This is a genomic window from Lysobacter sp. CCNWLW3 (assembly GCF_036697405.1).
Taxonomy (GTDB): domain Bacteria; phylum Pseudomonadota; class Gammaproteobacteria; order Xanthomonadales; family Xanthomonadaceae; genus Lysobacter.
This window is the reverse complement of record NZ_JBAHWA010000002.1, coordinates 112,993-336,848: the sequence shown is the minus strand read 5'-3', so window position 1 is coordinate 336,848 and position 223,856 is coordinate 112,993. Positions and strand designations below refer to the sequence as shown.

Sequence of the window (223,856 nt, the reverse complement as noted above, 5' to 3'; positions counted from 1 at the left end):
GGGCGGCCCGGGACGAGCCCGGCCAGGCCCGTCGCGAACGGGCGCAGGCCCAGGCCCGCGCCGAAACCGCCGACCCGCCGCTGTACCGCTGGCGCGACGCCGCCGGCCAGTTGCATATCGGCGAACGGCCGCCCAAGGGCCGCCCTTACGAGCGCCTGTCGCGCGAGCCGCAGGCCGGCATCGAAGTCCACGGCGACCGCGACTGAACCCGCGCATTCGCGCGACGCCCGCGCGCACGGCAGAATGGGGGCTTCCCTCAGGTTTCGAATCCCGCCGATGCGTCTGTCGCAGTTCCATCTCCATACCAGCAAGGAAACCCCCGCCGAGGCCGAAATCGTCAGCCACAAGCTGATGCTCAAGGCCGGCATGATCCGCAAGCTCGCCGCCGGCCTGTACACCTGGTCGCCGCTGGGCCTGCGCGTACTGCGCAAGGTCGAGCGCGCGGTGCGCGAGGAAATGGACGCCGCCGGCGCGATCGAGGTGCTGATGCCGACCGTGCAGCCGCGCGAGCTGTGGGAGGAAACCGGGCGCTGGGAGAAGTTCGGCGGCCAGCTGCTCAAGCTCAAGGACCGCAAGGAAGCCGAGTACTGCTACGCGCCCACCGCCGAGGAAGTCATCACCGACTTCGCCCGCAACGAGCTGTCCAGCTACAAGCAGCTGCCGGTCAACTTCTACCAGGTCCAGACCAAGTTCCGCGACGAGATCCGCCCGCGCTTCGGCGTGATGCGCGCGCGCGAGTTCCTGATGAAGGACGCCTACTCGTTCCACCTCAGCGATGAGGACCTGGGCCGCGAGTACCGCAACATGTACGACGCCTACGGCCGCATCTTCACTCGCCTGGGCCTGCAGTTCCGCGCCGTGTTCGCCGACACCGGCGCGATCGGCGGCAGCGCCTCGCACGAATTCCACGTGGTCGCCGATTCGGGCGAGGACGCGATCGCGTTCTCCGACGGTTCCGACTACGCCGCCAACGTCGAGCTGGCCGAAGCGCTGTCGCCGGGCGCGCGCGCCGCGGCCGGCGAAACCCTGCGCAAGGTCGATACCCCGACCCAGAAGACCTGCGAGGAAGTGGCCGCGCTGATGGGCGTGGCGCTGGCGCGCACGGTCAAGTCGGTGGCCGTCGTCGGCGCCGACGCCGAGGGCCAGCCCCAGTTCGCGCTGGCGCTGGTGCGCGGCGACCACGCGGTCAACGAAATCAAACTGCGCAAGCTCGCCGGCCTGGGCGAATACCGCCTGGCCACGGAGGCCGAGATACTCGAGCACCTGGGCGCGAATCCCGGTTTCCTCGGCCCGGTCGCGCCGCCCAAGAAAATCCGCGTGGTCGCCGACCGCAGCGTCGCGGCCATGGCCGACTTCGTGGTCGGCGCCAACGACAACGGCTACCACCTGGCCGGCGTCAACTGGGGCCGCGACCTGGCCGAACCGGACGAGGTCGCCGACATCCGCAACGTCGTCGAGGGCGACCCCTCGCCCGACGGCCAGGGCACGCTGCGCATCGGCCGCGGCATCGAGGTCGGCCACGTATTCCAGCTCGGCCGCAAGTACGCCGAGGCGATGAAGCTCAACGTGCTCGACGAGACCGGCAAGGCCGCGGTGCCGGCCATGGGCTGCTACGGCATCGGCGTGTCGCGCATCGTCGCCGCGGCGATCGAGCAGAACCACGACGAGGCCGGCATCTGCTGGCCCGAGGCGATGGCGCCGTGGGCGGCGGTGGTATGCGTGATCAACCCCAAGAACGACTCCACCGTGGCCGAGGCCGCCGCCGCGCTGTACCGCGACCTCAACGCGGCCGGCGTCGAAACCGCGCTGGACGACCGCGGCCTGCGCCCGGGCGCGATGTTCGCGGACATGGAACTGATCGGCATTCCGCACCGGATCGTGGTGTCCGAGCGCGGCCTGGCCGCCGGCACCTACGAATACCGCCAGCGCCGCGCCGCCGAGGCCGAGAACCTCGACCGCGAGCGCCTGTTCGCGCGCCTGACCGGGTCGGCCTGAGCCGGATTATCCGGCCTAGAATCTCCCGGGATACCCCCGGGAGATTTACTCGGCCGCGCCGGTCGGATTAATATGGCCCGGCACGCCATGGACCGGCCGATAATCCAACCCGATATTCCACCGGAGCCCCCCATGTCGATCGATCTGAACTCGCTGTCCGCGAAAGAACTCGAATCGCTGATCGCGCAGGCGAAAAAGCGCAAGACCACGCTCAACAAGCGCAAGCCGATCGCGGTCGTGCGCAAGCGGCTGACCCAGCTGGCCAAGGCCGAGGGCTACGACATCGCCGAGCTGTTCGGCGCCGCCGCGGCGCCGCGTGCGGCCAAGGCGGGCGCGGCCAAGCCGGCTGCCGCGCGCAAGGCGCGCAAGCCGCTGGGCAAGGTCGCGCCGAAGTACCGCAACCCGGCCAATACCGGCGAAACCTGGACCGGCCGCGGCAAGCAGCCGCGCTGGCTGGCCGCCTACACCGGCAACGGCCGCAAGCTCGACGAGTTCCTGATCAAGTAAATCATCAAAAAGCCGGCTTAATGCCGGCTTTTTGATGCGTGATTCGGGGTTGGTTATTCGGGATTAGCAGGAGCTTGAAAGCGCTTCAGGCTCTTTCGAATCTCGAATCCCCATTCCCGGCCCCTCACAGATTACGTCGCGCCGGCAGCAGCAGATTGCCGAACAGCAGGCCGGCGATCAGGGCCAGCAGGATGTTGATCACCGCCAGCACCGCGGTCTGGCCGACCTCCATGTCCTGTTGCTGGATCAGGGTCAGCAGGCCGCGCAGGCTCACGCTGCCGGGCACCAGCATGATGATGCCGGGCACGCGCACGATCGCGCCGGGCCGGTTGCCCCAGCGCGCGTAGGCATTGCCGGCCGCGGTCAACGCCAGGGCGGCCAGGAAAATGCCGGCCGGACTGCCCCAGGCCTCGCCGGCGAAACGCGAGATCAGATAACCGCAGGCGGCGGCCGCCATCACCTTCGGATAATCGCTGCGGTGGGCGCGGAACAGCACCGCGAACGCATACGAGGCCACCGCCAGACCGCACCATTCGACCCAGGCCGGCTGCGGCCGCGAGGCCTGGATCGCCGGCTCCAGGCCGACCAGCTCGGCCAGGTAGAGCGCGATGATGGTGCCGACCGCGAGCTTGACCACCGTGGTCAGCGCGCCGGCGAAGCGCGCCGTGCCCGAGACCAGGTGCTGGCTGGTGAGCTCGTTGACCGCGTTGGTCAGCGCCATGCCGGGCAACAGCACGATCAGCGAGGCGATGATCACCGTGTTCTGGTTCAGGGGCACCAGGAAACTGGCCACCAGCACCGCGAGCATGGCCGCGACCATGCCGGCCACCGCCTCCAGCGCTTCCTTGAAGCGCGGCCGCGCGCCCGACCACTCGATCAGCAGGCCGATCAGCAGGCCGTTGACACCGGCCACGGCGATGTCCGGCCAGGGCAGGCGCAGCAGCCCGCCGACCGCGGCCGCGGCCAGGCCGAACGCAACCACCTGCATCGCGCGCCAGCGTGCGCTGCGCGGACGGTCCAGGGCCTCCAGCGCGGCGTGGCCGGCGGCCAGGTCGAGCCGCCCGGCCATCACGTCCTCGGCGATGCGGTCGGTTTCGCTGAGCTTGTAGAGGTCGTTCTCGCCCGGCGGCAGCCGGATCACGCGGGTGGTGTCGCTTTCCCCGGGCGGGCGGTTGGGGTCGCTGAAGGTCAGGATCAGTCCGGTCGGATTCGACCAGGGCTCGCACTCCAGGCGCAGCCGTTGCGCCACCGCCGACACCGCGCCCTCCAGGCGCTGCGCGGTGGTGCCGTAGGCGTGCAGGCGCTCGGCCAGCTCGACCACGAAGCCGATGCGTGCGGCGTAACTGGTCGCGCTCAGGGGGGCGGGGGGCGCGCTTTCGGAAGCAGGTGTCGACATGCGCGAAAGCATCGCATGCGGGCATGCCGCATGGGCAGCGCGGGTGCATGCGGAGTCAGCCCACGGACGGGCGGCGCGCACGCACGCCACCCTCACCTCGCCGTTTCTAGCCTGTATCCTCCGCCGGAGAACCTATGACCGCACCGTCCACGCACACGCCGCAGATCGCCGCCGACGCCCAGACGCCGTCGCGCTTGCGGCTATCCGGGCGCTGGACGCTGGAGAACGCCAACGCGATCTCGGCCGCGCTGCACGGCGCGCCGCAGGACGCGACCACGCTCGACGCCAGCGGCGTCGAGCGCCTGGACTCGGTGGGGGTGCTGCAGCTGATGCGCTTCGCGCGCCGGCGCGAGCTGGATTTCGACGGCTTCGATTTCCACGACAACCACCGCGCCCTGGTCAGCGCGATCGAGGACGTCGCCGACGAGCGCCCGAAGAAGAAGCGCGAGTACGGCGTCTACGCCGCGCTCGCGCGCCTGGGCTACGCGGTTACCGACAACTGGAAGGAAGTGCTGGCGCTGATCGCCTTCTTCGGCGAAACGCTGGTGAAGATCCTGCGTCTGTTCAAGGACCCGGGCCGCTTCCGCCCGACCGCGACCGTGCACCACATGGAGCAGGTCGGCCTGGACGCGGTGCCGCTGATCGCCCTGCTGTGCTTCCTGGTCGGCGCGGTGGTGGCCTTCCTGGGCGCGACCATCCTGCGCGACTTCGGCGCCACCATCTTCGTGGTCGAACTGGTCAGCATCTCGTTCCTGCGCGAGTTCGGCGTGCTGCTGACCGCGATCGTGCTGGCCGGCCGCACCGCCAGCGCCTTCACCGCCCAGATCGGCGCCATGGTCAGCCGCGAGGAAGTCGACGCGATCCGCACCCTGGGCATGGACCCGATCGACCTGCTGGTGATCCCGCGCGTGCTGGCATTGCTGGTGATGCTGCCGCTGCTGACCTTCGTGGCGATGATCTTCGGCCTGCTCGGCGGCCTGACGGTGGGCGCCTACAACCTCGACATCCCGCCCCAGCAGTACCTGGCGCGCATGCACGAGACCATGGAGCTGCGGCATTTCCTGGTCGGCCTGTCCAAGGCGCCGGTGTTCGCCCTGCTGATCAGCCTGATCGGCTGCCTGGAGGGCCTGCAGGTCGAGGGCACCGCGCAATCGGTGGGCGAACGCACCACCTCCAGCGTGGTCCAGGCGATCTCGCTGGTGATCGTCATCGACGCCTTCGCCGCGATCTGGTTCATGGAGGTCGGATTTTGAGCCAGGCCATCGACGACCCGCGCGAGCACATCGACGCCGACAGCCCGATCATCCGCGTGCGCGGCCTGGTCAACCGCTTCGGCGAGCAGACCGTGCACGACGGCCTGGACCTGGACGTGAAGCCGGGCGAGATCCTCGGCGTGGTCGGCGGCTCGGGCACCGGCAAGTCGGTGCTGATGCGTTCGATCCTGGGCCTGCGCCGTCCCGACGAGGGCCGCATCGAGGTGCTCGGCATAGACGCGCGCAGCGAAGACCCGGCGCGCCGGCGCGAGATCGAACGCAACACCGGCGTGCTGTTCCAGGACGGCGCGCTGTTCTCCTCGCTGACCGTGGGCGAAAACGTGCAGGTGCCGCTGAAGGAGTACCACGGCGACCTGCCCGACACCCTGCGCTACGAACTGGCGCTGCTCAAGGTCAAGCTGGCCGGCCTGCCCGCGGACGCGATCAACAAACTGCCCTCGCAACTGTCCGGCGGCATGCGCAAGCGCGCCGGCCTGGCGCGCGCGCTGGCCCTGGATCCGCCGTTGCTGTTCCTGGACGAACCCACCGCCGGCCTGGACCCGATCGGCGCGGCCGCGTTCGACCGCCTGATCCGCACCCTGCAGCAGGCGCTGGGGCTGACCGTGTTCCTGATCACCCACGATCTCGACACCCTGTACGCGATCTGCGACCGCATCGCGGTGCTCGCCGACCGCAAGGTGATCGCCTGCGCGCCGATGGCCGAGATCGAGCAGCTCGACCACCCCTGGGCGCACGAATACTTCCATGGCCCGCGCGCACGCGCCGCCCAGGTCGCGCGCGACAATTACGCGGCCGCCGAACACTGACACCGGACCACGCAAGGACGCCCAGGTTTGTTTTCCACGCTCTCTCCCGCACTCGCCCCTATCGCACACCTGCCCTGGGCCGCGCTCGCGCTGGCTTCGTTGCTGCTGTGGTGGCCGCGCCTGCGGGTGGCCAGCCTGGCTTTGCTCGCGGTGGCCGGCGCAGCCGGTTTCGCGCTCGGCCAGCTCGATGTCCGCGCCCTGATCGCGCTGGCGCTGCTGGCGCTGGCCGGCTGGATGGTCGGGGCCGCGCGCAAGCCGGCGCTGCGCATCGCTGGGCACATATTTTTCGTGTTGGTCGCATTGGCGCTTGGCTTTCATGTGGCACCGGGTTTCCACAACCCGCTCGCGATCGCGCCGACCCGGCTCACTGCCGATGCGATCGAATTCAGCATGTACCTCAATCTCGACAAGCCCCTGGTCGGCTTCTGGCTGGTGCTGGTCTGGGCCGGCGTGCAGCGCGAACGCCCGTTCGCCGACTGGTTCAAGGCGGCGCTTCCGGCGTGCCTGGGCGTGGCCGCGCTGTGCCTCGGCCTGGCCTTCGCGCTCGGCCAGGTCGCGTGGGCACCGAAGTGGCCGGGCTGGGGACTGCTGTGGGCCGCGAACAACCTGCTGCTGGTGACCCTGGCCGAGGAAGCGCTGTTCCGCGGCTACCTGCAGGAAGGCCTGACGCGCTACTGGCGCGAACGGCGCTGGGGCGACGCGGCCGCGATCGCGGTCGCCGCGCTCGCCTTCGGCCTGGTCCACCTGGCCGGCGGCTGGGCCTGGGCGCTGCTGGCCACGGTGGCCGGCGCCGGCTACGGCCTGGCTTATCGCCGCGGCGGATTGCAGGCCGCGATGCTGACCCATTTCGGCTTCAACCTGCTGCACTTCACCGCGTTCACTTACCCCATGCTGGCATGATGTCCGTCACGGACCGCCCGCAGGGTCTCATCGTCTCAGGTGCCTGATGGAAACCAAGGCCAATTACGTCCTCATCGGCGCGTTCACGATCATCGCGACGCTGTTCCTGTTGCTGTTCGCGCTGTGGGCCGCCAAATATTCGTCCGAGAAGAGCTGGCGCGAGTACGCGGTGATCTTCAACGAGCCGGTGACCGGCCTGTCGGAAGGCAGCACCGTGCAATACAACGGCATCTCGGTGGGCACGGTGAAACTGCTGCGGCTGGCGCCGGACGACCCGCGCCGGGTGATCGCGCAGCTGCGCCTGCAGGCCGACGCGCCGATCAAGGCCGACACCCGCGCCAAGCTGTCGCTGACCGGCATCACCGGCAGCCCGATCATCCAGCTCACCGGCGGTAGCCCCGGCAGCCCGGCCCTGGCCGACGTCGACCGCCGCGAAATCCCGGTGATCCAGACCGAGGCCTCGGCCCTGCAGAACATCGCAGACACCGCCAACCGCCTGGTCGCGCGCCTGGACCAGGTGCTCAGCGACGACAACGTCAAGCGGGTGTCGAACACGCTGTCCAACATCGAGGCCATGACTGGCTCGATCGCCGACCAGCGCGAGGACCTGCGCGCGCTGATCGTCAACGCGCGCAAATCCAGCGAACAGCTGTCGGCGACCCTGGACACCACCAACCAGGCGGTGAAGAACGTCGATCGCGAACTGGTCGCCAAACTGCCGGGCCTGATCGCCAAGCTCGACAGCACCCTGACCCGGCTGGATTCGGCCGCCAACGGCGCCAACGGCATCCTCAACGACAACCGCGCCGCGATCAGCAGCTTCGCCAACGACGGCCTGGCCCAGCTCGGCCCGACCCTGGCCGAACTGCGCGTGCTGGTGCGCGACCTGCGCCGCATCAGCGACCGCATCGACAGCAATCCGACCCGCTACCTGCTCGGCCGCGACGCCCAGAAGGAGTTCGAGCCGCAATGACCCGCCCCACTCCGCCCCGTCCTTCCTACGCGCTGCTGCGCCGCGCCGCCGGCGCGGGCCTGCTGCTGACGCTGAGCGCGTGTTCGATCCTGGGCGACAAGCCCAAGGAGCGCTCCACCCTCTACGCGCCCGACCCGCGCGTGCAGGCCGACGCCTCCTGGCCCCAGGCCGACTGGCAGCTGTCGCTGACCCCGCCGACCTCGGCGCGCATGATCGACAGCCTGCGCATCGCGGTGCGGCCCAGCCCGAACGAGATGCAGGTCTACAAGGGCGCCGGCTGGGCCAAGCCGCCGGGCGAGATGCTGCAGGACGCGCTGCTGCGCGCGCTTGAGGACTCCGGCCGGATCGGCGCGGTCGCGCGCCAGGGCACGGGCGTGGCCGCCGACTACAAGCTGGTGCTGGACCTGCGCCGTTTCGAATCCGATTACAACGGCGAAGCGCTGCCCTCGGCCACCATCGAAGTCAGCGCCAAGCTGCTGCACAACAGCGACCAGAAGATCGCCGCCGCACGCACCTTCGTGCAGAGCCAACGCGCCGCCACCACCGCGGTGCCGGACGTGGTCACGGCGTTCGACGGCGCCCTGGCCGCGATCACCCGCGACCTGGGCGGCTGGATCCTCAGCAGCGGCAATGAGCATGAGCGTAGCGAGCATCCGCGCGGGGCTGCGCGGCGGTGAGTAAAGCCGGAGCGACAGCCGCGACCGCCCGCTAAAACTCCCCCGTCCGCAGCACCCGCCCCAGCTCACGCCCCGCGTACGGCAGCGCCGCCACCGTCTCCACCATAATCGCCGTGGCCGCCAGCCGCCGCCGACGCAGCGCGATCGCGCCCAGGTAGGCGCCGTCCAGGCCAAAGCTCCAGAACCGCCAGGCCGGTGTCGCGGCGCGCTCGCGCCGCAGCCGCGGCGCGCCCTCGGGCGCGAACGCGATGCGGTCGAACGGCAGGCTCAAGCCGCGGCCGCTGGCCTTGGCATAGGCTTCCTTCAGCGTCCAACTGCGCAGGAAGGCCTGGTCGCGGCGCTCGGGCGCCTGCGCCAGCAAGGCGGCCAACTCATCCGGCGCCAGCGTGCGCGCGTTCCACAGCTCGGCGGTGTCGCGCGCAGCGGGCTCCAGATCCAGGCCCACGCGCCCACCCGGCGCGACCAGGCAGCCGACCAGGCCGGCGCAGTGCGACAGGCTGAAGCTCAGTTCCGGCGCGTCCGCCACCCGCGGCCGCCCGTAGACGCCGCGCAGATAGCGCCAGTCCTGCGGCGGCCGCGGCCGGCAGGCCGACAGCGCATGGCGCAGCAGCAGGCGCGCGACCAGGGCCTCGCGCCGCACCGGCGCCAGGCGCAGGCGCGCCAGGCGCGCGCGTTCGTCCTCGTCCAGCAGCGCGTGCTGGGCCTCGTAGACGGCGTCGTGGGCGGCGTCGACCCCGGCCAGGAACAGGCGCGGCCCGGCGGGCAAGCGCGCATCCTTCGCGGGTGGAGAGGCGGGGCCGGTCATACGCAGGGGCCAGAGGGAGGCGCCGTCGAGCATACCGTCGCCGCCGCGTTCCCGGGCCCGGGCGCGGATCGGCTTTGAGCTGGCGGCCCAAACCCGCGACAATTCCAGCCTCAGCAAGCGGAGAGCCAGCATGAGCGAACACAGCCCCAACCCCGCGCAGGTCGAGCGCGACGTCATGGAGTACGACGTCGTCACCGTCGGCGCCGGTCCGGCCGGCCTGTCGTTCGCGATCCGCCTCAAGCAGATCAACCCGGATATCTCGGTCTGCGTGATCGAGAAGTCCAGCACCATCGGCGCCCACATCCTGTCCGGCGCGGTGATCGAGACCGGCCCGCTGGACGCGCTGCTGCCGAACTGGCGCGACAACCCGCCGCCGATCTGCGTGCCGGTCACCCAGGACGAGTTCTGGCTGCTGACCAAGGAAGGCGCGCATCGCCTGCCGGTGCCGCCGGGCATGAACAACCACCATGGCAACGTGATCGTCAGCCTGGGCGCGACCTGCGCCTGGCTGGCGCCGCAGGCCGAGGCCCTGGGCGTGGAGATCTACGCCGGCTTCGCCGCCTCCGAGACCCTGCACGACGCCGACGGCCGCGTGGCCGGCGTGCGCATCGGCGACATGGGCGTGGCCAAGGACGGATCGCACAAGCCCGGCTACACCGCCGGCATCGACATCCGCGCCAAGGTCACCGTGTTCGCCGAGGGCGCGCGCGGCCATCTGACCAAGCGCCTGATCAAGCGCTTCGGCCTGGACGCCGATAGCGACCCACAGGGCTATTCGATCGGCATCAAGGAACTGTGGCAGGTGCCGGAAGACCGGGTCACCCCCGGCAAGGTCGTGCACAGCTTCGGCTGGCCCGCCGACAGCCACACCTACGGCGGCAGCTTCCTGTACCACCTGGACAAGGGCCGCATCGCCCTGGGCTACGTCAGCGGCCTCGACTACCGCGATCCCGACTACAAGCCCTGGGAAGCCTTCCAGCAATGGAAGAATCACCCGACGGTGAAGCCCCTGCTGGAAGGCGGCAACCTGGTCTCGGCCGGCGCACGCGCGATCGTCACCGGCGGCTGGCAGTCCCTGCCCAAGGTCGAGATGCCCGGCGCGCTGCTGATCGGCGACACCGCCGGCCTGCTCAACGTGCCCAAGATCAAGGGCACCCACCAGGCGATCCGCAGCGGCATGCTCGCCGCCGAGCACCTGGCCGCGTCCGAACTCGCGCCGGAAGGCTACGACGCCAAACTGCGCGCCTCGCCGGCGATGGACGAGCTCAAGAAGGTCCGCAACATCAAGCCCGCCTTCAAGCGCGGTCTGTGGTTCGGCATGCTCAACGCGGCCTGGGAAACCGTCACCGGCGGCCTGTCGCCGTGGACGTTGAAGAACAAGCCCGACTGGTCCTCGCTGCAGAAACTCGACGAGGCCGAAAAACCCAAGCGCGACTACGTCGACCGCAGCCTGGCCCCGCGCGATCGCCTGGCCGGCGTCTACTTCGCCGCCACCGAGCACGACGAAGACCAGCCGGTGCATCTCAAGGTCGCCGACACCTCGATCTGCGTGACCCGCTGCGCCGAGGAATACGGCAACCCCTGCACGCGCTTCTGTCCGGCCGGCGTCTACGAGATCGTCGAGGAAGCCGAAGGCAAGCGCCTGCAGATCAACGCCGCCAACTGCGTGCACTGCAAGACCTGCGACATCAAGGACCCCTACGAGATCATCACCTGGGTCACGCCGGAAGGCGGCTCGGGGCCGAATTACCAGAATCTCTAAGGTGAATATCCGCGCCTCGCGCGTTGCGCTGTGGACCCTGGCACTGGCCGCCGTCGTGGCCATGGGCTGGCACTGGATCGCACCCGCTACGCCCGCACTGGTAGCAGCCAGTTCTACACCGGCCCCTACGGCCAACACCAGCGCGGCGAAGCGCTTGCCTTGATCGAGCGTTGCGGCAACGACCGTCTCTACGGACCCGCGGAAACCTACGCCGCGGTGATCGGCGACCATTGGTTCGTTGAGGATCGCAAGGCCTGGAGCATCGTGATGAGCTCGTCGGGCGAATGGATGGATGTGGTCACCGCCGACGCGAACCCGCCGCCGCCGGAACCGCTACCGGGCGCATGGCAGTTCCCGCGCGAGCTGCGTCGTCACCCCAGTCGCCTGATCGTGCGCAAATCGGAACTGGACGATGTCCGCGCCACCTGGAGCGCTCCTTCGCTCTGGACCGCGCCGCAACGTGGCGAGCTTTGTCTCGACTGTCAGACCGTGTTTCTTGAAGCCTGCGTGCATGGCCGTTGCCACGCCCGATCGCGCAGTTGCGATAGTGCTGGAGCCGAAGCCGGAATGACGTTGTGGAAACGCTTGCGCACGCACTTCCCCGATCCACCGCCGGTCGTGTTGGAGTAACCGGTGCCGGTCGGCCAACGAAAAAAGCCGCCCGGAGGCGGCTTTTTTCGTTGCGGCGCCTACGCCGCTAACGGTCGCTCAGGCGCGCTTGAACGCCACGCCGGTCTTCTCGCGCAGATCGTCCTCGCTCACGTCCGGCGCGGTTTCCACCATCGCCAGGCCGTCTGCATCATTCACGTCCCTCACCGCCAATCCGGTTTGGGTTCGCGAGGAGTTACCTGATCCACTTCGTTGCGACGCCTTGACGCGCCTCAAGTACCGGCACCGTTGCCGATGACCTTCCAGTTCGTATCGGGTACGGCGACGACCCAGCCCGAACCTGGCAAGATCGAGGTGCCGTTCATGAGGTGGATGTAGTTCTGGCCGTTACCGGAATGGCGCCAAAAGATATCGGCGCGGCCATCTCCGTTGTAGTCGCCGCTGCTGACTATCTGCCAGGCTTGGTCGGTTTCTAGGTAGACGTAGGCGACGCCGGCGGCGACGGTGCCGTTCATGGTCCAGATATAGCACTCGCCGTTGACCTTGTTGCGCCAGTACAGATCGCTGCGGCCATCGCGGTTGAAGTCGCCGATGGCTACCACATCGTAAGTCAGGTCCGGCACCGCGGCGGTGTAGCCGGAATCGCTCAACACGCTGGCGCCCGACATGAACTGCACATAGTTCTGGCCATTGGCCTGGTTACGCCAGAACAGGTCGGCCTTACCGTCGCCGTTGAAGTCGCCGGTGCCGACTACCGTCCAACTCATATTGGCCTCACGGTAGACGGTGGAGGCAGACCTGAGGCTGATGCCGTCCATCAACCATAGATCGTTGTAACCGGTGACCTTGTTGCGCCAGTACAGATCGGTGCGTCCATCGCCGTCGAAATCGCCGAGCGCGACGACTTGCCAGTTCTGGTCGGGCACGGAAGTGGAATAGCCGCCCACGACTACGCTATTGCCGTTCATCAGCTGGATGTAGTTCTGGCCGCTCGTGGCATTGCGCCACAGCACGTCGGCGAAGCCGTCGCCATTGAAATCGCCCGAACCGACCACCTTCCATGCAGTGCTCGATTCGCGATAGACCGTGGACGTCGCACTGCGCCCGATGCCATCCATCAGCCATAGATCGTTCAGGCCGCTGACGGCATTGCGCCAATAGAGATCGGACTTGCCATCGCCGTTGAAGTCGTTGCGCACCGCTATGCGGTTAACGGCAGCCCGGAACGTGGCAATGATGGGGGTGGTCAGGTTCAGACTGCGTGCGTTGTCGGAGTTGTCCGCCACACCGCAAGCGAACCCGCCGCAGAACGTGATGCGGGGATTCGAGAACACGCGGTAAGAGGTTTGGCCGGATTCCCCATAGGCCATAACCGTATAGAAGTTGCCGCTGCCCGCCGCCGTCTTATAGCCGAACGAGTATGGATACGCTCCATACTTGAGGACGCCATTGTCGGTGGCCGTCGCACGATCGTGCTGGGAGCCCATGTTATGGCCCAGTTCGTGCGCCAGGGTTTCGTCGCGGCAGAAGTAACGGCGCCCGTCGGTACCGTCATCCTGACCGTCGCTGACGACCGAGTAACCGAACGGCTCGTCGCCGCTGTCGATGCCCGACTGCCCGCCACCGATCAGCCACGCGATACCGCAACCGTCGTTCTCGGGAGTGTTGAACCGGCGAACCAGCGACACCAGGTCGGCGCCGTACTGATCCCGCGCCGCGCGCAACGCTGCGAATGCCGGATCCGCGGGGATCCAACCGGTGCCGCTCTTGTAACCGGTCAGCTTCTCCAGCGTGTCGCCGTTGTCGGTATTGTCCGCAAAATTGACCTGCATGGCATGCACCAGGCGCACACGGGCGTTTACTTGGCTGTTGACGTAGGCTTGGTTGGTGATTTCGACCATGTTGTTCAGGCGCGTAATCGCCTGGGACTGGCCGCCCAAGTTGGACGCGAAGCCGTTGGTATAGCCCAGCAGCACGTCGACGACGGTGACCGATGCGGGTTCCGCGTTCTCGGCCATGGGAGCGGAGGCCGCCATCGGCGCGGCCGCCGGGCCGCTGGCTGCTCCAGACGACAGCTTCGGCGGAATAAGGAAGTCCGGCCCCTTCGGTCGCGTTGCCGGGTTATCGATCAGGGCGAGCTTCGAGCGATCCGTTTCGACCAGCCACGTCACGCCATCGCGTATCGTCAACTTGAGCGGCGCCTTGCCATCGCGCTGGGCGATGGTGCCGAAGGCGGCACGCTCGCCGAAGGTCAAGATGGCCTCCTCGGAGGACTGGCCGTTCTTGAGCCGGCCGACCCAGGTCCAGTCGCCGGACGGGTGCTCGACATGGCGCTCGTATTCGAAATCAAGATTCTCGCCGGACGGCGAGGTGACCTGCAGGCTACCGCTCAGGATCGAGCGCACGGCGTGTTCTTCGCTGATATCGGCACGGTGCCAGGTGTAAGCGCCATCGCGACGAACGACGCTCTTGGAGGGATAGCCCACCAGGTCGCCGCGATCGGCGAGACTAGCGAAAGTCCCCGCCTTATGGCCCAAGCCGGGAACGGTCGCCACCGAGCGCGGCAGCGCGGACATTCCGCCCCAGGCGCTGTGAGCCTGGGCGCCAGCACTAGCGACTTGCGCGTCCGAAGGTGTATCTGGAGCTTGCGTGCATCCTGCACAGCAAAGAGCCAAGGCAGTAAGCAGGACTGTGATGCGCATCGAAGTCGCCGAGTTGTACGGAATCGGGACTGCATCTTGCCTTCGATTGACGTAGACGTTCAATCGTCCCCTGCAAAAACGCGCATACAAATCGTGCCAGGTGTCCCAATACCTCCTGTTCAGACACCCGAGCCCGGCCTGTTTCCGATCAGAGGTGGAAAGTCCCCGACCTCCGGTCGGCCGTTATCGACCGTCGGCGCGCCGGGCCGGGGAGTGCGAGCCGCGGCTCTGGAGATGCCACAGCCACCAGTCTTTGTGCCTACGCCGCGCGCTTGAACGCCACGCCGGTCTTCTCGCGCAGCTCGTCCTCGCTCACGCCCGGCGCGGATTCCACCAGCACCAGGCCTTCGGCGGTCACGTCCATCACCGCCAGTTCGGTGATGATGCGGTCGACCACGCCCAGGCCGGTCAGCGGCAGGGTGCATTCGGGCAGGATCTTGTGCTCGCCGTTCTTGGCGCTGTGCTCCATCAGCACCACCACGCGCTTGACGCCGGCGACCAGGTCCATCGCGCCGCCCATGCCCTTGACCATCTTGCCGGGCACCATCCAGTTGGCCAGGTCGCCCTTGTCGGTGACCTGCATCGCGCCCAGGATCGCCAGGTCGATGTGGCCGCCGCGGATCATCGCGAAGCTGTCGTGGCTGCCGAAGTAGCTGGCGCCGGCGCGCGCGGTCACCGTCTGCTTGCCGGCGTTGATGAGATCGGCGTCGACCTCGGCCTCGCTGGGGAACGGGCCGATGCCGAGCAGGCCGTTTTCGGACTGCAGCCACACGTCCATGCCCTCGGGAATGAAGTTGGCCACCAGCGTCGGCAGGCCGATGCCGAGGTTGACGTAGGCGCCGTCGGTGAGTTCCTGCGCGGCGCGCTGCGCCATTTGATCGCGGGTCCAAGCCATGTCGAATTCCTTGAAAGAGTCGTAACGTCGAATCGTCGGTGAGCGCCGCGCGTCAGGCGCGCACGGTGCGCTGCTCGATGCGCTTCTCGGGCATCGCGTTGAGCACGATGCGATCGACATAGATGCCGGGCAGGTGGACGTGGTCGGGATCGATCGCGCCGATCTCGACGATTTCCTCGACCTCGGCCACGCAGACCTTGCCGGCCATCGCGCAGGCCGGATTGAAGTTGCGCGCGGTCTTGCGGAACACCAGGTTGCCGGCCTTGTCGGCCTTCCAGGCCTTGACCAGCGACACGTCGGCCTTGAGCGCGGTCTCCATCACATAATGATGGCCGTCGAACTCGCGCGTCTCCTTACCGTCGGCGACCACGGTGCCGTAGCCGGTGCGGGTGAAGAAGGCCGGGATGCCGGCGCCGCCGGCGCGCAGGCGCTCGGCCAGGGTGCCCTGCGGGTTGAACTCCAGCTCGAGCTCGCCGGACAGGAACTGGCGTTCGAATTCCTTGTTCTCGCCGACGTAGGACGAAATCATCTTGCGGATCTGGCGCGTCTCCAGCAGCAGGCCCAGGCCGAAGCCGTCGACCCCGGCGTTGTTGGAGATCGCGGTCAGGCCCTTGACGCCGCTGTCGCGCAGCGCCGCGATCAGGGCCTCGGGGATGCCGCACAGTCCGAAGCCGCCGACCGCCAGGGTCTGGCCGTCGGCGACCAGTCCGCGCAGCGCTTCGTCTGCGGTGGGGAACACTTTGTTCTTCGCGGCGCCGGCGCTGCGCGTCGCGGCAATGGCCTCGGCCATGGGGGAACTCCTTTGCGGGATGGCGCAGTTTAACGCGCCCGGCCGCCCGCCCCCACCGGACCTTAGGGCAATGGTCACTCGTCCAGTGGCGTGGCCCGACGTTAGACTCCGGCCATGAGCAAGATCGCCCTGGTCACCGCCATCGCCGCTACCGGAACCGACACCGATATGGTGCCGCTGATCGAAGCCTGCGCCCGCGCCGGGCTGGCCGCCGAGGTGCGCGCCTGGGACGACCCCAGCGTGGCCTGGACACGCTACGACGCCGCCCTGCTGCGCTCGCCCTGGGACTACACCGAGCGCCTGCCGGAGTTCCTGGGTTGGTGCGAACGGGTGGCCACGCAATCGCGCCTGCTCAATCCGCTGCCAGTGGTGCGTTGGAACACCGACAAGCACTATCTGGCCGACCTGGCCGCGCGCGGCGTGGCGGTGGTGCCCAGCGCCTTCGTCGAGCCCGAGGCCGAGCCCCTGCCGGCGCTGCAGGCCTTTCTGGCCGAGCACGCGCAGGCCGCCGAATTCGTGGTCAAGCCCGCGGTCAGCGCCGGCTCGCGCGATACCCAGCGGTATGCACGCTCGCAGGAGTTCGCCGCCGCCAACCACATCGCGCGCCTGCTCGACGCCGGCCGCAGCGTGCTGCTGCAGCCCTACCTGGCCTCGGTCGATCGCGACGGCGAAACCGCCCTGCTCTACTTCGACGGCGACTACAGCCATGCGATCCGCAAGGGCGCGCTGCTGCGCCCCGACACCGGCGCCACCGAGGCCTTGTTCGCGCCCGAACAGATCGTCGCGCGCGAGCCCGGCCAGGACGAACAGGCGCTGGCGCAGGCGGTCCTGACCGCGGCGCGCGATGCGCTGAAACTGGACGCGCCACTGGCCTACGCGCGCGTCGACCTGATCCGCGACGGCGGCGGCAGGCCCTGCCTGCTGGAACTGGAGCTGTGCGAGCCCTCGCTGTTTTTTCCGTACGCCGACGGCAGCGCGGATCGCTTCGTGGCGCGCTTGCGCGAACGTCTGGCCGCGACGCCCTAAGCTCGCTTATGCGAAAAGGCGGGCGCCTCAAGAGCGCCCGTACACATCCTCGAGCCGGACGATATCGTCCTCGCCCAGATAACCGCCCGACTGCACCTCGATCAGCTCGACCGGTTCGCTGCCGCGGTTGCGCAGGCGGTGGACGCTGCCGCGCGGGATGTAGGTGCTCTCGTTCTCGCGCAGCTCGAACACCTTGTCGTCGCAGGTGACCTCGGCCACGCCCGAGACCACGATCCAATGCTCGGCGCGGTGCTGGTGCTTCTGCAGGCTGAGCGCGGCGCCGGGCTTGACCACGATCTTCTTGACCTGGAAGCGCTCGCCGACGCCGATCGAATCGTAGCTGCCCCAGGGCCGGTAGACCTTGCGGTGGAACAGGTGCTCCTGGCGGCCGGCGGCCTTGAGCCGGTCGACGATGATCTTGACGTCCTGGACCCGGTCCTTGCGCGCGACCAGGGTGGCGTCGGCGGTGTCGACGATCACCAGATCCTCGACGCCGAGGGTGGCGATCATGCGCCGGTCGGAGGCGCGCACCAGGCTGTCGCGGGTGTCGACCGAAATCACGTCGCCTTCGTGGCGGTTGCCGTCGGCATCGCGTTCGGCCACCGACCACAGCGAGGACCAGGAGCCGATGTCGCTCCAGCCGCAGCTCACCGGCACCACCGCGGCGCGGTCGGTCTTTTCCATCACCGCATAGTCGATCGAGTCGCTGGGGCTGGACGCGAACGCGTCCTGGCCCAGGCGCAGGAAATCCAGATCGGCGCCGGCGCTGGCGAACGCGGCCTGGGCGGCAGCGTGGATCGCCGGCGCCAGCCGCGCCAGCTCGTCCAGATAGCTGCGCGCACGGAACAGGAACATGCCCGAGTTCCAGGCGTAGGTGCCTTCGGCCAGGTAGCGCTCGGCGGTGGCCTGATCGGGCTTCTCGACGAAGCGCTCGATGCGGTAGCCGTCGGGGCCCAGGGCCTCGCCGCGCAGGATGTAGCCGTAGCCGGTTTCGGCGTAGTCGGGGCGGATGCCGAACGCGACCAGCCAGCTCTCGTCGCCCAGGCGCATCGCCGCGGCGACCGCATCGCGGAACGCGGCCTCGTCCTCGATCAGATGATCGGCCGGCATCACCAGCAACAGCGCATCGGCGTCGCCGGCCAGCGCGTGCAGCGCCGCGGCCGCGATCGCCGGCGCGGTGCTGCGCGCGACCGGTTCCAGCAGGATGCCGCCGCTGCGCACGCCGATCGCCTGCAACTGCTCGCCGACCATGAAACGGTGGTCGTCGGCGCAGACCGTGATCGGGGCCTGCGCGTCGGGCAGCTTGCTCGCGCGCAGCACGGTTTCCTGGAACAGCGAATGGTCCCCGATCAGCGACAGGAACTGCTTGGGTTGGTTCTGTCGCGAAAGCGGCCACAATCGGGTTCCGCTGCCGCCGCTGAGGATGACCGGGTGAAGCATTTCGACTCCGCACTGGGGTTACCTCGTGAAGGGTACCGGATCGGGGGCGCGCGCCGCCGGGGTGGCGGCGCGCCGGCGGCGTCCGCCGCTCAGGCTGCAGTCACCCGGGCCCGCCGCCCCGCGGTGGCGGCATGAGCGGCGGGCCGACGCGGGTGCGGCTGCAGGGGCCGGCCGATGCCAGTGCGCAGGTGACCCTGCACGGCGCGCAGCTGCTGTCCTGGACCTGCCGCGGCCGCGAACGCCTGTACCTGAGCCCACGCGCGAACTTCGTTCCGGGCCAGGCGATCCGCGGCGGCGTGCCGGTGATCTTTCCGCAGTTCTCCGATGCCGGCCCCGGCCCGCGCCACGGTTTCGCGCGCGTGCGCGAATGGACGCCGGCGGGCGCGGGCCGCTTCCTGCTGCGCGACGACGCGGCCACGCGCGCGCTGTGGCCGGCGTCGTTCGAGGCCGAGTTGACGCTGGCGCTGGGCGTCGACGCACTGGCGATCGCATTGCGCGTGCGCAACACCGGGGGGCAGCCGTTCGCGTTCACCGCCGCGCTGCACAGCTACCTGAGCGTGGACGATCTGGCCGCGGCGCGCCTCCAGGGCCTGCACGGCCGCGCCTACCGCGATGCCACCCGCGCCGGCGCATCCGCCGTCCAGGACCAAGCCGAACTGCGCTTCGACGGCGAGATCGATCGCCTCTATCCCGACACGGCCGGCGGCCTGCGCCTGCTCGACGGCGAACGCGGCCTGCGCATCGACGCCGAGGGTTTCGCCGACACCGTGGTCTGGAACCCCGGCGCCGCGCTCGCCGCCGGCCTGGGCGATCTGGGCGCGGGCGAGTACGCGCGATTCGTCTGCGTCGAAGCCGCCGCGGTCGCCAGCCCGCTCGTGCTGGCGGCGGGCGCGGACTGGCTCGGGCGCCAGATCCTGACCGTGGCGGACCGAACGCCTGTGTCGTAATCCGTACGGATCGGCGCACGTTGGCTGCACGCTAGGCGTAGTTCGGCGAGCCCCGGGGGAGCCGCGGCCGGCCCCGCCCCCCTGCGCCCGCGAGCGGTCTCCGCTAGAATTGGCGGTTCTCGGCCTCCGGGCCGTGCACCTCCCAACGGGCACCCCCAAGGAACCCCCGCACGATGAAGATCCTCGTCGGCTACAAGCGCGTGGTGGACTACAACGTCCGCATTCAGGTCAAGCCGGATGGCTCCGGCGTGGTCACCGACGGCGTCAAGCTGTCGGCCAACCCCTTCGATGAAATCGCCCTGGAAGAAGCGCTGCGTCTGCGCGACAAGGGCATCGCGACCGAGGTCGTGGTCGCCACGATCGGCCCCGCCGACGCCCAGGCGCACCTGCGCAACGGCCTGGCGATGGGCGCCAACCGCGCCATCCACGTCGTCAGCGACCAGCCGATCCAGTCGCTCACCGCCGCGCGCGCCCTGCTCAAGCTGATCGAGAAGGAGCAGCCGGACCTGGTGATCCTGGGCAAGCAGGCCATCGACGACGACGCCAACCAGACCGGCCAGATGCTGGCCACGCTGTGGGGCCGCCCGCAGGCGACCTTCGCCTCCAAGCTCGAGGTTGCCGACGGCAAGGCCACGGTCACCCGCGAAGTCGACGCCGGCCTGGAAACGCTGGAAGTCGATCTGCCGGCGGTGGTCACCACCGACCTGCGCCTCAACGAGCCGCGCTTCATCAAGCTGCCCGACATCATGAAGGCCAAGAGCAAGCCGATGGAGTCGATCGCCTTCGCCGACCTCGGAGTCGACACCGGCGACACCCTCAAGACCACCCATTACGCCCCGCCGCCGAAGCGCAGCCGCGGCGTGATGGTCAAGGACGCGGCCGAACTGGTCGCCGCACTGAAGCAGAAGGGGTTGCTGTGATGAGCAAGGTACTGATCGTCGCCGAACATCTGGACGGCAAGCTCAACGCCTCCACCGCCAAGTGCGTGTCCGCCGCGCAGGCGCTCAAGCCCGAGACCATCGACGTGGTCGTGCTGGCCGCCGACCCGGCCGCCGTCGCAGCCGACGCCGCGCAGATCGCCGGCGTCGCCAAGGTGCTGACCGTCGCCAACGCCGCCAACGCCAACGCGATCGCGCAGGTGCAGGCGCCGCAGATCGTCGCGCTGGCGCAGGGCTACAGCCATGTGTTCGGCCCCTCCACCACCTTCGGCAAGGATTTGATGCCCTGCGTCGCGGCCCTGCTCGGCGTGGCCCAGGTCTCGGACGTGATGGCGGTGGAAGCCAGCCATACCTTCAAGCGCCCGATCTACGCCGGCAACGCCATCGTCACCGTCGAAGCGCCGGCCGATCACACCGTGGTCGCCACCGTGCGCACCGCCTCCTGGCCGGAAGCCGGCAAGGGCGGCAGCGCCGCGGTCGAAGCGGTTACGGTCGACGCGGCCCTGCCCGCCCACACCCGCTATGTCGGCCTGGCCGCCGGCAAGTCCGATCGCCCCGACCTGCAAAGCGCCAAGCGCGTGGTCTCCGGCGGCCGCGGCGTCGGCTCGGCCGACAACTTCAAGATCATCTACGACTTCGCCGACAAGCTCGGCGCCGCCGTCGGCGCCTCGCGCGCCGCGGTCGACGCCGGCTACGTGCCCAACGAGCTGCAGGTCGGCCAGACCGGCAAGATCATCGCCCCGGAGCTCTACGTCGCCATCGGCATCAGCGGCGCGATCCAGCACCTGACCGGCATCAAGGACGCCGGCACCATCGTCGCGATCAACAAGGACGGCGATGCGCCGATCTTCGAGATCGCCGACATCGGCCTGGTCGGCGACTTGTTCCAGTTGCTACCGGAGTTGGTGACTCAACTGGGCCGCAACTAGAACTTTCGCGCATTACGGCCAATACTGGCGGGCGACCTAGCACAGGTCGCTTCGCCACCTTAGGATCAAAGAGGGCGCAACACTATGAATATTAAGCATCTATCTGTCCTCTCGGTGCTTGCACTGACCGTTGCTGCCGGCTGCTCCCAAAACAGCGCGCCCGGCCCCTCAACCACGGCCGCCCAACCCGAGGTGCCGGTGGTGGCCGCGATCGCAGAAGCGCCTGTTGCGGCCGCATCGGTCAAGGGCACGAACAACCTGTTGACCGCCACACCCGGGGAGGCGTCCTGCGACAGCGGCGCCGAGGTCAAGCTGGCTTGGAATGCCAGCGCCAATCCGGCCATAGCCCAGACGGAGCTGTTGGTAGGCGAAGGGAAGAGTTCCAAGATCTTCGCTGCCGGCGGACCGGCCGGCGAGGCCGACACCGGGCCCTGGGTCTATTCCGGAACGGTCTTCGTCCTGCGCAATAAATCCGATCAAGCCGAATTGGATCGCGTCGTGATCGCCGGGCCGACCTGTCCCCCGCCGGCTGCCGCCGATCCCGCCGCCGCTTCCAACGCCCAGTGATCGCGGTAGCCACGCATCGGTGGCAGCGCGTTCCCTGTCATCAGCGCCTCAAGCACTCTTTTATGCCCGACACGCCCATCATCCCCGTCAACTCTCTGAGCCGACATACTCGCCCCCTAGAAGCCGCGCTCATCGCGAGCACCTCCGAGGTCATTCGCAGCGGCTACTACGTATTGGGACCGAACGTGAATCGTTTCGAGAGCGCCTTCGCCGCATACTGCGGCGCAGGGCACTGCATCGGTGTCGCCAACGGCACTGACGCGCTCGAATTGGCTCTGAAGGCCGTTGGCGTCGTCCCTGGAGACCAGGTGGCCGTCACAGCCAACGCGGCGATGTACGGAACTACGGCCGTGTTGGCGTGTGGCGCGCACCCGCTTTTCGTCGATGTGGAGGCCGCCAGCTCCACGATGTGCCCGCAGCAGCTTGCCGCGGTTTTGGCCGAGCACGCGCCCAAGGCCGTGATCGTTACGCACCTGTACGGCAGGCTTGCCGCAATCGAGGCGCTAGTCAGCCTCTGCCGGGAACATGGCATTGCGGTCGTGGAAGATTGCGCCCAGGCGCACGGCGCACGCAGGAACGGCCGCACCGCCGGCAGTTTCGGCGATATCGCAGCCTTTAGTTTCTATCCAACCAAGAACCTCGGCGCGCTGGGCGATGGCGGCGCTGTGGTCACGTCCGATCCTGCGCTTGCGCAGCGCACACGCCAGCTGCGGCAGTACGGTTGGTCGGCAAAATACAGCAACGAACTCGGCGGCGGCCGCAACAGCCGCCTGGATGAGATCCAAGCGAGGATGCTGGACTTGATGTTGCCGCTGCTGGACGGCTGGAACGATCGGCGCCGCGAAATAGCCAATCGCTACTCCGAAGCCATCGGCCACCCGGACATCGCCGTGCCGGCTACGGCCGGCGAGGAATACGTCGGCCACCTTTATGTGGTCCACAGTCCACGCCGCGATGCGCTGCGTGAGCACCTGCATGCCCAGCACATCCAGACCGAGGTCCATTACCCGGTACCCGATCATCGCCAACCCTGCCACGCAGGCAGCTTCGACGGCGTACGGCTGCCGGTCGCTGAGCTTCAGGCCGCCACTGCCTTGACGCTGCCCTGTTTCCCCGAACTGGACGACACGGAAGTTCAACGTGTCATCGACGCATGCAATCAGTTCTGAAGCCCAAGTATTCGCTGGTCATTCCGGTCTATCGCAATGCGGAATCGATAGGCGACTTGATCGCAGCTTGCGCTGCCCTGCAATCCCAACTCGAAGGCAAGCTGGAAACCATTTTCGTGGTGGACGGCAGCCCTGACGACAGCCACATCCAGCTCAACGAAAAGCTCCCTGCGAGCGGATTGCGCTCGCAACTGATCCTGCTTTCGCGGAATTTCGGCTCCTTCGCCGCGATCCGCGAGGGCCTGATTCATTCCCGCGGCGACTTCGCGGCGGTAATGGCGGCCGACCTTCAGGAGCCCCCGGAACTCGTTGTGGAGTTCTTCAGGCAGCTGGAGCGTAACGAAGCGGACGTGGTATTCGGTATTCGCGAGGCCAGGAACGATCCCTGGTTGTCCAGCCTGTTCGCCTCGATGTTCTGGTGGATTTACCGTCGTTTTGTTCAGCGGGACGTTCCGGTCGGCGGGGTGGACGTATTCGGCATCAACCGCCAGTTCCTGGACAGGGTGGTTGCCTTCGGCGAAGCCAACGGCAGCCTGCTCGGCCTGCTGTTCTGGATGGGTGGCCGCCGGGCCTTCATACCTTACGTACGCCGTGAGCGGCGCCATGGCAAGAGCGCATGGACGTTCAGAAAGAAGTTCACCTATCTGCTCGACAGCATCTTCGCTTTCACCGATGCGCCCATACGCCTGCTCTTGGCTAGCGGAATCGCAGGCATAGGCCTGGCGTCGCTCCTGGGCACCCTCGTTCTGGCTACGCGCCTGCTGGGCCTGGTCGACGTGCCTGGATACGCCGGCACCATGCTCGCCGTGCTGTTCTTCGGCGGCCTGAACGCACTCGGCCTGGGCCTGGTGGGCAACTACAGCTGGCGCGCGTACGAGAACACGAAACAGCGGCCGCTCAGCATTCCGATGATCGCCGTTCGTTTCGGAGAGCCTGAAGGAGCAGACAAATCGTCATGACCGGAAAATCGCACGATGAAGTTCGGATGTCCGCGCAAGCCCAAGTAGCCGCGGACGCCGTGCTCGCTCCGGGCATAGTGCTGAACGGAGCTTGCGACATCGGCGCGCGGTGCGTCTTGGCGGCCGGAGTGGTCGTGGATTCCGGCGGCAGCGGCAAGGTCGTCGTCGAATCAGACGTCCGCATCCAGGCCGGCGCCATACTTTACGGGCCGCTGACCGTAGCCCGCGGCGCCTTGGTGCAGGCAGGCTCGGTCGTCACCCGGGATGTCCCGCCTCACGCGATTGTGGCCGGCAATCCAGCTCAGATTGTCGGTTACACCTCATCTTCCACCCAGCCCGTCGCGTTAGCCAGGACCCCGGGGGCAGTGGGTCAGGTCGACACGTCCGTGGCCGGCGTCACCCTGCACAGGCTGCCTAAGGTGCTCGACCTTAGAGGCAACCTCACCGTCGGCGAATTCGGCCGATCCGTTCCATTCGACGTCAAACGTTACTTCATGGTGTTCGGTGTCCCGAACGCCGAAGTGCGCGGCGAACACGCCCATCGGATCTGCCATCAGTTCCTGATCTGCGCAAAGGGGAGTCTGTCCGTGGTGGCCGACGACGGTCGAACACGCGAGGAGTTCCATCTGGACGATCCGTCCGTGGGTTTGCACTTTCCGCCGTTGATATGGGGCATTCAGTACAAGTACTCGGCAGATGCGGTCCTGCTGGTATTCGCATCCGAGTTGTACGATTCTAACGAATACATCCGCGACTACGGTGAGTTTGTCCGGCTGGCCGCCGACGCTCGAGGCGATCGATGAGCACTCATGCCACATTGCTCCTGTCCCTGCACGATGCGGCAACGATACGTCTCGGCCTGCAGAAGGCCGCCATTTCGGGCCCTCACTCGTTCATACGCGAGTTGGACGCGGATTACGATCGCGAGGTACTGCTTGAGCAATGGCTCCGCCCGCTAGCCGAGCAAGACGATCTCCGTTACAGCGTGCAGGTCAACGGGCAGGAATACTGGGTACTGCTTGAGACCCTGCCCTGGGATTCGACCTTCTTCTCGCGCGGCATGGCGCGCCTCAATGCGTTGGTCAAGGCGGGCGAATGCGCTGGATTGCGCGAAGACGGCGCTCCCGCGGCGGCGGCGCTGGATGCCGTGCTCGCCATCGCCAAATCGCGGGGGATCGACTATGTACTGGCGCCGGCTTCCCCCAACGACCTGCATCTTCTACGCAGCCTGGCCAAGACCGGGTTCGAGCTGATCGAGACGCGCTGCCACTACCACCGCTCGCTGACCCCGGCTGCGGGCCAGCGACACGCAACCCGAATGGCCGGCCCTCATGACGTCGCATCGCTGGCACGCACCGCGCGTGAAATGGTGAATCCGTACGATCGTTTCCACGCCGATATCGCCATGTCCGATCAAGATGCGGACAGAATGATGGAGCGTTGGATAGAAGCATCGATCGTCGGCGGATTTGCCGATACCACCATCGTCCCCGATGTGGATGAACCCGAAGCGTTTTGCACCGCGAAATACCATCGCGAACACTGGAAGGGCTGGAATCTTCGACTCGCACAGCCCGTGCTGAGCGCGGTTTCGTCGCGCCACAAGGGCTGGTACGTACGCATCATCTCCGAACTGGACGAGCATCTTCGCAGCATCGGCGCCGAACATTCGTTCCTGATCACGCAGATCACGAACAACGCGGTCATTCGCAGCTGGGAGAAATTGGGATACCGGTTCGGCAAGGGCGAACACATCTTCCGCAGGCTTCTCTGAGGCATGGACGTCGCAGCCCCCACCGAGATCGAGTGGAACCTCGACCAACGCCCGTTGAAGGAACTGGCCGCGCTTATCCTGGCCGAGCGTGCAGATGTCGTAAGCGTGGTCGCTGATGCCTCCCGGACGCTGGGGCAATTGGAACGGTTGGGCTATCCTCTCGATCTCCACCAGACCGGCGCATGCGCAGCCTCCGGCCGCAGCAGATGCGTATTGACCCCGCTTCTGACCCGCTCGGTGCTGCCGGTCAGGCACTACGACTATTCGGTCAGCTGCGAAGACGTAGAAGCCTACGGGCGTTTCAGCGGTGACATGAACCCGGTCCACTTCGACGACGAAGCCGCCCGTGAGCAGGGTTTTGAGGGCAGAATTTCGCATGGAATGCTGTTCAACGGATGGCTTACCCGCCTGCTCGGAATGGAGTATCCCGGGAACGGCACGCTATATCTGCGCAGCCAATGCCTGTATCTCGCGCCGGTCTATCCCGAGCGCGCGTACAGCATCAGAGTCTCGACCCCGCGACACGATCCGGTTAGGAACACCTATCTGATCGTCGCCCAACTCCTCGATCCGGCTCGCGGGCGTCACGCGTCAATCGCCTATGCCGATGTCATGAGCCGCCTTCCGCGGATCGAAAATCGTGCTCAGTCGAATCCGTAGCGCCTCACTCCGTGGCGAAGCGCTACGTTTCCTGATCGGCGGTGGCGCCAATACCCTGGCCACTTACGGCCTCTATTGGATATTGCTGCAGTGGCTGACCTACCCCGTCGCCTACACCGCCAGCTACGCCGCCGGCATCTTGACCGGATTTGCCATCAACACGTGGTTCGTATTCGGGATTCCCTGGTCGTGGCGAAAGCTGATGGCCTTTCCCCTGGTCCACGTCATGAACTATATGGCGGGCATGGCGGTCGTCTGGGCAAGCGTTCGTCTACTCCGCATCCCAGAGCCCTGGGCTCCAGTGGTGGCCACGCTCGTGACGCTGCCTCTCAGTTTCTTGCTCACCCGATTGCTGATCCGGTCCCGGAGCAGCAACTCCTGAGTGGTCGCCCACGCCGTTCTGAAGGCCATCACCCGGCGCCATGAGGTGGCCGGGCGCTTAGGGCGTTACTTCGAATCTGTACGATCCCGCCCGAGGCAACGCCACGCCTATCTGATAGCCATTGACTGGGATCCACTCACGCTCTTCGCCATTGATTCTGACGACCCAGCTGCCCTGCGGCGCTTCGTTCCAGACAAAGTAACCGGGCCCTGACGCAGTGATCGTGCCCGTCGCGCTTAAGGGCCCCAGCTTGTCGAACTTGGCCGCGATAATCTGTCCTGCCGCAGGTCCGCCGGCATCCGGCGCGGCGCCTTCCGGCGGGGCCGACTCGACAACAAGGCTCGTGACCGGCGCCCTCGGGCGGTCGAGCAGGAAATCCACCGCATCGCCTTTAAGGGTCGGCGTACCGGCCACAAAATAGGCGCGAGGTAACGCTCCCGCCTGCTCCTGCCACTGCCATCCGCCCTCGGCATCCTTCTGCAAGACGTACTTCACCCCGTAGATTCGCGACACCGACAACGACGGGAAGAACAGCAGCCGGAACTTGTCGTAGTCTTGCGGATGTACATTGCCGCGTATCATCCTAAGACCGTGACTGGCGAGCAAATGAGCCAGGAATCGCTGGTTGGGCACCGAAGGATCCACGGCGAAGCGATAGCTGAGCTTCTGCTCTTCTGTGAAGGCCGCTGCGGCCCCTTTTGCGATCGCCTCCATATCGGCGCAGCATTCAGTCGCAGCCTCAGCCGCCGCACGCCCCTCAAGTGGAAATTTCGTCCCGGGAACCGCGTAGGCCAACACCATCAACGGCAGCGCGAAACAAGCAGCGGCCAACATTCGCGGCGACTGCGTGAGCATCGCGATCAGTACTGCACCTGTACCTACGACCGCCACGGCCAGGGGCAGGTTATCGCCGGCGGAAAGCCCGGCAAGCGCTGTGACGACAAGTGCCGCGAGTAGAGCGCGCTGCCAGCTTTTTTGGCCGATGGACGCATTCAGGCGGTCTATCCCCATGGCCGCCAATGGCAGGCATACCGTCAACATCAAGCATGTCCACCACGCAAGTTGACGCACTTTGCCGGCCGCGGGAATCTTAATCGTCAGCGGCGCCAGCCATTGACTGGCCAAAGCCAGCGACATGCAAGCGATGGCCAGTAGCGCCCACCTCACCGGATCGCGACCATTGACCAACGCCGCCGCGGCCAGGAATAGCACCGGGATGCCGAGAAACAGGTTGCCCACGTCCTTCGTATTGCCTTGATCCGGAGAAATCAGGCCGACCATATCGCTGGCCCGGTATCCCCATTCGCGCATGGCATCCAGCGGAATGGCCTGATTGCCGACGATCTCGCCGTAGCGCCCCAACCAGCGAATGGTGTTGGCGTGGAAGTCCAGGAGCGTAAAGAGGTAATAGCCGCTCAAACAGCAGGTGATCAAACCGGCTAGGGCCAGCGTCGCAACGGTTCCGCTCATGCGCTCGCTCGGGCTATCGGTTCGGCGCAGGAAAGCCGCTCCCAATACCACGCCCCAGAACATCACACACCCCAGCACCGTGATGACCATGGTCTGGGCGGGCTGCGCGTAAATCAGCATGCTTGCACTGAGCGCCAAGCCCACTGCGAGCGGAACCGAAAAGCCCGGCCGTCGCGCGACGGCGATATTGAAACCAAGCACCCAGGGTATCCACGACACCGCCGCCACGATATGCGGCCACATCGTTGTCGAAACTGCCGCCGGCATCCAAGGCGCTGCGGCCGCGATCACGAAACCGGCCAGCTTGCTCGCCCCCAGCCTCCTGCTCATGAAGTACAGGCCCAGCGCATACCAAACCAGATGCAGCCGGATGACGAATTCGAGGCGCGACAACGTGTCGCTTAGCGAGCTATCGCTGCCCAACCAGTTGAAGAACAGCGGGTAGATCGGGTGATAGTTGGCATTCTGCCACTGGCTATAGCCTGCCAGCACATAAGGATCGAACAGCAGGCCGTGCAGGCCCTCTCGCTGAACGAGCAAACTGGCATCGAGCGCAAAGGGAGCGAAGATCTCGGTGCCGTCCGGATGGCCCAGCAGAGCTCGACCGTGGTATCCAACCCAGACCAGGACGATCGCCACGACGGCGACAGCCAAGTATGCAAGTACGTCATCGCGGGAGACGCGCGTCATCGGTGAATCCTATTTTTATCTACAGCCAGGCGCACTCATATTGCTTGCCGTCGAAAATCTTCGCACCAACGCACCAGCTTGACGTGGAAGGCGCTGCCCCGCCTGCACAGGACCGACGACCACGATATCGAGCCGGCTCGAAGGCCGACCGCGCCCAGCAGGCTTGCGTGGATCGAGTACGCAAGATCGACTAGAAGTCCGCAGGCCCGAGCCCAACCAGATTCCAACGAACGAATGCGTGCTTACCACCCCAACTTGAAACAACCGGCGCGGAGTCTACAAAACCGCCTCCGCACGTCACTATAATGCGACTATCGTACAATTCCTGGGCCAATGGTGCTCGCATGACCTTATACGGATTCGACACATGGTCGGCGCGCGACCAGGACTCTTCGCTGCGGGAAGCTTGGCTCGCCTCCGAGCGATTCAAGGCCGACTGCGATTGGAGTCGGGTGCCCGGCACATGCGGGCTATGCGGGAGCAGTAAAGGATTCGCGCTCGCCGCGGATGCCGACCGCGCGCAGCCCAATGTCCGTGAAAGCCTGCTCTGCTTGTCCTGCAAGCACAGTGCGCGCATACGAGCGAGTTTGCGCCTGCTACTCGATCACCTTTCCCAAGGACAGTCCAAGCCGAACATGTCCGGCGAGCCGCTGCGAGGACTTGGCGCCCGGCTACAGCATTGGCTTGGATGGAACCGCGGTGGCGCGACACTGCCGACCGTATACGTAACCGAACAGATGACTCCCGCCTTCCTATGGCTGCAGCGCCACCTGCGGGCGGACCTGCACGGCAGCGAATTCCAGCCCGATCCGGACAAGCTCCATGCGCTGAGCCAAAGCTTCCGATCGGCAGGAGGCATTGGCGACGTGAGCTTCCAGGATGTGACGCAGCTTAGCTTCGAAGACGCCAGTCTGGATGCCATCACATCGTTCGACGTGCTCGAACACGTCCCCGATTACTCCAAGGCAATCGCCGAATTCGGCCGAACTTTACGCCCCGGTGGCGTTTGCGTAGCGACCTTTCCGTTCACCGACGGCCCCAGCACCGTGGTCCGCGCCAAGATGGACGAACAAGGTGCGGTGACCCATCTACTCGAACCGGAGTATCACGGCGATCCCATTGGCGATGGCGTGCTCTGCTTCTACCATTTCGGCTGGGACGTACTGGACAACTTCCGTGCCGCCGGCTTTCGGAGCGTGCGCATGGTAATGCCTTGGAACCACGATCAAGGCTGTCTGTACGGCTTGTGGTCCCTGATGGCCATTCGCTGACCGCGAAAAACTCAGCGAACGGCGCGCGCTATCCAATCCAGAGCCGGACCCCAGTCGCCACCCTCGACGCGAAACGCCTGGCCCAAGCCCGCAAGCCTCGCGGCCTCGATATCGCTTGCCTGGTCTCCAACCAGCACCGAAGACGCTGGACGAATATCCCAGTCTTGCGCGGCCTGCAGCAGCATGCCTGGTTGAGGCTTGCGGCAACTGCAGGCCATCTTCAATTCGCCTAACCCGGCGTCCGGATGATGTGGACAAAAATAGGTCGCCAACAGGGGAGCCCCGCGGCTGGCGAACTGCTCGTGCACCCATTGGGTATATCGATAGAACTGCGCTTCATCGTAGTACCCGCGTGCGATTCCGGCTTGATTGGTAACGACGACCACAAGGAAGCCGCAACTCCGAGCTTGCGCAGCCAGATCGAAAATGCCGGGAACCCAGTCCGTGCGCTCGGGCGTGTGCACGTAGCCGTGGTCGGTATTGATCACGCCGTCCCGATCCAGAAACAAAGCCTTGTGGGGCGCCGGCACATCCGCCAACAGCAACTGCGCGCCAGGGTCGATGTAGGGGGCGCTGGAAGCGTACGCCATCATTCGCCCTCGGCGAAGAGCGATTGCGCTCGCGCATAGTCCTCGGGCACGCCGATGTCGATAAAACCGGTTGTTTCCGTGTAGGCGGCGACTTTTCCCAACCGCGCACCGGGCTGCAGCACATCGCGCTCAAAGGAAAAAGCGGTCGCCGCCGGCAACTCCCTCAACGCATCCTTGCCGAGGAAGTAACAGCCCGCATTGATCCAGCCCGGACCGGTACGACCCTTCTCCAGAAAGCCGACGGCTCTGCTCGCCCGTATTTCCACGGCCCCGTAACGCCCCACATCTTCCATATGAGCCAATGCCATGGCCATCTGCACGCCCTCTTTCGAGGCCATGGTCTCCAGAGCGCTGGGCGAATACTTCAGCCACGTATCGCCATTGAGAACGTGCACGCTCTCGCCGAGCAACCGGTCCGCGGCGAGCCGTATCGCCCCGCCCGTACCCAATGGCTCCGGCTCCACCGAATAGGCTATGTCCATCCCACGCCATCGCGCACCAATCTGCGCTTCGACCTGTTCGGCCAGGTAGCCCGTGGCCAACACGCAGCGGCGTATACCGCTTTCGGCCAATCCATCGAGCAGCCAGGCAAGAAAAGGGCGGCCCGCCACCAAGGCAAGCGGCTTGGGTACATCGCTGACTACGGCGCGCAGGCGGGTGCCGAAACCGCCCGCAAGCACTATCGCCTCTTCAGTTGGCTTCATTCGGATACATCTCGCGCTCGATCAACGCGCACAACAGATGCCCGATGAACTCATGCCCTTCCTGGATGCGCGGAGTTTCGCTGGAGGGAATCCGGAAACACATGTCGCTGGCCGGGGCGAGCTTACCGCCGCTCTCTCCCGCGAATCCGATGACGGATATGCCTCGTTGCTTGGCCGCATCCACCGCGCGAACTATGTTCGGTGAATTGCCCGAGGTCGAGATCGCGACAAAAACATCGCCCTTCCGGCCCAGGGCCTCGATCTGCCTGGCGAAGGTGTAGTCGTAGCCATAGTCGTTGCCGATTGCCGTCAGGATGCTGCTATCGGTCGTCAACGCAACGGCAGCCAAGCCCGGCCTGTCGTAATAGAAGCGGCTAACCAATTCTCCCGCCCAATGCTGCGCGTCGGCGGCGCTGCCCCCGTTTCCGGCGAACATGATCTTTCCGCCAGCGCGCAGGGCATCGACGCACAGGCTCACGGCCCTGAGGATGTCCTCGGCCAAGATCGGGTCCTGAGCCATATTCTGGAAATTGGTCAGCAACTTTTGAAATTCGTGCGCGACGAAGTCTTTCATAGGATCTTCCAAGCGGTTGCGCCGCTGTGAGTGAAGTGAGCGTCGTAGACCGTGCCGTCCATAGCATTGAGCGCGCGGACCAAGCGAGCCCGTTCGCAAGGCTCGCAAATGAACATCATGAACCCCCCTCCGCCCGCGCCGGACACTTTGGTGGCCAGGGAACCGTTGCTCTTGGCGGTCTCTTCGATTTCCTCGATCATCGGGTTGCTGATGCTGGCGGCGCTTTGCTTCTTAGCCAGCCAGCCCGCTTGCATCACATCGGCGAAGCGACGCAGATCGCCCTTCAATATCGCCTCTTTCATCTTCGTCGCCTCATCCTTGAGCCTATGCATGGCATCGAGCGACGAGCTGCGCCCTTCCTGAATATTCCGCGATTGCTCGTCGATAATTTGAGCGGACGAGCGTGAGACGCCGGTGAAGTACAGCACCAGGCTGGACTCCAACTCGGCCCATACCCAATCCTTGACCCGTAACGGATTCACGATGACCCGATCGTCGGCGTAGAACTCCATGAAATTGAATCCGCCGAACGAAGCTGCGTATTGGTCCTGCTTGCCGCCAGACAGCCCCAGGTCCTTGCGCTCGATATCGTAGGCCAAATGAGCGATTTCATACTCGCCCAACGGCAGGTCGAAGTACTCGGCAAATGCCGTGACCAGCGCGACCACCATGGTGGACGACGAGCCCAATCCGGAACCGGGAGGAGCATCGGACGCAGCCCGAATGCGCACGGCGGGCGCGCGTCCATTCAGGTACTGACGGGTGACGCGTCTGTACACCCCCTTCATAAGCTGCAGCGGTCCGGGCGCAAGATCGGCTTCTTCTGGCCGAACGCTCTGTATCACCTCGGCATCCAGAGCGTGAAAACAAACATGCCCGTCTGATGACGCATCGATGGTCGCGTAGGCGTACTTGTTGATGGTGACGTTCATGACGAAGCCGCCGTGCTGGTCGCAGAACGGCGAAACATCGGTACCACCACCAGCAAGGCCGAGTCGCAACGGAGCTCGGGACCGGACGATCATGCGCTCCCCCCTGCCCCTAGCGCGCGCCTCCAATACTCAAGCATATCGCCGAGAGTGGTTTCGATATCGACCTGCTGCTTCCAACCCGTACGTTCGATCAGGCGGCTAGAGTCGCCGAAAATCACCTTCTCGTCGCTGGGGCGCAACAGCGCAGGATCGGTCTCCACACTGATCGGCACCCGCGCTGCGGCCACCACTTGTTCCACCAACTGGCGAATCTGATAGGTCCGGGTTCCACTAATGTTGTAAACCCCGCCCGCCTCGCCTTTCTCGGCCAGCAATTCCAACGCATTGGCCAAGTCGCGCACGTCAGTGATTGCTCGCCAAGTGTCCTGATTGCCCACTTTGAGAACGGGAGGGATTTGCCCCGCCTCGATGCGGGCCACTCGCTGTGTCAGGTCCGCGCAAACGTCGCCGGATTTACGCGCCCCGGTGGTATTAAATATGCGCGCGCAAACGCTCCTAATCTTCCAGGTGGACCAGTACTGCAGCGCCAGCATTTCAGTGGCCACCTTGCTGATCCCATAGGGATGCAGCGGACGCAATGCGTGTTCTTCCTTGACCGGGATGTCGGCCGCCTCCACTTCGCCGTACTGAGCGCTGGAGCAGGCGACTACGACAACAGGATCTATACCAGCGGCCCTGATCGACTCAAGCACATTCGCGGTCCCCAGCACGTTGGTATCCAGGGTTTCCAGCGGAGCCTTCCAGGACAACGCCGGATAGCTTTGAGCGGAGAGCAGATACACCACGTCCGGCCGGAAGCCAGCGACGACCTCATCGGTCTGCTCCCGATAACGAATGTCGCAGCGAACGACCTTATCTTGGAACGCAGCCCAATCGCGCACGTTGATGGTGGGATTGTAACTGGTCCCCAACACTTCATGGCCGGCGGCGATCGCTCGCTCCATCAGATAGCTACCGACGAAACCCGTAGCTCCCAAAACGAGTATTTTCATGGACGTCCCTTTGAGCTTAAAGCCATTGCCTTGTTTTGCTGCACTTTCTGACGCCGCGCATCGACGTCGGGATATTCCGTTGGATCCACATCGACAGACACGACGTTCCACAACGCCTCTTCGGAGAAGACCCTCCTGGCGAACGCCTGCGCCAGCGCAGACACGCGCCGCCATTCGACATCGTCGCCGAGCAACCGCAACACGCCGTGCGCGAAATCCTCCGCGGAAACCGCCGGCCTCAAAAAATCTTCCGCCTCAGCCAGGCCTTGAGCGCCCGCAGCAGAGGTGACCGTCGGCACACCGAAACGCATCGCTTCGACAACCTTGCCCTTCATGCCTCCGCCGTAGCGTAGCGGCGCGACCACTACGCGACTGCGCTTGTAGTAAGCGTTCAACTCTTCATCGCTGACGTAGCCGGCGACATGAACGGCCGAGCACGCGAGGTCGCGCACAGCGGCTGTAGGGTTCGATCCAACCAAGTGGATACGGACTCCGGGTGCTTTATCGAGGATCAAAGGCATCACTTCGCGAACGAACCATACGGCCGCATCGCAGTTCGGCCCATGACTGAAGCCCGCCACGAAGAGCAAATCAGCGCGCTCGTGGAGATTGCCCGCTGGATCATCTGGAAAGCTATCGAAAGCGTATACCGGGATCGTCAGCGCCTTGGCCTGCGACTCCTTGTCGTTCGACAGCCATTGCTGGACATGGCTGGTCTCGGTGGCCGACGGATAGTAGATCGTATCCACGCTCCTCCAGACCCGCCCCTCGAGTTCGGCCATCGCCTTCATCTGGGATTGGACGTCCTCACCACCGTCTCCGACTTCGATCTGCGCAGCCAGGCGCACATGGTGGACGTCGTGCCCGTAGTAGAGCAACGGTGCATTAGTGTGCCGCCGCAAGGCGTCGATGAACTGCACGGAAATATGCGGACGGCTCAGCAGGACGTAGTCGATACAAGCGCCGTGTTCCTTGATCCATTGCTCGAACCTGCCGCCATACTCGGGGCCGTAAACGACCTCGATTCCTGCCCCCTGCAGCCGCGGGGTGTAGATCGGGTCGTACCAGAGATTCTCCGGCCAGAGCTTTACCGACATCCCCTTCTTCTGGAACAGCGACATGAACTGACACATCGTCCTGGAGCCGGCATCCCTGTCGCCCTGAGGTACATAGTGGTCGATGACCAAGATCGTTTTCTTCAACTGCGATCGGTCGCGCGCGAGGAATGGAAGTTCCGCGTTCTGGAAGTGTTCGCTTTCCAGCACCTCTCGCCAACGTTCGCGGAACTTGGCCTGATTGGAAACCTGATAGGCCTTGATGCCGCTGGCAACATCGGTTCCATGCGAGACGCCCTCATGGTGCACCACCACGGAACGCGGCTGGAAATAGACCTTCAGGCCACGCCGGCGCATCCGGAACGCCAAGTCGGTATCTTCGCAGTACGCGGGCGCGAAGTGGGGATCGAACCCACCCATCTCGTTGAGTAACGCGCGAGGGGCCATGACGGCGGCGCCCGAAATGTAGTCGACCTCACGCAGGTAGTTGTATTGGGATTCCAGCGGATCCTGCAGCCGTCCGAAATTCCACGCACTGGCGTCGGACCAAACGATCCCGCCAGCCTCCTGCTGCCGGCCGTCGGGGTAAATGAGCTTGGAGCCGACCAGACCCGCGTCCCCATGAGACTGAAACACGTCCAGCAATGCGTCCAGCCAGCCCTTGCTGACTTCAGTGTCATTGTTGAGATAGCAAACGTACCTTCCGCGCACCAACGAGAGAGCCTTGTTGCACGACATCAGAAAACCGAGATTCTCGGTGTTTTCGTGATAGCGCAACCCGGGAATCTGCGCCAGGCGGCCGATCTCCGCGTCGCCGGACGCATCTTCGACCACAAGCACTTCGAACGCGACGTTGGCGCCGGCCTTGGCGATCGAGCGGACGCAGGCGAGGCTATACGTGAAATTGCCGTAGGTGGGAATCAGCACCGTCACCACAGGGTCGTCCACGGCCTCAAATGCGATCTCCGCGAACGCGGCCTCCTGATCGGCTTCGACCGCAGCGAGCGACAAGTTCTCCGCCGGATTGACCTCGGCACGAGAACGTCGCATCAGCCAATTACGAACCGGGACGCGCAGGAAACGTAGCGCGGGATGCCGGGCCAGCGAGGAACGCCGCAACGAATCGGCAACCGCACTCCACTGCCCACGCAGCACCCGGAAGGCGAATCGAAGCATGCGGGTCCAAGCCCACGAACGCGACGCCAGCAGTTCGTTCAACTTGCGCTCCAGCTCGAGATTGAATCTCTTGGACTCCCCAAGCTCTTGCAGCAGTCGCTCTTGCCGGCCGGCGTGATGCGCTCGTTCGTTACCGATCTCGATACTGAGCTCTCCAAGCGATTCACGCGTGGACAGCAAGTGCCCCTTCAACTCGTCCCTTAGCCGTCCGATGTCCCCATGCAGGCCCAAACCCCATTCCGCCATCAATCGTTCCTGGGCCTCACGCTGCATATCCGCATGCATGCGGTCGCGCTGGGCAAGCCTGCGCTCGAGCTCTATGTCCCATTCCTCACGCGTGCGCGCTATGTCCTGGAGCTCGGCCTCTCGGCCTTCCAACTCGCTCAGTCGTTGCTGTAGCCGTCCGTGGCGATCCTCTATAGCAGCGAACTCGTCACGCGTGCGTATCGCCAGCGCACCGTCCTTCTCACGCCCTTCCGGAAGGGCATCGCGATCCTCGCTTACGGTGCGCGACCCAACTTCGGATTGAAACTCGCGGTAGCGCACCTTCAGCTCTTCGAGCTCGAGTTGCAAGGTCTGCGCCCAGAGCGACTTTTCCTCGTTCTGGCGTTGCTCGTTACGCACCAATTCGCCCAGGCGCTCGACCTCCACATCGAGAGATTGAGCCCATTTCGCTATTTCGCGATGCCTTTGATAAAGGTCTTCCGACTCCGAATGCAGGACCGATGGCAAAGCGCGGGGCATCTTCGCCGGGGCATCCGATGCGATAGCGATGTAGTAGACCGGATCCTCCAGTCGCGGCGCACGGCGCTCGATTGATTTCCCGGTATCCGCCAACGCCAGCATCTCGCCCGACTCGACGCCTACATCAGGCTCGACGGCCGATATTGTCGAGGCGACCGCAAGCCGGTGGCCGAACAACCTTACGGCATGAAACCGAGCCTGCAGAATTCCGCAAAGCTCTTCCAGCTCCAGTTCCTTGACATGGAACTCATTGTGATGCCCGGACTGTTCGGAATACACCTTCTTATTGGGGGACGAAATAACCAGAAAGCCGCCCGGCCTCAGCACGCGCTTGATCTCATCGAGCATCTGTTCCTGCTCGAGCAGATGTTCGATGGTCTCAAACGAAACCACGGCGTCGAAACTAGCGGTCTGCGCAGGAATCTGTGCCGCCGAACCGGCCAAGAAGTTCAGGTTCCGCTGCTGCGCATATTTCTGGGAAGCGTGCTGCACGGCTTCGGCGCTGATATCTACGCCCAGAACGGACTTTGCAACCTTCGCCAGCATCGCACTGCCGTAACCTTCGCCGCTGGCGATGTCCAGCACATCCAATCCCTCGACCATCGGCGCGCACCACGAATAGCGATGCAGATGCTCCTGACGGATCTCGCCGTTCTCCGACGGCATAAAACGCTCGCCCGTGAACTTCATTGCCCGGCATCCCAAATAAGCTCCACTCCGAGCATCGGCAAGCCGACCAGCCCATGCCGCATTGTCGTGTCGGTCGTACGGAACTCCAAAGCATCGTGCATCCAATGATGCTGGGTATGGTCATCCTGATCGCCGGAAGCCACGGCCACGTCGACCATGTAGCTACCGGAAGGCATGATCGGCATCCTAAAAACGAAATCAGCGTGCAGAACGTCTCCGGCCCGGCCCTCTACAGGCCTGTGGCGATAGCTAAAGTAGGTGTTGTCGCCGAATAGACGCTGTCCGAGCCGATCCTTGACGTAAAAGCCCAGTATCAGCCCCTGCAGGTCGCTCTCCAATTGGCAACTGATGCGCAAGCGGACGAGTTCGCCGCCGTCGAGGAATTGCAACGGCTCGCCGCTATCCTTCGCCAGCAACTGAACTCCCTTGATCGATACCAATCCGGTACCGAACTGGCTCCCTACCGCCGCCTCGTCGAACTGGAATATGCTGTATCGCGTTGTCGCGCCAATCGAGGCCATTTCGGCCGCGCGAATGTCCCGCTCCATGCTGCGGTCAAGGCTCGCCACCGGCACGGGCGAGCCGAGCTTGACGTTGTTCCTTCCCTCGGCATTTCGGCTGTCGGCGTGCTGCTGGGCCATGTACTGCTCAACGACTTCCTTCGCGTCGCCAATTGCCTGGACCGTGCCTTTGTCCAGCCATACCGCCCGATCGCACAGATTAGTGACCGCCGCAGCATCGTGGCTCACGAAAAGCAATGTGCCCCTGCGCTGGAACTCGCGCAAAAAACGCATGCACTTTTGCGAAAAGAACGCATCGCCGACGGAAAGCGCTTCGTCAACGATCAGAACATCGGCATCGACATGGACGATCACCGCGAAGGCGAGCCGGACGGACATTCCGCTGGAGTAGCTTCTGACCGGTTGGTCGATGAAATCGCCTATACCTGCGAAATCGAGGATGCTCTGCATGCGCTCATCGATCTCACGACGGCTCAAACCGAGAATCGTGGCATTAAGGTAGACGTTTTCGCGCCCGGTAAAATCCGGATTGAACCCACTGCCGAGCTCCAATAACGCGGCAATGCGGCCAGCGACGGACACCTGGCCTTCGGTTTGCGACAAAGTACCCGCGACGATCTGCAACAGGGTGGACTTGCCGGACCCATTCCGACCGACAATGCCGAAAGTTTCGCCGCGCCGAATATCGAGACTGACGCCCTTCAGCGCCCAGAACTCGGACGGCTTGGCTGCGCCGGTCAGCGCGTGAAGCAGCCGTTCGGAGGGCTTTCGGTACATCCGATAGCACTTGCCGACGGCCTCGACTCGAATGGCCGAATCGCGGCCGGCATCCATCAGAGTCGCAACGTCAGAGGACATCGGCGAACCCCCGGCGGAGCTTGCGAAATACCTGGTAGGAGAACAGCGCGAACACCACGACTCCGGTCGCGTAGAAAAGCAGCGCCTGCCAATCCGGCGTCCTTCCCCATATGGTCACTTCCCGCACCTGATCGATGATCAGAGTCAACGGATTGAGCATGAACACCCAACGATAGGCCTGGGGAACCGAGTCCAGGGGAATGATCGCCGAGGACAGGAACAGCATCGCCGCCGAGAGCACGCCGACGAACTGGCCGATGTCGCGGAAGTAGACGGCCAAAGCTGACACCAGCCATGACACCGCTACTGCCAATCCGAGCAAAGGCAGCATGACCAGCGGCAGATAAATCGACGTCCAGTGGATTTCCGAGTGCCAGAACAGCTTAAGCAGCAACAGCACAGCCAGATTCATCAGCAGATGAAACGCTGCCGACAGAATCATGCTCCACGAAAGCAGTTGCAGCGGAAATACGACGCGCTTTACGTAGTTGGCGTTAGAGAGGATGAGTTGCGGCGCGCGAGTCAGGCACTCGGCGAAAAACCCATGCACCGACAAGCCCGCGAACAGAATCAAGGCAAAATCCCGAGTGGATCCGGTACCTGGCCATTTGCTTTTGAGAATGAAGCCAAATGCCAATGTGTAGACCATCAGCATCAAGAACGGGCTGATCAGCGACCACAATAGGCCGAAGCTCGCGCCGCGATAGCGGCCCAATACATCCCGTTTGGTCAGCTCCCACACCAGCGAGCGTTCCTGCGGCCCAATTGGCAGCATGCTCATACACCGCCACCTCGTGCGTCTCCGGCAAGCGCGTACTCCAGATCGCGCTTAAGGTCGTCCAGCGACTCGACGCCCACGCTCAGGCGCACCAGGTTGTCGGCGATGCCCAGGGCGGCGCGACGGTCGGGCGGGATCGAGGCGTGGGTCATCACGGCCGGGTGGTTGATCAGGCTCTCCACGCCGCCCAGGGATTCGGCGATCGCGAACAGCTCGCAGCGCTCCATCATCCGGCGCGCGCCGTCCATGCCGCCCTTGACCAGGATGCTGACCATGCCGCCGAAGCCGTGCATCTGGCGCTTGGCCAGTTCGTGCTGCGGGTGCGAGGTCAGGCCCGGGTAGATCACCTTCTCGACCGACGGGTGGGTCTGCAGCCATTCGGCCAGCGCCTGGGCGTTCTCGCAGTGCGCCTTCATGCGCAGGTGCAGGGTCTTGAGGCCGCGCAGGGCGAGGAAGCTGTCGAACGGGCCCTGCACGCCGCCGACGGCGTTCTGCAGGAAGGTCATCTGTTCGGCGATGCCGGCATCGTCGCCGACCACGACCATGCCGCCGACGATGTCGGAGTGGCCGTTGAGGTATTTGGTCGCCGAATGCATGACCAGGTGCGCGCCCAGTTCGAGCGGGCGCTGCAGGATCGGCGAGGAGAAGGTGTTGTCGACGACCACGATCAGGCCGCGCTTGCGCGCGATCTCGGCGATGCGGGCCACGTCGACCAGTTTCAGCAGCGGGTTGGTCGGGGTCTCGATCCAGACCAGCTTGGTCTGCGGACGGATCGCGGCCTCGAAGGCGGCGATGTCGCTGAGGTCGACCCAGCTGAAGTCCAGGCCGGCCGAGCGGCGGCGCACGCGCTCGAACAGGCGGTAGGTGCCGCCGTAGACGTCGTCCATCGCGATCACGTGGCTGCCCGAGTCGAGCATTTCCAGGATCGTCGAGGTCGCGGCCAGGCCGGACGCGAAGGCGTAACCGTGGCTGCCGCCTTCCAGGCCGGCCACGCAGCGCTCGTAGGCGAAGCGGGTCGGGTTATGGCTGCGCGAGTACTCGAAGCCCTGGTGCACGCCGGGGCTGCTCTGGGCGTAGGTCGAGGTCGCGTAGATCGGGGTCATCACCGCACCCGTGGTCGGGTCGGGCGACTGGCCTGCATGGATCGCGAGGGTGCCCAGTCCGGGCTTGTGCGCCCCGCCATCCGGCTTTCGTTCAGTCATTGCGTCCTTCCGATTCAGCTAGCATGCGCAAACGCGAATTCTACCATCGCCCATGAGTCCGACCCGGCGCCTGCCACCCGACTTCAGTCACAGTGCAGCCTATCCATTGTTCGCCTTCGACGCGGCGGCGGGACGCGGTTGGGTGCTGCATTTCGAGCCCGCGGACTACCGCCGCGCGAGCTTCCTGGACCAGCGCGCCCTGCACCATCGCGACATCCGCGGGTGGACATTGTCGCTGGCCGAAATCGAGGCCGAACTGGTCGCGCCGGCGGTGCCGGCGCCGCTGCACTGGATTTTCCATATCGGACATTGCGGCTCCAGTCTGGTCAGTCGCCTGATGGATACGCTGGAGCCGGTGCTGGGCCTGCGCGAGCCCCTGCCCTTGCTGACGCTGGCCCAGGCCGCCGGCGATCCGGCGACCCAGGCCTGGTGGGGGCCGGTGCTGCGCCTGCTGAACAGACGGTTCAACGAGGACCAGGTCGTGCTGGTCAAGCCGACCAGCGTGCTGACCACCGTGGCCGCGCGCCTGTTGGCGCAGGCCCCGGGCCAGGCCTGCCTGCTGTGGATCGACCTGCGCAGCTGGCTGGCGACCATGCTGCGCGACGACGGGCTGCGCGACGACGGCCTGGCGACCGAAGCCCTGCGCCTGACCGGATTCGGCCCCGAGGAGTTGCCGGCGGCCAGCGGCGACGGCGCCCGCCTGGCCCGCCTGTGGCTGGCCGAGCAACTGCGCTGGCGCCGCCTGAGCGCGGATCCGGCCCTGGCCGGGCGCCTGATCGACCTGGATTTCGCCGCCCTGCTGGCCGATCCGGCCGCGCGCAGCGCCGAACTGGCCGCGCACTACGGCCTGGCCGTGCCCGCGGATTGGGCCGCGCGGATCGCCGCCTCCGGCCTGCTCGACCGTTACGCCAAGGACCAGAGCCAGCCCTTCGACGCGGCCGCGCGCGAACGCGAACTGGCGGCGGCCGCGCACGCGCATGCGCCGCAGATCGAGGCCGGTCTGGCATGGGCGGCGGCCGCGCTGACGACGCTGGAGGCGGACGGCCTGCGGCCGCGGCTGGGCCTGGGCGATTGAGCGCGAGCGGTCGCGCCAGGACGGCCGCGCCGGAAAGAGCGCGCCGGAATCAGGCCAGAAACGTCGTCATCGCATAGCGCGTGCCGTTGCGCACGGGCAGCACTTCGTGCAGCAGCGAGCACGAGAACACCAGCGCCGAACCGGTCGCCGGCGAGAACAGGTGCGGGCCGAATTCGGGATAACGGAACTCGCCGCCCGCGTAGGCGCCGGCGTTGAGGTTCACCGACAGCGCGAAGCGGCGGTAGGCCACGTCCGGGGTTTCGTTGTCGCGGTGGGCGCGGAAATAGCCCGCGTCCTGCGGATAGGCCAGCAACTTGAAGGGATCGCGCCGGGCCACGTTGAACTGATAGACGCGCGCGATCTCGGGCAGCGCGCGGCGCAGCAGGCGCTCGTGCATGCGCGCCTCCAGCGCCGGATCGCGCGGAAAGCTTTCGCGGCGTTGCTTCACCGCCGGGTCGATCTGGAAGCGCTGCTCGCCGTTCTCCAGCACCAATACGCCGGAGGCGTCGCCGCCGCCGCAGTCGACGTCGAGATGACGGATCAGTTCGGCGCACAGCTGCGCCTCGAACACATCGGGAATCTGCAGCACCGGCGCGATGCGCAGGATCTGCGCCGGCGTCAGCGCCGCCTCGTCGGCGGCCGGCGTCGGCGGCGCAGCCGTCGGCAACGCGCTCGCGGCCTGCAGGCGCAGGTTCGCATCGGCCAGCCACAAGACATCTTCGCCCAGCCCGGCCAGCCAGCGCGGCTCGGTCGCGAACGCGCGCCAGCCCGCCGGCGCGTCGGCGCGCGCCTGCGCGCCCAGGCACAGCGCGAGCACGCCCGCCGGCGGCGCCGGCAGGGCCGCGGCGATCGCGTCGCCGGAGGGCGCGGCCAGCCACAGCGGCGCGCCGGCGAATTCGGCATGCAGGGTCTGGGCGAGGCCCGCGCCGTCGCGCAGGCGCACGTCGGGCAGGCGATCGCCCGGCAGCCAGCGTTCGGCCGCCGCCGCGGTCACTGCACGCGCCGCCGCAGGAAGTTGAGCAGGTCGATGCGGGTGATCAGGCCGAGGAAGCGCTCGCCGTCCATGACGATGGCGACGTGGCCGCGGTCGAACACCGGTAGCAGCGACTCGATCGGCTCGGCCACGGGGATCTTGTCGAGCTTGCTCACCATCGCGGTCGAGACCGGATCGCGGAAGCGCGATTCGTCGCCGTACACGTGCAGCAGCACGTCGCTCTCGTCGACGATGCCGACGATGTGCTCGCCGTCCATCACCGGCAGCTGCGACACGTCGTAGAGCTTCATGCGCTGGTAAGCGGTGACCAGCAGATCGTTGGGGCCGACCACGACCGTGTCGCGCTGCGAGTACGGGCGCAGGATCAGGTCGCGCAGATCGCCGTGGCTTTCGCGCTGGATGAAACCGTTGTCCAGCATCCAGTAGTCGTTGTACATCTTCGACAGATACTTGTTGCCGGTGTCGCAGACGAACACCAGCACGCGCTTGGGCTGGGTCTGCTCGCGGCAGTACTTCAGCGCCGCCGCCAGCAGGGTGCCGGTCGAGGAACCGCCGAGGATGCCCTCCTTCTCCAGCAGCTCGCGCGCGGTCAGGAAGCTTTCCTTGTCGCTGATCGCGTAGGCCCGCTTGACCCGGGTGAAGTCGGAGATCGGCGGCAGGAAATCCTCGCCGATGCCCTCGACCATCCAGCTGGCCGACTTGTCCGACAGCGTGCCGCGGTTGATGTATTCCTCCAGGATCGAACCGACCGGGTCGGCCAGCACCAGCTCGGTGTCCGGCGACAGCCTGGCGAAGGCGCGCGACAGGCCGGTCATGGTGCCGGAGCTGCCGCAGCCGAACACGATCGCGTCGAGCTTGCCGTCCATCTGCTCGAGGATCTCCGGCGCGGTGCCGAACTCGTGCGCGGCCGGGTTGTCGGGGTTGCCGAACTGGTTGATGAAGTAGGCGCCGGGGGTTTCGCGGGCGATGCGCTCGGCCAGGTCCTGGTAGTAGTCGGGATGCCCCTTGGCCACGTCCGAACGGGTCAGCACCACCTGCGCGCCCATGGCCTTGAGATTGAATATCTTCTCGCGGCTCATCTTGTCCGGCACCACCAGCAGCAGCTTGTAGCCCTTCTGCTGCGCGACCAGCGCCAGGCCGATACCGGTGTTGCCGGCGGTGCCTTCGACCAGGGTGTCGCCGGGCTTGATCTTGCCGGCCTTCTCCGCCGCTTCGATCATCGACAGGCCGATGCGGTCCTTGATCGAGCCGCCGGGGTTCTGCGATTCGAGCTTGAGGTAGAGCTCGCACACGCCGGTGTCCAGGCGCTGGGCTTTGACGATCGGGGTCTGCCCGATCAGTTCGAGTACGGATTGATGGATGGCCATGCGGTTACGCGGCTTCTGCGGGGCCGCGTTCGGCGCGGCGGGACCCGGACATTCTAGCGGGGCCGCGCGCGCCGCCGGCGCCGGGCGGAGGCGATCGCTTGGACGGGCACACGGGCGCGTGGGCCTGCGTCGGCGCCCGAGGGCAGGACCGGGCCCTCGGCAGGCAGGCGCGCGGACCGCGCGAAAAGGCGAACCGGATCAGGAAAAGCTTCGGAATGCGGGCCGGCGACGTTCACGGCCCGTCCGGTAGCCGCGGGCGGTGGCGGCCGACGAGGATGGCCGCCACCGCCCGCGCTGAAGAAGATTCAGTGGGGTTGCGCGTCGTACAACAAGGTCAATCGGTCCTTCGCAGCCAGCTTCTCGCGCTTCATCTGCGCCAGGGTGACGTCGTCGATCGGCAGCACGCCGAGCTCCGCGTCCATCACCTTCTTGTCGAGGTCCTTGTGACGCTGGTAGAGCTGCTTGAACTCGGGGTTGCTCTTGATCAGGGCGTCGATTTCGGGCTGCGGTCGTTCTTCGAACATGAAAGCCTCCTTCAGCAGAAAAGCAAACGCCCCGGCCTAATGACCAGGGCGTCGCGGGGGGTCCGTGAGGGGCGCCAGGCGGGGCGTGGGGCCGGCCTCATACAGGCCGGCCACCGACATGCTTGCGGTGGCGGGTTCCTGCAGAAGGTGGGCTTGCGTCATCGGCCTGGCTCTTCGCCAAGCGGAAATCCGGCCGCTTGGGTATTCGACCCTACTCCTCCTTTTCGGGGCCGGCAAGGCCGGCGGTCGCATTCGCCCGCATCGGCATCGGGTCCGCGCCAAGGCGGTGCCATCGGCGCGGACCCATGTCACAAATAACTGATTTTTAAGATTATTTGTCCGAGACCACGACCTCGACCCGGTCGCCCTTGCCGCTGCGGCCGCTGCTCTGGATCTTGCCCTTGGGCACGCCGCCGGCGACCAGCGCGTCGCGCACCGCGTCGGCGCGGCGCTGGGCGAGCTTGGCGTCGCCGGCCTGGGCCTCGACCTTGACCGAGGCCGAGGGACCGGCCTGGACGTAGGCGGCCAGGGTCTTGACCTGGCCGGACGCGCCGCCGCCGAGGGCGGCCTTGCCGGCCGCGAACGCGTCGCGGTTCAAGGCGAACACTTCGCCGCGCGCGTCGCGCTTGGAGGCGGGCAGTTTGCCGCCGGCCATGAGCTCGGCTTCCTGGCGCGCGAGCGCGGCCTCGCGCTCGCGGGCGGCGTTGAGCTTGGCGGTCTGGGCATCGCCGACGGTGGCCAGGGCCGCGTCCGCGTCCTGGATCGCCAGCGCATCGGCGGCGGCCTGGGCGCGCAGGCGCTCGGCCTCCTCGGCCTGCATCTGCGCCTGCAGGCGCAGGCGTTCGGCCTCGGCGCGCGCGCGTTCGGCGTCGCGGCGGCTGGCCTCGACCAGCAGGTCGCTGCGCTCGCGGTCGAGACGATCGACCTCGCGCTGGGCGGCCTGGCTGCGCGCCGCGATCTCGGCGATCTGGACCCGGCGCTCGGCGATGTAGAAGGCGCCGTCGCGGTCGCGGCGGCCGGCCTCGGCCAGGGCCTGCACGGCCTGGCGGGCCTGCAGGCGCTCGTAGGCGCCGAAGCCGCTCAGGCCGGGGTCGGCGTCGACCGCGGTCAAGCGCCGCGACAGCCGCGCCACGTCCGGGTCTTCGGCCGCGTGGACCGGCAGCGCGGCGACGAGCGCGGCCGCCAGCAGGGTGCGGCTCAGCAGGTGGCGCAGGCTCATCGGTCGTCTCCGGTCTGCAGGCGGCGGCGCAAGTCGGCGATCTCGGCGCGGCGCTGGGCCAGCTCGGCGTTGATCACCGCCTCGCGGCTCTTGGCGGTGGCCAGGTCGCCGTCGACCGCGGCGGCGGCGGCCAGGCGGCGGGCGTCGTCCTCGCGGCCGCGCGACATCGCGCCCTGGGCCTGGCCCAGCGCGTTGCGCGCGGCGGCCAGGTCCTGCGGCGCGTACTGGTCGGCATCGGCGCCGTCGGCGCGCGTGACCGCCTGCTGGGCCGTGGCCAGCTCCGCGGTGGGGGGCGGCAGCGAGGCGCATGCGCTCAGCGCGGAAGCGAGAACTAGTGCCAGCAGCGCGGAGCGCATCTGTGAGAAGCTGATTCGTGCGAAGCTTGCGGTCATAGGGGATGCCGTTGCGTAAGGAGTGCGCTCGGCCATTGTCGGAAGCCGGCGGCGTGCTTGCAACGGTACGTAGTCGTTAACAAGGGGTGTGTGCATGGACATCGGCTATTTCCTGAAGCTGATGACGGAAAAAAACGCGTCGGACATGTTCCTGACCACCGGGGCGCCGGTTTATATCAAGGTCGAGGGCAGACTGTACCCGCTTGGCAACACCGGGTTGCCCCCGGGCATGGTCAAGAAGATCGCTTATTCGCTGATGGACGAGGGCCAGGTGCCCCAGTTCGAGCGCGACCTGGAGCTGAACATGGCCCTGGCGCTGCCCGACGCGGGCCGGTTCCGCATCAACGTGTTCAAGCAGCGCGGCGAAGTCGGCATGGTGATCCGCGCCATCCGCAGCATCATTCCCAGCATCGAAGAACTGCAGCTGCCGCAGGTGCTCAAGGAGATCATCATGGCCCCGCGCGGCCTGGTGCTCATCGTGGGCAGCACCGGCTCGGGCAAGTCGACGACGCTGGCGTCGATGATCGACCACCGCAACAGCAATACTTCGGGCCACATCCTCACCATCGAGGATCCGATCGAGTATCTGCACAAGCACAAGAAGTCGATCGTCAACCAGCGCGAAGTCGGCCTGGACACGCACGCCTTCCACAACGCGCTCAAGAACGCGATGCGCGAAGCGCCGGACGTGATCCTGATCGGCGAAATCCTGGACGCGACGACGATGGAGGCGGCGATCGCCTTCGCCGAAACCGGTCACCTGTGCCTGGCGACGCTGCACTCCAACAACGCCGACCAGACCCTGGAACGCATCCTCAACTTCTTCAACGAGTCGGCGCACAAGAACGTGCTGATGAACCTGGCCTTGAACCTCAAGGCGGTGGTGTCGCAGCGCCTGGTGGTCGGCACCGACGGCCGCCGCCTGCCCGCGGCCGAGATCCTGATCAACACCCCGCACGTGCGCGACCTGATGCGCCGTGGCCAGGTGCACGAGATCAAGCAGGCGATGGAGGAGTCGCTGGAAGAAGGCATGGAGTCGTTCGACCAGTGCCTGTTCCGCCTCTACAAGGAAGGCCGGATCGAGATGGAGGAGGCGCTCAAGGCGGCCGACTCGCGCGACGGCCTGGCGCTCAAGTTCCGCCTCTCCGAGGGCGGCGCCGAGCACGATCCTTACGCGGATATGTACGACGCCAACGCCGCGCACTGAGCGCGGCGCGCTTCGTCACCGCTCCGATGAGCAGCGGCATCCGGCTGCACCGATACTGGTTTCCCACCCGTATCGGTTTCGGCATCGGTTTCGGCGCGACCGCGTGGACCGAGGAAGACGCGCGCACGCTCTTGCGATCGGCCGTGCCGTATATCGACATGGCCACCTTGGGCCCGCCTATCGTCGACATCGATATCCGCGATCTAGATCCGGGACACGTGCTCCCGAACATCGGTGTGCGCAGCATGCGCGGCGTCTGGTATCCGAATGTTCCGTCGGTGGGCGCCTGAGCGGGCGCGCGCCCTTAGCGCCAGAGCTGAAGCACCGCCAGGGTCGCAAGGGGCCGACTGCGCGATATCACGCGCAAGAACGTACGATGAGCTAAGTCCGCGACACGGCATCCACCGGCAGGAGCAGGCATGAGCACTCGCACGATCGCGGCCGTCGCCGTCTGCCTCACGCTGGCGATTTCGGCCTACCTGGGGCTGCCACTGCTGATGCGCCCGGCCGCGGTCGTGCCAGCGCCCATTCTTGAACCAGCCAGCGATGAATCCCGCGCGCCCTCGCTCGAAGGACTGCAGCCGATTCCGCTGACGCGACAACTCGCCGCGGAAAACGACCTCGCCGTGCTTTCGCTCGTGCTCAAGGATCTATGCAAGGGCCAGAGCAAACCCCTGCTGCTTCACGACGTGCCCGACGAACTTGCGCACGAGCGCAAGCAACTGGATTCGACTCGATTCCCGCCAGGGATCGACCGTGCCTGTGCGCTCGTGAAGATCGAACCGTCCGCGAAGCTGGACGCCGCGGTCGCCGGCAATCCTCCCTGCCCAGAAAGCGAAAAATCGGCGCCACCGCTATGGCGTTGTTTTCACCGCCATTACCCCGAGGCGCACGGAACCCTGCGCATGGGCCTGCCCGTCTACTACCGTCGCGACGAGCTGATCGCCACCGTCGACACCGGAACCAGCTGCGGCCCGCTGTGCGGCGAGGGGCAACGATTCGTGCTCGCCCATCGGGCAGGCGCATGGAAGCTGTTGGCGGTACAAGGCACGTGGATCGCTTGACCCGCTCCGTTTACTCCGGCGGCCGGTCCGGCTGATTCTCCGGCCTTGCCGCGTCGAACTCGGGCAGCTCCAGGCAGGCCTGCTCGATCCGCACGATGGTCGGGAACTCGTCCAGCGGCACGCCGAAACGGCGCGCGTTGTAGACCTGCGGCACCAGGCAGCAATCGGCCAGGGTCGGGGTGTCGCCCTCGCAGTAGCGCCCGGTGGCCGGGTGGTCGAGCAGGGTCGCCTCGATCGCGCTGAAGCCTTCGCGCACCCAATGCTTGATCCAGTCCTCGCGTTCCGGGTGCGGCACGCTCCAGGTGCGGTCGAAGTACTGCAGCACGCGCAGGTTGTTTAGGGGATGGATGTCGCAGGCGATGGTCTGGGCCAGCGCGCGCACGCGCTGGCGGTCGCGCGCGGTGGCCGGCAGCAGCGCCGGCTGCGGCCAGGTCTCGTCCAGGTATTCCAGGATCGCGATCGACTGCCGCATCTTGCGGTTGCCGTGCTCCAGCACCGGCACCAGGCCGAGCGGATTGACCTCGCGGTAGGCCTCGCTGTGCTGTTCGCCGCCGTTGCGCACCAGGTGCACCGGCACGATCTCGTACGCCAGCCCCTTGAGATTCAGGCCGATGCGGACCCGGTAGGCCGCGCTCGATCGCCAGTACGAATACAGCCGTAGTTGCTCGCCCACTGCCTGTCCCTAGGATCTGCCGTCGTGCCTGATCGTCGTCACCTTAGCCGGTGACCGGCGCGCCGGGGTTACCTCTCGTCCGGCGCGCCGCTGCCGTCAGGCGGAAGCCTGCCGCTCGATGCGCTGCTCGATCGCGCCGAAGATGCTGCGCCCTTGCGCGTCCAGCATCTCGATGCGCACGGTGTCGCCGAACTTCATGAACGGGGTCAGCGGCTTGCCGTGCTCCAGGGTCTCGACCGTACGGCGCTCGGCGAAGCAGGACGCGCCCAGCGAGGTGTCCTGGTTGGCGACGGTGCCGGAACCGACGATGGTGCCGGCCGACAGCGGGCGGGTCTTGGCCGCGTGCGCGACCAGCTGGGCGAAGTCGAACTGCATGTCGACGCCGGCCTCGGGCGCGCCGAACCATTCGCCGTTGATGTGGGTCAGCAGCGGGCGATGGACCTTGCTGCCCTGCCAGGCCTCGCCGAGCTCGTCCGGGGTCACGAACACCGGGCTCAGCGCCGAGCGCGGCTTGGACTGCAGGAAGCCGAAGCCCTTGCCCAGCTCGTTCGGGATCAGGTTGCGCAGGGACACGTCGTTGACCAGGCCGATCAGCTGGATGTGGGCGGCGGCCTGCTCCGGCGTGGCCGCCATCGGCACGTCGTCGGTCACGATCACCACCTCGGCTTCCAGATCGATGCCGTAGTCCTCGCTGACCACGCGCACCGGATCGCGCGGGCCGTAGAAGCCGGCGCTGACCGCCTGGTACATCAGCGGGTCGACGTAGAAGCTCTCCGGCACCTCGGCGCCGCGCGCGCGGCGCACGCGCTCGACGTGCGGCAGGTAGGCGCTGCCGTCGACGAATTCGTAGGCGCGCGGCAGCGGCGCGGCCAATGCGGCCTGGTCCAGATCGAACGCGCCCTCGGCGTCGCCGGCGTTGAGCGCGTCGGACAGGGCGTTCAGGCGCGGCGCGACGTTGGACCAGTCTTCCAGCGCGCGCTGCAGGGTCTCGGCGATGCCGCTGGCGCGCACGGCGCGGGTCAGATCGCGGGAGACGACGATCAGCGTGCCGTCGCGGCCGCCTTCCTTCAGGGAACCGAGCTTCATCCAGACCTCAAATCGCAGGGCGCCGCAGCGCAATGGTTTCAATTGTAACCGAATCGCCGCGGACAACAGACCCGCGCGAATCGGCCATCACCCTACCCGGCCTGTGCGCCGGCGACGAGTTGGAGCGCGGCGCATTCGATCGCCGGTCCCGATGCCCGCGTCGCCGCCGCTCAGCGCGCCGATGCGGTTCGCCTTTGGCTCGCCGCATCCTGCGGGCGGATCGCGAGCGGACCTGGAAAACAAAAAACCCGCCGGAGGGCGGGTTCTTCGTTGCCGATCCGCACCGTTGCCGGCGTGGATCGGTCTGGTTTGGCAGCCCCGGATGGATTCGAACCACCGAATGCCTGAGTCAGAGTCAGGTGCCTTACCGCTTGGCGACGGGGCTATGAAACGAATCTTAGCAAAAAACGCAGAATTGCGACTGCGATTAACGCTTCGAGAACTGGGTAGCGCGACGTGCCTTGTGCAGGCCGACCTTCTTACGCTCGACTTCGCGGGCGTCGCGGGTCATGAAGCCGGCCTTGCGCAGCTCGGGCTTCAGGGATTCGTCGTACTCGACCAGCGCACGCGCGATGCCGAGGCGGATCGCACCGGCCTGGCCGGTGATGCCGCCGCCGGCGACCGTGACGTTGACGTCGAACTTGTCGCTGGACTGGGTCAGCTCGAGCGGCTGGCGCACGATCATGCGCGCGGTCTCGCGACCGAAGAACTCTTCGATCGAACGCTGGTTGATGGTGATCTTGCCCTCGCCCTTGCGCAGGTACACGCGAGCGGTGGAGGACTTGCGGCGGCCGGTGCCGTAGTTCTGCTGGATAGCCATGTGCGTGTCTTTACCTTAGATGTCCAACGGCTGCGGCTGCTGGGCAGCGTGCGGATGCTCGGAGCCCTTGTAGACCTTGAGCTTGCGGTACATGGCGCGGCCGAGCGGATTCTTCGGCAGCATGCCCTTGACGGCGATTTCGATGACGCGCTCCGGGTGGCGCTCCAGCGCCTGGCCCAGGGTTTCGCTCTTCAGGTTGCCGACGTAGCCGGTGAAGCGGTGGTAGATCTTGTCCTGGAGCTTGTTGCCCGTGACAGCGATCTTCTCGGCGTTGATCACCACCAGGTAATCGCCGGTATCCACGTGAGGGGTGTAGACGGGCTTGTGCTTGCCGCGCAGACGGCGCGCGAGTTCGGAGCTCAAGCGGCCGAGCGTTTTGCCCGACGCGTCGACGATGTACCAGTCGCGCTGGACGGTCTCGTTCTTAGCGGTAAAAGTCTTCATGAAAGATCTGCTATGGGTACCTGGTCGGGCTGATTCCGCTTGCGTCCGGAGTGGCCGCGGCGTCGGAATTTCGCCTCGCGTTGTGAATGTGGAACGAAAGAGGCGGAATGATAGCGGGGTCGGCCCGCCCCTGCAAGTCGGCCCGGACCGGTGCTAGCATCGGCCTTCATGTCCGCCGCCCGCCCGCCTTCCGCCGACCCGCTGGTGGCGCTGGCCGACCGCTGCGTCCAGTGCGGGCTGTGCCTGCCGGCCTGCCCGACATACGGCCACGACCGCCTGGAAGCCGAATCCCCGCGCGGGCGCATCGCCGTGGCGCGGGCGTGGGCGCTGGGCACGATCGAGCCCAGCGCGGTCGCCGACACCCACCTGGACCACTGCCTGGGCTGCCGCAGCTGCGAGGCGGTGTGCCCGGCCGGCGTGCAGTATGGCGAGCTGCTGGGCCTGGCGCGCAGCCGCCAGCGCGAACGCCGCCCGCCCGCACGCCGGCAGCGCTGGATCGAGGCCCTGGCCGCGCGGCCGCGTGCGCTGCGCGCCCTGCTGGGGTTGTATCGGCTGGCCTACCCGGCCCTGCCCTCGCCCTGGCGGCCGTTGCCGCGCCCGCCGGGTCGGCATTCCGCTCCGACCGAGCCGGCCGGCGACGGCCCGCGCGGCGAGCTGGCGCTGTTCGTGGGCTGCGTCGCCGGACCTTATGAGACTGCGCTGCGCGAGGCCGTGGCCCGGCTCTGCCGCGGCCTGGGCTACCGGGTCCGCGCGGTCCAGGCCCAGACCTGCTGCGGCAGCCTGCACGCGCACGCCGGCGACGCCGCCCGCGCCCGGGCCCTGGCCGAGCGCAACCGCGCCGCCTTCGCCGGCGTCGATACCGTGCTGAGCCTGGCCAGCGGCTGCCACGAAGCCCTGGCGCAGGCGCTGCAACCGGGCACGGCGGTCGACGCGATCGCCTTCCTCGACCGCCATGCGCAGGCGCTGCACCTGCGCCCGCTGCGCGAGCGGGTCGCCCTGCACCTGCCCTGCACCCAGCGCAACGTGGTCGGCTCGGTGCCGGCGCTGCGCCGCCTGCTGGCGCGCGTGCCCGGGCTGGAGGTGATCGAGCTGGACGCCGGCTACGGCTGCTGCGGCGCGGCCGGCACCCAGATGCTGAGCGAGCCCGAACGCGCGGCCGACTACCGTGCGCCGCTGCTGCGCCAGTTCGCCGACAGCGGCGCGACGCGCCTGCTCAGCGCCAACATCGGCTGCCGCCTGCACCTGGGCGCGGCGCAGGCGGCGCCGCCGCAGCACCCGCTGGAATTCCTGGCCGGCCTGGTCGAAGACGCGAATGCCGCCGCCGATTCACTGCCGGCGAACGCCGCCGCGCCGTAAACTGCGCGCATGACCACGATCCGCGAGCTGACTCCCCTGGACCGCCTGCTCAGCGATGCGCAGCGCGCCCTCGACACCGTCTTCGGCGCGCCTTATGCGCAGCGCCCCAACCCGGCCGCCGACACCGCCCAGATCGAACTCGACGACGCCGAGCGCCGCCATGCCGCCGGCCTGATGCGGATCAACCACGTCGGCGAGGTCTGCGCGCAGGCGCTGTACTGCGGCCAGGCCGCGGTCGCGCGCGACGCGCTCACGCGCGAGCACCTGCTCGAAGCCGCGCAGGAGGAGACCGACCACCTGGCCTGGTGCGCGCAGCGCCTGGACGAGCTCGACAGCCGCCCCAGCCTGCTCAACCCGCTGTGGTACGCCGGCAGCTACGCGATCGGCGCGCTGGCCGGGCTGCGCGGCGACGGCTGGAACCTGGGCTTCGTGGTCGAGACCGAGCACCAGGTCGAGGCGCACATCGACGAACACCTGCAATCGCTGCCGCAAGCCGACGCGCGCAGCCGCGCGATCCTGCGCACCATGAAGGAAGACGAGGCCCGCCACGCCGCCAACGCCGAGGCCGCGGGCGCGCGCCTACTGCCGCCGCCGGTGCCGAGCCTGATGGCGGCGGCGTCGAAGCTGATGAAGGCGGTGGCCTACAGGCTGTGATTCGGGATTGGGGATTGGAGATTCGAAAAAGCAAAAGGCCCGCCATTGGCGGGCCTTTTTCGTTCTTGCACTATCGAATCCCGAATCTCTAATCCCGAATCCCGGCCTCAATCGACCAGATTGCGGCCGTGGAACAGCTCTTCGATCTCGCGCTTGAGCCGCGCCTCGATCTTCATGCGCTCCTTGAACGAGAGGTTCTTGGCCTTCTCCTCGAACAGGTAGTTGTCGAGGTCGAATTCCTTCAGGTGCATCTTGGTGTGGAAGATGTTTTCCTGGTAGACGTTGACGTCGAGCATCTCGTAGCGCGACTTCACGTTCTTGGCCAGGTAGTCCTGGATCGAGTTGATCTTGTGATCGATGTAGTGCTTGCGGCCCTTCACGTCGCGGGTGAAGCCGCGCACGCGGTAGTCCATGACCACGATGTCGGACTCGAGGCTCTCGATCAGGTAGTTCAGGGCCTTCAGCGGCGAGATCACGCCGCAGGTCGCCACGTCGATGTCGGCGCGGAAGGTCGCGATGCCGTTGTCCGGGTGGGTCTCCGGATAGGTGTGCACGGTGATGTGCGACTTGTCCATGTGGGCGACGACGGCGTCGGAGATCACGCCCTTGGCGGCCGACTTGTCGATCACCGGCTCTTCCGAGATCAGGATCGTCACCGACGCGCCCTGCGGATCGTAGTCCTGGCGCGCGATGTTGAGGATGTTGGCGCCGATGATGTCCGCCACATCCGTGAGGATCTGGGTCAGGCGGTCGGCGTTGTAGGCCTCGTCGATGTACTCGATATACCGCTGGCGCTGCTCCTCGGAGACCGCGTAGCAGACGTCGTAGATGTTGAACGAGAGGGCCTTGGTGAGGTTGTTGAAACCCTGCAACCTCAGGCGCGGCAACGGCTTGACCACGGTAGGGGGATTCCCGGTCGGACGGCGAGGACGCGGATTATGCGGCAAACGGCGGCGGGGGGAAACGCGCGCTGTCACCCCGCGGTCACAAGTCGGGGCCCTGGCGGGTCGAGGGACTGCCCATATCGGCTCCGGGTGACGTAGAGTGCCGCAGGGTGACGCTATTTGCCCAATCCCCCGGTTCGTCCTAAGCTCACTCGATAACCTAAGCCCAATCCCATGTCCGCCAATCCGGTAGCCCCCTTGACTGCCCTGCGCCGAACCAATAGCCCGTTGCTGCCTGACGGCGCGACGATCGAACGCTTCCTGGCGCACTGCCACCGCCGACGTTACCCGTCGCGGACCGACGTGTTCCGCCCGGGGGATCCCGCCAGCACCCTGTATTACGTGGTTTCCGGCTCGGTGAGCATCATCACCGAGGAGGAAGACGGCCGCGAACTGGTGCTGGGTTACTTCGGCCCCGGCGAATTCGTCGGCGAACTCGGCCTATTCATCGAGAGCGACCACCGCGAGGTGATCCTGCGCACGCGCAGCACCTGCGAGCTGGCCGAAATCGGCCACGAGCGCCTCTACGACCTGCTGCTGACCCGCCTGTCGCTGGACGCGCCCAAGCTGCTGTACGCGATCGGCGCCCAGATTTCGCGCCGCCTGCTCGACACCAGCCGCAAGGCCGGCCGCCTGGCCTTCCTGGACGTGACCGACCGCATCGTCCGCGCCCTGCACGACCTGGCCAAGGAACCCGAGGCCATGAGCCATCCGCAGGGCACCCAGCTGCGGGTGTCGCGCCAGGAGCTGTCGCGCCTGGTCGGCTGCTCGCGCGAAATGGCCGGCCGCGTGCTCAAGAAGCTACAGGCGGACGGCAAGCTGCACGCCCGCGGCAAGACCGTCGTCCTGTACGGGACGCGCTGAGCCGCCCGTCCGACGATGGGTCGAGCCGCCACTTCCGCCGAGACCGCACCCCGGGTGCGTCCGGCGGAATTGGGCGACGCCCACGATGTCGCCCGCCTGCTCGGCGACCTGGGCTATCCCTGCAACCGCGACGAAGCCGCCGAACGCATCGCGGTGGTCCGCCACGACCCGCGCCAGCACCTGCTGCTGGCCGAGATCGATGGCGACGCCTGCGGCCTGATCTCGCTCTACACCCTGTATTCGGTGGTCCACGGCACCGAACTGGCGCGCATCACCGCGCTGGTGGTGTCGCCGGCCTGCCAGCGCCAGGGCATCGGCCGGCGCCTGCTGCGCGAGGTCGAGCTGATTTCGCGCCGCACCGGCGTGTCGCGCATCGAAGTCACCAGCAATCTGCGCCGCGAAGAGGCGCATGCCTTCTACCGCGATTGCGGCTACAGCGACGGCTCGCTGCGGTTCGTGAAGGCGCTGGGGGACTAGCCTCCGCCGAAAGCCCTCGCGGGCTGCGGCCGTAGGGTGCGGTGAGCGCAGCGAACCGCACCAGCACCGTCTGCGAGTCCCGCGTCGATGCGGTTCGCTGCGCTCACCGCATCCTACGAAGCGCTGCGATCGGGTAGTGCGCCGCAAGGTTCGCAGCCGCCGGGGTTGCGCGGTCGCGGCTTGCGCTGCTCCTACCCTGAACCGGGCCAGAGCTCCTCCGTAGGGTGTGGTGAGCGCAGCGAACCGCACCATCGCCGTCTGCGAGCCCCGCGTCGATGCGGTTCGCTGCGCTCACCGCATCGACCGGTGGACCTCGTCATGTCGATTGAGGCCTGCGTCCCGGCCTCAAAACGCTGTTCGCGCGGGCGCACGGGGTTGCGCGATCGCGGCTTACGCCGCTCCCACAGAAAGCGAGGAACCGGCGCTGTGGGAGCGGCGTAAGCCGCGATCGCGACTCCCGCGAGCCGGCGCAGGCACGATCCCGATCCTGACCCCGATCCCTAGCCCGCCGCCGACGCCACCGCCTCGCCGCCGCGGCCGGGGCAGCCCCAGTTGAGGATGGGCGTGCCCGGGGGCAGCACGCGCCTGAACATCGGGATGCGACGCGGCTTGGGGTTGACCACCACCGGCCGGCGCGCGGCCTTGAGCAGCGGCAGGTCGGCGCTGCTGTCGGAATAGGCGACCTCGACCGGCGCGGTATAGCCGGCTTCGCGCAGCATGGTCATCTTCATTTCGGCATGGCAGTGGCGCAGCGCCCCGACCGCGCCCAGGCGCGGCCCGACCAGGGTGCCGACCACCGGCACGTCCTCGTGGGCGACGAAGGCCAGGATCGCCCGCGCCAGCTCCGGCGGTGCGCCGGTGGCGATCACCACCCGGTCGCCGCGCTGGCGGTGGTGGTGCAGCACGTCCAGGGCCACCGGCAGCAGCCGGCGCCGGATCTCGCCGGTGTGGGCGGCGACGTAGCGGTCGATGGTGGCATCGAACTCGCGGCGCCCGCCCATGCCGACCGAACCGACCCAGACGAAACCGGAAATGCCGACCCGGCGGGTCGGCAGGAACGCGATCATCGGCCCGAACAATGGCGCGATCAGCAGCGCCAGCAGCTTCCGCCACCACGAGCGCCGGATCAGCCAGGCGAACAGGTGGCTGCCGGAATCGCCGTCGTAGAGGGTGTGGTCGAAGTCGAACACCACCAGCGGCGCGTCTTCGCGCGCGGGCGGGAAGCGCCCCGCCGCGCTCATGCCGCGAACAGCCGCTGCAGGGCCGCGCCCGGGTCGCGTTCGCGCATGAAGCTTTCGCCGATCAGGAAGGTTTCGATGCCGGCGCCGCGCATCTTGGCCACGTCGGCGCCGGTGGCGATGCCGCTCTCGGTGACCAGGGTACGGTCGCGAGGGACCGCGTCGCGCAGGGCGATGCTGGTGTCCAGCGAGACCTCGAAGGTGCGCAGGTTGCGGTTGTTCACGCCGATCAACTCGCAATCGGTCTGCAGCGCGCGTTCGAGCTCGTCGATGTCGTGGACCTCGACCAGCACGTCCATGCCCAGCTCCATCGCCAGCCCGGCCATCTCGATCATCGGCCCGTCCTCGAGCGCGGCCACGATCAGCAGGATCGCGTCGGCGCCGATCACCCGCGCCTCGTAGACCTGGTAGGGGTCGATGGTGAAGTCCTTGCGCAGCACCGGCAGCGCGCAGGCCGCGCGCGCCTCGCCCAGGTAGAGGTTGCTGCCCTGGAAGAAATCCACGTCGGTCAGCACCGACAGGCAAGCCGCGCCGCCGGCCTCGTAGCTGCGCGCGATCTGCGCGGGCTGGAAATCGGCGCGGATCAGGCCCTTGGACGGGCTGGCCTTCTTGACCTCGGCGATCACCGCGGCCTCGCCGGCGGCGTGCTTGCGCTTGATCGCGTCGACGAAGCCGCGCGTGGGTGCCTGCTGGGCCGCGCGCGCGCGCAGGTCGTCCAGCGAGCGCACCCGGCTGCGCTGTTCGATCTCCTCGGCCTTGCGGGCCAGGATCGTGCGCAGGACATCGGTCATTCCATCATCTCCACATCGCCCCCCAGGGGCTGGCCGGGGCGCCATTGTCCCAGTTGCAGCCGATCGAGCAAGACGACGACCGCGTCGCGGGCCTGGCTGTTGTGGATCGGCAGGACCAGCACGTCGCCCGGCCGCGCCCACCGCAGCAGCTCGGTGGCGGCCTCGACCTCCCGCAGGCAGACCCGCAGCGCGTCCTCGGGCAGGCCGCGGCGCAGCAGTTCGTCGCGCAGGATCGCCGCGACCTCGCCCTCGGCGCGGCCGCGCAGGTAGCCCTCCAGGTCCTTGAGCACCACCCGATCGGGGCGGAAACCGGCCGCGACCGCGGCCAGCTCGCGGATATCGCGGTCCTCGCGGTTGCCGGCCTGGCCCAGCAGCAGGCCGAGCCGGCGGCGCCCGGGCCGGGCCGCGACCTCCAGCAGCTTGCCCAGGCCGTCGGGGTTGTGGGCGTAGTCCAGGTAGACCTCGCTGTCGCCGTAGGCCCAGCGCTGCAGGCGCCCGGGGTTGTCGCCGGGCGCGGCGCCGAAGCGCGCCAGTACCTGGGCGATGCGCTCGGGCGCGACGCCCAGCGCCGCCGCCGCCAGCGCGGCGCCGGTCAGGTTGGCGAGGTTGTAGGCGACCCGGCCGCCCAGGGTCAGCGGCATCGCGGCGACCTCGCCGAGGTCGTGCTCGCGGCCTTGGTAGTGCAGGCGCAGGCGGCCGTCGCGCACGCCGCAGGTGGCGCCACCGCGTTCGCGGTGCGCGCGCAGGCGCGGCTGGGCCTCGTCCAGCGCGAACCAGGCGATCGCATGCGGCAGCGCCGCGCCGTGCCGGACCAGCAGCTCGTCGTCGGCATTGAGCACCAGCAGGCCGTCCCCGGCCAGGCCGCGCGCGACGGTGAGCTTCACTTGCGCCAGGTCGTCGAGGTGGTGGATGCCGTACTCGCCGAAATGATCGGGGCTGATGTTGGTGACCAGGGCCACGCGCGCGGCCTGCGGCGTGAGGCCGCGGCGCAGCAGGCCGCCGCGCGCGGTTTCCAGGATCGCCGCCTCGACGTCGGTGCGACGCAGCAGGGTGCGCGCGCCGACCGGGCCGGAGTAGTCGCCGCCGTCGATGCACTCGCCGTCGACGTAGAGGCCGTCGGTGCTGCTGTGCGCGGTATGCCAGCCCTGCGCGCGCGCCATCGCCGCGAGCAGGCGCACGCTGGTGGTCTTGCCGTTGGAGCCGGTGACGATGGCTTTGGGGATGGTGTGCAGTTCTTGCCAGGGCACTTCGTCGCCCGACGGAAGCTCGTCGAGGCTCCAGGCCTGACTGGTAGCGCCCTCGCCCAGCGACAGCGCTTCGTCGTCGCTGTAGGCGAGCACGCCGCGCGCCTGCGCCCGCCCGATCAATCCGATCAGATCGGGGCGCGCCTGCGCGCGCACCAGCGCCTGCAGCGTGCGCAAGGCGTCGTCGCGGTCCCAGTACGCGGCATGTCCGGGCGCGTGCGGCGGCAGCGCGTCCTGCGCGATCGGACCGGCGGCTTCGGCCCAGGCCCATTCGTTGATTTCGGTGGCCGCGTACAGGCAGTCGACCGGCGCGACGAAGGCCAGGGAGGCGCCGCTGGCGTGCTCGCGAACGACGATCGCGTCCTCCTGCGACCAATGCAGCAAGCCGCGCGCGCCGGCGATGTTATGCCGCCAACGCGCGAACGCCCGCGCCTGCGGCCGTCCGCCGCGCGTTTCCAGCACCGCGCCGGGCCGGTCGAAATACAGATTCGCGCCGGTCAGCCGGCGCGAATCCTCAAACGGAAACTCGTATTCCGGTGGCTCGGCCGCTTTCGATTCCGCCGTCACTCAGTCGCTCTCTTCGCGTTCGAAGCGCAGCCCGCGTTCGTCGCGGACCACGCCTTCCATGGCCGCGACCACGGCCTCGTCCAGGGTCTGCTCCAGCGGCGGCAGTTCGATGCGCGCGGTCGCCGCGGTCACCCCGCCCTCGGGCTGGAAGTGGATGATCTGCTTCCACGAGCGCGCCAGCGCATCGGCGAACACCAGCAGCAGGTCGCCGGACTGGGCCATGCGCAGGGCGCCGTCGATCGCGGCCTGTTCGTCGGGAATGATCGTGATCGCCTCGGCGCTCACGCCGCGCGCCTGCAGGGCCTTGGCGATGATGCGCGGCACTTCGTCGCCGTCGCGCCCGCGCAGGCCGTCGTCGCGGCGGCAGACGTAGTGGTCGAATTTGCCGGCCACGGCCTCGGCGATCGCGTGCAGGTCCTCGTCGCGGCGGTCGCCGGGGCCGGCGACCACCACCAGGCGGCGCCCGGCCACGTCCAGGCGCTGGGCCAGGTCGGCCATCACCCCGACCGCATGCGCGTTGTGGCCGTAGTCCATGAGCACCTTGAAGGGATGCTCGTTGTAGACGTTCATGCGCCCGGGCGCCTGGAAGAAGGTGGTGTCGAAGGTGCGCAGGCCGTGGCGGATCGCGTCCAGCTTCATGCCCAGCGAGAACGCCATCGCCGCGGCCACCATCGCGTTCTGCACGTTGTGCAGCGCGCGGCCCTCCATGGTCGCCGGGATCAGGTGGGTCCACAGCAGCGGAATATGGCTGCCCTTGTCGTACAGCGTGATCATGTGGCCGTTGACGCCGGCTTCCAGCGCGCAGGCGCGGCCGCCGGCGCGGATGTGCTCGCGCACCAGCGCGTGGGCCGGGTTCATGGTGACGTAGCAGATCACCTTGGCGTCGGTGTAGGCCGACATCTTCAGCACGTTGGGATCGTCGGCGTTGAGCACCGCGCAGTCCTTGGCCACTTCCACCACCACCCGCTTGACCTCGGCCAGCTGCTCCAGGGTGTCGATGCCCTTCAGGCCCAGATGGTCGGACTGGATGTTGATGACCGCGCCTACATTGACCTCGGACACGCCCATGCCGGCGCGCAGCAGGCCGCCGCGCGCGGTCTCCAGCACCGCCAGGTCGATCTGCGGATCGGACAGCACCATGCGCGCAGACACCGGCCCGGTCATGTCGCCCTCGACCGTGCGCTGGCCGTCGATGTAGACGCCGTCGGTGGTGGTCAGGCCCGGGGTGTAGCCGGCCATCTTGGCGATGTGGGCGAGCATGCGCGCGGTGGTGGTCTTGCCGTTGGTGCCGGTGACCGCGGCGATCGGCACCCGCGACGGCGTGCCGGGCGAGAACAGCATGTCGATCACCGGGCCGGCGGCGTCGCGCGGCGTGCCCTCGCTGGGCGCGACGTGCATGCGGAAGCCGGGCGCGGCGTTGATCTCGCAGATGCCGCCGCCGGCGTTCTTGTAGCTCTCGGCGATGTTGGGCGAGATGAAGTCGACGCCGCCCACGTCCAGGCCGATCGCGCGCACCGCGCGCACGGCCATGTCGCGGTTGTCGGGATGGATGATGTCGGTGACGTCGGTGGCGGTGCCGCCGGTGGACAGGTTGGCGGTGGAACGCAGGTAGACCACCTCGTCGTCGGCCGGCACCGATTCGGCGGTGTAGCCCACGCGCTCCATCATCAGCACGGCCTGGGCGTCGAGTTCCAGCCGGGTCAGCACCTTCTCGTGGCCGACGCCGCGGCGCGGGTCCTGGTTCACCGCCTCGACCAGTTCGGCGATGCTGCGCCGGCCGTCGCCGACCACGTGGCCGGGGGTGCGCCGGGTCGCGGCGATCAGTTCGCCGTTGACCACCAGCAGGCGGTGGTCGTCGCCGCCGACATAGGTCTCGACGATCACCGAACGCGAATGCTCGCGCGCGGCCTCGAAGCCGGCGCGGACCTCGTCCTCGCTGGAAATGTTGATGGTGATGCCGCGGCCGTGGTTGCCGTTGTAGGGCTTGGTCACCACCGCGCCGCCGAGCTTGCGCGCCGCGCGCACCGCGCCGCTGGCGTCGGTGACCAGTTCCTGGCGCGGCACCGGCAGGCCCAGCGAGGCCAGGATCTTGTTGGTCTCTTCCTTGTCGCTGGCCAGCTCGACCGCGATGTGCGGGGTGCGGCCGGTGATCGTGGCCTGGATGCGCTGCTGGTACTTGCCGTGGCCGAACTGGATCAGCGACTGGGTGTTCAAACGCAGCCACGGAATCCCGCGCTCCTCGGCCGCGCGCACCAGCGAGGCGGTCGACGGACCCAGCGCGCGGCGCTGGGCGTAGCGGATGAAATCGTCGCGCGCCGATTCCCAATCCCAGTCCTCGGGCACGCTGCCGACCGGACGCAGCTCGGCCGGCAGCAACGAACACAGCAACTTCAGGCCGAGTTCGCCGGCGGCGATGCCCTCTTCGCGTTGCGCGTACTCGTAGACCACCGAGTACACGCCAGGGCGGTCGTCGCCGACGCTGCGGGTCTTGCCGAAGGTGACGTTCTCGCCGGCGACGTTCTGCAGTTCGATCGCGACGTGTTCGAGCACGTGGCCCAGCCAGGTGCCCTCGTCCTCGCGCAGACGGCGCACGAAGCCGCCGGCCTCGCGGTAGGAGCAGCCGTGCTCGGCCAGCCCCGGCAGCGCCGCCAGCAGGCCGTCCACGAAGGCCGGCCCCAGGCGTGCGGTCGGCCAGGCCTCCAGCGCCTGCAGGTCCAGCTCCAGCCGTATGACCGGAAAATGCGCATACAGCGAAGGGCCGACGTAGACGGTGCGTTCGAGTATGCGCATGTGAACCTCACTTCATGTCTTGGGAGATGCCAGCGAACCGGCGGATGCTTTGCGGGTGTTGAGATTGAACGTGGCGCCCTTGGTGAGGATGTGCACGCCCAGGCCGAGCAGGCACACCGGCTCGTTCTCGCCGACCAGGTGCATGGACGAGAACTGCAGGCCGTCGGCGTCGACCACGGTGACCGAACCGCTGCCCTCGACCTCGATCGTGTTGTCGGGGCCGATGAAGGCCGCCGTGTCCTCGTCCAGACCGATGCCGACCGCGAACGGGTTGTAGGCCAGCGACGCCACCAGGCGGCCGAGACGGTCGCGCTGGCGGAAGTGCTGGTCGATCACCACGCGGTTGGTCAGGCCCAGGCCCGGCGCGAGCCGGACGCTGTTGGCGCGCGGCGACGCCCCTTCGACACCGTAAGCGATCATGTGCTCGCTGAGAATACTGGCGCCGGCGCTGGTGCCGCCGACGGTGACGCCCTGGGCGTTGAGCGCGCGGATCGCTTGTGCAACCGGCGTGCCGCCCAGCATGGTCGAAATCCGGATCTGATTGCCGCCGGTGAAGAAAATGCCGCTGGCGCGCTCGAGCCGGCGTACCCGCCCCGGTTCGTGGCAGTCGCGCCGGGTGTCGAAGTCCATCACCTCGACTTCGGCCGCGCCCAGCTCGGTGAACAGCTTCTCGTAGCGATCGCCGGTGTCGGCCAGGCGGCTCGCCGTGGGAATCACCACGATATCGGCCTTGCGGCCGCCACTGACCTTGAGGAAACGCCGCAGGATGGCGGTGTCGTTCTCTTTGTCTTCCGCTCCGCCGATCGGAACGATCCAACCCCGCTGTTCGCCATCGGGGATTTTGCTCGGTGCCATCCTTCGTACTCGCTTCTACTAAAATTGTTCGGAATGCCGCGGCGGGGTTTCGAACTGGCCATGGCGCACCACCGCGCCCTCGCGCAGGTGCGATCGCCCACCGATGAAGACATCATGCGCCGCACCGCGCCGGTCCAGGGCCACCAGGTCGGCATCGGCGCCGACCTCGATCCGGCCCTTGCCGCTCAAACGCAGCAACTGCGCGGGATTGCGGGTGAAGGCCGGCAGCGCGCGCTCGAGGGCGACGCCGCGCGCCAGCACCGCATTCAGGCACGCCAGCAGCGCGCCCGACTCGCCCACGTCCATGCCGCAGACGCGCCCATGGGCGTCGAAACAGGGCAGGCAGCCGCCGGCGTCGGAGCTGATCGTGACCCGCTCCGGCGGGGCGCCGCTGTCGAGATAGCGGACCAAGGCCTCGTCGGCGCTCCAGGCATCCTCGCCGTCCTCGACCGGGAACGCGGTCAGGTCGATCCAGCAGCCGCGCCGCGCCAGTGCCAGCGCTTCCTCGAACAGCGCCTTGCGCCGATTGACATGGGTCGGGTTGAACACGCGCGCGGGCAACTCGCTGCGCTCCAGCGCCTGGCGCACGAACTCCAGCCCGCGCGGGCCGTCGCCCAGGTGCAGATGCAGGATGCCGGCCTTGCCGCTCATCAGCCCGGCGACGTGCGCCTCCGAGGCCAGGCGCAGCAGCTCGTCCAGGGTCGGCTGGCTGGAACGGTGGTCGCTGATCGCGACCTCGCCCACGCCGATCAGCGGCTCGACGAAGACCACGTCGCCGCGCACGCTACCGGTCAGGGTGGTCGGCGGCAGGTGATAGCCGCCGCAGTAGCCCCAGGCGTTCAGGCCTTCCTCGCGCAGCGCGTAGATCGCCGCGACCAGCTCGCGGGTGCTGCGCGCGAGGTCGTCGGTGCCGAGCAGGCCGACCACGCTGGTCACGCCGGCGCGGGTATAGCGCGACAGCATCGGCGCCGGCACGCGGGTGCGGAAACCGGCTTCGCCGCCACCGCCGGTGACGTGGACATGGCCGTCGATCAGGCCCGGAATCAGGCGCCGGCCTTGCAGGTCGATGCTCTCGACCGGCAGCTCGCCGGGCAGTTCGGGCGCATCCACGCCCATCCACAGGATCTTGCCGCCGCCCAGCAACAAGTGCTGCCGGCCCAGCGGCTGCGGGGCGTAGACCTCGGCGTTGCGCAGCAGTCGCAGTCCGGCCTGCGGCGCGGTCTCACTCATCCTGCGGTCCCCTGCTCCAGCCATAGGCGCGCTCGACCTTGGCCACGCGCAGTTCGTAGCGACCATACCAGTGTTTGCGGCCGCGCTCGCGGGTGGCGGCGTGTTCGAGATTGCGCTTCCAGGCCACGATCGAGGCCTCGTCGGCCCAATAGCTGACGGTGATGCCGAAGCCGTCGGCGCCGCGCGTGGACTCGACGCCGAGATAGCCGGGCTGCTGTGCGGCCAGTTCGACCATGCGCTCGGCGGCTTCGCCGTAACCGGCCTCGTCCTGGTCGTTGCGTTGCGAACTGAAAATCACCGCGTAGTACGGCGGCGCGGGCAGCTTGGCGAAGGGATCGCTCATGGTCGGGCTCGCTGGCGAAGGCTGGCGTAGGGCATCAGGACGACAGGCGCCGGGTCGCGGCGACGAATTCGTCCAGCTTGGCGCGCGCGGCGCCGGAGGCGAGCGCGGCGCGCGCCTGCACGATGCCCTCGGCGATGCTCTCGACGGTGCCGGCCGCGTACAGCGCGGCGCCGGCGTTGAGGGCGACGATCTCGCGCGGCAGGCCGTCGCGGTTCTCCAGCGCCTGCAGCAGCATGGCCTTGGACTCCATCGCGTCGGCCACGCGCAGGTTGCGGCTGGCGGCCATGGCGATGCCGAAGTCCTCCGGATGTACTTCGTACTCGCGCACCACGCCGTCGCGCAGCTCGCCCACCAGCGAACCGGCGCCCAGCGACAGTTCGTCCATGCCGTCGCGGCCCCAGACCACCAGCGCGCGCCGCGCGCCCAGTTCCTGCAGCACGCGTACCTGGATGCCGACCAGGTCGGGATGGAACACGCCCATCAGGATGCTGGGCGCGCCGGCCGGATTGGTCAGCGGCCCGAGGATGTTGAACAAGGTGCGCACGCCCATTTCGCGCCGCACCGGCGCCACCACCTTCATCGCCGGGTGGTGCACGGGCGCGAACATGAAGCCGATGCCGGTGTCGGCGATGCACCGCGCGACCTGCTCGGGCTGCAGCTCGATCGCCGCGCCCAGCGCTTCCAGCACGTCGGCGCTGCCGGACTTGGAGGACACGCTGCGGTTGCCGTGCTTGGCGACCTTGGCGCCCGCGGCCGCGACCACGAACATGCTGGCGGTGGAAATGTTGAAGGTGTGCGCGCCATCGCCGCCGGTACCGACGATGTCGACCAGGCCGCTGCGGTCGGCGACCTCGACCGGGCGCGCGAACTCGCGCAGCACGGTCGCCGCGCCGGCGATCTCGCCCACGGTTTCCTTCTTCACCCGCAGGCCGGTGAGGATGGCCGCGGTCATGGTCGGCGATACCTCGCCGCGCATGATCATGCGCATCAGCTCGACCATCTCGTCGTGGAAGATCTCGCGGTGTTCGATCGTGCGCTGCAGGGCTTCTTGCGGGGTCAGGGGCATGGCGCGGTCCGAATCAGAGCGAGGCGTGTTCGAGGATTTCCTGGCCCATCAGGACGCAGTCGTCGCCGAGGCGGTAATACTCCAGGCGCATCCGGTACTGGCCCTTGTAGACGTAGCCCCAGACTTCGAGCACGTCGAAGCGCTGCTTGGGGTTGGCCGGATTGAGGATCGACGGCAAGGGCTTGGCCGGTCCCGACACTTCGGCGCGGTCGTCGTCGTCGGTGTGGAAGGCCAGCAGCTTCTTGGCCTGAATCACCGCGTCGGCCGCGCAGGCATTGCTGGACGGCTTGGTCGCCGCGGGCGCGCCGGTGGCCAAGGCCGCCAGCGCCAGGAAGACGAGGGCTCGATGCTTGCGGCTCATTCAACGCTCCAGGAAGTTCTTGAGCAGGGCATGGCCGTGCTCGGTCAGGATCGACTCGGGGTGGAACTGCACGCCCTCGACCGGATGCTCGCGATGGCGCAGGCCCATGATCTCCTCGAAGCTGCCGTCCTCGTGCTCGCTCCAGGCGGTGATTTCCAGGCAATCGGGCAGGGTTTCGCGCGATACCACCAGGGAGTGGTAGCGGGTGGCCTCGTAGCGGTCGGGCAGGCCGGCGAACACGCCCTGCCCTTCATGGCGGATGCGCGAGGTCTTGCCGTGCATGATGGTCTTGGCCCGCACCACGTCGCCGCCGTAGGCCTGGCCCAGGCTCTGGTGGCCCAGGCAGACCCCGAGGATGGGCACGCGCGCGCCGAGCTCGCGGATCAGGTCCAAGGACACGCCGGCTTCGTTGGGCGTGCACGGGCCGGGCGAGATCACGATCCGCTCCGGTTGCAGCGCCGCGATCTGCGGCACCGTCAGATCGTCGTTGCGGATCACCTTCACTTCCGCCCCCAGCGCCTGCAGGTACTGCACGAGGTTGTAGGTGAAGCTGTCGTAGTTGTCGATCATCAGTACGGACATGACGCGTCTCGAAAGCATTGGGGGCCGGGGCTGGGAGTGCGGACATCGGGCTGCGACCCGTCGCGCGCGGACGCCTCCTGCGGCGGCCGCGGGCTCGCGGACGCCAGCCCACGATTATCCGGCCGCGGGCGGCCCGCGGGAAATAACGATCGCAAGGGGTGGCGTCGCGCGGACGCGCGGCGCTCAGGCGAGGCCGGACAGTGAGCGGCGCTGGGCTGGATCGAAGGCGGTGGAGTCACGCGGAGCTTCCCGGAAGGACGACGGAACGGAGACGGAGGCAGCACGCCACCATCGCCAGCCCGGGACGGCCTTGGACGGGAGTTGCGGGTTCGCGCGAACGATCATGGCCCTACTGTAGCCGCTTCCCGGCCTCGAAGCGACGGACCGGGCCGGCGGCGGCGAGCTCAGCTCCTGGCCGGTTCGGCCGCGGCCAGGGCGATGCGCACCTCTAGTCCGGGCGCGCGGTCGCCCAGGCTGACGTGGCCGCCGTGGCGGTGCGCGATCGCGCGCACCAGGCTCATGCCCAGGCCGGTGCCTGGCGAGCCGCGGTGCGCCTCCAGGCGCTGGAAGCGGTCGAACACGCGCTCGCGGTCGGCCAGCGGAATGCCCGGCCCGCGGTCGCCGATGCTCAAGGTCACCGTGCCGCGCTCGCGGCGCAGGCGCAACTCGACCTCGCTGTCGGCGGGCGCGTACTTGACCGCGTTGTCGAGCAGGTTGACCAGCATCTGGAACAGCTGGTCGGCGTCGCCGCGCACGGTCGCCGGCGCTTCGTCGGCGCGCGGCAGTTGGGTGCGCAGGACGATGCCGCGCTCGCCGGCGCTGGGGGTGTACAGCTCGACCGCGTCGCGCGCGAGTTCGGCCAGGTCCAGCGTGGGCTCGTCCTGCACCGGCGGCTGGGCCTCGATGCGCGCCAGCCGCAGCAGCGCGCCGAAGGAATGCAGCAGTTGGTCGGTCTCGGCGATCGCGGCGTCCAGTTCGGCCTCGCGGCCGGCATCGTCGGGGCGCTCGCGCAGTTCCTCCAGGCGATTGCGCAGCCGGGTCAGCGGCGTGCGCAGGTCGTGGGCGATGTGGTCGGTGGCATGGCGCACTCCGCCCAGCAGCTCGCCGATGCGGTCGAGCATGCCGTTGAAGCGGCGCGCGAGCCGGTCGAAGGCGTCGTCGCTGCCGTCCAGGGCCACGCGCAGGGCCAGCTCGCCGCCGCCGACGCGTTCGGCGGTGTCGTCCAGGCTGCGCAGGCGCCGCGACACCCAGCGCGAGGTCAGCCAGCCGATCAGCGCGCCCAGGGTCGCGGCGACCAGCAGCGCCGCCAGCGCGGTGCGCAGCATCAAGGCCAGGAAACGCCCCTGCGAGCGCAGGCGCACGCCGGTCAGCAGGGTCTCGCCGCCCGACAGCCGTTGCAGCTGCGCGACCACGCGCATGCGCTCGCCGCCGTCGCGTTCGACGAACTCGGTCCAGCGCGGCTGCGGCGCGCGCAGGATGGGATGGCCCTGGTAGCGGCCCGCGAGCACGCGTCCGTCGGCCGCGATCAGGGCGTAAACCGCGTCGGGATCGTCCTGCGCATCCAGTCGCTCGCGCAGCTCCGACTGCAGGGCCGCGCGGCCGTGCTCGCCGTACAGATCGACCAGGCCGGCGGCATCGGCGCGCACCACTTCGCGCGCGTCCTGCGCCAGCAAGGCCGACACCGTGTAGTGCACGCCCGCGCCCAGCAGCACGAACGCGAGCAGAAACGAGGCGGTGACCGCCAGCGCCAGCCGGCCGCTGGTGGAGCGCAGGGTCATGCGCCTAACCGGTAGCCCGCGCCGCGCACCGTGTGCAGCAGCGGCTTGGGATGGCCCAGGTCGATCTTCTGGCGCAGGCGGCTGATATGCACGTCGATGACGTTGGTCTGCGGATCGAAGTGATAGTCCCAGACTGCCTCCAGCAGCATGGTGCGGGTGACCACGCGCTCGGCCTGGCGCATCAGGTATTCGAGCAGGCGGAACTCGCGTGGTTGCAGCTCGATGCGCTTGCCGCCGCGGCGGGCCTCGCGGCTGAGCAGGTCGAGTTCGAGATCGGCCACGCGCAGGCGCGTGGGCTCGCTGCCGCCGGCGCTGCCGCGGCGCAGGATGCTGTCCAGGCGCGCGCTGAGCTCGGCGTAGGCGAAGGGCTTGACCAGGTAATCGTCGGCGCCGGCGCGCAGGCCCTCGACGCGGTGGTCGACCTCGCCCAGCGCGGTCAGCAGCAACACCGGCGTGCGGTTGCCGGCGCCGCGCAGGGTCTGCAGCAGGACCAGGCCGTCCAGCCCGGGCAGCATGCGGTCCAGCACGATCGCGTCGTAGCTTTCGGTGGTGGCCAGGAACAGGCCGTCCTTGCCGTTGCCGGCATGGTCGACGGTATGGCCGTCTTCGCGCAGGCCCTTGGCGATGAAGCCCGCGGTATGGGGATCGTCTTCGATCAGCAGGACGCGCATGCCGACTCCCGGTCTCGCAAAAAGAATACCCCGCCGGGAGGAAGCCGGCGGGGCAGCCACCTGGGGTCTAGGTGGGCTTCGGGGACGCAAGGCAGAAACGGTGGAACGCAGGAGGAACGCAGTGGCGGCGTTGGAGGGGACGGTGCCGCGTGAAGCAGTACTTCAGGGTGGCGCTTCGTGGTGCGGTACTGCCGGAACCGGTGCTTCGCGGATCAGTTCTTCTTGGCTTCGGTGGCGCCGGCCTTGGTCTCGGCCTTGGCCTTGTGGACCTTGTGCTTGACCGTGGCGGTCTTGGCCGGAGCGGCGGCGCCCGGCGCGGCGGCCGGCGCGGCGGCGAACGCGGAACCGGCGACGGCGGTCAGGGCGAGCGCGAACAGGGCATTGCGGACGTTCATGGTGGGGCTCCTGGACACTGGGTGGGAACACTGGGGTTTCGGTTCTTGCCGTTGGGGCCTGGCCCCAGCGCAGGGTCAGATTGCGCGCCGGGCCCTGGCGGCGAGCTTTCGGCCACGTGAACTATCCGTAATGTTCGACACGGGCCCGTACCCCGACTTTGGGGTAGGAGCGGCGTGGGGGCGGCGCGCGACCCGCTTGCGTCGGGTGTCGTGGCTTGCGCCGGTGTGCGGATGTCGTGGTCGCGGCTTGCGCCGCTCCTACACTGAGTTCGCCGGTACTCGCTGGCGATTGGTGTGGCGCGAGGATTGGAGGCGCATCGCGGCTCACGCCGCTCCCACAGGAAGCAAGACTCGCTTTCTGTGGGAGCGGCGTGAGCCGCGATTACGAAAATCGGAGGCCTGCGCAGGCCTCTGTGTGCGCCTAGGGCACGCCGCGACACGCGGCGCACATGCGACGCGCGCTTACAAGCCGCGCGCCGCCTCGGCCACGGCGCGGAACAGCGCGCGGCCCTTGTTCATCGTCTCTTCCCATTCCTTCTGCGGATCGGAGTCGTAGACGATGCCGGCGCCGGCCTGGATGGTCAGGCGGCCGTCCTGGATCACCGCGGTGCGGATCGCGATCGCGGTGTCGGCGTCGCCGTGCCAGCCGATGTAGCCGACCGCGCCGGAATAGACGTTGCGCTTGATCGGTTCCAGCTCGCGGATGACTTCCAGCGCGCGGATCTTGGGCGCGCCGCTGACCGTGCCGGCCGGGAAGGTCGCGCGCAGCACCTCGGCGTAGCTCAGGCCTTCCTTGAGGCGGCCGGTGACCTCGCTGACGATGTGCATGACGTGGCTGTAGCGTTCGATCACGAACTGCTCGCCGACCTCCACCGTGCCGGCTTCGGCGACGCGGCCGACGTCGTTGCGGCCCAGGTCGATCAGCATCAAGTGCTCGGCGCGCTCCTTGGGATCGGCCAGCAGTTCGGCTTCCAGCGCGTTGTCCTCTTCCACGGTCTTGCCGCGCGGACGGGTGCCGGCGATCGGGCGCACGGTGATCTGGCCGTCCTGCAGGCGCACCAGGATCTCCGGCGACGAACCCACGACCTGGGTCTCGCCGACGTCGAGGAAGTACATGTAGGGCGAGGGGTTGAGCGCGCGCAGCGCACGGTACACGTCGACCGGGCGCGCCTTGAACGGCACGCTCAGGCGCTGCGACAGCACCACCTGGAAAATGTCGCCGGCGCGGATCAGTTCCTTGGATTTCTCGACCGCGGCGATGAAGCCCTCGCGGGTGAAGCCGGAGACGAAGTCGTCTTCCTCCAGCCCGACCGAATCCAGGGTTTCCGGATAGCCGGCACCGGCGTGGCGCAGGCGGTGGGTGAGCTGGTCGAGGCGGCGGTTGGCGCGCGCGTAGGCCTGCGGCTCGCTGGGATCGGCGTGCACGATCAGGTACAGCCGGCCCTTGAGGTTGTCGAACACCGCGACTTCCTCGCTCTGCATCAGCAGGATGTCGGGCGTGCCCAGCTCGTCGGGCTTGTGGCTGCCGTCGGCCTGCGGCGCGGCCAGGCGCGGTTCGATGTACTGGATGCATTCGAAGCCGAACCAGCCGACCAGGCCGCCGGTGTAGCCCGGCAGGCCTTCGATGCGCGGCACCGAATGCGCGGCGCGCAGGCGCTCGACCTCGGCGAAGGGATCCTCGACGGTGCGGGTCTCCAGCAGCTCGCCCAGCTCGGTCACGAACAGGGTGTGGCCGGCGAAGGCGTACACGCGCTTGGCCGGCAGGCCGATGATGGAATAGCGGCCGAAGCGTTCGCCGCCCTCGACCGATTCGAACAGATAGGTGTGCGGGCCGTCGGCGAGCTTGAGGTAGACCGACAGCGGCGTGTCGAGGTCGGACAACACCTCGCGCACGACGGGGATGCGGGTGTAGCCGTTAGCGGCCTGTTGCTGGAAGAGTTCGGGCGAAATCACGCGGCGGTTCCTTCATGGACGAGTGGGCAGGAGCGACGATGGCCGACGGCCACCATCGCCAACCCACGTCGGCGCAAAAGGAATGCGGGTTCGCCCAGGCTTTCATGGCCGACACTGTAGCGGCTTCGCCGGGCCGGCGCGACGGGGGCGCGCGGCTACGCCGGCGGCGCGGTCGCCGCCAGCAGCGGACAGCCCTCGGGCAGGTGCATACGCACGCGTGCGGGCACGCAGTCGATGTGGAAATGGCGCGAACGCACCGGCTCGCCGTCCAGGTTGAGAGTGAGTTCCAGCTCGGCGTCGACCTCGACGCTGCGCAGCCGCGCGCGCACCGCGACCCGCTCCAGGGCGGCGTGCTGTCCCTGGGTCAGCAGGGTCCTGACGGTGGCGCCGACCTCGCCGGAAAGCTCGGGCACCACGGTCAGATCGAGCAGGCCGTCGTCGATCAGCGCCTCCGGGCACAGGGCCTGGCCGCCGCCGGCCTGGCGGCCGTTGCCGATACCCAGGGCGATGAAGTCGCCCTGCCAGTCGAAGCCTTCGCCGTGCAGGCGCGCGCGGATCGGGTCGATGCGGCCGAGCTTGGAGATGCCGGTGATCAGATAGGCCAGGCCGCCGAGCATCTTCTTCAGGCCCTCGTCGGTTTCCACCGTGACCTGGGTGCCGAAGCCGCCGCTGGCGAGATTGGCGGCCCAATGCGTGCCGTCGGCGGCCCGCAGGCGCAGCAGGTCGATCGGCTGCGCGCGGCGCGCGCGGATCAGGCGCAGCGCCGCGAGCGCGTCCTCGGGCAGGCCGGCCGCGCCGGCGAAATCGTTGGCCGTGCCCATCGGCACCAGGCCCAGCGTGGGCAGCGCGTCGGCGGGCTCGTCGCGGTGGGCGAGCGTGGTCGCGACCTCGCTGAGGGTGCCGTCGCCGCCGGCCGCGACGAGGGTGTCGGCGCCGTCGGCGATCGCCTCGGCCACATAACGCTCGGCGTCGCCGCCTTCCCAGGTCACCCTTACGTCCAGGTCGACGCCGTCGGCGCGGATCGCGGCCACGGCCTCGCGCAGGGCATCGTCGCCCGCGGATTTGCCGTTGAGGATCAAACGCCAGTGCGGCTGCGGCATGCGGGGTCTCGTGCCTGGGGAGCGGCGAGGCTAGCAGCGCCGCGCTAAGGTGCAGTGAACGCGTCGCGCGATTGTCATCCTTGCGTCATCGCCGGCCCGGAGTATCGAAGGCCATATCAGGGACGACGGGCGGAGGCTGGATTGCCTCCAATATCACGGACGCCGGGCAGGATGCCCGGCGTAGTCAGCGGAGGACGGCGTCGGACAGCACGACGCCGTCCTCGTCGGCGCACAGCCAGTCGCCGGGCCGCACGATCACGCCGCCGATCTCCACCGCCACGTCGCGCACGCCGCGATCGTGCTTGTCGGTCTTGCGCGGGCAGGTGCCCAGCGCCTTCACGCCCAGATCGAGCGCGCCGATCGCGGCGCTGTCGCGGATCGCGCCGATCACCACCACGCCGGCCCAACCGTTCTCCGCCGCCTTGGCCGCGAGCAGGTCGCCCAGCATCGCGCGCCTCATCGAGCCGCCGCCGTCGATCACCAGCACCCGGCCATGGCCGGATTCGGCCACCGCCTCGCGCACCCGCGAGTTGTCCTCGTGCGCCTGCACCGTGCTGACCACGCCGTCGAAGGCGAGGCGCCCGCCGTAGTCGCGCAACGGCAGCTCGATCACGCGCACGCGATCGCCGTGCAGGTCGCACAGGTCGCAGGTGTTCACCCGCGCACGCCCTGCACCGCCGCCTTCATGCGGCCGATCACGTCCGCGTAGTCGGGCGCGTTGAAGATCGCCGACCCGGCGACGAAGCTGTCGGCGCCGGCGGCTGCGATGTCGGCGATGTTGTCGGCCTTGACCCCGCCGTCGATCTCCAGGCGGATCGGCTTGCCGCTGCGGTCGATGCGCTCGCGCACGCGGCGCAGCTTGTCCAGCGCCGAGGGAATGAAGCTCTGGCCGCCGAAGCCGGGATTGACCGACATCAGCAGCACCAGGTCGAGGTCTTCGAGCACCCAGTCCAGCACTTCGATCGGGGTGGCCGGGTTCAGCACCAGGCCGGCCTGGCAGCCGTGCGACTTGATCAGCTGGATGGTGCGGTGCACGTGCGCGCTGGCTTCCGGATGGAAGCTGATGATGCTGGCGCCGGCCTTGGCGAAGTCCGGCACGATCCGGTCCACCGGCTCGACCATCAGGTGCACATCGATCGGCGCGGTCACGCCGTGCTTGCGCAGGGCCTCGCAGACCAGCGGGCCGATGGTCAGGTTGGGCACGTAATGGTTGTCCATCACGTCGAAATGCACCCAGTCGGCGCCGGCCGCGAGCACGTGGTCGACCTCCTCGCCGAGCTTGGCGAAATTCGCCGAGAGGATGGACGGGGCGATCACGGTGGGCTGCATGGGCGGGGCTCGGACGGACAGGCGGCCATTGTCGCCCCGCTGGCCCGCCGGGCCAAGGAGCAGGAACCCGTGGCCGGGAGCTTGGAACCGGTAACGGCGGAACCCGCCTCCAGTTCCTAATTCCTGGCCACTACTTCCTAGCTCTAAGGGTCTTGATGCGGTCGTAGGCGCCGTTGATCGCGCGCGCCTTGGCCTCGGCCTGCTGGCGCAGCTCGGGCGCGGCGTCGCTGAGGCGGTCGGGGTGGTACTGCGAGATCAGCCGGCGGTAGGCCTGGTCGACCTCGGCGTCGCTGGCCTCGGCGGTCAGGCCGAGCACGGCGTAGGGGTTGTCGCGGTTGAGCCGGAACCAGTCGCTGTCGAAGGCGTGGCCGATCAGCAGGCCGATCATCGCCCCCAGGAAAGGGTTGGAGCGCAACAGCGCCGCCCCGGCGAAAAACCCCAGCAACTTGCCGTACCAGCGTTTCGTCGCCATCGCCGCCGCAACCGCCTGCCCAGAACCGGCCGCCAGTCTACCTGCACGCGAGGCCCGGCCGGCGTACACTGCCCGGCCCCGTCGCGCCCGCGCACGCGGCCGACGTCGGGGATTCTGCCCGCCGCCATGGGGACTACACGTTGTCGACCACCTTGCGATCCGCCCTTTCCGAGTCTCACCTGCCCGGCCTGCCGCTGCGCCATCGCGGCAAGGTCCGCGACGTCTTCGACCTGCCGGCCGAACGCCTGCCGCCGGGCACGCCCGCCGGCGACTACCTGCTGATCGTCGCCACCGACCGCCTCAGCGCCTTCGACGTGGTCCTGCCCGACCCGATCCCGGGCAAGGGCGAGATGCTGTGCCAGATCAGCAATTTCTGGTTCGGCAAGACCGCGCACATCGTCGCCAACCACCTCACCGGCATCGACGTGGCCGCGGTTCTGCCGCCGGGCACCGACCCGACGCCGTACGCCCAGCGCGCGGTGGTGACCAAGCGCCTGAAGCCGGTGCCGATCGAGTGCATCGCGCGCGGTTACGTGATCGGCAGCGGCTGGAAGGACTACCAGCGCACCGGCCGGATCAGCGGCATCGCCCTGCCCGACGGCCTGCGCCAGGCCGAAAAGCTGGCCGAGCCGATCTTCACCCCCTCGACCAAGGCCGCGGTCGGCGACCACGACGAGAACATCGACTTCGACACCGCGGTGCGCACCGTCGGCGCCGAGCTGGCCGAGGCCGTGCGCGACGCCACCCTGCGCCTGTACCGCTACGCCGCCGATTTCGCCGCGCAGCGCGGCATCCTGCTGGCCGACACCAAGTTCGAGTTCGGCACCGACGCCGACGGCCGCCTGTACGTGATGGACGAGATGCTCACGCCCGACTCCTCGCGTTACTGGCCCGCCGACGAGTACCAGGTCGGCACCAGCCCGCCCAGCTACGACAAGCAGTACGTGCGCGACTACCTGGAAGCGCTGGGTTGGGACAAGACCCCGCCGGGCCCGCCGCTGCCCGGCGACGTGATCGAACGCACCCGCGCCAAGTACGCCGAGGCGCTGCAGAAGCTGGCGGGGATTTCGGTCGACTGAGGTCGGCCGGGCGGCCGCCGAGCGAGCAACGATGCGCCGTAGGATGCGGTGAGCCGAAGGCGAACCGCATCGCTCGCGCCCACCCGAACCGGGCGCCGCCGCGATCGCCTATCGGACCCCACTCCGGCGCGCTTCGCCGCCGACCATCGCCATCGAGCCGCCGCCATGCCCAAGGGCCTGTTGTTCCTCGCCGTCGCGATCCTGGCCGAAGTCGTCGCCACCAGCGCCCTCAGGGCCTCCGAGGGCTTCACCCGCCTCGGCCCCTCGCTGATCGTCGCAGCCGGCTATGCGACGGCGTTTTACTTCCTCTCGCTGGTGCTCAAGACCGTGCCGGTGGGCGTGGCCTATGCGATCTGGTCCGGCGTGGGCGTGGTCCTGATCGCCCTGATCGGCTGGCTGGTGCTGAAACAGCCCCTGGACCTGGCCGGGATGATCGGGATCGGCCTGATCGTGGCCGGGGTGGCGGTAATCCAGCTATTCTCCCGTACTGGTGCGCACTGAACCGCCAGTCCGCCGCGCACGCCTGACCAGCCGGGAGCCCGCCATGAGCACCGCCGTCGAACCCGCATCGCAAGACGCCACGTACCAGCCTCGTCCGATCGATCGCTACTTCGCCAACTATTCGCGCGATCACCAGAACCACACCAATCAGCTCATCCACGTGATCTGCGTGCCGGCGATCGCCTGGAGCGTGATCGCCCTGCTGTGGTGCATCCCCTCGCCCGGCACCTGGTTCCGCGCCGGCTTCTGGGCCGGCTTCTGGGCCGGCCTGGCGATGTTCGCGGCCTGGATGTTCTATTACCGCGCCTCGCGCAAGCTCGGCCTGGGCATGCTGGTGCTGTTCGTGCTGTCGGGCTGGCTGACCCAGTACCTGCACGATCGGCTCGGGGTGACGCAGCTGCTGTACCTGGGCATCGCGGTGTTCGTGGTCGCCTGGATCGGCCAGTTCATCGGCCACAGCAAGCTCTACGAGGGCAAGCGCCCGAGCTTCTTCACCGATCTGCGTTATCTGCTGATCGGCCCGGCCTGGGTGCTGGCCAAGCTGTACCGCAAGCTCGGCTGGTCGTACTGAGCGCGTAGACGCAACGCTGCGTGCGGCGGCGCCCGCGCCGCACGCGGGCGCGAGCGGCGACAATGGGGACCGCGCGGCTTCGCCCAGGCTGCGCCGCTTTCCGGTTTCCGACCCCATGCCCGCCCGCGACATCGTCCTGCTGCTGCTCATCGTGCTGGCCTGGGCCGGCAACTTCCTGACCTCGGCCTTCGCCTTGCGCGAGATCCCGCCGTTCCTGTTCACCGGCCTGCGCTTCGCCCTGCTCGCGCTGCCGCTGATGTTCTTCGTCAAACGCCCCGCCGCCGGGCAATGGCCGCGCCTGATCGCGGTCTGCCTGTGCATCGGCGTGCTGCATTTCGGCTTGAGTTTCACCGCGCTCAAGCTGGCGGGCGATCTGTCCTCGCCCGCGATCGTGATGCAGAGCTACGTGCCGATGACCGCGCTGTTGGCCTGGCTGCTGCTGGGCGAGCGCTTCGCCTGGCGTACCGGCGTGGCGATCGCGGTGAGTTTCGCCGGCGTGCTGGTGTTGGGCTTCGATCCGCTGGTGCTGGACAAGCCGATGTCGCTGGTGCTGATGCTGATCTCGGCCGCGTTCCTGGCCGTGGGCACGGTGCTGATGAAGGGCTTACGCGGTCTGGACGCCTACAGCCAGCAAGGCTGGACCGCGCTGTTCAGCGTGCTGCCGCTGCTGGCGATCAGCGCGGTGCTCGAACCCGGCGGCATCGCCGCGCTGGGCTCGGTCAGTTGGGTCGGCTGGTTCGGCGCGATCTACGCCGCGTTCGTGTCTTCCCTGCTGGGCCACGGCTTGTACTACGTGCTGGTGCAACGCCATCCGGTGGCGCAGGTCACGCCCTGGCTGCTGCTGGTGCCGGTGTTCGCGATCGGCCTGGGCGTGGCGTTCTGGGGCGACCGCCCGGGTCCGCGCCTGATGCTGGGCGGCGCGATGGTGCTGGGCGGCGTGCTGATCATCGCCCTGCGCGCCTTGGCCAAATCGCGCCCGATTCCGGCCTCCGAAACGCCCTGAACGCGGCCGCCCGCGCACGGCCGCGGCGCGGCCGTGTCCGCTTGCGCACCGCCGCGCCGTTGATCGTCCTTGTCAGCCGCCAAACCACGCTCCCCCGACAAGGACGCCAGCCATGACGATTCGGACTTCGACCGCGACTTTGGCCATGATGCTGTGCTGCGCAGCGCTGACCGGCGGCTGTCGCCTCGAGCGCAGCGCGCTGCTCGGCATGGGCCAGGTGACGCCGAGGCAGTACTGCCCGGGCGACATCGCCACCGCTTCCTTCGACCTGCTGCGCGAGGAAACTTGCCCGGCGGATGTCGACTGCGCGGCGCACTTCCCGACCATGAACATCACCAGCGCGCCGGAGGCCTTTCCGCCGCGCACGGTGCGCGCCTTCGCCGACAGCTTCACCTTTTCGCCGACCGGCGACCGCGTCGACGTGACCTTCGATATCGACCGCGACGCCGTCACCATCCCGACCTCGCGCTTCGACGGCAGCACCCGCATCTTCGTCCAGCGCATCAACCTGCGCGACCACACCCACAACATGACCCGCTACACCGGCGCCGACCACGAGCTGCTGCATCCCGGCATGTGCGCGGGCTCCACCCCGGTCAACGCGCCGGCCGATATCCCCGGTCCGCCGGCCTTGTCGCCGAGCGTGCGCCTGGTCGAGCTGTGCAACATCAACGGCGTGCCGGTGTCGGTGGAGGTGTCGAGCACGTCCGGCAGCTTCAGCGCGACCCTCACCCCCGGCCAATGCCTAACCCCGGGCGTGGGCGGCGTCCCGCCCGGCATCGACAGCGCGCGAGTGGTCAACGTTCGCGCCCTGATCCCCGACCCGGGCGCGCGCTGCAGCGCGCTCGACGGCGCGATACCGCCGGCCACGCTGCGCACGCGCGCACGCCTGGCCTGCCGCTGATTCCGCTCCCTTCCTGCCCCGGACCCATCGCCATGAACCTGCCCCTGCGCATCGCCGCGAGCGTCGGTCTCGCCTGTCTGTTGCCGATCGGCCTGCATGCCGCCACGTCCCCCAGCGCCCTGCTCCAGTCGCTGGACAAGTCCTCTTACAGCGGCCAGGCCACGATCCTGCTGAGCCGCTATGCCGCGCCGGCCGCGGGCAAGACCAGCTATCCCCAGCCCGTCGTGGACAACGCCGAGCTACTGTTCGAACGCCCGGACCGCTTCCGCCTGACCCTGCGCCCGGGCCGCAAGGACGAACTCACCTTCGTCGCCCAGGCCGGAATCGCGCGTTGGCGCGACAAGGCCACCGGCATCACCGGCAAGGCGCCCACCGCCGACGTCGCCGATTCACTGTCGCTGATCGCGCTGGGCACGGTCGGCGAACTCAAACGCTACGCCGACCTGAGCGATCTGCCGGAAGCCAAGCAGTCGCCGCTGCGCGCGGCGCGCCTGGATCCGCGTACCTACGGCACCGACGTGGTCCGCGCCACCGCCTACTACAGCAACGACCAGCTCAGCGGCTGCGATTTCGAACTGCAAGACGGCAGCCGCGTGTTCGTGGCGATCCTGCAGTACAAGGCCAACGTGCCAACCAAGCCCGACGATTTCGAACTCTGAACGCCGGCCTCAGCGCGGATCGAACATGGCCCGCTCGGGCAGGAAGCGGCGCGGCGCGTAGCCGAAGTCGCGTTGCGCAGGCGCCAGGTCGAACACCATGTCGCTGCGCATGCGCCGCACCGCGGCCTCGCCCAGGCCGGTGGCGTGGCCGCTGGCCTGGGCGGCCAGCAAAACCAGGTTGAATACCGGCGACGGCAGCTCGATCAGGCGCGGCGGCGGTTCCAGCACGCCCAGCACGCGCGCGACCATGTCGCGGTAGCTCAGCGTTTCGCCGCCCGGCAATGCGTAGCCGCGGCCGTGGCTGGCCGGCGCGGACGCGCAGGCGAACGCAGCCGCGGCGAGGTCGTCCACATGCACCGGCTGGCGCAGCCCGGTGGCATTGCGCGGCAGCGGAAAACGGCCCCAGCGCTGCGCGATCGCGGCGATCCGGGTCAGGGTGGCGTCGCGGCCGGCGCCGTAGATCAGGGTGGGTCGCAACACCGTCGCGGCCGCGCCGCGTTCGCCGGCCTCGGCGAACAGGGTCGCCTCGGCCTCGCGCAGACGCGCGGCGACATCGCGCTCGTCCGGATCGGCCGAACCGCGCTTGGTCTCGACGCTGGTGGAGCCGAACGCGATCACCCGCGGCGATTCCACCAGCGTGGCCGCGTACCAGCGCGCGAAACCGTCCAGCGGCCCGCAGCTGAAGATCGCATCGACCCGGCGCGGCAGTTCCGCGAGCTGGGCGAAATCGCCGCGCAGCCAATGCAATCCCGGCTCGTCGTGCTGGTCCTGGCGCGACACCGCGCTCACCCGCCAACCGTCGCGCCGCAGCGCGCCCAACAAGGGCAGACCGATCTGCCCGCTGGCGCCGAACACCAAGGCGTGGCGCATGCCTCAGCTCCGTTGCGGGCGCGACGGCAGCACCGCGCGCAGCCACAGATAGCCCAGCAGCGCCGAGATCACCGACGCGGCCAGCACGCCCAGCACCGCCTCTTCGTAGTGCAGGGGGTTTTGATAGGCCAGCGAGGCGATGAACAGGCTCATGGTGAAGCCGATGCCGCACATCAGGCCCAGGCCCAGCATCGCGCGCAGGTCCATGCCGGCGGGCAGCTTGACCCAGCCCAGCGCGCGCAGCAGCAGGGCGATGCCGACGATGCCGATCGGCTTGCCCAGCACCAGGCCCAGCACGATGCCCAGCGGCAACGCGGCCTTGGCGTCGTCCAGGCTCAGGCCGCCCAGCACCAGGCCGGCGTTGGCGAAGGCGAACAGCGGCAGGATCGCGTAGGCGACCCAGGGATGCAGCGCATGCTCCAGGGTTTCCAGCGGCGAGTGCTCGTGCGCGTCGTCGATGGCGTTGCCTTTGTCGACGTGCGGAATCATCAGGCCGGTGGCGACGCCGGCCAGGGTGGCGTGCACGCCCGACTTGAGCACGCACACCCACAGCACCACGCCCAGCAGCAGGTATGGCGCCAGGGCGGTCACGCCGCGCCGGTTCAGCAGCCACATGCCGGCCAGGGCGGCGCCGGCCCAGATCAAGGCGGTCATCGACAGGCCGTGCGAATAGAACAGCGCGATGATCAGGATCGCGATCAAATCGTCGATCACCGCGATGGTGGACAGCAGCAACTTCATCGCCGCCGGCACGCGCGAGCCCAGCAGGGCCAGCACGCCCAGGGCGAAGGCGATGTCGGTGGCGGTCGGCACGGCCCAGCCGCGCATGGCCTCGGCGTCGCCGCGGTTCATGGCGTAGAACAGCAGCGCGGGCACGGCCACGCCGGCGCTGGCGCAGGCCAGCGGCAGGACCAGCTGGGCGCGCCCGGCGAGCTGGCCGCTGAGCATCTCGCGCTTGATCTCCAGCGCGACCAGCAGGAAGAAGATCGCCATCAGGCCGTCGTTGATCCACAGCAGCGCCGGCTTGGCGATGTCCAGCGCGCCGATGCGCACCTGCACCGGCAGTTGCCGGAACGACTCGTAGGCCTCGTGCAGCGGCGAATTGGCGGCGATCAGGGCCAGCGCGGCGGCGGCGATCAGGACCAGGCCGCCGGCGGCCTCGAGCCGGAAGAACTCGCTCAGCGCGCGCAAGGCGCGCGTCGAGATGGGGCGCGACGGCTGCGGAGTCGTGGGCGTGTTCATGGCCGCAGTATATCGGCCCGACGCCGGCGCTCCGGCCGAATCAGCGGTACAGCATGGCCAATTCGAAGCCGATCCAGGCCAGCAGGGCGATCAGCAGGATCGCGCCCTCGCCCTTGCTCACGCGCAGATCGCCGCGCAGCATGGGGTACAGCATCAGCGCGAACGCGATCGCCGCCGGCAGTTCGAAGCGCACGAACGAGGCCGGCAAGGCCACCGCGTTCCAGGCCGCCATGCCGCCGACCACGATCAGCAGATTGAACAGGCTGGAGCCGATCACGTGCCCGACCACGATGTCGCCCTGGCCGCGGCGCGCGGCGGCGATGGCCGCGGCGGCTTCCGGCAAGGCGGTACCGATCGCGACCGGCAGCAGGCCGGTCAGCAGTGGCGTCAGACCCAGCGAGGCGCCCATGCGCGGCGCCGCGCCGACCACGAACTTGGAGCCGAAATACAGCAGCACCGCCGCGATCGCGAAGCGCAGCAGGTTCAGGCCCAGATCGGTGCGGGTGCGCGCGAACGCGGCGATCGCGTCCTGCAGTTCCGGCGCCTCGCGGCGCGTGCGCGCCATCGCGTAGGCGACCACGGCGACGAAGACGACGACCATGCCCGCGCCCTCGGCGCGGTCGAGCACGCCGTCCAGGCCCAGCACGATCACCGCCGCGGTGCCCAGGATCAGCACCAGCAGCAGCGGCGCCAGCGAGCGCCAGCGCACCAGCAGCGGCGCCGCGAACGCGGCGATGCCCAGGGTCAGGCCGAAATTGACGATGTTGCTGCCGACCGCGTTGCCCAGGGCCAGGCTCTGCTCGCCGCGCACCACCGCATGCAGGTTGACGGCCAGCTCCGGCAGCGAGGTGCCGAAGGCGACCAACGCCAGCCCGGCCACGAACGGCGAGGCGCCGAACCGCTGCGCCAGCCCGGACGCGCCCTTGACGACGGAATCGCCACCCAGCGCCAGCAGCACCAATCCCAGCACGAACAAGCCGATGGCTTCGAGCATGGCCTCTTCCCCTTGCGATCAAGCCCCGATTCTATGCCCAGTGCGGGCCGCCGCGTCCATCGGCGGCCGATATTCGCGCCGCAGGCCGCTCCGCGAGCGCGGGGACGGCGATGGTGCCGCGAACGCGCACCAGGCGACGGCGCTCCCGCATCGAATCAGGAGCAGCCCTCGACGTAATCGACCTGCGGCGCCAAGCCCACGCGCCAGGCCGTGACCTTGCCGGCGGCGTCGACCTCGAACACCAGCTTCGACGGCGCCACGCCGCTGGCCGCGACCGACAGCACCTTGCCGCCCTCGACGTACTTGTGCGGCGATTCCTGCAGGCCGCCGTGGTAGAGCGTGCGCAGCTCGTCGACGCCCATGCCGACCTTGCCGCCGCCGGGCGCGAGCTCGGTGGCGTTGCCGACGTCGTAGCGCACGAACTTGCCGTTCTCGATCATCAGGGCGAAATCGCTTGGCGCCTTGGCGCCCTTGGGGCTGAGGTAGTAACAGACCTCGCCCTCGCCGGGCTTGCCGTCCAGGGCTTCGCCCCAGGCGCGCGTCGCCTCTTCGGCGCTCATGCCCAGGCGCAGGTCGCCGTAACCGTCCAGTCGCGCCAGCGCGCCGCTGGCCGGCGCCAGCGGCGTCGGCGCGGTGGCGGGCGGCACGTCCTCGGCCGGCTGATCGCTCGCCGGCGGCGGCGCGGCGGGCGTCGCCGCCTCGCTGGGCGCACGTTCGCCGCAGGCGCACAAAGCCAGGCTCAACACCAGTGCGCTCGCGCACGGCAGGATCGAACGACGCTTCATCGGCACGGCCCCCGCTGCGATGCAGCGCATGAATGACGCGCGCAGCCTAGCGGCCGCGCGTGAACGGCGCGCGAAGCGCCGTGGCGACGCATCAGGACGAATGCGGCGGTTCGAAATTGCGGCGCAGGCCGGCCCAGCACGCCTGATACTCGCGTTGGCGGTGCGGCGCTTCGAAAGCCTGCGCGGTCGGACGGATCACCGCCCGGGTCTCGAACATGAAGGCCATGGTGCCGCCGATCACGTCGGGCTTGCTCAGATCGGCGTGGCTGGCCTTCTCGAACGTGGCCGCGTCCGGGCCGTGCCCGCTCATGCAGTTGTGCAGCGAGGCGCCGCCGGGCACGAAGCCCTCGGCCTTGGCGTCGTAGGCGCCGTGGATCAGGCCCATGAATTCGCTGGCGACGTTGCGATGGAACCACGGCGGCCGGAAGGTGTGCTGCGCGACCAGCCAGCGCGGCGGGAAGATCACGAAGTCCAGGTTGGCCGTGCCCGGAGTGTCGCTGGGCGAGGTCAGCACGGTGAAGATCGACGGATCGGGATGGTCGAAGCTGATCGAGCCGATGGTGTTGAAACGGCGCAGGTCGTATTTGTACGGCGCGTAGTTGCCGTGCCAGCCGACCACGTCCAACGGCGAATGGCCGAGCTCGGCGCGCCACAGCTGGCCTTGGAATTTCGCGATCAGCTCGAACTCGCCGTCGATGTCCTCGTAGGCGGCGTTCGGGGTCAAGAAGTCGCGCGGATTGGCCAGGCCGTTGGCGCCGATCGGGCCCAGGTCCGGCAGGCGCATCAGGGCGCCGAAGTTCTCGCACACGTAGCCGCGGGCGACGCCGTCGGGCAGCTCGACGCGGAAGCGCACGCCGCGCGGAATCACCGCGATTTCCTGCGGCTCGACCTCGAGCACGCCCAGCTCGGTCGCCAGGACCAGGCGGCCGTGCTGCGGCACGATCAGCAGCTCGCCGTCGGCGTCGTAGAAGTAGCGCCCGTCCATCGAACGATTGGCCGCATACAGGTGCACGCCGACGCCGTGCTGCGCGGCCGGCGAACCGTTGCCGGCCATGGTGTAGAGGCCGTCGACGAAATCGACCGGCGTATCCGGCATCGGCAGCGGGTCCCAGCGCAGCTGATCGGGCGAGACCGCGCCGCGCTCGAAATCGCTGTGCAACTGCGGCTGCGAGTACGGCGCGAAGGCGCCGTGCATCGCCGCCGGGCGGATCCGGTACAGCCAGCTGCGCCGGTTCTCCCCGCGCGGTGCGGTGAACGCGGTGCCCGACAACTGCTCGGCGTAGAGGCCGTAGGCGACCTGCTGCGGCGAGTTCTGGCCCTGCGGCAGCACGCCGGTGTAGACCTCGGTGGCGAACTCGTTGCCGAAACCGCTCATGTAGCCGCGCGCGGCCACCCGCTGCGCATCGCGCTCGGGCATCGGGATCACGTTGTCGCTGTCGTTGGCGGCGGTGTTCATGGCGGCTTCGCTCTAGAGCCCCTCTCCCCCTGGGAGAGGGGTTGGGGTGAGGGTCCGGTCGCCGAGGACGTTGAAGATCGCCTCGACCACCGCATCGGTATTCAACAATGCATCGTTATCCCAGAAGCGCAGGATACGGAAGCCCTGCGCTTCTAAGAACCGAGTCCTGACGGCATCGGACTGTGGCGTATGTTGCGAGCCGTCGAGCTCTACGATCAAGTTTGCGGCCAGGCAAATGAAGTCGACGATGTAGGGCGGCACCGTGTGCTGGCGTCGGAACTTCCAGCCCGCGAGCTGCCCGGCCCGCAACCTGCGCCAAAGCTCGCGTTCGGCGTCGGTCATGGTGACGCGTAGCCGGCGTGCTTGATCTCGCTTGATCGTGGGCAGAGGCGGAATCGAGCGTTCGGCCATGTCCCGGACCCTCTCCCCAACCCCTCTCCCAAGGGAGAGGGACTCAAAGCACGGCGCTTACAGCACGCCGCGGCGCATCTGGTCGCGTTCGATGCTCTCGAACAGGGCCTGGAAGTTGCCCTCGCCGAAGCCTTCGTTGCCCTTGCGCTGGATGATCTCGAAGAAGATCGGGCCGATCGCGTTCTGGGTGAAGATCTGCAGCAGCTTGCGCTGATGGGTTTCCGGGTCGGCGTCGATCAGGATCTTGTTCCGGGCCAGGCGCGGCACGTCCTCGCCATGGTTGGGCACGCGCTGGTCGATCACGTCGAAGTAGGTGTCCGGGGTATCCAGGAACTCCACGCCCTGCGCGCGCATCGCCTCCACGGTCTCGTAGATGTTGTCGGTGAAGCAGGCGATGTGCTGGATGCCCTCGCCCTTGTAGGCGTCGAGGTATTCGTTGATCTGCGACTTGGGATCGCTGGACTCGTTGAGCGGGATGCGCACCACCCCGTCCGGCGCGGTCATCGCCTTCGACACCAGGCCGGTCTTGGCGCCCTTGATGTCGAAGTAGCGGATCTCGCGGAAGTTGAACAGGCGCTCGTAGTAGTCCGACCACTTCTGCATGTTGCCGAAGTAGAGGTTGTGGGTGAGGTGATCGATGAAGGTCAGACCGAAACCGGCCGGATGCTGCGGCGCGCCCTGCACCGGCAGGTAGTCCTCGTAAACGTCGCCCTTGTCGCCGTAGCGGTCGACCAGGTAGAGCATGCAATCGCCGATGCCCTTGACCACCGGCGCGTCCACCGCGCGGCTGTCGGCGCGGTCGCCGATCGCTTCGCCGCCGTTGCCGAGCACGGCCTCGTAGACGGTGCCGGCGGGCTGCTTGAAGCGGATCGCGAAGCCGCAGGCGCTGGGCCCGTGGGCGCGCGCGAAGTCGGCGGCGAAGCTGTCCGGGTCCTCGTTGACCAGGAAGTTCACCCCGCCCTGGCGGTAGACCGTGATCGGGCGGTTCTTGTGGTGCAGCACGGCGGTGAAGCCGAGCTTGCGGAAATAGTCGTGCAGCATCTCGCCCTGACCGGCCGGGGCGGCGAACTCGACGAACTCGAAGCCGTCGATGCCCAGCGGGTTTTCGAAGGTGGTGACCTGCATGCCGAGGTTGGGCTGCGCATTCATGGCATTGTTCTCAGGTAGCGGCCGGACCCGCGCGGGACGGCCTGGTGCGAAGAACCGTTATAGTTTCATATGAAACCATATGCAAGCAAGGTACAGCGCAGCATGAACAAGCCCCGTTCCCGCCATGCCGAGCCCAGCCACGCCCAGCTGGATCTCGAGCATTTCCTGCCCTACCGCCTGTCGGTGCTGTCCAACCGGGTCAGCAGCGCGATCGCGCGGGTGTATTCCGAGCGCTTCGCCCTGAGCGTGACCGAATGGCGGGTGATGGCCGTGCTGGGCCGCTATCCGGGCCTGTCGGCCAACGAGGTGGCCCAGCGCACGGCCATGGACAAGGTCGCCGTCAGCCGCGCGGTGGCGCGCCTGATCGAGGCCGGCCGCCTGGCGCGCGAGACCCACGACGACGACCGCCGCCGTTCGGTGCTGCAGCTGTCGCCGGACGGTTACAAGATCTACGACGAGGTCGCGCCGCTGGCGCTGGCCTTCGAGCGCAAGCTGCTCGGGGACATGGACGCGGCCGAACGCGAGCTGCTGTTCCGGCTGCTGGACCGCCTGGACGAGCTGGAGATCCGGGCCGAGGCGGAGCTGCCGCTTACGCCTTGAGTCTGGTCGCGCAGCGACGTCGAAACCCGCGCGCCGTAGCCCCTCTCCCGCATGCGGGAGAGGGGTTGGGGTGAGGGCGGCCCTCGACGCGCCGAGCGCTCACTCTCCGCAGCGGCGGTACTCGAACGCAATCCGCACCTCCTTGTCATCGCGCCCAGGCCCCGCGATCTGCGCGTGCAAGCGCTCGCCCTCGCGCCGGTATTCGATGCGCTGCGGAAAATCGTGGGCCGGATTCTCGAACCGCACCCGCTGCGCCCCGCCCTGGCTGCGTGCGAACGCGGTCGCCTGGCCGCCGCCGGGCTGGGCCAGATACGTCGCCACGCCGTCCACCGGTTCGATGCGCAGGAACTCGAAGCCGGTGACCTTGCCGGCGCGCACCGTGCGGGATACGCCGTACAGGCGACCGTCCGTGGCCGGCAGCCAGGTTTCGTCGATGCGCTCGCCGTCGGCCTGGCTGCACCAGTGGCCGGCGAGCCAGCCCAGGTCGGCGTCGGGCGCGGCGGCCGACAGCGGCGCGGCGGCCAGCGGCAATAGCAAGCCCAGCAGGGCGGCGATCCTCATGGCATTCCCCTCTCGTGGTCGATTGGCCGCCAAGCTAACGATGGCCGCCGCCGCGCGGCTTGTAAAAACGCGCAGGCTCGGGCTTTGATGGTGGCATGGACTACGCCGAGCAGCCCGCGCCGCCGTCGCTGAGCCGCCATGTGCAATGCCTGTGGCGGCTGCGCGACGACGCCCCCGCGCCCCAGGTGCAGGCGATCTACGCCGACGGCCGCTGCGAACTGATCGCCCACCTGGGCGCGCCGATGCGCCTGTACGGCGCCGACGGCGATTCGCAACTGCAGGCGCCGCTGCTGTTCGCCGCCCAGCAGCGCGGGCCGATCCGGCTGCAGCCGACCGGGCCGGTGCATTGCCTGGGCGTGCGCCTGACACCGGCCGGCTCGACCCTGATCGCGGGCGCGCGGCTGGCTGCGCTGCGCGACCGCATACCCGATCTGCACGAGCTCGATGCCGGCTTCGCCGCCGCGTTCGCGCAGGCCGCCCAAGCCTGCGTCGCCGGCCAGGGCGCCGACGCGATCTGGCGCCTGCTCGGGCAGCGCGCCCGGGCGCATCCACCGGATCCGGCGATCGAACACGCGGTCGCGCAATTGGATGCCCGCGACGGCGACCTGCGCATCGCCGAACTCGCGCGCGCCACCGGCCTGGGCCTACGCAATCTGCAGGCGCGCTTCCTGGCCACGGTGGGCATGACCGCCAAGGAGTACGCCCGGGTGCGGCGCCTGCAGGCCCTGTTGCGCAGCCTGGACCAAGAACGCGCCGGGATCGCCGACGCCGCCGCGCGCCACGGCTACAGCGATCAGGCCCACGCCACCCACGACCTCGGCCGCTGGACCGGCACCACGCCCGCGCGGCTGGTACGCGCGCTGCGCGGCGACCGCGACGGCGAAGCCACCCTGCGCCTGGCCGCGGCCTTCGTGCGCGGGCACTCGGGCGTGCGCGCGGTGGCGCTGGGCGACTAGCGCCGTCGGCTCAGCCGGGTTGCGGCTCGGGCCAGTGAACGCGCATCCGCTTCCAGCAACGCTCGATCTCGGCGACCGCAGCGCGCGGCCCCGAGCGCACGGCCGGCCCCGAGGCGATGCGCAGATTCGCCAGCAACCACTCGTCCGGCCAGCCGTCCCAGACGCCCAGGTGATTGCGCAGATTCGTATGCAGCACCGGGAACACCTCGTTCCACAGCACCGCCTCGGCCTCTTCCAAACCCAGCCCCGACTTGAGCACCGTCCGCGCCACATAGGCGTAGCCAAGCTCGCCGAGTTCGGTGTCGAGGAAGAATTCCGAGTACGCACGCCACAGCGGCAATCTGCCCTGCGGGCTGATATCGAACGCGCTCACTGCTCTCCCCAACATCGCCGAAGCGATCCAGTCGTTGCCACACGCCGACTACAAGGCCAAATATCGCTCGGCGAAGAAACTGGCCATGAAGTCCAGCATCTGCGCTTCCGTCATTGTGTTCCCGCCCTTCTTCATCTCGGCGTATGCGCTGCGGAATTCGTCGGTCTTCTTGAACGCTTCGAACTTGCGCGCCCGATACTGTCTGAACTCGTCTGCGCTCATCGAAAGCTGCTCGATCACCCGCCCGGACGCCACTCGCAAGACCTGATAGTGATCGTAGGTGGAGCCGTAGCCCATGTGCACGTATTCGACCATGTTTCCGTCAGGCACGATCAGGGCGCCGCTGTACCAGTCGGCCACGATCCGAGACTTGCCCGGAAACAGATCGCCCAGAATGCTCCTATCGACCATCTCGTCGTCTTCGGCCTCGACCAGGACGGTGACGTCCGTGAGCGTCAGTCGCCCGTCCGTCACCGCCCATTTGGCGACATAGCCCCGCCAGTTGCTGGACATCCTCACCACATCCTTCGGCGGCGCCCACCGCTGCGCCTCCAGGTGGGCCTGCAGCGGATTGGTGTTGAGCGCATGCTCCTTGCCGTCGATCAGCAGCACGTCCGGATCCTGCGCGGTAGCTTGGACCAGCGTAGGAATCGCCAGCGCGCACAGCAGGACTGCGGTTCGAATCAGGCGGATCATAAAGCCCCTCATATTGTCGGCTGGCGCGTCGGCGCTGGGATTTCGCTGCAGGCGGCGAGCGGCGCCCCGCGACAGACGCCGCGGCTACCCGCTCACGCGATACGCAAACGCGCCACCCCGCGATCCGGGGTTATCACTTCACCCCATGCATCAGCTTGTTGATGAAGGGCGCGAACAGCAGGAAGGCCGCACCCATGCCGAAGCCGGCGTAGGCGATGTGGGTGTAGGTGGCCGAGTACTGGGCCAGGCCGCCGAGGTCGCCGCCCGAGGCCACCGCCGCGACCAGGCCGGCCACGTAGTTGCCGATCGCCGAGCACAGGAACCAGGCGCCCATGGCCATGCCGGTGTCCTTGGGCGCGGCCAGCTTGGACACCATCGACAGGCCGATCGGCGACAGGCACAGCTCGCCCATGGTGTTGAACAGGTAGGCCAGCACCAGCATTTCCCAGGGAATGCGTCCGCTGCCGTCGGCCATGTAGGCGATGCCGGCGATCAGGACCGAAAAGCCCACCGCGACCAGCAGCAGCGCCAGCGCGAACTTGCGCGGCACCGACGGGTTCCAGTTGCGCTGGTCCAGGCGCGGCCAGGCCCAGGCGAACAGCGGCGCCAGGGCGATGATGAACACCGAGTTCGCGGACTGGAACAGGGTGAAGTCGAACGGCGCGTCGACGTGGTCCTTGGCGAAGAAGTTCAGCGAAGTGCCGGCCTGCTCGAACATGCCCCAGAACAGGATCTTGGCCAGGAACAGCAGCAGCATCGCGATGTAGCGGTGCATCTGCACCTTGTCGCCGCTGCGCAGGCTGCCGCCGACGAAGTAGATGCTCAGGCCCACCATCATGGCCAGCAGGATGTAGCCGACGATCTGGGTGCGGCTGAGCATCAGGTAGACCACCGGCACCGCGGCGATGCAGCCCAGCAGCACCTTGAACACGCGTGCGCGATTGAGCGCGGGCGAAGGCGACTCGCCGATGCGGCCGAGCTGGCCGCGCAGCCAATGGAACATCATCAGGCCGAAGATCATGCCCACGCCGGCGGCGAAGAAGCCCCAGCGATAGCCGTAGTACTTGCCGATGATCGCGCCGCACACGATCGGCGCGAGCGCGCCGCCGACGTTGATGCCCATGTAGAAGATGGTGAAGCCCGAGTCGCGGCGCGGGTCGCCGGGCGCGTACAGGCGCCCGACCATGGCCGAGATGTTCGGCTTGAACAGGCCGTTGCCGACCACGATCACCGCCAGACCGACCAGGAACCAGGTCAGTTGCGGAATCATCAGCAGGAACAGGCCCACCGCCATGATCGCGCCGCCGAGCACGATCGACGGCCGGTAACCGAGGTAGCGGTCGGCGACGAAGCCGCCGAACAGGCCGGTGGCGTAGATCAGCGCGGTGTAGGCGCCGTAGGTCAGGCTGGCCTGGGCGCGCGCCTCGCCTTCCGGCAGCAGGCTGAAGAAGGTGCTGGCGACGTACACGGCCAGCAGCGCGCGCATGCCGTAGTAGGCGAAGCGCTCCCACATTTCGGCGCCGAACAGCATCCACAGCGCGCGCGGATGGCCGACCAGTTCGCCGGGCGGCGGCGCGATGAATTCGGGTTCGACATGTTTGATGACGGTCATCGGAAGGCGCTCGTTGCGATAGCGGGTTGCGAATGCGGCGACGCCACGGCCGGAGCTCTCCGGCCGTGGCGCCTGTAGGTACGGCGGCTGGCGACGGCGCTTACTTGACGCCGTGCATCAACCGGTTGATCAGCGGCGCGATCAGGAACAACAGCACGCCCGCGCCGGCCAGGATGTAGAAGCCCATGGTGTAGGCGGTCAGCGCCGAGGCCGTGGTCATGCCGGTCTCGCCGCTGGCCTGGCCGGCGAAGATGCCGGCGAGGTTGTTGCCGATCGCGATCGACAGGAACCAGGCGCCCATGGCGAAACCGGTCAGGCGCGCCGGCGCCAGCTTGGTCACCATCGACAGGCCGATCGGCGACAGGCACAGCTCGCCCACCGACTGGATCCAGTACACCGCAAACAGGGTCCAGAACGGGATCTTGCCGGTGTCCGGCGCGATCAGGTTGACCAGCGCGAACATCAGCAGCAGGAAGGCCAGGCCGTTGAAGATCAGGCCCAGGCCGAACTTGCGCGGGATCGAGGGATTGGCGCGGCCCATGCGCACCCAGATCCAGGCGATCACCGGCGCCAGGGTGATGATGGCCACCGAGTTCACGCTCTGGAACCAGGAGACCGGGAATTCCTTGCCGCCGGCCAGCGCCATGAACAGGCTTTCGAAGCCGATGCTGCGGTCGACGATCTTTTCGGCCAGGAAGTTGAACGAGCTGCCGGCCTGCTCGAAGAAGCACCAGAAGAACACGTTGAAGGTCAGGATGATCAGCATCGCGATCACCTTGTCGCGCGAGACCTTGCCCTCGCGGATGCCCTCCACCACCAGCATGATGGCCGGCACGATCAGCAGCGCGATCAGGATGTACTGCAGCACCATCGCGTTGATGGTCAGCAGGAAGTAGAAGATCGGAATCGCGATCAGCGCCGCGCCGCCCAGGACCAGGAAGGAACGGGCCAGGCTGGTCTTGTCCGCCGGCGGCAGGCCGATGCCCTTGAGCTGGGCGCGACCGAACCAGAACCAGATCAGGCTCAGCACCATGCCGATGCCGGCCGAGATGAACACCACCTTGTAGGCCGGCGTGTCGTTGACGCCGAACACCTTCTGGGCCAGGTACTGGGTGACCAGGGGCGCCAGGAACGCGCCCAGGTTGATGCCCATGTAGAAGATGGTGAAGCCCGAGTCGCGGCGGCCATCGCCCTGCAGGTAGAGCTTGCCGACCATGGTCGAGATGATCGGCTTGAACAGGCCGTTGCCGACGATGATCGTGGCCAGGCCCAGCTTGAACATGGTCTCGGTGGGCGAGGCCAACAGGAACAGGCCGGTCGCCATGATCATGGCGCCGAGCAGGATCGAACGCTGGTAGCCGATCAGCTTGTCGGCGATCCAGCCGCCGAAGATCGCCGAGGCGTAGACCAACGCCAGATAGGCGCCGTAGAGCTCGCTGGCGGGCTTCTCGTAGCCGGCGTCGCCGCCGTGGAACTGCGCCACGATGTACAGGACCATCGCCCAGCGGATGCCGTAGAACGCGAAGCGTTCCCAGAATTCGGACATGAACAGCATCCACAGAGGCTTGGGATGCCCCAGGACCTGCTTGAATTCCGGAATGGGCGTTTCGCCCGTCGTCGTTGCGGCTCCGCTCATGCGGTGTCCCCCGTGTGTCGAAACTGAATGAGATTGCCCTTGCCGGCGGCACGGGATCGGGGAGATTTACCGGCTGACGTCGGTTCCGTCAAACCTTTGTGAAGACGCCCACGTATTGCTGCGGCGCAGCAAACACGCGACCAAGCCCGCGCCTAAATGCCTGAATGCGCCTCGATTTTGCCCAATCCCGCCGCTGGGCTTGCCGGTCGCCGGCGGCAGGCACGGTCGCCGCCGGGTCCGCGAGCACGGCAACGCCGGCTGACCGGCCCGTTTCGGGCCGCCGCTGCGAACGCCCGCGCAGCCGCCGTTGCGCCGAATCGCCGCGCCCGATCAGGCCCCGGCGGCGGCCAGCGCCTCGCCCAGCAGACGCTCGAAGGCCGGATGCGCCGCGCCCAGACAGCGCACCGCCTCGTCGAGTTCGCACCAGCGCAGCTCGTCGTGTTCGTCGGGCTGGCGGTTGCAGGGCTCGCCCTGCCAGTCGGTCACCACATACAAATGCAGCCGCCACGGCGCCGGTTGCGCGCCCTCGATGGTCTGCAGGCGTCGCAGTCGGATCGGGCGGATGCCCACTTCCTCGTCGAGCTCGCGCGTGAGCGCATCCAGCTCGCTCTCGCCGGCCTCGACATGGCCGCCGAACACATCCCAGGCCCCGGCCAGCAGTTCGCGATCGGCGGTGCGCCGGCCCAGCAGCACGCGGCCGCCGCGGACCAGGAACGCGCCGACGCAGTCGTGCACGCGCGCGCTCACGGCGGCGAGACAGCGCCGCCCGGGCCGATGCTGGTGCGCACTTCGAACAGTTCCGGGAAGAAGGTCAGCTCCAGCGCCTGCTTGAGGAAGCCCACGCCGCTGGAACCGCCGGTGCCGCGCTTGAAGCCGATGATGCGCAGCACCGTGCGCATGTGGCGGAAGCGCCACAGCTGGAACTGGGTCTCGACATCGACCAGGTCCTCGCACAGCGCGTATTCGCGCCAGTACAGGTCGGTGTTTTCGTAGATGCGCTCGAACACCGGCTGCAGGGCCGGGTCGGCGACGTGCGGCTGGCGCCAGTCGCGCTGCAGGTGCGCGGCCGGGATCGCGTGGCCGAAGCGCGCCAGGTACATCAGGAACTCGTCGTACAGGCTGGGCGCGGCCAGCGCGCTTTCCAGTTCGGTCTGGGCATTGGGGTCGTGCGCGAACACCCGCAGCATGCCCTCGTTCTTGTTGCCCAGCATGAATTCGATGCGGCGGTACTGCAGCGATTGGAAGCCCGAGGACGGGCCCAGGGTGTCGCGGAAGCCCATGTATTCCGACGGCGTCAGCGTCTCCAGCACCGACCATTGTTCGGTCAGCTGGCGCAGCACCTGCTTGCAGCGCGCCAGCACCTTCTGGCACTGCCAGACCTGGTCGTTGCGCAGGTGTTCGATGGCCGCGCTGAGCTCGTGGATGATCAGCTTCATCCACAGCTCCGACACCTGGTGCTGGATGATGAACAGCAGTTCGTCGTGGTGCGGCGGGTCGGCGCGGCCGTGCTGCGCCGACAGCAGACGATCCAGCTGCAGATAGCCCGCGTAGGTGATCCGCCCCTGCAGATCGGTGTGGATCCCGGTCTCCAGTTCGCGCTGGTTCTTCTCGACGGTCATCGCGGTTCTCGCAAAGGGGCGCAAAGGGTAACGCAGCGCGCGCCATCCGGACGGTCCACCCCCATCACCGTATGGTATGCCGTCATGCACTTGAAATGCCGATTTGTGACGATTGAGGCACAATCTTGCCTGCCCGCGTCAGGGGAGCATTCCTGGGGAGTCTTGGGCGGGCGGTCTCTAACGGGGAAACACATGGACAAGTTCTTAGGCCGCTACGCGGCCGTGGCTTTGGCGTTCCTGATTTCCGGCGGCGCGCAGGCGCAGGTCGTGATCAGCCAGGTATACGGCGGAGGCGGCAATTCCGGCGCCACGCTGAAAAGCGACTTCATCGAATTGCGCAATAACGGCGCCACCGCGGTCGACCTGAGCGGCTGGAGCGTGCAATACGCATCCTCCGCCGGCACCAGCTGGGCGCGTACTCCATTGACCGGCACGATTCCCGCCGGCGGCTACTACCTGATCAAGCAGGCCGACGGCGCCGGCGGCAGCGTCGACCTGCCCACGCCCGACGCGACCGGCACGCTGGCCATGGCCGGCACCGCCGGCAAGGTCGCGCTGGTCAACGACAACCTCTCCCTGGCCGGCGCCTGTCCGGTCGGCGGCGCCAGCGTGATCGACTTCGTCGGTTACGGCACCGCCGCCACCTGCTCGGAGACCGCGCCCACCGCGACGCTGAGCAACTCCACCGCGGCGCTGCGCAAGAACGACGGCGCCACCGACACCGGCAACAACAGCGCCGACTTCAGCACCGGCACGCCGACGCCGCGCAACACCGGCACCACGCCGCCGAACCCGCCGGATCCGCCGGTCGCGCTGACCATCGCCCAGATCCAGGGCGCCGGCCTGCTGTCGGCCTACGACGACAAGCTCGTGGTCACCGAGGGCATCGTCACCGCGCGCAAGTTCAACAACGGCTTCTTCCTGCAGGCCGCCAACGACGACGGCAACCCGGCCACCTCCGAAGCGGTGTTCGTGTTCACCGGCGCCGCGCCGCCGGCCAGCGCCACCGTGGGCAACCGCGTGCGCGTGACCGCCAAGGTCGACGAGTTCACTCCGTCGTCCAACCCGAACCAGCTCAGCATCACCGAACTGGTCTCGCCGACGGTGGAACTGCTGGAAACCGGCGTCGCCCTGCCCGCCGCGGTCGAACTGACCCCGGCCGAGCTTGGCGCCAACGCCACCCCGGGCACGCTGGAACGCCTGGAAGCGATGCGCGTGAGCGTGGCCCAGTCGGTCGCGATTTCCGGCACCGACGGCAACATCGACGAAGACGACGCCAACTCCTCCAGCGACGGCGTGTTCTACGTGCGCCTGCCGGAAGTGGCGGTGCCGTTCCGCGAGCCCGGCATCGGCATCATGGACACCATTCCGATCCCGGCCGGCAAGAACCCGCCGCGCTTCGACACCAACCCCGAACGCCTGATGGTGCGCAGCCGCGGCCAGATCGGCGCGCTGCCGCTGTCGGTCGACGGCCAGACCCAGATTTCCGGCCTGCTCGGCGTGCTCGACTACTTCGCCGGCACCTGGGCGCTGCTGCCCGACACCGCCACGCCGCCGACCTTCGCCGGCGGCAAGCAGCCCGAAGCGGTGGCCGATGCCGGTTACGAAGACATCACCATCGGCGGCTTCAACCTGCTGCGCTTCTTCGACGAAGTGCCGGAAAGCAACGGCGCCCCGACCCTGAAGCCCGAAGCGGTGGACAAGCGCCTGGGCAAGACCTCGGCCGCGATCTGCCAGTACCTGAAGACGCCCGACATCCTGGGCGTGGTCGAAGTCGAGAACATCGGCATCCTCGGCCGCCTGGCCGAGCGCATCAACGCCACCTGCCCCAGCGCGCCGGCCTACGTGCCCTATCTGGTGTCGGGCAACGACCCGGGCGGCATCAACGTCGGCTTCCTGGTCGCCACCCGCGACAACGGCGCCGGCCAGCCGCGCGTGGAAGTGCTCGAGGTGGTGCAGTACGGCAAGGACGCGACCTTCGCCAACCCCAACGGCAGCACCGCCCTGCTCAACGACCGCCCGCCGCTGCTGCTGCGCGCGATCGTGCACCAGGACAACGGCGCCTCGTACCCGATCACGGTGATCGCCAACCACCTGCGTTCGCTCAACGGCATCGACGATGTCGCCGCCGGCGGCAACGGTTGGTCCACCGAGGGCGCGCGCGTGCGCGCCAAGCGCGGCGCGCAGGCGGCCTACCTGGCCGGCCTGATCGAGCAGATGCAGCAGAGCAACCCGAACGAGAAGATCGTGCTGGTCGGCGACTTCAACGCGTTCGAGTTCAACGACGGCTACACCGACGTCCTGGGCATCATCAAGGGCGAGGAAGCCGCCGAAGACCAGGTCCTGACCTACATCGACAGCCCGCTGAGCAGCATCTTCGTCGACGGCTCGCAGCTGATCGCCGATCCGGCCCAGCGCTACTCCTACGTGTTCGAAGGCAATGCGCAGACCCTGGACCACGTGCTGGTCAACGAAGCGCTGGTGATGGACAACGTCGGCCTGTCGGTCGACCACGCCCGCATCAACGCCGACTTCGGCGTGTTCCGCTTCGGCGACGCCAGCCAGCCGCTGCGCGTGTCCGACCACGACCCGGTGCGTCTGGTCCTGAGCGTGCCGGCCTTCCGCAGCGCCGACCTGGCGGCGAGCGCGTCGGCCACTCCGGCTAGCGCCCGCGCCGGCCAGACCGCCACCTACACCGCCGGCGTGTTCAACGCCGGTCCGAACGCGGCCGACGCCGCCGCCGTGGCCTTCGTGTTCGACGCCCTGGTGGCGCCGGTCGCGACCGCGCCGGCCGGCTGGAGCTGCGCCGCGCCGGTGCAGGATGCGACCACCACCACCGTCACCTGCACCACGCCCAGCCTGGCCTCGCAGGCCTCGGCCACGTTCGCGCTGAACGTGGTCCTGCCGGCCCTGGTCAGCGGCACCCCGCTGCGCATGGCGGTGGCCGCGCAGTCGCAGACCCGCGACCCGGCCAACGGCAACAACCAGGCCACGGCGGAAGTCGTGGTGACCACCCTGGCCGACCTGTCGGTGCAGATCGCCGGCGGCGCGCTGCCGGTGCGCAAGGGCGCGATCGCGACCTTCCTGGTGCCGGTGACCAACGCCGGCCCGGACGCCGCGGCCCAGCCCAAGCTGATCCTGACCGGCAACGTCTCGGTCTCGTCGGCGGCGGTCGCCGCCCCGGCCGGCTGGACCTGCGCCCGCACCGCGGTGCCGACCGGCTTCCGCGCCGAGTGCAGCCGCAGCACCGCCATGAACCGCGGCACCCAGTGGTTCGCCTTGGCGGTGGTCGTGCCGGAACGCCCGGCCGTGGGCAGCAGCCTGGTGTTCGACGCGAACATCAGCGCGCAGACCCCGGACCCGGTCGCGAGCAACAACAGCGACAGCATCAGCGTGCAGATCCGTCGCTGATTCGAAACACCGCAACAACGAAAGGGCGCGGCGCGAGCCGCGCCCTTTTTGTTTGTGGGGTACGCAGCGACGCCCCGGCGTTTCCTGTGGGAGCGGCGTGAGCCGCGATTCGCCCCGAACTCGCGGCGTTCCCCACCCTGGGGAAATCGCGACTCACGTCGCTCCCACAGAAGGCGGCCGTGTCGCACCCCTTCCATACGCCAGCGTCCGCGCGGCGCCTAATCCTTTCCGCGGTTTTTTGCATGCCGCAGCGCGCAACGGCGCTTAACACGCCTTTGGGTATCATCTGCCGCACCACGCAACGGCCGCTCGTCAGGGGCCGCTGCGGCAGCGCCAGGTCCGCAGCGAGCCGCACACAGCCGCCACGGACCCAGCCAGTCTGAACGGTCCGCGCGCCGGCACTGGATCCGGGCGGGAAGGTTCGGGCCTCCCCCATCCCCAATTCAGGACTGCCCCGCGATGACCGTCGCCGCGACGTTCGAAATCGAATACCTGCAATACCTCGGCATCGACGGCCAGCCCGTCGCCGAGCTGCCGCCCGCTTTCCGCGACGCCAGCAAGCTGCTGCCGCTGTTCAAGCAGATGCTGTTCGTGCGCGTGTTCGACACCAAGGCCATCGCCCTGCAACGCACCGGCAAGCTCGGCACCTACGCCGCCTGCCTGGGCCACGAGGCCACCCACGTCGGCATCGGCGCCTCGATGCTGCCCGACGACGTGTTCGCGCCCAGCTACCGCGAGTACGGCGCGCAGTTCATGCGCGGCGTGCTGCCGCGCGAAGTGCTGCTGTACTGGGGCGGCGACGAGCGCGGCAACGACTTCTCCGGCCCCAGGAAGGACTTCTCCTGGTGCGTGCCGATCTCGACCCAGTGCCTGCACGCCGCCGGCGCCGCGCTCGCGTTCAAGCTGCGCAAGGAAAACAACCTGGCCGTGGCCTGCTGCGGCGACGGCGGTTCGTCCAAGACCGACTTCTACGCCGCGCTGAACTCGGCCGGCGCCTACCAGCTGCCGCTGATCCTGTGCGTGATCAACAACGGCTGGGCGATCTCGGTGCCGCGTTCGGCCCAGACCGGCGCCAAGACCCTGGCCCAGAAGGGCATCGCCGGCGGCCTGCACTGCCTGCAGGTGGACGGCAACGACCTGATCGCGGTGATGGAAGGCATGCGCCGCGCCGCCGAGCGCGCGCGCAAGGGCGAAGGCGGCAGCGTGATCGAGTTCATGACCTACCGCCTGCACGACCACACCACCGCCGACGATGCCCGCCGTTACCGCGGCGAAGCCGAGGTCAAAGAGGCCTGGACCCGCGACCCGGTGCCGCGCCTGCGCGCCTACCTGACCGCGCAGGGCCTGTGGAGCGAGGACGAAGAGAAGGCCTGGGCCGAGGAATGCGGCAGGAAGGTCGACGTCGAGATCAACGCCTACCTGGAAACCCCGGTGCAGCCGGTGGAGGCGATGTTCGATTACCTGTACGCCGATCCGCCGCCGGACCTGCTCGCCCAACGCGCGGCCGCGCTGGCCCTGGAGGGTCGCCGATGAACGTCGATACCAAAGTGAAGGTCGAGACCGCCAACGCCGTGGCCGCACCGGTCGCGATCACCCTGATCGAAGCCATCACCCAGGCCCTGGCCTACGAGATGCGCGCCGACGAAACCGTGCTGGTGCTGGGCGAGGACGTGGGCGTCAACGGCGGCGTGTTCCGCGCCACCGCCGGCCTGCAGCAGCAGTTCGGCTCCGAGCGCGTGCTCGACACGCCGCTGGACGAGACCACCATCGCCGGCCTCACCGTCGGCCTGGCCGCGCAGGGCATGAAGCCGGTCGCCGAATCGCAGTTCGACGGCTTCGTCTACCCGATGGTCGACCACATCATCTGCCATGCCGCGCGCTTCCGTTACCGCACCCGCGGCCGCCTGCACTGCCCGATGGTGCTGCGGGTGCCGTGGGGCGGCGGCATCCGCGCGCCCGAGCACCACAGCGAGGCCAACGAAGCCATCTTCACCAACGTGCCCGGCCTGCGCGTGGTCATGCCGTCCTCGCCGGCGCGCGCCTACGGCCTGCTGCTGGCCGCGATCCGCGACCCGGATCCGGTGATCTTCATGGAGCCCAAGCGCATCTACCGCCAGTACAAGGAGGTGGTCGCCGACGACGGCGAAGCGCTGCCGCTGGACGTGTGCTACGTGCTGCGCGACGGCAGCGACCTGACCCTGGTCAGCTGGGGCGCGCAGGTCAAGGAGGCCTTGGAAGCGGCCGACAAGCTCGCCGGCGAAGGCATCAGCGCCGAGGTGATCGATGTCGCCACCCTGCGCCCGCTGGACTTCGCCACCATCGCCGAATCGGTCGCCAAGACCGGCCGCTGCGTGATCGTGCACGAGGCGCCCAAGACCGCCGGTTTCGGCGCCGAAATCGCCGCGCGCCTGGCCGAGGAGTCGATGTACGACCTGCTCGCGCCGGTCGAACGCGTCACCGGCTACGACACCCACATCCCGCTGTTCCGCCTGGAAATGAAGTACCTGCCCAGCGTGGAACGCATCGTCGCCGCGGCCAAGCGCGCGCTGGCGGCGGGCTGAGCCCGGGCCTATGCGCCGCGCCCGCGTCGTCGTCGGCCACCGCGTGCCGGATCGGCCGCCGATCCAGGTCGCGCGCGGCCAGCGCGTGACCCTGGGCGATCGCGACCGCGATTGGCCGCAGTTCGTCTGGACCGTGCTCAGCGAGGGCCACGGCGGCTGGGTGCCGGCGGCATTGTTCGACAGCGAACACGGCCCCGCCACCGCGCTCAGCGACTACGACACCCGCGAACTGGCGGCCGAGCCCGACGAAGTGCTGAGCCTGCACTACGAGCTCGCCCAATGGTGGTGGGCCGAGAACGCGCGCGGCGAACAAGGCTGGATCCCGGCGCGCGCGCTGGAGTTCATCGACGAGTCCTCGCCATGACCGAATCGGCTGAGATCAAGCACGACGCGATCAACCTGGCCGACAAGCTCGCCCGCTTCAGCGAGCACTGGTCGCCGCGGGTTATCGCGGAAATGAACGACTACCAGTTCAAGCTGGTCAAGCTGCAAGGCGAATTCGTCTGGCATGCGCACGAGCACACCGACGAGGTGTTCATGGTCGTGCACGGACGCATGCAGATCGGCTTCCGCGACCGCGACGTGGACTTGGGCGAGGGCGAGATGTACGTGATCCCGCGCGGGGTCGAGCACATCACCCGCGCCGAGCACGAATGCCACGCCCTGATCATCGAACCGCGCGGCGTGGTCAACACCGGCCAGGCCGGCGGCGAGCTCACCGCGCGCAACGACGTGTGGGTCTGAACTTTATCCGCCGCGGGCACAGGCCGGCGGCGACCGCATAACCAACGAGACGATCGAACCATGACCGACACCAAAACCTTCCTGCTCCCCGACCTCGGCGAAGGACTGCCCGACGCGACCATCGTCGAATGGGCGGTGAAGGTCGGCGACACGATCCGCCTCGACGACACCCTGGTGTCGATGGAAACCGCCAAGGCGGTGGTCGAAGTGCCTTCGCCGGTGTCGGGCAAGGTGCTCAAGCTGGCCGGCGAAGCCGGCGATATCGTCGTCACCGGCACCATGCTGGCCGAGTTCGAACTCGACCCCAGCCAGCCGCAGCGCGCCGATGGTCAGGACACCGGCCATCACCACGGCGGCGGCCACGCCGCACCGGCCGCGCCCGCGCCGCAAGCCGAAGCCGCACCGGCCAAGGCCGCCGAGGGCGAACGCGCCGACAGCGGCACCGTGGTCGGGGCGATGCAGTCCTCAGACGCGGTGCGCAGCGAACAGGCGGTCGCGGTCGGCGGGGTCAAGGCCATGCCGGCGGTGCGCGCGCTCGCGCGCAAGCTCGGCGTCGACCTCGCCCGCGTGCGCGCGACCGGCGCCGAGGGCGTGGTCACCGGCGACGACGTCAAGCGCGCCGCCGCCGATGGCAGCGCGGTCGCGGGCGCCGCGCCGGCACCGCGCGCGGCCGATCGCGCCGTGGCGCCCGCGCCGGCCGAAGTCGCCGCGCCCGCGCGCAGCGCGCTGTCCGCGGCCGGCCGCCCGATGCGCACCCAGCCGCCGGGCGTCAGCGTCAGCGGCCAGCCCGAACAGCTCAAGGGCGTGCGCCGCAACATGGCGCGGGTGATGGCCGACGCCCACGCCAAGGTCGTGCCGACCACGCTCAGCGACGACGCCGACATCCACGCCTGGGCGCCGGGCAACGACATCACCGGCCGCCTGGTGCGCGCGATCGTCGCCGGCTGCAAGGCCGTGCCGGCGCTCAACGCCTGGTTCGACGGCGACAAGCTCACCCGCACCCTGCATCCGCACGTCGACATCGGCATCGCGGTGGACACCGACGACGGCCTGTTCGTGCCGGCGCTGCGCAACGCCGACGTGCTCGATGCGCGCGGCGTGCGCGAGGCGGTCAACCGCCTGCGCGCGCAGGTCGAGGACCGCAGCATTCCGGCCTCGGAACTCAGCGGCTATACGATTTCGCTGTCCAACTTCGGCATGTTCGCCGGCCGCTACGCCACCCCGGTGATCGTGCCGCCGACCGTGGCCATCGTCGCCGCCGGCAAGGGCCGTCACCAGATGACCCCGGTGATGGGCGGCTTCGAATCGCACAAGGTGATCCCGCTGTCGCTGACCTTCGATCACCGCGCCTGCACCGGCGGCGAAGCGGCGCGCTTCCTCAAGGCGATGCTGGACGATCTGGCGCGGCCGATGTGATCGCGGCGACGGCGCGCGAGGATCGCGGCACGGGCAAGGGCGCGCGCGCGCCATGAACCTGCGCGCGCTCACGCCGATGCTGCGCACGCCGGAGCTGGAAGCGACGATCGCGTTCTACACCCAGGTGCTGGACTTCCGCCTCAGCGCCGGCGATGCCGCCGGCGGCTGGGCCGCGCTGGCGCGCGACGGGGTCGAGCTCATGCTCAGCGACCTCAATGCGCACGAAGGCGACGCGACGCCGGCCTTCACCGGTTCGCTCTACCTGCGCACCGACGATGTCGACGGCTGGTGGCGGCGCCTGCGCGATCGCGCGCGCGTCTGCTATCCGATCGAGGACTTCGGCTACGGCATGCGCGAGTTCGCGATCTACGACAACAACGGCTATCTGCTGCAGTTCGGGCAGCCGATCGCCGCCTTCGACGAGGCCTAGGAGCACCCCATGACCCACCGCAGCCGCCTGGCCGGCTTCATCATCGATTGCGAGACCGGCGACGTCGACCGCGCCGCCGGCTTCTGGAGCAACGCGCTCGGCCTGCCGCTGGGCGACGGCTACGACGAAGACGGCGCCAGCTACGTCGAACTGCGCAACGCGCCCGGCGAGCTGCACGTGGAAGTGCAGAAGGTGGACCACCCTTCGCGCGTGCACCTGGACATCGAGTCCGACGACATCGACGCCGAGGCCGCGCGCCTGGAACGCTTGGGCGCGAAGAAGCTCAAGTTCGTCAAACGCTGGTGGGTGATGGAAGCGCCGACCGGCCACCGATTCTGCGTGGTGCGCATGAAGCACCCAGAGCGCGGCGCGCCGCCCAAGGTCTGGGACTGATCGCGACGGCCGCAATCGCCCCTCCGGCGCGCGCCGGCGGCGAGATCGGAGCGCGCGGCTTCAAGCCGCGGCGCTCTCCGCGGTGGTCGGACCGATCACCTGTTTCACCTGCGCCACGCGCGTGACCGGAAAACCGCCGAGTTCGCCGTGGCGACGGATGCTGGCCTCGTCGGGCGCGATATAAACGCAGTAGATCTTGTCGTCGGTCACGAACGACTCCTGCCACTGCACTTTCGGACCCATGCCGTCCAGCACTTCGCAGGACTTGCGCGCGATCGCCTGCAACTCGGCGCCGTTGAGCGCGCCGGCGCCGACCAGGTCGCGTTCGATGATGTATCTGGGCATGACACGCCCTCGGAAGCGCGTGCCGACGTCCGGTGTCCGGCTACGCGGACCGCGATCGCGGCGGGCTCCACCCGCCGCCGCCTGCGCCTGAGCGCAAGCCCAGTCTGCGCCCGCGCTCGCAGCCCGGCAAGCCTCAGTCGCGCTGCGGGGTGTCGTCGGCGACCACGCGGTCGCGGCCCAGGTTCTTGGCCCGGTACAGGGCCTGGTCGGCGCGGTCGAACACGCGCTCGGGGGTGTCGCGGCCGGGCTCGCCCGCGGCCACGCCCACCGACACCGACAGGGCGAACGGCAGCGAGGAACGCGCGACCCGGTCGCGGATGCGTTCGGCGATTTCGTAGGACTGCGCCAGGCGCGCGTCCGGCAGCACGATCAGGAATTCCTCGCCGCCGTAGCGCACCGCGATGTCGCTCTGCCGCACGCTGGACGCGACCGCGTCGGCCACCGCGCGCAGGGCGCGATCGCCGAGCAGATGGCCGTAACGGTCGTTGACCTGCTTGAAGTGATCCACGTCCAGCAACAGCAGCGCGTAGGGCGCGCTTTCCAGGCGCCGCATCGCCTGCGGGCTTGCGCGCAACTGCGCCAGGGCGGCGCGGTTGAGCAGCCCGGTCAGGGCGTCGTGGCTGGCGCTGTACTGCAACTCGTCGTGACGGCGCTGCAGATCGGCCTGGGCGTCCTCCAGCCGGCGCGCGAAGGCTTCGCGTTCGTGCAGCAGGCGCCGCTGCTCCATCGCGTAACGGCGCAGCTCGAGCAGGTGCTGGGTCTGGCGCGCCAGCACTTCCAGGCCGTCGCGCTGGGCGGGACGCAGCTCGCGCGGCTGGCTGTCGAGCACGCAGATCGTGCCCAGCGCATGGCCGTTGGGACTCAACAGCGGTACACCGGCGTAGAAACGCAGCGGGCGGCCGTCGATGCTGACCACGCGCGTGCTGAAGCGCGGATCGTCGGCGACGTCGCGCACGATCAGGGTCTGATCCGGCGTGCGGATCGCATGGTCGCAGATCGCCAGCGCGCGAGGCGTCTGCGTCTGGTCCAGGCCGACGCGCGCCTTGAACCACTGGCGGTCGCGATCGATCAGCGAGATCGCCGCCGCCGGCGCGTCGCACAGCGTCGCGGCCAGGCGCACCAGGTCGTCGTAGGCTTGTTCGGAAACGCTGTCCACCACCGCGTAGGCGTCGAGCGCGTCCTGGCGCTGAGCCTCGTCGGTGGGCGCCGGAACGGCGCGTAGGCGGGGAAGGGACATCGAGGGGTACCGGAGAGACCCTTGCAGGCTACCGGTCCCGGCACCGGCGTCTTGTGACCGCCCTCACAGCTGCCGGGGCGGTAGCGCGCCGGTTAAGGCTGCGGCCATTCAGCCTGCTGAATTCGCGCCCGATCCGGTCAATGTCGGTCCAGCCAGACCTCCAGGCCCTGGGCATTGAGTTCGATGTCCACCCCCAGCAGGGCGCGTGCCTGGGCGGCGTCCAGCGCGCTGCCGTGCGCGGTCGCGCGCGCGACATAGAGCTCGCCCAGCGACGCGACCAGCCGCGCATGCCGATCCGCGTGACCGTCGGCCGCGCGCGCCAGCGCGACCATGGCGTCGATCTGCTCGATCAGCTCGTCGGCCAGGCGCGCGACGTCGCCGACCGGACCGTAGTGGGTGAGCCGCATGGTCTCGGGCTCGTACGCGAGCAATTTGCGGATCGAGGCCTGCAGCGCCTCGGGTTCGAATTGCACCGGCGTGCTGGTCGGAATCGCGAGCGCGCCGCGCGCGCTGTCGAACTCGCGGTAGGACAGGCCGAAGGTATCGCCGGTGAACCAGCTGCGGCTGCGCTGGTCCCACAGGCACAGGTGATGGCGCGCATGCCCGGGCGTGTCCATGCACAGCAGCGCGCGCCCGGCCAGGTCGATCCGGTGACCGTCGCCGGCCGCCACCACGCGCTCGGCCGCGACCGGCAGGATCTCGCCGTAACTGCGCGCGATCTCCTCCGCGCCGTAGACCGCGGTCGCGCCCGCGACCAGGCGCGCAGGGTCGATCATGTGCGGCGCGCCGCGCGGATGCACGGCCAGGCGCGCGTTCGGCAGGCGCCGCATCAGCGCGCCCGCGCCGCCGGCATGGTCGAGATGGACGTGGGTCAGGATCAACCAGTCGACGTCTTCCGGCGCCAGCCCCTGCGCCGCCAGCGCCGCCAGCAGCGCCGGCACCGAATGCTGGGTGCCGCAATCGACGAAGGCCGCGCGGCCCTGCTCGACGATCAGATAGGCGGCATCGAAGGCCGGCCGATGGAAACCGGTGTCGATGGTGACGATGCCGTCGCTCATGAGCGCGGGTCCGCTAAGGATGGAGCCTCAGTCTAGGCCGCGCGAGCACAGGATGCGACGCGAGACGCCTTGTCCGCCACGCAGTCCAGATCCAACCCGCAGGATGCGGTGAGCCAAAGGCGAACCGCATCGCCGCCGCTCCCGCGAAGCGTGGAACCCACGCCTCGACGCGCTCCCGCACGCAGCTGTATCGGCAAAACGACTTCGAACGGCCTCTCCTGCCCCGCCCTCAGCCCTCTTCCACCGCGAACTGCGCCAAGGCCTCCACCACTTCGGCCAGCTCCACGCCTTCGTGCAGGTGCCCGACCAATTCCTCGCCCGCATGCACCGCCGCGTTCTCCGCGCGATGCAGCGCCGCCCCGCCCTCGGCCTTGAGGCGGCCGATCAGCTGGCCGGCGGTGCGCGCCGACTCGTGTCCCACGCTCTGCAGCAGCACGCGGTCGCCGTCGACCAGCTTGAAGTAGAACCTGCCGTCGCTCTCGCGGTACTGCTTGAAGCTGGGCGCGGCCGCCTTGACGGCCTTCTTGCGCTCGCCCGTCGCCACCTGCGACAGATCGCGCAGGCCCACCGCCGCGCGCAGCGACTGCATGAAGGGCACGCCGTGGGTCGCGCGCACGCGCTGGGCGCCGTCGCGCAGGATGGCCTCGATTTCGGCCGGCTTGGCCATCAGCGTCTCGTACTTCTCGCGCAGCGGCGCCACTTCGGCGTCGATGCGCTCGAACAGCGCCTGCTTGGCCTCGCCCCAGGCGATGCCGTCGGCGAACGCCGCGCGCATCCGCTCGGTCTCGGCGCCGCTGGCGAAGGCCTGGTAGAGCTGGAACACGTTGGAGCCTTCGGCGTCCTTGGCCTCGCCCGGCGCGCGCGAGTCGGTGACGATGGAATAGATCAGCTTCTTCAGCGTCTCGCGCGGGGCGAACAGCGGGATGGTGTTGTCGTAGCTCTTGCTCATCTTGCGGCCGTCCAGGCCCGGCAGGGTCGCCACGTTCTCCTCGATCGCGGCTTCGGGCAGGACGAAGTGCTCGCCGTACAGATGATTGAAGCGCTGGGCGAAATCGCGCGCCATCTCGATATGCTGGATCTGGTCGCGGCCCACCGGCACCTTGTTGGCGTTGAAGACCAGGATGTCGGCCGCCATCAGCACCGGATACATGAACAGTCCGGCGGTGATCGCCGCATCGTCGTCCTCGCCCTCGGCGCGGTTGCGGTCGACCGCGGCCTTGTAGGCGTGGGCGCGGTTGAGGATGCCCTTGCCGGCCACGCAGGTCAGGAACCAGGCCAATTCGGGGATCTCGACGATCTCGCTCTGGCGGTAGAACCAGACCTTGTCCGGCTCCAGCCCGCAGGCCAGCCAGCTCGCGGCGATCTCCAGCGTCGAGCGCTGCACGCGCTCGGGTTCCTGCACCTTGATCAACGCATGCAGGTCGGCGAGGAAGTAGAAGCTCTCCACCCCCGGCGTGCGGCTGGCGGCGACCGCCGGGCGGATCGCGCCGACGTAGTTGCCCAGATGGGGAGTACCGGAGGTGGTGATGCCGGTCAGGACGCGGGTCGGAGTCATTGCGGGCCAGGATGGAGCATGGCCCGCCAGTTTACCCGCTGGCCCCGGCCGCCGTGGCCGCGCCCGCCGGGCCGCCGAAGCTGAGCGCACGGCAACGGCCGGGCCGCCCGCGCGCGCACTTAACCCCGCCGCCGATGCCGGTGCGTTCGCAGCAGTGCCCACCCCGGAGAACCCGCCATGTTCCGCTCCCTAGTCCTGCTGGCCGGCGCCCTGATCGCCGCCACCGCCTGCGCACCGCTGTCGGCACGCCCCCTGGTCGATGTCGCCGTGATCGACCGCGACGCCGGCGATTGGCTGCCGACCTACCCCCATCGCGGCCAGCAGTGGATCGCCGGCGCCCCCGGCCACCGCTACGCCGTGCGCCTGACCAACACCAGCGACCAGCGCGTGCTGGTGGTGCTGTCCGTGGACGGCGTCAACGCCGTCACCGGCCAGAACGCCCATCCCTCGCAGGCCGGCTACGTGCTCGAACCCTGGCAGAGCACCGAGATCAACGGCTGGCGCAAGTCGATGGAGGACGTGGCCCAGTTCGTCTTCACCGACCTGCCCGACAGCTACGCCGCGCGCACCGGCCGCCCCGACAACGTCGGCGTGATCGGGGTGGCGGTGTTCGAGGAGGCCAGGCCGGTGTATCGCTACGACTACCCCGTGCCGATCGCGCGCGGCGAACGCGAAGCCGACGGCCGCTACCGCGCCGGCAACGACGCGGCCAAGGCCGCCGCGCCCGCCGCGGCGGAATCGCGCAGCGCCGATGCCATGGCCACGCAGTCGATCGGCACCGGTCACGGCCAGCGCGAGTGGTCGCCGGTGTCGCACACCGGATTCACGCGTGCGTCGCGCTCGCCGTCCCAGGTCACCCAGCTGCGCTACGACGACTACCACACCCTGGTCGCGCGCGGCGTGCTGCCGCGCTACCCGCGCTATCCGGACTATCGCAATCGCGAGCCGCGCGCCTTCCCCAACGGCTTCGTCGCCGACCCGCCGCGCTGGTGAGCGCAAAGCGATGGGCCGGGTTCGCACCCGGCCCATCGCCTTGAGTATCTCGCAATCGTCCTACGCCGGCCCGCAGGGGCCGGCGCTCGGGTTTCCCCGAACGGAAGGATCAGACCGTCAGTTCAGGGTTTTCTCGAAATCGCGCACTTCCTTCTCGGCGCGATCGCGCTCCCAGCCGTAACGCTCCTGCAGCTTGCCGGCGAGGTACTTGGCATCGCCCTGCGCCACGTCGAACACGTCGTCGGTGAGGTCGCCCCACTTCGCCTGGGCCTGGCCCTTAATCTGCGTCCACTTGCCCGCGATGATGTCTTTGTTCATCAGTCTGTCCTCGATCTCGTTGGGGGAGAGCGGCGCGCTGGAATCCGCACCGCCCGTGCAGCATCGCAAGCGGCGCATTCGCATCAGGTCGCGATTGCGTTAGCCCGATCTTGATGAGGGTGAACGCGATGAACGCTTCATCGGGCGATCCGCAGATTCGATGAATGCGCGCCATCGGCGCCCGCGCGGATGAGATCGCCTGGACGGACGGCGCGCTCGAAACCGCGCAAAGAGAAAGGCCGGATCGCTCCGGCCTTTCTGGCTTACCGAAATCGCGGCGCGATCACTTGCCGTCGCGCACTTCCTCGGCCTTTTCCTCGACCTTTTCGCCGGCCTTCTGCACGTCCTTGCCGGCGCCGGCAACGGTGTTGCAGGCGGTCAGGGTGCCCATCGAAAACAGGGCGAGCAGCAGCAGGGCAGTCAGACGCTTCATTGAATTCTCCTTAGGTCGGTAGAACCGGTCGCTGATACGTTCGGACGCGTCGTCCGGCGGCGCGACCTTGAGGAAATGAGACGTGAGACGGCGTGAAGCCGGTGTGGAATCGCCGCTTTGGGGTCTGCCGCGGTTCATGCTCGGCGGAGCCGCCTCGTTCAGTCGCGCATCAGCGTGGACTTGCCGAACAGGCTCTCGACCAGGTCCACCGACAACTTGGCGGTGCGATTGCGCTTGTCCAGCACCGGATTGAGTTCGACGATGTCCAGCGAGGCCAGGCGGCCGCTGTCGGCGATCATCTCCATCACCAGCTGCGCTTCGCGGTAGTTGGGGCCGCCCGGCACCGTGGTGCCCACGCCCGGCGCGATGCTGGGATCGAGGAAATCGACGTCGAAGCTCACGTGCAGGTGGGTGTTGTCGTCGATGCCCTCCAGGGCCTCCTCCATCACCCGCTTCATGCCGATCTCGTCGATGTAGCGCATGTCGTAGACGTCCAGGCCGTGCTCCTTGATCAGCTGCTTCTCGCCCGGATCGACCGAGCGGATGCCGATCTGGCGGATGTCCTCGGCGCGCATCGCCGGCGCTTCGCCGCCCAGCGTGGTCAGCGCCTCCGGGCCGATGCCGCACAGGCAGGCCACCGGCATGCCGTGCACGTTGCCCGAGGGCGTGACCTGGCTGGTGTTGAAGTCGGCGTGCGCGTCCAGCCACAGCACGCGCAGCTGCTTGCCGGTCTCGCGGCAGTGGCGCGCGACCGCGGTGATCGAGCCCAGGCCCAGACAGTGGTCGCCGCCGAGCAGGATCGGCATGCGGCCCTCGCGCAGTTCGGCCGCGACCGCGTCCATCACCAGGCGGTTCCAGGCCACCACTTCGGGCAGATGCCGGTAACCGTCGACCGGCTTCTGCCAGGGATTGCGCGGGCCGTCGAGATTGCCGCGATCGATCACGTCGACGCCGCGCTTGAGCAGGGCCTCGCCGAGACCGGCGATGCGCAGGGCTTCAGGCCCCAATCGCGCGCCACGGTGGCCGGCGCCTACGTCGGTGGGCGCGCCGATCAGCGAAACCGGGGGATAGCTGCGACTCATGATGATCTCCTGACCCTGCCGGCGAGCGGCATCGAATGCGATGGCGGGCAGCCGCGGGGCCGCCCCGACCGGCCGCGCTTCGCGGGGAAGCGCGCCGGACCGAGCCCGCATTGTCGCACTCCGACGGCCGCAACAGCCGCGCGCGCGAGCCCGATTCGCGCGTTCGCGGCGCAAGCCGGCACACCGCCTTGGGGTAGCCTAGACGCGGCCTGAAGGGCGGCGGGAGCGCGACATGACGGGATACGAGTGGACTCGCTGATCACCGCCGCGGCGCGCGCGCTCGCGGCCGGCGACGCGCTGCTCGCCCTGAAGTACGTGGCGCTGCGCGAGGATGCGTCCGCGCTGGCCCTGCGCGGCATCGCCATGGCCCAGCTCGGCGACCTGGAGCGCGCCAAAGGGCTGGTGCGGCGCGCGGCGCGCGCGTTCGGCCCCAGAGAAGCGGTGGCGCGGGCGCGCTGCGTGCTGGCCGAAGCCGAGATCGCCTTCGCCGCGCGCGAACTGGGCTGGCCCGAACAGACCCTGGACGCCGCACGCGCGACCCTGGAGCGCCACGGCGATCGCGTCAACGCCGCGCACGCGCGCCAGCTCGCGATCCGCCGCCTGCTCCTGATCGGCCGCCTGGACGAGGCCGAACGCGCGCTGGCCGAGCTCGACCCCGCGCCCCTGCCGCCCGCATCGCGCGCCGTGCACGAACTGGTGCTGGCCGGCATCGCCATGCGGCGCCTGCGCACGCGGCCCGCGCGCGCGGCCCTGGCCCGTGCCGAACAGGCCGCGCGCAGCGCCGGCATCCCCGCATTGCGGGCCGAAGTCGAAAGCGCACAGGCCATGCTCGAGGCGCCGGCCGCGCGCCTGCTCGAGCACGGCGCGGCGCGGCCGCTGCGGTTGCAGCAGGTCGAAGCGCTGCTGTCTTCGGATGCCTTCGTGATCGACGCCTGCCGGCATGCCCTGCGCGACGGACGCGAGCGCGTGTCGCTGGCCACCCGTCCGGTGTTGTTCGCGCTGGCGCGCGCGCTCGGCGAAGCCTGGCCCGCCGACGTCGCCCGCGATGCGCTGATCGCGCGAGCATTCGGTTTCAAGCGCATCGACGAGACCCACCGCGCGCGCCTGCGCGTGGAGATCGGACGCCTGCGCGCGATCCTGCGCCCGCTGGCCGAGGTGAACGCGACCGCGCGCGGCTACACGCTGCGTCCGCGCCGCGCCCGTCGCCTGGTGGTGCTCGCGCGGCCGGTCGAGGAAAAGCACGCGGCCTTGCTCGCCTTCCTCGCCGACGGCGAATCCTGGTCGAGTTCGGCGCTGGCGCTGGCCATGGGCGCGAGCCAGCGCAGCGTGCAGCGCGCGCTCGACGCCCTGGCGGCGGCGGGCAAGGCGCAGTCCTTCGGCCGCGGGCGCGCGCGCCGCTGGACCACGCCGCCGCTGCCCGGATTCGCGACGAGCTTGTTACTCCCCGCCGTGCCGTAGTTGCCTTAGGGTGGAGCCATGAAAACTTCCAACGCAGACATCGTACGAGAGTACGGCCCGTTCCCCGGCACGGACACCGTGCACGGGGTCACCTTCGACGGCGCCAACGTGTGGTTCGCGAGCGGCGACTCCCTGCAGTCCTTCGATCCCGACAGCGGCCTGGTCCAACGCTCGATCGACACCGTCGCGCACGCAGGCACCGCCTTCGACGGCCGCCATCTGTTCCAGCTGGCGCAGGACCGCATCAAGAAGATCGACCCGGCCACCGGCGCCGTGCTCGCGACGATCCCGGCCCCCGGCCAGGGCGGTGACTCGGGCATGACCTGGGCCGAAGGCTCGCTCTGGGTCGGCCAATACCGCGATCGCAAGATCCACCAGGTCGATCCCGACACCGGCCAGATCCTGCGCACGATCGAAGCCAACCGCTACGTCACCGGCGTCACCTGGGTCGACGGCGAGCTCTGGCACGGCACCTGGGAAGGCGACGAAAGCGAACTTCGCCACATCGACCCCGACAGCGGCGAAGTGCTCGAACGCCTGGAAATGCCGGCGGGCGCGATGGTCTCCGGCCTGGAATCCGACGGCGGCGACCGCTTCTACTGCGGCGGCGGCAACAGCGGCAAGGTGCGCGCGGTACGGCGTCCGCGCTGAGCGTCGCCCGAGGCCCCGGTCGCACGCGACCGGGGACGGGTCGAACCGGGCCGCGAAGCGGCCGTGTCCTGGCGAATGCCGCCGACGATCCCCGGCATCGAAACCGACCGCCTCAGTCCATCCATTCCCCCGGCGTCATCGCTTGGATGACGATGCCGGTGTCGCGCGCGGCCTGACGCAGGCGTCCGATCGGATCGTCGACCTCCACGTACTCGTCCAGGCCGGACACGCCGTAGTGGATGGGCACCAGGCGGCGCGCGCCCAGGATGGTCGCCGCGGCCACCGCCTGCTCCGGCGTCAGCACCCCGGGCAGGCCGCTGACCGGCTTGCGCCAGCCGAAGCGTGCGCCGTTGACCGGCAGGAAGACCGCGTCGAACGGCCCGAACTGGCGGCCGATCCGCCACCAATGGCCGTGCCAGAGCGTGTCGCCGGCATGGAAGATGCGCCGGCCGCCGGCCGACACCACCCAGGACACCTGCGGATCGCCGTAGCCGTCCGAAGCGGGCACCGGCGTGGCGGTGAAATCGCCCAGCAGCTGCGGCTCCCACAGCGGGCTGGGCCGCGCGCGCGCGTTCTTGGGCACGGGCAAGGGATTGGTTCCGGCCGGATGCACCAGGGCGCCGCCCTTGCTCAAGGCATCGGCCACCGCCATCGCGTCGAAATGATCGGGATGCGCATGGGTGATGAGCACGTAGCTGTCGCCCACCGGGTCCTTGACCGGAATCAGCGCGTCCTTCAGCGCCGCGCCCCAGGCCTCGGGATTGATCAGGGGATCGATGAACAAGGTCGCGTCCGGCAACTGCAGGCGTATGCCCGCCCAGGCCAGCCGCTGGATGCGCAAGCCGCCTGCGGCGGCGGCCGCCAGCACGCGTCCGCCCGGCAACAGGCCGGCGGCGGCCACGCCGACGCAGCCGGCCAGGAACCGCCTGCGGCCGATGCCGCGCGCCGGCGCGCTCATGCGCGCACCGCCCGTGCGGCGATCGCCGCATCCAACTCGAAAACCGACTGCGCGACGATGGCCTCCAGGTTGCGCTGGTGCCATTCGCGCTCGAACGCCACCGGCTCCACCTGCGGCGCCACGCAGGCCTCGATCGGGATCGCGGCGATGCGCGCGTCGATCTCCGCCGCGGCCGTCTCGGCGCGGATGCGCACGACCGCATCCTGCAAGCGGTCCAGGTAATAGCGCGCGTGGTCGAGCACCTCGGCGGGGAAACGCCCCATGTGCCCGCCGATCACCGTGCCGCGGCCGAGTTGGCGTATCCGGGCGATCGCGGCGCGTATCGACTCGGGATCGGCCTTGGACAGGTAGACGATGTTGCCGACGATGTTGTCGCCCGCGCAGACCAGGTCGGCGCTGGGCACGTCGATGCTGACGTGGTCCATGGTCTTGCCGGGGTTGTGCAGCAGGCGCAGCCGGTGCGGCCCCCACTGCAGGCTCATCTCGCTGTCGAACACCAGCTTGGGCTCGCGATAGAACGCGTCGACGCGACGGTTCTGCGACAGAAAGCCGTGGCGGTGGTGGCGCTGCGCGATCGTCAGCGCCTGCGGGAACAAGCTCAGGCCCGCCATGTGGTCGCTCATGTAATGCGTCGCCACCACCACCCGCACCGTCTTGCCCATGTCCGCGCACAAGCTGCGCTGCAAGCACTGCGCGTCCCGCTCGGAGCCCAGCGTATCGACCAGCAGCGCGTCGTCGCCGTCGAGGAAGGCGGTGGCGACCGACTGATAGTCGTCGCCGACGAACATCAGCACCTGCGGAGCCAAAGTTTCCAATCGCATCGCGGCCGCCCTGGGTATAGAGGCAGGCATCATTGCCAGCGCCCGCGGGCGCGACAAACGAGATGTTTTCGCGATCACGTTAGAAAATTTAACTTGATAAGATGCGCTCCGGCATCCGACCAGCCGAGGCGACCGTGAAGCCCCGCCACTCCGCTCCGCTCAACGCCCTGCGCGCCTTCGAAGCGGCCGCGCGCTGCCTGAGTTTCCAGGGCGCGGCCGCGCAGTTGTTCGTGACCCCGGCGGCGGTCAGCCACCAGGTCAAGCACCTGGAGGCCTACCTCGGCGTGAAGCTGTTCCAGCGCGGCCATCGCTCGGTCGAACTGACCGCAGACGGCCAGGCCCTGGCCGCGTCCCTGGGCGAAGTGTTCGGCCTGCTGGATCTGGCCCTGGACCGCGCCTTGGCGCCCACGGTCGCCGACCTGCGCGTGAGCACCGTGGAATCCTTCGCCGCGAAATGGCTGGCGCCGCGCTTGCATCGCTTCCATCGCGACCATCCCGAGCTGCGGCTGCGCATCGAGACCGGCAACGAGCACAGCGACTTCGTCCGCGACGGCACCGATGTCGCGATCCGCTACGGCACCGGCGGCTACAGCGGCGTCGACGCCGAGCGCTTGCTGGACGCGCCGGTGTTTCCGGTCTGCGCACCCGCCTTGCGAGACGACGATGCCCGCCCGCTGGCGACGCCCGACGACCTGCGCCGGCACACCCTGCTCCACGACGACAGCGCGCTCGGCCGCGCCGGCGTGCCCGCCTGGCCGGCCTGGCTGCAGGCCGCCGGCGCCCAGCGCGTGGACGCCGATCGCGGCCCGGTGTTCGCAAGCATCTACCTGGCCCAGGAGGCCGCGGTGGCCGGGCACGGCGTCGCCCTCGGCGTCGCCCCGCTGGTCGAAGAGGACCTGCAACGCGGCCGCCTCATTCGCCCCTTCCAGTTCGCGCAGCCCAACGCCTACGCGTTCTGGATCGTGCGCCGTCCACGCGCCGAGCCGCATCCGCAGGTCGACGCGTTCTGCGCCTGGTTGCGCAAGGAAGCGGCGGCGTAGGCGGCTGAGCATGCGTTCGGTGCGGTGCCTGCTGCCGACTGCCGCGGCAAGTGACGGCCCCAACCGACATGCCGAGACCCACGATTGACGCGCATCCATTCACGAACCGAGACAGTGCGTTTCCTATGAATTACATCGCGCAAGCACATCGCCCGTTTCCCGCGCCGATGGAGGGAAATACGGTTGGCGCCTTCTTCGAGAGGATCGACGACGGCGGCGCAACGTCCTTCTATCTGATCATCCGTCCCCGACGGTACCTGACCGCCCGGGATCGGGAACTGATCGATCAGGGCCGCTTTTCGCTGGATGAGTTGCATCCGGAAGTACTCAGGCTCGGCAGGACGCCCGCGCCCGAAACCCTCTGGCTGTATGAATTGGAGTCGTTCAAAGTCGCTCGTGAACATCATGGCGATCAAGACGCGTTCAACGACAACGCAACGGACTACAGATCCGAGATATTCGACGATCTGGCGTCGCTGCTGGACCACTGCCGAAAGGAATTCGGCGTTTCCGCGTCCGATTTCAAGAAGAGCGACGCCACGAATTATCCCTAAGCGCTGCGCCTCATGAGCATGGCGCCCCCGCCTCAGCGCTCCTGAACTGCCTCGTGGAAAGGCCACAAAACCCCGATCAAGCCTGAGACCGTTCCTGCCCTGACCGGCGTTACGCCGATCTATCCAACGGCCGGATCGGCAGCGTCGCCCGCAACGGTCGTACGCACGTTGCGGCACTTCTGGGGACCGTCCTTTGGTGCCGGCAGTCAGAATCGAACTGACGACCTACCGCTTACAAGGCGGTTGCTCTACCAACTGAGCTATGCCGGCGAAGGGCGCTATTCTAGCCCGTGCACGTCTCCGGTGGCGGATCGGCAGGCGGATGCGGCCTGGAAATGCGACTGTCGCGGCGGCTCAGCGCAGCTTCGCGCAGTCGATGCCGCGGCGCTGCACCGCGATCGCGGCCTGGGCGGCGTCGGGATCGAAGCCCTCGCCGGCGACCACGTCCAGCCAGGTGCTGGCGCGGGCGTCGCCCAGCGGCTCGGCCTGGGCGGCGAAGCCGGCCGCGTTCAGGGCCTGCGCGCGTTTGCGCGCGGCGTCTTCGGTGCGGTAGCGGCCCAGCGCGATCGCGTTGGCTTCGGCGCCGTCGGCGACCACGAAGTAATCGTCGAAGCCGGCCGCGGCGATGCGCTGCGCGACCGCCTGCGCCTGCTCGCGCGCGGGCTGCGGCGGCAGCAGCACGCGCCAGCCGCGCGCGGGCGCGGCGCGTTGTTCGCGCACGCCGATGCGCTGCGCCAGCGGCTGCAGGTATTGGCGCGCGGACCCGGCGAGGTCGGCGCTTTCGAAGGGACCGAAGCTGTAGCAGCGTGCGTTCTTGGCGACGGCCGCCTCGGGTTCCGGCGCCGGCGTATCGGCGGCGGGCGTCTCGGCCACCGCCGCGGCAGGCGGCGACGCGGGCGCGGAAGCGGGCTGGGCCGGCGACGTCGCGGTCGCATCGCGCAGCCCGGCCGCGTTCGCCTCGCGCGCCGGGCCTGCGCTAGCGCGCGCGGCCGGCGCATCGCGTTCGTCCAGCAACTGCAGCCGCGCCACGCCCAGCGGCGGCGCTTCCGGCGCAGGCGGCGGCGACGGCGCGCGCAAGCCCCACCACGCGCTCACGCCGAGGTTGAGCGAGAACAACAGAACGAGCAGCGCACGGACCAGCATGGCGCGATTCTATGCCCTGGGCCGCATGCCCTCCCAGTTCGCCCGGGCATCGAAGGCGCACGTTGCGACGCGCGTCATATTCGTTGCGTGCGCGCTTGCATCGCGGTGGCATTCGTCACGCAGACGCCCTGGCGTCGTTGGCATCGATTGGCACATCGCTCATGCGCTACGCGCGTATCGACACGATGCGCAAGCGACCGAATCGCCGCCGCGCCATTGGCCGCGCTCAGTTGGCCGGAGCGGCCGACGCGGTTTCGGGGATGGTGGCGACTGCGACCGGTACTGTTGGCGCAAGCGCGGGTTTGGCGGCAGCGCGCGAGGGCGACGCGGTCTCGCTCAACAGGCGCAGCGGCGCGACTCCGGCGGCAGGCGCGGCGGGCGCGAGCGCGGCGACGGGCTGGCGTTGCCACCACCACGCGGCGACGCCCAGGTTCAGCACCAGCAGCAGGACGATCAGGGCGCGCAGCAGCATGGGCCGGGTTCCGGGCGGATCACGCACCGATTCTAGGCAGCAATGGCGCCCGTCGGCACGCGTCCGCCCGCCGGACGGGCGCTTGCAGGGATCAGGCGGCAGCGCCGACCGGATCGGCGCCGTCGCGCTCGACCGCGGCCCAGATCGCCAGCCCGTCCAACACCAGTCCCGGTGCCGGCACGGCCTCGCGCAAATGCGGCAGCAGGGCCTCGGCGCCGCCGCCGTGCAGCAGCAATCGCGGGCGCCGGCCCAGGCGTTGCTGGGCGGCGTCCAGGCTGCGTTCGATCAGCGCCAGCGCCGCGCCGTCGCAGCCCGAGGCCAGGGCGTCTTCGGTGTCGGCGGCGAAATCGACGTAGCCGCCCCCGCTTTCGGGCAATTGCGCCGCGCGCGCGTGCAGGGCCTCGCGCATCAGGGTCGGCGAGGGCGCGATGCGGCCGCCCAGGTGCAGGCCGTCGGCATCCAGCAGGTCCACGGTCAGGGCGGTGCCGACGCCGCAGATCAAACTCGCGCCCTCGCCGCGCGCATGAGCGCCGAGCAAGGCCAGGAAACGGTCGACGCCGAGCTTGCGCGGATCGGCGTAGGCGATGCGCACCGCGCCCAGGCGCGCCTGGGTGCGCGCGACCGCGATGCGCGTGCAGCGCGCGGTCAGCGCGTCCAGCACCGCCAGACGCAGGCCGGGCGCGGCCACGCTGGCCAGGTAGGCGACCTCGATGCGCGCGGGCAAGGCCTGGGCGAGCGCGGCGGCGACGTCGTCCTCGCGATGCGGCAGCGCCAGCGCGGCGCCGGCGCGGCCGTCGGCCTGCAGCGGCGCGCATTTGAGGCGGGTATTGCCGAGGTCGAACAGCCACGCGCTCATGCGCCCGCTCCGGGCGCGCGGCGCACGCTGACTTCGCCGGCATGGAAACTCTGCAGCGAACCGTCCCCCAGGCGCACGCGCAGGGCGCCGTCCTCGGCCAGGCCCAGGGCGACGCCGTCCTGGCGCTGGCCGTTGCCGCCGTGGACCGCGATCGCCGCGCCCGCCAGCGCGTCCAAGTCCGCATAGCGCGGCAGGAACGGCGCCAGCCCGTCGGCGTCGAATTCGTCCAGCGCCGGCAGCAGGCGCGCCAGCAGCGCCGCCGCGACCGCATCGCGTGCGGGCGCCACGCCGGCGCTCAACGCGGTCAGGTCGCACCAGGGTTGATCGATCGCCGCCGCTGCGGCGACCGGCATGCGTACGTTGAGCCCCAGGCCGATCACCGCGCGCACCGGCCCGGCGTGTTCGCCGCCGCCTTCGATCAGCAGGCCGCCGAGTTTGCGCAGGCCCTGCGCGCCGGGCACGACCAGATCGTTGGGCCATTTCAGGCGCACACCGGCGTAGCCCAGGGCGTGCAGGGCCTCGACCGCGGCGATGCCGGCGACCAGGCTCAGGCCGCCCAGGCGCGCGAGGCCGCCGCCGAAGCCGCGCGCCAGCGACAGGTACAGATGCGCGGCCAACGGCGAGGCCCATTCGCGTCCGCGCCGGCCGCGGCCGCCGGTCTGGCGCTCGGCCAGCAGTACCGTCGCGCCCTGCGCGGGCGTGGCCCGGCGCAGCAGTTCGCTGTTGGTGGAATCGATGCTCCAGGCCACTTCGAGCCCGGCCAGGCGCGCGCGTTCGCTCGCGGGCAGGGCCGCCACGATCGCCCCGGCATCGAGCAGATCCAGCGGCTGACTCAGGGCATAACCGCGACCGGGCTTGGCCTCGATCGCGACCCCGGCCTCGCGCAGCGCCTCGATGCGCTTCCACACCGCGGCCCGGGTCTGCCCGGACACGCGCGCGAGCGCGTCGCCCGAGACCGGGCCGGCGATCAGTCGTTGCAGCAGCGCGCGCTCGTCCATCAGCCGCGCCGCAAACGATGCAGCAGGCGCGCCCGCGCGAAACGCGATTCGGTGCCCGCGCGCAGGCGCGCGAGATTGCCGCGATGGGTGAACACGATCAGCAGCGCGGCGGCGCAGGCGAACCACAGCCGCGGCTCGCCGGCCTCGCTCCACCAGGCCAGCAAGGGCAGGCACAGCGCCGCCAGCACGGTCGCCAGGCCGACGTAGCCGCTGAGCACCAGGGTCGCGATCCACACCATCAGCAGCGGCGGCAGCGCGAACGGCCACAGCACCAGCAGGCCGCCGACCGCGGTGGCCGCGCCCTTGCCGCCGCGCAGCCCGTGCCACAACGGCCAGACATGGCCGACGATCGCCGCGAACGCGGCCAGGTAGCCGTGCGCGGTCACGCTCAGCGCGCTGGCCACCGGCGCATAGCGCAGCGTCAGCCAGGCCGCGAGCGCGCCCTTGCCGATATCGATCGCGACCACGCCCAGGGCGAAGCGCAGGCCCTGGGTGCGGAAGGCGTTGGTGCCGCCGGCGTTGCCGCTGCCCTGCTGGCGGATATCGACGCCGCGCAGGCGCCCCAGCAGCAGGCTGCCGGACAGCGAGCCGAGCAGGTAGGCGGCGAGGATCAGCGCGTAGCTCAGCGGCGCGATCGAGGACAGGGACAGGGACGACATGGGCGCGATTATGCGCGAGCGCCGCGCCTGCGTAGCGCCTGCGGCTCAGGGGCAGGAGCGGCGCAAGCCGCGACCGCGCCGATGCGCTCCACGGCGCAACCCTCGTCATCCGACGCGGCGCCGTCCGCCGGTGTCCGATCTCATGCAAAGCGCATGGCTCGCCGCATCTGGGGTTTCGCGGGCGCGGCTTGCGCCCGCTCCTCCCTCAACGGCGCGGGCCTCACGGCGCCGGTTGCACCGACACCAGCAGGGCGCCGCGCCCGGCGTGCGCGCCGATCGCCGGGCCGGTTTCGACCAGGTGCGCTTCGACCAGGTGCGCTTCGGCCAGGCCGACCCGGCGGCGCAGGGCTTCGAGCAGGCGCGCGCCGTCGTCGCGCGCGTCGCAATGGCCGACGATGGCGCGCCAGCGCGCGCCGCCGGGCAACCGGCGCGCGACGTAGCGCGCGAACTGCTCCGGCGCGCTGCGCCACGCCAGCAGGCCGCCGCTGACGCCCAGGCGCCCGTCGGCCTTCATGCGCGCCACCGGGGTCAGCCCGCTGTAGCGCACCGCGGGCCCGGCCCAGGCCGGGATGCGACCGCCGCGCACCGCGTGCGAGATGTCGCGCGCCATCGCCCAGGTCAGGGTCAGCGGGCGCAGGCGTTCCAGTTCGGCCAGGATCGCGGCCAGGTCGGCGCCGGCCTCGGCCAGTTCCGCCGCGCGCCAGGCCAGCAGGCCCTGCCCGCCGGCGGCGTTGACGCTGTCGAACACCCGCACCCGCAGCGGGTCGGCGCGCGCGGCGGCCTGTTCGCCGGACTGCAGCGTGCCCGAGACCGCGCGCGACAGGCCGACGTACAGCACTTCGGGATGGTGGGCGAGCAGAAAATCGAAGGGGCGGCGGAAATCGCCCGGCGGCGGCTGGCTGGTCTTGGGCAGGTCCGCGGACGCGGCCATGCGCCGGTAGAACTCGCCCGTGGCCAGGCCGACCTTGTCCAGGTAATCGCGGCCGTCGACGCTGACCCGCACCGGCACCACGTGCAGCGCGTGGCGTTCGAGCACGGCCTCGGGCAGATCGGCGGCGCTGTCGGTCACCACCGCCACGCGCTGCGAGGACTCCGCGCTGCGCTGCTGCAACAGCATGTCGTCGGCCTTCATGCCCTCGACCGTGCCGAACGCGGCGCAGGCATCGAACAAGCGCTGCGGCGCGCCGACGTGCGCATGCACGCGCATGCGCGTGGCGCCGCCGGCCAGCACCAGCGAATCGGCGCCGATCGCTTCCAGCGCGGCGCGCAAACGCTCGCGTTCGATGCCTTCGCCCAGCAGCAGGCATTCGCTGCACCAGCGCCGTTCGGGATCGACGTCCTCGTGCGGCGCGTGGCCTTCGTTCGCGCTGGGCGCTTCGTTGGCGGCCGCGGCCGCGCCGTGCACGCGCAAGGCGCGCGGCCCGCCGTCGACGAACTCGGCGATGCCTTCGAGCAGATCGACGAAACCCTGGGCACCGGCGTCGACCACGCCGGCGCGCTGCAGCAGCGCCATCTGCTGCGGCGTGCGCGCCAGGGCGATGCGGGCGCGCGCCAGCGCGCTGGCGAAGCCGGGCCGCGGGTCGCCCTGCCCGGCCGCCTCGCGCGCGGCTTCGTCCAGGGCATCGGCGAAGGCGCCGATCACGCTCAGGATGGTGCCCTCGACCGGGTGCGCCAGGGCCGCGCGCGCGCTGTCGGCGCCGTGCCGCACCGAGGCCGCCAGCGCGGCCGCGTCCAGCACCGGCTGGGCGCGCGCGTGCTCGGCCACCCCGTGCAGGAACTGGGCCAGGATCGCGCCCGAATTGCCGCGCGCGCCGTCGATGGCGTCGTTGCCGATGCGCAGCAGGAGTTCGCCGATATGCCGGCTGCGCCGGCTCAGCGCCCCATTCAGCAAGCTGCCCAGGGTATGCGCCAGGTTGTTGCCGGTGTCGCCGTCGGCGACCGGGAACACGTTGATCTTGTTCAAAGTGTCGCGCCCGGCGATGACCCGGCGGGCGCCGGCGATCAGGGCCCGGCGCAGGGCCGGAGCGGTCAGGGGCGGGCGCGGCGGGTTCATGCCCGGAGTCTGCCGCAACCGTTCGTCCGAACCTGCTGCGGCGCAGCACGGGTCGCGCCTACGGGCGCCATGGTTTCGCGCTATAGTCCGGATCTGTCCGGTGGCGATACCCAACCGGGCTAACGAGGATTCCGCCATGCTACGGATCTGCTTCTGCCTGCTGATCGCCCTCGCCAGTGCGAGCGTCGCCGCGCGCGAGGTCAAGCTGAGCGCGAACGAAAGCTGCCCGGAAAGCAGCTCGCAGAAGAAGGACGCGGTCCGCGCCAACAATCGCGCGGTCGTCGCGCCGACCCGCGCCGATCCCAAGGCCAAGCCCACGGTGCACAGCGACGCCAACAACGGCCGCCTGCAATCGCCGCGCTGGCACAGCTTCCTGCCGGGCATGTTCCGCTAAGCCGATCCGCCGGGCGCGTCGCGCTCATACCGGTTGCGCTGATTCACCCACTGTTCCTCACGCTTTGCCTGCGCTCGCCCGTGCGCGGGCAAACGCTTGCGGTTAGCCTGTCGCTCCCTCGCCCGCCCTAGCCCGCCGTGTTCGATTTCCTGCGCCGCCTGCGGCGGCCTGCGTCCATTGCCGACGATCTTTGGCGCGACGCGCGCGATGCGGTGCCGTGGGCGCGCGCGTTGGATGCGGCGCGCGACGCACGCCTGCGCGAACTGGTCGCGCGCTTCGTGCACGAAAAGACCATCAGCCCGATCGGCGAGCTCACCCTGGACGATCGCCAGCGCTGCATGCTGGCCATGCTGTGCTGCCTGCCGCTGCTGGAGTTCGGCGCCGAAGGCCTGCGCGGCTGGTCGCAGCTGATCGTTTATCCCGATGCGTTCCGGGTCAACCGCAGCCACATCGACGCCGCCGGCGTTCTCCACGAATGGCAGGACGAACTGATCGGCGAAGCCTGGGAATCCGGCCCGGTGATCCTGTCCTGGGCCGACGTCGCCGCCGACTGCGAGGACCCGCGCGCGGGCTTTTGCGTGGCCGCGCACGAGATCGCCCACAAGCTCGACGCGCTCGACGGCCTGCTCGACGGCACCCCGCCGCTGCCGCGGCCGTGGCAGCGCGAATGGGCGCGCGATTTCCAGCGCGTGTACGACGGCTTCGTCGACGAGGTCGATTCGGGCCGCCAGACCCTGATAGACCCCTACGCGGCCGAGGCGCCGGAGGAATTCTTCGCCGTCGCCACCGAGTACCACTTCAGCGACCCGGCCCTGCTGCGCGAGGCGATGCCGGAGATCGCCGCGCATCTGCAGCGCTTCTATGGGCCGTCGCCGTTCGCTTGAGGGAAGGGGGCCCAGGGCGAAAGCAACAGCAACAGCAAATCCCCCTAGCCCCCTTCTGCAAAGGGGGGAACTAAAGCGGTTCGACGGGAAGTCGCGACTGGCCGACGGCTGCGCCGCCGCTGGTCTTTCCCTTTGAAAAATGCGCCGCCGCCGGCCTTCCCCTTTGAGAGACGCGCCAACGCTTGTCTTCTCCCTTTGAGAGACACGGCAAGACTGGTCCTACTGTCTGAGAAATGCGCGCGCTGGTCTTCCCCCTTTGAAGAAGGGGGATCGAGGGGGATTTGCTTCAGGCCCCGCCGCGCAACTCAAAGCCCCGGCGGCAGCTTGACCTCGAAGCGCGCGCCGCCCAGCTCGTCCGACGGCACCACGTCCAGGGTGCCGCGATAACCGCGCACCAGGTCCTGCACGATCGCCAGGCCGATGCCGTGACCGTGCACGCGCTCGTCGCCGCGCACGCCGCGCTGCAGGATCAGCGCGACCTTCTCCGGCGGGATGCCGGGGCCGTCGTCGTCGACCGCCAGCAACAGGCCGGGGCGGCGATTGGGCGCGGTCTCGCCCGGCGTCACCGTCAGCAGCACCCGCGAATGCGCCCATTTGAAGGCGTTCTCGAGCAGGTTGCCGAGCAGCTCCTGCAGATCGCCGGGCTCGCCGTGGAACTGCACGCCCGGGGTGACGTCGAATTCGCACAGCACGCCCTTGGCGGCGTAGACCTTTTCCAGGCCGCGCACGATCTGCTCGGCATGCGGCTCGATCGCGACCGGCGCGGCGAACAGGGCATGGCCGCCCGAGGCCGCGCGCGCGAGCTGGTAGGACACCAGGTCGTTCATGCGCCGCAGCTGCAGGTCCACGTCCTCGCGCAGCTCGCCGTCGGGCGCGTTGTCGTCCAGGCGCGCGCGCAGCACCGCCAGCGGCGTCTTCAGGCTGTGGGCGAGATCGGCCAGGGTGTTGCGCTGGCGGTCGAGGTTCTCGCGCTCGCTCTCGATGAAGGCGTTGATGCTTTCGGTCAACGGTTCGAGCTCGCGCGGGTGGCGTTCGCTCATGCGCGAGGCCAGGCCGCGCTGCACGCGCTTGAGTTCCTCGATCACGCGCTGCAGCGGGCGCAGGCTCCACTGCATGATCAGCGCCTGCAGCAACAGCAGGATGAAACCGGCGCCGCCGAGGTAGCGCCACAGCGCGCCGCGGAACACCGCGACCTGGCCGCTGAGCGAGGTCGTGTTCTCGAGGATGTAGATGGTGTACGGGAATTCGGCGCGCGGGTCGCCGCCCGCCGCCCAGGTCAGGCCGATGCCGTAGCGGTAGGCCTCGCCGACGTCGCCGTTGATCTCGGTGATCGGCAGCGGGCCCTCGAAGCGGCGCTCGCTGGGCTTGAGCATGGACGCGGCCGGCAGCAGCGGCCCCTGCGCCGAGGGCGAGTCCCAATGCCCGTTGGGCAGCACCAGTTCGGCGTACAGGCCGCTGCCGGGCTGGTCGAAGCGCGGGTCGATCGGTTCGTAGGGCTCGACGAACTCGCCGCTGCGGTCGAAATCGCCCTTGGCCGCGTAGGCCAGGGCGTAGCCGTGCAGGCGTTCGCGCAGGTTGTTCTCGGCGGTGTCCAGGAAGGCCCGGTCCAGGGCGTAGCCGGCCAGGGCCAGGAAGGCCAGCAGGCCCAGGCTGGCCGCCAGCAGCTGGCGGGCGCGCAGCGAGCGCGGCTGGCCCCAGCTCATCGCGCGGCGCTCCGCGGCGGCAGGCGCCGGCGCACGAACGAAAACCGGGCGCGAATCGCGTTCGCGCCCGGTCGCTTGGATTCGCTGTAGGTTGCGTCCGCCCGCATGCCCGGCCCGACGTCCTCGCCCGGCCGCGGCCGGACGAAGCCCGTCCTTATTCCCCGCTGCGCGGAATGGCGAAGCGGTAGCCGCGGCCGCGCACGGTCTCGATCGGCTTCATGGCGCCGTCCGGGTCCAGCTTCTTGCGCAGGCGGCCGATGAAGACTTCGAGCACGTTGGAATCGCGGTCGAAGTCCTGCTGATAGATGTGCTCGGTGAGATCGGCCTTCGAGACCAGCTCGCCGGCGTGCATCATCAGGTACTCCAGCACCTTGTACTCGTAGCTGGTCAGATCGACGTTGGTGCCGGCCACGCTGACCGTCTGCGCGGCCAGGTCCAGCATGACCGGCCCGCATTCCAGGGTCGGCTTGCTCCAGCCCGCGGCGCGGCGCACCAGCGCGTTGAGGCGCGCCAGCAGCTCCTCGACGTGGAAGGGCTTGACCAGGTAGTCGTCGGCGCCCTGCTTGAGGCCTTCGACCTTGTCCTGCCAGCTCGAACGCGCGGTGAGGATCAGCACCGGGAACTTCTTGCCTTCGTCGCGCAGGGCCTTGATCAGCTCCATGCCCGACATCTTGGGCAGGCCGAGGTCGATGATGCCCAGGTCGAACGGGACTTCGCGGCCCATGTACAGGCCTTCCTCGCCGTCCTGAGCGGCGTCCACAGCGAAGCCTTCCCGCTTCAGGCGCGCGGCCAGGGTCTCGCGCAGCGGTGCTTCGTCTTCGACCAACAGAATTCGCATGGGCACTCCCTTATCAGTCGACCGCGCCGGAGGGCGCGACCTCTACGCCAGAGGTTAGTCGTTGTCGTTGTCGTCGCCGCGTGTACGGCCGCCATTGTCGCGACGCTCGCGGCCCTGCTGCGGGTCGTCCATGTAGATCCGGACCCGGCCGCTGGGGTCGACGACCTTGACCCGATTGACGTCGCGGCCGTCGAACGGCACCCGCTCGGCGCTCAGGACCTGGCCGCCGCCGCTTTCGCGTTCGACACGGCGCACTGCATCGGACAACGCGCGATGGCCCTCGTGGCGGTCATGGCCATCGTCGCGGTCGCGACGTTCCTGGCCCTGGCCCTGACCACGGCCGCCCCGGTCCTGCGCCCAGGCGTCGCCGGCCCCGACCGCGAAAGCGGCGAGCAGCAGCGTGGCCATGACACGGGTGGACAGGATCTTCATGGGGACTCGACAGGACAGCGTGACGGAACAATAGCGCACGGGCGCTGGATGAGGTGGCATTCTCGGAACGGAGCGGTGAATCCGGTCTGAACTTTTTCTTTACCTTCCAGCCGCCATTCAGGCCGGTACGCGCGGGCAACGGCGTGGAGCGTCGGCGAAACCGTCCGGTCCTGAGTTGGCCGCCGCGGGGACACCGCAGCGGGCCCGCTGCCAGACCACGATGACACCGTGGTCAATGGCTCAGTAGATCTCGCCCACACAGCAGCGCAGCGAGCCGCCGCCGGCCTCGATCGCGTCCAGCTCGACCGCGGCCACGGCGAAGCCCGCCCGCTTCAGGCCGGCCCGGCTGGCCGGGCTCAGCGCTGCGGCGGCGCGCGCGCTCATCCAGACCCGCTCCGGCGACAGCGCGATCGCGTTGCCGGCGAAGGCGGCGTGCTCGGCCGGGCCCAGCCCGATCGCATGCGGGGCGTAGACCGCGGCGATCGCGGCGGCCACGGCCGGGTCGGCGAAGCCGCCCGGGCAGATCAGGGCGGCGCGGCCGGCCAGCACCGCCAGCACCACGTTGGTGTGGTATTCGCCCGCCGCCAGCTCGAACAGCAGGGTCGCGCGCAGGCCCAGGGCCTCGTGCATCAGGCGTGCGCCCTGCTCGTCGCAGCGCTCGGACAGGCCGCAGTAGCCCAGCCCGCGCGCACGGTCGATCACCAGCGCGCCGGTGAGCTCGCAGGGGTGCGGCTGGGTCGACAGGTCGATCTCGGCGTAGCCCAGCACCTGGCGGAAGAAGGCGCGGATGTCGGCGCGCTCGGCCTCGCGCTGGCGCACCGGATGGCGCATGCGCCCGATCAGGCAGCGCCCGGGCGCGGTCGCGTAGACGTTGTTGGGGAACAGCGCGTCGGGCGTGTCCGGATCGCCTGCGAAGCAGATCGTCGGCAGCACGCCCGACAGCGCGCGCTGCAGCTGGCGGTGCTGGGCGCTGGCCAAGCCGGGGTCGAAGCCCTCGGCGGCGGCCATGTAGCGGTTGTCGCCGGCGGACTGCTCGGCGCGGGCGAAGCCGTCGGGCGCGACCAGGAAGGCGGCGCGCGCGGTGGCCGGGCCGAAGTCCGGCGCGCAGCCGCGCGCGAAGGCGAGGAAAGCGTCGGGGTCGCGGCCGATCATGCGGCGGCGTCGGCGCGCGTTTCGGTCAGCGCCAGCGCGCGCTCGACCAGCGACCAGTCCGCACCCGGCCGGTGCGCGCCCTCGCTGAGCACCTGCCGGAACGCGCGCCCGCCGCGCTCGCCGTGGAACAGGCCCAGCAGGTGGCGGGTGATGTGCTTGAGGGCGACCCCACGCGCGAGCTGGCCCTCGACATAGGGACGCAGGCCGCGCAGCAGCTCGGCGCGGCTGCGCAGCTCGCCGCCGAACCAGGCCACGTCCAGGCGATGCAGCAGATAGGGGTCGTGATAGGCGGCGCGGCCGAGCATGGCGCCGTCGCTGTGGGCCAGGTGCGCGGTCGCGTCGGCCTGGCTGGCGATGCCGCCATTGACGATCACCTGCAGCTCCGGGTGGTCCTGCTTCAGGCGGTAGGCCCAGTCGTAGCGCAGCGGCGGCACCTCGCGGTTTTCCTTAGGCGACAGGCCCTTGAGCCAGGCATTGCGCGCGTGCACCACGAACATGCGGCAACCGGCCGCCGCCACCCGCTCGATGAAGGCCAGGAACACCTCGTAGTGCTGGTCGTCGTCGACCCCGAGCCGGCACTTCACCGTCACCGGCACCTCGCAGGCCGCGACCATGGCCGCGACCGAATCGGCGACCAGCGCCGGCTCGCGCATCAGGCAGGCGCCGAAGCGCCCGGCCTGGACCCGGTCGGAGGGGCAGCCGCAGTTGAGATTGATCTCGTCGAAGCCGTGCTCGGCGCCGATCCGCGCCGCCTGCGCCAACAACTCCGGCTCGCTGCCGCCCAACTGCAACGCCACCGGATGCTCGACCGGATCCATCGCCAGCAGCCGGTCGCGATCGCCGTGGATCACCGCGTTGGCATGCACCATCTCGGTGTACAGCCGCGCATGCGGGGCCAGCGCACGGTGGAAGACCCGGCACTGGGTGTCGGTCCAATCCATCATCGGGGCGACGGACAGGCGCAGTTGCGACGGCGGAATGGCGGGCGAGGCGGTCATCGTTTCCATTGTACGGGGTGGAGGCTGAGCCCCGGCTCGGGCCCCTTGCCCTCCGACCACCCCGAGAGCCCGGGTAAGCGCGCGCGGCATCGAATGGCCCTGCCCCCGTCCTCCCTTTTCCAGGTGTCCGCCGCCACGCCTGCCACGCGTTGGCCCAGATGGGGGATTCGCACTGCCTTGCGTGGCGCCACCACCATCCACTTCCGCGCGCTGAGACAAAGCCGAAATGAGCGTCCCCCAGCATCGGTCACGGCGTCGTGGCTACACGATCGGATTCGCCTTGGCGCTGACCGCGGCCGCGAGCTGGGCCACCCTTTACCTGGGTTCCGTCGCGCCACCCGCCAGCGAAGCTGCCAGCGCGCGCGCCGTTCCGAGCGCGGCGCAGATAGCCGCCGCCCGTGGCGACCCCATCATCCTGGCGGCGATCCAGACGCGGGCGAACGAGAATCGAATCATGCGCGGCGATGCTGCCGCGCTGGCGGCGTTCCAGACCCTGCGCCCGCTCGGCGGCCTGACCGCCCTGCCCGCCTTGGGCGACCCGCTCAAGGGGACCTTCTCTCCCGTCGTGGATTGGCCGCTGGTCGGCATCCACGCGGTGCTGACCCCCGACGGTCGCGTGCTCACCTACGGCACCACGGCCGCTGGCGCCCGCACCGGGTACTACCTCTACGATGTCTGGGATCCACTGCTGGGGCTGGGCAGCGAGGCGCATACGGTCCTGCCCAACGCCACCGCGGTCGACATCTTCTGCAACGCCCAACTCCTGCTGCCCGACGGCAACATCGAGATGTGGGGCGGCGACGTCGTCAACCTGGCCACGGGCAGGGCCACGCTGCAACCCAACGACGATTCCAACCTTTTCACTCCGCTCGACAACCAGCTGGTGCGCACGGGCAAGATGTTCCGCAAGCGCTGGTATGCCACCGCCACGACCCTGCCCAACGGCGAGGTGTACATCCAGGGCGGCACCGGCGGCGAGGACTTTCCCGAAGTCCGCACCGGCACAGGCAATTTCCGTCTCCTGTCGGGCGCATCCACCACCTATCTCGGAGAACTCTATCCGCGCAACTTCCTCGCGCCGGACGGCAACGTCTTCGGAACGCGCTACGAGGAGATGTACCGGGTCGATGCCAACGGTACGGGCGTTCTTGCGCGGGCGGGGAAATTCCCGCCCAACGCCATGGGCGCCAGTTCGACGGCGGTGATGTTCCGGCCCGGCAAGATCCTGCAGACCGGCGGCGGCTACGACCTGGCCTTCGCAAGTCCGCTGGCGCACGTGATCGACATCAACCCCGCAACGCCCAGCCTCCAACAGGTGGCGCCGCCGCTCTATCGCCGCCACTGGGCCACCAGCACGATGCTGCCGGACGGCCGCGTGTTCCTGTCCGGCGGCAGCGTGGCGGACAACGACCCCGTCAATGGCGTGGACTACACCAGCGAGCTCTACGACCCGGCGACGAACACCTGGTCGGAGGGCGCCACCGCGCAGCGGATGCGGCTCTACCACTCCTCGTCGCTGCTGTTGCCCGATGCGACGGTACTGACCCTGGGCGGCGGCGCCATCGGGCCGCAACTCAACCTCAACGCCGAAATCTATTACCCGCCGTACCTGTTCAATGCCGATGGCACGCCCGCCGCGCGGCCGATCATCGCATCGTCGCCCATGACCACCGACCCCGGCCGGACGATCGCGATCGAAACGCCGACTGCGGCCGGCATCGCCCGGGTGACGCTGCTCAAGACCGGCTCGGTCACGCACTCCTTCGACATGGATCAACGCTTCCTCGAACTGCCGTTCACCGTGGCGGGGAACGAACTGCAGGTCAGCCTGCCCGCAAATATCTTCGAGACGCCGCCGGGCTTCTACATGCTGTTCGTCTTCAACGATCGGGGCGTTCCCTCCGAAGCCGCCATGCTGCGCATCAACGCGCAGGTGCCGGCGCGGCTGACCGTCAGCAAGGTCGTGGTGAACGACGAAGGCGGCAGCAAGCTCGCATCGAACTTCAGTTTCTCGGTCAACGGCGCGGCGCCGCTGGCGTTCGAGGCCGACGGCAGCAACATGCTCAACCTGCCGGCCGGGACCTACACCGTCACCGAGCCGGCCGTGCCCGGATATGTCGCCAGTCTGTCGAACTGCAGCGGCATCGTGCTGGCCGCGGGCGGCAGCGCGACCTGCACGATCACCAACAACGACCGGCCTGCCGCATTCACGGCGACTGCCGGCACCAGCAAGCCCATCTACACGGCCGGCGAAACGGTGACGATGACGGCGCGTGTGCTCAACAACGGCATCCCGGTTGCGGGTGCCAGGGTGAATTTCGATGCGCTCAAACCCAACGGGGTCAATCACGTCGTGCTCGCCGCCACCACGGACAGCGGCGGCAATGCCAGCGTCTCGTTCGTGTCCGGCAGCGGCCCCAGTTCGATCGGAACCTACGCGCTGACGGCCACCGCGACCAGCGGCGGCCTCGCGACCCAGGCCAGCGCGAGCTTCGTGGTGCAGAAGACCCAGGCGCCGCCGCCGGCCATGCTGACCGTGCGCAAGGTGATGGTGAACGAGAACGGGGGCAGCAAGGCCGCATCCGACTTCGGTTTCTCGGTCAACGGTGCGGCGCCGGTGGCGTTCGAGCCCGACGGCAGCAACGTGCTCAGCGTTCCGGCCGGCACCTACACCGTGACCGAGCCGGCCGTGGCCGATTACACCGCCAGCCTGGCCAATTGCAGCGGCATCGTGCTGGCTGCGGGCGACAGCGCGACCTGCACGATCACCAACATCGATACGCCTTCGTTCACGGCGACCGCCGGCACCAGCAAATCCGGCTACGCGCCCGGCGAAACGGTGACGATGACGGCGCGCGTGCTCAACGGCGGCGTTGCGGTCGCGGGTGCCGGTGTGACCTTCGATGCGCTGAAGCCAAACGGAATCAACCATGTCGTACGCACGGCGACCACGGACAGCAATGGCAATGCCAGCGCATCGTTCGCGTCCGGCACCGGTCCCAGCTCGATCGGCATCTACCAGCTGACCGTCACCGCGACCAGCGGCGGCCTCACGACCAAAGCCTACGCAAGCTTCGCGGTCCAGCGCCCACCCGCTACGCTGACGGTCGGCAAGCTCGTGGTGAACGACGACGGCGGCAGCCGGGTCGCGTCGGACTTCAGCTTCTCGGTCAACGGCGCGGCACCGGTGGCGTTCGAGCCCGATGGCAGCAACGTCCTCAGCCTCCCGGCCGGCACCTACACCGTCACCGAACCGGCTGTGCCCGGCTATGTCGCCAGCCTGTCCAATTGCAGCGGCATCGTGCTGGCCGCGGGCGGCAACGCGACCTGCACGATCGTCAACAACGACCAGGCGCCCCAATCGGCCACCTTGACCGTCGACAAGGTGGTGGTGAACAACGAGGGCGGCAGCAAGGTCGCATCGGACTTCAGCTTCTCGGTCAACGGGGCCACGCCGGTGAGGTTCGAGGCCGACGGCAGCAACGCGCTCAGCGTTCCGGCCGGCACCTACACCGTCGCCGAGCCGGCCGTGGCCGGCTATGCCGCCAGCCTGTCGCATTGCAGCGACATCGTGCTGGCCGCGGGCGACAGCGCGACCTGCACGATCACCAACGACGATGTGTTCGCGTTCGCAGCGACCACCGGCACCAGCAAGCCCAGCTACATCCGCGGCGAAACGGTGACGATGATGGCGCGCGTGCTCAACCACGGCCAGCCGGTCTCCGGCGCCCTAGTCAGCTTCGACGCGCTGAAGCCCAATCTCGTCAACCATGTCCAGCTCAGCGCGACCACCAACAGCAATGGCGATGCCAGCGTCTCGTTCGTGTCCGGCACCGGCCCCAGCTCGATCGGCACCTATCAGCTGACGGCCACCGCGACCAGCGGCAGCCTCACGACCCAGGCCTACGCGAGCTTCGTGGTCCAGTAAGAGCCACGTTCCAGGACCGGGGCGCCACGGCTCGCCCGGCGAAGCAGGGTGCCTTGCCGCGGCCTGAACCGGCGCCACGCCCACGCGCCTGAACGCGCGCGCATCCACAGCCGCATCACCCCGAGCGGCGGAAGCTGCGGTGCGCAGGGGCCGCATCACAGGAGGCCAGCATGAAACCGCAGACCTGCGTTTACGCCCTGGGTCTGGCCGCCGCGCTCGCGGCGATGCCGACGCCGGCCCAGGAGACCACCAAGCCCAAGGCGATGATGAGCTCGGCCGAAAAGATCGCCGTGATCGACAGCGACCACGACGGCATCGTCACCGCCGAGGAGCACGCCGCCGGCGCGCGCGCGATGTTCGAGCGCATGGACGCGAACCGCGACGGCAAGGTCACCGCCGCCGAGATGGACGCGGCGCACCAGGCCATGGGCGCCAACAAGCAGCCCAAGGCGAACGCCGACGATCCGCCGCCCAACGAGCGGCCGATGGACAACAAGAAGAAGGATTGAAGCGCCAGGCCAACCGCGTCGGCGCCTACTCCGGCGGGTGCCAGACCATGTAGACGTCGGCGCGGGCGTAGTGCGAGCCGGGGCGCGGCGCCGGGTAATGGCGGAAGCCCACGCTCTCGTACAGCTTCAGCGCCGGCGTCAGCTTGGTGCTGGATTCCAGGAACAATTCGCGGCCGCCCATGGCCTGGAAACGCTGCAGCGCGCCCAGCATCAGCAGGCGGCCGATGCCGCCGCCGCGCAGCGCGCTGTCGACCGCCATCTTGGTCAGTTCGAAGACCCCGTCGCCTTCGTGCTTGAGCGCGACGGTGCCCAGCGCGCGCTGGGCGCCGTCCACCGCGAACAGCACGCGCCCGCCGTCGGCGAGCAGATGGGTCTCCGGGTCGTCCAGCACCGCCCGGTCGATGGCCTCGACCACGAACCAGCGCTGCAGCCACTCCAGGTTGAGGCGGGCGAAATCGGCGCGCCATTGCGGCGCGAAATCGACGATGCGGATATCGGCGGCGGGGACGCGTTCGCTCATGCGTCCATCATAGTGCCGCGCCGCCGGCCTGGCGCGGCCCACGCCTAGCGCTTGCCCTTGTCCTTGGCCTTGTCTTTGTCCGGGCCCTTGGCCTGGCCGGCGGATTTGCCCTTGCCGGCCTCGCGCGCCTGCGGCGGCGGGGCGCGCTTGGCTTTGACGCTGGGCCGGTTCGGAAAGTCGCGACGCAGCTCGGCGTCGATCGCGATCGGGCGGCCCCAGCGGTCGTAGGTCGGCACGAAACCGCGCTTGAGGCGGTGGAACTCGGGCGAGCCCGGCTTGACGCCCAGGCGCTGTGCGACCGCGCCCCAGCCCTCGCCGTGGCTGCGTTCCCATTCGTCGACCACGTAGCGGCAGGGAAGGCCCAGCACCTGCGCCAGCGCGCAGGCGTAGTAGACATCGCCCGGCGCCCAGCGGCGCGCGCCCAGCAGATCCGACACCAGCTCGCGCGGCGCGCCGTAGTTGCGCACCACCTCGTCCACGAAGGGCTCGCGGTAACGCGTGCCGTAGCGGTTCACGTCGCCCAGCCAGGTGTCGACCCAGGCGTCGCCGCTGCGCGGGTCCCAGCCGAACGCGAAGTCCTGCGCCCAGCTCTGGCCGATGCCCAACACCGCCGCGATCGAGGCCAGCAGCGCCAGCATGCGCACCCGCAGGCGCGGGCGCGACGGATTCGGCGAAGGGGCGACGGCGCGGTCCATGCTCAGCGCGAAATCACGAATTTGCCGAAGGCCACGCCCAGGTCCCAGCCCTCGCCCTTGCCGGCCAGGGCCAGCGAAACCTCGCCCTTGGTCATGACCTGGGCCTTGCTGGACTTGACCGCGCCGGCATGGGCCTCGGCGGTGGCGTAGGTGCCCAGCACCTCGGAGATGTTGTGCACGCCGGAGAATTCGCCGACGCCGTTCTCGATCCTGGATTTGCCCACGGTCAGGCCGCCGCCCTTGGCGCTGATCTTGACCGACATGCTCTGGCCGTTGCTGCAGTGGACGGTGCCGCTGCCGGAGGAGGTCTTGTAGAACACCGACCAGCCGGACAGGTTGAAGCGGAGTTTGCAGTCGACCGAGCCCGCGGCCTGGGCCGGGGACGCCCAGGTGGCGGTCAGGCCGGCGACGGCGAGGCTGGCGCACAGCAGTAGCGACTTCATGAGGGGACGACTCCTTGCAGGCAGGGCCGCAGGCTAGCACCGAACGCGGCGCACGGCAGCACGGCGGCCGACGGCACCGCGGTGGCGGTGCCGTCGGGATGGGGTTCAGTCGTCGTAACGCCTGCGGTCGTAACGGCTGTCGTAATAGCGGCCGTCGTAGTAACGGTTGTCGTAGCGATTGTCGTAACGGCGGTCGTAGCGGACGTCGTAGCGATTGTCGTAACGGCGGTCGTAGCGGACGTCGTAGCGATTGTCGTAACGGCGGTCGTAGCGCGGATCGTAGTACTCGGTCCGGCACTTGCCGTGCTTGTTGCAGTTCGCCGTGCGGTAGCCCGGGCGGTTGTACTGATTGCGGTAGCCGTAGGCGTTGCCGTACGGAGGCTGCGAGTAGCCGTGGCGCGGCACGTTGCGGTAGTAGGTCGGGCGGCCGTAGCGGTCGCGCACCACGATCAGGCGATCGTCGTAGCCGTAGTTGCCGTAACGGTAGTACGGGGTGTTGCCGCGGATGATCACGTCGGCCACGTCGACGATCACGCGAACCAGGTCGTCGCTCTGCGCCATCGCCGGGGCCGGCGTCATCGCGACCACGCCGAAGCCGGCGGCCACGACCACCGGGGCGAGCCATCGGGACAGTGCGGTCATGTCGTTCTCCTCAACGCCTGCACCATTGCAGGCACGCTGCGACGATGCGACCGCGACGGTGAACGATTTCCTAATTTCGCCCTTACCGCCCGGAACCGCTCAGCCGGCGTTGGGATAACGTCGGCGGCCGTTCAGGCGGCCGCCGCGCGCGCCAGTTCGCGCACCGCGTCCGGCAGGGCCTGGGCGCCGTCGACGCGGCGCAGGCGCGGCGCATCGGCGGCCACCTCGGCCTCGTTCTCGTGCGCCCAGGTCACGTGGTACGGCATGTGGATGCCCCAGCCGCCCAGCGCCAGCACCGGTGCGATGTCCGAGCGCAGGGAGTTGCCGATCATCACGAACTGGCCCGCCGCCAGGCCGAACTCGTCGAACAGGCGCGCGTAGGTCGCGGCGTCCTTCTCGCTCACGATCTCGATGCGGCGGAACAGATCGGCCAGGCCGCACTGGCGCACTTTGGCTTCCTGGTGGAACAGGTCGCCCTTGGTGATCAGAACCACGTCGTACTCGCCGGCGATCGCGCGCACCGCCTCGGGAATGCCGGGCAGCAGTTCGACCGGATGCCGCAGCAGGTCCTTGCCCAGGCCGACGATGCGATGCAGGTCGGCGGCGCCGATGCGCTGGCCGGTGATCTCGACCGCGGCCTCGATCATCGACAGCACCATGCCCTTCACGCCATAGCCGAACAGCGCGATGTTGCGCTTCTCGACCTCGTACAGGTGCTGATGCACGCCGGCGTCGTGCAGGTCGACGTAGGCGCCGACGATGCGCTCGAATTCGAGCTGGGCCTCATCGAAATAATCCTGGCTGCGCCAGAGGGTGTCGTCGGCGTCGAAGCCGACCAGCCGGATCCCGGCCGCGTGCGTGCGATTCATGCGCGCATTATGCCGCGCGCGCGGCCCGGCGAAGAAGCCGGCGTAGCAAACAGGAAGGGCGGCCCTAGCCGCCCTTCCTCCGCAGGGGAGTCCACACCCCCGGGTTCTGCCGAGCTGGAATCTATCAGCCGCCGTGCTTGGCCGGCTTGCTGCCCTGGGCCTTGGCGACGTAGGCCTTGTACTCGTCGGCGGTCAGCGAGCCGTCGGCGTTGGAATCGGCCTTGTCGAAGACCTGGCCGAGGGCCGGCACGCTGGAAGCTTCGGTCTTGCTCAGATTGCCGTCCTTGTCGACGTCGACATCGCTCCAGCTCTTCTTCTGCGGCGCGGCGGCGGTGGCGGCTGCCGGCTCGCTGGCCTGGGCGGCAGTCGCATCGGTCGCGGCGGCGGCCGCGGCATCGGCGCTCTGGGCCTGCTCGGCCGGCGGAGCCTGCTCGGCCTGCTGCGCGAACGCGAGCGGAGCCGACAGGCTGGCGACGAGGGCGAAAGCACCGATCAACGACTTGCGGGACAGGGTATTCATGCGATCTCTCCTGGAGGTGATGTGTTGCGCGGATGTCTTGTAAGCCTGGGGGCCACCGCACGACTGCACCTTGCCGGCACGCATCTGAACCGATCTCGGGCGCGAAGCGTTAAAGCTACGTTCGCTTAACCACATGCGATGCGAATGACGTTAGGCCCGCGGCCGATCGCCAGCGCAAAACGCGTCAAAACGTGACCCAGGACGGCATTCGCGCCGCTCGCGCTGTGCGCCGATTGGCTGAACGCAACACAACCTTTACGAAATCGCGTGTGGTCCCGTCATGCGCGTATGCGTTCGCGCATGCAGCGGCGATGCGCGCGCACGCACCGATTCCTGACTCGATCGCAGATCGGGCGTGATGCGCGCCACAGCGCGTTCAGGCGGCGACGGCCTCGAAGCGCACCGCGTGCGCGAGCCCGGGCGCGAACGTCGCCAGGCATTGCCGGGCCTGCTCGTCCAGGGTGGCGCGATGTGATTTGGACAAAGCGGCGAACGGCAGGATCGCGATCGTCGCCCTGTCCTTGGCGCGTTCCATGCTCCAGCTGCCGGCGACGAGACCGTCGATCAGCACGGTGGCGCGGACGATGCCGTTGCGGGTGAAGATCGCCCACTTGCGGCGCTCGTCGAAGATGCGGCTGCGGTCGGCATGCGCGAGCAGCAGGTTGTCGAAATCGGCGAGCAGGCGCGGCGGCGCGGGCGCATCGGGATCGGGCGGCGACGCCTCGATGGGATCGAACAGGGCCGCGCCCTCCGGGCCGCGGTAGCTGCGCAGGCGCGGACGCAGCCGCTCGACGATCGCGCGCACGCCCTGCAGGCCCGACCAGGCGGCGATGTCCTGCACCGTCGCCGGCCCGAATGCGGCCAGATAACGCAGCACCATCGCCTCGGCCGCGTCGTCGGCGCCCAAGGCCTGGCCCAACCAGTCCGCGGCCGGCGCGAAGCCGGCCGCGCGATGCGAGTCCCAGACCCCGGCCGGCGGCACATGGACCAGCGGTTCGACGCCGCGCACCCAGCGCGCCATCGCGGCCGCATCGCGTTGCGGCCATTGCGGTTGCAGCGCCGCGCCCAGCTCGGTCGCGTTCAGGCACTTGCGCGCGAGCAGGGCGAGCCCGGCCGCGCCCAGCGCGTCCAGGTCCATGTCCTGCACCGCCTTGCCCTGATCGCTTTGCAGGAACAAGCGCCGCAGCATCGGCTGCAGGGTCGCGCGCCAAGCCAGATAATCGCGTGCGCTGACCAGATGCAAGGTGCCGCGCATCATGGTCGCGCGCACCACCTGGCGCGTTTGCATCAGTTCGGTCAGTTGTTCGGGCCGGAACCCGGACAGCCGCGTCCACAGGCCCAGGTAGGGCGGATTCGGCGCCTGCGCCTGCAGGCCGCCCAGGCGCTCGATCATCGCCAGCGGCGTATCCGACGACGGCTGCAGCAAGGCCTGCCGATGCAGCAGGGCGCGATTGAGCGCGCGTAGGCTCAGCGTTTCGCCGTCGGCGGCGGTGGCGGATTTCCTGGCGGGCATGGCGCTTGCGAGTGCGGGGGAGTAGCGAAAGATAGCCCGACCGGCGAACGCCGGCATCCGCGCCTGTGCGCGCTTGCGAGCCGGCCCGCGCTGTCGGGCCGCGACCGCCGTCAAGCCTCGTCTTCTGCGCTCACGCCGACCTGCGGCTCGCCGTCTTCGCCGATGGCGACGGAGACGACGATGGGACGGCAGCACACCTGGCAGTCCTCGATGTAGGTTTGATCTCCGGCGGAGACGTCCAGCAACAGGCCGATCGTCTCCCCGCAGTACGGGCAGCTCACGTTGATGAAGGGCTGCATGGACATCGCTACCAGCCCACGCGATAGACCTGTCCGGTCTGCAGGCCTTCCACGCTGCGCACGAAGGCCAGCGCCGCGCGCGCGGCCGGCACCGGTTCGAAGCCGCGGAAGTACGGCGCGTAGTCGGGCATGGCCTCCTCGATCACGGTCGGATTGACCGCGTTGATGCGCAGGCCGCGCGGCAACTCGATCGCGGCCGCGCGCACGAAGGCTTCGATCGCACCGTTGACCAGGCTGGCGCAGGCGCCGGCCGCGATCGGCTGTTCGCTGAGCACGCCGGTGACCAGGGTGATCGAGCCGCCGTCGCGCAAACGCGTCTGCGCGGCCAGCGCGAGATTGACCTGGCCCATCAGTTTGTCGCGCAGGCCCAGGCCGAAGCTCGAGGTTTCGATCGGCGCGGGCGCGATCCGGGCCAGCGGCACGAAGGCGACGTTGCCGGCCGCGCAGACCACCGCGTCCAGCGGGCCGGCCCGATCCAGCGCGGCCTCGATGCTGGCCGGATCGGCCAGGTCGATGCGCACATCGCCGGAACTGCGCCCGGCCGCGATCACCTCGTGGCGTTCGGCCAGCGCGGTCGCGACCGCGCGCCCGATCACGCCACCGGCGCCGATCACCAGCACGCGGCGGCGCTGGCCTTGGTCGGCCGCGATGCTCACATCGCCGCCTTCGGCAGGGTCTGGTTGGCCGCGGGCACCAGCAGGACTTCGACCGGCTCGCCGGGGTTGTGGCTGCGGACGCGGAACTCGTTGGCGTCGAGCTTGAGAATGTCGGCCGGATACGCCTGCCCTTCCTCGATCAGGGTCAGCTGGCCGGCGTCGAACTTCCACTGCGCCTGCAGCGGCGTACCGCCGGGTCCGTCGATGATCAGGCCGCCGTCGGCGAGGAAGGCGTAGGTGGTGCCTTTCTCGACGGTCGCCGATTCCTTGACCTCCCAGATCTTGCCCGCGAACTGCGCGGGCGAAGGCGCGGCCGTGGCGGCCGGCGCCGGCGCCGGTGCCGGTGCCGGCTGCGTGCCCGCATCGCTGGCGGCGGGCGCGGGCGTCGCTGCGTCCGCCGCGGGCGCGGGTGCGGGTGCGGGCGCCGGCTTGCAGGCGACGAGTCCGAAGGCGACGACGGCGGCGAGTGCGAGGGCGGAACCGGAATAGCGGCGCATGAGGCTCTCCATGAATGCGGTAGCGAATGGCGCAGACAGTAGCACCGCGCCGTTAAGGCCGGGCGCAGGCGCGACAGCCCTCACGTCGCGGTAACCCGGGCGCGCCCAAGCTCGTCGCGACGGCCGGGCGGCGACGCTGAGCGGTGCCCGTCGCGGCCGCCGCCCGCACGATGCGCGGCGTGGCGATGCGCATCGGAACACTCCAGGGCGGAGCATCGTCAGGAGGAAGCATGAAGATCCGACACGTGTTCAGCACGCCCGATCTCGACAGCGCCCAGGCCGCGATGAACGCCGCACTGGAAGCCGGCGTGCACGACGAGGACATCCTGTTGATCGCGCGCTCGGACATCGAGCTCGCATCGATCCCCAACGAGCGCAAGGAAGCCGACACCGACCTGATGCCGGCCGCGCTGCGCGGCGCCGGCATCGGCGGCGCGGCGGGACTGGCGGCGGGATTGGCGGTGGTCGCGGCGACGCCGATCGCCTTGACCCTGGCCGGCGCGGCGGCCGCGACCATGGCCGGCGCGATGGTCGGCTGCTGGGCCTCGGCCCTGGTGGGCTCGTCCCTGCCCGATCCGATCCGGCGCAAGTTCCACGACGAGATCGAGGCCGGCCGCATCCTGGTGGTGGTCGACGGCAGCAAGGAATTGCTGACCGCGGCCGAGCCACGCATCGTCGCCCAAAGCGGCGCCGTTCCGCTGCCGTTCGAGGCGCACAAGGCCGCCGTGGCCTGAGCGCCGCGAACTCAGCGCTTCCTGATCGCGCGCTTGGGCTTGGCCGCGAGCGCGGCGCGGTAGTTCTCGTGCAGGGCCTGGACCTTGGCGATGTAGGCCTGGGTCTCGCGGTAAGGCGGCACGCCGCCGTAACGCGCGACCACGCCGATGCCGGCGTTGTAGGCGGCCGCGACCAGGGTCAGGTCGCCCTTGTAGCGGCGGATCAGCTGCTTGAGATGGCGCGCGCCGCCGTTGATCGAATCCTCGGCCGAGAACGGATCGACCACGCCGTATTCCCTGGCCGTGGCCGGCATCAGCTGCATCACGCCCTGGGCGCCCTTGGGCGAGACCGCGGCGGCGTTGAAGCCGCTCTCGGCGTGCGCGATCGCGCGCAGCCAGGCGTCGTCGACGCCGGTGGCCTTGGCGGCGGAACGGAACTGCGCGGCGTACTTGTCCAGCTGCGGCTTGCCGACCTGGCCCAGGCCCAGGTGCGCGGGTTCGCCGGGCGGCGTTTCCACGGTGAACGACAGCACCTTGGTAGAGCCGGGCAGATTGCGCGTGCTGTAGACGGTCTTGCCGTCCTGCTGGCGTTCGTAGAGGGTGCCGTTGATCACGCCCATCGAGCCCCAGAGGTTCGGCACCTTGGCGACGTTGTCGTCGAACTCGCGCGCCTGGCAACGCGAGCCCGGCTCCGGCTCGGTCGCCAGGCTGACCGAGCCGTCGCGGCCGACGCAACGGTAGACCTTGCGCGCGTGCGCGTCGCCGGCCGCGCCCAAGGCGAGCGCGGCGCCCAGCACGAACGCGAGCGGCGGCGGCAGGCGGCTGTTAATGGGCGGCCGCCGCTTCGCCGGGCTGCAGGGCGATCACGCGCACGTCCACGCGCTTGCATTCGTTGTCCTGGCAGATGCCGTTGATCCAGGCCTCGCCGTTGCCGAACATCACGCCCTTGCCGCTGACCGCGAGCTCGGCGTACTTCTGCTCGCTCACCACCTTGGCGATCGCCGGCGTCACGATCCGGTCGTAGGCGGCGATGAAGGCGGCCGCGTCCTTGATCGTGGTCGGCTTGCCGGCGATGTGGGCCTTGAACGGGTAGTCGGCCATCTGCGCCACCGCCGCGGCGTCGTGCGCGGCGACCGCTTTCTGGAAGGCGAGAATCGCCGGCTCGTACACCATCGGATCGCCCAACACTTCTTCGATCGACTGGTTGACCTGGGCGCGGCCCGCATCGTCGGCGACGGCTGCAGCGCCGGTCACGGCTGTGGGCGTCGCGGCAGCGTCGTTCGCTGGCGCAGGCGCGACGGCCCCGGGGCTCGCCGGCGCAGGCGCGGCAGCGGACGTGGCCGCCGCGGGCGCGGCGTTCTCGCTGGGCGTCGGCTTGCAGGCGGCCAGCAGGGCGACGGTGGCGGCGGTCAGGATCAGCGCTCTCATTCGGTCGATCTCCTTGGGGGTCGGCGGCCAACGGCGCCGAGGCGTGCGGATAGTAGCGCCGCGGCCGTGATTCCCGGCCTAACGGGCGCCGAACCGGCGCGGCGGTCGCGGTCCGGCGCCGCCGCGCTGGATTCGCGGGCGCCGACTCGGGCACTCTGGCCCTCACGCTCCCGACCGGTGATGCCTTGGAACCGTCCTCGTCCGATCGCACCGGCGCGCGCTCCGCCGACACCGCCCCTTCGACCCTGCGCGCGGTCAGCCGCTGGCAGCTGCTGGGCCTGTCGATCAACGACGTGGTCGGTAGCGGCATCTATCTGCTGCCGGCGACCGCGGCCGCGCTGCTGGGCCCGTCCAGCCTGTGGGCGGTGTTGCTGGCCGGCTTCGCGGTCGCCTTGTTGGTGCTGTGCTACGCCCAGGCCGCGAGCTACTTCGACCAGCCCGGCGGCGGCTATCTGTATGCGCGCGAGGCGTTCGGCTCCTTCATCGGCTTCGAGGTCGGCTGGATGCTGCTGCTCACCCGCATCGCCACCGCGGCCGCGCTCAGCAACGGCCTGGCCGAGGCGGTCGCGCACTTCTGGCCGGGCGCGGCCACCGGCGCCGGACGCGTCGCGGTGGTGGTCGGCTCGCTGGCGCTGCTGGTGGCGATCAACCTGGTCGGCGTGCGCACCGCCGCGCGCGCCGGCGTGGTGCTGGCGATCGCCAAGCTGCTGCCGCTGTTCCTGTTCGTGCTGATCGGCGCCAGCCATTTCGATGCCGCGCTGGCCGACACCGCGGGCGCGCTGCCCGGCGACGCGATCCCCTTGCGCAACCTCGGCGAGGCGGCCTTGCTGCTGCTGTTCGCCTACGCCGGCTTCGAGAACCTGCCCGCCGCGGCGGGCGAGTATCGCAATCCGCGCCGCGACGTGCCGTTCGCGCTGCTGACCATGATCGCCTCGGTCACCGCGATCTACTTCGCGGTGCAGTGGGTCGCCCTGGGCACTCTGCCGGGCCTGGCCGCTTCCAAGGCGCCGCTGGCCGAGGCCGCCGCGCGTTTCGGCGGCTGGTGGCTGGCCTTGATCCTGACCGTCGGCGCCAGCGTCTCGATCCTGGGCACCAACAACAACACGGTGATGATGGCGCCGCGCTATCTGCTGGCGCTGGCCGCCGACGGCTACGGCCCGCGCGCGCTGGCCGCGATCCATCCGCGCTTCCGCACGCCCGCGGTCGCGATCCTCAGCATCGGCGCGGTGTCGCTGGTGTTGGCGCTGTCGGGCTCGTTCGTGCAACTGGCCCTGCTGTCGGTGGTGTCGCGCCTGTGCACCTACCTGGGCACCGCGGTCTCGGTGCTGGTGCTGCGGCGCCGCCACGGCGACCGCGCCGAAGCGCTGCGGCTGCCCGGCGGGCCGCTGATTCCAATCCTGGCGACCCTGCTGTCGCTGGGGTTGCTGGCCAGCGCGAGCCTGAAGAACCTGATCGCGGCGGCGATCGCGTTGGCGGTCGGTGCGTTGATCTACCTGCTGCGACGCAAACCCGACAGCGCGGCCTGACCCCGGCGAACGCGAGCCGGTTCCCGGGTCCGGCATCGACGTCGGCAAGGCCGGCATCGCCGCACCCGGGAAACACCCCGGCCGAAGCCGGGGGCTCTTCCCGTCGTGGGGCCTATCTCAGCGCGCGCCGCCGCAGGTGGCGTTGGCGCAGACGTTGCGCTGCTGCAGCGCGCGATCCACCGCCTGCTTGTCGGCCCGGCTACGGCCGGAATCGCGATCGGCCTGGCGTTGCGCGACGGTCCTGCAGACGCGCTCGACGCGGTTGCTGCCCATGGATTTGACGCGCTCGCAGACCACGCGCTCCTCGGTGGCCTGCTTGGGCGCGGCCTCGATCCAGACCAGGTTCGCGCTGGCCTGGGCGCGCTGGGCCTCGTCCAGGTCTTCGTAACGGCGGCCGTCCAGCAACGCGAACAAGGCGTCCTGACGGGACGCGACTTCGCGGCGGGTATCGGCCGGAAGCCGGCCGTAGACGCCGTTTCCGGCATCGATGTCGCCGCGGATCTGGCGCTGTTGCGTCAGCACCGCGGCGGCGTCGAACGGCGCCGCCTGCTGGGCCAGGGCGATGGGCGCGACGCACAGGGCCGCGGCCAGGGTCAAACTCAAACGGAATACGCGCATGATTTCCTTGCCTGCTGAGAGGCCGGACGACCGGTCGCGCCCGTCTCGTGTCCAAGCGGGCGCGCGCGTCCCCGGTCGCCCGCGCCGAAGCGTGTGTGCGCATCGGCCCGTCCGATCCTAAGTGAGCGCGCCTGCGCGCAGGCGCGGCGACGCGATCCCGCCAAACTCGGACAAGTTCGCTCAGACCGGGCAATCGGCGGCCGCCGCGGCCGCGCGCGCCTGCGCCGACACCAGCCACAGCGACAGGGCGATCGCGACGGCCACGATCGCCGCCGCCGCATAACCCAGCGCGCCCACGCCGACCGCATCGATCACGCGACCGCCTACCAGCGCGCCCACGCCGATGCCGAGGTTGGCGCCGGAGATGTTCAACGAGGCCGCGAACGCGGACGCGCCCGGCGCGGCCTTCATCACCCGCACGTGGCTGACGATGAACAAGGCGGCCTGGGTCACGCCCCAGACCGTCAGCGCCAGCGCCAGTCCCCAGGTCGAACCGATCGACGGCACCACCGCCAGCAGGCCCAGCGCCATTGGCGCGCTGAACAACAGCGAGGCGCCGATCGGATTGCGGTCGACCAGACGCCCGCCGATGCTGTTGCCGATCAGGCCGACCGCGCCGAACGCCATCAGGGTCCAGCCGATCCAGCTGCCGTCGAAACCGGCCAGGCGCTCCAGCAGATCGGCCAGGTAGGTATAGGCGGTGAACATGCCGGTGAACAGCAGGGTCGACAGCAGCACGTGGCCGATCAGCAGCGGATCGCGCAGCACGCGGAACTGCTCGCCCAGCGGCGAATGCGCGCGCTCCAACCGGCTCGAGGGCAGGAAGAAATACAGCAGTGCGGCCTTGCCGAACGCGACCGCCGCCAGCGCGCCGAAAGCCGCCCGCCAGCCGTAGGCGTCGGACACCAGGGTGCCGATCGGAACGCCGAGCACGGTGGCGCAGATCACCCCGAAGGAGATGATCGAGATCGCGCGGCCTGCACGCTCCTGCCCGACCAGGTCCACCGCGGTCTCGCTGGCCAGGGCCCAGAACACCGGCACGCCCAGCGCCGGGATCAGCCGCGCGAGCGCCATCACGCCGATGTTCGGCGCCAGCGCCGCCGCCAGGTTGGACAAGCCGAACAACAGCAGCACGATCACGAACAGGCGTTTGCGCTCGAAGCGCGAGAAGTAGGCGGTCAGGAAGGGACCGCTGGCGGCGACCGCGAAAGCGAACAAGGTCACCAGCAAGCCGGCCTGCGGAATGCTGACGCCGAGATCGCGCGCCAGCGGCGGCAACAGGCCGACCAGGATGAATTCGGTGGTCAGCACGGTGAAGCCCGCGGCCGACAGCAACAGAATGGGCAAGAGCAGCACGTGGGGCTCCGTAGCTTGCGAATGGGGCGCGGCCGCGAGCGCCACCCACGAAGGCGGGCTATGCGACGATGGCGGGAGTGGTGGCGGATCGCGCTGCGATCCGCGCTGCGGGCTTTGCAATCTAGACGACACGCATGCATCGATAAACGCGAACGGCGCCGCGTCTGCGTTCCAGCAACGGATCAATCGGCGCAAGCCCGTACCGCGTATGGCTTTGGCGGAAATTCGGCGTTGTGGGAATCACTATCCCAATTCGTCGCGCGTCATGCGGTGCGCCGCATTGGTCGTGGTTGCGGTAGCGACCGCACGGGCACCAAGCGCGGCGCATGGCGATGATGTGTTCGCCTTCGGCTCACCGCATCCTACGGTTGCGCCTCAGACCGAGGCGGCGATGCGATCGCGCAGCCAGCGCTGGGCGGGATCGCGGTGCGAGCGTTCGTGCCACAGCATGGACATCTCGTAGCCCGGCAGTTCCACAGGCGGCTCGACCACGCGCAGCGCGGGCGCGTCGCGCACCAGTCGCTCGGGCAGCAGCGCGACCAGGTCTGTGCTGGCCACGACCGACTTCACGAACAGGAAGTGCGGTACCGACAGCACGACCCGGCGCGACAGACCCAATGGCGCCAGCGCTTCGTCGGTGACGCCGTGAAACCCGCCGCCGTCCGGCGACACGATCACGTGCTCCAGCGCGCAGAACTGCGCCAGGGTTGGGCGGCGCTTCAAACGCGGATGACCGGCGCGCCCCACCAGCACGTAGCGCTCGGTGAACAAGGCGCGCCGCCGCAAGCCCTCGGGGGCGCCCTGGGTGGTGTGCAGTGCCAGATCGATCTCGCCCTGTTCGGCCTGCTTGGCCACGCGCGAAGGCTGCATCTGCAGCACCGCCAGACGGCAGGCCGGCGCCAGCGCGCGCAGGCCGGCCAGGGCCGGCAGCAGCACCGCCGACTCGCCGTAGTCGGCCGAGGCCACGCGCCAGGTTTGCTGCGCCCGGGCGGGATCGAACGGGCCCTGCGGCGACACCGCGCGCTCGACCGCCTCCAGAGCCAGCCGCAAAGGTTCGCGCAGGGCTTCGGCGCGCGCGGTCGGGCGCATGCCGCGCGGCCCGGGCAGCAGCAACGGATCGCCGAAGATCTCGCGCAGCTTGGCCAGGTGCACGCTGACCGAAGGCTGGGAGAAATTCAGGCGCTGCGCCGCGCGGGTCACGTTGTGCTCGGCGAGCAAGGCATCCAGGGTGACCAGCAGGTTGAGGTCCAGCCGTCGAAGATTATTCATCGACATACCTGCGATATGGAGAATTCATTTCCAATATACCTTGGCGCCGCCTAGCCTGCGCGCATCCCCTTTCCGAGATCCCGCATGAACGTCCTGCTCGTCTACGCCCATCCCGAGCCGCGGTCCTTGAACGGCGCGCTCAGGGACTACACGATCGAGCGGCTGCAGGCCGCCGGCCACAGCGTCCGGGTCTCTGACCTGTATGCGATGAACTGGAAAGCGGTGCTGGACGGCAGCGACCATCTGGATCGGCCCGCCGACGCGCCCTTCCATCCGGTGCTCGATTCCAAGCGAGCGTTCGACAGCGGCCGCCAGAGCGCCGACATCGCGCTGGAACAGGACAAGCTGCGCTGGGCGGACACGGTGATCCTGCAGTTTCCGCTGTGGTGGTTCACGATGCCGGCGATCCTCAAGGGCTGGGTCGATCGCGTTTACGCCTACGGATTCGGCTACGGCGTGGGCGAGCATTCCGATGCGCGCTGGGGCGACCGCTACGGCGAAGGCACCCTGGCGGGCAAGCGCGCGATGCTGGTGGTCACCGCCGGCGGCTGGGAATCCCACTACGGCCCGCGCGGCGTCAACGGCCCGATCGACGATCTGCTGTTTCCGATCCAGCACGGCGTCCTGCACTACCCGGGCTTCGAGGTGCTGCCGCCGTTCGTGGTCTATCGCACCAGCCGCATGGACGAAGCCCGGTTCTCGGCGGTACGCGATGCGCTGGGCCAACGGCTGGATGCCCTGTCGACCACCGCGCCGATCGCGTTCCGTCGCCAAAACGCAGGCGAATACGAGATTCCGGCGCTGACCCTGAAGCCGGAGGTCGCACCCGAGCGGGTGGGGTTCGCGGCGCACATCGAATAAGCGCCGTCGCCCGGCGCAAGATCAAGGCGGCGTAGCAGCTGTTCCCACCGGCAAGGCCATCAACTGCTGCTGCAGATCGAACAAGATCTCGTCGTCGCCTTCCAGCCAACCATCGCTGTCCTGGCCGCGGTAGTGGCGATGGAAGGCGCGTTGCGCCGCGGCGGGATCGCGCAGGTCGTAGCCGATCGTGCGCAGCGCGGCCCAGCGGTCGAAACCCGGCGGCGGCGCTACGCGTTCGGCGCGCGGCCACAGGCCGAAGCCGGCCTGCGCCAGGCGCGACCAGGGAAACAGCGCGCTGGGGTCGTGCTTGCGGGTGGGGGCGATGTCGCCGTGGCCGATCACCAATTGCGGCGGGATCGACAGGCGCTGGCTGATGTCGCGCAGCAAGCGCAGCAGGGTCTGGATCTGCGCTTCGGCGAAGGGCGCGCTGCCGTCGTTGTCCAACTCGATGCCGATCGAGGCCGAGTTGAGGTCCTCGATCCCGCCCCAGCTGGCGGCGCCGGCATGCCAGGCGCGGTCCTGCTCCGACACCAGTTGGTACAGGCGGCCGTCGGCGCCGATCAGGTAATGCGCGCTGACCCGGCGCTCCGGGTCGCCCGCGCGGAGCACGCGCAAGGCGCCCTCGGCGCTGTCCATCTCGGTGTGGTGCAGCACGATCAACTGGGCCCGGCGCGGGCCGTAGTTGGGCGAGCCGTGCCATTCGGCCAGCGGATTGCGCGGCGGCGCGCTCGCGCAGGCACCGAGGCCGGCGATCAGCAAGCCCAGCCAGCACACGCGCAGCGCGTTCACAGCCCGCGCGCGCACGACGTTTTCAGGATCGGGGACCGACTGCACCTATCGCTCCTTGGTTCGCAACGCAGTCGGATCGTCGCACGACGCCCGCGTACAGGCGAGCCGGCGCATCGGATTCACGGCCATGGCGGCCTTCGGCGCCAGCCTGTCGCGGCCTTCGGCCAGGACGCGGCCGGCCACGGTACCGGAGGCCGCCACCCTGCGCCGCCAGCCTCAGTCGACGGTGTTCGCAGCCGCTTCGTCCGAGCGCGCGGCGCTTGCCGCGGGACGCCGGATCTGCCGACGCAGACCGATGCCGTAGACCAGGTAATAGCCGACCAGCATCGCGGCGATCGCCATCGTCAGCGGGCTGGTCTGGCTCATCGGCATGCCGCCGGAGAATGCGCCGCCGGCCCAGCGCCAGGCCAGGCGCCCGATCAGCAGCAGGGACAGCGCGCCGCCGATCCAGGGATTGGGCGTGTAGTAGGCCGCCTTCATGCACGGCTCGACACGGGTATGGCGCAGCGCGAACACGCCGATGGCGGCGCCGATCAGACTGCCCGCGAGCACGCCCGGCCACACATGCGGCAGCATGACCGCGCCGTAGATCAGCGCCAGCATGGCCACGCCCAGAATCGCCAGGCGCACCAGCGCGCGTGTCGGCCGGTAGGCCTGTCGGCCGAACTGGCTGCGGATGCGACGGTAGTAAAACCAGCCGATCCCCGCGGTGGCGAGGACCGGAGTCACTGCGGGCAGGGTCATTTGCATGGCGGCGCTCCTGGATTCAGGCGCACTTTGCGCCGGCGTCGCCGCCGCGGCGAGGTGCCAGAGGTAACTTTCTGGGGGTGCCGTTAGCCAGTCTTGATCTTGTGGCCGCCGAACTCGTTGCGCATCGCCGCCAGCAGCTTGTCGGCGAATGAGTCGCTTTCGCGCGAACGCAGACGCTCCAGCAGCGAGGCGGTGATCACCGGCGCCGCCACGTCCAGATCGATGGCCTCGGCCACCGTCCAGCGGCCCTCGCCGGAGTCCTCCACATAAGGCGCGATCCCGTCCAGGGCCGGGTTCTTGCCCAGCGCGTCGGCGCCCAGGTCCAGCAGCCAGGAGCGCACCACGCTGCCGTGCCGCCAGATCTGCGCGATCTGGTGCAGGTCCAGGTCGAAACCGGGCTTGCGCTGCATGATCGCGAAACCCTCGGCATAGGCCTGCATCAGGCCGTACTCGATGCCGTTGTGGACCATCTTGGTGAAATGCCCGGAGCCGCTGGGCCCGACCCGGCCCCAACCGCGGTCCGGCGCCGGCGCCAGGGTCTCGAAGATCGGGCGCAGGCGCTCCACCGCGTCCTCGTCGCCGCCGATCATCAGGCTATAGCCCTCGGCCAGGCCCCAGATGCCGCCGCTGGTGCCGGAGTCGACGTAGTGCAGGCCGTGCTCGGCCAGCATCGCCGCGCGCCGCATCGTGTCCTTGTAGTTGGAGTTGCCGCCGTCGATCACGCTGTCGCCGGGCGCCAGCAGCGGCAAAAGCCGGGCCAGGGTCTCGTCGACGATCTGCCCGGCCGGCACCATCAGCCAGACCGCGCGCGGCGCCGGCAGGGCCGCCACCAACGCTTCCAGCGAGGCCGCCGCGGCGATCCCACGCGCCGCCGCCTGCTCGCGCGCGGCCGCACCGGGGTCGTAGCCCGTTACCGCATGCCCGCCGCGCACCAGGCGCTCGGCCATGTTCGCGCCCATCCGGCCCAGCCCGACCATACCCAGTTCCATCGCTCGCTCCAGTTGACGTGTACCGGCAGTGTTGGCGCCCTGCCCCGCGCTTGCAACGCCGGGCCGCGCAACGCAGCGATGCGCGGCCGCTGCTGACAGGAATTGACGCCGTCCTGGGCGATCATGCGCCCAGGCCCACCGAGGATATCCCGATGACCCTGCAAGGCAGCTGCCACTGCGGCAAGACCCGATTCGAAGTGACCGAAGCCCCCACCGAGGTCACCCGCTGCACCTGTTCGTACTGCAGCAAGCGCGGCGGGCTGTGGGCCTACTACACGCCCGAGCAGTTCCGCCTGCTCACGCCGCTGGAAGACGTGGCCACCTACCGCTGGAACACCGGCATGATCGCCCACCACTTCTGCGCCACCTGCGGCTGCACCACCTACGGCGAAAGCCCCAGCTGGGTGGATTTCAAACCCGACTTCGAGCACCCCAAGATCAGCATCAACGCCCGCCTGCTGGACGATTTCGACCTCGACGCGGTGCCGGCGTCCGTGATCGACGGCAAGAATCTGTGGTGATCGCGGCGGCGCGGCCCTAGAGGCCGTGCCCGCCCACCGGCCGGGTGGTGGTGCCCGTGTCGAAACCGGCGACCATGGGCATCGCGCGCGCGATCGCCGCGCGCACGGCCGGCAGCTTGAGCGAAGCCGCGTGGCTGTCCTGGCTGTCCCATACCTCGGTGATCCAGATCGCGTCGGCATCGCCGGCGTCGTGGGCGACGATGTAGCTCAGGCAACCGGGCATGTCGTGCACGCCCTCCAGCAGTATCGCGACCAGTTCGTCGCGTTTGCCCGCGCTGGCGGTCATCTTTCCGATCAATCCGTACATGGTCTGCGCTCCTGCGGGAGTCGCGCACCAGGGCGCGAAGTGGGCGCCGGCGAGCACGGTGCCGGCCATGGGCACGAACTCGCGTCGGCTGCGATCCATGGCGCGCATTTTAGCCGCGCCGGCAATGGTCCTGCAGGCGACGGAGCGCGGGCGCGTGACGCCTCCTACACAGGCGCGAACTATGATGCTGAAACACGGACGGGAAGGTCCGTGGTCACGCTAGGCGAGGTGCGCATGCCCTGGACCCGCGAACGACTCGACGCCGAACTGGCCGCGCTGGAAGCGCAGCTGCCCACGATCGAGCACGAGGCCGACCGCCACGAGGTGCTGGCGCGCTTCGCCCTGCTGGCCAATCCCGTCCTGGAAGCCGCGGCCGCGGACGACTACGCGCATGCGCTGGACCGGGTGCAGGCGATGCTGGCCGCGCGCGGGCTGGTTTTGGAGGACGACGGCGTCGCCGGCTAGGCCGCCAAAGCCGCGATCGCCTCGACCTCGAACAGCATGCCGTCCAGGGCCAGGCGCGGCACCGGAATCAAGGTGCAGGCGGGCTTGGCGGCGGGACCGAACGCGGCTTCGAGTTCGGCGCCGAAGACGTGCAGACGTGCTTCGCTGTGGTCGACGATCAGCACGGTGAGCTTGGCGATGTCGGCCGTGCCGGCGCCGGCCGAGGCCAGCGCGGTCTTCAGGTTCAGCAGCGCCTGCCGCACCTGCTCGCGAAAGTCGGGCGACAAGCGTCCGTCCTGGGTTTCGCCGCCTTGCCCGGCGATCAGCAGCCAGCGCGCCGCGCCGCTCACGCTGGCCACGTGCGAATAGCCGTTGGGCGCAGGGTCGTACAAGCCGGCGGGATTGGAGAGCGTCAGCACCGGGGTTTGCTGGATACGGGTCATGGTCGTCCTGAAGTGGGGAGAGATGCCGTCGGACATGGCGACCGCGGCGGCGCGATCAAGCGCATGCCGCGCGGGCGCCGTTCGCCTGCGGACATCGGGACGACGATTCGGCGCGCGCCGGCGTGACATCGCCGCCATCGCGGCCGCGCCGCGAAATCCGCGCAAAGCTCACAACGGCGGCCTCGCCGCGTTGGTAAGCACAGGCGGACCGGTGCGCGCGTCCGCCGCCCCTACCACGCGCGCGCGGAGATGCGACATGAGCCCTGCAACACACAAGTTCGCCCATGCGGTGCTGGGCGCTGCGTTCTGGCTGGCCCTGCTGGGCTGGAGCGGCCAGGCCCTGGCCGCCTGTCCGGGCGCCAGCCCCTGCGAAACCATCCAGGTCTACCGGATCCAGTCCTGGCCGACGATCCGGGTCGACGCCGCCGGCCGGCCCCTGATTTCGATCCAGGAAGCCAACGGCGCCGACGAGAAGGCGTTCAAGGTCGCCGTCGCCGGGCAGGTCGCCTCCAAGGCGCTGGCGATCCGCTACAACGTCACCCGCATCGAAGACCCGCCGAACGACTACTGCGAGTGCAATCTGGAATACAACGCCAAAGGCTGCCCCTCCAACCTGCCGCCGCAGCAGCTGCACCAGTGCTCGCGCGTCTGCCGTCGCGGCGCGCTGCCCTGCACCGGCACCGGTTTCAACCTCAAGCAGGACAGCGGCGGCAAGTGGTACTCCTTCCCGGCGGCCACCCAGTGCGGCGGCGTGCGCGTGGTCTGGAAGAAGCACGGCTTCGGCGCGGTGAAGCCCAGCTCCTGCGATTGGCTGGAGAACTCGCGCGTGATCAAGACGGTCGGCTGCATCGCCACCGCGCTGGCCGCCGCTCCGGCGCCCAGCCTGGACGAGTTGTTCGGCAGCGACGCGATCTGCCCCGCCATCGACGAAGCGACGCTGGACTACATTCCCTGACCTGGACCGCGATCGGTCCCGCGCGCCCGCTCTCTCCGGCGGGCGCGCTTTCTTCGTCGAAGTCCGGCACGGGCTGACGTTTACAGCCCCAGATCGCTCAGGCCCGGGTGATCGAGCGGGCGGCGGCCCGTGGCATCCCAGTGGAACTTGCGCTGGCCGGCATCGATCGCCAGATCGTTGATCGAGGCGTGGCGCTGGCGCATCAGGCCGCGCTCGTCGAACTCCCAGTTCTCGTTGCCGTAGGCGCGGAACCAGCGGCCGTCATGGTCGCGCCATTCGTAGGCGAAGCGCACCGCGATGCGATTGCCTGCGTAGGCCCATAGCTCCTTGATGAGCCGGTAGTCGAGTTCCTTGGCCCATTTGCGGGTCAGGAAATCGACGATGGCGGGCCGGCCGCTGAAGAACTCGGAACGGTTGCGCCATGCGCTGTCTTCGCTGTAAGCCAAGGCGATGCGTTGCGGGTCCCGGCTGTTCCAGGCGTCTTCGGCGGCGCGGACCTTGGCCAGCGCGGTCTCCAGGCTGAAGGGCGGGAGCGGCGGGCGAGATTCGATCGTGTTCATGGGCGTCTCTGTGTGTTGGCGGAGGACGAAGCGGCGCCCCGGAGTGCCGGGGCGCCGCATGGGCGACTCAGTGCTTGGCGAGGAAGTCGCGGATCAGCTGCGCGATCTGCGCGCTGTGGGTTTCCAACGCGAAGTGGCCTGCGTCCAGCAGATGCACCTCGGCCTTCGGAAGGTCGCGACGGTAGGGCGCGGCGCCCGCGGCCAGGAAGATCTGATCGTTCTTGCCCCAGATCACCAGGGTTGGCGGCTGGTGCTTGCGGAAGTAGGCCTGCCATTGCGGGTACTTGGGCAGGTTGTTGCGATAGTCGTAGATCATCGCCAGTTGGATGTCGGTGTTGCCTGGGCGGTCCAGGTAGGCCTGATCGAGCATGTAGGCATCCGGGCTGACCAGGCTGGGATCGGGCTCGCCGTGCAGGTACTGCCAGCGCGTGCCGTCCAGGGTCAGCGCGGCCTGGCGCAGGTGCTCGCGGTTGGCGGCGCTGTTGTCGTTCCAGTAGGCCTTGATCGGATCCCAGAACTGGCCGATGCCTTCCTGATAGGCGTTGCCGTTCTGCACGATCAGCGCGGTCACGCGCTCCGGATGCTGCGCGGCCAGACGGAAACCCACCGGTGCGCCGTAGTCCATGACATAGAGCGCGTACCGCGACAGGCCCAGCTGGCGGGTGAACCGCTCCATCAGCGCCGCGTAATGGTCGAAGCTGTACTCGAACTGCGCCGGCGTCGGCGCAGCGCTGCGGCCGAAACCCGGATAGTCCGGTGCGATGACGTGGTAGCGGTCGGCCAGGCGCGGGATCAGGTCGCGGTACATCTGGCTGGAGGTCGGGAAGCCGTGCAGCAGCAGCAACACCGGCGCATCGCGCGGGCCGGCTTCGCGATAGAAGATCTCCAGCCCGTCGACGGTGGCGGTGCGGTAGCGGGTGGCGGTGGCGTCCTGGACGGTTGCGGCGGCGGGCGCGGCCGAATCCTGGGCCAGGACCAGCGGAGAGGCGAAGGCGGCGACCGCCGCGAGCAGCAGCGCGGCGCCGGCGCGCAGGCTGCGGCGCGATGAGTTTCGTAGGGAGGAAGCGGACATGGCGGGATTCCTGGGTTTGGGTGGCGTTCTTGTACCGAACGATCGGTACAATAGAAGCCGAGACCGGACCCGTCAACGCCGCCGCTGCGGACGCAGCGTTTCATCGGTGGCCACATTGACCGCGCCGCGCCCTGCAACCATATTGGACCGAACGTTCCAGTCGACCCGCCGCCATGCCCGCGCCCCTGTTGTCCCGCGATGAAGTGCTAGACCGCCTGCTGGGCGCGTTCCGCCGCCACGGCTACGACGCCGCGTCCCTGGGCCAGCTGTCCGAGGCCACCGGCTTGGGCCGGTCCAGCCTGTATCACTACTTCCCCGGCGGTAAGGAGGACATGGCGCGCGCCGTGTTCGATCGCGTCGATGCCTGGATGCACGACGAAATCCTGGCGCCGATGCGGGGCGGCGGCACTCCGGAACGGCGGCTGGCCAAGGTCGTCGCCAAGCTGGACAGCTTTTATGGCGGCGGCGCCGAGGCCTGCCTGTTCGGCAACCTGGTCGTCGGCGACGCGCGCACGCTGTTCCAGGATCGTCTCAACGCGTCCTTGCGCGGCCTGATCGACGGCTTCGCACGGCTGGCCCGCGAGAAGGACGGCGTGTCCGCGCGCGAAGCGCAACGGCGCGCCGAGGACGCGGTGGTGCGCATCCAGGGTTCGCTGATCGTCTCGCGCGGCATCGAGGACTCCGAGCCGTTCCGGCGCGTGCTCAGCGGCCTGCCGCAGCAACTGCTGGGCTGAGCCCAGGCCCTGTCGCAACCGAACCGGAGAACGAACGCCCTGCCCGCGACCGTTCGTCGCCGGCCTGGCCGATCCTGCGTTGCCGACTCGTTCCTCCGTTGTGAATGGCGCCCCGCGCTTGCGGCGCAGAACGGATTCGAGGCACGACAGGGAGGTTGGCCATGCCGAACACCGCGGACATGCTGTGGTTCAAGACCCGTTTCGCCGCGCGCGTCGCGCCGGCGCTGGCCGGCACCCCGCTCACGCTGGATCTGATCACCGCCCTGGCCTGCCAGGAGACCGGCGAGGTCTGGCCGATACTGCGGCACAAGTCGATGAGCGAGGAACGCATCCTGGCCCTGTGCGTGGGCGACACCCTGGACGCGAACGCCGGGCGCAGCGCGTTCCCGCAGACCAAGACCGCCCTGCTGGCCGCCGCGCGCGGCGACGAGATGTTCGCGATCGCGCGCAAGGCGCTGGTCGACATGGCGGTGCACATCGAGGCCTACCAGGGCGCGGCGTCGCGACCGAACAAGTTCTGCCACGGCTTCGGCATGTTCCAGCGCGATCTGCAGTTCTTCCGCGACGACCCCGACCACTTCCTGGAACGCCGCTACGAGAGCTTCGAGGAATCCCTGTCCATGTGCGTCGCCGAACTCCAGCGCGGCCTGCGCAAGCTGCGCCTGCAGGACCGTTCCTCGCTGACCACGATGGAACTGACTTCGGTAGCCATCGTCTACAACACCGGCGGCTTCCGGCCCGAGCGCGGGCTGCGCCAGGGCCATTTCGACGGCGAGCGCTTTTACGGCCAGGCGATATTCGACTTCATCCGCCAAGCCCAGACCGTGGCGACGCCCGACGCGCCGGCGCCGCTGCCCACGCCGCGCACCGGCGAGGCGCCGCTGCCACCGCCCAGCCCGGTGACCGCGACCGGTCCCTTCTTCCGCGTCGATACCCGCGTCTCGACCTTGCGCTTGCGCGGCGAACCGCGGATCAGCCGGCCGGCCACCGCCAACGTCAAGGGCGAGCTGCCCGACGGCCACCCGGTGCGCGCGATCAGCGGCCGCGCCGTCAACGGCTTCATGGAAGTCGAGACCAGCCTGTTCGGCGCGCTGCTGCGCGGTTTCTGTTCGACCGACTTCCTGGTCCGCGACAACAGCATCGGCGAGATCCCGGTGATCGAGCCCGCGCGCGATCCGCCGCGCAGCGGCGTGGTCGCGGTGCTGATGCCGCGCCGACCGGGCCGGGTGACGCGCCGTCGCGACGCGGCCGGCGCGCATTCGCTCAACGAGGAGGGCCAGCCCGAGCGCTCCGGCGCGAGCGCGCCGGAACTGCGCGAGGACCTGGCCCAGATCATCGACTGGCTCGCGGTCGACAAGCCCGCGCACAAACGCTACCAGCCGCATTCGGGCCTGACCTTCTGCAACATCTACGCCCACGACTACTGCCATCTCGCCGGCGTCTATCTGCCGCGTGTGTGGTGGAACTCGCCGGCGATCGAGAAGCTGCGCCGCGGCCAGACCGTCGAAGCGCTGATCGGCAACACCATCTTCGAAATGCGCGCCAACGACCTGTTCCGCTGGCTGCGCGACTTCGGCCCCGAGTTCGGCTGGCGCCAGGTCGCGTCGCCGACCCGATTGCAGGAAGAAGCCAACCAGGGCGCGATCGCCCTGATCGTGGCGCGACGCAGGATCGAGGGCAAATCCGGGCACATCCTGCCGGTGGTGCCCGAGACCGAGACCGAGCGCGCCCATCGCACCGCGTCCGGCGAGGTCGACAAGCCGCTGCAAAGCCAGGCCGGCGCCAGCAATTTCCGCTACGGCACCAGCACCGCCAACTGGTGGAAGGACGAGCGCTTCGCCGAAAGCGCGTTCTGGGTTCACGCCTGATCTCCTCGGGCGGCGCGCTTCACGTCGACACGGACGGCGTGGGGCGCGCCGGCTAAACCCCGGGGCCGCTGCACGCATCGCATCCAGGCAGGCGCGCCGACGACGGCCGCCTCGTATCATGGCCCTGGCAAAGCGTGGAGTGGCGGATGAAGGCTTGGTGGTTGGCGGCGGCCCTGTGCGCCGCGAATGTCGTTCCGGCGGCTGCGGCCGAATCCGCGGCGCGAGCGCCCGCTCGCGGCATCTGGCTGATCCGCGACGTCAGTGTGATCCCCGCCGACAATGCCGACGTGCTCGCGCACCGCGATGTGCTGGTGCGGGACGGACGCATCGCTTCGATCGTCGAGCACGGCAAAGGCCGTTCGCCGCACGGCGCCAGCCCGATCGACGGCCGCGGCCGCTTCCTGATCCCCGGCCTGGTCGACGCCCACGTCCACATCGCCACCGAAGGCGCGCTGCGCGACAGCAAGAATCCGCTGCTGTCCGGGCTGGACACCGGCCCGGACCATGTCTACGACCGCCGCGTGCTATTGAGTTTCCTCAAGGCCGGCGTGACCGGCGCGGCCAATCTGGGCGGCGGCGCGAACAGCGACGAAGACCTGCTGTGGCTGCGCGACGAGATCGCCGCCGGCCGCATCCTCGGGCCGCGCCTGTACGTGGCCAAGCGCATCAACGGCCCGCGCGCGGAGGTCGCCTCGCCGCGCCCGGCCGAGGTTCCGGCGTCGAAGCCCACGGCCCCCACCTCCGCCGCCGACGGCGTCGCGGCCGTGCGCGCCGCGCGCGAACGCGGCTACGACTTCATCAAGCCCTACCAGTTCCTCAACCGCGAGACCTATCAGGCCATCGTCGACGAGGCCAGGCGCCAGGGCATGGTCACTTCCGGCCACTTGCCGGAACTGGGTTGCGGCGTCTGCGCCGACCGCGCTTTCGCGTTCGCGCATCCGCTGGACAACATCGCCCACAGCGAGGAGCTCGGCCGCTACGGTCGCCAGTCCGATCTCGCACCGGGCGATATCGACGCCCTCGCCGACCTGGTCGCGGACCGCAAGATCGGCGTCACCCCGACCCTGATCACGCTCAAGCAGATCGTGCACATGTACGTGCGGCGCGAAGTACCGGCTACCCCGGGCGACTGGAGCGCCCTGGTCGATCCGGTCACCCGCCAGGATTGGGCGCCCGCGGGCAACAACTACCTCAGCGCCAAGTTCCGCGCCCAGGACGGCGCCGACACCTTCTCGGCCGGTTACGACTTCTCGCGCCTGCTCACCCGCGAACTGTGGAAGCGCGGCGTGCCGCTGACCGTGGGCACCGACGCGCCCCTGCCCGGCCTGGCGTTCGGCGTGTCGGTGCACCAGGAAATGATCGAACTGCGCGAGATCGGCTTGTCGCCGCTGGAGGTGCTGCGCGCTGCGACGGTCAATGCGCATCGTCTGTTCGATCGCAAGGGCGGCAGCGGCGCGGTGCGCGTGGGAGAACGCGCCGATCTGGTGCTGCTGGACGCCGACCCGCTGGCCGACATCCGCAACGTGGCCCGCGTCAATGGCGTTTTCGTGCAAGGCCGCTGGTTGCCGGCGGCCAGGATCGACGAGCTGTTGGCGGAGTCGGACGAAGCGATGCGCGCACTCTCGCGCCGCATCGAGGCGCGTCAGGCGGAAGCGGAGCGGCCCAAGCCGACGCCGTGACTCAGGCGCTGGCGCGCATCCGTCGCGCGATTTCGCTGATCGCCGCGATGCCCAGGGTCAGCGCGATCGTCGACAGCAACTGCATGCGTGGGCCCTCGGTGAGCAGGGCCAGCGCGATCACGCCGCCCAGCAGCGCCAGGCCAAGCCAGGTCAGGTAGGGAAACGCGTTCATGCGGAACGGCAGCGGCGTGCCGTCGCGGTCGGCGCGGCGGCGCAGGATCAGCTGCGACACCAGCGACATGCCCCAGACCAGCAGGCAGGTGGAGCCGACCACGTTCAGCAGCGCGGGCAGCACGCGCTCGGGGTACCACAGCTCCAGCAGCGCGGCGAAGAAGCCGAAGGCGACGCTGGCCAGCACCGCGGCCACCGGCACCTGGCGACGGTCGACGATGGCCAGGAAACGCGGCGCTTCGCGGCGTTCGGCCAGCGAATAGATCATGCGCGAGGCGCCGTAGAGGTTGGCATTGAGCGCCGACAGCAGCGCGATCACCGCCACCAGGGTGATCGCCGCCGCCGCGCCCGGGATGTTGGCGACCTGCAGTACCGCCGCGAACGGCGATTTCAGCGATTCGCTGGTCCACGGCACCACCGCGATGATCACGCTGACCGAGCCGATGTAGAACACCAGGATGCGCCAGGCCACGGTGCGGATCGCGCGGGTGATGCTGCGTACCGGGTCCTGGGTTTCGGCGGCCGCGACCGCGACGATCTCGGTGCCGCCGAAGGCGAAGATCACCACCAGCAGCGCCGCGCCGACACCGGCCCAGCCCTTGGGCGCGAAGCCGCCGTGGTCGACGAAGTTCGACAGACCCGGCGATTTCACCTCCGGCAGCCAACCCAGCAACAGGGCCGCGCCGATCGCGATGAAGGCCAGGATGGCGACGACCTTGAGGATCGCGAACCAGAATTCGAAGGCGCCGAAATTCTTGACGCCCAGCAGGTTGATCGCGGTGAACACGGCCATGAACAGCACCGACATCGTCGCCACCGACAAACCCGGCCAGACCGTCGCCAGCAGGCCGGCCGCGCCGACCGACTCGGCCGCGATCACGATCACCAGCTGCGCCCACCACAGCCAGCCCAGGGTGGCGCCGGCGGTGGCGCCCATGGCGTCGGCGGCGTAGACCGAAAACGCGCCGCTGGCCGGCTTGGCCGCGGCCATCTCGCCCAGCGCGCGCATCACGATGATCACCAGCACGCCGGCGATCAGATAGGACAGCAGCACGGCCGGCCCCGCGGCTTGCACGCCCACGCCCGAGCCCAGGAACAGCCCGGCGCCGATCGCGCTGCCCAGGCCCATCATCACCAGCTGTCGCGGTTTCATCGCGTGGCCGAGCTGGGGCTCGGCGGGTCGGGCGGTCGTGGATTCGGACTTCATTCGGCCATCTGCGATCGGGACGGTGGAGGCGGAACGATACAGCAGCGGCGGCCGGGGCGCGGGCCCTTCCAGCATCGGGAGGGGACGTCGTGCCGGGCTTGCGCGCCGTCGCGGCTTTCGCGGCTTTCGTCGCCATGCCCCCTACCGGACCCGAGCGAACTAGAACTCCGCCCCTCGCCCAGGCGAAGCGCGCGATTCCAGCGCCTCTTCCAACACGGTCTCGTAGAGCTGCAAGCGCAGGCGCATGAAGGCGGCCATCAGCGCGACCATATAGGCGATAGCGAGGAACAGGCCGAGCATGATCTGCCAATACGGTGTCTGGCCCCAGTCGACAACGGCCTTAATCTGGATACCCAACGCGATCAGCAAAGGCGCGATACCCAGGCGGTCCAAGCTGCCGGCCATCAGAGCGATCTTGGCGGACAGCCGCGTCTGCACCCGGCGCGTGAATCGCAGGTGCTCGGCCAGTTGATCGGTCGGGTAGCGGCGCAGCCAAACGGTCAGTTCGCGGAACTGCACGATGTCGTGGTCGAGTTGGCGCACCTGATCGGTGCGCCAATTCCGCATGCTGCGCGCCACGACCCAGACGGTGCGAAACACCTCCGGCGCACAACCCAGCACGGCGATCGCCAGACCCGCATACGCGATCCACAGCATCCATTCGCGCGGTGCCATGAAGGTGATTAGCAACGACGGCAGCAGGCCCAGGATGATGCCGACGTTGCCGACGATGCCCAGGATCGCGAAAGGCCTTGGGGTGTTGAGCACCGTTGCCGGTCCGTCGGGCAAGGCCTTGATCCGGCGCTCCAATTCCCTATAGCTGAGTTCGCCCGGTTCCTTGTGCCGCATGCGCCTTGTCCTATGGCTCCCCTGGGCGCAGGGTAACCGCCCTGGCCGGCCTGTCACAGAGGCGCATGCGGCGACGGAATCGCGCGCTCAATGAGCGGGCTGCACCTGCTCCGCCCAGCTCTTCACGTCGCTGGTGCCGTCCAGGAACGGCAGCACCGTCGGCGCCAGGCGCGGCGAGGCGAAGATCTCGTAGTGGGTCAGGTCGGGCAGGATCGCCAGGCGGTTCTTGGAGAGGGTCTCGCGGCCCCAGCCGGCGTCCTGCAGGCCGCCGCCGAGCAGTTGATAGAACTTGATCACGTGCTCGGGGCGGAACATGTCGCCGTCGCCGTAGACCAGCATCACCGGCATCTTCAGCTGCTTGACCTCGGCCGACCAGTCGAAGTGCCCGCGCATGAAGTCGCCCAGGGTATCGAGCAGGCGCGGGAACTCGTCGACGTTGGGCGCCACCGCGGCGTAGCTGCGGTACATCGGCGTGTCCTTCATCATCGGCGCGGCGGCCGCGGTCAGCCCGTTCTGCTGGGCGCGGATGCCGGGGTAGTAGGCGTCGTCGGAATACGAGCCCGAGACCAGGGCCAGGCGGCGCACGCTGGCCGGCTTCTGGATCGCCATGCGCAGCCCCACGCAGGCGCCCAGCGAATAGCCCAGCACATCGACCTGCGGATGGCCGAGTTCGGCGACCAGCGTGGCCATGTCGTCGCCGTTGGCCTGGCAGCTGAAGGGGCGCTCGCCCAGCGGCGTGCGGCCGTGGCCCTGGTAATCGACCGCGATCACCTGGCGGTGTTCGGCCAGCTTGGTCAGGACCGGGCCGAACATGTCGATCGAGCCCAGGCCGCCGTGCAGCAACAGCAGGGGTTCGCCCTTGCCGTGGATCTCGTAGTAATAGTCGATGCCGTCGATCTTCTGCCGGCCCTTGCTGACGGCGGCGTTGATCCTGGTCGCGGCCGGGGTCTGCGCGGCGGATACGGCGGCGGGCGATGCCAGGGCGAAGGCGGTACAGGCCCACAGGGCCAGGTTGAGCAATTTCATGGTCGGTCTCCGGTGAGGTCCGGCGCCGGAGTGGCGCCGAGTCTAGGTCTCACTGGAGCGACGAACCGGGGTGGCGCGGATCGACACGCCTCGGAAAAAAATTTGCCACGCTCGTTTCGCTCAGTCCTCCGCGACCAGGCCGGTGGCCAGCGCGCGCTCGCGGTTGAGGAAGATCGCCATCGCCGTGCGCATGCGCAGGAAGCCGAGCTTGCGATAGAAGCCCTCCTTGCCGGGGTTGGCGTACAGGATGATCTTGCGATGGCCGGCCGACTGCGTCTTCAGGTGCTCGATGATCGCCTTACCCAGGCCGCTGCCCTGATAGTCCGGGTGCACCGCGATGTCGCACAGATAAGAACAGTCCAGGCCGTCGGCGAGGGCGCGCCCGGCGCCGACCAGGCGCAGGCCGTCGTAGACGAAGCACACGTAGCGGCTGTTGCCGAACACCACGGCCAGGTCGGCCGCGGACTTGTCGCCCAGCGGCGCGATCCGGTAGAGCTCGGACAGGACCGCCCAGTCGATGCGCTCGCAATCCAGCCGCCATTCCATCGTCGTCATACTCGTTCGCTCGTCGGTGCGCCGCCGCGCGACGCTGTTCGGGCCGGCCGCCTGGTGGCCGGCGTGAAGATAGCTTAGGCTGACACTGGTTCCTTCGAAGATCCAGTTTTCATGAGCCTGGTGGAACCAGTTTTCGAGTTCCAGATCGAGTTCGATGGCGGCGGGCGCCTGCGCCAGTTGCATGAGCAGTTGCGCGCGGCGATCGTGGACCAGCGCCTGCGCCCTGGCGCGGAGCTGCCCTCGACCCGGCGCGTGGCCAGCGCCTACGGGCTGGCGCGCAACACCGTGATCGCCGCCTACGACCTGCTGGTGGCGGAAGGCTATGTGCTGACCCGCAGCGGCGCCAAGGCCGTGGTCGCCGATTACCGCGCCCAGTCGGCGCGGCCCGCGCGCCGGGCCGCGCGTCCGGTCGACGAGCGCCTCAATCCGCAATGGCGCGTCGTGCCCGAACGCGCGCGCAACGCCGACGAGACCTGGATACCGGGCTTCCACCTGGGCACGCCCGAACACCGCCACTTCCCGTTCGAGATCTGGCGGCGCCTGCTCGGCCGCGCCTATCACCCGCGCCACATCGGCGCCTTCGACTACCACTCGCCCTACGGCAGGCCCCGGCTGCGCACGGCGATCGCGCAGCACGTCTCGTTCGCGCGCGCGGTCGCCTGCGCCGCCGACGACGTGCTGGTGACCTCCGGCGCGCAGCAGGCCTTCGATCTGATCGCGCGCGTGCTGGTCACGCCGGGCAAGACCAAGGTCGCGATCGAGGACCCGGGCTATCCGCCCTTGCGCGCCGCCCTGCTCGCTGCCGGCGCGCAGCTGGCGCCGATCGCGGTGGATCACGAGGGCCTGCGCGTGGACCGCCTGCCGGCGGACGTGCGGGTGATCTGCGTGACGCCCTCGCATCAGTTCCCGACCGGCGTGGCGATGTCGATGGCGCGCCGGGCCGCGCTGTTGGCGTTCGCGCGCCGCACCGGCGCGGTGATCGTCGAGGACGATTACGACGGCGAGTTCCGCTACGGCAACCGTCCGCTCAACGCGCTGCAGACCCTGGACCGCGACGCCAGCGTGCTCTACGTCGGCACCTTCTCCAAGAGCCTGTTCCCGGCGCTGCGCATCGGCTACGTGGTCGCGCCCGCGTGGGCGCGCGAGCCCCTGGCCGCGGCCAAGCAGTGCATCGACACCGCCGGCAACGCGCAACTGCAGGATGCGCTGGCGCAGTTCATCCTCGACGGCCATTTGGCGCGGCATGTGCGACGCATGCGCAAGCTCTATGGAGAGCGCCGCCGGGCGATGCTGGACGTCTTCGCGGACGAGCTGCGGCCCTGGCTGGAACCGATCCCCTCGGAAGCCGGCATCCACCTGTCCGCGCGCTTCCGCGATCCCGCCCAGGCCGCGCTGCTGTTGACCAAGGCCCGCCAGCACGCACCGGGCGCATGCGGCATCGGTCAGTTCGCCTTGCGACCCGATCCCGGCCTGGGACTGGTGTTCGGCATCGGCGCCATCGAAGCCCCGGCGATACGCGAAGCGTTGCGCATCTTGGCTTTGTCGCTGCGGCGCTGAAGTTCGGATCGAACGCGCGCGGCCGCGATCGCCAGCCCGGCTTCGAGATCTTTCGGACCGATGACGCCGGATCGATCGCCGCGCTCGCGACGCACTGGTTCATTCGCAACCCGCTCGCGGAGAACCTCGCAGGCGTACTGAGTGATTTCCCTCACGCGAGCCGCAGGTTACGGCCGCGTGACGTTGTTGCAGTACACAACGAATCCACAATCGACTTCACAGTTCCAATTTCGCGGTGATGGCAACCTGAGGATGAGTTCGTAATGAACTGATCGCCAACACGTCTGGACGACACCATCGCACCGGAGGCGGCAGGCAGCCGCAACCACTCCGGCGATGCGCACAAGGAGCAGTGCGATGAACGATGCGCGTGCAGTCTCGTTGCCGCTGTCCGTGGCCCAGTTGGGGCTCTGGTTCAGCCAGAAAATCGCCGGACCCGGCGCCAATTTCAATCTCGCCGAGGCGATCGATATCCACGGCTGGATCGATCCCGGCCTGTTCCTGCGCGCCCTGCGCGAGGTCTCGTCCGAGGCCGAGGCGGTGCGCGTACGGCTGATCGACGTCGATGGCGTTCCGCGCCAATGCGTGATCGGCACGCGCATCGACGAGTTCCCCTACTTCGACTATTCCGAACTCGCCGACCCGGCCGCGGCAGCCGAACGCTGGATGGCGCAGGAGCTGCACTCGCGGACCGAGGTCGACGGCGGACCGCTATGGTCCTGCGCCTTGTTCAAGCTCGCCCACGATCGCCATGTCTGGTATCACCGCGCGCATCACATCGTGCTGGACGGCTATGCCGGCGGCCTGATCGCGCGGCGCGTGGCCGAGGTCTACTCCGCTTACGCGCTCAATCGCGAACCCGATGGCGCCGGCTTCCACTCGCTGGCCTCGCTGCTGGAATCGGAGGACAGCTACCGCGCCTCGGACCGCTGCCGGCGCGATCGCGAGTATTGGCACACGCAACTGGCCGACCTGCCCGAGCCGGTCACGTTGTCGCGCCGGCGCACGCGCGGCGAAGGCGGGCTGCGGCGCAGCACCGGCTTCCTCGGCGGCGACAGCAGCCGGCGCCTGCGCGCGCTGGGCAAGCGCCATTCGGCGAGCCTTCCGCAGGTGCTGATCGCGCTGATCGCCGCCTATTACTTCCGCGCCACCGGCGCTTCCGACCTGGTCCTGGGCATGCCGGTCAGCGGCCGCGTGAACCATCAGCTGCGTCATACCCCGGGCATGCTCGCCAACGCGGTGCTGCTGCGGCTGCGCATGAAGCCGCAGCAGACCCTGGGCGAACTGATCGCGCAGGTGGCGCGCGTGGTCGCCCAGGCCCTGCGCCACCAGCGCTACCGCTACGAGGATTTGCGCCGCGAGCTGGGCCTGGTCGGCCAAGGCCAGCGCGTGGCCTGGCTGGGCGTGAACATCGAGCCCTTCGACTATGCCCTGGACTTCGGCGGCGCCAGCGGCGTGCCGCGCAATCTCTCCAACGGTTCGGCCGAGGACCTGACCGTGTTCGTCTACGACCGCGGCGACGACGGCGGCCTGCGCTTCGATTTCGACGCTAATCCCTCGTTGTACGACCAGGCCGAGCTGGACGAACACCGGCGCCGCCTGCAGCGGCTGATCGACGCGGCCCTGAGCGACAGCGGCGCGGCGCTGTGCGCGATCGACGTGCTGGGCGAGGAGGAACGCCAGCGCCTGCTGCGGCAGTGGAACGACACCGCCGCGCCGCCGCCCACCGCGACCCTGCCTGCTCTGTTCGCCGAGCAGGCCTGGCGCAGCCCGGACGCCATCGCCGTGTGCCACGGCGAGCGGCGCCTGAGCTATCGCGAACTGCACCTGCGCAGCCTGCACGAGGCCAATCGCCTGATCGAGCGCGGCGTCGCGCCCGGCCAGATCGTCGCCATGGCGCTGCCGCGCAGCGAGAACCTGCTGGTGGCCATGCTCGCGATCGGTTTCGCCGGCGCGGCCTATCTGCCGCTGGATCCGGACGCGCCCGAGGAACGCCTGGCGACCATGCTGGACGATGCCCGGCCGGCGTTGCTGTTGACCTCGACGGAATTGGCGCCGCGCCTGTCGCGGCTGGGCGCGCCGCTGGCGACGCTGGCGCCGGCCGGGCTGGCGCCGGCGCTGGCGGCCCCGCGCGCGTTCGACCTGTCCACGCTGCCGGCGCGCGCCTACGTGCTCTACACCTCTGGTTCCACCGGCCGCCCCAAGGGCGTGGAGGTCAGCCACGCCAACCTGAGCAATCTGCTGGAGGCGATGCGCCGTCAGCTCGCGCCGCTGCCGGCCGACCGTTTCCTCGCCGTCAGCACCGTGGTCTTCGACGTCGCGGCGCTGGAGCTGTTCCTGCCCCTGATCGTGGGCGCGCGCACCGTGATCGCCGGCGCCGACATCGTGCGCGATCCGGCGCGCCTGGCCGGCTTGATCCGCGAGCACGGCATCGGCTACATGCAGGCCACGCCCTCGCTGTGGCGCATGCTGCTGTCCAGCGGCGAAACCGATCTGGCGGGCGTGCATGCGCTGGCCGCGGGCGAGGCCCTGTCCGGCGAACTGGCGCAGCGCTTGGCCGCGTTAGCCGACCGGGTCAGCAATCTCTACGGGCCGACCGAAACCAGCGTCTACTCCACCGCCATCGAATTGTCGGCCACGGACCTGGCCGCGCCGCCGATCGGACGTCCCATCCTCAACACCCGCGTGTACGTGCTCGACGACAGCGGCGGGCTGGTGCCCAGCGGCTGCCCGGGCGAGTTGTACATCGCCGGCGCGGGCGTGGCGCTGGGCTATCTCAACCGGCCGGACCTCACCGCGCAGCGCTTCCTGCCCGACCCCTTCGATCCCGACGGCGGCCGCATGTACCGCAGCGGCGACCGCGTGCGCTGGCGCGAGGACGGCGTGCTGGAATACCTGGGCCGCAGCGATCAGCAGGTCAAGATCCGCGGCATCCGGGTCGAACCGGGCGAGATCGAAAGCCAGCTGATGCGCCACGCCGCGGTCGCCGAGGCCGCGGTGATCGCCGAGCCCTCCGGCGGCGAAGGCGGCCTGCGCCTGACCGCTTATCTGGTGCCCGCTGCGGGCGAGACGATCCGGACCGAGGCCCTGCGCCGCGAACTGGCGCGGCAGTTGCCCGACTACATGATTCCCAGCGCCCTGGTCAGCCTGCCGGCCCTGCCGCTCACGCCCAGCGGCAAGCTCGACCGCAAGGCCCTGCCGGCGCCGGAGCGTGGCGAGCGCAGCGGCTTCGTGGCGCCGCGCACGCCGGAGGAGCGCAAGCTCGCGACGATCTGGAAGGAATTGTTGGGTTTGCCGCGCATCGGCGTGCACGACAATTTCTTCGAACTCGGCGGCGATTCGCTGATCGCCGCGCAGCTGATCGCGCGCCTGCCCGAACGCTTCGGCAAGCGCCTGCCGGTGGCCAGTCTGTTCGAGGCCTCGACCATCGCCGGCCTGGCCGCGCTGCTGGAACGCACCGACCACGAACACGGCGACCCGCTGGGCGCGGTGCTGTCCTTGCGCCGGGCCGCGACGCCCGCCGCCGCGCCGCGCCCGCTGTTCTGCATCCACCCCATCGCCGGCCTCAGCCTGGGGTATTCCGGGCTGCTGCGGCACCTGGACCCGGCGATGCCGGTGTACGGCCTGCAGGCGCGCGGTCTGCGCGGCCTGGATCGCCTGCCGGCCAGCATCGACGAGATCGCCGCCGACTACCTGGCCCAGATCCGCCGCCTCCAGCCCGAGGGGCCGTACCGCCTGCTCGGCCGCTCGCTGGGCGGACTGATCGGCCACGCCATCGCCGCGCAGATGGGCGAACAAGGCGAACGGGTGGAGCTGCTGGCGATGATCGACAGCTATCTGTTCACGCCCGAAATGCCCGATCACGCGCGCGATCCCGCCGACGAAGTGCGCGCGGCGCTGGACTTCCTCGGCATCGTGCCCGGCCCCGGGCCGGCGCCGCGCAGCCTGGACGAACTCGCGCCCGCCCTGCTCGCCTACAACGCGCGCTCGATGCCGCTGCTGCGCGAGATCGCGCGCGATCATCCGCGCTTCGTCGAGCATGCGTTCGCGGTGATGCGCAACAACCTCGCCCTGGCGCGCCGGCATGCGCCGCGCCGCCTGGACCTGGACCTGGTGTATTTCCATGCCACCCAGCGCCTGGGCGATCCCTCCGCGCTGATCGAGCACGATCCCGCGACCTGGCGCCCCTACATCGGCGGCCGCTTCGAGCTGCACGCGCTGGACTGCCATCACGAGAGCGTGCTCGACAGCCGGCCCGCCGCGCGCATCGGCCAGGTGCTCAGCCAGCACCTGGAGCGGCTGCAGCCGCGCGCGGCACGGCCTGCGAACGCGGCCGACGACGATCTGGAACCGCGCGCGGTGGAGCATGCCTGAGCCGAGCATGAGCGCCCTCCGGCCGATCGCGATCTTCACCATCGGCACGCTGGGCGACGTGCTGCCCTGCGTCGCCCTGGGCCAGGGATTGCGGCGCGCGGGCTATCCCGTGCGCATCGTCACCAGCGCCAACTTCGCCCCGCTGGTGCGCGAGGCCGGGCTGGACCATTACCCGCTGACCGCGGACTTCCAGGCCATGCTGGCCGCCGATCGCGGCATCGCCGACCGCGGCCTCAACCTGTACGCGATGGCGCGCACCTTCCGCGAACGCTATGCGCAGTGGGCGCAGCACTGGACGGTCGAGGGTCTGGCCGCCAGCGAGGGCGCCGGCCTGCTGATCGGGGTCAGCAACGCGATCCAGCTCGCCAAGGCCATGTCCGAGGCGCGCGGCCTGCCGTTCGCGATCGCGCGCCTGCAGCCGCTGACGCCCTCGCGCATCCTGCCGCCGATGGTGATGGCCGGCGGCCGCGAGCGCCTGCCGGGCGCACTCAGTCTGGCGCTGTATCGGCTGATCCACCTGCTGGTCTGGTATGTGATGAAGCCGGCGATCAACGACATCGTGCGGCCGCAGCTGGGCCTGCCGCTGTATCCCTGGCACGGTCCGCACCTGGGCCGCAACGCGCAACGCGAGAAGACCCTCAACGGCTACAGCCCCAGCCTGCTGCCGCGTCCGGCGGATTGGCCGGACAGCTCGCAGGTCACCGGCTACTGGTTCGCGCAGGACACCGCATGGCAGCCCGACGAAGCGCTGCGGCGCTTCCTCGCCGCCGGCGACAAGCCGATCTACGTCGGCTTCGGCAGCATGGTCAACGCCGACGCGGTCGCGTTCACCCGCACCGTCCTGGACGCGATCGAACGCAGCGGCCTGCGCGCGGTGCTCGCGACCGGCTGGGGCGGCCTGGACGGCGCCGACGGTGCGCGCGACGAGCGCATCTATTTCCTGCGCCAGGCGCCGCACGACGCCTTGTTCCCGCACATGTGCGCGGCCGTGCACCACGGCGGCGCCGGCACCACCGCGGCCGCGGTGCGCGCCGGCATTCCCTCGGTGGTGGTGCCGTTCTACGGCGACCAGCCGTTCTGGGCGCGCTGCCTGCAAGCGCGCGGCGTCGCGCCACCGGCCGTGCGGCGCAAGGGCCTGGACGCCGCGCAATTGGCCGCGGCCATCGCCGCCACCCAGACACCATCGATGCGGCAGGCGGCCGCGGAACTGGGGCGCACGGTGCGCGCCGAAGACGGCATCGGCAATGCGCTGGCGCAGCTGCGCGCCTGGGGCCTGGTCGAAGCGGTCGCCGAACCGCTGGCGCCGCACAAGCCGCATCTGTGGAGCGTGGCATGAGCGCCGCTTCGGCCCGTCCGCTGAGCCTGTTCGAGCGTGCCCTGTACGGCGACGGCGCGCTGCCCGGAAACGTCGCCGTCACCGCCTGCATCGAGGGCCGGATCGACGCGGCCGCCTTGCAGCGCGCTCTGGTCCAGGCGCAGGCGCGCCATCCCCTGCTGCGCTGCCTGATCGTCGAGCGCGAGGGCCGACCCTGGTTCGAGCTGCAAGAGCGCCCGCCGCCGATCGCCCTGCGCATCCTCGATCGCCAGGGCGAGGACGACTGGATCGCGCTGTCGGCGCGCGAGCTGCTGCGCTGCTTCGACGGCAGGCGCGAGCCGCTGGCGCGCCTGCTCTGGCTGCGCTGCGATCGCCACAGCGAGCTGGTGCTGGTCTGTCACCACGCGATCTGCGACGGCCGCGCGCTGACCCACCTGCTGGGCGAGTTGCTGCACGACTGCGACGACCCCGAACGCGCGGTCGAAGCCCGCCACCGCCTGGCCGGCTTCGCCGAACTGCTGCCGGCCGCGGTGCGCGCCGACCGCGGCCTGCAGCGCAGCATCCGCTGGCGCGCGGCCGCGCTGGCCCTGGCCCTGCGCCTGTTCGTGCGCGATCGCCCGGCGCAGCGCTACGGCGCGGTCTACCGCGAGCTGTGGACGCTGGACGAGGCCGCCACCCGGCGTTTGTCCGAGCATTGCCGGGCGCAGCGCGTGAGCGCCTACGTCGCCATCAGCCTGGCCTTCGTGCTCGCGTTCCGCGCGGTCTGCGGCCCACAGCGGATCCAGCGCTTCGTCGCGCCGGTGGACATGCGCAGCCTGCTGCCCACCCTGAGCGACGGCGACCTGTTCGGGATCGCGCCGACGGTCGAGCTGCGTCCGGGCAAGACCGATGCAGGCACCGGCGCGCCGGCCGAGTTCTGGGCGCACGCGCGTGCGCTGCAGGCCGATCTGCAGTCCAGGATCGAAGTCCTGCCGGCCAAGGTCTACCGCAACTATCTCGGCCTGGAGCGCCTGCACGGCGTGTTCGAGCGCATGGTCGTGTACGGCCGTTCGCGCCGCGAGGGCCGCCAGCTCACCCTCAGCAATCTCGGCCGCCTGGCGCTGGCCCAGGACTACCGCGGCTTCCGTCTGCGCGCGGTGCGCGGCATTTCCGGGGTGGTCGGCGCCACGCCCGCGCACCAGCTGGTGATATCGCGCTACGCCGGCCGCTACGATTTCGCGCTCGCCTCCGACGAGGAATCGCTGCCGCGCGCGCAGGCGCAGGACATCCGCGAGCGCGCGATGGACCTGCTGCTGGCGCTGACCGCGCCGCAAGCGCAGGCCCAGGGCGAACCCGCTCCCGCTTCCGCCCCCGCCGCATCGGTGCCTGCCGCATGAACCGCTATGGCCTGATCTTCGTGCTCTACCAGCCCGACGCCGAGTTCGTCGACAACCTGCGCCGCGCGCGCGCGATCTGCACCGACCTGGTCGCGGTCGACAATACGCCCGAGCCCGACGCGGCCCTGCACGCGGCCCTGCATGAGGAGCGCATCGACGTACTGGTCAACCGCAACCGCGGTGGCCTGGCCGGTGCCTACAACCGCGGCGCCGAGGTGCTGCTGGCGCGCGGCTGCGAGGTGATCTTCCTGCTCGACCAGGACTCCAAGATCGAGGCCTCGTTCTTCGCGGCCATGATGCAGGCCTGCGCGGCGGTCGGCGGCGACAGCTTCGTGCTCGGCCCGCGCGTGTACGAGATCAACCTGCGCAAGTGCATGCCGACCTTCCCGCCGGGCCGGCGCTTCCCGCGGCCGCTGCGCATGACCGAACGCGAGCACGGCCTGTTCCCGACCCTGTTCGTGATCTCCTCCGGCTCGGCGATCTCGGCCCAGGCCTATCGCAAGCTCGGCGCCTTCCGCGAGGACTATTTCATCGAGTACATCGACATCGAATACGGCCTGCGCGCATCCAGCCAGGACGTGCCGGTGTACGTGAACGCCGACGTGACCATGCAGCAGACCACCGGCCACATCCGCCGCCACGGCAAGCTCTACACCACCCACCACGTGGCCTGGCGCCGTTACTACGGCGCGCGCAACGCGGTGCATTGCCTGCGCCTGTACAAGGCGCATTGGGGTCTGCATTGGCTGAGCGGCGCGCTGGCCCTGCATCAGGGGCTGTGCGTGGCGCTGTTCGAGCCGGACAAGCTGCGCAAGCTCACCGCCATCGCCTGCGGCTATTGGGACGGCCGGCGCGGCCGCCTGGGCACCTTCGAACGCCTGCATCCGCGCATCCACGCCTATTGCACCCGCGCGGCGCGCGGCGCCAGCGCACCGGCTCGCGCCAAGCCGGCGTCGGCACCGGGAGACGCCACATGAGCCGTGCGCTGTCCACGATCGAACACCTGATCGACGGCTGCATCGTCTATGCGATCCGGTTGGAAGGCGAGATCGACGAGGCCCGCCTGCGCGCGGCGCTCGCGCGCGTGCAGGCCAAGCACCCGGCCCTGCGCGCGACCCTGCGCACGCAGGCCGGCAGCGTCCGCTACGTCGACGACAGCGCCGGCCCGATCCCGCTGCGCGTGCTGCCCCTGCGCGGCGGCGGCGATTACCGGCGCGAAGCCGATGCCGAACTGGCAACGCCGTTCGCCGAGGGCCAGGCCCAGTTGCGCCTGGTCTGGCTGCGCGGCGCCGGCCGCAGCGAGCTGCTGTTCGTGGCATCGCACCGCATCTGCGACGGCATGAGCCTGCTGATCGTGGCCCGGGAAACGCTGCGCGCGCTCTACGACGACACCCCGCTGCGACCCTATGCGGCGCTGACCGCCGCCGACATCGTCGGCGACTACCGGCCCGAGCATCCGCGCCGGCGGCGCTGGATCGCGCGCCTGATCGGCCTGGCGCTGCGCATGCTACCGCCGTTGGCGCCGCCGCGAAATCGCGAGCATCACCTGGAATGGAGCGCCGGCCCGGTGCTGTCGAGCGCCTTGCGGCAGCGCTGCAAGCGCGAGGGCGTGTCGGTGCACGCGGCCCTGCTGGTCGCGCTCGACGACGCCCTGCTCGCCGCCCTGGGCCGCGAACAGGTGCCGGCCTGGATCGAAAGCCCGATGGACGGCCGGCGCGGACGCGTGCCGGCGCTGGCCGACGATCGTCTGTTCTACGGCGGCGGCGGCCTGAAGTTCCGCACCGGACAGGACGCCGGCCTGGATTACTGGGAGCGCGCGCGCCAGGCCCATCGCTCGATGCAGGAACAGATCGAACGCGAGACCCGCGACATTCCCAGCCGCTACCACTTCTGCGACTCGATCCCCGCGCCCAGGCCCGCGCAGTTGAACGCGCTGATCCGCTTCGGCAATGCGCTGGGCCTGAAGGGCAGTTGGAACCGCATCACCCTGTCCAATCTAGGCCAGCTCGATCTGGTCGACGAGGCGGCGCCGTTCCGCCTCGAGGACTTCCGCCTGTACGTGCACTCGCATTCGGTGCGTGCCCTGGGCCTGCTGGTGTACGCCCTGCACGGCCAGATCCGCTTCTATTGCATGGGCGACGAACGCTGCATCGAGCCCGACCACGCCCAGGCCCTGCGCGAGGCGCTGATGGCGATATTGGCCGCCCAGGTCGAACGCGCGCAGCCGGCCGCGGCGACCGCCGCCGGCGTCGAAGGCGCGGCGCTGGCCGGTTGAGCTACGCCGGCCCTGGCTGCGTCGCGGCCGCCGTCCGGCTAACCTGAGGCTCCGACCCGATCGAGGAGGCCTCGATGGCGCTCGTGCTCTACCAGCACCCCCTGGCTTCGTTCTGCCACAAGGTCCTGATCGCGCTGTACGAGAACGGCACCGCGTTCGAGCCGCGCCTGATCGAACGCGCCGCCGCCGACGAGCACAGCCGCTTCCTCGACCTGTGGCCGGTCGGCAAGATGCCGGTGCTGCGCGACGAAGCGCGCGACGCGACGGTGCCGGAAACCAGCATCATCATCGAGTACCTGGACCGCCACTATCCCGGCGCGCAGCCGCTGCTGGCGGCCGATCCGGACGCCCGCCTCGACGCGCGCCTGTGGGACCGGTTCTTCGATCTCTACGTCAGCGCGCCGATGCAGAAGATCGTGCTGGACCGCCTGCGCGGCCCCGGCGAACAGGATCCGCGCGGCGTGAGCGACGCCCACGACAGCCTGGCCATCGCCTACGGCATGATCGAGCGCCGCATGAGCGGCCGGGTCTGGGCCGCCGGCGACAATTTCGGTCTGGCCGATTGCGCGGCCGCGCCGGCGCTGTTCTATGCCGGCATCGTGACCCCGTTCGGCGAGGGCCACCCGCAGCTGAGCGCCTACTTCGAACGCCTGCTGCAGCGCCCCTCGTACGCGCGCGTGCTGGCCGAGGCGCGTCCCTACTTCAAGCTGTTCCCCTACTACGAGCGCATGCCGGCGCGGTTCCTGGCCGAAAACTGAGCCCCGGCGCCGGTTCGCCATGACCTGCGAGGTCATGGTAGCCATGGCCGCGCCTGCCTATCATCGACGGCGAACGCTCCGGACCGGTCGCAGCACACGATGTCGGATTTCGCAGTCGCCCGCTTGTTCGACAGCGGCACCGTCGCGGTGCGCAACGTGCTGTGCGGCGGCCAATGCCGTCATCGCAGCAACGAGGAATGCGCATCCTCGACCCATCTGGTGTTCCCCTATCGCGGCCTCTACCTGCGCCACGTCGGCCAGGACCAATCGGTCGCCGACGCCAACCACGCCCTGCTGTTCAACGCCGGCGAGGCCTATCAGGTCAGCCATCCGGTCAGCGGCGGCGACGCCAGCCTGGTGCTGGCGATCTCCGAACCGCTGCTGCGCGAACTGGCGCCGGCGGAGTTGCTGCAAAAGCGCGATCAATTGGGCTTCCGTCTGCAATCGCTGCGCATCGACGCGCGCGCGCAGGCGCTGGTCGCGCTGCTGCGGCACAACCTGCAGCTGGGCCGCATCGAAGCGTTGGAGGCCGAGAGCCTGGCCCTGACCCTGGTCTGCCGCAGCCTGGGGCCGCGCACCAGCCACGTCACCGCGGCCACGCACGCGCGGCGCCGGTTGGTGGACCGGGTCAAGGTGCTGCTGGGCGCGGACCTGAGCCGGCGCTGGACCCTGGAGGAGATCGCGGCCGAGATCGGCGGCTCGGCGGTCTACCTGACCCAGGCCTTCCAGCAGGTCGAGGGCCTGCCGCTCTATCGCTATCAACTGCGCCTGCGCCTGGCGCGCGCGCTGGACCTGATCCCGCACAGCCCGGACATGTCGGCGCTGGCCCTGGACCTGGGTTTCTCCAGCCACAGCCACTTCACCGCCGCGTTCAAGCAGGCCTACGGCCGCACGCCCACCGCGTTCCGGCGCTCCGCGCAGGCCAAGAGCGCCTGAGCAAACGACTAAAGAATCCGACAGCGGCGCCGCCGCCGCGATGGTCTCCTGAGCCTGCCCGAACCGGGGCGCCCTTTGGAACCAGTCATGAACGAGAACACCTGTGCCGCTTGCGATTGCGAGCTGGACGAACACGCCATCCAGGTCAGGATCGGCGGCCGCGCCGTCGAAGTCTGCTGCGACGAATGCGCGCAGAAGCTGCGCGAAGCGGAGCTGCGGCCATGAGCGGCGGCGAGCCCTATTTCGCCGACCGCCGCACGGTCGCCACGCCCTCGGGCCGGATCAGCTACGTCGAACGCGGCCAGGGTCCGGTGGCCTTGTTCGTGCACGGCGTGCTGCTCAACGGCTATCTGTGGCGGCATCAGCTCGCCGAACTCGGCGACAGCCGTCGCTGCATCGCGCCGGACCTGCTCGGCCACGGCTACACCGAGGCCGGCGACGGCCAGGACATGTCGGTCACCGCCAACGCGCACATGCTGGCGCAGTTCCTGGATGCGCTGGGCATCGAGCGCGTCGACCTGGTCGGCAACGACAGCGGCGGCGGCATCTGCCAGATCTTCGCCGCGCTCTACCCGCAGCGCATCCGCAGCCTGGCGCTGAGCAATTGCGACGCCCACGACAACTGGCCGCCGGAAGCCTTCAAGCCTTTCGTCGCGATGGTCGCCGCCGGCGGCCTGGGCGACACCCTGCGCGCCATGCTGGCCGACAAGTCGGTGTTCCGCGCGGCGCTGGCGCCGGCCTACGAGCGGCCGGAGCAGGTCGACGACGCCACTATCGACACCTACCTGCGGCCGCTGCTGGAACCGTCCCGCCTGGGCCAGTTGGAAGGCTTCGTCAACGCCTTCGACTGCCGCCACACCCTGGCGATCGAGGACGGCCTGCGCCGGCTGCAGGCGCCGACCCTGATCGCCTGGGGCAGCGACGACGTGTATTTCCCGCTGTCGTGGTCGTTCTGGCTGCAGCAGACCATTCCCGGCACCACGCGGCGGGTCGAGTTCGAAGGCGCGCGCATCTTCTTCCCCGAAGAACGCTGGCAGGACTTCAATCGCGAGCTGCGCGCGCATTGGCGGGCGCATTCGCACGAAGGCGCCAACGCGCAGGCGGCCACGGCATGAGCCGTCGCCACCGTCTCGTCCCCATCCTCGCCTCACGGAGCTGTCGCTGATGCATACCATCGCCGTCTACGGTGCCTATGGCCACACCGGCCGCTTCGTGATCGCCGAGTTGCTGCGGCGCGGCCTGGTGCCGCGCCTGTGCGGGCGCGACGCCGCCAAGCTGACCGCACTCGCCGCGGATTACCCGGCCCTGGAGCGGCGCCAGGCCGCGATCGCGGCACCGGTCGAGTTGGATCGTATGCTGGAAGGCGCCGCCGCGGTGATCAACTGCGCCGGCCCCTTCCTCGACACCGCCGCGCCGGTGCTGGAAGCGGCGCTGCGCGCGGGGTTGCCTTACCTGGACCTGTGCGCCGAACAGGGCGCCGTGCTGGACCTGATCGAGCGCTACGACGAGCGCGCACGCGCCGCCGGCATCGTCGCGGCGCCGGCCATGGCCTTCTTCGGCGGCTTGGCCGACCTGCTGGTCAGCGCCGTACTCGCCGACGCGGGCGGGGCGGACACGGCCGAGGCCGACGCGATCGAAATCGCGGTCGCGCTGGACAGCTGGCATCCGACCGCGGGCACGCGCATCACCGGCCAGCGCAATCAGCGCACGCGCCTGGTGATCGCGGGCGGCGAGCTGGTTGCGCTGGCGCAGCCGCCGGCGACGCGCGAGTGGAATTTCCCGCAGCCGTTCGGCACGCAGCCGAGCATCGCCCTGCCGTTCTCGGAGATCGCCACGCTGTCGCGCCACGTGCGCAGCGCGCGCGTGGATTCGTACATGAACATGACCGCGGTGCAGGACGTGCGCGATCCGGACACGCCGCCACCCAGCGCCGCCGATGCCAGCGGGCGCTCGGCGCAGCGTTACGCCGTCGACGTGCGCGTGCATCGGCAGGGCCGCACGCGCCGCGACATCGCCCAGGGGCGCGACATCTACGCGGTCAGCGCGCCGCTGATCGTCGAGGCCGTGGTGCGGATACTCGACGGCCGCGCCCACGCGATGGGCGTGGTCGCACCGGGCCAGACCTTCGACGCCGCCTCGTTCCTGAGCGCGCTGCCGGCACTGCAATGGGCGCTGGATCCGGGCGAGTGATCCTCGCGGCTGGCGGGCGCGTGCGCGTCCGCCGGCCGTCGATCAGTAAAAGGCGACGCCCGGGCGCAGCAGCAGGTGGAACGCCAGGCCCAGGGCGATCAGGGCCAGCAGCGGAATCGCGATCGACCGCGGCGACGCGGTCTCGCCGGCGCGCGCCGGAATCGCGAGCCAGGCTGCCGCCTGCATCCACCACACACCGATCACGTACTCGGCCACCGGCACGATCGCGACCTGGTCCAGACTGCCCGGCACCCGCATCGCCACGATCAGCGGCAAGGCCAGCAATCCGGGCAGGGTCGCGATGCGGAACACGAAACCGGCGCGCCGGCCCGGCGTGGCGATCTGTTCCGGCTGCGCGGCCAGGCTCAGCAAGGGCCGCAGCAGGCGCAGCGCGATCCAGACGATCGCGGCCATCGCCAGCAGGGCGGCGACGGTCTTGATCGCCGCGCTCCACTGCAGGTACTCCATCGCCATGCCGACGTCGTTGCCGGGAAAGATCGCGCCGACCACGAACTGCGGCAGGGCCTGGAAGCAACCGTGGAAAACCATCCAGATCGCGAACAGCCGCCACGCCGCCGAACGCGGCGGGCAGCGCTTCAGCCAGTACGCGCAGGCCGCGGCCACCAGCAGCGTCGCCACCGCGCCGGTGCCCTGGAACAACTTGGCCAGCGGGTTGTCGCCGTCCCAGTGGTGATTGTTGTGGAACAGGGTCGGCCGCAGGCCCGGCGTGAACGCCTTGGGCAGGACCAGGAACAGTTCCTGCACGAAGAAGATCAGGCTGAAGCTCAGCGCGTACAGCAGCATCGAGGCCAGGATCAGCTTCCAGTCCCAGGCCGGCGACGGCGAGGTCGCGCGCGGCTGTGCGCGACCGCGCAAGACGCCCCACAAACCCAGCAACACGGGACCGCCCAGGGCGAAGGACGGGGCAAAGACGGACAGAAAACCGGTAGAGGTCATTGCGAGCGCACGCGGCGGGAATCAGGCGCGAGTGTAGGCCAGCCGCGTTCGCGCGAACGGCTCAGCGCCGGAATTCGTAGAGCACGTCTTCGCGCAGGTCTTCGAGCAGTTCGATGGTCAGCGCCGACAAGGGCAGGCTTTCGCGCCCCGCCAGCGCGATGTCGGCGTCCAGGCCTGCGTGGTAGTAGTGCAGCAGCAGCCCGAACCGGGCGGCGCCGGCCGCGCTCAGCATGTCGGCGATGAAAGCCCGCCACGGCGCCGAGGGCCGGCTCTTCGAGCCGGCGCCGGATTCGCGCGGGGCCTGTCGCTGCGCCAATGCGCGCTCGATCTTGGCCTCGCTCCAGCCCTTGCGGCGCAGGCGCTGCGCGGCCTCGGCCGGGTCCGCGACGCGCGCGCGTCTGCGGCGGCCCAGCGGTTCCTCGCAGTCGCAGTGCCCCGGCGTGGTCAGGCAGTAGCGCAGGCCGGGGCCGATCTGGCGTTCGATGCTGGGGTTCGACATCGGCTGCAAGCGGCGCCCATGCCGCTGCGCGATCGCTTCCAGGGCGGCGAAGTCGGCCTCGGCGGGAACGGTGGCGGTGACGAAGCGGCACATGGCGCCAGTCTAGGCGAACCCAAAACGCCACGCGCGCGCCGCCTGGCGCGCCGCCGCGCATCGGATCGAGTCTTCCGGCACAGGACCGCCCGCGCCAGCGGCCCTATAAACATGGCAGGCGTCGCCGATACCGACAGGAGGTCATGCATGCCGCCATCCACGTCCGCGTCCCATCCGCGCTTGGCGACCTGGGTGGAGCGCTGCGCGCAGCCGGCGATCCTGGCCGGCGCCTTGCTGCTGTGGTGGCGCCTGCTGCCCAGCGAGGCCGCGACCCTGCTGGTGCTGATCGCGGCCCTGTTGCTGGTCAGCGCCCTGGAAGCCTGGCTACCGGCCAAGCCGGAGTGGCGGCAGAGCCTGGGCGCGCGCCTGCGCCTGATCGGCGCGTACGCGCTGGCGCTGGTGATGTCCGTGCTGCTGCTGGGGATATACGAGGCCGTGCTGGGCCCGGCCCTGAGCGGATTCCGCGCCGGCCCCGGCGGCGCGCTCTGGCCCGGCACCTGGCCCTTGCCGCTGCAGGTCGCGCTGCTGTTCTTCGCTTCCGACCTGATCTATTACTGGATCCACCGCGCCATCCATCGCTGGCCGCTGCTGTGGCGGCTGACCGGGCACGGCTTCCACCACGGCTTCCACAACCTGCACGCGCTCAACGTCGGCACCAACCACCCGTTCGAGGTGGTGTTGCTGATCCTGCCGCTGGTGCTGCTGGCGGCCGCCACCGGCGCACCCGAGCGCGCGGTGCAGGCCGCCGGCGTCCTGCTGATGGTCAACGCCGTGCTGGCCCACGCCAACCTGCGCATGCATACGCCCGGCCTGTCCTGGCTGATCACCGGCAGCGAACACCACCGCCGCCATCACTCGCTGGTGTTCGAGGAGAGCAACAGCAACTACGCCTGCAACGCGATCGTCTGGGACCGGCTGTTCGGCACCTACAGCCAGGGCCCGGTCGCGCAGACCGGCATCGGCCCCAGCGAGCCGGGCCTGTGGCGCATGTACCTGCTGCCCTTGCGCGAGCCGGAGGACGCCGACACGGTGTCGTCGCGCCGGCACGCGCCGCCCGACTGAGGCCCGCAAACGCCGCGGAACGGGCCCGAGGGCCCGTTCCAGGCCCAACTTCAGAATTCTTCACTCGCCGATCAGGCACTTCATCCGGTTTGCCGCTGTGATCGCGGCTCCTTCCACCGATGAGAGCCGATCATGACCCTGCACCGCCTTTTGCTGTTGCTCGCCCTGGCCAGTCCGGCCGCGTTCGCCGCCGACGACGGCTGGCCGCAGGCGCGTCCCAGCGACAGCGCCTTCGCGCCGGCACCGCTGCGGGCGCTGGACGCCCGCCTCGGCGACGGCAGCCTCAAGCAGCTGACCAGCGTGATGGCGGTCCAGCGCGGCCAACCCGTGTACGAGCGCTACTTCAACGGCGCCGACGCCCAGACCCTGCACGACGTGCGCTCGGCGACCAAGAGCGTCACCGCCCTGCTGGTCGGCGCGGCCATCGACCGCGGCCTGCTGCCCGGGGTGCAGGACCGGGTCTACGACCGCTTCCCCGAGTTCACCGCCGCGCACCGCGTCGACCCGCGCCTGCGCGCCACCACCCTGGCCGACCTGCTGAGCATGAGCTCGCTGTGGGAATGCGACGACGAGAACCCCTTCTCCAGCGGCAACGAGGAGCGCATGTACGTGACCGAACGCTGGCTGGACTTCGCCCTGGCCCTGCCGGTGAAGGGCTTCGCCCCGTGGATGCGCAAACCGGCCGACAGCCCGCACGGGCGCGCCTTCGCCTATTGCACGGCCGGCTCCTTCGTCCTCGGCGCGGTGGTGGAACGCGCGACCGGCAAGCCGCTGTCCGAGTTCGCCGCGCAGGCGCTGGAGCAGCCGCTGGGCATAGCGCGCAGCCAATGGAACCGTTCGCCCGAGGGCATCGGCATGGGCGGCGGCGGCACCCGCTACCGCACCCGCGACCTAGCCAAGTTTGGCCAGCTGGTGCTCGACCAGGGCCGCTGGCAAGGCAAGCAGGTGATCTCGGCCGCCTACATCGCGCAGATGACCCGCGTGCAGGCCCAGGCCAACGACGAGTCCGAGTACGGCTACCAGTGGTGGCGGATGCACTTCGATGTCGGCGGCCGCGACGTCGCCGCCTGGGCCATGTCCGGCAACGGCGGCAACTACGTGCTGGTGGTGCCGGAGCGGCAATTGGTGGTGACCATCACCAGCACCGCCTACAACCAGCGCAACGGCCATACCCAGTCGCGCGAGATCTTCCGCGAGCTGCTGGCCGCGCTGCGCTGATTCAGGGCAGGTCGGCCGGCTTCCAGTCGGCCGACACCACGCGTGCGCGCTGGGCGGCGATATCGGCGTCGATGCGCGCCAGCACGCGCGCGTAGCCCGGGTCGCCATGCAGGGGGCGCCACAGCGGCGAGGCCTGCAGGTAGGCGCGGTCGCGATAGCCCGCGTCCACCGCGTCGTCCAGCGCGGCGACCGCCGCGGCCGGGCGCTGGCGCGCCAGCTCCAGCAACGCCAGTTCCAGATACACGCCGGGCCATGGCGCCGGCTGCGGCGACGACGGACGCAGCTCGGCGATGCGCCCGGCGATCCATGGCGGGCTCGGCGCGGTTTCGGCGTAGAGCCCGCTCAGGGTGACTCCCAGCGAGCCCTGCGGACGCAAGCGCCGCGCCTGCTCGAACGCGGCACGCGCGCCGGCGCGATCGCCGCGCTGCAGGGCCAGCTCGCCCTGCAGCAGGTGCAGGTCCGGGTGCGGCGTACCGCGCGCCAGGGCCTCGTTCAAGGCGCTGGCGGCCTCGTCGTAGCGGCCGGCGCCGAACAGGCTGCGCGGCCAGGCGATGTTGGAGAACACGTTGTCGGGGAACAGGCGGAAGTTGGCCTGATGGCGGCGGCGCGCGGCCTCGGCGAAGCCCAGCAGTTCCAGCTCGCGCGCGACCTGCACGTCGCGGAAACGCACCCGTGCCGGATCGCCGCGCAGCTGCATGTTGCCGTGCAGGGCGTCGGCGACCTTGCCCTGCTCCTGATACAGGTAGGCCAGCGAGGCGCGGGTTTTGTCGTCGTCCGGATCCAGGCGCAGCGCGCGCTCGTAGCCGGCCACGGCCTGGCCGAGGTCGCCCAGGCAATCGTGCGCATAGCCCAACGCGCTCCAGGCCGCCGCGCTGCCGGTATCGCGACGCAGCAGTTGCCGGGCCAGGCGCAGGCCGCGCTCGGCGTTGTCGCGGCCGCCGTTGTACAGACAGGTGCGCGCGCTGGACAGACGGCTCAGGCCCAGCAGCGCGGCCGGGTCGTCGGGGTCGGCGGCCAGGGCCTGCTGATAGAGGGCGATCGCGCGTTCGTTGTTGTCGGCCTGGCCGATGCCGGCGTAGTAGGCGGCGCGCGCCAGCAGCGGCGAACGCGGCCGCTCATCCTGCGATCGCCACCACAGCGCTGCGCACAGGCCGATCGCCGCGAAGGCCAAGGCCGCGGCGCCCGCCCACAGCCAGCGCCGCGCGCGCCGTGGCGGTACCGCCTGCTGCGCGGGCTCGGCGTCCGCCAGCGGCTGCGGCGGCGCGCACAACTGGTAGCCCTGCCCGCGCACCGAGCGGATGTAGCGCGGCGCGCGGCTGTCGTCGCCCAGGGCCTGGCGCAGCAGCTTGATGCGCTGGGTGATGGTCTCCTCGCTGACCACGGCCGGCGCCCAGACCTCGCTGGCCAGTTGATCGAAGCCCAGCACGCGGTCGCCGTGCGAGAGCAGGCAGGCGAACAGGCGAAAGCTCAGGCCGGACACGTCCAGCGCCACGCCCTCGCGTTCGACGCGTTGGCGTTGCAGGTCGATGCTCAGGTCCAGCAGTTGGAGTCGGGACACGGCGATGCGGCTACGGAAGGAACGCGCCCATGGGCGCGGCGTCCGCGATGCTACACGGGCCGGCGCCGTCGTAGGCGCGGCGACGGCGGCATGGGCGCACTAGGCCTGCGGCCGCACCCGGAACACCACGCTGATGCGCGGCCCCTGCGCGCGCCGGGTCTTGGGGATGCCGTGTTCGTGACTGAGCTGGGAAGCGTGGCTCATGCTCAGCAGGCTGCCCGGCGCCAGATCCACCGCGATCGTGTCGCGCTGGCCGCGCTGGGCGCGGATCAGCATGCGCCGCGGCGCTCCCAGCGAGACCAGGGTGATGGGATGGCCGCGCAGCAGGGTGTGCAGCTTGTCGTGGTGCATGGCCACGCTGTCGCGGCCGTCGCGGTACAGGTTCATGCCGATGCGGTTGTACGGCGCCGGCACCCGCGCGCGCACCCGCCGCAGCATCTCCGCCAGCGGCAGGCGATCGGGCAGATCGTCGGTGGCGTAGTGGGCGAGCAGGCGCGGCACGTCGACGATGCGTTCGTACATCGGCCGTTGCAGATGGGTCCATGCGGCGTGCGCATGCAGGGCCTGGAACCACGCGTCGGCGGTGGCGGCATCGACGAAGCCGGGCCAATAGCGCACGCCGCCCTCGGCGTCGTCCACCAGGGTCTGGCAGTCGGGCGCGAACAGGTCGTCGGCGTGGGCGCACAGCGCTTTCATGCGGACGTTCCTCAATGGAAATCGCGCGAACTGGTCTGCAGCTCGCCGAGCAGGTGGCTGAGGTCGCGCAGTTCGCGCGCGATCAGATGGCGCACGCCGTCGACCTGTTCCCAGCGCCCGCGCACCGCCAGCAGGCGCGCGCCAAGCAGGGCCTTGCGCGAACGCAGCGCCACGTCCTGCCACACCACTACGTTGACCGAACCGTGCTCGTCCTCGAGGGTGACGAAGATGGTGCCGCCGGCGGTGGCCGGGCGTTGCCGCTGGGTGACGATGCCGGCCGCGTGCACGCCGCGCCCGTGCGGCTGATCGCGCAACTGGCGCGAGTCCATCACCCGCTGCCGCTGCAGATGCTTGCGCAGCAGGGCCAGCGGATGCGCGCGCAGGCTCAGGCCGACGGCGCGGTAGTCGGACAGCACGTCCTCGCCCTGGGTCGGCGCGGGCAGTTCGATCGGATCCTCGTCCGGGCTGTCCGGCAGCAGCGGGCGCTGGCGCTCGATCCCGGCCACCGCCCAGCGCGCGGCGTGGCGATGCCCGGCCAGGCTCTGCAAGGCGCCGGCCTCGGCCAGGGCGTGGCGCGCCTTCTCGTCCAGCCCGGCGCGCAGGCACAGGTCGCGCACGTCCGCGAACGGCGCCTGCGCGCGCGCGGCGACCAGCGCATGCGCCATCGTTTCCGACAGGCCGCTCACCTGGCGCAGCCCCAGGCGCAGCGCCGCCTGCCCGCCGTCGTCCACGCCGACGCGCGGCCCGCCGCCCTCCAGGGTGTTGTCCCAGTCGCTGCGGCACACGTCCACTGGACGCACTTCCACGCCGCTGCGCCCGCCGCGTCCGCGCCGCGCGTCCTGCACGATCTCGCTGGGCGAATAGAAGCCCATCGGCTGGGCGTTGAGCAGGGCGCAGGCGAAGGCCGCCGGCTCGTGGCGTTTCATCCAGCAGCTGATGTAGACCAGCTTGGCGAACGAGGCCGCGTGGCTCTGCGGGAAACCGTAGGAACCGAAGCCCTTGATCTGCTCGAAGATCTGATCGATGAAGACCGAGGAATAGCCCTTGCCCTCCATCAGGCCGCGGATGCGCTCGCGATGCGGCTCCATGTCGCCGCCGCGGCCCCAGGCCGCCATCGAACGGCGCAGGTGGTCGGCCTGCTCCGGCGTATAGCCGGCGTGGATCACCAGCTCCATCACCTGCTCCTGGAACAGCGGAATGCCCAGGGTCTTGCCCAGGATGTCCTCGATGCCCGCCGAGGGATACACCACCGGCTCCTTGCCCTGCCGGCGCCGCAGATAGGGATGCACCATGCCGCCCTGGATGGGGCCGGGGCGGACGATCGCGACCTCCACCACCAGGTCGTAGAAATTCTGCGGCTTCAAGCGCGGCAGCATGCTCATCTGCGCGCGCGATTCGATCTGGAACACGCCGACCGTGTCGGCGGCCTGGATCAGTTCGTAGGTGGGCCCGTCGCCCGGCGGCAGCAGCGCGGGGTCCAGCCGATAACCGCGATGCCGCTCGATCAGGTCCACGGCCTTGCGGATGCAGGTCAGCATGCCCAAGGCCAGGCAGTCGACCTTGAGCAGCTTCATGGTCTCCAGATCGTCCTTGTCCCATTGGATGATGGTGCGCTCGTCCATGGCCGCGTTCTCCACCGGCACCACCGTGCTCAGCGGCGCATCGCTGATGACGAAACCGCCGACGTGCTGCGAGAGGTGGCGCGGATGCCCGCGCAGCTGCGCAGTCAGCGCCAGCACGCGCCGGATCAGCGGATTATCCGGGTCGAAACCGGCCTCGCGCAGGCGTTGGGGCATCGGCGCCTCGCCGTTGCCCCAGCCGTAGCACTCGGCCAACAGCGCGACCTGGTCCGGCGGCAGGCCGAAGGCCTTGGCCACGTCGCGCACCGCGCTCTTGCCGCGGTAGCGGATCACCGTCGCGGCCAGCGCCGCGCGTTCGCGGCCGTACTTGGCGTACACGTACTGCAGCACTTCCTCGCGTCGCTCGTGCTCGAAGTCGACGTCGATGTCGGGCGGTTCGCCGCGCTCCCTGGACAGGAAGCGCGCCATCAGCAGGCGGCTCTCGGCCGGGTTGACCGCGGTGATGCCCAGCGCGTAGCACACCGCCGAGTTGGCCGAGGAACCGCGGCCCTGGCAGAGGATGTTCAAGGAACGCGCGTAGCGGACGATGTCTTCCACCGTCAGGAAGAAGGCCTCGTACTTGAGCTCGGCGATCAGTTCCAGCTCGCCGTCGATCTGCGCCACGACCGAGGCCGGTGCGCCCTCCGGCCAACGCTGGCGCATGCCGGCCTCGGTCAGCGCGCGCAGCCAGGTGCTGGGCGTATGCCCGTCCGGCACCAGTTCGGCCGGATAGTCGTAGCGCACCTGGTCCATGCGGAAGCGGCAGCGGCGCGCGAGCCGCACGGCCGCGGCCAGCAGTTCGGGCGGATAGATGTTGGCCAGGGCGCGGCGCGTGCGCAGATGGCGCTCGCCGTTGCGGAACAGCTGCGCGCCGCAATCGGCCAGCGGCATGTTGTGGCGGATCGCGGTCATGGTGTCCTGCAGCACGCGCTGGCGGCGCAGGTCCATGTGCACGTCGCCGCTGGCCAGGGGCACCAGGTCCAGCTGCGCGGCCAACGCCAGCAAAGCCTGCAAGCGCGCGGCATCGTCTTCCTCGCGGCGCAGCTCCACCGCCAGGAACGCGCGCTGGCCGAGCAAGGCGCGCAGCCAATGGCCCTGCTCGGGATCCGGCGCGGTCGCCGGCAACCACAGCGCGAACACGCCGGCCTCGGCTTCGCCCAGCACCTGCTGCAGGTCTTGCCGGGTCAGGCGGTAGGCGCCCTTCGGCGCGGCGCGGCGCGCCAGGGTGATCAGCCGGCACAGCTGGGTGTAGCCGTCCTGGGTTTCCACCAGCAGCACCAGCTTCATGCCGCAGGCCAGCACGAACTCGCTGCCCACCACCAGGGCCAGGCCGGTCGCGCGCGAAGCCTCGTACGCGCGCACGATCCCGGCCAGCGAACATTCGTCGGTGATCGCCAGCGCCTCGTAGCCGCAGTGCAGCGCGCGCGCGAACAGGTCCTCGGCGCTGGACGCGCCGCGCAGGAAGGAGAAGTCCGACAGGCAGTGCAGTTCGGCGTAAGCGGGCAGATCGTCGGCGCTGTCGGCATCGTCGTTGGCCGCCTGCAGACGCAGCCGCTGCGCGACTTCCCAGGCGCGCGGCGGGCGCCCGCCGGGGGTGTCGCGGTCGACGCCGTTCATGCCATCGTCCCGGCTCATGCGAACCACCCGTGCAGCATCCAGCCCTCGCGCTCGCCCGGCGGCGCGTAGGCCCAGGCGCGCTGGCCCTGGCCGGTTTCGATCAGGTAGTAGTCGCGACGCGCATCGGCGCCGTCCCACCAACCGCTTTCCAGGCGTTCCGGGCCGGACAGGATGCGCGGCCGCGGATCGCGCAAGGGCGTGGCCTGCGGCAGCAGCCACAGCGGACGCGGCGGACGCGCGGGCGCGCTGCCGATGCGCGCCTCGTCGCCGTCCACGCGGCGCCAGGCGCGCTCCGGGCGCGGATCGCCGGCCGGCGTCACCCGGTACACCGCTTCGTCGCCCAGGCGCGCGCGCAAACGTTCGCGCAGCTGCGGCCAGGGCTGGGTCTGTTGCGCGCGCAGGTCGAACAGATCGCGCGAGGCCGGCACAAACGGCGGCAGTTCGCGCGCCAGCAGACGCAGCGCCACCACCGGCTGCGCGATCTGCACCCGCTCCAGGCGGTTGCGGGTGAGTTCGAACAGCATCGCCGGCTCGCGCTCGGACGCCAGCAGGCCGACCTCGACATCGGTGTACGCACCTTCGTGCTCCAGGCGCAGCACGAAGCGCTGCACACCGCCGTCGCGGATCGACAGGTAGGTGCACAGGTCGCCGATCAGGCGCCGCAGCGGGAACAGCAGCGCCATGTGGCTTTCGACTTCGTAACCCAGTTCCACGCGCGCGTCGAAATGGTCCGGCGGCGCGTAGTAGCTCAGGGGATCGTCGGCCTGGCCGTACAGACGGTCCAGGTGCTCCAGCAGCGCCAGGCCGAAACGGCGGCGCAGGCTGTCGCGCGGCAGGCCGCGCAGCGCGCGCAGATCGCGCACGCCCATGCGCTGCAAGCGCTCGCCGTCGCCCTCGGGCAGGCGCGCGCGCCGCACCGGCACGCGGTCCAGGCAATCGCTCATCGCGCCCGGATGCGGCAGGGCCAGGCCGTCGTTCAGCCCCGCCAGCACATGCGCCGCGCGCGGCGTCGGCGCCAGGGCGATGCGATGGCTGAAACCCAGGGCGGTGAGTTCCTCGCGCAGCCGCGCCTCGAGGCGCGGCCACGGCCCCAGCAAACGGAAACTCGCGCGCACTTCCAGCACGATGCAGCCCGGCCATTGCGCGCTGACCAGCGAGCTGTGGCGGTAGGCCCAGGCGGCCAGGAAACGCTGCCAGCGCGCCTCGGCCTGCGGCTCGTATTCCACCATCGCAAATTCCGCCAGCAAGGCGTGCGCGGCGGTCAGGCGCATGCCCGCGCGCAGGCCGGCCTCGGCGGCGCTGGCATTGACCGCATGCAGGCTGCGCAACTGCGCCGGCCCGGTGACCAGGGCCAGCGGCGGCTCGGGATCAGGCAAACGCCGCAGGACGGCGTCCAGCGCCAGCTGCGGCAGCAGTATGCAGGCCCACAACATGCGCGCGCCTCACGCCGTGCCCGGGGCGTAGGCCTGCGCGGGCGCGGGGCCGCCGCGGCATTTGCGCACGTGCCAGGCGCCGCGGCCTTGCGCATCGCGCGCGTACTCCACGCGCAGGGCGGCCGGCGAAGGATTGGCCGCGTGCTTGCGATCGCGCAGGGCGAAGCCCAGGCAGTCGCCGCTGTCGGCGGCCACCTGCAGGCGGCGCAAAGCCTGCGCATCGGCCTGCAGCGGCCAACCGATCACCGCCGCGCAGGCGCCGCTGCGCAGGCACTGCTCGAACGCCCACAAGGCGTCGCGCGGCGTGGCGTCGACGATCTGCAGCGCCGCCAGTTCCACGCCGGCGGCCTGCCAGGCCGGCGCATACGGCAGATAGGGCGGCGCGATCAGCGCCACCGTGCCGCCGGCCTGGGTCATGCGCACCAGGGTCGGCATCAGCAGGGACAACTCGCCCACGCCGTCGGCGGGCAGCAGCAGTTCGGTCAGGGCGCGGCGCGGCCAGCCGCGCTGCGGCAACAGCGCGTCCAGCGCCGCATGCCCGGAGGGCTCGCCCTCGGCGGCGAGGCCGGCGCTGCGCCCGGCGTGCCACAGCGTCTGCGCGGCCAGCAGGGTTTCGATGGACACCACCGCGCCCATCTCAGCCCAACCGCACCAGGCCGCAGTAGACGCCTTCGATGGCGAAATCCTGGCCCGCCTCGACCACGATGGGCGCATGCGCGGGATTGCGCGGCAACAGGCGGATCTGCCGGCGCGTGCGCTGCAGGCGCTTGATGGTCAACTCGCCGTCGACGCGCGCGACCACGGTCTGGCCGTCGCGCGCGTCGCCGGTGCGGTGCACGCCGACCAGGTCGCCGTCGAGGATGCCGTCGTCGATCATCGAATCGCCCTGCACCTTCAGCAGGTAATCCGGCGCCGGCGAGAACAGGCGGCGGTCCAGCCACAGCTGCTGGTCCAGGCCGATGTCCGCCCCGATCGGCGCGCCCGCCGCGACCCGGCCCAGCACCGCCAGCGGCAGCACGTCGGCGCCGCCGCCGGGCAGGCGCAGGCCGCGCTTCCGGCCCGGGACCAGGGCCAGCAGGCCGTCGGCGACCAGGGCCTGGACGTGCTTCTGGGCGGCGTTGCGCGAGGCGAAACCGAAGGCGGCGGCGATCTCGGCCAGGCTGGGGGCGCGCCCGGCCGCCAGTTCCCGGCGCAGAAAGGCCAGCACGGCGGCGCGTTGCGGCGGCAGGGAGTCGATGGAATCCATAGGTGTACATTTGTACACCTATTGGCCGCGGGAGGCGAGACCCGGCCCTCGCGAAACCGCTGCCGCCGACGGCCGGTGAGTTCCGCCCGGGCCGCTTCGATGAACTGGAACGGCTACGAGGACGACGCCCATCGTTTGTCCGAACTCCCGGGTGTCCAGCTGACAGGCCCGAATGGAGTGACAAGCAACGAAGACGCTTGCGACGGACCGGCGGCCGATCGCTTGCGGTGCGCACCGCCACTGGGCGATGGCGGCGGCCTGTATCCTGCCCGCAGGTCGCCGGTGGGGCATCCGGAATGCCGAGACCAAGTCCAAGGACGCCTTCGGGCGATATCGCCGTCAAGCCGTACACGACACCGCTGGGGACACATGCGTCGACTTCTGCTGCTGCTCACCGTCTGCCTGCTGGCCGGATGCGGGGTCACCCCGGGCATCGTCGAACGCGACATCCTGACCAGGTACCCGGGCTGCAAGCTGGACAAGCTCAACGAGACCCGCAAGCTGGGCACCGACGATCGCCTGGTGCTGGCCAAGTTCACCTATACCTGCAAGGACGAAACGCACCTGCGCTACGGCAATCTGGTTTACACCAAGAGCATGGACACCGGCTTCACCATCTATTGCTGCGAGCGCGAAGCGACTCCCGAAGAACTCTGATCGCACGAACTACGCGGTAGCCGGCCTGGCGCGCGCGGCGCGCCAGAAAACCAGACCGCGTGCGAGGAAGAAGCCGCTCAGGGCGCCCAGGGCCAGGCCGACGCTCCAGGGGAAATGCGGGCTGTGCACGAACGGCAGCTGCATGGCGGTGACGACACCCAGAGCGTAGCGCAGCACGAAGATGCCCAGGATCACGAACAGCGGCGCCCAACTGCCCTGGATCAGCAGCTTGCCGCTGTCGGCGTCGAAGCGGGCCAGCCGACCGTCCATGAGGCGCAAGCAGAGCGCGGCCGCCAGCGCCAATCCCAGCGCCCAGCAAGCCAGCGCCGCGGCATCCCAACCCACGTAGCGCCACACGCCCGACAGCGACAGCACCAGCATCGCCACCGGCAGGATCAGCGACACCGCGACGCGGACTTTGCGGGTGCGCACCTGCATGAGACCGAACACGCATAGCGCGGCGAGCAGCCCGAACACCCAGCGCGGCGTGTAGAGCAGCATCTCCATCGCGAACGACGAACGCGGCTTGCGCTGGGCTTGCGCTTGCGGCGCCGAAGTCCTGCCCTCGTCGTCCCGCCCCACGAAATCGACGATCTGAGCGGCCAAGGCCTCGTGCACCGCCGCCCGGTCCACGCCCGGCCGGTCCTGGCACAGGGGCACGCCCTGGACCCGAACCGCGTGATCGCAGGGGGACAGGAAAACGAAGTGTCCTTCCTGCCCGTCCAACAGGACCGTCCTGGCCTGGGGAAGGGCCTTCGCATAGCGCGCGCCGTGCCGCTGCCAGGGAATGAAATCGTTGTCGACGGCGCCGACCACCAGGCTCGGCAAGCGGATCGCGCCCAGGCTGTCCGCGCGCACCGCGCTGCCCAGCGCCGGGTCCAGCAGGACCAGCTTGCCCACGCGCGGATCCCGATAGCTGCCGTCGAAGCGCTCGACGAAAGCCTCCGGCGCCTGCGCGCGATCGCGTCCGTAGCTGCAGGAAAGATCGCCCTTGGAAGCCGGCGAACGGCAATAGGCCTGCAGGGATTTCAGATCGAAGCGGGCGCCGGCCAGCATGGCCGCCGTCTGGCCGCCGGCCGAATGGCCCACGGCGACGACCTTGTTCCAATCGACCGCGCGCTGGAACAGCGGCTGCTTCGCCAAGCGGTCGAGCACCGCCGACACGTCCTGCGGCCGTTGCCAGATCAGGGTGGTGCTGCGCGGGTCCTGGCTGGGTTTGCCGTAGATGCGGGACTCGCCATAGGGATTGATCCCGACCACGACGAAACCCGATGCGGCCAGGCGCTCGCCGATCCAGGCGTACTCCGCCGCCGAACCCATCGCGCCCGGCGAGAACACCACCACTTTATGGGTCGCCGCCGTGTCCGCAAGGCAGTAACGCCGGGTCGGCGCCGCGCAATCGCCTTGCGGAAACCACAGATCGACTATGCCCGGCCGACCGGTGGCCAAGCGGCCCAGGTCCAGCACTTCCTTCCTCACCGGCGCGGCCTCTGCGCGCTGCAGCGGAATCGAACACGCCATCAGCATCAGCAGGAAAAGCAATCTCTTCACTTCAGGCCCCGGGCGAATTCGCGAGGCCGGATCATACCCACTGGCGGCATGCCACGAAGCCCGCATGCGCGCCGGATCCGGGCCTGGGGCGATTCCCTTTGCCGCGCCTCAGCCGCCGTCGGGCGCCGTATCGCTCAGGCTGTAGATGTAGGCCTCCACCCGGCTGCCGTCGGCCAAGGTCGCCGAGGTCAACACGCGCCGGTAGCCCTCGCCTTCGAACTCGTCCAGGCGCGCCCAGTGTTCGGCCAGATGCTCGGAGCTGAAGACCAGGCCGGACACCTGTGCGCCGCGCTCGTCCAGCACGATGCCGGGATAGCCGACGTCGGCGCCCCAACCCGCCTGCAACAAGTTGCCGGTCACGCTGGCCGGCTCCCATCGCCCCGGGATATCCGCCATCACGTGCGCGTTGACGCGCCCCGGGGCCAGGCTTCCGTATACGAACAGTCGCTCGGTCATCGCCATCTCGTCTCCATGACACCCTAGGGGCGATTGTAGATCGTCATCGCCCGCATTCGAGCCGCGCCGCCGCGGACCTAGACCGATCGAATCGATGCGCGCCCGCGGCAGGCTTCAACGGCGGCGCCGGCTCGTCGGCAACCGCCGTCCGCGCCGTCTGCAGGCGCAGTGGATTTCGTGGACCGCAGCGCAACGGCCTATGCAGATTCGACACAAAACTGAACGAATCCAGGCCTGCGCTCATTGCAGGACGCACACAAAGCCATAGCGATTCGGATGCTAATTTCGGCGCTCCCCACGCCGGAGCGCAGCATGGAAACGCAACGCATTTACCGCGGTCGCCTGATCGATCACATTCAATTGGTGGTGAAAGACCTCAAGGCCAGCCAGCGCTTTTACGAAGCGGTGTTCAAGACCCTCGACATTCCCCTCGCCGGCACCGGCGACGATTTTTTCTGGGCCGACGAACTGTTCGTGTCCACCGCCAGCAGCGACGCGGCGCAAGGCGAGCTCACCGGCCGCCATCACCTGGCGTTCCAGGCCAAGGACCGCGCGAGCGTGGATGCCTTCCATAAGCAGGCGCTGGCCCACGGCGGCCGCGACAACGGCGCGCCCGGCGAACGCCGCTATCACCCGGGCTACTACGCGGCGTTCGCGCTGGATCCGGACGGCAACAACATCGAGGCGGTGTACCACGGCGAAGGCCGGCGCAGCGCCGACTCGATCACGGTCGATTTCGAGGCCTGAAGCCGGGCCGCGCCGCGACCGCGGCGCGGAACTCAGCTCTTGTAGTTCATCGCCCGGTTGACGCCCAGCGCGGCCAGCGTGCCGATCGCGCCGGACAGCAGGTAGGCACCCAGCCAGGCCAGGCCGAACTGCGAGCACAGGCCCAGGGCGACCAGCGGCGCGAAGGCGGCGCCAATCAGCCAGGCCAGGTCCGAGGTCAGGGCCGCGCCGGTGTAGCGGTAGCGGCGGCCGAAGTTGGCCGTGACCGCGCCCGCAGCCTGGCCGTAGGACAGGCCCAGCAAAGCGAAGCCGATCAGGATGAAGGCGTCCTGGCCCAGCGAGCCCGCCCCCATCAAGGTGGGGGCGAAGCCGCTGAACATCGCGATGACGACGGCCAGGCCGCCCAAGGTGCGCGCGCGGCCGACGCGGTCGGCGATCAGGCCGGAAGCGACGATGCCGCCGGCGGCGATGAAGCCGCCCAGGATCTGCACCATCAGGAAGCCGACGATGGACTGATCCGAATACAGCTTGATCCACGACAGCGGAAAGATCGTGACGATATGGAACAGGGCGTAGCTGGCGAGCGCGGCGAAGGCGCCGACCACCACGTGCTGGCCCTTGGCGCTGAACAGTTCGCGGATCGGCGTGGGTTCGAGTTCCAACTCGCCCATCTTGTCCTGGTATTCCTCGGCCACCACCAGGCGCAGGCGCGCGAACAGCGCCACCACGTTGATCGCGAACGCGACGAAGAACGGATAGCGCCAGCCCCAGCTCAGCAGGTCCTGCTCGCCCAGGCTGGCGTACAGGAAGGCGAACACGCCGGAAGCGACGATGAAGCCGACCGGCGCGCCCAGCTGGCCCAACATCGCGTACCAGCCGCGGCGCTCCTTCGGCGTGTTGAGCGCCAGCAGCGACGGCAGGCCGTCCCAGGAACCGCCCAGGGCGATGCCCTGCAACAGGCGGAAGAACGCCAGCAGCGCGATCGACCATCCGCCCAGCGTGGCGTAGCCGGGCAGGAAGGCGATGCCGGCGGTGGCGGTACCGAGCAGGAACAGCGCCACGGTCAGCTTGACGCCGCGGCTCCAACGCGCCTGGATCGACATGAACAGCATCGTGCCCAGCGGACGCGCCAGGAACGCCAGCGCGAAGATCGCGAACGACCACAGCGTGCCCTGCAGCCGATCCAGGAACGGGAAGAACACCGACGGGAACACCAGCGCCGAGGCGATGCCATAGACGAAGAAGTCGAAGTACTCCGACGCACGCCCGACGACCACGCCGACGGCGATTTCGCCCGGAGCGACGTCGGCATGCGCCTTGGCGCCATGGTCGTGTGAGGATGCGGTGGGACCGGGGACGGTAGCCATCTGGGGCGGTAATCGACTTCGGGCAGGGGATCGTTCGAGCCTAGGCTGACAGAGGCGGCGACGCGAAGCGATAGGACAAAACGTCCAATACTCGTGAATGGGCGTGCGGACTACATTGGCCGCCATCGATCAAGACTCCGTCCCAACCCCCTCATGACCCTCGCACGCAGACTCCTGCAAGCCGCGGCGCTGCTGGCCGCCGCCAGCCTGCTTTCCGGCTGCAACCTGGTGGTGTTCAACCCCGCCGGCGATATCGCGGCCCGCCAGGGCCAGCTGATCGTCGTGGCCACGGTGCTGATGCTGGTCGTGATCGTGCCCGTGATCGCGCTGACCTTCTGGTTCGCCTGGAAATACCGCGCCTCCAACCGCAGCGCCAAGTACACCCCGGACTGGGACCACTCCACCCAGTTGGAACTGGTGATCTGGGGCGTACCGCTGCTGATCATCATCGCGCTGGGCGCGATCACCTGGATCAGCACCCACCTGCTCGATCCCTACCGTCCGCTGGACCGGATCGCGGCCGGCCGGCCGGTGCCGGCGCAGATGGAACCGCTGGACATCCAGGTGGTGGCGCTGGATTGGAAGTGGCTGTTCCTGTACCCCAAGGAAGGCGTGGCCTCGGTCAACGAGGTCGCGGTGCCGGTGGATCGCCCGGTGCGCTTCCACATCACCGCCTCCTCGGTGATGAATACCTTCTATGTGCCGCATCTGGCCGGAATGATCTACGGCATGCCCGGCATGGAGACCAAGCTCAACGCGGTGATCAACGCGCCGGGCGAGTACGAGGGCTTCTCCGCCAACTACAGTGGCGCGGGCTTCTCGCACATGCGCTTCAAGTTCCACGGCATGTCCAACGCCGATTACGACACCTGGATCGCCGGCCTGCGCGGCAGCAAGCAATCGCTGACGCGCGCGGCCTACCTGGAGCTGGAAAAGCCCAGCGAACGCGAGCCGGTGCGCCACTACGCCAAGGTCGACGCCACCCTGTACGGCGCCATCCTCAACCGCTGCGTCGACGCCGAGCGCCTGTGCATGGACCAGATGATGGCGCTGGACGCCGCCGGCGGCCTGGGCCTGGAAGGCCTGAACTCGCTGGCGATGCCGCGCCGCGGCGACCCGCGCCTGGGCGCCTACGTGTCCGCGGACGTGTGCACGGTCGAGCAGCCGCCGCTGTCGCCGATGCTGGCCGGCATGAAGTCGCCCTGACGCGCGCCCTACGACGACCCGAATCGTTTCTGGAAGTTTTCCGATGTCCCTCGAAAGCGGCACCATCCCGAATTCCCCGATCTTCGGACGCATGACCTGGGACGCCGTGCCCATGCTGCACGAGCCGATCATCGCGGCCACCTTCATCGGCACGGTCGTGCTCGGTCTCGCCCTGCTCGCGGCGATCACCAAGTACCGGCTGTGGGGCTACCTGTGGAAGGAGTGGTTCACCAGCATCGACCACAAGAAAATCGGCATCATGTACATCGTGCTTGGCCTGGTGATGCTGCTGCGCGGCTTCGCCGACGCCCTGATGATGCGCCTGCAGCAGGCGATGGCCTTCGGCGACAACATGGGCTACCTGCCGCCGCACCACTACGACCAGATCTTCACCGCCCACGGCGTGATCATGATCTTTTTCGTGGCCATGCCGCTGGTCACCGGCCTGATGAACTACCTGGTGCCGCTGCAGATCGGCGCGCGCGACGTCGCCTTCCCCTTCCTCAACAACTTCAGCTTCTGGATGACCGTCAGCGGCGCCGTGCTGGTGATGATGTCGCTGTTCTTCGGCGAGTTCGCCGCCACCGGCTGGCTGGCCTATCCGCCGCTGTCGGGGGTCGCCTTCAGCCCGGGGGTGGGCGTCGACTACTACATATGGGCGCTGCAGATAGCCGGCGTCGGAACCTTGCTGTCGGGCGTGAACCTGCTGGTGACCATCATCAAGATGCGCGCGCCGGGCATGGGCCTGATGAAGATGCCGGTGTTCACCTGGACCTCGCTGTGCACCAATGTGCTGATCGTGGTCTCGTTCCCGGTACTGACCGCGGTGCTGGCGCTGCTGGGCCTGGACCGTTACGCGGGCACCAACTTCTTCACCAGCGACCTGGGCGGCAACGCCATGATGTTCGTGAACCTGATCTGGATCTGGGGCCATCCGGAGGTCTACATCCTGATCCTGCCGCTGTTCGGCGTGTTCTCGGAGATCGTCTCGACCTATTCGGGCAAGCGCCTGTTCGGCTATTCGTCGATGGTCTACGCGACCGTCTGCATCACCGTGCTGTCCTACCTGGTGTGGCTGCACCACTTCTTCACCATGGGCTCGGGCGCCAGCGTCAACTCGTTCTTCGGCATCACCACGATGATCATCTCGATCCCGACGGGCGCGAAGATCTTCAACTGGCTGTTCACCATGTACCGCGGCCGCATCCGCTTCGAAGTGCCGATGCTGTGGACCATGGGCTTCATGGTGACTTTCGTGGTCGGCGGCATGACCGGCGTGCTGCTGGCGGTGCCGCCGGCCGACTTCGTGCTGCACAATAGCCTGTTCCTGGTCGCGCACTTCCATAACGTGATCATCGGCGGCGTGGTGTTCGGCCTGTTCGCGGCGATGACCCATTGGTTCCCCAAGGCCTTCGGCTTCAAGCTCGACGACTTCTGGGGCAAGGTCTCGTTCTGGTTCTGGCTGGCCGGCTACTGGTTCGCCTTCACCCCGCTGTACGTGCTGGGCCTGATGGGCGTGACCCGCCGCATGAGCCACTTCGACGATCCCTCGCTGCAGATCTGGTTCCAGATCGCCGCGTTCGGCGCGGTCCTGGTCGCCATCGGCATCGCCGCCTTCCTGATCTGCATCTACGTCAGCCTCTGCAAGCGCGCGCAGCTGCGCGACCTCAGCGGCGATCCCTGGAACGGCCGCACCCTGGAGTGGTCGACCTCGTCGCCGCCGCCGGATTACAACTTCGCCTTCACCCCGGTGGTGCACGACAACGACGCCTGGTGGGACATGAAGCAGCGCGGCTTCCAGCGCCCGGCCTCGGGCTTCCTGGCCGTGCACATGCCCAAGAACACGCCCGCGGGCCTGGTGCTGGCGGCCCTGAGCACCTTCTGCGGCTTCGCCCTGATCTGGCACGTGTGGTGGCTGGCGGTGGCGTCGCTGCTCGGCATCGTGGCCTATGCGATCTACCACAGCTTCAACTACGACCGCGATTTCCACATCCCCGCCGCCACGGTCGCCGCGACCGAGCAGGCGCGCAGCGAACAGCTGAAGGCCGCCCATGTCTGAGTCCATCGCCATGACCCGCCAGGACGGCTCGCCCGTGTTCCTGGACACCGCCGGGCAGCACCATCCGCAGAACGGCACGCTGTTCGGCTTCTGGCTGTACCTGCTCAGCGATCTGATGATCTTCGCCTGCCTGTTCGCCACCTACGGCGTGCTGGGCCGCAGCTACGCCGCCGGCCCGTCCGGCGCCGACCTGTTCGAGCTGCCGCTGGTGGCGCTCAACACCGCCATCCTGCTGCTGTCGTCGATCACCTACGGCTTCGCGATGATCTCGATGCAGAAGCGCAACCAGCGCGGCATGATCGGCTGGCTGCTGCTGACCGGCGTGCTGGGCCTGGCCTTCCTGTCGGTGGAAATCTACGAGTTTGCGCACCTGATCCACCTGGGCGCGGGCCCGCAGCGCAGCGCCTTCCTGTCCTCGTTCTTCGCCCTGGTCGGCACCCACGGCCTGCACGTGTTGTTCGGCGTGATCTGGCTGCTGGTGCTGTGCGTGCAGGTGCGGCGCCACGGCCTGACCCGCGCCAACGCCCGCCGCGTGGCCTGCCTGTCGATGTTCTGGCACTTCCTCGACGTCGTCTGGATCGGCGTCTTCACCTTCGTCTACCTGATGGGAGTGCTGCCATGAGCCAGCACCACGCGCACGATCACGAAGAGCACTTCGACGACGGCATCCCGCACGTCTCGGCGCGCGAGTACCTGACCGGCTTCCTGCTGTCGGTGGTCCTCACCGCCATCCCGTTCGGCCTGGTCATGGGCAAGGTGATCCCGAGCTCGAACCTGGTCGCGATCGTCCTGCTGGCCTTCGCCGCGGTGCAGGTGGTCGTGCACATGGTCTACTTCCTGCACATGAACGCCCGCTCGGAAGGCGGCTGGAACGTACTGGCCCTGATCTTCACCGCGGTACTGGTGGTGATCGTGCTCAGCGGCTCGCTGTGGGTGATGCACCACATGAACTCGAACATGATGCCGGGCGCGCACGACATGCAGGAAATGCTCAAGAACGCGCCATGACCGCCGGCCGTAACGCAGCGACCGGTTCGGCACGGCCCGAACCGGCGCAACGCCGCCGGCCGGCGCTGCTCGCCGCGTTCGCCGTGGCGCTGGCGCTGGCGTTCGCGGGCTTCCTCGCGCTGGGCGTCTGGCAGCTGCAGCGCATGGGCTGGAAGCACGATCTGATCGCGCGCGTGCAGGCGCGCACCCAGGCCGCGCCGGTCGCACCGCCCGCGCGCGCGCAATGGGCGCAGGTCAGCGAGCAGCGCGACGGCTACCGCCGCGTGCGCCTGTCCGGCCATTACCTGCCCGCGCTGGAAACGCGCAGCCAGGCCGTGACCGCATTGGGCGCGGGCTTCTGGACGCTGACGCCGCTGCGCACCGACGCGGGCGACTACGTGCTGGTGAACCGCGGCTTCGTGCCCGCGCAGCAAGCGGCGGTGCCCGCGCCCGCCGGCAGGGTCCGGATCGAGGGCTTGCTGCGCATCAGCGAGCCCAAGGGCGGCTTCCTGCGCAGCAACGACCCCAGCCACGGGCGCTGGTACTCGCGCGACGTCGCGGCCATCCTGCGCGCGCGCGGACTGCCCGCGAACGCCAGCGCACCCTACTTCGTCGACGCCGCGAAGGATCCGTCCAGCGACGCCTGGCCGCGCGGCGGCATGACCGTGGTGAGCTTCCGCGATCATCACCTGTCCTATGCCCTGACCTGGTTCGGCCTGGCCGCGCTGAGCCTGGTGGCGGGCGGCTATCTGTTCGCATCGGAGCGTCGTTTGCGGCAAGATCGTGCGCAGACAGGAGGCTTCCCCGGTCATGCACGCCCGATCCAGCGCCCCTGAGGCCGCCGCGGAGGCTCTGCCCCGCCAACTGGGCGTGAGCGGCTCCCCGGACCGCACCGGGCTGCGCAACATGCAGCAGTTGATCCAGCTGCGCTGGATCGCGGTGGTCGGGCAGGTCGTCACCATCTTCGTCGTCCACTACGGCATCGGCATCGCTCTGCCGCTGGGCCCGATGTGCGCGGTGCTGGCCGGCTTGGCCGCGTTCAACCTCGGCAGCCAGCTGTGGTGGAAGCGGCGCGCGCAGGTCTCCAACCGGGCCATGCTGATCGGGCTGCTGGTCGACGTGGTCTCGCTGAGCCTGCAGCTCTATCTCAGCGGCGGCATCACCAATCCCTTCGTCTTCCTCTACCTGCTGCAGGTGGTGCTGGGCACCGTGCTGCTGCGCTCGCCGGCCAACTGGATCATCGCCGCCGCGGCCGGGCTGTGCTTCACCGCGCTGGCGGTATCGCCCACGCCGCTGCGGATCGCGGTCGAACCCGGCCGCGGCCTGGCCGATCACTACGTGCAGGGCCTGTTGATCTGCTTCCTGTTGGTGGCCGCGCTGCTGGTGGTGTTCATCACCCGCATCGGGCGCATCCTGCGCGAACGCGACGCGCGCCTGGCCGAACTGCGCCAGCGCGCCGCCGAGGAAGAGCACATCGTACGCATGGGCCTGCTCGCCTCCGGCGCCGCCCACGAACTGGGCACGCCGCTGTCGACGCTGTCGGTGATCCTCGGCGACTGGCAGCACTTGCCCACCATCGCCTCGGAAACCGAACTGCACCACGACGTGGCGGAAATGCTGGCGCAGGTCGCGCGCTGCAAGTCCATCGTCACCAACATCCTGCTGTCCGCCGGCGAAACGCGCGGCGAGTCGCCGGTCGAGACCAGCCTGCACGAATTGCTGGACGATCTGGCCGACGATTGGCGCGCGGCGCGCGCGCCGGAGAAGTTCCGCTATCAACGCCGCTGCGAGGACGATCCGCGCATCGTCTCCGACGACGGCCTGCGCCAGATGGTGTTCAACGTGCTCGACAACGCGCTGGAGGCCTCGCCCGACTGGGTGGCGCTGGACGCCGACTGCCGCGACGGCGAACTGGTGATCGAAGTCAGCGACGCCGGCCCGGGTTTCTCCGCCGACATCCTCGAGCGCCTGGGCACGCCCTACAACAGCAGCAAGGGCCGCCCCGGCGGCGGCCTGGGCTTGTTCCTTTCGGTCAATGTCGCCCGTACCCTGGGCGGCAGGCTCACCGCCCGCAACCGGCCGCAGGGCGGCGCGACGGTCACCGTGACGCTGCCGCTGTCGGCCATTGCCATCGAGGACCACGGCGATGACGAATGAACGCAGGCTGCTGATCGTCGAGGACGACACCACCTTCGCGCGTACCCTGGTGCGCTCGTTCGAGCGCCGCGGCTACGCCGTGCGCCACCTGCCCGGCGAAGCCGGCCTGCCGGAACTGCTGCAGGAGTTTTCGCCGACCCACGCCGTGGTCGACCTCAAGCTCGCCGCCAACGCCTCCGGCCTGTCCTGCGTAAAGCACCTGCACGCCTACGACGCGGACATGCTGATCGTGGTGCTGACCGGCTACGCCAGCATCGCCACCGCGGTCGAGGCGATCAAGCTGGGCGCGCGCCACTATCTGGCCAAGCCCTCGAACACCGACGACATCGAAGCCGCGTTCCAGCGCGCCACCGGCGATACCGAGGTCGAGCTGACCGCGCGCACCACCTCGATCAAGACCCTGGAGTGGGAACACATCCACGAGGTCCTGGCCGAAAGCGACTTCAACATCTCCGAGGCCGCGCGCCGGCTCGGGCTGCATCGGCGCACCCTCGCGCGCAAGCTGGAAAAGCGGCGGATCAAGTGATCGCGGCGCGGGCCGCGCGCCCGCGCAGCTTCGGCTCGCAGGCCACCGCCTGCCGCTTGGCGGCGGCGCGTAGCCAGCGGCGGACCATACGCATAGGCCCTGGCGGCCGCGAGTCCGGCGCGCGACCGCGGGCGCACGCCAGACTCCGGTCGTAGCGCCGGGACCGCGATGGTATGTTGCCTGCCGCAAGGACGGATGTCCGTTCCCAGCAACGCCACTGCACGCGCGCCTCCCGCTTGGCTGCCATGGATTGGCCCCACCACGACGATGGACCTACGGAGACAGCCGATGCCCGATATCGCAACGGACCCGCACGCCCTGATCCAGCGCTGGCGGCAAGGCGACCGGGCCGCGCTGGAGGCGCTGCTGCCCTTGATCTACGCCGATCTTCGCGCCATCGCCGCGCACGAGCTGCGCGGACACCGCGGCCACGACACCCTGCAAGCCACGGCGCTGGTCAACGATGTCTTCGTGCGCTTGCTGGGCCAGGAGAGCGTCGCTTTCGAGAACGCGGCCCACCTGTTCAATGCGGCGGCGCGGATCATGCGCCAGATCCTCGTCGATCGCGCCCGCAAAGCGGCCAGCGAGAAACATGGCGGCGCCTGGCGCCGCGACGATTTCACCGAAGCGCTGCAACTGCCCATTCCCCAGGAAACCCACCTGCCCGATCTGGATGCGGCGCTCGTGGCCCTGGAGCAACTGGATGCGCGCATGGCGCAAGTCGTAGAACTGCGTTATTTCGTCGGCTTGAGCGTGCCGGAAGTGGCCCGCGTCCTCGCGCTGGACGAACGCACGGTGTACCGCGACTGGGCCGCGGCGCGCGCCTGGCTGCGCGATCGCCTGGAGGCCTAGTGTCAGGCCATGCGGCCGTATGCCGTATCCCATCTGCAAGCCCCGACGTTCCGATCGAACAGATCCCCGCCCTATGAACCCTCTCGACCCTGCGGCGCTGCCCTTGCTGCGCCGGCTATTGGACGCGCCCGCCGAGCGACGCGATGCGCTGCTGGAGGAAGCCTGCGGAACGCGGCCCGATCTGGCCGGACGCGTCCGCGCGCTGCTGGCGCAACTCGACGAAGGCGATACCGGTGCGGAAGCCGCCGCCGATGAAACCGGCGGGACGGTCATCGGCCCTTACCGCCTGTTGCGGCGCATCGGCCGGGGCGGAATGGGCGAGGTGTTCCTGGCCGAGCGCGCCGACGGCGCCTGGCAGCGCCAGGTGGCGTTGAAGCGGATCTGGGGCGGCTTCTCGCCGCTGACCCAACGCTTCCTGCGCGAGCGCAAGGTGCTGGCGCGCTTGCAGCACCCGCACATCGCCCAGCTCCTGGACGGCGGCCTGGCGGCGGGCGGCCACCCCTGGTTCGCGATGGAATACGTCCCCGGCGAAGCCATCACCCAGTGGTGCGACGGCCGCCGGGCGACGTTGGAGCAGCGTGTCGCCTTGTTCCGCCAAGTCTGCGACGCGGTGCAGTTCGCCCACGGCCACCTGGTGGTGCACCGCGACATCAAGCCCGCCAATGTCCTGGTCGCCCCGGACGGTCGGGTCAAGCTGCTGGATTTCGGCATCGCCAAGCTGCTGGACGAAGCCGATCCCACCCAGACCCAGACCCGTTCGATGACGCCGGCCTGGGCCGCGCCGGAGCAGCGCCGCGGCGAGCCGGTGACCACCGCCACCGATGTCTATCAATTGGGTCTGTTGCTGCAGGCCTTGCTGTTGGGTTCGCACGCGCACAGCGGGGAAGCACCGCCGCGGCTGGGTCCGAGTTGGGCGGCCCTGCTGCGTGGTCATCCCACCCGGGCAGCGGACATCGCCGCCAAGCGGGCCCTGACGCCCTGGCGGCTGACCGCGCGCCTGCATGGCGATCTGGAATGCATAGTCGCCCATGCCACTGCCGCGGAACCTCGCGAACGCTACCCAAGCGCCGAGGCCTTGGCCGACGACCTGCTGCGCTGGGCCCAGCACCTTCCGATCCGCGCCCGTCGCCACGAGCGCGGCTATCGACTGCGCCGACTGTTGCGCCGCCGCTGGCCCGTGTTCGCCACCCTTGCCGCAGGCGCCGCGTTTGCCGCGTTCCATATCCACAGCCTGGACCGCCAGCTAGCGCGCACGGAACGCGAACGCGAAAAAGCCCTAGCCGTGGCCGACCACTTCGTCAGCCTGTTCCGCAACACCACGCCGAAGGCGGCCACCAATGGCGAAGTCACCGCGCGCGAACTGCTGGACCAGGGGATGAAGAGACTGAAGGACCAGCAAGGCCGGGAACACTCGCCGCAGGCCCTGGCCGCGATGCTGCATGCCTTGGGCCAGGTCTACACCGATCTGGGCCTGTCCGCGCAGGCGCGCGACGCCTACGCGCGCGCGGTCGCGGAGCTGAGCGGCCAGGACGATCCGCTGGCCCTGGCCGATGCGCTGCGCGGCTTGGCGACCGCGCACTACGGACTGGGCCAGCCGCAACGGTTCCTGCAGTACAGCGAGCGAGCCGCGCGGATACTGGAAAGCGCCGACGCGACCGATGACCCGCTGTACCCGCGCCTGCTCGGCAATATCGGCATCGGCCACTTCGCTCTCGGCGACAAGGCCCGCGGCTGGGCCCACCTGGACCGCAGCCTGGCCCTGCTCGAGGCTGGCGGCCCCGCGATGCGCAAGGCCTACGTCCGCGCGCTGGTGAACAGCGCGGGCATCGCGCTGACGGACGGCGATGCGGCCAAGGCCTATCCCCTGCTGCATGAGGCCGACACGCTGGCGCGCCAACTGACGCCGCGCGATCCGGACGAAGAGCTGCTGATCGGCCGCAACCTCGCATTCAGCGCGCTGCAGACTCAGCGTCTGGATGAAGCCATGCATGCTTACGACCGCATGGTCGCGCGTTCGCTGGAGTTCCATGGCGAAGAACATCCGGCCACCGTCTCGGCCTTGCTGGGCCGCGGCGAAACGCGCTTGGCGCGCGGCGAATGGGCTCTGGCCGAACAGGACTTGGATCGGGCGCACCGCCTGTCGGCGCGGCGTAACGCGGCAGGCCATGGCCAGCTGCTGGACATCGACGGCCTGCGCGCCGTGGCCTGGCTGCTGCGCGGAAAAGTTGCGGACGCCATCGCGGTATTGGAATCCAATGCCTCCCGGCGCGCCGGCGAGGTCATCGTCGAATCCCAACCGCGCTTCGAGCAGGTCGCGCTCGAACGTGCGCGCTGCCATGGCGCCAACCGCAGTCGCGAGCTCGCCGAGGCGGTGCGGCAATTGGAGGCGATGCCCAACGAATCCTCATGGCACCGCCAACTCAGCCGGCGTTGGGTGGCCGAATGCCGGGCGCTCGCGCAGCACGGCGGCTGAATTCCGGGTTCGCAAGCGCTCGCGCGCCTGGCCACCGGCCGGTTCGGACCGCGCCATCGGAATCCCGGGCGCCCGCATTGCAGACCGGCCGCCGATGGCCCCGCGTAGACCCTTCCAATGCGGATGTCAGGGTTCGGCTCGCTACCTCGTACAGGGATAGGCACGGCCGATTCCGGGCGTGCGCGGAACCCATACAACTAAGGAAGGAAGAGTATCCATGAACGTCTCTCATACTGTCGTGGCGCTGGGCGTATCGCTGTGCGCGATGCTGCTGCCCGGCGTCGGCGCTGCCGCCGTGCCGCCGACGCAGCAGGTGTCGCCCGCCATGCGCCTGGCCCTGCAGCGCGACCTCGGCCTGAAACCGGCGCAACTTCAGGCCTACCTCGCCAGCGAACAGCGCGCGATGCATTTGCAAGCCCAAGCGCGCGCCGTCCTGGGCGAACACTACGCCGGTACCTGGCTGGAGCGCGACGCGGCCGGCGACTATCGATCGATCCTGGGCGTGACGGATCGCAAAGCGACGGATCGGATGCGCCTGAGCGCCGACGAGGTGCGCGTGCTCAGGCATAGCCTGGCCGAGCTGGACGCGGCGCAATCGCAGTTGAACCAGGCGCAGCGCGTCCTGGCCGCCAGTGGCATGCGCAAGGAAGGCCCCCGCGTGCAGGCCTGGAACGTCGATCTGCCCAACAACGGCATCGTCCTGACCATCGACCCCGGCGCGCAGGAGGCGGCGATCGAACTGATCGCACGCAGCGGCATCGAACCGAAGATGGTACGCATCGTGACTTCCGCGCAACGCCCCAAGCCCCAGCACGACCTGCGCGGCGGCGATCGCTACCTGACGCCCAATAGCTGGTGCTCGATGGGATTCTCGGCGTTCAAGGGCAATACCCCAGGCTTCGTGACGGCAGGCCACTGCGGGACGGTCAATACCGCGGTGCGCGGCGGCAACGAATCGCCGATCGGACATTTCGCCTATTCCACCTTTCCCACGGCCGACCACGCCTGGGTGCAGAACGCCCAACCGAACATCTGGCACATCCTGCCGTGGGTATACAACTACGCCGGCGTCGACATCGACGTGCGCGGCGGGCTGGAAGCGCCGGTCGGCGCGGCGGTGTGCCGATCCGGCTACAAGACGGGCTACCGCTGCGGCGTGGTGCGCGACAAGAACGTAACGGTCGATTACGGCCCGCAGTACGGCATCATCTACGGCATGACCCGATCCACCGCCTGCTCCGGCGGCGGCGATTCGGGCGGCGCGGTGATCACCCCCAGCGCCGAAGCCCAGGGCGTGCATTCCGGCGGCCACTTCTTCGAAGGCCGGGACGACAACTGCGGCGATCCGGACCCGCAGGGCTATTTCCAGCCGCTGCAGCCCATCCTCAATGCCTACGACCTGGTGCTGCGCACGGTGCCGAGCTGCGGCCGCTTGAATCCGCGCGACTGGCGCGAAACCAACGGCACGGTCACCTCCTGCGACCAGCGATTCACGCTGGCGATCCAGGGCGACGGCAATCTGGTGCTGTACAAGAAGAACGTGGGTGCGATCTGGGCCAACCACGTGTACGGCAGCGGCCATACCCTGCACATGCAGACCGACGGCAACCTGACCGTTCGCGACGGTGCCGGCCAGACGCGATGGGCGAGCAACACCGCCGGCAAGCGCGGTGCGATGCTATTCGTGCAGAACGACGGCAACGTAGTGGTGTACGACCACCTGCGCCGGCGGCTCTGGCACACCAACACCGCTGGTCGCTGAACGCGACGCGGGCGGCGCGGGGAAGCGCCGCCCGCTTTGCGAAGCGCTAGCTCACGCCGAAGCTCAGGCGACTCGAGCGATCCGCGCGTCGCGATACGACCGCCGCCGCATCGTTCGGCCACTGGGATGCTTCGTGCGACCGCCGCGGCTGGCGCCGGCGTCGACGCGACCTTATGGTCTACGTCGGCGGCATCGATGCCGCAAGCCTCCAGGAACGCCATGACCGTCGCGACCGTCCACGCCAGCAGCCAGCCCACGCCTTACGTGGTGACCTTCACCGACGACGGCGGCCACCGCTGGCAGGCCGACGAACCGGCCGACCTCGGCGGCGGCGACACCGGCCCCACGCCCGAACACCTGCTGCTGTCCAGCCTGGGCGCCTGCACCGCGATCACCCTGCGCATGTACGCCGCGCGCAAGCAGTGGCCGCTGGCCGGCGTCGAGGTCTCGCTGCGCTTCAACCCGGAAGGCAAGCCGGCCGCGGGCACCGACATCGAACGCAGGATTCGTCTGCTGGGCGAGCTGTCGGACGAACAGCGCGAGCGCCTGCTGCAGATCGCCAATGCCTGCCCGATCCATAAGGTGCTGACGAGCGAGGTGCGGATCGCGACGGCGTTGGCGGCCGCTTAGCCTTCGGAACACCGGCGCCGCCCGCGGAATCGTCGCGATAACGAAGAACGCCCTGCGTCGGCGGGGCGTTCGTTTAGGATGATGCGCGGCGCGGCGGCCGGCAGCGGCTTACTTCTTCGCTTGCGCCGCCTGCACGATCAGGTCGGCCACCGCATCGGGCTTGGACACGTAGATGGCGTGGCTGCCCGCGGTTTCGACCACCGTCGCGCCCGCGCGCTTGGCCATCATCTGCTGTGCCGGCGGCGGGATCATGTGGTCTTCAGTGGCAACCAGGTACCAGCTCGGCTTGGCCTTCCAGGCCGGCACGCTCACCTTGCCCGCGAGGGCCGCCACGCCCCAGGGCACCTGCGAGGCTGCCATGAACTCCGCCTCTTCGGCCGGCACGTCACCCGCGAACGAGGCGGCGAACTTGCCGCGGTCGAGGAATAGGAAACCGTCCTGCGGCGGCAGGATCGGCGGCACCGAAGCGCCCGGGGGCGGGTTGGCGATCAGCGATTGCACCGACTCGCCGGCGTCAGGCGCGAAGGCGGCGATATAGACCAGACGCTCGACCTTGGGATCGGTGCCGGCCTCGGAGATCACCACGCCGCCGTAGGAATGACCGACCAGCACGACCGGACCGTCCTGCTGGGCGATCACGCGCTTGGTGAAAGCGACGTCGTCCGCGAGCGAGGTGGTCGGGTTTTGGACGATGCTGACGTTGTAGCCGTCCCGCTTCAGGCGGTTGTAGACCTTCTGCCAGCCGGATCCGTCGACGAAACCGCCGTGGACGAGGACGATGTTCTTGACGTCCTTCGGGGTGGGGCTGGGGGGGCCGGCATGGGCGACGGACACCATGGACAGGGCGGCGACGGTGGCGAACGCGAGGGACTTGAGGTTCATGGGATGCTCCAAGTGTGGATGGATAGGCACTGCGGTTAGGTCGTTGCGGGGAGGTGGGCGGGGGCCAACCTTGGAGCACAGATTGCGCGCCGGCCCTGGTGCCCACCATCGGTTGAATGACCGAGGCCCGCGCGGGAGGGCGGGGGCTAGACTGCTCATCTCCCTCCTTTACCGATGAAGACGCCGTGGACGATTCCGCCGTCGCCCTGCTGGACGTAATGCGCTCGCTGGCCTTCGTGGGCGATCTGGCCATGGGGCAGCCCACCGACCACTCGCCGCGCGCTGCCTGGATGGCCGGGCAACTGGCGCATGCGTCAGGCGCGGACCCGGCCGCGCATACGCGCGCCGTCGCGGTGTCGCTGCTGCGCTGGTCGGGCTGTACCGCCAACGCCCCGGAGTTCACCCAACTGTTCGGCGACGATGTGAGCGGGCGCAAGGCGCTGCTCGCGACCCAGTCCGCCGGCAGCAGCTTCCGCGTCGGCACCCGTCACAAGGGCTCGGCGTTCCGCTCGCTGTCGCGCATCCATTGCGAGGTGTCGGGCGACATCGCGGCGCAACTGGGCCTGGACGAAACCTCCCAGCTCGCCTTACGCCATTTGTTCGAAAGCTACGATGGCACCGGCGCGCCGGACGGGCTGAGCGGCGATCAGGTGCCCGAAGCTGTCTACACCGCGTCGGTCGCCGGCGACCTCGAAATCTTCAACCGCCTCTACGGCCGCGAGCAGGCCTACCGGCTGATCGGCGAACGCGCGGACGTGCTGTATCCCAAAGCACTGGCGGACATAGCCGTGGCGCAATCCGCACATTGGCTGGCCGCGCTGGACGAAGATCCCACGTTGTCCGGCGCTTGCGCGCTGGATGCGGCCTTCGCCGATCGCACCACTTCGCTTGAAATCCTGGCCCACGTGATCGACCTCAAGCTGCCCTGGATGACCGGCTACTCGCGGCAGGTCGCCGAACTCGCGCGTCAGGCCTCGCTGGAACTCGGCCTGGACGGCGGCAGCCAGCAACGCGTGTACCGCGCCGCGCTGATCCACGGCATGGGCCGCGCCGCGGTGCCGAACATGATCTGGGACACCCCCGGCCGCCTCGCCGATTCGGCCTGGGAGCGGGTTCGCCTGGTGCCCTACTGGACCGGCCGCGCCGCGCGCCAGATCGGCTCGCTCGCGCGCGAAGCCGAAATCGCGTCGTACATATACGAACGCCAGGACGGTTCCGGCTATTTCCGCGAACTCAAGCAGTTCGGTATTCCGATGGAGGGCCGGATCCTCGCCGCCGCGGCCGCACTGGTCGCGCTGCGCGTTGCGCGCCCCTGGCGCGAAGCCTATTCCGACAGCGCCGCGCGCGAGCTACTCACCGCGGAAGCCGCCGCCGGGCGCTACGACGCCGATGCCGTGCGCGCGCTGTTCGAGAAACCGCGCTCGGCCGCCCCCAGGCGACCCGCGTCTTCGTCCACCGGGCTGCTCACCGAACGCGAGCGCGACGTACTGCGCTGTATCAGCCATGGGGCCAGCAACAAGCTCGCCGCACAGAAACTAGGTATCAGCCCCAGCACCGTGCGCACTCATATCGAAAGCGTATTCCGCAAGCTGGAGTCTTCAACGCGTGCGGCGGCCACCTTGAAGGCTACGCAGTTAGGCTTGATCTGAACGATCGCTTTTCACCCGCATCGCGTACGCCCAGCATCCACAATCCGCCACGCCTATACGGCCAGAAAAATCCGATCTGGGTGTCAGGCCACCGCAGAAACGAGAGTGCTTTCGTTTCGTCGCCACTGCCGCCTACTCATGAAGTCGGCCGATCTGTGCGGGACCCTATCGGCCCGTCGTATCGGGCATCAGGATCACCAGCGGCTCGCACTGCGCCTGTGAACACCCGAACGAGGCCACTTCTTCGCCGCTGATCCAGGTGCTGGTGCCGGCGGCGTTGATCTCGAAATCCCAGTCGCGTTCGCGCGCGCGCAAGCGCCCCTTGATCGAGCAGGGCAGCCAGTCGTAGCCGTGCCGCTCGCCTTCTCGCAGCGGCTTGCTGAGACGGAAGAACGATTCGACCTGACTCTTGTCGAGCACCCAGGCCTTGCACATGGCTGCTTCGTTGGCCAGGTATCGAGCGCCATCCGCAGGCTGGTAGAGCGGCGCTGAAACGTCGATGACGGTCAGGTCCGCCCGTGCGCTATCGGCTGGGTCCCGAGGGTGCGGCTGGCAGGCCAGGAGCAGCGGGAGCGGCAGCAGGAACAGCCGGCGCAGCGGGCGTATACAGCCCTGCGCCTTCGCCGGCGGTTTTTCGCGAAATGACATCGTGCTGGTACACATCATTGTCGTTCAATCCGAAGTTCTGCTGCAGGGAACCCACCAACCTCTGGATCGATGCGGTCTGCGCCGCCGTCGGCGGATCCCAGGTTTTCGTTCTCTCGTTGTAGTCGCCCACCACCTCGATGCCGACGCTGTCGCCGTTGGTGGGATAGCGTTCCGGGTAGGGGCGCGTGGATTCGATGCCATGCACCGCCTGCACCGCAGGCCTGCGCCATTCCGCAACACCGGCCCTGGCGGCCGTGAGCTCGCGCTGGTCCTCGGGCGTGATCGTCCCCTCCACTTCGCCGCGCGAGCGGATCGGGCCGATATGCCAGGCCTGCCGGTCCAGGCTCACCGTTTGATGGATGGTGCCGTCCTTGTCGATCAGGAAATGCGCGCCCGTCCCTTCCGCACCGTTGCGCCAGGCGCTCAGCGTGCCCGCGGCCGTGGTGGAGTCGGTCCGATGCAGGACGATGCCGTTCACCTGGGCCAGGGCAGCGTGCTCGATCTGCGCCACCGGCGTACGCGTGATGCCCGGATCGGTCAGATAGCCGTCGCGGCCGATGCTGGTCTCGCGCCCGAATGGCGCCAGGGACTCCTGCGCGGGGCGCGAGACGGCGTCCACCGGCGCGCTGAACCGCATGGCCGCCGGATCGGGATTGTGCGTGTGGTAACCCGCCCTGGGCATGGCGAACACCGACGGCTGCGGCGCGGCCGGATCGCCGGCCACGATCTGGCCGATGTCGCGCGCCAGCATATGCGGCTGCTCGCTGCGGATATCCGCGTACAAGGCCGCGGCTAGGTTGGCGTTCTGCTCGGGCGTCCAGCGCCCCAGACCCTGCACGCCGGTCAGGACGCGCTGATACATCTCGTGATCGGGATGCAACGGGTCGCTGGGTAGACGAACTTCGGGTGGGTCGGCCATCGCGATCCTCCTTGAATCGATGCATCCAAATTCAGGCTGGCTGGAACTCGCCTGTCCGATTCCGTTTAGCCGCCGTCGTCGGTCCGAAGCGGCGGGCGTTTCGCTGGATTCCATACCAACATGGGTTCGACCGCAGTGTCAATTCGGTCGGGTGGACGCCGCGTTCTTTCGGCACGCGGATTGCACCACCATGTGATGAAGTGCCTGTCGCGCCCCATCGGGCAGGCCGCATCCGATCACGGCTAGAATCCGCTTCCCTACCGGTCATCCATCGACGACATGAAAGACACCCCCGATTGGACCAGCGATTGCCACGTCACCGTGCACGACGATGACGATTCCCCGTTCGATGGCGTCGTGGCGCTGCTGCGTCGCTGCGTCGGATTCGGCCTGGACAATGCGCAGGGTTGGGCGCGACACATCAGCCGCAACGGAAGCGCGCAGCTGGGGCCCTGGGCACCGGTCATCGCACGGTCCATTTGCGACGAGATGATCCGCCTGGCACCGGCCTACGGCTGCCACAAGCTGCGTGTAGTGCTGGAAGAGCAGCCCGAGCAAGCGGCGCCCGCCGCAAAGAATACGGCCCAGAAGGCGCACCACGTGCTGGGCGAGCTGTTCGGCGAGTGGCCAGCCGACAGCCTGGTAATCGTCAAGCGGGAATTCCCCGCCTACCTGCGCGTGGACGTGCAGAGCGCGCTGGATGCGCTGACGGCAGGCAGCCGTCGCGTGGGAATCCACAGCCGCAATCGCTACGATGCTTCGGACATGGCCTCGCTGATTTCCGAGCGCGATCAGGCCAAGCTGATCGGCGCTCTGCAGTTCGAGGACATCGACATCGGCGAGGGCCTGCCGATCCGGCTTGCGACCAACTGCCTTTCCTTGATCGAGGATGACAAGGTGCCGATGGCGATCTGGGTCAACCTGTCCTCCGACTTCTCGCAGAGCCTGCAGCTCAGCGTGGAGATCCTGGCACCGCCAGGCGAAGAGGCGGCAGCGAAGACCAGCGCGATGATCGCCGCGATCGAGGCCGCCGTAGCCGAGGGGCGCAGCTATCGTGGCAAGGTGCTGTCGCTGGAGGGCAGCGAGACATTCCGGGGCACAGCCGCGAACTCGCTGACCGTCCATTTCCGCACCCCGGTCGGGGAGCACGAACTGGTTCTGCCGGAACGGGTCAAGCAAGCGCTGGACCGGCACATCATCCGGTTCGCGGCCGAGCGCGACGCCCTGAAAGGGCTGGGCCAATCCGGCCGCAAGGGCGTGCTGCTGTACGGCCCGCCGGGCACGGGCAAGACCCACACCATCCGCTATCTCGCAGAGCGGCTGCGGGACCACACTACGTTTCTGGTCACCGCCGAGCAAGTCGGGATGATCGCGGTCTACTTCCGGCTGGCGCGGCTGTTCGCACCCTCGATCGTGGTGATTGAAGACGCCGACCTAATCGCCCGCCAACGCGAGAACATGAGTTCCTCCTGCGACGAGGTGATGCTCAACCGCCTGTTGAACGAGATGGACGGCCTGAAAGCCGACGCCGATATCTTCGTCATCATGACCACCAATCGACCGCAAGCGCTGGAAGCCGCGTTGATCCAACGCCCCGGCCGCATCGATCATGCAATCGAAGTTCCGGTACCCGACGCCGGATGCCGGGGACAGCTGCTTCGCCTTTACGGCGACGTCCTGAGCATCGACCCCAAAGCCTTCGAGACGCTGATCGCGCGCACGGAAGGAGTGAGCGCGGCTTTCATCAAGGAAGTGGCGCGGCGCCTGGCTCAGCACTCGATCGCTGCCGGACGCCCCGGCCAGGTCGACGCGGGCGATCTCGAGGCGGCGCTGGACGAAATGCTGTCCGAGCGGGACGGCTTGAACCTGCGACTGCTGGGCGGCGAGGCGGCGTTCATCGCGCAGTCGGCTTGATCAGCGCTAGCAAAGACAATTCGGACATCACCAATCTGTCGGCGATACCCTCTCGATGCGTCCTTGTTCGCCCTTGCCCGCCTCGCATGGCTTTGTCCTGGATTCGGCTGAAGCAGGCCGAGCGATCATGCGCTCGGCTTCGGGGACCGGGTCAGGCGGCGGCGGAGATGATCAAGCTGGGATATCAGCCATCTCGATGGGCCCCGGCTTCCCACTCGGTCCAATAGGCCTCGCTCGCGGCATCGAGTTCCTCCAGCGTCGTCGGAGCGCCGCTGTCGACGAACAGTTCGACCGACCGATACTGGAGCCTGAGGGCGCCTCCTACAACAAAGATCTCCAGCGGCGTGCCCGGCTCAGCGCTTAGGATGACCGGCCTGATGCGGCCGATATCGGGCAGCTCGAAGACACCACCTCCGTCCCGCACTTCATAGGACAGTACCGAGCAGTCCGTTAACACCAAGTCGAACCCGGTGCCCTGCCCAGAAAACTTGGCGCGCAAGTGCGGGATGTCGACGTGCAAGCGGACCACTCCCGGCACCACGCCCTCGGCTCGCGTCAGCACGCCGTCGTGCAAGAGATTCCATAGCGTCGGGTCCAAGCTGCGCTCCTTGCTGGGTGATTATCGAGATCATGCCGCCCAGACGCGGCGAGCACGAACGATGTTTCAGGCGCCAAGGCTCGCCAGCGCAAAAGCGAGTGCAACGACGCCCACGCCGAGAACGCCGTAGATCACCCATAACGGTGCGTTCTGAGCCCAGGCGAATGCGACGTAGGCCTCCTTGACGTTGCGGCCGGTGACGAGGGGGATCAGACCCAAGGCCAACAACGGCATCACGCTCGCCAAGCCGAATCCCCACAGCACCGGAACGGGGTCGGAATCTTCATAGCCGCCGAGCGCGTAAAGCGCCACGCCAAAAAAGATCCCTGCGATGAACAGCGCATTGGCCACCCAGGTCGACAGGCGATGCCGCCTGAGCAGGGTATCCCGGGATTTGGCGTTGTAGGTTCTTGGCAGCGTGCGCACCCAGCGCGAGGTCAGCCAGACGGCTATCGCGCCGCCGATGAGGCCGCTTGAAACGGGGCCTAAAGAGTCGAACTCCATTGGGTACCTGACTGTGCTCCACGCGGGGAGTCGCGCGAATTCTGGGTTTGGCCCAGGACGCCGTCAATGGGGTCTTCTGACATGGCGCCTGCAGCCGCCCCTTCAGCGCAAACGCCCGGACACCACCGACCTGTCGACGATGCCCGGGCGCGTCCGCGTAGGCGGAGCTACTTCATCCGGCTCGATGGCCGCCGGCTTGTTTCATCCCTGCTTACTTGGACAAACGCCGGTAGATCGGGTCCGCCAGCGGATCGCTGACGCGCTTGGCTTCGCGGCCGTATTCCAGGGCGCCGCTGGTGCTGGGCAGGAACTCGCTGTCCTTGGCCGGCACGTATTCGGCGATCACGCGCTGGCCCTTGATAGCGCTTTCCGAGACGGACCACTGGGCGCGACCGGCCTTGTCCAGCCTGGCGCCCTCGGCGATGTCCTTGCCGTCGATCAGCAGGCGCACGCCGCCGGTGGGCACGGCTTGGCCACGGGCCAGACGCGCGACGGTGGCGGTCAGGACCAGGCTGTCGCCCTTGCTGTTAGCACCCAGCGAGGTCTTGGTGCCGCCCAGTTGCACGTCCTGGCTGACCTTCGCGCTCTTGGCGAAAATCTCGTCGCCGGTGGTGCCGACGTCGAACTCGCAGTCCGCGCGGATCTTGCGGTCCTGCAGCGTCTCGCAGACGCGACGCGCCAGCTCGACGTTCTCGGGCTTCATCGGCGGGATCTTGTCTTCCGGGAACGGGTCCTTGCGGTAGTTGCCGGTCGAGTCTTCCTTGGCGTAGTCGAACAGCGTGGTCTTGTCGGTCACGCGCCAGGAATCGACGAAGCCCGGACGGGTCCATTCGTTGGCCGCCAGCACGCCCATGATGCCCTCGGTGGCGGGCGTGTGGTACGCGCGCACGTTGATGTACCACTGGCTCTGATTCGACCACCAGTTCGAGGTCGCGATCAACGTGGTGCCGTCGGGGAAATCGATCTGGATGCCGTTATCTCCGTACTTGCTGACGCGGCCGCCGACGCCGAGCGCGATGCCGCCCGGGCCGGGACTGACCAGCGTGCCGTTCACGCGCAGCTGCAGGCCGCTGGGATCCGGCACGCCGCTGAGGTTGGGCACCCAGGTGACGCGGTAGCTGCCCACGCGCGCGGCGATGGCGGTGTTGACGCTGACCCACGGCGCGCTGGGCACGACGGTCTGGCGGGTCTGCACTTCCATGCCCATGTTGCCGAGCAAGGCCACGAACTCGCCGCCGGGCTGGAAGTCGTAGTGCATTCCGTTGACGGTGGTGATGTGTGGGTCGCCGTCGTTGAAGCCGTCGTTGAGCGAGCCGTAGTGCAGTTGCTCGTTCGGCGAACCCGCGCCGGGGTTGATCACGCCGGGCCAGCCTGGGGTGGCGGCGGTATTGTCGGCGTTGTGGATCGCCGCCCAGACCGCCGCCGGCGTGGACGCCGGATGGATCTGCAGGTAGCGCGCGGCCACGCCGGCCACGTGCGGCGCCGCCATCGACGTACCCGACATGACCATCGTCGCTGCGTCGTTGGCGATACCGGCCGACAGGGTGTTCACGCCGGGCGCGAACAGGTCGACGCAGGTGCCCCAGTTGGAGAAGTTGGCGCGGGTGTCGTTGGTGGGGTTGATCGCGCCCACCGTGATCGCCGTCGGCGCGCGTGCCGGCGAGATGTTGCAGGCATCGCCGTTGTTGTTGCCGGCGGCGACCGAGTAGGTGACGCCGGAGGCCACCGAGTTCGCGATCGCCGTGTCCAGGGTCGGACTGGGCGAAAAGCCGGAGCTGAGGTTGGCGACCGCGGGCAGCACGCGGTTGGCCGTCACCCAGTCCACCGCCGCGATGACCGGCGCCAGATAGGTGTTGGCGCAGTCGCCCGCGCGCACCGGGTGCAGCAAGGCCTGCTTGGCGATACCGAAGGTGGTACCGCCGATGGTGCCGGCGACGTGGGTGCCGTGGCCGTGACAGTCGTTGGTGCCGGCGGCCAGGTTCATGGTGTTGGTGCCGCCCGATACGCGACCGACCATCTCGTTATGGGTCGGGCGGATACCGGTGTCGATCACGTACACATGCACGTTGTTGCCGGTCTCGCTGTAGGTGTAGCGCAGGTCCAGCGGCAGCAACCGCTCGCTGGTGCGATCCAGGCCCGCCGGCGGGTTGTTCTGGATGATGTTGAGATCGCCGACCTGATCGACTTCGATGTAGGCGACGTCCGGCATCTCGCGCAGGCGGCGCACGGCGTTGTCGGGCAGGGTGGCGCTGAAGCCCTTCAGCGCGGTCGTGTAGGTGTGGCCGATCTTGCCGCCGAGCGCGCGTGCGCGTTCCTGCGACGACTGCACGGAAGCCTTGGCGACGCCCTGCTTGAGGACCACGATGTACTGGCCCGGAATGCGCTTGGGCGCGTTCTCGTTGAGCAGCGGCGCCAGTCGGGTTTGAGCCATCGCTCCCAACGGCAGCAGCGCGGCGAGCAGGCCGCATGCGGCCCAGGTCGCGGCCCTACCGCTTCGCCATTTCGGTGGTGTTCCCATGCATCCGATGCGGTTGTCCATTCCTCTTTCCATGATCCTTTCTCCATGATGTTGCGATTCGCCTGGCAACAGGCGTCGATCGTCGCTACCCGACGATTCGGCATAGGGACGGCGCGGCTCGCCCTCCGGGGCATGGAGCCGGTCTCGAATGCGCAGCTGGGGTGTTGGTCCGTGGACCCGATGCGTATTGCGGACGACATCGCCGGCGGAGCGGCGATGGCACTACGATAGGCGCGATTGCGTTGCGCTAGCCTCCATGGCTGATGCACTGTCCCTGTTCGAATCATCCAACGCGGGAAGCGGCGGCGACAGGTCATCGCGGCCTTCATCGGGCGAATATCGCCGCGCGCGCCCGTGAGCCGAGCGCGCGATTACGCCGCGCCGCTGGTTGGGCTCGCGAGGCCATGAGATCCGTCCGCTTGCGCCTCGCAAGCGGCACTCAATGCATTCAGCCTGATTAACACGCGTTCGCGAGAGGTGTTTCCGGCCGATCCTCAGGCGTTCGGCCCGGAGACCAGGCCCTGAATATAGGCGTCCAGCGTCGTCGTGCCTCGCAGCGGATCCTCGGCCACGTCGAAGCCGCTGTCGACCGCCGCTGCAGTCATTCGCGCATAGGATTCGGCGGCCGGTTCGGAGAATCCCAGCCCAAGGAAGGTCTGCTTCCACTGCTTGCGAGGCGCGACTTCCAGTTCGACCGGCCGGCCCAGCGCCCGCGAGAATGCCTGCGCGACATCGTTGGACGAGTACAGACGCGGACCCTCGGCGTAGCGGACGCCGACATCGTCCAAGGCGGCCAGCAAGCGCGCCGCGGCCATTTCTCCGAGGTCGCGTGGCGCGACCATGGGAATCTCAAGATCGGCGGGAAACAGGGTTCGCAGCTTGCCCGTGCGGCGCACGGCATCGAGCTGCCCGTCCCAGTTGCTCATGTAGTAGGCCGCGCGATTGATCGCCGCCGGGATCGATTGCCGGCGCAGGCCCTCTTCCAGCTCCCACAGCACGTTGAGGTCGCCGAGGCGTTCGCCCGGCTGCGCGCCTCCGGTGGACTCGGCCACCACCTTCTCCAGCCCGGAGCCTTCGAGCGCGGCGAGTATCTTGGCGACCGTGCGCCGCTCGACCGCGTCGGTATCCGTGCCGGTGTCGGCCGGCGGGTTGAGCAGAAAGGCGCGGCGCCCGTGCCGCAAGGCGGCGCGCAGCGAGCCTATGTCTTCCACATCCGCTTCCGCGATTTCGGCGCCCTTCGCGCGCCATCGACCGGCGCGATCGGCCGAGCGCGTGACGATGGTCACCGCCGCTCCGCGCGCGAGCAGCGCTTCCGCCGTGGCCGAACCGACATGTCCCGTACCGCCCATGATCACGTACATATGCAGCGCTCCCAGCCGCCGACCGCAGGGTCGAGCTTATGAAACACGGCCCAGGGTAGGCATCGGCTATCAAGCCTCGGTGAATGTCGGGTGTGGTCGAACCGAACATTTCCGGGGCGGTCCGCTTATCTCCGAATCACGACTCGATTGCAGCGCGATCGCTCGGACGCCCACCACCGGCGAACCAGGACAGTCCCGATCGACCCGGCGGATTTCCGCCGTGCGTTTTCACGTGGCGCATACGAGGTCACGCCGACTTCATCGCGCCTGGCCCAAGCTGCGTGCCGCAGGCGAAGCCTGCCTTGGCTTCGCTGCCTCAAAGGAGGCCGCCATGACCCGCACTCTTGCGCGCTCGACCGCCTGCGTCCTGTCCTTGCTCGCCATCGCCGGCTGCGGCGGTTCCGCCCGTCTTGCCGCCAAGGCCGACACCGGGCCGAATCCGACGCTGCCCGAACCCTCTTCTTCGCTGATCCCCACCGTCAAGGTCGCCAAGGCCATCGGCTGGTCCGATGGCGCCAAGCCGACCGCGGCGCAAGGGTTGACGGTGAATGCCTTCGCGAGCGGGCTGGACCATCCACGCTGGCTCTATGTGCTGCCCAACGGCGATGTGCTGGTGGCGGAAACCAACCGCCCGCCGACGCCCGATCCGCCGGCCAATCCCATCCGCGGCGCCTTCATGAAATCGGCGTTCAAGAAGGCCGGCGCGGCAGCGCCCAGCGCGAATCGCATCACCCTGCTGCGCGATGCCGACGGCGACGGCGTGGCCGAGACCCGCAGCGTATTCCTGCAGGGCCTGATGTCGCCGTTCGGCATGGCCCTGGTCGGCGACGACTTCTACGTCGCCAACGCCGACGCGGTCGTGCGCGTTCCTTACCGCCGCGGCGACACGCGCATCGACGCCACGCCGGCCAAGCTGACCGACCTGCCCGGCGCTCCGCGCAATCACCACTGGACCAAGAGCCTGCTCGCCAGCCGCGACGGCAGCAAGCTCTACGTCGGCGTCGGCTCCAACAGCAACATCGGCGAGAACGGCATGGACATCGAAGCCGGTCGCGCCGCGATCCACGAGATCGACATCAAGACCGGCCACAGCCGCATCTATGCCGGCGGCTTGCGCAACCCGGTGGGCCTGGCCTGGCAGCCGCAGAGCGGCGTCCTATGGACGGTGGTGAACGAACGCGACGAACTGGGCAGCGATCTGGTGCCCGACTACCTAACCTCGGTGCGCGACGGCGCCTTCTACGGCTGGCCGTACAGTTACTACGGCGCGCACGTCGATACCCGCGTGCAGCCGCAGGATCCGGCCCTGGTCGCCAAAGCGGTCGCTCCCGACTACGCCCTGGGCGCGCACGTCGCCTCGCTGGGCCTGGCGTTCTACGACGGCAACCTGTTCCCCGCGCGCTACCGCGATGGTGCCTTCGTCGGCCTGCACGGCTCCTGGAACCGCGATCCGCCCAGCGGCTACAAAGTCGCCTTCGTGCCGTTCGCGAACGGGCGGCCCGCCGGCGAGATCGAGGATGTGCTCACCGGCTTCCTGGACGGACAGGGACAGGCGCGCGGCCGCCCGGTCGGAGTCGCGGTCGACAGCCGGGGCGCGGTGCTGGTGGCCGACGACGTCGGCAACGTGGTGTGGCGGGTAGTGCCGGCGCGTTGACGCGTGAGCGCGCAAGGTCACGGCCGGCTACCCAGGTTCAGGCAACTCAAGCTGCAGGCCATTCGACGGCTGGCGCCAATCACTACAGCAGAGGATCACGACCATGCTCCAGACAGCGACCATTCTGTTGGCGATCACCGCCTTGGGCGGCCTGCTCATGGCGATCATTCGCTTCTCCACCCATCGCAATCCGCCGGCCTGGCTGGCGATGCTGCACGGGCTGTTGGCCGCATCGGGCCTGACCTTGCTGGCCTATGCGATCTGCACGCTGACCGTCCCGGCTACCGCGACCCTGGCGTTGACGCTGTTCCTGCTGGCCGCCGCCGGTGGCGCGGTGATGAGCCTGGCCTACAAATGGCGCCAGCGCCTGCTGCCGACGTGGCTGGTGGCCGTGCATGCGACGGCGGCGATCGTCGCGTTCGCGCTGCTGTTCCTGGCGGCGTTCGGCCGGGCATAGACTCCATCCCGCCTGCGCCCAACGCGCTCGGCGCATTTCGAATCCGCCCAACGCCGCGCTGGCGGCGGCCCGCGCGGCTCTGTTTCAAGAAGGCCGAGCAGATATCCGTAACTTAAAGAAGAGCACGAGCGCCGCGGTTAGCGAAACAACGAAGACCAGCAAGCCGACCAGGCTTGCACCCGACCCTTCCAGCAACTCCTCGAACAGCAAGTACGGCGCCACGGGCGACCACAGCAAGAGTTCCGGGAATCCGCTGAATGGCACATGCGGGTTGCCACCGTAGTTTGGCCATTTGAAGTATAAAAGGTAGGCGGCCCCGGCCAGCAGGTAGGAGATCGCGATCTTCGATCCTGCCGTGATGAAGCTACGCATGAGCGTTCGGGCACCTGAACCAAGTCGAGCCGCAAGGCGGAAATGAAGCGATTGGAGCGCGAGCTGATAAGCGCCTTGATCGCGTAAAGCCCCGCGAATCGCGAAGATTCCTCGGACGCCGCTCTGCAAATTTCCCGCTCAAGTCCAGAGCGTCGCGTTCTTAGGAAACCCCGGGCGCTGGACGCGAACCACGCAAAAGCGCTGCCCGGTGGGCGCCTGCATGACGACCCAGCGCTCCAGGCGATCGACCACCTGCGCGCCCAGGGCTTCCAGGCGGGCGACTTCGGCGGGGATGTCGTCGGTTTCGATATCCAGGTGCACCCGGCTCTCGTGGTCGACGCGCTGGATCTGCACGATGGGCTCGTCCTGCGGCGTTTCCAGCATCCGGTAGTTGCCGCGCGTGCCGGGATGGCCCGGGTCCACGGGACGGCCCAGGGCATGGGCCCAGAAATCGGCCGCCTGATCGATATCGGAGGTATTGCAATCGATCAGCAGAGCGCACAGTCGCGAATAGTGCATGGCTTCACTCCGACGGGGAGGACGTGCGGCGCTTAGCGCATGAAATGCGCGCGGCGCGGGCGGGCGGCCTGAACCGAAACCGATCCGGCGACATCCGGTCGCCCCGGACCAGGGATCAGTGTAGATGAACGGCCAGCCACAGCGCGCCTTCCGACACGCGGCGGACGGTGTGGGGCGTACCGGCGGGCAGGAACAGATGGTCCCCGGCGCGCAACTCGAACAATGCGCCGCCCACTTCCAGCGTCGCCTCCCCCTGGATCATCGCCACCCACTCGTCCTGAGCCTGCACGTACCGCGTCGGCGTGATGGCCGCGGAACTGACGATACGCTCGATGACCAGGTTCTTGTGGCGGAGCAGTGCTTCGAAGCGTTCGCCTTCGGACGGAGGTTCGGCATCGGCGAAGAGATTTCCGGTTTGCATGCGATCTCCGTAACGCGCGCGAGTCGGGACGGCCCCTTGGACAATTGAAGCAGGCCGTTCAGTCGGCCGAGCTCGCCTCCTGCGAAGCCTTGAGCCGGCGAGCCCTGTCGTACAGCGACTTCGATTTTTCCGTATCGCCCTTGGCCGCATACGCTTCGGCCAGGCTGTCCCAGGTATTGGCCGAGCCGGGGAACAACACGGTGTTCAATTCGAACACCCGCAAGGCGGGATCGACGCCCAGGTTCTCGCGAATCGCGTAGCCCGTGGCATTGATGGCGCGCTCCGCCTCGGCGTCGTCGAGCGCGCTCCTGGCTCGGATCGCCTTGGCCTGGGCGCGCAGATCGCCCTTGGGCGTGGCTTGCAGCGCATAGCCGGTCAGCGCGTCGGACAAGGCCTGCATGGGGAACTTGTCCGGTGCGACCACCGCCATCGCACTGTCGACGAGCGAGCGCGACCAGACATTCTTCGCGCTGCCGTTGGTCAGATAGGCGAAGGTATAGACGTCGCCGTCCAAGGCATCGTCGAAGACGATACGTATTCTGACGCGCGCGCCACCGTCGTGACCGACCATGCGGTAGGTGCCGCTCTCGCCGTATTCCCAGCCGGCGGCGAACCAGCCGCGGCGTCCGCCGGCCAGGTTGCGCGGCTGCCAGAGTTTGCACAGCGTGGCTTTGCCTACCAGTTCGCCCGAGCTCACGGCCTGCAGGAATCGGGACAGGTCGCCCATCGTGAGATAAAGCCCGGCGTGGCCGTAGGCGTAAGCAGGCCAAGCCACGGCACGGTCTTCCGCCAGCCGTCCGTCCTTGCCGATATAGCCCGTCACCACGCCCTGCCTGGGCAGCCCGTCCAGGCCCAGCCAGGTATGGCGCAGGCCGAGCTTGCGAACGATGCGCGCCTCGACCACCTGCGGGTAGGGCTGGCCGTAATGACGGGCCAGCAGCGCGGCCAGGACGATGTAGTTGGTCTGGGTGTAGCGCGTGTCGGTGCCGGGCGCGAACTGCAGGGGCGCATCGGCCAGCGACGCGAACAGCGCCTGCAGGTCGGCGGGAAACGCTGCATCCGGCGAGACGGCTCCGTCGGGCGGGTTGTCGAAGTACTCGGGTACGCCGGAGGTGTGGTCCAGGAAATCCCGGACCGGGATAGCCCGCCAAAGCGCCGGCAGCCCGGGGAGATAAGCGTTCGCGGGCGCATCCAGATCCACTTCGCCCTGCTCGACCAACTGCATGACCAGCGTACTGACGAACAGTTTGCTCAAGGAATAGCCGGAGAACACGTGATCGGCCGTGAGGCGCTCGTGGGCCTTCACGTCGGCTTCGCCATCCACGCCGCTGAACACCACCCGGCCGTTGTGCGCCACAAGCAAGGCTTGGCCGGCGATGCCGTAACGTTGCCGATTGGCCTCCAATTGCCTGAGCAAGGAGCCGGACAATGCATCTTGCGCGGAGGCGGCGCTCGGCAACGCGAGGAAGAGCGCGAACAGCCACGCTCCCAGGTGCCCGATGCCCGGTTTTCTTCTCATGCGACGTCCACCTCGATCAGTAAACCAGGTCGGCCCCTTCGCTTCGCAAGAGGGCCGGCAGCAGCGCCATGTTCGGATACGGCTTCCGCAGAGTCGCTCACTGAGTATTCGCCTCATCCAGCCGCTTGCGCAGCGATCGAATTCTCCGGGCGCGCCCTTCGTTGGCTGGCAGCGTCTCGAGCCGGACTATTTCCTGCTCCAGATCGTGCCTGTGGCGCACCGCGAAGGCCTCGGCATCCAACTGCTGTTGCATGCGTCCGTGCGCGAGCTGCTCGCGCAGCGCGGCCCATTCGCGCAGTTTGGACTTTGGAGGCACCGGAATCTTGTAACCCAGATACGCGCAAGGCCTGCCGCACGCAGAACAGGGAACCTCGCCCGCAAAAGCGATGGATCGCCTCACCGCGGCGCGGCAATCGAAGCAGACCCAGGCGGCATTACCCATGACTCGAACGCTCCATGCCGAATGGAAGCCGCTTGCGTAGCGAATCCCGCCTGGACAACGTCAGTTCCCGCGCCGGCCCGGTTCGCTTTGGTGCAAGAACTTCGTATACAGATCGCGGGGCGCGTCCATCGAAACGGATTTGAGGACCTCGCCCACGTTGCCCCGATGGTAGCCGCCATGGGTGACGACATGCAGCAGCATCTCTTCCCTGGACATCCGGCCGCGGTCGCCGTCGGTGAACCGGAAATCCAGGACTTCGGCCAGGACCGGCTCGGTCAGGCCGGAGACGTAATCCAGATACCAGGCGTCCGAAGCCTGGACATCGTCGCGCAGCTGCTGGAGGCCGGGCGTGTCTTGCGTGTTGGTCGCGTCGAAGGCGTGCGGCCTGCCGCTCAGGTGGGCGCGGAAGATCTGGTCGGCGACGTAGACATGGTTGAGCGTGCGGATGCAGGAGTGCAGCCGATCGCCGTGCTGCGCAGGCACGGTGGCCAGCAGCGCGAACAGCTCCGAGTTCGCCCAGGCCTTGTAGCCGAACAGCGATTTCATCGTCGCGATGGTCATGAATTTCCTTTCGCAAGTTCAGGGCATGAACCGTCGGAAGGCGCGCAGACCGCCTGGACGCGCCCGAAACGCCCGAGCGCGATGGGCATGCCCCTCGAGGCCCGGCGCACCTGGCCGC

The 223,856-nt window shown here is 69.0% G+C and carries 221 protein-coding genes, 2 tRNA genes and 2 pseudogenes (1 of these 225 running past the window's edge); 94 read left to right on the top strand and 131 right to left on the bottom strand.

The window, feature by feature from the left end:
• The 3 genes and pseudogenes from V1318_RS06800 to V1318_RS06790 form a co-directional block, all read left to right on the top strand.
• Positions 1–206, top strand: the 3' portion of a protein-coding gene (locus V1318_RS06800) for a DUF4124 domain-containing protein (RefSeq protein ID WP_332938832.1). Its footprint begins 58 nt before the window's first position; only the last 206 of its 264 coding nucleotides appear in the window; its start codon lies off the left edge, out of view; it ends in the stop codon at positions 204–206.
• A gap of 70 nt (positions 207–276) precedes the next feature.
• On the top strand, positions 277–1,995 hold the full coding sequence (locus V1318_RS06795) for a proline--tRNA ligase (protein WP_332938831.1): 1,719 nt from the start codon (positions 277–279) through the stop codon (positions 1,993–1,995).
• Between the two features lie 132 nt (positions 1,996–2,127).
• Positions 2,128–2,496: pseudogene (locus V1318_RS06790) on the top strand (H-NS histone family protein); the annotation flags it as partial.
• A gap of 130 nt (positions 2,497–2,626) precedes the next feature.
• Here V1318_RS06790 and V1318_RS06785 read toward each other — a convergent pair.
• Positions 2,627–3,898, bottom strand: a complete 1,272-nt coding sequence (locus tag V1318_RS06785) for a threonine/serine exporter family protein (RefSeq protein WP_332938830.1) — start codon at positions 3,896–3,898, stop codon at positions 2,627–2,629.
• Between the two features lie 134 nt (positions 3,899–4,032).
• On the opposite strand from V1318_RS06785, the gene V1318_RS06780 reads away from it, so the two are divergent.
• Genes V1318_RS06780 through V1318_RS06760 form a run of 5 tightly spaced genes read left to right on the top strand, consistent with a single transcriptional unit; the run spans position 4,033 to position 8,528 of the window.
• Positions 4,033–5,151 carry an MlaE family lipid ABC transporter permease subunit gene (locus V1318_RS06780; RefSeq protein WP_332938828.1) on the top strand — a complete coding sequence of 373 codons (1,119 nt, stop codon included), beginning with the start codon at positions 4,033–4,035 and terminating at the stop codon, positions 5,149–5,151.
• Entirely contained in the window at positions 5,148–5,978 is an 831-nt protein-coding gene (locus V1318_RS06775; RefSeq protein WP_332938827.1) for an ABC transporter ATP-binding protein, read from the top strand. The genes V1318_RS06780 and V1318_RS06775 overlap by 4 nt, the downstream gene beginning before the upstream one ends.
• A gap of 27 nt (positions 5,979–6,005) precedes the next feature.
• On the top strand, positions 6,006–6,878 hold the full coding sequence (locus V1318_RS06770; protein WP_332938826.1) for a type II CAAX endopeptidase family protein: 873 nt from the start codon (positions 6,006–6,008) through the stop codon (positions 6,876–6,878).
• A gap of 46 nt (positions 6,879–6,924) precedes the next feature.
• Positions 6,925–7,851 (top strand): MlaD family protein, encoded by a 927-nt coding sequence (locus V1318_RS06765; protein WP_332938825.1) that lies wholly within the window; start codon positions 6,925–6,927, stop codon positions 7,849–7,851.
• Entirely contained in the window at positions 7,848–8,528 is a 681-nt protein-coding gene (locus V1318_RS06760; RefSeq protein ID WP_332938824.1) for an ABC-type transport auxiliary lipoprotein family protein, read from the top strand. The genes V1318_RS06765 and V1318_RS06760 overlap by 4 nt, the downstream gene beginning before the upstream one ends.
• A 31-nt stretch (positions 8,529–8,559) precedes the next feature.
• Here V1318_RS06760 and V1318_RS06755 read toward each other — a convergent pair whose 3' ends face one another.
• A complete protein-coding gene (locus V1318_RS06755) occupies positions 8,560–9,294 on the bottom strand; it encodes a 4'-phosphopantetheinyl transferase superfamily protein (protein ID WP_332938823.1) in 735 nt (244 codons plus the stop codon).
• Positions 9,295–9,463: 169 nt separating this feature from the next.
• On the opposite strand from V1318_RS06755, the gene V1318_RS06750 reads away from it, so the two are divergent.
• Both V1318_RS06750 and V1318_RS06745 read left to right on the top strand, forming a co-directional pair.
• A complete protein-coding gene (locus V1318_RS06750; RefSeq protein ID WP_332938822.1) occupies positions 9,464–11,095 on the top strand; it encodes an electron transfer flavoprotein-ubiquinone oxidoreductase in 1,632 nt (543 codons plus the stop codon).
• 30 nt (positions 11,096–11,125) lie between these two features.
• Positions 11,126–11,725, top strand: coding sequence for a hypothetical protein (locus V1318_RS06745; protein ID WP_332938821.1), 600 nt, complete (start codon positions 11,126–11,128; stop codon positions 11,723–11,725).
• A gap of 78 nt (positions 11,726–11,803) precedes the next feature.
• Here the strand turns inward: V1318_RS06745 and V1318_RS06740 are convergent.
• The 4 genes and pseudogenes from V1318_RS06740 to V1318_RS06725 all read right to left on the bottom strand — a co-directional run.
• Positions 11,804–11,923: pseudogene (locus tag V1318_RS06740) on the bottom strand (succinyl-CoA--3-ketoacid-CoA transferase); the annotation flags it as partial.
• A 53-nt stretch (positions 11,924–11,976) separates the two neighbouring features.
• Positions 11,977–14,280: an FG-GAP-like repeat-containing protein gene (locus tag V1318_RS06735; RefSeq protein WP_332938820.1), complete on the bottom strand. Its 2,304-nt coding sequence runs from the start codon at positions 14,278–14,280 to the stop codon at positions 11,977–11,979.
• A 385-nt stretch (positions 14,281–14,665) separates the two neighbouring features.
• Positions 14,666–15,301 carry a CoA transferase subunit B gene (locus V1318_RS06730; RefSeq protein WP_332938819.1) on the bottom strand — a complete coding sequence of 212 codons (636 nt, stop codon included), beginning with the start codon at positions 15,299–15,301 and terminating at the stop codon, positions 14,666–14,668.
• A gap of 52 nt (positions 15,302–15,353) precedes the next feature.
• A complete protein-coding gene (locus V1318_RS06725; protein ID WP_332938817.1) occupies positions 15,354–16,091 on the bottom strand; it encodes a CoA transferase subunit A in 738 nt (245 codons plus the stop codon).
• A 114-nt stretch (positions 16,092–16,205) separates the two neighbouring features.
• On the opposite strand from V1318_RS06725, the gene V1318_RS06720 reads away from it, so the two are divergent.
• Positions 16,206–17,117, top strand: coding sequence for a hypothetical protein (locus V1318_RS06720; RefSeq protein WP_332938816.1), 912 nt, complete (start codon positions 16,206–16,208; stop codon positions 17,115–17,117).
• 27 nt (positions 17,118–17,144) lie between these two features.
• Here the strand turns inward: V1318_RS06720 and V1318_RS06715 are convergent, their stop codons facing one another.
• Positions 17,145–18,557 carry a mannose-1-phosphate guanylyltransferase/mannose-6-phosphate isomerase gene (locus tag V1318_RS06715; RefSeq protein ID WP_332938815.1) on the bottom strand — a complete coding sequence of 471 codons (1,413 nt, stop codon included), beginning with the start codon at positions 18,555–18,557 and terminating at the stop codon, positions 17,145–17,147.
• Between the two features lie 131 nt (positions 18,558–18,688).
• Here V1318_RS06715 and V1318_RS06710 point away from each other — a divergent pair, with 131 nt between their 5' ends.
• From V1318_RS06710 to V1318_RS06665, 10 genes are all read left to right on the top strand, one after another.
• Positions 18,689–19,504: a D-hexose-6-phosphate mutarotase gene (locus V1318_RS06710; RefSeq protein ID WP_332938814.1), complete on the top strand. Its 816-nt coding sequence runs from the start codon at positions 18,689–18,691 to the stop codon at positions 19,502–19,504.
• Between the two features lie 173 nt (positions 19,505–19,677).
• Complete coding sequence (locus tag V1318_RS06705) at positions 19,678–20,424, top strand: electron transfer flavoprotein subunit beta/FixA family protein (protein WP_332938813.1); 747 nt, start codon at positions 19,678–19,680, stop codon at positions 20,422–20,424.
• A complete protein-coding gene (locus V1318_RS06700; RefSeq protein ID WP_332938812.1) occupies positions 20,424–21,371 on the top strand; it encodes an electron transfer flavoprotein subunit alpha/FixB family protein in 948 nt (315 codons plus the stop codon). Before V1318_RS06705 ends, V1318_RS06700 begins: the two co-directional genes overlap by 1 nt.
• 84 nt (positions 21,372–21,455) lie before the next feature.
• Positions 21,456–21,938 carry a hypothetical protein gene (locus V1318_RS06695; protein WP_332938811.1) on the top strand — a complete coding sequence of 161 codons (483 nt, stop codon included), beginning with the start codon at positions 21,456–21,458 and terminating at the stop codon, positions 21,936–21,938.
• Between the two features lie 62 nt (positions 21,939–22,000).
• On the top strand, positions 22,001–23,107 hold the full coding sequence (locus tag V1318_RS06690; protein WP_332938810.1) for a DegT/DnrJ/EryC1/StrS family aminotransferase: 1,107 nt from the start codon (positions 22,001–22,003) through the stop codon (positions 23,105–23,107).
• Entirely contained in the window at positions 23,092–24,066 is a 975-nt protein-coding gene (locus V1318_RS06685; protein ID WP_332938809.1) for a glycosyltransferase family 2 protein, read from the top strand. The genes V1318_RS06690 and V1318_RS06685 overlap by 16 nt, the downstream gene beginning before the upstream one ends.
• On the top strand, positions 24,063–24,869 hold the full coding sequence (locus V1318_RS06680; protein ID WP_332938808.1) for a WxcM-like domain-containing protein: 807 nt from the start codon (positions 24,063–24,065) through the stop codon (positions 24,867–24,869). The genes V1318_RS06685 and V1318_RS06680 overlap by 4 nt, the downstream gene beginning before the upstream one ends.
• Positions 24,866–25,840: a hypothetical protein gene (locus V1318_RS06675; RefSeq protein ID WP_332938807.1), complete on the top strand. Its 975-nt coding sequence runs from the start codon at positions 24,866–24,868 to the stop codon at positions 25,838–25,840. The genes V1318_RS06680 and V1318_RS06675 overlap by 4 nt, the downstream gene beginning before the upstream one ends.
• A 3-nt stretch (positions 25,841–25,843) precedes the next feature.
• A complete protein-coding gene (locus V1318_RS06670; RefSeq protein WP_332938804.1) occupies positions 25,844–26,500 on the top strand; it encodes a MaoC/PaaZ C-terminal domain-containing protein in 657 nt (218 codons plus the stop codon).
• Positions 26,481–26,882 carry a GtrA family protein gene (locus V1318_RS06665; RefSeq protein WP_332938802.1) on the top strand — a complete coding sequence of 134 codons (402 nt, stop codon included), beginning with the start codon at positions 26,481–26,483 and terminating at the stop codon, positions 26,880–26,882. The genes V1318_RS06670 and V1318_RS06665 overlap by 20 nt, the downstream gene beginning before the upstream one ends.
• A 57-nt stretch (positions 26,883–26,939) precedes the next feature.
• On the opposite strand, the gene V1318_RS06660 is transcribed toward V1318_RS06665, so the two are convergent.
• Positions 26,940–29,042: a hypothetical protein gene (locus V1318_RS06660; protein ID WP_332938800.1), complete on the bottom strand. Its 2,103-nt coding sequence runs from the start codon at positions 29,040–29,042 to the stop codon at positions 26,940–26,942.
• 344 nt (positions 29,043–29,386) lie between these two features.
• On the opposite strand from V1318_RS06660, the gene V1318_RS06655 reads away from it, so the two are divergent.
• Positions 29,387–30,313: a class I SAM-dependent methyltransferase gene (locus V1318_RS06655; RefSeq protein WP_332938799.1), complete on the top strand. Its 927-nt coding sequence runs from the start codon at positions 29,387–29,389 to the stop codon at positions 30,311–30,313.
• Between the two features lie 11 nt (positions 30,314–30,324).
• Here the strand turns inward: V1318_RS06655 and V1318_RS06650 are convergent, their stop codons facing one another.
• The 9 genes from V1318_RS06650 to V1318_RS06610 are packed head-to-tail and all read right to left on the bottom strand — an operon-like array spanning position 30,325 to position 41,189.
• The gene (locus V1318_RS06650) at positions 30,325–30,903 is read right to left on the bottom strand and encodes an HAD family hydrolase (protein WP_332938798.1); all 579 of its coding nucleotides are present in this window, start codon (positions 30,901–30,903) and stop codon (positions 30,325–30,327) included.
• The gene (locus V1318_RS06645; RefSeq protein ID WP_332938797.1) at positions 30,903–31,607 is read right to left on the bottom strand and encodes a nucleotidyltransferase family protein; all 705 of its coding nucleotides are present in this window, start codon (positions 31,605–31,607) and stop codon (positions 30,903–30,905) included. Before V1318_RS06645 ends, V1318_RS06650 begins: the two co-directional genes overlap by 1 nt.
• A complete protein-coding gene (locus V1318_RS06640; RefSeq protein ID WP_332938796.1) occupies positions 31,594–32,181 on the bottom strand; it encodes a D-sedoheptulose 7-phosphate isomerase in 588 nt (195 codons plus the stop codon). Before V1318_RS06640 ends, V1318_RS06645 begins: the two co-directional genes overlap by 14 nt.
• Positions 32,178–33,206 carry a dehydrogenase gene (locus tag V1318_RS06635; protein WP_332938795.1) on the bottom strand — a complete coding sequence of 343 codons (1,029 nt, stop codon included), beginning with the start codon at positions 33,204–33,206 and terminating at the stop codon, positions 32,178–32,180. Before V1318_RS06635 ends, V1318_RS06640 begins: the two co-directional genes overlap by 4 nt.
• Positions 33,203–34,165 carry a GDP-mannose 4,6-dehydratase gene (locus tag V1318_RS06630; RefSeq protein WP_332938794.1) on the bottom strand — a complete coding sequence of 321 codons (963 nt, stop codon included), beginning with the start codon at positions 34,163–34,165 and terminating at the stop codon, positions 33,203–33,205. Before V1318_RS06630 ends, V1318_RS06635 begins: the two co-directional genes overlap by 4 nt.
• Positions 34,162–37,830, bottom strand: coding sequence for a methyltransferase domain-containing protein (locus V1318_RS06625; RefSeq protein ID WP_332938793.1), 3,669 nt, complete (start codon positions 37,828–37,830; stop codon positions 34,162–34,164). The genes V1318_RS06630 and V1318_RS06625 overlap by 4 nt, the downstream gene beginning before the upstream one ends.
• Entirely contained in the window at positions 37,827–39,209 is a 1,383-nt protein-coding gene (locus tag V1318_RS06620) for an ABC transporter ATP-binding protein (RefSeq protein WP_332938792.1), read from the bottom strand. The genes V1318_RS06625 and V1318_RS06620 overlap by 4 nt, the downstream gene beginning before the upstream one ends.
• A complete protein-coding gene (locus tag V1318_RS06615) occupies positions 39,199–39,990 on the bottom strand; it encodes an ABC transporter permease (RefSeq protein ID WP_332938791.1) in 792 nt (263 codons plus the stop codon). The genes V1318_RS06620 and V1318_RS06615 overlap by 11 nt, the downstream gene beginning before the upstream one ends.
• Positions 39,987–41,189: a cystathionine gamma-synthase gene (locus V1318_RS06610; RefSeq protein ID WP_332938790.1), complete on the bottom strand. Its 1,203-nt coding sequence runs from the start codon at positions 41,187–41,189 to the stop codon at positions 39,987–39,989. Before V1318_RS06610 ends, V1318_RS06615 begins: the two co-directional genes overlap by 4 nt.
• A 52-nt stretch (positions 41,190–41,241) precedes the next feature.
• On the opposite strand from V1318_RS06610, the gene V1318_RS06605 reads away from it, so the two are divergent.
• Positions 41,242–42,264, top strand: a complete 1,023-nt coding sequence (locus V1318_RS06605) for a hypothetical protein (protein ID WP_332938788.1) — start codon at positions 41,242–41,244, stop codon at positions 42,262–42,264.
• 49 nt (positions 42,265–42,313) lie between these two features.
• Here the strand turns inward: V1318_RS06605 and V1318_RS06600 are convergent, their stop codons facing one another.
• From V1318_RS06600 to V1318_RS06580, 5 genes are all read right to left on the bottom strand, one after another.
• Positions 42,314–43,258: a 2OG-Fe(II) oxygenase gene (locus tag V1318_RS06600; RefSeq protein ID WP_332938786.1), complete on the bottom strand. Its 945-nt coding sequence runs from the start codon at positions 43,256–43,258 to the stop codon at positions 42,314–42,316.
• Entirely contained in the window at positions 43,255–44,625 is a 1,371-nt protein-coding gene (locus V1318_RS06595; protein WP_332938784.1) for a pyridoxal-phosphate dependent enzyme, read from the bottom strand. The genes V1318_RS06600 and V1318_RS06595 overlap by 4 nt, the downstream gene beginning before the upstream one ends.
• Before the next feature lie 305 nt (positions 44,626–44,930).
• Positions 44,931–45,149: a YdcH family protein gene (locus tag V1318_RS06590; protein WP_332938782.1), complete on the bottom strand. Its 219-nt coding sequence runs from the start codon at positions 45,147–45,149 to the stop codon at positions 44,931–44,933.
• 331 nt (positions 45,150–45,480) lie between these two features.
• A complete protein-coding gene (locus tag V1318_RS06585; RefSeq protein ID WP_332938781.1) occupies positions 45,481–46,368 on the bottom strand; it encodes an OmpA family protein in 888 nt (295 codons plus the stop codon).
• Positions 46,365–46,724 (bottom strand): DUF4398 domain-containing protein, encoded by a 360-nt coding sequence (locus V1318_RS06580; RefSeq protein ID WP_332938780.1) that lies wholly within the window; start codon positions 46,722–46,724, stop codon positions 46,365–46,367. Before V1318_RS06580 ends, V1318_RS06585 begins: the two co-directional genes overlap by 4 nt.
• Positions 46,725–46,854: 130 nt before the next feature.
• Between V1318_RS06580 and V1318_RS06575 the strand changes: the two genes are divergently transcribed.
• The 3 genes from V1318_RS06575 (at position 46,855) to V1318_RS06565 (ending at position 49,031) form a co-directional block, all read left to right on the top strand.
• Positions 46,855–47,967: a PilT/PilU family type 4a pilus ATPase gene (locus tag V1318_RS06575; RefSeq protein ID WP_056178868.1), complete on the top strand. Its 1,113-nt coding sequence runs from the start codon at positions 46,855–46,857 to the stop codon at positions 47,965–47,967.
• A gap of 26 nt (positions 47,968–47,993) precedes the next feature.
• The gene (locus V1318_RS06570; protein ID WP_332938779.1) at positions 47,994–48,257 is read left to right on the top strand and encodes a hypothetical protein; all 264 of its coding nucleotides are present in this window, start codon (positions 47,994–47,996) and stop codon (positions 48,255–48,257) included.
• Positions 48,258–48,386: 129 nt separating this feature from the next.
• Positions 48,387–49,031: a hypothetical protein gene (locus tag V1318_RS06565; RefSeq protein WP_332938777.1), complete on the top strand. Its 645-nt coding sequence runs from the start codon at positions 48,387–48,389 to the stop codon at positions 49,029–49,031.
• A 10-nt stretch (positions 49,032–49,041) separates the two neighbouring features.
• Here V1318_RS06565 and maiA read toward each other — a convergent pair whose 3' ends face one another.
• The 5 genes from maiA to rplM all read right to left on the bottom strand — a co-directional run bounded on the left by maiA (position 49,042) and on the right by rplM (position 52,054).
• Positions 49,042–49,704 carry a maleylacetoacetate isomerase gene (gene maiA, locus V1318_RS06560; protein WP_332938775.1) on the bottom strand — a complete coding sequence of 221 codons (663 nt, stop codon included), beginning with the start codon at positions 49,702–49,704 and terminating at the stop codon, positions 49,042–49,044.
• Positions 49,705–49,800: 96 nt separating this feature from the next.
• On the bottom strand, positions 49,801–50,790 hold the full coding sequence (locus V1318_RS06555) for a fumarylacetoacetate hydrolase family protein (protein ID WP_332938773.1): 990 nt from the start codon (positions 50,788–50,790) through the stop codon (positions 49,801–49,803).
• A gap of 310 nt (positions 50,791–51,100) precedes the next feature.
• Positions 51,101–51,175: transfer RNA gene (locus V1318_RS06550), tRNA-Gln, on the bottom strand.
• Positions 51,176–51,217: 42 nt separating this feature from the next.
• Positions 51,218–51,610: a 30S ribosomal protein S9 gene (gene rpsI, locus V1318_RS06545; RefSeq protein ID WP_332938772.1), complete on the bottom strand. Its 393-nt coding sequence runs from the start codon at positions 51,608–51,610 to the stop codon at positions 51,218–51,220.
• Positions 51,611–51,625: 15 nt separating this feature from the next.
• Positions 51,626–52,054 (bottom strand): 50S ribosomal protein L13, encoded by a 429-nt coding sequence (rplM, locus tag V1318_RS06540; protein ID WP_056178849.1) that lies wholly within the window; start codon positions 52,052–52,054, stop codon positions 51,626–51,628.
• 168 nt (positions 52,055–52,222) lie between these two features.
• On the opposite strand from rplM, the gene V1318_RS06535 reads away from it, so the two are divergent.
• Positions 52,223–53,410, top strand: a complete 1,188-nt coding sequence (locus tag V1318_RS06535; RefSeq protein WP_332938770.1) for a (Fe-S)-binding protein — start codon at positions 52,223–52,225, stop codon at positions 53,408–53,410.
• A 9-nt stretch (positions 53,411–53,419) separates the two neighbouring features.
• Positions 53,420–54,064: a 2-polyprenyl-3-methyl-6-methoxy-1,4-benzoquinone monooxygenase gene (gene coq7 / locus V1318_RS06530; protein WP_332938769.1), complete on the top strand. Its 645-nt coding sequence runs from the start codon at positions 53,420–53,422 to the stop codon at positions 54,062–54,064.
• 107 nt (positions 54,065–54,171) lie between these two features.
• On the opposite strand, the gene speD is transcribed toward coq7, so the two are convergent.
• The gene (speD, locus tag V1318_RS06525; protein ID WP_055908890.1) at positions 54,172–54,963 is read right to left on the bottom strand and encodes an adenosylmethionine decarboxylase; all 792 of its coding nucleotides are present in this window, start codon (positions 54,961–54,963) and stop codon (positions 54,172–54,174) included.
• A 219-nt stretch (positions 54,964–55,182) separates the two neighbouring features.
• On the opposite strand from speD, the gene crp reads away from it, so the two are divergent.
• Together crp and V1318_RS06515 are read left to right on the top strand one after the other, a co-directional pair.
• A complete protein-coding gene (gene crp / locus V1318_RS06520; RefSeq protein ID WP_031371492.1) occupies positions 55,183–55,872 on the top strand; it encodes a cAMP-activated global transcriptional regulator CRP in 690 nt (229 codons plus the stop codon).
• A gap of 15 nt (positions 55,873–55,887) precedes the next feature.
• The gene (locus tag V1318_RS06515; RefSeq protein WP_332938765.1) at positions 55,888–56,349 is read left to right on the top strand and encodes a GNAT family N-acetyltransferase; all 462 of its coding nucleotides are present in this window, start codon (positions 55,888–55,890) and stop codon (positions 56,347–56,349) included.
• 500 nt (positions 56,350–56,849) lie between these two features.
• On the opposite strand, the gene V1318_RS06510 is transcribed toward V1318_RS06515, so the two are convergent.
• The 18 genes from V1318_RS06510 to V1318_RS06425 all read right to left on the bottom strand — a co-directional run bounded on the left by V1318_RS06510 (position 56,850) and on the right by V1318_RS06425 (position 75,114).
• Complete coding sequence (locus V1318_RS06510; protein WP_332938764.1) at positions 56,850–57,590, bottom strand: haloacid dehalogenase-like hydrolase; 741 nt, start codon at positions 57,588–57,590, stop codon at positions 56,850–56,852.
• Entirely contained in the window at positions 57,587–58,378 is a 792-nt protein-coding gene (gene trpC / locus V1318_RS06505; protein WP_332938762.1) for an indole-3-glycerol phosphate synthase TrpC, read from the bottom strand. Before trpC ends, V1318_RS06510 begins: the two co-directional genes overlap by 4 nt.
• Positions 58,375–60,189, bottom strand: coding sequence for a Mur ligase family protein (locus V1318_RS06500; RefSeq protein WP_332938761.1), 1,815 nt, complete (start codon positions 60,187–60,189; stop codon positions 58,375–58,377). The genes trpC and V1318_RS06500 overlap by 4 nt, the downstream gene beginning before the upstream one ends.
• A complete protein-coding gene (cphA, locus tag V1318_RS06495; RefSeq protein ID WP_332938758.1) occupies positions 60,190–62,979 on the bottom strand; it encodes a cyanophycin synthetase in 2,790 nt (929 codons plus the stop codon).
• A 12-nt stretch (positions 62,980–62,991) separates the two neighbouring features.
• On the bottom strand, positions 62,992–63,834 hold the full coding sequence (locus V1318_RS06490; RefSeq protein WP_332938757.1) for a cyanophycinase: 843 nt from the start codon (positions 63,832–63,834) through the stop codon (positions 62,992–62,994).
• An 18-nt stretch (positions 63,835–63,852) separates the two neighbouring features.
• Positions 63,853–65,064, bottom strand: coding sequence for a beta-aspartyl-peptidase (gene iadA / locus V1318_RS06485; RefSeq protein ID WP_332938756.1), 1,212 nt, complete (start codon positions 65,062–65,064; stop codon positions 63,853–63,855).
• A complete protein-coding gene (locus V1318_RS06480; protein WP_332938754.1) occupies positions 65,057–65,407 on the bottom strand; it encodes an antibiotic biosynthesis monooxygenase in 351 nt (116 codons plus the stop codon). Before V1318_RS06480 ends, iadA begins: the two co-directional genes overlap by 8 nt.
• Positions 65,408–65,441: 34 nt before the next feature.
• Complete coding sequence (trpD, locus tag V1318_RS06475; RefSeq protein WP_332938753.1) at positions 65,442–66,473, bottom strand: anthranilate phosphoribosyltransferase; 1,032 nt, start codon at positions 66,471–66,473, stop codon at positions 65,442–65,444.
• A 13-nt stretch (positions 66,474–66,486) separates the two neighbouring features.
• On the bottom strand, positions 66,487–66,834 hold the full coding sequence (locus tag V1318_RS06470) for a hypothetical protein (protein ID WP_332938751.1): 348 nt from the start codon (positions 66,832–66,834) through the stop codon (positions 66,487–66,489).
• Positions 66,835–67,416, bottom strand: a complete 582-nt coding sequence (locus V1318_RS06465; RefSeq protein WP_332938749.1) for an aminodeoxychorismate/anthranilate synthase component II — start codon at positions 67,414–67,416, stop codon at positions 66,835–66,837.
• A 404-nt stretch (positions 67,417–67,820) separates the two neighbouring features.
• On the bottom strand, positions 67,821–69,194 hold the full coding sequence (locus tag V1318_RS06460; protein ID WP_332938747.1) for a HAMP domain-containing sensor histidine kinase: 1,374 nt from the start codon (positions 69,192–69,194) through the stop codon (positions 67,821–67,823).
• The gene (locus V1318_RS06455; protein WP_332938746.1) at positions 69,191–69,865 is read right to left on the bottom strand and encodes a response regulator transcription factor; all 675 of its coding nucleotides are present in this window, start codon (positions 69,863–69,865) and stop codon (positions 69,191–69,193) included. Before V1318_RS06455 ends, V1318_RS06460 begins: the two co-directional genes overlap by 4 nt.
• A 212-nt stretch (positions 69,866–70,077) precedes the next feature.
• Positions 70,078–70,260, bottom strand: a complete 183-nt coding sequence (locus V1318_RS06450) for a hypothetical protein (protein ID WP_332938745.1) — start codon at positions 70,258–70,260, stop codon at positions 70,078–70,080.
• A gap of 462 nt (positions 70,261–70,722) precedes the next feature.
• A complete protein-coding gene (gene trpE / locus V1318_RS06445) occupies positions 70,723–72,213 on the bottom strand; it encodes an anthranilate synthase component I (RefSeq protein ID WP_332938744.1) in 1,491 nt (496 codons plus the stop codon).
• Positions 72,214–72,368: 155 nt separating this feature from the next.
• On the bottom strand, positions 72,369–73,313 hold the full coding sequence (gene yegS / locus V1318_RS06440; RefSeq protein ID WP_332938743.1) for a lipid kinase YegS: 945 nt from the start codon (positions 73,311–73,313) through the stop codon (positions 72,369–72,371).
• A 184-nt stretch (positions 73,314–73,497) separates the two neighbouring features.
• Positions 73,498–73,971: a ribonuclease E activity regulator RraA gene (gene rraA, locus V1318_RS06435; RefSeq protein WP_332938741.1), complete on the bottom strand. Its 474-nt coding sequence runs from the start codon at positions 73,969–73,971 to the stop codon at positions 73,498–73,500.
• Complete coding sequence (rpe, locus tag V1318_RS06430; protein ID WP_332938740.1) at positions 73,968–74,642, bottom strand: ribulose-phosphate 3-epimerase; 675 nt, start codon at positions 74,640–74,642, stop codon at positions 73,968–73,970. The genes rraA and rpe overlap by 4 nt, the downstream gene beginning before the upstream one ends.
• A 130-nt stretch (positions 74,643–74,772) precedes the next feature.
• The gene (locus V1318_RS06425) at positions 74,773–75,114 is read right to left on the bottom strand and encodes a DnaJ domain-containing protein (protein ID WP_332938739.1); all 342 of its coding nucleotides are present in this window, start codon (positions 75,112–75,114) and stop codon (positions 74,773–74,775) included.
• Between the two features lie 152 nt (positions 75,115–75,266).
• On the opposite strand from V1318_RS06425, the gene V1318_RS06420 reads away from it, so the two are divergent.
• The 6 genes from V1318_RS06420 to V1318_RS06395 all read left to right on the top strand — a co-directional run bounded on the left by V1318_RS06420 (position 75,267) and on the right by V1318_RS06395 (position 79,831).
• Positions 75,267–76,193: a phosphoribosylaminoimidazolesuccinocarboxamide synthase gene (locus tag V1318_RS06420; RefSeq protein ID WP_332938738.1), complete on the top strand. Its 927-nt coding sequence runs from the start codon at positions 75,267–75,269 to the stop codon at positions 76,191–76,193.
• Positions 76,194–76,358: 165 nt separating this feature from the next.
• On the top strand, positions 76,359–76,694 hold the full coding sequence (locus tag V1318_RS06415; protein WP_332938737.1) for a multidrug efflux SMR transporter: 336 nt from the start codon (positions 76,359–76,361) through the stop codon (positions 76,692–76,694).
• 43 nt (positions 76,695–76,737) lie between these two features.
• Positions 76,738–77,265 carry an Mpo1-like protein gene (locus V1318_RS06410; protein WP_332938735.1) on the top strand — a complete coding sequence of 176 codons (528 nt, stop codon included), beginning with the start codon at positions 76,738–76,740 and terminating at the stop codon, positions 77,263–77,265.
• A 115-nt stretch (positions 77,266–77,380) separates the two neighbouring features.
• Positions 77,381–78,268 (top strand): EamA family transporter, encoded by an 888-nt coding sequence (locus V1318_RS06405; RefSeq protein ID WP_332938734.1) that lies wholly within the window; start codon positions 77,381–77,383, stop codon positions 78,266–78,268.
• 112 nt (positions 78,269–78,380) lie between these two features.
• On the top strand, positions 78,381–79,172 hold the full coding sequence (locus V1318_RS06400; RefSeq protein ID WP_332938733.1) for a hypothetical protein: 792 nt from the start codon (positions 78,381–78,383) through the stop codon (positions 79,170–79,172).
• Positions 79,173–79,204: 32 nt separating this feature from the next.
• Positions 79,205–79,831 carry a hypothetical protein gene (locus V1318_RS06395; protein WP_332938732.1) on the top strand — a complete coding sequence of 209 codons (627 nt, stop codon included), beginning with the start codon at positions 79,205–79,207 and terminating at the stop codon, positions 79,829–79,831.
• A 9-nt stretch (positions 79,832–79,840) separates the two neighbouring features.
• Here V1318_RS06395 and V1318_RS06390 read toward each other — a convergent pair whose 3' ends face one another.
• The 7 genes from V1318_RS06390 to hppD all read right to left on the bottom strand — a co-directional run bounded on the left by V1318_RS06390 (position 79,841) and on the right by hppD (position 86,738).
• Positions 79,841–80,701, bottom strand: coding sequence for a nucleoside-diphosphate sugar epimerase (locus tag V1318_RS06390; protein ID WP_332938731.1), 861 nt, complete (start codon positions 80,699–80,701; stop codon positions 79,841–79,843).
• 3 nt (positions 80,702–80,704) lie between these two features.
• Positions 80,705–81,943, bottom strand: a complete 1,239-nt coding sequence (nhaA, locus tag V1318_RS06385) for a Na+/H+ antiporter NhaA (protein WP_332938729.1) — start codon at positions 81,941–81,943, stop codon at positions 80,705–80,707.
• Positions 81,944–81,983: 40 nt separating this feature from the next.
• Complete coding sequence (locus V1318_RS06380; RefSeq protein WP_332938727.1) at positions 81,984–82,937, bottom strand: sodium:calcium antiporter; 954 nt, start codon at positions 82,935–82,937, stop codon at positions 81,984–81,986.
• Positions 82,938–83,092: 155 nt separating this feature from the next.
• Entirely contained in the window at positions 83,093–83,722 is a 630-nt protein-coding gene (locus V1318_RS06375; RefSeq protein ID WP_332938726.1) for a lectin, read from the bottom strand.
• A gap of 91 nt (positions 83,723–83,813) precedes the next feature.
• On the bottom strand, positions 83,814–85,097 hold the full coding sequence (gene hmgA, locus V1318_RS06370) for a homogentisate 1,2-dioxygenase (RefSeq protein ID WP_332939010.1): 1,284 nt from the start codon (positions 85,095–85,097) through the stop codon (positions 83,814–83,816).
• A 93-nt stretch (positions 85,098–85,190) separates the two neighbouring features.
• The gene (locus V1318_RS06365; RefSeq protein ID WP_332938725.1) at positions 85,191–85,520 is read right to left on the bottom strand and encodes a DUF559 domain-containing protein; all 330 of its coding nucleotides are present in this window, start codon (positions 85,518–85,520) and stop codon (positions 85,191–85,193) included.
• A gap of 126 nt (positions 85,521–85,646) precedes the next feature.
• Positions 85,647–86,738 carry a 4-hydroxyphenylpyruvate dioxygenase gene (gene hppD / locus V1318_RS06360; protein WP_332938724.1) on the bottom strand — a complete coding sequence of 364 codons (1,092 nt, stop codon included), beginning with the start codon at positions 86,736–86,738 and terminating at the stop codon, positions 85,647–85,649.
• Positions 86,739–86,840: 102 nt separating this feature from the next.
• Between hppD and V1318_RS06355 the strand changes: the two genes are divergently transcribed.
• Positions 86,841–87,338, top strand: coding sequence for a MarR family transcriptional regulator (locus V1318_RS06355; protein ID WP_332938722.1), 498 nt, complete (start codon positions 86,841–86,843; stop codon positions 87,336–87,338).
• Positions 87,339–87,437: 99 nt separating this feature from the next.
• Here V1318_RS06355 and V1318_RS06350 read toward each other — a convergent pair whose 3' ends face one another.
• Positions 87,438–87,899 (bottom strand): DUF6265 family protein, encoded by a 462-nt coding sequence (locus V1318_RS06350; protein WP_332938720.1) that lies wholly within the window; start codon positions 87,897–87,899, stop codon positions 87,438–87,440.
• Between the two features lie 95 nt (positions 87,900–87,994).
• Here V1318_RS06350 and V1318_RS06345 point away from each other — a divergent pair, with 95 nt between their 5' ends.
• Positions 87,995–88,855, top strand: coding sequence for a helix-turn-helix transcriptional regulator (locus V1318_RS06345; RefSeq protein WP_332938718.1), 861 nt, complete (start codon positions 87,995–87,997; stop codon positions 88,853–88,855).
• Positions 88,856–88,865: 10 nt separating this feature from the next.
• Here the strand turns inward: V1318_RS06345 and V1318_RS06340 are convergent, their stop codons facing one another.
• The 6 genes from V1318_RS06340 to V1318_RS06315 all read right to left on the bottom strand — a co-directional run bounded on the left by V1318_RS06340 (position 88,866) and on the right by V1318_RS06315 (position 94,791).
• The gene (locus V1318_RS06340) at positions 88,866–89,228 is read right to left on the bottom strand and encodes a hypothetical protein (RefSeq protein WP_332938716.1); all 363 of its coding nucleotides are present in this window, start codon (positions 89,226–89,228) and stop codon (positions 88,866–88,868) included.
• Positions 89,229–89,276: 48 nt separating this feature from the next.
• Complete coding sequence (locus tag V1318_RS06335) at positions 89,277–89,924, bottom strand: hypothetical protein (protein WP_332938714.1); 648 nt, start codon at positions 89,922–89,924, stop codon at positions 89,277–89,279.
• A gap of 133 nt (positions 89,925–90,057) precedes the next feature.
• On the bottom strand, positions 90,058–91,536 hold the full coding sequence (locus tag V1318_RS06330; RefSeq protein ID WP_332938712.1) for a peptide MFS transporter: 1,479 nt from the start codon (positions 91,534–91,536) through the stop codon (positions 90,058–90,060).
• 100 nt (positions 91,537–91,636) lie between these two features.
• Positions 91,637–93,172: an oligopeptide:H+ symporter gene (locus V1318_RS06325; RefSeq protein ID WP_332938710.1), complete on the bottom strand. Its 1,536-nt coding sequence runs from the start codon at positions 93,170–93,172 to the stop codon at positions 91,637–91,639.
• A gap of 330 nt (positions 93,173–93,502) precedes the next feature.
• Positions 93,503–93,919 carry an NUDIX domain-containing protein gene (locus V1318_RS06320; RefSeq protein ID WP_332938709.1) on the bottom strand — a complete coding sequence of 139 codons (417 nt, stop codon included), beginning with the start codon at positions 93,917–93,919 and terminating at the stop codon, positions 93,503–93,505.
• Positions 93,916–94,791 carry a tryptophan 2,3-dioxygenase family protein gene (locus V1318_RS06315; protein ID WP_332938707.1) on the bottom strand — a complete coding sequence of 292 codons (876 nt, stop codon included), beginning with the start codon at positions 94,789–94,791 and terminating at the stop codon, positions 93,916–93,918. Before V1318_RS06315 ends, V1318_RS06320 begins: the two co-directional genes overlap by 4 nt.
• A gap of 192 nt (positions 94,792–94,983) precedes the next feature.
• Between V1318_RS06315 and V1318_RS06310 the strand changes: the two genes are divergently transcribed.
• The 8 genes from V1318_RS06310 to V1318_RS06275 all read left to right on the top strand — a co-directional run bounded on the left by V1318_RS06310 (position 94,984) and on the right by V1318_RS06275 (position 103,746).
• A complete protein-coding gene (locus V1318_RS06310; RefSeq protein ID WP_332938705.1) occupies positions 94,984–98,202 on the top strand; it encodes a lamin tail domain-containing protein in 3,219 nt (1,072 codons plus the stop codon).
• Positions 98,203–98,661: 459 nt separating this feature from the next.
• On the top strand, positions 98,662–99,735 hold the full coding sequence (gene pdhA, locus V1318_RS06305; protein WP_332938703.1) for a pyruvate dehydrogenase (acetyl-transferring) E1 component subunit alpha: 1,074 nt from the start codon (positions 98,662–98,664) through the stop codon (positions 99,733–99,735).
• Positions 99,732–100,763: an alpha-ketoacid dehydrogenase subunit beta gene (locus V1318_RS06300; protein WP_332938702.1), complete on the top strand. Its 1,032-nt coding sequence runs from the start codon at positions 99,732–99,734 to the stop codon at positions 100,761–100,763. The genes pdhA and V1318_RS06300 overlap by 4 nt, the downstream gene beginning before the upstream one ends.
• A gap of 10 nt (positions 100,764–100,773) precedes the next feature.
• Positions 100,774–101,127 (top strand): SH3 domain-containing protein, encoded by a 354-nt coding sequence (locus tag V1318_RS06295; RefSeq protein WP_332938701.1) that lies wholly within the window; start codon positions 100,774–100,776, stop codon positions 101,125–101,127.
• Positions 101,124–101,507 (top strand): cupin domain-containing protein, encoded by a 384-nt coding sequence (locus V1318_RS06290; protein ID WP_332938699.1) that lies wholly within the window; start codon positions 101,124–101,126, stop codon positions 101,505–101,507. The genes V1318_RS06295 and V1318_RS06290 overlap by 4 nt, the downstream gene beginning before the upstream one ends.
• A 60-nt stretch (positions 101,508–101,567) precedes the next feature.
• Positions 101,568–102,923 (top strand): dihydrolipoamide acetyltransferase family protein, encoded by a 1,356-nt coding sequence (locus V1318_RS06285; protein WP_332938697.1) that lies wholly within the window; start codon positions 101,568–101,570, stop codon positions 102,921–102,923.
• 52 nt (positions 102,924–102,975) lie between these two features.
• Positions 102,976–103,353, top strand: coding sequence for a VOC family protein (locus V1318_RS06280; RefSeq protein ID WP_332938695.1), 378 nt, complete (start codon positions 102,976–102,978; stop codon positions 103,351–103,353).
• 9 nt (positions 103,354–103,362) lie between these two features.
• Entirely contained in the window at positions 103,363–103,746 is a 384-nt protein-coding gene (locus tag V1318_RS06275) for a VOC family protein (protein ID WP_332938693.1), read from the top strand.
• Positions 103,747–103,806: 60 nt separating this feature from the next.
• On the opposite strand, the gene V1318_RS06270 is transcribed toward V1318_RS06275, so the two are convergent.
• The 4 genes from V1318_RS06270 to V1318_RS06255 all read right to left on the bottom strand — a co-directional run bounded on the left by V1318_RS06270 (position 103,807) and on the right by V1318_RS06255 (position 107,941).
• A complete protein-coding gene (locus V1318_RS06270; protein ID WP_332938691.1) occupies positions 103,807–104,091 on the bottom strand; it encodes a DUF4242 domain-containing protein in 285 nt (94 codons plus the stop codon).
• Between the two features lie 133 nt (positions 104,092–104,224).
• Positions 104,225–105,328 carry a sensor domain-containing diguanylate cyclase gene (locus V1318_RS06265; RefSeq protein ID WP_332938689.1) on the bottom strand — a complete coding sequence of 368 codons (1,104 nt, stop codon included), beginning with the start codon at positions 105,326–105,328 and terminating at the stop codon, positions 104,225–104,227.
• A gap of 137 nt (positions 105,329–105,465) precedes the next feature.
• Positions 105,466–106,386 (bottom strand): MBL fold metallo-hydrolase, encoded by a 921-nt coding sequence (locus V1318_RS06260; RefSeq protein WP_332938688.1) that lies wholly within the window; start codon positions 106,384–106,386, stop codon positions 105,466–105,468.
• Between the two features lie 229 nt (positions 106,387–106,615).
• Positions 106,616–107,941, bottom strand: a complete 1,326-nt coding sequence (locus tag V1318_RS06255) for a tryptophan--tRNA ligase (RefSeq protein WP_332938687.1) — start codon at positions 107,939–107,941, stop codon at positions 106,616–106,618.
• Between the two features lie 177 nt (positions 107,942–108,118).
• Here V1318_RS06255 and V1318_RS06250 point away from each other — a divergent pair, with 177 nt between their 5' ends.
• Positions 108,119–108,934 carry a hypothetical protein gene (locus tag V1318_RS06250; protein WP_332938685.1) on the top strand — a complete coding sequence of 272 codons (816 nt, stop codon included), beginning with the start codon at positions 108,119–108,121 and terminating at the stop codon, positions 108,932–108,934.
• A gap of 117 nt (positions 108,935–109,051) precedes the next feature.
• On the opposite strand, the gene V1318_RS06245 is transcribed toward V1318_RS06250, so the two are convergent.
• The 3 genes from V1318_RS06245 to rocF form a co-directional block, all read right to left on the bottom strand.
• The gene (locus V1318_RS06245) at positions 109,052–109,252 is read right to left on the bottom strand and encodes a CsbD family protein (protein ID WP_332938684.1); all 201 of its coding nucleotides are present in this window, start codon (positions 109,250–109,252) and stop codon (positions 109,052–109,054) included.
• Positions 109,253–109,535: 283 nt separating this feature from the next.
• Positions 109,536–109,685: an entericidin A/B family lipoprotein gene (locus V1318_RS06240; protein WP_056178681.1), complete on the bottom strand. Its 150-nt coding sequence runs from the start codon at positions 109,683–109,685 to the stop codon at positions 109,536–109,538.
• 158 nt (positions 109,686–109,843) lie between these two features.
• Positions 109,844–110,767 carry an arginase gene (gene rocF, locus V1318_RS06235; RefSeq protein WP_332938681.1) on the bottom strand — a complete coding sequence of 308 codons (924 nt, stop codon included), beginning with the start codon at positions 110,765–110,767 and terminating at the stop codon, positions 109,844–109,846.
• 246 nt (positions 110,768–111,013) lie between these two features.
• Between rocF and V1318_RS06230 the strand changes: the two genes are divergently transcribed.
• Together V1318_RS06230 and V1318_RS06225 are read left to right on the top strand one after the other, a co-directional pair.
• Positions 111,014–112,225, top strand: coding sequence for a helix-turn-helix domain-containing protein (locus V1318_RS06230; RefSeq protein ID WP_332938679.1), 1,212 nt, complete (start codon positions 111,014–111,016; stop codon positions 112,223–112,225).
• An 18-nt stretch (positions 112,226–112,243) separates the two neighbouring features.
• Positions 112,244–112,876, top strand: a complete 633-nt coding sequence (locus V1318_RS06225; RefSeq protein WP_332938677.1) for a glutamine cyclotransferase — start codon at positions 112,244–112,246, stop codon at positions 112,874–112,876.
• 112 nt (positions 112,877–112,988) lie between these two features.
• On the opposite strand, the gene V1318_RS06220 is transcribed toward V1318_RS06225, so the two are convergent.
• Positions 112,989–113,834, bottom strand: a complete 846-nt coding sequence (locus V1318_RS06220) for an MBL fold metallo-hydrolase (protein ID WP_332938675.1) — start codon at positions 113,832–113,834, stop codon at positions 112,989–112,991.
• Complete coding sequence (locus V1318_RS06215) at positions 113,831–114,655, bottom strand: MBL fold metallo-hydrolase (RefSeq protein WP_332938673.1); 825 nt, start codon at positions 114,653–114,655, stop codon at positions 113,831–113,833. The genes V1318_RS06220 and V1318_RS06215 overlap by 4 nt, the downstream gene beginning before the upstream one ends.
• A gap of 134 nt (positions 114,656–114,789) precedes the next feature.
• Here V1318_RS06215 and gcvA point away from each other — a divergent pair, with 134 nt between their 5' ends.
• Both gcvA and V1318_RS06205 read left to right on the top strand, forming a co-directional pair.
• On the top strand, positions 114,790–115,695 hold the full coding sequence (gcvA, locus tag V1318_RS06210) for a transcriptional regulator GcvA (protein WP_332938672.1): 906 nt from the start codon (positions 114,790–114,792) through the stop codon (positions 115,693–115,695).
• A gap of 125 nt (positions 115,696–115,820) precedes the next feature.
• Entirely contained in the window at positions 115,821–116,249 is a 429-nt protein-coding gene (locus tag V1318_RS06205) for a hypothetical protein (RefSeq protein WP_332938671.1), read from the top strand.
• 194 nt (positions 116,250–116,443) lie between these two features.
• Here V1318_RS06205 and V1318_RS06200 read toward each other — a convergent pair.
• From V1318_RS06200 to V1318_RS06170, 7 genes are all read right to left on the bottom strand, one after another.
• Positions 116,444–116,519: transfer RNA gene (locus tag V1318_RS06200), tRNA-Thr, on the bottom strand.
• An 84-nt stretch (positions 116,520–116,603) separates the two neighbouring features.
• The gene (locus V1318_RS06195; RefSeq protein WP_332938669.1) at positions 116,604–117,392 is read right to left on the bottom strand and encodes an SPOR domain-containing protein; all 789 of its coding nucleotides are present in this window, start codon (positions 117,390–117,392) and stop codon (positions 116,604–116,606) included.
• A gap of 226 nt (positions 117,393–117,618) precedes the next feature.
• A complete protein-coding gene (locus V1318_RS06190) occupies positions 117,619–117,864 on the bottom strand; it encodes a hypothetical protein (RefSeq protein ID WP_332938667.1) in 246 nt (81 codons plus the stop codon).
• A 91-nt stretch (positions 117,865–117,955) separates the two neighbouring features.
• Positions 117,956–118,720 carry a type III pantothenate kinase gene (locus V1318_RS06185; RefSeq protein ID WP_332938666.1) on the bottom strand — a complete coding sequence of 255 codons (765 nt, stop codon included), beginning with the start codon at positions 118,718–118,720 and terminating at the stop codon, positions 117,956–117,958.
• Positions 118,717–119,718, bottom strand: coding sequence for a bifunctional biotin--[acetyl-CoA-carboxylase] ligase/biotin operon repressor BirA (birA, locus tag V1318_RS06180; RefSeq protein WP_332938665.1), 1,002 nt, complete (start codon positions 119,716–119,718; stop codon positions 118,717–118,719). The genes V1318_RS06185 and birA overlap by 4 nt, the downstream gene beginning before the upstream one ends.
• Positions 119,718–120,377 carry a glycerol-3-phosphate 1-O-acyltransferase PlsY gene (plsY, locus tag V1318_RS06175; RefSeq protein WP_332938663.1) on the bottom strand — a complete coding sequence of 220 codons (660 nt, stop codon included), beginning with the start codon at positions 120,375–120,377 and terminating at the stop codon, positions 119,718–119,720. The genes birA and plsY overlap by 1 nt, the downstream gene beginning before the upstream one ends.
• Before the next feature lie 220 nt (positions 120,378–120,597).
• Positions 120,598–122,430 (bottom strand): DegV family protein, encoded by a 1,833-nt coding sequence (locus V1318_RS06170; RefSeq protein WP_332938661.1) that lies wholly within the window; start codon positions 122,428–122,430, stop codon positions 120,598–120,600.
• 136 nt (positions 122,431–122,566) lie between these two features.
• On the opposite strand from V1318_RS06170, the gene V1318_RS06165 reads away from it, so the two are divergent.
• Both V1318_RS06165 and V1318_RS06160 read left to right on the top strand, forming a co-directional pair.
• Positions 122,567–122,824: a hypothetical protein gene (locus V1318_RS06165; protein ID WP_332938660.1), complete on the top strand. Its 258-nt coding sequence runs from the start codon at positions 122,567–122,569 to the stop codon at positions 122,822–122,824.
• Positions 122,825–122,961: 137 nt separating this feature from the next.
• On the top strand, positions 122,962–123,708 hold the full coding sequence (locus V1318_RS06160) for a M90 family metallopeptidase (RefSeq protein WP_332938658.1): 747 nt from the start codon (positions 122,962–122,964) through the stop codon (positions 123,706–123,708).
• A gap of 305 nt (positions 123,709–124,013) precedes the next feature.
• On the opposite strand, the gene V1318_RS06155 is transcribed toward V1318_RS06160, so the two are convergent.
• From V1318_RS06155 to dusA, 5 genes are all read right to left on the bottom strand, one after another.
• Positions 124,014–125,411, bottom strand: a complete 1,398-nt coding sequence (locus V1318_RS06155) for an ATP-binding protein (protein ID WP_332938656.1) — start codon at positions 125,409–125,411, stop codon at positions 124,014–124,016.
• Between the two features lie 154 nt (positions 125,412–125,565).
• Complete coding sequence (locus V1318_RS06150) at positions 125,566–126,249, bottom strand: response regulator transcription factor (RefSeq protein ID WP_055909122.1); 684 nt, start codon at positions 126,247–126,249, stop codon at positions 125,566–125,568.
• A gap of 54 nt (positions 126,250–126,303) precedes the next feature.
• On the bottom strand, positions 126,304–126,657 hold the full coding sequence (locus V1318_RS06145) for a hypothetical protein (protein WP_332939009.1): 354 nt from the start codon (positions 126,655–126,657) through the stop codon (positions 126,304–126,306).
• Positions 126,658–126,921: 264 nt separating this feature from the next.
• Complete coding sequence (locus V1318_RS06140; protein WP_332938652.1) at positions 126,922–127,833, bottom strand: arginine deiminase-related protein; 912 nt, start codon at positions 127,831–127,833, stop codon at positions 126,922–126,924.
• On the bottom strand, positions 127,830–128,831 hold the full coding sequence (gene dusA / locus V1318_RS06135; RefSeq protein ID WP_332938650.1) for a tRNA dihydrouridine(20/20a) synthase DusA: 1,002 nt from the start codon (positions 128,829–128,831) through the stop codon (positions 127,830–127,832). Before dusA ends, V1318_RS06140 begins: the two co-directional genes overlap by 4 nt.
• A gap of 454 nt (positions 128,832–129,285) precedes the next feature.
• Between dusA and V1318_RS06130 the strand changes: the two genes are divergently transcribed.
• On the top strand, positions 129,286–132,759 hold the full coding sequence (locus tag V1318_RS06130; RefSeq protein WP_332938648.1) for a galactose oxidase-like domain-containing protein: 3,474 nt from the start codon (positions 129,286–129,288) through the stop codon (positions 132,757–132,759).
• Positions 132,760–132,929: 170 nt separating this feature from the next.
• Entirely contained in the window at positions 132,930–133,268 is a 339-nt protein-coding gene (locus V1318_RS06125) for a hypothetical protein (protein WP_332938646.1), read from the top strand.
• 25 nt (positions 133,269–133,293) lie between these two features.
• On the opposite strand, the gene V1318_RS06120 is transcribed toward V1318_RS06125, so the two are convergent.
• The 10 genes from V1318_RS06120 to V1318_RS06075 form a co-directional block, all read right to left on the bottom strand.
• Positions 133,294–133,788, bottom strand: coding sequence for a GNAT family N-acetyltransferase (locus tag V1318_RS06120; RefSeq protein ID WP_332938644.1), 495 nt, complete (start codon positions 133,786–133,788; stop codon positions 133,294–133,296).
• A gap of 44 nt (positions 133,789–133,832) precedes the next feature.
• Positions 133,833–134,483 (bottom strand): hypothetical protein, encoded by a 651-nt coding sequence (locus V1318_RS06115; protein WP_332938642.1) that lies wholly within the window; start codon positions 134,481–134,483, stop codon positions 133,833–133,835.
• Positions 134,484–134,485: 2 nt separating this feature from the next.
• Entirely contained in the window at positions 134,486–134,926 is a 441-nt protein-coding gene (locus V1318_RS06110; protein WP_332938640.1) for a hypothetical protein, read from the bottom strand.
• A gap of 105 nt (positions 134,927–135,031) precedes the next feature.
• Complete coding sequence (locus V1318_RS06105) at positions 135,032–135,568, bottom strand: hypothetical protein (protein WP_332938639.1); 537 nt, start codon at positions 135,566–135,568, stop codon at positions 135,032–135,034.
• A 131-nt stretch (positions 135,569–135,699) separates the two neighbouring features.
• Complete coding sequence (locus V1318_RS06100; protein WP_332938637.1) at positions 135,700–136,437, bottom strand: HAD family hydrolase; 738 nt, start codon at positions 136,435–136,437, stop codon at positions 135,700–135,702.
• Positions 136,438–136,561: 124 nt separating this feature from the next.
• Positions 136,562–136,957, bottom strand: coding sequence for an EF-hand domain-containing protein (locus V1318_RS06095; RefSeq protein ID WP_332938636.1), 396 nt, complete (start codon positions 136,955–136,957; stop codon positions 136,562–136,564).
• Positions 136,958–137,333: 376 nt separating this feature from the next.
• Positions 137,334–138,470 carry a winged helix DNA-binding domain-containing protein gene (locus V1318_RS06090; protein WP_332938635.1) on the bottom strand — a complete coding sequence of 379 codons (1,137 nt, stop codon included), beginning with the start codon at positions 138,468–138,470 and terminating at the stop codon, positions 137,334–137,336.
• Positions 138,471–138,580: 110 nt separating this feature from the next.
• Positions 138,581–138,769 (bottom strand): CPXCG motif-containing cysteine-rich protein, encoded by a 189-nt coding sequence (locus V1318_RS06085; RefSeq protein ID WP_332938634.1) that lies wholly within the window; start codon positions 138,767–138,769, stop codon positions 138,581–138,583.
• A gap of 8 nt (positions 138,770–138,777) precedes the next feature.
• Positions 138,778–139,425 carry a short chain dehydrogenase gene (locus V1318_RS06080; RefSeq protein WP_332938632.1) on the bottom strand — a complete coding sequence of 216 codons (648 nt, stop codon included), beginning with the start codon at positions 139,423–139,425 and terminating at the stop codon, positions 138,778–138,780.
• On the bottom strand, positions 139,422–139,922 hold the full coding sequence (locus V1318_RS06075) for a hypothetical protein (protein ID WP_332938630.1): 501 nt from the start codon (positions 139,920–139,922) through the stop codon (positions 139,422–139,424). The genes V1318_RS06080 and V1318_RS06075 overlap by 4 nt, the downstream gene beginning before the upstream one ends.
• Before the next feature lie 230 nt (positions 139,923–140,152).
• Between V1318_RS06075 and V1318_RS06070 the strand changes: the two genes are divergently transcribed.
• Positions 140,153–140,656, top strand: coding sequence for a hypothetical protein (locus tag V1318_RS06070; protein WP_332938629.1), 504 nt, complete (start codon positions 140,153–140,155; stop codon positions 140,654–140,656).
• A gap of 11 nt (positions 140,657–140,667) precedes the next feature.
• Here the strand turns inward: V1318_RS06070 and V1318_RS06065 are convergent, their stop codons facing one another.
• Both V1318_RS06065 and V1318_RS06060 read right to left on the bottom strand, forming a co-directional pair.
• Positions 140,668–141,432 carry a lytic transglycosylase domain-containing protein gene (locus V1318_RS06065; protein WP_332938627.1) on the bottom strand — a complete coding sequence of 255 codons (765 nt, stop codon included), beginning with the start codon at positions 141,430–141,432 and terminating at the stop codon, positions 140,668–140,670.
• Between the two features lie 28 nt (positions 141,433–141,460).
• Complete coding sequence (locus V1318_RS06060; protein WP_332938626.1) at positions 141,461–142,063, bottom strand: hypothetical protein; 603 nt, start codon at positions 142,061–142,063, stop codon at positions 141,461–141,463.
• Between the two features lie 185 nt (positions 142,064–142,248).
• On the opposite strand from V1318_RS06060, the gene V1318_RS06055 reads away from it, so the two are divergent.
• Positions 142,249–143,589, top strand: coding sequence for an APC family permease (locus tag V1318_RS06055; protein WP_332938625.1), 1,341 nt, complete (start codon positions 142,249–142,251; stop codon positions 143,587–143,589).
• A gap of 117 nt (positions 143,590–143,706) precedes the next feature.
• Here V1318_RS06055 and V1318_RS06050 read toward each other — a convergent pair whose 3' ends face one another.
• The 3 genes from V1318_RS06050 to V1318_RS06040 form a co-directional block, all read right to left on the bottom strand.
• Complete coding sequence (locus tag V1318_RS06050; RefSeq protein WP_332938623.1) at positions 143,707–144,207, bottom strand: hypothetical protein; 501 nt, start codon at positions 144,205–144,207, stop codon at positions 143,707–143,709.
• A 180-nt stretch (positions 144,208–144,387) separates the two neighbouring features.
• Positions 144,388–145,563 (bottom strand): MFS transporter, encoded by a 1,176-nt coding sequence (locus tag V1318_RS06045; protein ID WP_332938621.1) that lies wholly within the window; start codon positions 145,561–145,563, stop codon positions 144,388–144,390.
• A 375-nt stretch (positions 145,564–145,938) separates the two neighbouring features.
• Positions 145,939–146,832 carry a LysR family transcriptional regulator gene (locus tag V1318_RS06040; protein WP_332938619.1) on the bottom strand — a complete coding sequence of 298 codons (894 nt, stop codon included), beginning with the start codon at positions 146,830–146,832 and terminating at the stop codon, positions 145,939–145,941.
• 84 nt (positions 146,833–146,916) lie between these two features.
• Here V1318_RS06040 and V1318_RS06035 point away from each other — a divergent pair, with 84 nt between their 5' ends.
• The gene (locus V1318_RS06035) at positions 146,917–147,693 is read left to right on the top strand and encodes an NAD(P)H-dependent oxidoreductase (RefSeq protein ID WP_332938618.1); all 777 of its coding nucleotides are present in this window, start codon (positions 146,917–146,919) and stop codon (positions 147,691–147,693) included.
• A 21-nt stretch (positions 147,694–147,714) separates the two neighbouring features.
• Here V1318_RS06035 and V1318_RS06030 read toward each other — a convergent pair whose 3' ends face one another.
• From V1318_RS06030 to gnd, 3 genes are all read right to left on the bottom strand, one after another.
• Positions 147,715–148,527, bottom strand: a complete 813-nt coding sequence (locus tag V1318_RS06030) for an N-acetylmuramoyl-L-alanine amidase (RefSeq protein WP_332938616.1) — start codon at positions 148,525–148,527, stop codon at positions 147,715–147,717.
• Between the two features lie 171 nt (positions 148,528–148,698).
• Positions 148,699–149,232: a hypothetical protein gene (locus V1318_RS06025; RefSeq protein WP_332938614.1), complete on the bottom strand. Its 534-nt coding sequence runs from the start codon at positions 149,230–149,232 to the stop codon at positions 148,699–148,701.
• A gap of 83 nt (positions 149,233–149,315) precedes the next feature.
• Complete coding sequence (gnd, locus tag V1318_RS06020) at positions 149,316–150,221, bottom strand: phosphogluconate dehydrogenase (NAD(+)-dependent, decarboxylating) (protein ID WP_332938613.1); 906 nt, start codon at positions 150,219–150,221, stop codon at positions 149,316–149,318.
• Between the two features lie 152 nt (positions 150,222–150,373).
• Here gnd and V1318_RS06015 point away from each other — a divergent pair, with 152 nt between their 5' ends.
• Positions 150,374–150,742 (top strand): GFA family protein, encoded by a 369-nt coding sequence (locus V1318_RS06015; protein WP_332938612.1) that lies wholly within the window; start codon positions 150,374–150,376, stop codon positions 150,740–150,742.
• Between the two features lie 16 nt (positions 150,743–150,758).
• On the opposite strand, the gene V1318_RS06010 is transcribed toward V1318_RS06015, so the two are convergent.
• The gene (locus V1318_RS06010; RefSeq protein ID WP_332938609.1) at positions 150,759–151,148 is read right to left on the bottom strand and encodes an antibiotic biosynthesis monooxygenase family protein; all 390 of its coding nucleotides are present in this window, start codon (positions 151,146–151,148) and stop codon (positions 150,759–150,761) included.
• Between the two features lie 111 nt (positions 151,149–151,259).
• Here V1318_RS06010 and V1318_RS06005 point away from each other — a divergent pair, with 111 nt between their 5' ends.
• A complete protein-coding gene (locus V1318_RS06005) occupies positions 151,260–151,514 on the top strand; it encodes a hypothetical protein (RefSeq protein ID WP_332938607.1) in 255 nt (84 codons plus the stop codon).
• Here the strand turns inward: V1318_RS06005 and V1318_RS06000 are convergent.
• Positions 151,511–151,936 carry a RidA family protein gene (locus V1318_RS06000; RefSeq protein WP_332938605.1) on the bottom strand — a complete coding sequence of 142 codons (426 nt, stop codon included), beginning with the start codon at positions 151,934–151,936 and terminating at the stop codon, positions 151,511–151,513. The genes V1318_RS06005 and V1318_RS06000 overlap by 4 nt on opposite strands.
• A 256-nt stretch (positions 151,937–152,192) precedes the next feature.
• On the opposite strand from V1318_RS06000, the gene V1318_RS05995 reads away from it, so the two are divergent.
• Complete coding sequence (locus V1318_RS05995) at positions 152,193–152,891, top strand: hypothetical protein (RefSeq protein ID WP_332938602.1); 699 nt, start codon at positions 152,193–152,195, stop codon at positions 152,889–152,891.
• 80 nt (positions 152,892–152,971) lie between these two features.
• On the opposite strand, the gene V1318_RS05990 is transcribed toward V1318_RS05995, so the two are convergent.
• Together V1318_RS05990 and V1318_RS05985 are read right to left on the bottom strand one after the other, a co-directional pair.
• On the bottom strand, positions 152,972–153,451 hold the full coding sequence (locus tag V1318_RS05990; RefSeq protein WP_332938600.1) for a nuclear transport factor 2 family protein: 480 nt from the start codon (positions 153,449–153,451) through the stop codon (positions 152,972–152,974).
• 67 nt (positions 153,452–153,518) lie between these two features.
• Positions 153,519–154,523 carry an alpha/beta hydrolase gene (locus tag V1318_RS05985; protein WP_332938598.1) on the bottom strand — a complete coding sequence of 335 codons (1,005 nt, stop codon included), beginning with the start codon at positions 154,521–154,523 and terminating at the stop codon, positions 153,519–153,521.
• 173 nt (positions 154,524–154,696) lie between these two features.
• Here V1318_RS05985 and V1318_RS05980 point away from each other — a divergent pair, with 173 nt between their 5' ends.
• The 3 genes from V1318_RS05980 (at position 154,697) to V1318_RS05970 (ending at position 158,804) form a co-directional block, all read left to right on the top strand.
• Positions 154,697–155,257 carry a TetR/AcrR family transcriptional regulator gene (locus V1318_RS05980; RefSeq protein ID WP_332938596.1) on the top strand — a complete coding sequence of 187 codons (561 nt, stop codon included), beginning with the start codon at positions 154,697–154,699 and terminating at the stop codon, positions 155,255–155,257.
• A gap of 161 nt (positions 155,258–155,418) precedes the next feature.
• Positions 155,419–157,125, top strand: a complete 1,707-nt coding sequence (locus V1318_RS05975; RefSeq protein ID WP_332938594.1) for a hypothetical protein — start codon at positions 155,419–155,421, stop codon at positions 157,123–157,125.
• Positions 157,126–157,271: 146 nt separating this feature from the next.
• Complete coding sequence (locus V1318_RS05970) at positions 157,272–158,804, top strand: amidohydrolase family protein (protein WP_332938592.1); 1,533 nt, start codon at positions 157,272–157,274, stop codon at positions 158,802–158,804.
• A 1-nt stretch (position 158,805) separates the two neighbouring features.
• Here V1318_RS05970 and V1318_RS05965 read toward each other — a convergent pair whose 3' ends face one another.
• From V1318_RS05965 to V1318_RS05950, 4 genes are all read right to left on the bottom strand, one after another.
• Positions 158,806–160,182: an amino acid permease gene (locus V1318_RS05965; RefSeq protein WP_332938590.1), complete on the bottom strand. Its 1,377-nt coding sequence runs from the start codon at positions 160,180–160,182 to the stop codon at positions 158,806–158,808.
• Between the two features lie 159 nt (positions 160,183–160,341).
• Positions 160,342–161,031, bottom strand: coding sequence for a hypothetical protein (locus V1318_RS05960; RefSeq protein ID WP_332938588.1), 690 nt, complete (start codon positions 161,029–161,031; stop codon positions 160,342–160,344).
• An 87-nt stretch (positions 161,032–161,118) separates the two neighbouring features.
• Positions 161,119–162,057, bottom strand: coding sequence for an alpha/beta hydrolase (locus V1318_RS05955; RefSeq protein WP_332938586.1), 939 nt, complete (start codon positions 162,055–162,057; stop codon positions 161,119–161,121).
• Between the two features lie 120 nt (positions 162,058–162,177).
• Positions 162,178–162,612: a GNAT family N-acetyltransferase gene (locus V1318_RS05950; RefSeq protein ID WP_332938585.1), complete on the bottom strand. Its 435-nt coding sequence runs from the start codon at positions 162,610–162,612 to the stop codon at positions 162,178–162,180.
• Between the two features lie 111 nt (positions 162,613–162,723).
• Between V1318_RS05950 and V1318_RS05945 the strand changes: the two genes are divergently transcribed.
• The 11 genes from V1318_RS05945 (at position 162,724) to V1318_RS05895 (ending at position 177,393) form a co-directional block, all read left to right on the top strand.
• Entirely contained in the window at positions 162,724–164,169 is a 1,446-nt protein-coding gene (locus V1318_RS05945) for a PLP-dependent aminotransferase family protein (protein WP_332938584.1), read from the top strand.
• 357 nt (positions 164,170–164,526) lie between these two features.
• The gene (locus V1318_RS05940) at positions 164,527–168,543 is read left to right on the top strand and encodes an amino acid adenylation domain-containing protein (protein ID WP_332938582.1); all 4,017 of its coding nucleotides are present in this window, start codon (positions 164,527–164,529) and stop codon (positions 168,541–168,543) included.
• Positions 168,544–168,550: 7 nt separating this feature from the next.
• The gene (locus tag V1318_RS05935) at positions 168,551–169,879 is read left to right on the top strand and encodes a glycosyltransferase (RefSeq protein ID WP_332938581.1); all 1,329 of its coding nucleotides are present in this window, start codon (positions 168,551–168,553) and stop codon (positions 169,877–169,879) included.
• Positions 169,876–171,234, top strand: a complete 1,359-nt coding sequence (locus tag V1318_RS05930; RefSeq protein WP_332938579.1) for a condensation domain-containing protein — start codon at positions 169,876–169,878, stop codon at positions 171,232–171,234. The genes V1318_RS05935 and V1318_RS05930 overlap by 4 nt, the downstream gene beginning before the upstream one ends.
• Positions 171,231–172,211, top strand: coding sequence for a glycosyltransferase (locus V1318_RS05925; protein WP_332938578.1), 981 nt, complete (start codon positions 171,231–171,233; stop codon positions 172,209–172,211). Before V1318_RS05930 ends, V1318_RS05925 begins: the two co-directional genes overlap by 4 nt.
• Positions 172,208–173,509 carry a condensation domain-containing protein gene (locus V1318_RS05920; protein WP_332938577.1) on the top strand — a complete coding sequence of 434 codons (1,302 nt, stop codon included), beginning with the start codon at positions 172,208–172,210 and terminating at the stop codon, positions 173,507–173,509. Before V1318_RS05925 ends, V1318_RS05920 begins: the two co-directional genes overlap by 4 nt.
• Positions 173,510–173,583: 74 nt before the next feature.
• Positions 173,584–174,267: a glutathione S-transferase family protein gene (locus tag V1318_RS05915; protein ID WP_332938575.1), complete on the top strand. Its 684-nt coding sequence runs from the start codon at positions 173,584–173,586 to the stop codon at positions 174,265–174,267.
• Between the two features lie 99 nt (positions 174,268–174,366).
• Positions 174,367–175,203, top strand: a complete 837-nt coding sequence (locus tag V1318_RS05910) for an AraC family transcriptional regulator (RefSeq protein ID WP_332938574.1) — start codon at positions 174,367–174,369, stop codon at positions 175,201–175,203.
• Positions 175,204–175,290: 87 nt separating this feature from the next.
• Positions 175,291–175,428, top strand: coding sequence for a hypothetical protein (locus V1318_RS05905; RefSeq protein WP_332938573.1), 138 nt, complete (start codon positions 175,291–175,293; stop codon positions 175,426–175,428).
• Entirely contained in the window at positions 175,425–176,318 is an 894-nt protein-coding gene (locus V1318_RS05900; protein WP_332938571.1) for an alpha/beta hydrolase, read from the top strand. The genes V1318_RS05905 and V1318_RS05900 overlap by 4 nt, the downstream gene beginning before the upstream one ends.
• A 49-nt stretch (positions 176,319–176,367) precedes the next feature.
• A complete protein-coding gene (locus tag V1318_RS05895; RefSeq protein ID WP_332938570.1) occupies positions 176,368–177,393 on the top strand; it encodes a saccharopine dehydrogenase NADP-binding domain-containing protein in 1,026 nt (341 codons plus the stop codon).
• Between the two features lie 42 nt (positions 177,394–177,435).
• Here the strand turns inward: V1318_RS05895 and V1318_RS05890 are convergent, their stop codons facing one another.
• Positions 177,436–178,350 carry a hypothetical protein gene (locus tag V1318_RS05890; RefSeq protein WP_332938569.1) on the bottom strand — a complete coding sequence of 305 codons (915 nt, stop codon included), beginning with the start codon at positions 178,348–178,350 and terminating at the stop codon, positions 177,436–177,438.
• Positions 178,351–178,411: 61 nt separating this feature from the next.
• A complete protein-coding gene (locus V1318_RS05885) occupies positions 178,412–178,942 on the bottom strand; it encodes a hypothetical protein (RefSeq protein WP_332938567.1) in 531 nt (176 codons plus the stop codon).
• Positions 178,943–179,089: 147 nt separating this feature from the next.
• On the opposite strand from V1318_RS05885, the gene V1318_RS05880 reads away from it, so the two are divergent.
• Positions 179,090–180,004, top strand: coding sequence for a sterol desaturase family protein (locus tag V1318_RS05880; protein WP_332938565.1), 915 nt, complete (start codon positions 179,090–179,092; stop codon positions 180,002–180,004).
• Positions 180,005–180,307: 303 nt separating this feature from the next.
• On the top strand, positions 180,308–181,222 hold the full coding sequence (locus tag V1318_RS05875; protein ID WP_332939008.1) for a serine hydrolase: 915 nt from the start codon (positions 180,308–180,310) through the stop codon (positions 181,220–181,222).
• 1 nt (position 181,223) lies between these two features.
• Here the strand turns inward: V1318_RS05875 and V1318_RS05870 are convergent, their stop codons facing one another.
• The 6 genes from V1318_RS05870 to lexA form a co-directional block, all read right to left on the bottom strand.
• A complete protein-coding gene (locus tag V1318_RS05870) occupies positions 181,224–182,780 on the bottom strand; it encodes a tetratricopeptide repeat protein (protein WP_332938563.1) in 1,557 nt (518 codons plus the stop codon).
• Between the two features lie 99 nt (positions 182,781–182,879).
• A complete protein-coding gene (locus V1318_RS05865) occupies positions 182,880–183,476 on the bottom strand; it encodes an alpha-ketoglutarate-dependent dioxygenase AlkB (RefSeq protein ID WP_332938561.1) in 597 nt (198 codons plus the stop codon).
• A gap of 11 nt (positions 183,477–183,487) precedes the next feature.
• On the bottom strand, positions 183,488–186,730 hold the full coding sequence (locus tag V1318_RS05860) for an error-prone DNA polymerase (protein WP_332938559.1): 3,243 nt from the start codon (positions 186,728–186,730) through the stop codon (positions 183,488–183,490).
• On the bottom strand, positions 186,727–188,145 hold the full coding sequence (locus V1318_RS05855; protein ID WP_332938558.1) for a DNA polymerase Y family protein: 1,419 nt from the start codon (positions 188,143–188,145) through the stop codon (positions 186,727–186,729). The genes V1318_RS05860 and V1318_RS05855 overlap by 4 nt, the downstream gene beginning before the upstream one ends.
• Before the next feature lie 9 nt (positions 188,146–188,154).
• Complete coding sequence (gene imuA, locus V1318_RS05850) at positions 188,155–188,781, bottom strand: translesion DNA synthesis-associated protein ImuA (protein WP_332938557.1); 627 nt, start codon at positions 188,779–188,781, stop codon at positions 188,155–188,157.
• 1 nt (position 188,782) lies between these two features.
• Positions 188,783–189,382, bottom strand: a complete 600-nt coding sequence (gene lexA, locus V1318_RS05845; protein ID WP_332939007.1) for a transcriptional repressor LexA — start codon at positions 189,380–189,382, stop codon at positions 188,783–188,785.
• A 378-nt stretch (positions 189,383–189,760) separates the two neighbouring features.
• Here lexA and V1318_RS05840 point away from each other — a divergent pair, with 378 nt between their 5' ends.
• Complete coding sequence (locus V1318_RS05840) at positions 189,761–190,048, top strand: hypothetical protein (RefSeq protein WP_332938555.1); 288 nt, start codon at positions 189,761–189,763, stop codon at positions 190,046–190,048.
• Between the two features lie 9 nt (positions 190,049–190,057).
• On the opposite strand, the gene V1318_RS05835 is transcribed toward V1318_RS05840, so the two are convergent.
• Entirely contained in the window at positions 190,058–191,599 is a 1,542-nt protein-coding gene (locus tag V1318_RS05835) for a DUF6622 family protein (RefSeq protein WP_332938553.1), read from the bottom strand.
• Between the two features lie 108 nt (positions 191,600–191,707).
• Positions 191,708–192,055 (bottom strand): gamma-glutamylcyclotransferase family protein, encoded by a 348-nt coding sequence (locus V1318_RS05830; RefSeq protein WP_332938552.1) that lies wholly within the window; start codon positions 192,053–192,055, stop codon positions 191,708–191,710.
• A gap of 312 nt (positions 192,056–192,367) precedes the next feature.
• Between V1318_RS05830 and V1318_RS05825 the strand changes: the two genes are divergently transcribed.
• Entirely contained in the window at positions 192,368–192,802 is a 435-nt protein-coding gene (locus tag V1318_RS05825) for a VOC family protein (RefSeq protein ID WP_332938551.1), read from the top strand.
• 32 nt (positions 192,803–192,834) lie between these two features.
• On the opposite strand, the gene V1318_RS05820 is transcribed toward V1318_RS05825, so the two are convergent.
• Complete coding sequence (locus tag V1318_RS05820; RefSeq protein ID WP_332938550.1) at positions 192,835–194,148, bottom strand: MFS transporter; 1,314 nt, start codon at positions 194,146–194,148, stop codon at positions 192,835–192,837.
• Between the two features lie 153 nt (positions 194,149–194,301).
• Here V1318_RS05820 and cyoA point away from each other — a divergent pair, with 153 nt between their 5' ends.
• From cyoA to V1318_RS05765, 11 genes are all read left to right on the top strand, one after another.
• A complete protein-coding gene (gene cyoA, locus V1318_RS05815; protein WP_332938549.1) occupies positions 194,302–195,354 on the top strand; it encodes a ubiquinol oxidase subunit II in 1,053 nt (350 codons plus the stop codon).
• 79 nt (positions 195,355–195,433) lie between these two features.
• Positions 195,434–197,413: a cytochrome o ubiquinol oxidase subunit I gene (gene cyoB, locus V1318_RS05810; RefSeq protein ID WP_332939006.1), complete on the top strand. Its 1,980-nt coding sequence runs from the start codon at positions 195,434–195,436 to the stop codon at positions 197,411–197,413.
• 10 nt (positions 197,414–197,423) lie between these two features.
• The gene (gene cyoC, locus V1318_RS05805; protein ID WP_332939005.1) at positions 197,424–198,035 is read left to right on the top strand and encodes a cytochrome o ubiquinol oxidase subunit III; all 612 of its coding nucleotides are present in this window, start codon (positions 197,424–197,426) and stop codon (positions 198,033–198,035) included.
• Complete coding sequence (gene cyoD / locus V1318_RS05800; RefSeq protein ID WP_332938546.1) at positions 198,032–198,421, top strand: cytochrome o ubiquinol oxidase subunit IV; 390 nt, start codon at positions 198,032–198,034, stop codon at positions 198,419–198,421. The genes cyoC and cyoD overlap by 4 nt, the downstream gene beginning before the upstream one ends.
• On the top strand, positions 198,418–199,236 hold the full coding sequence (locus tag V1318_RS05795) for an SURF1 family protein (RefSeq protein ID WP_332938544.1): 819 nt from the start codon (positions 198,418–198,420) through the stop codon (positions 199,234–199,236). The genes cyoD and V1318_RS05795 overlap by 4 nt, the downstream gene beginning before the upstream one ends.
• Before the next feature lie 34 nt (positions 199,237–199,270).
• A complete protein-coding gene (locus V1318_RS05790) occupies positions 199,271–200,557 on the top strand; it encodes an ATP-binding protein (protein WP_332938542.1) in 1,287 nt (428 codons plus the stop codon).
• Entirely contained in the window at positions 200,547–201,083 is a 537-nt protein-coding gene (locus V1318_RS05785) for a response regulator transcription factor (RefSeq protein ID WP_332938541.1), read from the top strand. Before V1318_RS05790 ends, V1318_RS05785 begins: the two co-directional genes overlap by 11 nt.
• 288 nt (positions 201,084–201,371) lie before the next feature.
• A complete protein-coding gene (locus V1318_RS05780; RefSeq protein ID WP_332938540.1) occupies positions 201,372–201,935 on the top strand; it encodes an ECF-type sigma factor in 564 nt (187 codons plus the stop codon).
• 73 nt (positions 201,936–202,008) lie between these two features.
• Positions 202,009–204,408, top strand: a complete 2,400-nt coding sequence (locus V1318_RS05775; RefSeq protein WP_332938538.1) for a protein kinase — start codon at positions 202,009–202,011, stop codon at positions 204,406–204,408.
• Positions 204,409–204,625: 217 nt separating this feature from the next.
• Entirely contained in the window at positions 204,626–206,170 is a 1,545-nt protein-coding gene (locus V1318_RS05770) for an alpha-lytic protease prodomain-containing protein (RefSeq protein ID WP_332938537.1), read from the top strand.
• A gap of 219 nt (positions 206,171–206,389) precedes the next feature.
• A complete protein-coding gene (locus tag V1318_RS05765) occupies positions 206,390–206,800 on the top strand; it encodes an OsmC family protein (protein WP_332938536.1) in 411 nt (136 codons plus the stop codon).
• A gap of 108 nt (positions 206,801–206,908) precedes the next feature.
• On the opposite strand, the gene V1318_RS05760 is transcribed toward V1318_RS05765, so the two are convergent.
• On the bottom strand, positions 206,909–207,682 hold the full coding sequence (locus tag V1318_RS05760) for an alpha/beta hydrolase (RefSeq protein WP_332938534.1): 774 nt from the start codon (positions 207,680–207,682) through the stop codon (positions 206,909–206,911).
• Positions 207,683–207,867: 185 nt separating this feature from the next.
• On the opposite strand from V1318_RS05760, the gene V1318_RS05755 reads away from it, so the two are divergent.
• Positions 207,868–209,331, top strand: coding sequence for an HD domain-containing phosphohydrolase (locus V1318_RS05755; protein WP_332938532.1), 1,464 nt, complete (start codon positions 207,868–207,870; stop codon positions 209,329–209,331).
• 165 nt (positions 209,332–209,496) lie between these two features.
• On the opposite strand, the gene V1318_RS05750 is transcribed toward V1318_RS05755, so the two are convergent.
• Both V1318_RS05750 and V1318_RS05745 read right to left on the bottom strand, forming a co-directional pair.
• On the bottom strand, positions 209,497–209,766 hold the full coding sequence (locus V1318_RS05750) for a hypothetical protein (RefSeq protein WP_332938530.1): 270 nt from the start codon (positions 209,764–209,766) through the stop codon (positions 209,497–209,499).
• Between the two features lie 88 nt (positions 209,767–209,854).
• A complete protein-coding gene (locus V1318_RS05745) occupies positions 209,855–210,898 on the bottom strand; it encodes a peptidoglycan recognition family protein (protein WP_332938528.1) in 1,044 nt (347 codons plus the stop codon).
• A 279-nt stretch (positions 210,899–211,177) separates the two neighbouring features.
• Between V1318_RS05745 and V1318_RS05740 the strand changes: the two genes are divergently transcribed.
• The gene (locus V1318_RS05740; protein ID WP_332938526.1) at positions 211,178–212,812 is read left to right on the top strand and encodes an AAA family ATPase; all 1,635 of its coding nucleotides are present in this window, start codon (positions 211,178–211,180) and stop codon (positions 212,810–212,812) included.
• A 184-nt stretch (positions 212,813–212,996) separates the two neighbouring features.
• Here V1318_RS05740 and V1318_RS05735 read toward each other — a convergent pair whose 3' ends face one another.
• From V1318_RS05735 to V1318_RS05720, 4 genes are all read right to left on the bottom strand, one after another.
• The gene (locus V1318_RS05735; RefSeq protein ID WP_332938524.1) at positions 212,997–213,410 is read right to left on the bottom strand and encodes a hypothetical protein; all 414 of its coding nucleotides are present in this window, start codon (positions 213,408–213,410) and stop codon (positions 212,997–212,999) included.
• A 66-nt stretch (positions 213,411–213,476) separates the two neighbouring features.
• Positions 213,477–213,914 carry a hypothetical protein gene (locus V1318_RS05730; RefSeq protein ID WP_332938523.1) on the bottom strand — a complete coding sequence of 146 codons (438 nt, stop codon included), beginning with the start codon at positions 213,912–213,914 and terminating at the stop codon, positions 213,477–213,479.
• Positions 213,915–214,125: 211 nt separating this feature from the next.
• A complete protein-coding gene (locus tag V1318_RS05725) occupies positions 214,126–216,345 on the bottom strand; it encodes a S8 family peptidase (protein WP_332938521.1) in 2,220 nt (739 codons plus the stop codon).
• Positions 216,346–216,926: 581 nt separating this feature from the next.
• The gene (locus V1318_RS05720; RefSeq protein ID WP_332938520.1) at positions 216,927–217,793 is read right to left on the bottom strand and encodes an NmrA family NAD(P)-binding protein; all 867 of its coding nucleotides are present in this window, start codon (positions 217,791–217,793) and stop codon (positions 216,927–216,929) included.
• 331 nt (positions 217,794–218,124) lie between these two features.
• Between V1318_RS05720 and V1318_RS05715 the strand changes: the two genes are divergently transcribed.
• Positions 218,125–219,447, top strand: coding sequence for a sorbosone dehydrogenase family protein (locus V1318_RS05715; protein ID WP_332938518.1), 1,323 nt, complete (start codon positions 218,125–218,127; stop codon positions 219,445–219,447).
• A gap of 103 nt (positions 219,448–219,550) precedes the next feature.
• On the top strand, positions 219,551–219,904 hold the full coding sequence (locus tag V1318_RS05710; protein WP_332938516.1) for a hypothetical protein: 354 nt from the start codon (positions 219,551–219,553) through the stop codon (positions 219,902–219,904).
• Positions 219,905–219,988: 84 nt separating this feature from the next.
• On the opposite strand, the gene V1318_RS05705 is transcribed toward V1318_RS05710, so the two are convergent.
• The 6 genes from V1318_RS05705 to V1318_RS05680 all read right to left on the bottom strand — a co-directional run bounded on the left by V1318_RS05705 (position 219,989) and on the right by V1318_RS05680 (position 223,738).
• Positions 219,989–220,276, bottom strand: coding sequence for a hypothetical protein (locus V1318_RS05705; protein ID WP_332938514.1), 288 nt, complete (start codon positions 220,274–220,276; stop codon positions 219,989–219,991).
• Positions 220,277–220,414: 138 nt separating this feature from the next.
• Entirely contained in the window at positions 220,415–220,795 is a 381-nt protein-coding gene (locus V1318_RS05700) for a VOC family protein (protein WP_332938513.1), read from the bottom strand.
• A gap of 115 nt (positions 220,796–220,910) precedes the next feature.
• Complete coding sequence (locus V1318_RS05695; protein WP_332938512.1) at positions 220,911–221,216, bottom strand: cupin domain-containing protein; 306 nt, start codon at positions 221,214–221,216, stop codon at positions 220,911–220,913.
• Positions 221,217–221,274: 58 nt separating this feature from the next.
• Complete coding sequence (locus tag V1318_RS05690) at positions 221,275–222,852, bottom strand: serine hydrolase domain-containing protein (protein ID WP_332938511.1); 1,578 nt, start codon at positions 222,850–222,852, stop codon at positions 221,275–221,277.
• Complete coding sequence (locus tag V1318_RS05685; RefSeq protein ID WP_332938509.1) at positions 222,833–223,177, bottom strand: hypothetical protein; 345 nt, start codon at positions 223,175–223,177, stop codon at positions 222,833–222,835. Before V1318_RS05685 ends, V1318_RS05690 begins: the two co-directional genes overlap by 20 nt.
• A 60-nt stretch (positions 223,178–223,237) precedes the next feature.
• The gene (locus V1318_RS05680) at positions 223,238–223,738 is read right to left on the bottom strand and encodes a DinB family protein (RefSeq protein ID WP_332938507.1); all 501 of its coding nucleotides are present in this window, start codon (positions 223,736–223,738) and stop codon (positions 223,238–223,240) included.
• Positions 223,739–223,856: the final 118 nt, after the last annotated feature.

Excerpts from the sequence above, each read along its gene's own strand:
- V1318_RS06795 (WP_332938831.1), top strand. The coding sequence starts at position 277 with ATGCGTCTGTCGCAGTTCCATCTCCATACCAGCAAGGAAACCCCCGCC.
- V1318_RS06785 (WP_332938830.1), bottom strand. The coding sequence starts at position 3,898 with ATGTCGACACCTGCTTCCGAAAGCGCGCCCCCCGCCCCCCTGAGCGCG.
- V1318_RS06780 (WP_332938828.1), top strand. The coding sequence starts at position 4,033 with ATGACCGCACCGTCCACGCACACGCCGCAGATCGCCGCCGACGCCCAG.
- V1318_RS06765 (WP_332938825.1), top strand. The coding sequence starts at position 6,925 with ATGGAAACCAAGGCCAATTACGTCCTCATCGGCGCGTTCACGATCATC.
- V1318_RS06760 (WP_332938824.1), top strand. The coding sequence starts at position 7,848 with ATGACCCGCCCCACTCCGCCCCGTCCTTCCTACGCGCTGCTGCGCCGC.
- V1318_RS06750 (WP_332938822.1), top strand. The coding sequence starts at position 9,464 with ATGAGCGAACACAGCCCCAACCCCGCGCAGGTCGAGCGCGACGTCATG.
- V1318_RS06735 (WP_332938820.1), bottom strand. The coding sequence starts at position 14,280 with ATGTCCGCGCTGCCGCGCTCGGTGGCGACCGTTCCCGGCTTGGGCCAT.
- V1318_RS06730 (WP_332938819.1), bottom strand. The coding sequence starts at position 15,301 with ATGGCTTGGACCCGCGATCAAATGGCGCAGCGCGCCGCGCAGGAACTC.
- V1318_RS06725 (WP_332938817.1), bottom strand. The coding sequence starts at position 16,091 with ATGGCCGAGGCCATTGCCGCGACGCGCAGCGCCGGCGCCGCGAAGAAC.
- V1318_RS06720 (WP_332938816.1), top strand. The coding sequence starts at position 16,206 with ATGAGCAAGATCGCCCTGGTCACCGCCATCGCCGCTACCGGAACCGAC.
- V1318_RS06715 (WP_332938815.1), bottom strand. The coding sequence starts at position 18,557 with ATGCTTCACCCGGTCATCCTCAGCGGCGGCAGCGGAACCCGATTGTGG.
- V1318_RS06710 (WP_332938814.1), top strand. The coding sequence starts at position 18,689 with ATGAGCGGCGGGCCGACGCGGGTGCGGCTGCAGGGGCCGGCCGATGCC.
- V1318_RS06705 (WP_332938813.1), top strand. The coding sequence starts at position 19,678 with ATGAAGATCCTCGTCGGCTACAAGCGCGTGGTGGACTACAACGTCCGC.
- V1318_RS06700 (WP_332938812.1), top strand. The coding sequence starts at position 20,424 with ATGAGCAAGGTACTGATCGTCGCCGAACATCTGGACGGCAAGCTCAAC.
- V1318_RS06695 (WP_332938811.1), top strand. The coding sequence starts at position 21,456 with ATGAATATTAAGCATCTATCTGTCCTCTCGGTGCTTGCACTGACCGTT.
- V1318_RS06690 (WP_332938810.1), top strand. The coding sequence starts at position 22,001 with ATGCCCGACACGCCCATCATCCCCGTCAACTCTCTGAGCCGACATACT.
- V1318_RS06685 (WP_332938809.1), top strand. The coding sequence starts at position 23,092 with ATGCAATCAGTTCTGAAGCCCAAGTATTCGCTGGTCATTCCGGTCTAT.
- V1318_RS06680 (WP_332938808.1), top strand. The coding sequence starts at position 24,063 with ATGACCGGAAAATCGCACGATGAAGTTCGGATGTCCGCGCAAGCCCAA.
- V1318_RS06675 (WP_332938807.1), top strand. The coding sequence starts at position 24,866 with ATGAGCACTCATGCCACATTGCTCCTGTCCCTGCACGATGCGGCAACG.
- V1318_RS06670 (WP_332938804.1), top strand. The coding sequence starts at position 25,844 with ATGGACGTCGCAGCCCCCACCGAGATCGAGTGGAACCTCGACCAACGC.
- V1318_RS06660 (WP_332938800.1), bottom strand. The coding sequence starts at position 29,042 with ATGACGCGCGTCTCCCGCGATGACGTACTTGCATACTTGGCTGTCGCC.
- V1318_RS06655 (WP_332938799.1), top strand. The coding sequence starts at position 29,387 with ATGACCTTATACGGATTCGACACATGGTCGGCGCGCGACCAGGACTCT.
- V1318_RS06650 (WP_332938798.1), bottom strand. The coding sequence starts at position 30,903 with ATGGCGTACGCTTCCAGCGCCCCCTACATCGACCCTGGCGCGCAGTTG.
- V1318_RS06645 (WP_332938797.1), bottom strand. The coding sequence starts at position 31,607 with ATGAAGCCAACTGAAGAGGCGATAGTGCTTGCGGGCGGTTTCGGCACC.
- V1318_RS06640 (WP_332938796.1), bottom strand. The coding sequence starts at position 32,181 with ATGAAAGACTTCGTCGCGCACGAATTTCAAAAGTTGCTGACCAATTTC.
- V1318_RS06635 (WP_332938795.1), bottom strand. The coding sequence starts at position 33,206 with ATGATCGTCCGGTCCCGAGCTCCGTTGCGACTCGGCCTTGCTGGTGGT.
- V1318_RS06630 (WP_332938794.1), bottom strand. The coding sequence starts at position 34,165 with ATGAAAATACTCGTTTTGGGAGCTACGGGTTTCGTCGGTAGCTATCTG.
- V1318_RS06625 (WP_332938793.1), bottom strand. The coding sequence starts at position 37,830 with ATGAAGTTCACGGGCGAGCGTTTTATGCCGTCGGAGAACGGCGAGATC.
- V1318_RS06620 (WP_332938792.1), bottom strand. The coding sequence starts at position 39,209 with ATGTCCTCTGACGTTGCGACTCTGATGGATGCCGGCCGCGATTCGGCC.
- V1318_RS06615 (WP_332938791.1), bottom strand. The coding sequence starts at position 39,990 with ATGAGCATGCTGCCAATTGGGCCGCAGGAACGCTCGCTGGTGTGGGAG.
- V1318_RS06610 (WP_332938790.1), bottom strand. The coding sequence starts at position 41,189 with ATGACTGAACGAAAGCCGGATGGCGGGGCGCACAAGCCCGGACTGGGC.
- V1318_RS06605 (WP_332938788.1), top strand. The coding sequence starts at position 41,242 with ATGAGTCCGACCCGGCGCCTGCCACCCGACTTCAGTCACAGTGCAGCC.
- V1318_RS06595 (WP_332938784.1), bottom strand. The coding sequence starts at position 44,625 with ATGGCCATCCATCAATCCGTACTCGAACTGATCGGGCAGACCCCGATC.
- V1318_RS06590 (WP_332938782.1), bottom strand. The coding sequence starts at position 45,149 with ATGTTCGAAGAACGACCGCAGCCCGAAATCGACGCCCTGATCAAGAGC.
- V1318_RS06585 (WP_332938781.1), bottom strand. The coding sequence starts at position 46,368 with ATGAGCCTGCGCCACCTGCTGAGCCGCACCCTGCTGGCGGCCGCGCTC.
- V1318_RS06580 (WP_332938780.1), bottom strand. The coding sequence starts at position 46,724 with ATGCGCTCCGCGCTGCTGGCACTAGTTCTCGCTTCCGCGCTGAGCGCA.
- V1318_RS06575 (WP_056178868.1), top strand. The coding sequence starts at position 46,855 with ATGGACATCGGCTATTTCCTGAAGCTGATGACGGAAAAAAACGCGTCG.
- V1318_RS06570 (WP_332938779.1), top strand. The coding sequence starts at position 47,994 with ATGAGCAGCGGCATCCGGCTGCACCGATACTGGTTTCCCACCCGTATC.
- V1318_RS06565 (WP_332938777.1), top strand. The coding sequence starts at position 48,387 with ATGAGCACTCGCACGATCGCGGCCGTCGCCGTCTGCCTCACGCTGGCG.
- V1318_RS06555 (WP_332938773.1), bottom strand. The coding sequence starts at position 50,790 with ATGAAGCTCGGTTCCCTGAAGGAAGGCGGCCGCGACGGCACGCTGATC.
- rpsI (WP_332938772.1), bottom strand. The coding sequence starts at position 51,610 with ATGGCTATCCAGCAGAACTACGGCACCGGCCGCCGCAAGTCCTCCACC.
- rplM (WP_056178849.1), bottom strand. The coding sequence starts at position 52,054 with ATGAAGACTTTTACCGCTAAGAACGAGACCGTCCAGCGCGACTGGTAC.
- V1318_RS06535 (WP_332938770.1), top strand. The coding sequence starts at position 52,223 with ATGTCCGCCGCCCGCCCGCCTTCCGCCGACCCGCTGGTGGCGCTGGCC.
- coq7 (WP_332938769.1), top strand. The coding sequence starts at position 53,420 with ATGACCACGATCCGCGAGCTGACTCCCCTGGACCGCCTGCTCAGCGAT.
- crp (WP_031371492.1), top strand. The coding sequence starts at position 55,183 with ATGTCCGCCAATCCGGTAGCCCCCTTGACTGCCCTGCGCCGAACCAAT.
- V1318_RS06515 (WP_332938765.1), top strand. The coding sequence starts at position 55,888 with ATGGGTCGAGCCGCCACTTCCGCCGAGACCGCACCCCGGGTGCGTCCG.
- V1318_RS06510 (WP_332938764.1), bottom strand. The coding sequence starts at position 57,590 with ATGAGCGCGGCGGGGCGCTTCCCGCCCGCGCGCGAAGACGCGCCGCTG.
- trpC (WP_332938762.1), bottom strand. The coding sequence starts at position 58,378 with ATGACCGATGTCCTGCGCACGATCCTGGCCCGCAAGGCCGAGGAGATC.
- cphA (WP_332938758.1), bottom strand. The coding sequence starts at position 62,979 with ATGCGCATACTCGAACGCACCGTCTACGTCGGCCCTTCGCTGTATGCG.
- V1318_RS06490 (WP_332938757.1), bottom strand. The coding sequence starts at position 63,834 with ATGGCACCGAGCAAAATCCCCGATGGCGAACAGCGGGGTTGGATCGTT.
- iadA (WP_332938756.1), bottom strand. The coding sequence starts at position 65,064 with ATGAGTGAGACCGCGCCGCAGGCCGGACTGCGACTGCTGCGCAACGCC.
- V1318_RS06480 (WP_332938754.1), bottom strand. The coding sequence starts at position 65,407 with ATGAGCGATCCCTTCGCCAAGCTGCCCGCGCCGCCGTACTACGCGGTG.
- trpD (WP_332938753.1), bottom strand. The coding sequence starts at position 66,473 with ATGCCCCTGACCCCGCAAGAAGCCCTGCAGCGCACGATCGAACACCGC.
- V1318_RS06470 (WP_332938751.1), bottom strand. The coding sequence starts at position 66,834 with ATGAGCCGCAAGCATCGAGCCCTCGTCTTCCTGGCGCTGGCGGCCTTG.
- V1318_RS06465 (WP_332938749.1), bottom strand. The coding sequence starts at position 67,416 with ATGTCCGTACTGATGATCGACAACTACGACAGCTTCACCTACAACCTC.
- V1318_RS06460 (WP_332938747.1), bottom strand. The coding sequence starts at position 69,194 with ATGACCCTGCGCTCCACCAGCGGCCGGCTGGCGCTGGCGGTCACCGCC.
- V1318_RS06455 (WP_332938746.1), bottom strand. The coding sequence starts at position 69,865 with ATGCGCGTCCTGCTGATCGAAGACGATCCCCATACCGCGGGCTTCATC.
- V1318_RS06450 (WP_332938745.1), bottom strand. The coding sequence starts at position 70,260 with ATGAACGTCCGCAATGCCCTGTTCGCGCTCGCCCTGACCGCCGTCGCC.
- yegS (WP_332938743.1), bottom strand. The coding sequence starts at position 73,313 with ATGCCGCAGCCGCACTGGCGTTTGATCCTCAACGGCAAATCCGCGGGC.
- rpe (WP_332938740.1), bottom strand. The coding sequence starts at position 74,642 with ATGCAGCCCACCGTGATCGCCCCGTCCATCCTCTCGGCGAATTTCGCC.
- V1318_RS06425 (WP_332938739.1), bottom strand. The coding sequence starts at position 75,114 with ATGGCGACGAAACGCTGGTACGGCAAGTTGCTGGGGTTTTTCGCCGGG.
- V1318_RS06415 (WP_332938737.1), top strand. The coding sequence starts at position 76,359 with ATGCCCAAGGGCCTGTTGTTCCTCGCCGTCGCGATCCTGGCCGAAGTC.
- V1318_RS06410 (WP_332938735.1), top strand. The coding sequence starts at position 76,738 with ATGAGCACCGCCGTCGAACCCGCATCGCAAGACGCCACGTACCAGCCT.
- V1318_RS06405 (WP_332938734.1), top strand. The coding sequence starts at position 77,381 with ATGCCCGCCCGCGACATCGTCCTGCTGCTGCTCATCGTGCTGGCCTGG.
- V1318_RS06400 (WP_332938733.1), top strand. The coding sequence starts at position 78,381 with ATGACGATTCGGACTTCGACCGCGACTTTGGCCATGATGCTGTGCTGC.
- V1318_RS06395 (WP_332938732.1), top strand. The coding sequence starts at position 79,205 with ATGAACCTGCCCCTGCGCATCGCCGCGAGCGTCGGTCTCGCCTGTCTG.
- V1318_RS06390 (WP_332938731.1), bottom strand. The coding sequence starts at position 80,701 with ATGCGCCACGCCTTGGTGTTCGGCGCCAGCGGGCAGATCGGTCTGCCC.
- nhaA (WP_332938729.1), bottom strand. The coding sequence starts at position 81,943 with ATGAACACGCCCACGACTCCGCAGCCGTCGCGCCCCATCTCGACGCGC.
- V1318_RS06380 (WP_332938727.1), bottom strand. The coding sequence starts at position 82,937 with ATGCTCGAAGCCATCGGCTTGTTCGTGCTGGGATTGGTGCTGCTGGCG.
- V1318_RS06375 (WP_332938726.1), bottom strand. The coding sequence starts at position 83,722 with ATGAAGCGTCGTTCGATCCTGCCGTGCGCGAGCGCACTGGTGTTGAGC.
- hmgA (WP_332939010.1), bottom strand. The coding sequence starts at position 85,097 with ATGAGCGGTTTCGGCAACGAGTTCGCCACCGAGGTCTACACCGGCGTG.
- V1318_RS06365 (WP_332938725.1), bottom strand. The coding sequence starts at position 85,520 with ATGACCGACGCCGAACGCGAGCTTTGGCGCAGGTTGCGGGCCGGGCAG.
- hppD (WP_332938724.1), bottom strand. The coding sequence starts at position 86,738 with ATGAATGCGCAGCCCAACCTCGGCATGCAGGTCACCACCTTCGAAAAC.
- V1318_RS06355 (WP_332938722.1), top strand. The coding sequence starts at position 86,841 with ATGAACAAGCCCCGTTCCCGCCATGCCGAGCCCAGCCACGCCCAGCTG.
- V1318_RS06350 (WP_332938720.1), bottom strand. The coding sequence starts at position 87,899 with ATGAGGATCGCCGCCCTGCTGGGCTTGCTATTGCCGCTGGCCGCCGCG.
- V1318_RS06345 (WP_332938718.1), top strand. The coding sequence starts at position 87,995 with ATGGACTACGCCGAGCAGCCCGCGCCGCCGTCGCTGAGCCGCCATGTG.
- V1318_RS06335 (WP_332938714.1), bottom strand. The coding sequence starts at position 89,924 with ATGATCCGCCTGATTCGAACCGCAGTCCTGCTGTGCGCGCTGGCGATT.
- V1318_RS06330 (WP_332938712.1), bottom strand. The coding sequence starts at position 91,536 with ATGACCGTCATCAAACATGTCGAACCCGAATTCATCGCGCCGCCGCCC.
- V1318_RS06325 (WP_332938710.1), bottom strand. The coding sequence starts at position 93,172 with ATGAGCGGAGCCGCAACGACGACGGGCGAAACGCCCATTCCGGAATTC.
- V1318_RS06315 (WP_332938707.1), bottom strand. The coding sequence starts at position 94,791 with ATGACCGTCGAGAAGAACCAGCGCGAACTGGAGACCGGGATCCACACC.
- V1318_RS06310 (WP_332938705.1), top strand. The coding sequence starts at position 94,984 with ATGGACAAGTTCTTAGGCCGCTACGCGGCCGTGGCTTTGGCGTTCCTG.
- pdhA (WP_332938703.1), top strand. The coding sequence starts at position 98,662 with ATGACCGTCGCCGCGACGTTCGAAATCGAATACCTGCAATACCTCGGC.
- V1318_RS06300 (WP_332938702.1), top strand. The coding sequence starts at position 99,732 with ATGAACGTCGATACCAAAGTGAAGGTCGAGACCGCCAACGCCGTGGCC.
- V1318_RS06295 (WP_332938701.1), top strand. The coding sequence starts at position 100,774 with ATGCGCCGCGCCCGCGTCGTCGTCGGCCACCGCGTGCCGGATCGGCCG.
- V1318_RS06290 (WP_332938699.1), top strand. The coding sequence starts at position 101,124 with ATGACCGAATCGGCTGAGATCAAGCACGACGCGATCAACCTGGCCGAC.
- V1318_RS06285 (WP_332938697.1), top strand. The coding sequence starts at position 101,568 with ATGACCGACACCAAAACCTTCCTGCTCCCCGACCTCGGCGAAGGACTG.
- V1318_RS06280 (WP_332938695.1), top strand. The coding sequence starts at position 102,976 with ATGAACCTGCGCGCGCTCACGCCGATGCTGCGCACGCCGGAGCTGGAA.
- V1318_RS06275 (WP_332938693.1), top strand. The coding sequence starts at position 103,363 with ATGACCCACCGCAGCCGCCTGGCCGGCTTCATCATCGATTGCGAGACC.
- V1318_RS06270 (WP_332938691.1), bottom strand. The coding sequence starts at position 104,091 with ATGCCCAGATACATCATCGAACGCGACCTGGTCGGCGCCGGCGCGCTC.
- V1318_RS06265 (WP_332938689.1), bottom strand. The coding sequence starts at position 105,328 with ATGTCCCTTCCCCGCCTACGCGCCGTTCCGGCGCCCACCGACGAGGCT.
- V1318_RS06260 (WP_332938688.1), bottom strand. The coding sequence starts at position 106,386 with ATGAGCGACGGCATCGTCACCATCGACACCGGTTTCCATCGGCCGGCC.
- V1318_RS06255 (WP_332938687.1), bottom strand. The coding sequence starts at position 107,941 with ATGACTCCGACCCGCGTCCTGACCGGCATCACCACCTCCGGTACTCCC.
- V1318_RS06250 (WP_332938685.1), top strand. The coding sequence starts at position 108,119 with ATGTTCCGCTCCCTAGTCCTGCTGGCCGGCGCCCTGATCGCCGCCACC.
- V1318_RS06245 (WP_332938684.1), bottom strand. The coding sequence starts at position 109,252 with ATGAACAAAGACATCATCGCGGGCAAGTGGACGCAGATTAAGGGCCAG.
- V1318_RS06240 (WP_056178681.1), bottom strand. The coding sequence starts at position 109,685 with ATGAAGCGTCTGACTGCCCTGCTGCTGCTCGCCCTGTTTTCGATGGGC.
- rocF (WP_332938681.1), bottom strand. The coding sequence starts at position 110,767 with ATGAGTCGCAGCTATCCCCCGGTTTCGCTGATCGGCGCGCCCACCGAC.
- V1318_RS06225 (WP_332938677.1), top strand. The coding sequence starts at position 112,244 with ATGAAAACTTCCAACGCAGACATCGTACGAGAGTACGGCCCGTTCCCC.
- V1318_RS06220 (WP_332938675.1), bottom strand. The coding sequence starts at position 113,834 with ATGAGCGCGCCGGCGCGCGGCATCGGCCGCAGGCGGTTCCTGGCCGGC.
- V1318_RS06215 (WP_332938673.1), bottom strand. The coding sequence starts at position 114,655 with ATGCGATTGGAAACTTTGGCTCCGCAGGTGCTGATGTTCGTCGGCGAC.
- V1318_RS06205 (WP_332938671.1), top strand. The coding sequence starts at position 115,821 with ATGAATTACATCGCGCAAGCACATCGCCCGTTTCCCGCGCCGATGGAG.
- V1318_RS06195 (WP_332938669.1), bottom strand. The coding sequence starts at position 117,392 with ATGCTGGTCCGTGCGCTGCTCGTTCTGTTGTTCTCGCTCAACCTCGGC.
- V1318_RS06190 (WP_332938667.1), bottom strand. The coding sequence starts at position 117,864 with ATGCTGCTGCGCGCCCTGATCGTCCTGCTGCTGGTGCTGAACCTGGGC.
- V1318_RS06185 (WP_332938666.1), bottom strand. The coding sequence starts at position 118,720 with ATGAGCGCGTGGCTGTTCGACCTCGGCAATACCCGCCTCAAATGCGCG.
- birA (WP_332938665.1), bottom strand. The coding sequence starts at position 119,718 with ATGGACGAGCGCGCGCTGCTGCAACGACTGATCGCCGGCCCGGTCTCG.
- plsY (WP_332938663.1), bottom strand. The coding sequence starts at position 120,377 with ATGTCGTCCCTGTCCCTGTCCTCGATCGCGCCGCTGAGCTACGCGCTG.
- V1318_RS06170 (WP_332938661.1), bottom strand. The coding sequence starts at position 122,430 with ATGAACCCGCCGCGCCCGCCCCTGACCGCTCCGGCCCTGCGCCGGGCC.
- V1318_RS06165 (WP_332938660.1), top strand. The coding sequence starts at position 122,567 with ATGCTACGGATCTGCTTCTGCCTGCTGATCGCCCTCGCCAGTGCGAGC.
- V1318_RS06155 (WP_332938656.1), bottom strand. The coding sequence starts at position 125,411 with ATGAGCTGGGGCCAGCCGCGCTCGCTGCGCGCCCGCCAGCTGCTGGCG.
- V1318_RS06150 (WP_055909122.1), bottom strand. The coding sequence starts at position 126,249 with ATGCGAATTCTGTTGGTCGAAGACGAAGCACCGCTGCGCGAGACCCTG.
- V1318_RS06145 (WP_332939009.1), bottom strand. The coding sequence starts at position 126,657 with ATGGCCACGCTGCTGCTCGCCGCTTTCGCGGTCGGGGCCGGCGACGCC.
- V1318_RS06140 (WP_332938652.1), bottom strand. The coding sequence starts at position 127,833 with ATGATCGGCCGCGACCCCGACGCTTTCCTCGCCTTCGCGCGCGGCTGC.
- dusA (WP_332938650.1), bottom strand. The coding sequence starts at position 128,831 with ATGACCGCCTCGCCCGCCATTCCGCCGTCGCAACTGCGCCTGTCCGTC.
- V1318_RS06130 (WP_332938648.1), top strand. The coding sequence starts at position 129,286 with ATGCGCGGCGATGCTGCCGCGCTGGCGGCGTTCCAGACCCTGCGCCCG.
- V1318_RS06125 (WP_332938646.1), top strand. The coding sequence starts at position 132,930 with ATGAAACCGCAGACCTGCGTTTACGCCCTGGGTCTGGCCGCCGCGCTC.
- V1318_RS06120 (WP_332938644.1), bottom strand. The coding sequence starts at position 133,788 with ATGAGCGAACGCGTCCCCGCCGCCGATATCCGCATCGTCGATTTCGCG.
- V1318_RS06115 (WP_332938642.1), bottom strand. The coding sequence starts at position 134,483 with ATGGACCGCGCCGTCGCCCCTTCGCCGAATCCGTCGCGCCCGCGCCTG.
- V1318_RS06110 (WP_332938640.1), bottom strand. The coding sequence starts at position 134,926 with ATGAAGTCGCTACTGCTGTGCGCCAGCCTCGCCGTCGCCGGCCTGACC.
- V1318_RS06105 (WP_332938639.1), bottom strand. The coding sequence starts at position 135,568 with ATGACCGCACTGTCCCGATGGCTCGCCCCGGTGGTCGTGGCCGCCGGC.
- V1318_RS06100 (WP_332938637.1), bottom strand. The coding sequence starts at position 136,437 with ATGAATCGCACGCACGCGGCCGGGATCCGGCTGGTCGGCTTCGACGCC.
- V1318_RS06095 (WP_332938636.1), bottom strand. The coding sequence starts at position 136,957 with ATGAATACCCTGTCCCGCAAGTCGTTGATCGGTGCTTTCGCCCTCGTC.
- V1318_RS06090 (WP_332938635.1), bottom strand. The coding sequence starts at position 138,470 with ATGCCCGCCAGGAAATCCGCCACCGCCGCCGACGGCGAAACGCTGAGC.
- V1318_RS06085 (WP_332938634.1), bottom strand. The coding sequence starts at position 138,769 with ATGCAGCCCTTCATCAACGTGAGCTGCCCGTACTGCGGGGAGACGATC.
- V1318_RS06075 (WP_332938630.1), bottom strand. The coding sequence starts at position 139,922 with ATGCGCCGCTATTCCGGTTCCGCCCTCGCACTCGCCGCCGTCGTCGCC.
- V1318_RS06070 (WP_332938629.1), top strand. The coding sequence starts at position 140,153 with ATGAAGATCCGACACGTGTTCAGCACGCCCGATCTCGACAGCGCCCAG.
- V1318_RS06060 (WP_332938626.1), bottom strand. The coding sequence starts at position 142,063 with ATGAGAGCGCTGATCCTGACCGCCGCCACCGTCGCCCTGCTGGCCGCC.
- V1318_RS06050 (WP_332938623.1), bottom strand. The coding sequence starts at position 144,207 with ATGCGCGTATTCCGTTTGAGTTTGACCCTGGCCGCGGCCCTGTGCGTC.
- V1318_RS06040 (WP_332938619.1), bottom strand. The coding sequence starts at position 146,832 with ATGAATAATCTTCGACGGCTGGACCTCAACCTGCTGGTCACCCTGGAT.
- V1318_RS06035 (WP_332938618.1), top strand. The coding sequence starts at position 146,917 with ATGAACGTCCTGCTCGTCTACGCCCATCCCGAGCCGCGGTCCTTGAAC.
- V1318_RS06025 (WP_332938614.1), bottom strand. The coding sequence starts at position 149,232 with ATGCAAATGACCCTGCCCGCAGTGACTCCGGTCCTCGCCACCGCGGGG.
- gnd (WP_332938613.1), bottom strand. The coding sequence starts at position 150,221 with ATGGAACTGGGTATGGTCGGGCTGGGCCGGATGGGCGCGAACATGGCC.
- V1318_RS06015 (WP_332938612.1), top strand. The coding sequence starts at position 150,374 with ATGACCCTGCAAGGCAGCTGCCACTGCGGCAAGACCCGATTCGAAGTG.
- V1318_RS06010 (WP_332938609.1), bottom strand. The coding sequence starts at position 151,148 with ATGGATCGCAGCCGACGCGAGTTCGTGCCCATGGCCGGCACCGTGCTC.
- V1318_RS06000 (WP_332938605.1), bottom strand. The coding sequence starts at position 151,936 with ATGACCCGTATCCAGCAAACCCCGGTGCTGACGCTCTCCAATCCCGCC.
- V1318_RS05995 (WP_332938602.1), top strand. The coding sequence starts at position 152,193 with ATGAGCCCTGCAACACACAAGTTCGCCCATGCGGTGCTGGGCGCTGCG.
- V1318_RS05990 (WP_332938600.1), bottom strand. The coding sequence starts at position 153,451 with ATGAACACGATCGAATCTCGCCCGCCGCTCCCGCCCTTCAGCCTGGAG.
- V1318_RS05985 (WP_332938598.1), bottom strand. The coding sequence starts at position 154,523 with ATGTCCGCTTCCTCCCTACGAAACTCATCGCGCCGCAGCCTGCGCGCC.
- V1318_RS05980 (WP_332938596.1), top strand. The coding sequence starts at position 154,697 with ATGCCCGCGCCCCTGTTGTCCCGCGATGAAGTGCTAGACCGCCTGCTG.
- V1318_RS05975 (WP_332938594.1), top strand. The coding sequence starts at position 155,419 with ATGCCGAACACCGCGGACATGCTGTGGTTCAAGACCCGTTTCGCCGCG.
- V1318_RS05970 (WP_332938592.1), top strand. The coding sequence starts at position 157,272 with ATGAAGGCTTGGTGGTTGGCGGCGGCCCTGTGCGCCGCGAATGTCGTT.
- V1318_RS05965 (WP_332938590.1), bottom strand. The coding sequence starts at position 160,182 with ATGAAGTCCGAATCCACGACCGCCCGACCCGCCGAGCCCCAGCTCGGC.
- V1318_RS05960 (WP_332938588.1), bottom strand. The coding sequence starts at position 161,031 with ATGCGGCACAAGGAACCGGGCGAACTCAGCTATAGGGAATTGGAGCGC.
- V1318_RS05955 (WP_332938586.1), bottom strand. The coding sequence starts at position 162,057 with ATGAAATTGCTCAACCTGGCCCTGTGGGCCTGTACCGCCTTCGCCCTG.
- V1318_RS05950 (WP_332938585.1), bottom strand. The coding sequence starts at position 162,612 with ATGACGACGATGGAATGGCGGCTGGATTGCGAGCGCATCGACTGGGCG.
- V1318_RS05945 (WP_332938584.1), top strand. The coding sequence starts at position 162,724 with ATGAGCCTGGTGGAACCAGTTTTCGAGTTCCAGATCGAGTTCGATGGC.
- V1318_RS05940 (WP_332938582.1), top strand. The coding sequence starts at position 164,527 with ATGAACGATGCGCGTGCAGTCTCGTTGCCGCTGTCCGTGGCCCAGTTG.
- V1318_RS05935 (WP_332938581.1), top strand. The coding sequence starts at position 168,551 with ATGAGCGCCCTCCGGCCGATCGCGATCTTCACCATCGGCACGCTGGGC.
- V1318_RS05930 (WP_332938579.1), top strand. The coding sequence starts at position 169,876 with ATGAGCGCCGCTTCGGCCCGTCCGCTGAGCCTGTTCGAGCGTGCCCTG.
- V1318_RS05925 (WP_332938578.1), top strand. The coding sequence starts at position 171,231 with ATGAACCGCTATGGCCTGATCTTCGTGCTCTACCAGCCCGACGCCGAG.
- V1318_RS05920 (WP_332938577.1), top strand. The coding sequence starts at position 172,208 with ATGAGCCGTGCGCTGTCCACGATCGAACACCTGATCGACGGCTGCATC.
- V1318_RS05915 (WP_332938575.1), top strand. The coding sequence starts at position 173,584 with ATGGCGCTCGTGCTCTACCAGCACCCCCTGGCTTCGTTCTGCCACAAG.
- V1318_RS05910 (WP_332938574.1), top strand. The coding sequence starts at position 174,367 with ATGTCGGATTTCGCAGTCGCCCGCTTGTTCGACAGCGGCACCGTCGCG.
- V1318_RS05905 (WP_332938573.1), top strand. The coding sequence starts at position 175,291 with ATGAACGAGAACACCTGTGCCGCTTGCGATTGCGAGCTGGACGAACAC.
- V1318_RS05900 (WP_332938571.1), top strand. The coding sequence starts at position 175,425 with ATGAGCGGCGGCGAGCCCTATTTCGCCGACCGCCGCACGGTCGCCACG.
- V1318_RS05895 (WP_332938570.1), top strand. The coding sequence starts at position 176,368 with ATGCATACCATCGCCGTCTACGGTGCCTATGGCCACACCGGCCGCTTC.
- V1318_RS05890 (WP_332938569.1), bottom strand. The coding sequence starts at position 178,350 with ATGACCTCTACCGGTTTTCTGTCCGTCTTTGCCCCGTCCTTCGCCCTG.
- V1318_RS05885 (WP_332938567.1), bottom strand. The coding sequence starts at position 178,942 with ATGTGCCGCTTCGTCACCGCCACCGTTCCCGCCGAGGCCGACTTCGCC.
- V1318_RS05880 (WP_332938565.1), top strand. The coding sequence starts at position 179,090 with ATGCCGCCATCCACGTCCGCGTCCCATCCGCGCTTGGCGACCTGGGTG.
- V1318_RS05875 (WP_332939008.1), top strand. The coding sequence starts at position 180,308 with ATGGCGGTCCAGCGCGGCCAACCCGTGTACGAGCGCTACTTCAACGGC.
- V1318_RS05865 (WP_332938561.1), bottom strand. The coding sequence starts at position 183,476 with ATGAAAGCGCTGTGCGCCCACGCCGACGACCTGTTCGCGCCCGACTGC.
- V1318_RS05860 (WP_332938559.1), bottom strand. The coding sequence starts at position 186,730 with ATGAGCCGGGACGATGGCATGAACGGCGTCGACCGCGACACCCCCGGC.
- V1318_RS05855 (WP_332938558.1), bottom strand. The coding sequence starts at position 188,145 with ATGTTGTGGGCCTGCATACTGCTGCCGCAGCTGGCGCTGGACGCCGTC.
- imuA (WP_332938557.1), bottom strand. The coding sequence starts at position 188,781 with ATGGGCGCGGTGGTGTCCATCGAAACCCTGCTGGCCGCGCAGACGCTG.
- V1318_RS05840 (WP_332938555.1), top strand. The coding sequence starts at position 189,761 with ATGCGTCGACTTCTGCTGCTGCTCACCGTCTGCCTGCTGGCCGGATGC.
- V1318_RS05830 (WP_332938552.1), bottom strand. The coding sequence starts at position 192,055 with ATGACCGAGCGACTGTTCGTATACGGAAGCCTGGCCCCGGGGCGCGTC.
- V1318_RS05825 (WP_332938551.1), top strand. The coding sequence starts at position 192,368 with ATGGAAACGCAACGCATTTACCGCGGTCGCCTGATCGATCACATTCAA.
- V1318_RS05820 (WP_332938550.1), bottom strand. The coding sequence starts at position 194,148 with ATGGCTACCGTCCCCGGTCCCACCGCATCCTCACACGACCATGGCGCC.
- cyoA (WP_332938549.1), top strand. The coding sequence starts at position 194,302 with ATGACCCTCGCACGCAGACTCCTGCAAGCCGCGGCGCTGCTGGCCGCC.
- cyoC (WP_332939005.1), top strand. The coding sequence starts at position 197,424 with ATGACCCGCCAGGACGGCTCGCCCGTGTTCCTGGACACCGCCGGGCAG.
- cyoD (WP_332938546.1), top strand. The coding sequence starts at position 198,032 with ATGAGCCAGCACCACGCGCACGATCACGAAGAGCACTTCGACGACGGC.
- V1318_RS05795 (WP_332938544.1), top strand. The coding sequence starts at position 198,418 with ATGACCGCCGGCCGTAACGCAGCGACCGGTTCGGCACGGCCCGAACCG.
- V1318_RS05785 (WP_332938541.1), top strand. The coding sequence starts at position 200,547 with ATGACGAATGAACGCAGGCTGCTGATCGTCGAGGACGACACCACCTTC.
- V1318_RS05780 (WP_332938540.1), top strand. The coding sequence starts at position 201,372 with ATGCCCGATATCGCAACGGACCCGCACGCCCTGATCCAGCGCTGGCGG.
- V1318_RS05775 (WP_332938538.1), top strand. The coding sequence starts at position 202,009 with ATGAACCCTCTCGACCCTGCGGCGCTGCCCTTGCTGCGCCGGCTATTG.
- V1318_RS05770 (WP_332938537.1), top strand. The coding sequence starts at position 204,626 with ATGAACGTCTCTCATACTGTCGTGGCGCTGGGCGTATCGCTGTGCGCG.
- V1318_RS05765 (WP_332938536.1), top strand. The coding sequence starts at position 206,390 with ATGACCGTCGCGACCGTCCACGCCAGCAGCCAGCCCACGCCTTACGTG.
- V1318_RS05760 (WP_332938534.1), bottom strand. The coding sequence starts at position 207,682 with ATGAACCTCAAGTCCCTCGCGTTCGCCACCGTCGCCGCCCTGTCCATG.
- V1318_RS05750 (WP_332938530.1), bottom strand. The coding sequence starts at position 209,766 with ATGTGCAAGGCCTGGGTGCTCGACAAGAGTCAGGTCGAATCGTTCTTC.
- V1318_RS05745 (WP_332938528.1), bottom strand. The coding sequence starts at position 210,898 with ATGGCCGACCCACCCGAAGTTCGTCTACCCAGCGACCCGTTGCATCCC.
- V1318_RS05740 (WP_332938526.1), top strand. The coding sequence starts at position 211,178 with ATGAAAGACACCCCCGATTGGACCAGCGATTGCCACGTCACCGTGCAC.
- V1318_RS05730 (WP_332938523.1), bottom strand. The coding sequence starts at position 213,914 with ATGGAGTTCGACTCTTTAGGCCCCGTTTCAAGCGGCCTCATCGGCGGC.
- V1318_RS05725 (WP_332938521.1), bottom strand. The coding sequence starts at position 216,345 with ATGGCTCAAACCCGACTGGCGCCGCTGCTCAACGAGAACGCGCCCAAG.
- V1318_RS05720 (WP_332938520.1), bottom strand. The coding sequence starts at position 217,793 with ATGTACGTGATCATGGGCGGTACGGGACATGTCGGTTCGGCCACGGCG.
- V1318_RS05715 (WP_332938518.1), top strand. The coding sequence starts at position 218,125 with ATGACCCGCACTCTTGCGCGCTCGACCGCCTGCGTCCTGTCCTTGCTC.
- V1318_RS05710 (WP_332938516.1), top strand. The coding sequence starts at position 219,551 with ATGCTCCAGACAGCGACCATTCTGTTGGCGATCACCGCCTTGGGCGGC.
- V1318_RS05705 (WP_332938514.1), bottom strand. The coding sequence starts at position 220,276 with ATGCGTAGCTTCATCACGGCAGGATCGAAGATCGCGATCTCCTACCTG.
- V1318_RS05700 (WP_332938513.1), bottom strand. The coding sequence starts at position 220,795 with ATGCACTATTCGCGACTGTGCGCTCTGCTGATCGATTGCAATACCTCC.
- V1318_RS05695 (WP_332938512.1), bottom strand. The coding sequence starts at position 221,216 with ATGCAAACCGGAAATCTCTTCGCCGATGCCGAACCTCCGTCCGAAGGC.
- V1318_RS05690 (WP_332938511.1), bottom strand. The coding sequence starts at position 222,852 with ATGAGGCGAATACTCAGTGAGCGACTCTGCGGAAGCCGTATCCGAACA.
- V1318_RS05685 (WP_332938509.1), bottom strand. The coding sequence starts at position 223,177 with ATGGGTAATGCCGCCTGGGTCTGCTTCGATTGCCGCGCCGCGGTGAGG.
- V1318_RS05680 (WP_332938507.1), bottom strand. The coding sequence starts at position 223,738 with ATGACCATCGCGACGATGAAATCGCTGTTCGGCTACAAGGCCTGGGCG.